Below are 168,482 nucleotides of genomic sequence, written 5' to 3'. Positions count from 1 at the left end.
AGAATGTAGAAGTTATAGGGAAGTAAGAACCGCACTTCATTATTGATATTTAATGTCAGTTGAAAATTTAGGCCGTGCAATAATTTTAACACAAATTCGTTTATAACTTTAATATCTAATTTAAAAACACCTCTCCTTACACCTTAATTTTACAAGATTAATAAAGTTAGAATCATTTTCTAACGATTAAATTGATAGTGATTTTATGCGCAAGGCAGGTCTTATTTTATTATTGTTCCTAAATATTTATGGTTTTTCGCAATCAACAGAGCGTTATGTATCCGAGTATGCACAGTTCTATAAGGCGGCAGAATTGTTTGAGAAGGAAAAATACAGTGCTGCACAAGAGGAATTCAATCAATTTGCTGCAGATTTGGGAGAGATTAACAATCCATTCTATGTAAAGGCAAAATATTACGCGGCTTTAAGTGCATTGAGGCTTTATCATGCAGATGCTGAGCGTTTGTTGTTGAATTTTTTAAAAGAGTATCCTGAGAGTATATATAAGCAATCGGTATACCTTGAATTAGGGCGATATTATTATCAAAAAAAGAAATATGATAAAACCATTGACTGGTTAAAGCAGATTGATATTTACGATTTGGAAGAGGAAGATAAGCAAGAATATTATTTTAAATTAGGGTACGCTCACTTTCGAGAAGATGAATTGAAACCGGCTAGAGATGCTTTTTATGAGATAATCAATGTTGAAAGTCAATATCAATCACCAGCACTTTATTATTATTCCCATATCGCCTATACCGAGAAGAGTTATCAAACAGCATTAGAAGGATTTACCCGATTGAAATCAGACCCTAGCTTTAAAGAGGCTGTGCCATATTACATCGCTCAAATTTATTACTTGCAGGGTAAATATGATATGTTATTGGAATATGCCCCCGGGGTTATCGATTCTACCAATACTAAAAATCAAATTGGGATGTCCCAATTAATTGGTGATGCTTTTTATCGTGTTGGAAAATATGATGAAGCAGTTCCGTTTTTGGAAGAGTATAATGCCAAGAGTGCAACCACGCGAGATGAAGATTATCAACTTGGGTATGCTTATTATAAAAGTGGGAATTATGAAAAGGCAATTCCTGTATTTGATAAAGTTTCAAAAACGAAAGATGAATTAGGCCAAATTGCGTTATACCATATTGGGGAATGTTATTTACAAAGTGATTCTTATTTATATGCTCGAAACGCCTTTGAAGCTGCATCTGTTTTGCCGTTTGATGCTGATGTTGAAGAGGATGCATTGTACAATTATGCAGTATTATCTTATAAGTTGGACTATAACCCTTTTGATGAGGCCGTTGAGGCGCTGAATCTATACTTGGAGCGTTATCCAAAATCTCCTCGAAAACAAGACGTATATCAATATCTTGTTAATGTTTACACCACAATGAAGAATTATAAATCGGCAATTGCATCTATTGACAGAATTGAAGACAAAGACTTTAAAATGAAAAACGCCTATCAAATTATGGCCTACAATTATGGAGTTGAGTTGTTTGAAAACGGTGAAATGAAGGATGCGATTGAAGCCTTTAAATTGGTGAAGAGGTTTCCGATAGATCCAAAATTAAACGCAATGAGTTTATATTGGCAAGGTGAAGCAAATTATCGAATTGCAGATTACAATGCTGCCATTGTAGATTACCGTAAGTTTATAGATGAACCTGGGGGGTATGGTTTAGAGAATCATAATGATGCCTATTATAATATCGCGTATTGCTATTTTAAGCAAAAGGATTATGAAAGTGCTATTCAATCATTCCGCATTTTCACGCAGGATCCAAGTGAAAACCACAAGGCCAAATTGACCGATGCATATTTAAGAATAGGGGATTGTTATTTCGTTAATAAAGAAGATGAAAACGTAAAACCTGACGATGATAATGCTATATTGTTTTACCAAAAAGCTATTGCTTCTGGTGGAGGTCAAATTGATTATGCTAAATATCAAATAGGATTGTCTTTTGGATTTAAAAAGAACTACAAAGAAAAGGCTTCATATATGTTGGATATTGTGAATAATCATTCCAAGTCTATTTTAGCTGTACCAGCTTTATATGAAGTGGGAGAGTCTTATCGTTTAATGTTAGATGAAGATGATCCATCGCATAAAGCGAAAGCCTTAAAATATTATAATCAATTATTACTTGATCATCCTAGTCACCCCAAAGTAGTTGACGCCATTTTTCAAATAGGGATGTTACACTTTATAGCAGCTGACTATTCGCTTGCTGAGAAACAGTTTTTAAAAATCATCAATGAATACAGCGATTCTGAGAAAGAAAAAGAGGCCTTAGAACGGTTACAGGATATCTATACCAACCTAAACCAACCTGATAAATATATCGATTTATTAACGCGTTTAGGTCAAGATATTAATCAAGAAGCTAAAGACACTCTAATGTTCAATTCGGCGTACAGAGCATATGAAGATTCGCTTTACGCTAATGCCGCATCGTCCTTTCAAAAGTATATTGATCAATTTGAAAAACCATTGCAAGAACTGGATGCTCTGTTTTATTTGGCTGATTCTTACCAACAAATTGAAGAAAAAGATAAGAGTATAGAAATCTTTAAAAAACTACTTAAAAAGCCAACCAATTTCTATTCGGAAAGAGCTGCTGCAACTGTTTCAAAATACGAATATGATACCGGTAACTATAGCAATGCCTTGGAATATTATGCTATACTTGAAAATACTGCATCATATCCTGAAAATAAACTTAAAGCTGAAATTGGGATGATGCGATGCTACGCATTTGAAGAAGAATTTGGCGTAGCGAAAATTTATGCAAGTCGTGTTTTGATTGATCCGTTAGCACTTGAGAACGTAAAAATTGAAGCGGAATATGTGTTAGGAAAAGCAGCCTTCCAATCGAATGATTTTGAAGAAGCCCTTTCTGTTTTTCAAGCTGTAACTGAAAAAACTTCAAGTGTGCTAGCAGCAGAAGCGCAATACCATATCTTGCTAATCTATCATTTACAAGAAGAATATAAAAAATCCGAAGATGCTGTAAGAATATTAATGAAAAACTATGCGGGTTATCAATACTGGATGGCAAAAGGGTTAATTATTCAAGCAAAAAATTCGATTGGAATTGATGATTTTGTGCAAGCTGAATTTACAATTAACAGTGTGTTAAAAGGTTATAAGGTTACCGATGATGGTGTTCTTGATGAAGCAAATGAGGTGATGGAAGTAATCCAAAATCATTTGAATAAAGAAAAGGATCTTGGTCCGCAAATCGATGATACAATTGAAATAGGAGGTGGTAATGAAGAATAAAATTCTACAATCAACAATAGCAGCTTTTTCCTTTTTGATAGGTGCAAGTAGTTTCGCGCAAGGTGATAAATACGAAATTATTTCTCAAGCTAATCGACCAATTTCACCGTCTTATAAAATAGCTGATAAACCGGCTATTATAGACACCGTTATTCCAATACCAGATATTTCATACCCTTTGCTGTCAAGGAACATGCATACGGAAATTTCTTTGGATGAAATCGAGGCGTCTAAGATTAGAATTGTCAAAAAGCTGGATAAGTTATATCCGGGTTATGTCAAGTTGGGTATCGGCAATTATGCGAGTCCTTTGGGTGAATTCTACTATAATTCTGTTCGGAATAGAAGATCAAGTATGGGGGTTCATGTTAAACACAATTCATCATTTGGAAACATCAAAGATTATGCGCCAAGTGGATTTGATCAAAGCAAAGCGCATTTGTTCGGCGAATTCTTTACAACCCGACATAAATTTGAAAGTGATATCAATTACTTGAATCATGGTTATCATTATTATGGAATATTGGATACGCTTGATTTAATCTCAAACGATTCTCTAAAGAACAGAGTGCAAAGCATAGGTGGAAACTTTAAGTTTTCGAACTACGAGCGAAAAGACAGTGCAAAATTACTTTATACGGTTAAAACCGGTTACGATTATTTTCACGAATTTGACCCGAAAGATGAAAATCGAAATGCCAAGAATACAAGTTTTAATATAGGAACAGAATTAGAGTATAAGTTAAAGCAAAATGTCTATAACGCCGCGTTTAATATTAAATATAATAAATATAAATTTGGCGATGAAAACCCTAATCTACCAGTTGGTTTTTGGCATAATGATAATAATACGATCGTACAATTAAAACCTGTTATTTCTTCTTATGGTGATAAATGGAAAGTGGTATATGGTGCCGATATAAATTTTGATTTTGGTAGCGATGAAGTTTTTAAAATTATTCCTGTTGTTGAAGGTAAGTATAGTTTATTTAATAATATGTTCATTCCTTATGCAGGAATAGGTGGAGGTGTTCAGCAAAATACATTTAAATCGCTGAACAGAATAAATGAATTTATTGCGTCGGAACAGAATTTGAAGAACACTAAGGAATTTAAGTTTTATGCTGGGATTAAAGGTACATTATCTAAAAAATTGTCTTTTAATATAGCTGTCCATTCCACTAATTTCTCGGATATGGCGCTTTTTGTCAACGATACAATTTGGTCTAACCTGTACGAGTTTAACATAGTATATGATCGAGTTAATGCCTTAGGTATTGATGGGAGCATTTCATATCAAGCAGCAGAAAAATTGAAAATAGATGCTATTGTGGCTTATAATCGTTACACCGCCACAGATGAACTATATGCTTGGAACATGCCGGCATTAGATATGAAGTTAAGGGGAGCTTATAATTTGTTTGATAAAATTTATGTCAAGGCAGATTTAACCCTCTTGGGTGGAAGAAAATCACCAGAAGGTCTTTTTACAACGAATGATGATGATGAAGATTTTGATCTAGGTTTTGTTGCTGATGCCAATCTTTCTGCAGAGTATCGCTATAATAATCGAATTTCAGGATTCATCCAATTTAATAACCTAGCAGCTCAAAAATATTACCGATGGAACAGGTATAGAGTTCAAGGTTTTCAAGTTTTAGGTGGCGTAACATTTGCTTTCTAGACAATAGTTAGGTCATACTGAAATAGATTTGAATTTTGTACGTTAGTGCAAACAGGCACAAAATGTGTTATCTTCAAAGCATGAAATTAGTTTTTTGTTTATTCCTTTCTGTAATTAGTATTTCTGCTTTTGCCCAAAATAGGGTGTTCGTTGTAGAAGATTCTATTTCTGGGGAATATTCAAGCTTTTCTGTTGATAATTTTGGACGCGTATATTTGTGTCAGGAGGATGTTGTGGAACTTTATTATGATCAAAATGATACCGTTTTTACAGCCTCACTCAAATCTTTTCGGCCAACGTCTATGGAGAGTTCTAAGTCGTTTAGAACCTTGTTGTTCGATCAAGAACGATCCGTGCTACACTTTTTTGACAACACTTTGACCGATTTGCATGGTGAAATTAATTTAGTGGATCAAGATATACAGCAACCAATTTTGGTTTGTGAGTCCTTTGCGGGAAATAATTTTTGGGTGTTAGACGGTGGTATGATGCGGTTGATAAAACTCAACAAAGATCTTCAGTTTATTACACAAATTGAAAACCTTGTAGCACTGTTTGATCATGATGAATTGCCTTCACAAATGGTTGAATACAATGATTTTTTGTACATCCTGATTCCGAATAAAGGTGTTGCTATTTTTGATATTTTTGGAACTTTTATAAAAATTTACCCAACTAAAGCAACGGCTATCGGAGTGTTGAATGATTATTTGTTATTGCAAACGGGAAATAAGATTGAAGCCGTTAAAAATGATGCTTTTCTAATGGCTGAATTTACCTATGATATTCCCCCAGGCGTAAAAGCCTTTTACTTTTCAAATCGTAAGGTTTATTTTTTGTTAGAGAGTACGCTTTTAATCGGTCAATATCAGAAAATAAATTCAAAAAAATAAGTCCCTTTAAACAAACGGTTTTTAGTTCGGCCATCGCAAATAATAATTCTCAGTGAGCTTAGTTGACAATCCTTAATGGCTTTCCTTTAGTTTAATTATATTTGTTCCCGTTATACAAACAATAACAGATGAAAAAATTTTTCCAGTTTTTTATTAGTAAGCAATTTTTATATAATCTCATTGCAATTGCAATAGTATGGGCCGTAATAATTTTTGCTGAAATGGCTTATTTGAAAAGTTCCACCAATTTTGGGGAGAAAATTGAAGTGCCGACTTTCTATAAAATTCATATGGATGATTTGGACGAATTCATCAGTGGAAAAAACATAACTTACACCATACAAGATTCTGTGTACATGGATGATTGGCCAAAAGGCACAGTTTGCTGGCAATATCCCAAGCCAACTGATTCCTCAGGAATGTCTGTAAAATCTGGACGCGAAATTTTATTGTCAGTTGTCCCTATAAATCCCCAAATGATTAAAATGCCAAAGGTTACTGATATGTCGCAGCGAATGGCGGAGTCAAGCCTCGAAGCGATCGGTTTACGAACCAAGGTTAGTTATCAGCCGGCCTCAGAAGGCAAAGGCTTCGTGCTCAAACAAACTTTTAAAGGGAAAGAGATAAAACCAGGTACTGCATTACCAAAAGGTTCACGTATAGAGTTGGTTGTTGCACAAGGTTCAAATGGTGCTGCGACATCGCTCCCAAATCTTGTTGGACTTACAATAAGTCAAGCAAAGGAACGTTTAAGTAATTTAACATTATCCCTTTACACGGACTGCATGACTTGTGAAACGGAGACCGATTTTGCAAATGCAGTGATTACAGAACAAAACCCTAGAGGAGGAGAAGGAGTGAGTATAGCGGCTGGATCAACAATAACAGTTTGGGCAACCAAGGCAGAGTAATAAGTGTAAACGGTTGTAAAAGAGGTTAAACATGATTAGAATATTTTTTTTAGGGCTTCTACTATTGAGCTTAATTAGTTTTGGGCAAGAAAGATTGACTCCTTTGCGCTCAAATACTGCTATTTTCCAACCTGCAGCTCAAACAAGAGCAAGTGAATTGAATAGCCTCGATAGTACATTTGTCTTTGAATTTACATCACTGGATTTAGAGTATGTACATGATGATTTTTCAACTAATAAGTTTGAAATGTATACGCCGGACTTTGATGAGGATGGAGTAACGTCAGAGTGGTTTTACCGATTAATGGACCCTACCAATACAACGCCTCAAGATCCTAGCTTAGTTTTTTGCGACTCAGCTTACTCTAAACATGATACCGTAAAAATAGAAGACGGTTTGTTGATTGATGTAGTCAGTCATCATCCTTTTACAGCAGAAGATATTTGGGTCAATGATTTGGATTTTTATCCTGTTGCAGGTGGAATTAAATCGGTTTTCCAGGAATGTTATGTTTTAGTCGATACAATAATTGATGGTGTTTTGGATGATGATCAAGATACGCTTTGGTATAATTTACCTGGCGATCCAAACTACGTTCAAGATAGTGCACATGTTTTCACAAAAGTAGTCACTGACACCAATAGTTTATGGGTCGATAATTATGCTTATCGAAATTTTACCTTTGCTGAAAATCCATGGTCACTCGGAGTGGCAACTTTTGATGGTGTTGATGAAAATGGAAGGCCTTATGAGTTTGGAAATGAAGATGCTTATGGCATAGCGGACTATTTAACTACTCGCCCTATCGACTTGTCTGTGGCTGATCCAGGAGATGATTTTGTGTATTTAACCTTTTTGTATCAAGCTGAAGGATTTGGGAATATGCCGGATGAATTTGACTCTTTATTAGTGGATATTTGGCATAGTGATGAAGAGGTTTGGACAACTTTGCCATGGGCAGGAACCCATGAGGTGGGGCCAGATCAATGGGATACTGCTCGACTTGCTATACCGTCTTCTCACTTTTTGGATGGCTTTCGCTTCCGATTCAAAAATTATGCTTCATTGTCTGGTGCGTTAGACCATTGGCATATTGATTTTGTATCACTAAGAATTGATGTGTTGCCTGAAACGCCTAATTTCTCCGATATAGCAATCGCGTATCCGGTGAATACCTTTTTAAAAGATTATACAGCAGTACCTTGGGATCATTACATCAATACTTCAGGAAATGAAAAAATGATATCGGATTATCAACTACAGGTATATAATAGTGATTTAACACCTACTAGTTTTGCTCCAGGAACCTTTATTATTGAAAAAGATGGGATTCTACAAGGAGCTAGTCCGTATGCAATTCCTTCAAAAGGAGATCCTGATAATCCTGATTATTTGTTGAAAACCGACACCGTAATATTTAATGTTGGAGGAGGTTATTTCTTTGATCAAGCAGCAGGTGGCGATCAGGCACGATTTGATGTTAAAGTGAACATTTCAACGGCAACGGAAGGCTCAAATCGTTTCTTGTCAAATGATACATCCCGTTTTACACAACATTTCGCAAATTATTATGCCTATGATGACGGGTCTGCGGAAATGGCTTATGGCATAGAAGGAGAAGGCGCTTTGATGGCGTATAAATTTGAAGCTTATGAGCCTGGTGAACTTACAGGAATTTTAATGCATTTTGTACAGTCCGTGACCGATTTTAGCGATGAAATATTCTTCTTAACTGTCTGGGATGATGATGGGGGTGAACCAGGGGAGGTAATTTATCGTGACAATTTTTTTACGGCACATTCTCCCAAATACGCATGGACACAAAACGGTTTTAGTTATTACACTTTTACAAATGATGAATATTTGGTGGATGGTTATTTACCCGTTGGAGAGGTTTTTTATGTGGGCTGGGAAAATGTGGAGTACAACCGTCTAAACATCGGCGCAGATATGAATATTGATAATGGGGATAAAATTTTTAGAAATACCTCAGGCGCCTGGTTAACCTCTGCTTATGAATTATCACTACTCATTCGCCCTGTGTTTTCAACTGCCCTCGATTATACCTTGTCAAATGAACGACAAGTATATTCGGCTGTGGATGAGCAAGTCATTAACCTATACCCTAACCCCACACAAAATAATTTTCAGATTGATGGTTTGCCACAAGAATTTGTACTGAACTTATATGACCTGAGTGGGAGAGTGGTCTTGCAACAAAGGCATGAAAAATCAATGGATATATCGCATCTAGAAAAAGGAGTTTATATTGTTGATGTTCGTGCTATGGATGGTTCTGCTATCTTTGCAACTAAGTTAATAAAAGAATAATGACAGAAGAATTAGAGGAGGACGCGTTTTTGGATGATGAAGAAAATCAACAAGATGACTTGTATGAACATCATCGTTTAGTCGCAGATGTAGGGCAAGAGGCAATAAGGATTGATAAATTTTTAATGAAACGATTGCCTAATGTATCTCGCAGTCGTTTGCAAGCCATCGCTAAGGCGGGAACTTTGTTCGTGAATGATAAGCCTGTAAAATCGAATTACAAAGTAAAACCAAATGATGATATCTCTGTAGTTTTACCTTATCCTGTTCGTGAAATAAAACTTGTTCCAGAAAACATTCCCTTGGAAATATTGTATGAAGACGATCAAATGGTCATGGTTAATAAGCCCTCAAATATGGTTGTTCATCCAGGTTATGGAAATTATTCAGGCACCTTATTAAATGCTCTGGTATACCATTTTGACTCCCTTCCACAGCGTGACGATTACTATGGTCGGCCGGGGTTGGTTCATCGACTAGATAAACATACAACAGGAATCCTTGTGGTAGCAAAAACTGAAAACGCCTTAACAGCATTGGCAAAACAATTTCATGATCGGACGAGTGATCGATTGTATTATGCTCTGGTTTGGGGAGATGTAGAGGAAGATGAAGGGACAATAACAGGGAATATTGGACGGTCTAAAAAGAATAGAAAAGTTTTTCAAGTTTATGAGGATGAAGAAGAATACGGACGTCATGCAGTAACCCACTATAAAGTTGTAGAGCGATTTCGTTATGTAACACTGGTTCAGTGTAAATTAGAGACGGGAAGAACTCACCAAATACGGGTTCACTTCAAACATATCGGTCACCCTCTTTTTAATGATTTGGAATACGGGGGGAATAAAATTTTGAAAGGAACCACTTTCACCAAGTATCAGCAATTTATAAACAATTGTTTCAAGCTCTTGGATGGTCAAGCTTTGCACGCTAAAACACTTGGTGTTTTCCATCCTGTTACAGGTGAAAAAGTGTTTTTCGAATCTGAACTTCCTGAAGGTTTTTTGAAACTACTTGAGAAATGGAGAGTATACAGTAGAAACACCTAGAACAATTAAGCAGAATTTAATAGGCAAAAAATATGTATAAATCAAATAAAATCTTTATTTTCGCCTCTTGAGTATTAAGCTTATATCAGAAAAGTAAATTTTATGAAATCACTAAACATTGTATTTTTATTCATTGGATTAATGGCCTGGGGATATTCTGCAGTAGCACAGCCGGAAAGGGCAGCGACAAGGAATTATTCTGGTGAGGCTGGTAGAATGTGGGAAGCAGGAGCTTATGCTGAGGCTGCTGAGGCATTCAAGTTAGCTGCTGAGAAGATTAGTCCAAAAAATGAAAAAGCAAGACAAAAAAAGGCGTACTACACCTACATGTCAGGACGTTGCTATGAGTTGTTAAGCGAGCATGCTGCCGCAGAACAACAGTATGAAAAAGCAATTCTTTTACGTTATGAGCAATTCGAGCCACAAGTATTCATGCGTGCAGCTGAAATGCAAGTAGCTCAATGTAATCACGCTGATGCGAAAGAGAATTATAAAAAATACTTAAAGCTTGATCCAAACAGTGATATAGCAAAGATTAGACTTGAGTCTTGTGATTTTTATGCGGAGGCAACAGAAACTCCAACGAAACATCTTGTTTCAAACGTAACTAAACTTAATACTTCATCATTCGATTATGCAACAGTAATGGCCCCTAGAGGTAAAGAAATGTACTTTACTTCTTCTCGACCAGGGTCTATGGGAGAAGAAACTGATCCAATTACAGCAGAAAGCTATATGGATTTATGGGTTTCTAAAATTGATCGTCAAGGAAACTGGGGACAACCAATGCCTGTTGAGGAACCAATTAACTCTGTTCATAATGAAGGAACAATGTGCTTCGATAGTCGTGGGAAAACAATCTGGTTTACACGTTGCCCAAGTGAGCCTAAAATGCAATTAGGTTGTGAAATCTATATGGCAGAACAAAGAGGTTCGAAATGGGATGATCCGGTTAAATTAGAATTAAAAGATCACGACTCTACAAATGTTGGACACCCAGCAATTTCTCCTGATGGTAAAACCTTAATTTTTGCATCCAATATGGCTGGTGGTTTTGGTGGAGTTGACTTATGGATGTCAACTTACGATAGAAGATCTGATTCATGGAGTTTACCAGTGAATTTAGGAGAAGAGATTAACACAGCTCAAGACGATATGTTCCCTACATGGGGGCCTGAAGATAATCTTTATTTCGCTTCTGACGGACATGTTGGTTTAGGTGGATTAGATATCTATATGGCAACAAAAATTGGAGACCAAAACAAATGGGAAAATCCTACAAATTTAGGTTCACCTATGAACTCTTGTCGCGATGATTATCATATCATTTATACAGAAAAAGGTAAAATTGAGAGAGGTTATATTTCTTCAAATAGAAATGGTTCTAAAGGAAATAACTCACAAGATATCTGGGATTTCTATTTACCGCCAGTATTGGTTGATGTAATGATTTTAGTTTCAGACCTTGATGATGGTTACCCAATTGAAGGTGCTAAAGTTAAATTAGTAGGTTCTGGTGGTTCTAGCTACGATTTAGTTACTGATGCTTCAGGTCAAATTAATTTAGGTGAAAAACCTGATGGTACGCGTTATGTTGAGCCTGGTGAAACTTGGACCTTAGAAGTTGAAGGTGTTGAAAAATCTTACCTAGGAGCAAATGATAACTTTACAACTGAAGGTATCGGAACAAACACAAGAGTTATTCGTGATTTGAAAGTTTTAAATATTGAAAAACCAATTCGTTTACCAGAGGTTCGTTACCCATTAGGTTCAGCTGAATTATTGGTTGATACAACGAACGAGGATTTAAGTCAACGAATTAATTCTAAGGATTCATTGAATTATCTTTATGACCTTTTAATGGAAAATCCAAACCTAATTGTAGAGTTAGTTTCTCATACGGATTGCCGTGGTTCTGATGCTGCAAATATGAGACTATCTAAGGCTCGTGCAGAATCTTGTGTACGTTATTTAGTTGAGGAAAAGCAAATTGATCCTGTTCGATTAATCCCTAAAGGACTCGGTGAAACAACGCCAGCTACTTATAAAGAAATCGTTGGTACGGATACAACAGAAATCTTATTAGAATGTAATATGATTAATCAATTGAAAAATTCAGATAAAGAGTTGTTTGAGTTTTATCACCAAATTAATCGACGTACAGAATGTGTTATCTTAAGTTTTGATTATGTACCGCCAGTAGGAGAAGGTACTGAAGAAAATTAGATAAACTAAAATTTTACTAAAGAGCACTCAATCACTTCACGGTGATGGGTGCTTTTTTTATTTTTGCATAAAATTAAAAGAATGAATAAGGAAAGGTATAATTCTAGAGGTGTTTCGGCGTCCAAAGAGGATGTTCATAACGCAATTAAAAATATTGATAAAGGCTTGTTTCCACAGGCGTTTTGTAAAATTGTACCGGACTATTTGACCGGTGATGAGGAATATTGTGTTGTCATGCATGCCGATGGTGCAGGTACAAAATCCTCACTAGCCTATATGTATTGGAAAGAAACAGGAGATACTTCTGTTTGGAAAGGTATTGCGCAAGATGCACTTATCATGAATATTGATGACTTATTATGTGTAGGTGCAACAGAAAATATTTTATTGTCTTCTACCATCGGTCGAAATAAAAATAAAATTGATGGAGATGTGCTTTCAGCCATTATTAATGGTACTGAAGAACTGTTAGAGGACCTGAGAGAACATGGTGTTCAAATTCATTCTACTGGAGGAGAAACAGCTGATGTTGGAGACCTTGTAAGAACGATTATTGTGGATTCGACAGTCGTTGCACGAATGAAGAGATCTGATGTAATATCTAATCATAAAATACAAGATGGAGACGTGATTGTAGGTTTGTCATCTTCGGGTAAAGCGACTTATGAAGCTGATTATAATGGCGGAATGGGTAGTAATGGTTTAACCAGTGCAAGACATGACGTTTTTGATCATTATTTAGCTGATAAATTTCCGGAAAGTTTTGATCCAGAAGTACCCAAAGAACTTGTCTATAGCGGTTCAAAAAAATTGACAGATCCGGTGGAAGGTTCGCCAATAGATGCTGGGAAATTAGTGTTGTCGCCAACACGTACTTATGCGCCGGTTATTAAGGCTATTTTGGATACGGAAAGAGCAAATATTCATGGAATGGTCCATTGTTCAGGTGGTGCTCAAACCAAAGTACTTCATTTTGTTAAAGATTTACATGTGGTAAAAGACAATATGTTTCCTGTACCGCCTTTGTTTAAACTTATCCACGATGAGTCGCAAACAGACTGGAAAGAAATGTATAAAGTATTTAATATGGGGCATCGAATGGAGATCTATTTGCCAGAAGAACATGCCCAAAAAATTATTGACATCTCAAAGTCATTTGGAATTGATGCACAAATTGTTGGTCGATGCCATGCTCATAAGGGGAATAAGTTAACCATAAACTCAGAGTTTGGTGAGTTTGTTTATGAGGATTAAAGTGCAATAATGCTTTTTATAAGTTGAAAAAATGAGTGATATTTTACAAAAATTAGAGTCAATTGCTGTGAGATTTAATGAGGTAGGACAGCAAATAACGGATCCCGATATTATTGCAGATATGGATCGGTACGTGAAGTTGACAAAAGAATATAAAGATTTAGAGGAAATTGTGAACGTCTATAAAGAGTACAAAAACGTACTGGACAATATCACGTCTTCTAAAGAAATGATTGATTTAGAAGATGATCCTGAAATGAAGGAAATGGCAAAAATGGAATTGGATGAATTGTTGCCAAAAAGGGAGGAAATGGAAGAGGAAATCAAGATTATGCTAATTCCTAAGGATCCAGAGGACGATAAAAACGTAATTGTAGAGCTTAGAGCAGGAACTGGGGGAGATGAAGCTTGTATATTTGTGGAAGATGTTTTTAGAATGTACTCGATGTATTTTAAATCTGTGGGATGGAAAATGGAGGTTGTTAACTCTAATGAAGGAGGTACCAGTGGCTATCGTGAATTGTCGTTCGAAGTAGAAGGTGAGGGAGTATATGGAATGTTGAAATTTGAGTCGGGCGTTCACCGTGTTCAACGTGTTCCAGAAACTGAGTCACAAGGCCGTGTTCATACTTCAGCAATTACTGTTGCCGTTATGCCAGAAGCAGAGGAAGTAGATGTCCAACTCAATATGGCAGATGTAAAAAAGGATACCTATCGTGCTTCAGGTGCCGGTGGTCAGCACGTAAATAAAACCGAATCTGCTGTTCGACTTACTCACATTCCAACCAATACAGTAGTTGAATGTCAAGATGGCCGCTCGCAGCACAAAAACTACGAAAAGGCGTTAACTGTTTTAAGGACTCGGTTGTATCAAGCTGAATTGGAGAAAAAGGAATTAGAACGTTCGGCACACCGAAAATCACTCGTTTCAACAGGTGATCGTTCTGCAAAAATTAGAACCTATAATTATCCACAAGGAAGAATTACTGATCATCGCATTAACAAAACAATGTATAATCTTTCAAGTTTCATGAATGGAGACATCCAAGAAATCATCGACGCATTGAAAATTGCCGAAAATGCGGAAAAAATGAAAGAGGGAGGAACAATTTAAGAGAATGAAAAAAGAAGACCTGATAGCAAATATTAAACGTAAAAAGTCGTTTTTATGCGTTGGCTTAGATGTTGATTTAGATCGAATACCGAAGTTTTTGTTGGATTATGAAGATCCCATTTTTGAGTTCAACAAACGAATTATTGATTCAACAAAGGATTATACGGTAGCCTACAAGCCAAATATTGCTTTTTATGAATGTCATGGGAGTAAAGGTTGGGATGCCTTAAAGAAAACGGTCGATTACATTCCAAAAGATATATTTACCATAGCTGACGCTAAGCGAGGTGATATTGGTAATACCTCACATTATTATGCCAAAACGTTTTTTGAGTACCTAAATTTTGATAGTGTAACAGTTGCTCCTTACATGGGGATTGATAGCGTTACACCATTTTTGGAATACGAAAATAAATGGGTGATTTTACTCGGTTTAACTTCCAATAAAGGGGCTTTGGATTTTCAGTTTACCACGGATATGAAAGGGGAAAAACTTTTTGAGAAAGTTATCAGAAAGTCGAGTGAATGGGGCAATGCTTCTCAATTAATGTATGTTGTTGGTGCGACAAGAAATGAATCAATAGGAGAAGCACGTGCCTGCGCAAAAAATCATTTTTTCCTCGTTCCTGGTGTTGGAGCTCAAGGTGGATCTTTAAAAGATGTCGCTGATTTTGGTTGGAACGATGATTGTGGGCTACTTGTAAACTCTTCTAGAGGTATTATTTATGCTGGTAATGACGAAAACTATGCTAAAGCCTCAGGAAATGCAGCACATGAAATTCAACAAGAAATGGAAGCCGTTTTAAAAGCAAAGGGTTTTATTGCCTAGTATTTTGTTAAGTTGCGATAGTATTCGTACTTTTTTCGGAAATTTATAAATACTTTAATTATTAAAATAAAATTAACCCATGAAAATTTATTTTTATCTAGCAATTTGTGTAGGCATATTTGCAAGTTGTAAGTCTTATGTTCAGGTTTTTAATACCGCATCAAATATAGGTGAGAATGAACATGGAAACTATGTTTATGAAACGGATACGGTTCGGATTACATACAGTTTTTGGGAAGAAAATGGTGTAATGACCTTTGAAATATTTAATAAAACTAAATCACCAATTTATATTGATTGGAAAAAATCTTCATACATAGATAATTCAGTTAAATTAAATTATTGGGCGGATGTTGAGAAAACAAGTTCTCAGATTGTTTACGATAATTACTTGTTTAAAAAATCTTCAGAATCTGCCTCAAAAAAAAATACTATTACTGGTGTGTCTCAAACCTCATCTACGAAAATGGAACGAATTACCTTTATTCCTCCAAATTCGAGCTATTTTAGATCTCAATTTTATATCTACCCTGTATCAGCGTTCTTATTAAATACCAAAACGAATTCCGAGGAAGTTTTGAGAAAAGACGATAATTCTAAAAAAACTAAAATTTATAAAGCAAACTATAATTTAGAAACAACACCATTAATTTTTAGAAACTTTTTGACGATTTCATTCAGTGAAGAGATTGAAGATGAGTTTTATATAGATAATAAGTTTTATATCAGTGAAGTATTGGAAATGGAGAGAGATCACTTCGAACAGTATAGATATGACACTTCTGTAAAAGGGAAGTGGTTCCTTCGAGATGAATATGGAAACCCAATACTTTTCAATGACTTTGAATCGCCAAAATCATTCTATATAAAAATACCAAAAGTGGCAAGTATAACTAAAAGAAAATAGCTTAATTACTATTCTAACTCAAAAGGCCGGCTTAAAGTTTAACACGTTTCAGCTTTTGAAAGCCTGACCGTTCGTTGTGAACGAAATAAGTATAATTATTGTGTACTTTGATGTTTTCTGGATACCCGATTTCATCCAAAACCAAAACCTGATCAACTTGCCCGTTAAATATATTGATGCGTCGTAGCTTTAAATAGCCCTTTTCTTTGGACGCACAATAATAATTATGGGTTATTTTATCTTGATATATTTCATTGCGATACCCATTGTCTAGATGAAAATCGAAAGAACTAATTATACTAAGTGTGTCATTTAACTGTAGAACATTGTTATTTACATGATCAAATATAATGATTGATTCATCTTCATGAATAAATTCGGGGCAGTAGACCGGCCGACTTTCAACTTGTTTAAAAAAGGCAATCATGTCAAAAAGTTCTGATGGGGTATAATTGTTAATTAAACTATACGGATCATTGTCCCAAACTCCAAGTGCAAAAACATTTGACTCGGGTGGCGTTGTTTTGTGATAGATATAAAGTATTCTGTTAAAAGCATCTTGAGCCGCTTTTTTTGCTACCTGATCTTCAATAATTACACGAATGGTTTTATATTTTTCACTGTGGTGAATGTCGTGTATGTAATACGATTTATTAAAATCAGTATACATAGAGAAAAGTGTGTTATCCGCATTGCTTTGAATGCATGGTTTTATGTTATCATTAAATTGTTCTATGCTTATTCGTTCGATGAAAGTTAGCGAATCGGCTAAGTATATTTGATAGGCACTGTCCTTGCTAAGCAGGTGAACATTGTCGAAACAATCTATATAAATGTTTTTTACTCTTTGAGAAATGGGATAGGAAAGATACGTCGTATCAATTCCATCTATGCATAAATAACGTTCTCCATTAATTTTTTTTAATATTAGGAACTCATCATTCGTTAAAAAAGTATAGTCTAAAATATTATGGTTGATTTTATCTGCAACGGATTTAATGCGTTCTGCAGTCACTTCAACTACCTGGAGTTCTTTGTTTTGATCATAGAGTTTTATTGTTTTCTGGAAAGAGTTTGGGGTTTCAGTAGGTGGGACAGTGAAATATCCATCTTCTTTACCGATGTACGAAAAGCGAATGACACTATTGGGTTTTATTTGAACTTCATAACGACCTCTAATGTCTGTTAGAGCAAATGATTGGTGTACTGTATCCACCACTTTGGAAAATGGCAAGGGTTGATTGTATTGGTCCACAACAATTCCGCTTAAAGTTTGCGCTTTTGCAATGCCCGTAAATAGAATTAAGGTAATTAGTATAAGTTTTGAATGCATACCTAAGTATATATAATCTATTTTTAATTCAAAGGGCTAATTGATTAAAATGTATGAATAAAATGATGAATGGGATTTTAATGGTTTGCATTTTTAAGTTATTATTGTTTTTGAGAATAAACTGAATAAACATGAATTTTAAGTTATGCTTCTTATTAATAGTCTGTAATACGGGCGTATTTGGGCAACACGATGTTTTTGTACGATCAATAGAAAAAAAAATTAATGCTACAACTGAGGTGTTAACACCAGTCACCGATTCCAGTTACTTGTACCAGCAATACAGTTATTTTAAAACTACCTATTGGTTGGTTAAGGAGGATAACTTAGTTTTAACAAGTAATGATCAATGGATTGGAGGAAGTGTTATGATTGATGGATTGAATGATTTTGAGAGAATGGATGTTTGTGATTCAACCTTAAATTTAATCCGTAATGCTGCTTTAAGTCATCAAACAAGACAAATACTTTACGATACAGCTCGAGTAAATATAGGTTCGAAAAATGATGCTTTTTTAACCTTTATGAATAAGGAATTATCAATGGGAGATAACTTAGCAGACTTTTGTGTTGAAGAATATCAATTTGTGAATGAGGAAAGATTGAAAAAAGGATTGGCTTTTATAAATAATATAAAGCGACAGAAATTAGCGCGGTTAAATCAAGTCGTAAATAGTAACACGGTTGATGAAGTATTAATTGCGGAAGTTTTAAGGAATATGCATTCGTGTGAGATAGATTATAGGACTTTTGTTTGTTTGATAGAAAAGAATACGGATGGTTTTATTAATCAAATTAATGCACTTTCAGCGGATGCGTTTTTTGATTTAAAATTGAAACTCTATCAATTTCCTAGTGATATTGATACTTTGAAGGCATGTCAATTATTAAAAAAGTCATCTATTCAGGGAAAGCGGGTTAAAGTTTTAATACGGAAAATAAAATAGTGCTGGAGAACTTGTTACTTTTTGAATTGGGGGCATTGTAATTTAAAAAGTAGGCAATGACTTTAGATGCAAAACTTAATTTTTTTCTGATTGGTTTATTTATTTCTGTTGCGAATTGTTTCGGTTGCAGCATGTATAAAATAACTGTTGGCGAGTGTACGATGGTAGGATGCAATGAAGATGCGTGGCGCACAACTTCAACATTGTGGTTTGAAACGGCTAAATCGCCCGAAGAATTCGGTGCTGCATTTACAGGGTCACGGAAAGTTAGTGAATTGGTGACTGCCCCGCAATCTGGGATGAACGAAAAAGGGTTATGTTTTTCGCGATTAGCCGCCTATCATCCCATCATTGAAAATATGTTTTCGAATCGTAAGCGCATAAATAACGAGGTTGATTTTTTGACCAGTGTTTTACATCAATGCGAGTCGGTAGAGGAAGTTGAAGCTTTTTATAAGGAATATGATCATCGCTTTTTTATTGATGATGTTTTAATTTATATAGATAGTGCTGGAGGATATTTAATTGTTGAACCTTATCAATTACTTCGTGGTGATGAAGCGGTATACGTTTTGTCTAATTTTTGCCCTTCAATTACCAACAATGAGGTGGCTCGAAATTTGGGCCGTTACCGAAAAGGCGAGGATTATTTGGCGGAAGTGGATTTGATAACAAGTTTTGAATTTTGCGAGAAAGTTTCTGATACCATGCACGTTTGTCGAGAACGAAATGGAGATGGAACCTTGTTAACTTCGATATGGGATCTTTCATCGCGAAAATTCAACTTGTATTTTTACCATGATTTTGAGCACGCTGTTCAATTTGATTTATTAGAAATGTTGGATAAAGGCGATTCGCAATGGGATATCCCAAAATTATTTCCTGAAAACGAAGAGTTTTTGCGATTGAAAACATACTATACCCCGTTTAACACCCCTTTTTTGCGTGTTTCTTTGGTACTTATTGCTGCATTTTTATTGTTGTTTACGGGGGCATTTGTTCTACATTATTTAAAAACATCTCAATTTACTTTGGTTTATCTTTTTGGATTTTCACTAACCAATGTGATACTAATTGCCTATCTTTTTGTTTTAGCCACAACGATTGGGGTTTATTATTTTGATGCTCCATTTTTTCAAGCTGGAAATTATGGGGTCAATGTGCTGTCATTTACGCCATTTTATAGTATCATTTTAATGATTATTCTATTGCGGCATTTTGTTCGACATCGTACAGCTATTCAACGGTATATGCGATATTTGATTTTTACCAACTTAGTGTTATATATGGTTTTAGTTTGTGGATTTATGTATTGGGGTTTATATGATGTTTTTCATTGACTTTAGGCTTGCGTTAAAGATTGTAGCGATTGTTTAAGCCCCTTGCCCTGCTATTGGCAAGGGCGAGTGCGGAAAGCTTGACCCCATGTGAGGAATCGAAACTTGGGGTAACGCCCAAAAAATAGTTAAACTAAAAACCGTAGACATTTTTATATCGGCAGAATTAGTGATTGAGAGCTATAAATTCCATTATCTTTGCAGTTGAAATAAAACGGAAAAAATGGCAGGTAGGAATAAGCAATCTGGGGGCAATAAAAAGCCGAGTAGAACGAGTGGTGAACGTGGAAAGGGTTTTGGGAATAAGCCTTATCGTAAAGGGGAACAGGCGCGGTTTAAAAAACCGAAAGGAGATCCGATGCCAAGTTTTAGTGATGAAGTGAGGTTGAATAAGTTTATTGCAAATGCAGGAATTTGTTCACGAAGAGAGGCAGATGTTATGATTCAAACCGGAATTGTGGAGGTGAATGGTAAAATTATTACCGAAATGGGTTATAAAGTGAAGCCGAGTGATGAAGTTCGATATGACGGCAGTATCATTCAAACTGAAAAGAAGCAGTACGTTTTATTGAATAAACCTAAGGATTTTATTACAACAATGGACGACCCGATGGGTAGAAGAACGGTTTTACAATTGGTACAAAATGCGTGTAAAGAGCGAATTTATCCAGTAGGCCGTTTGGATAGAAATACGACGGGATTGTTGTTGTTTACAAATGACGGAGATTTAGCAAAAAAATTGACGCATCCGCGTTATGAGGTGAAGAAGATTTATCATGTTGAATTGGATAAGCCGATTAGTGGAGAGCATACGCGAGCTTTGTTGACCGGAGTTGAGTTGGATGATGGTGATTTTGTGAAAGCGGACAAAGTAGAAATCATTGCAGAAACGAGAAATAGAGAGGTTGGGGTAGAGTTGCACTCTGGTAAAAACAGAGTCGTGAGAAGAATGTTTGAGGCAATTGGTTTTAAAGTGACACGACTAGATCGGGTAAAATTTGCTGGTTTAACGAAGAAGGATTTGCCACGAGGTAAATGGCGTCACCTAACGGCTAAAGAGGTTGATTTTTTACGTATGGGTTAAGCCTTTGCGAGCTTTGCCTTTTCATGGGCAATTATATTTTTTTTCACGGCATCATAAACATGGCTTTTAGCTTCGGCAAAAGAGGTCGAATATTTTCGGTCAATCTTGCGATATTCCAATGGGTAGTTTTCCAGTAATTGATTATAAAAACCGTCTAGCACTTCGTTACTCGGATTTTTAAATTCGAGCTTTAAATCAAATCGGCGTAGGATGGCTTCATCAATGAGTTGAATTTGGTTGGTTGCACCAATTAAAATAGCATCTTGCGGAAAATCATCGATTAATTGGAGTATTGTGTTGACAACGCGTTTCATTTCACTGGTGTCGTTATTATCATAGTCTCTTATGCTTCCGAGAGAGTCAAATTCATCAAAAAACAAAACCGCTTTTTTGTGTGAAACGTTGTTGAATAGTGCGGATAAATTTTTCGCTGTTTCCCCCAATCGAGAAGATACAATTGTACTCAGGTTTACGATAAAGATTTTTTTTTGTAATCGGTTGGCAAGGGCTTTGGCTGTCATTGTTTTTCCACAGCCAGTTTGTCCGAATAAGAAAAGTTTATTGGCTACAGGCAAATGATATTTTGCTAAGGCTTCTCTGTGTTCGTACTCGTCTAAAAAGTCGTTAATTTGTTGGGATAATGATTCATCGTATACGACTTCATCAAGGTTCACTTTTGTTTGGTTAACGAGGTATAAACTATTCATGCTGCAAAATTAGCGGAATTTGATGAATTTTATTGTTCAAAAACTTGTGAATTATTAGCTGTTTTTTTCGTGGTTAAGGGTTAGATTAGGAATTAGAACTAAATCATGTAAAAAGTGATAAAATTCATCAAATTGTTTATCTTTCGTATTCAACACCCCCATTTATGGTTGCTTCAATTTTATATTTTATTGTATTTGTTCCCTTTGTAATTTGGTTTTGGAGAATATTGATCATTCAATCGCGTCAATTTTTGCTTCCTCTTTTGTTCAGTTATTTAGGCTTTATGTTTTTAGCATTTTTTATTGGAGTTGGTCTGGATAATGAATATTTGGAATTTTCCACCTATTTGGTTCCGGGTGTTGGATTTATTTTAGCTTTTTGGTTCTATACTTTAGGATTAATTATGCTTAAAAATAAACGTGATGAAGCGCGAAGAAAATTATTTGAAGATATCGCACAGACACTAGTTTTACCTTTGGTTGTGGCCTTAATTTGGTTTTGGTTTAATGGTCAAGACTTTAAGATTGGTGGGTAAACATTTTGCTTAGCTCGGTTAAATCGTTTAATATTTTGTCTGCTATAATTAATCGGGGATCGTGTTGATGTGATTTTTCAGGAATAGCAAAGACGTTCATTCTGGCAGCCTTGGCTGCTAAAACTCCGTTAAAGGAATCTTCGATTACCAAACATTCACCCGGGTGCACATTTAGTTTTTTTGCACAGTTTAGAAAAACATCAGGGTGTGGTTTTCCATAGACTTCATGTTCTGCTGAATGTAAGGTGTGGAAAAAATCTCTTATTTTCAAACGATCGACTACAACCTCAATTATTCGTTCATAGGAAGATGTGGCAAGTCCAATATTTAACCCTTTTTCTTTACAGAATTGGAGCGCAGTATTCACGCCAATTAAAGCTTGTCCTTGCTTTTTGATTTCTCGAATTAAAATTGAAACAATATCATCCTCTACTGCTTGAACTGATTTGTTTTTCCATCCTACTTTTTTATGCCACATTTCAACAACTTGGTCAATGCGCAAACCAACAGTTTCTTCGCAATCGGTATGGGTAAGGTCTAAGCCCACTTTCGCAAAGGCTTCAACTTCCGCAATTTTCCATAATGGTTCAGAGTCTATTAATACACCATCCATATCAAAGATGACAGTGCTTATATGGTTAAGATTCACAGTTCAGTTGTTTTAAGGATTTGTAATTTCTTCAGCAAGCTGAACAGCGTTGTACACGTTCACTATTCCACCAGTAACTGAAAGTTCGCTGAATGGAACAAATTCCTCTTCAGAACCCGGTAAAAGCGTTTTTTGCTTTCCTACATTTTTAACCGATTTTAAAATGATTGATTTTATTTCAAGACAGGTAAGTTGAGGATAATAAGATTTTAATAATGCTGCTGTTCCGGCTACCATTGGGCCTGCCATTGAGGTTCCACTATAATTGCTGTAAGAGTTATCCGGTGTCGTAGAATAAATATCATGTCCCGGTGCAAAAACATCTACAATTTCATTCCCATAATTTGAAAATTCGGCAGCTAATCCTTCATGAACAACGTAGTCCTTTTTTAGTTTCGCTTTTTTATAACGGGTTGAAGCTCCAACCTCTATCCAGTTAGAAAACTTTTTATTCATACCTGGGTAGATAGGACTGGGAAAATTATGTCCAAGCTCATCATTGTTATTTGCTTCATTACCAGCAGCATGAATTAGCAAAACTCCATTCTCTTCAGCATATCTAAATGCTTCAATTACCCCTTCTTGCTGTGGCGAATATGCTTTTCCAAAACTCATATTTATAATTTCAGCACCGTTGTTTACCGCGTAGCGAACAGCGTTTGCAATGTCCTTGTCCCATTCGTCTCCGTTTGGTACTGCTCGAATTGGCATAATGAGTACATTGTTGGCTATGCCATCATTTCCTATTTCATTTCCCCTAATTGCTCCAATGATACCTGCGCAATGCGTTCCATGTCCTGCATCAGGACCAGTGATGTCGTTATTGCCGTATGACTTATCGCTAAAATCACTGACATCATCTCCGATTATCGTTGCTCGCGGATTAACATCGGGGTTATAGTTGTAATTTAACTCGTTTTCAATTCCAGCTAAATATTCGAAATATCCGTCATAATCCATTCCAAAAAAAGCGAGGGTGTATATTTGAACCGCGGCTTCAGCTAATTCATCGATTGAGATTGCTTCTAACAATTGCTTTTCGGTATAATCACCTTGAAAATAAGCCCTTAAGTCTTCGTCAGCTTTTTTTACGTTTTCTGTAAAATCTTCGAGTCCTTTTAATTCGTCTGTCAATCGTTTTTGATTTTCTTTAACTTCGGTACGAACCGCTATATATTTTTGATAATCATCTTGTTCCGCATCTGATAAATCGGTGGCACTCTTACCTTCATATTTATCTTTAAGTTCGGCGTATATCCTTGTAACTTCTAAACGAACATTATTGAGGTTTTCTCCGTTTGCATTACCTAAAAAATTCCATCCATTTATGTCATCGATATAGCCGTTATTATCATCATCAATTCCGTTGTTTGGAATTTCGTTTTTGTTGACCCAAATCTTACCTTGCAAATCTTCATGTTCAATATCTACACCAGAATCTATAACAGCGACAATAACGGGTTTACTCGTCTTTCCTTTTAACGTTTTACCGTATGCTTTATCCGTCTGCATACCGTATTTTTTTCCGTTGTACCAGTTGTATATTTTTTTATCGACATCTTGTGTCCATAAAATAGGCGCCGTCCACAAGGCTATGATAAGTATAATTGATTTATTCATAATTATTTCAGTTGTATTTTATAGAGATTACCTCCGCCAAATCCTTTACGTTCTTCATCCGTCGAATAAAGTAGATTTTCTTTATCAAAACAAATTGCTTCTCGTTGTTTTATTAGCGGTAAGGAATAGGAGCGGATGTCTCCATTCCAAAATTCATTTTCTTTAAAATTAGTTATTATATACAGTTTAGTATAGGTCAAAAGGGCTAAAGAATTTGAAGCTGCATGATAATCTGCAGCAGTTACAGAACATAACTTCCACCCGCTTTGACATAAGTAGATGCTTCCGATATAATCAGCTTTTTGTTTATCATCATTTGGGTCTATTTTATAGACGCGAGATTCACCTGTAAACGGTTTTGTTCTGCATTTAGTAAACAGATATAGAAACCCTTCTTTCCAAATAAATGCTTCACAATCGAAATTCATTTTTGTTTTTTTGGGAGGATAATTCTTTTGGTCTTCGTAAGAAAAGGTGATTTTTTTTGGTTTAACTTTCTTGTGTTTCATGAAATCTGAAGGAAGAATGTAAATGTGGCATTTTTCACGATTATTGCTATTGTTTCCAAAATCGCCTAAATAAACACGACCTTTGTCATCTTGCGTAATGTCTTCCCAGTCCCTATTTTTTGCATCTTCTAATGCGATGGTTTTTATTAATTCTCCTTTTAAGTTTAAGATATAAATTTCAGGTTCGTTACCGCTATCGTTATGGGTTATAAAGTACTTGTCTTGATAAAGTATGAGTCCTGAAGTTTCTTCTAAGTCATTCGGTAAATCAGTGATTTTATAGGATTTTAATTGTGCCAGCGTGTGGCTTGAATACCAAAGTAGTATGAAAAGGTAAATTATTTTTTGAGTCATGCAGCGTAATTCCTTCTAAAATTATACCAAAAATAAAGTTTTAAATTTGTTTAAAGGTAGAAATTGAAACATTAACAAGTTCTTTTGATTATTCGCATGAATTGATAATGAAAAAATAATTTAGCGTTTAAAAAAGATAAAACGAAAATCTGTATTTTTGAATAGCAGTTGATAAAAAGGATTGAACTATGATGAACCCGAGTAAAGCTGGATGGATTCGTAAATATTTTTCGATTCTTGACAATTATAGTGAACAGTTGAACCGTTATCCAGGTTCAATTATGTCGCAAGACGATTTGTTTTACGCTTATCTTCAGCCAACAGGTATAATGTATGGTTATCCAGCAAGTTTGTTGTTTCTTGAAAATGATTTATTACTGGAGCTTTCCAATGAGGAGGCCTATCGTGTACTCTTGCTCGAAGGCTTAATTCTTACCGACCATCTTGTCAAGGGAAAATTTGATATTGATTCACTTGAAAAATCACTAGAAGAATTTGTACGGTTTTATGAACAAACTCAACTTGAACGCGCAAAAAAGAGTTGGTTAAATTTCAAGGATTTAACCGTATACGAAAAATTAGAATCTATAATTGCGCAACGCGTTGACATAAAAACAAGTTTTACCAAACGCTTATGGACAAGTTATTTGTTTAACAGTTTAATTTTCCATGATTTATTGCTTTATCATGAGTACCACAACGGGGTTGCGCCAGACCTGTTAATGGAAAACAGAAAAAGGGTAGCGCTTGACTTAATCAAAATAATTGCGGCAGCGGCAAATATTGATGGTGATTTAACAGATGAAGAAGAGGCAATATTTGAAATTTTTATGGCTTCAGCAAATTTAGATCGAGAGGAAAGGGAGGAAGCAAAATTGTACTGGGATAATAAAAAATCTTTAGCCGATATTGATTTGAATTATGAACGTTCTTGGATGTTAAATCGTTACTTGATGGAGGTGGCTGTTTTGACAATCTGGAGCAATCGTCACGTTGTTGAAGCGGAGAAGGAATTTCTGATTGCCTTAACCCAAAAATTAGGAATACAAAAGGAGGAGATGGATAAGTCATTTGTAGCCATTCAGGCTTTTGTGATGAATAATTATGAAACGATACCTTTTCTCAACGGTAAAAATGATGCTGAATTATTGATGGATGGCGCTACGGAGAGGTGGAGAAATATTTTGGGAAGAAATAAAGATAAACTCGCAGCTGAATTAAAAGAAAGTAAAGAGTTGATGGCCCTCATCGCTAAATCAACAACAACGGAATTGTCGAAAAAGGAAAAAGAAAAGGCTCGGAATCAATTAAAAGATTTGGCTAGAACAATTCCATCATTAACCTTATTTATGTTACCTGGTGGGAGTTTACTTTTGCCTATAATTCTCAAAATTATCCCTGATTTGATTCCAACTGCCTTTAGAAGCAACCAAATTGAAGAAGAAAAAGCAAAAGAGGATTAAGGGATTAGCTTTAAAACAGCGGCAACATCGTCCGGGGCGTCAATATTCGGAGTTTCCACTTCTGTTTCTACTGTTTTAATTTTGAAACCATTATAGATCCAACGAAGTTGCTCCAGTGATTCTATACGTTCTAAAGTGGTACTCGGCAATTGCGTAATGTTCTCTAGTACGTGTCGTCGCCAAGCGTAGATTCCAATATGTTTATAAAAGTTAGCATGGTCTAGCCAACTTTCTTCTGAAATATTGGCTACATGGGGAATAGGGCTTCTACTAAAATATACCCCGTTTCCTTCTTTATCTAAAACGACTTTAATTCGATTGGGGTTTTTGACCTCTTGGATATCCTTCATTTTTTTGACGATGGTTCCAATTTCTACAGTAGCATCCTGAAACAACTCAATTAAACTACCTAACTGTTCGGGACGAATGAGAGGTTCGTCACCTTGGATATTCACAACAATATCATAGTCCTGATACTGCTTAATTACCTCACTACATCTTGCTGTACCCGATTGATGATTTTCAGCTGTCATTACAACATTACCCCCAAATGATTGAACATGTTCAAATATTCGTTGATCATCCGTTGCAACAATTATTTTAGAGAATAATTTACATTTGCTGGATTGTTCGTAAACCCTTTGAATCATAGACTTACCTTTTAAATCTATTAATGGTTTACCCGGAAAACGACTTGAACCATAACGCGACGGAATAATTCCTAGTACCTTCATAATCGTTATTTATAATTCCTAATCCAATTTCAAAACTGCTAGGAAAGCTTCTTGTGGTATTTCTACGTTTCCTACTTGTCGCATTCTTTTCTTACCTTTTTTCTGCTTTTCAAGTAGTTTTCTTTTACGCGTAATATCCCCACCATAACATTTGGCAGTAACATCTTTTCTTAGCGCTTTTACCGTTTCTCGTGCAACAACTTTCGCTCCAATAGCTGCTTGAATGGGAATTTCGAATTGTTGTCTTGGAATAAGTTCTTTTAGTTTTAAACAAATTTTCTTTCCTAAACTATGAGCATTACTTCTGTGAACCAAGGCAGATAAAGCATCTACTTGATCACCATTTAAAAGTACATCTAGTTTTATTAAGTCGGAGCGCTTATAATCAATTGGTGTATAATCAAAAGAAGCGTATCCCCTTGATACTGATTTTAATTTATCGTAAAAGTCAAAAACTACTTCGCCCATTGGCATTTCAAATGTAATCTCAACACGTGACTGTGTTAAGTAAACTTGATTTTTTAACTCACCACGTTTCTCAATACAAAGGTTCATAATTTGACCAACATAATCAGACTTGGTAATGATTTGAGCGCGAATGTATGGCTCTTCTACATAATCCAATTTTGACGGGTCAGGAAGTTCTGAAGGGTTGTTAACCTGCAACAACTCGTTATTTTTTTTCAAATATGCTTTGTACGATACGTTTGGAACAGTGGTAATAACTGTCATGTTAAATTCCCGTTCTAAACGCTCTTGTATGATCTCCATGTGGAGCATGCCTAAAAATCCACATCGAAATCCAAATCCTAAGGCAGCAGAAGATTCAGGCTCAAAAACTAATGAAGCATCGTTTAATTGAAGTTTTTCCATCGAATATCGAAGTTCTTCGTATTCGTCAGTATCAACTGGGTAAACACCAGCAAAGACCATAGGTTTAACATCTTCGAATCCTTGTACAACTGATTGGCAAGGGTTTTTAACAGTGGTAATTGTATCCCCGACTTTTACTTCATTCGCCTTTTTAATTCCAGATATAATATATCCTACATCACCCGCAGTGACTTCTTTTCGAGGCTCCATATCCATTCGTAAAATTCCAATCTCATCGGCTTCATATTCTCGCCCTGTATTCACAAATTTTACTAAATCACCTTTTTGAATTTTACCATTCAACACACGGAAATAAGCTATAATTCCACGAAATGAGTTAAATACTGAGTCAAAAATCATCGCTTGCAAAGGAGCGTCTTCAACACCGACAGGGGCAGGAATTCGCTCAACTATTGCACGAAGTATATTGTCAACTCCTAATCCTGTTTTACCACTCGCAGGTATTACATCTTCTGGGTCACAACCAATTAAATCGACAATTTCATCTGTCACTTCTTCTGGCTGCGCACCTGGTAAATCCATTTTATTTAAGACAGGAATTATTTCTAAGTCATTCTCCAAGGCTAAGTAAAGGTTTGAAATTGTTTGTGCCTCAATTCCTTGAGCTGCGTCAACAATTAAAAGCGCTCCTTCACATGCCGCAATTGAACGAGAAACTTCATAAGAAAAGTCAACGTGTCCTGGAGTATCAATGAGGTTCAAGGTATATTTTTCACCGTCTTGAACATAGTCCATTTGTATAGCATGACTTTTAATAGTGATTCCGCGCTCACGTTCCAAATCCATATCATCCAATGCCTGATTTTGCATATCTCTATCCGCAATCGTTCCTGTCACTTGCAACAATCGATCGGCCAAAGTACTTTTTCCATGGTCGATATGTGCTATAATACAAAAGTTTCTGATGTTCTTCATGCTGCAAAAATAGGAGAATTTAATTTAATTTTAATCATGTTAAGACCGTAAAAAACACATCGTTTTTATGAAGTTCAGCTTGAATTGCAAATTTTACTTGAAAACGACAAGTAAAATCATTAACTTTAGAGCTCAACCCCATCACTAATTCCTTTTATATGAATGAAGAGTATCTGCACTATGTGTATGATAAACGTATGCTTGGTGATACTTTTGAAACGGTTGATGGACACCGGTTAGACATTATTGAATTTGGAACTTTAAACAAAAACGCAGGACCTGATTTTTTGGACGCTAAAATCAGACTAAATGGAAACGTTTGGTATGGTGCGATTGAATTTCATATTTATGCCTCTGATTGGTACCGACACGGACATCAACATGACGCGGCTTACAATGCTGTTATCGCTCATTTTGTTCTTTTTCATGATCGTGAGGTCTTTATTAATAACTCGCAATTGCCTGCTGTTGCCATAAACTCACTTATTCAAAAAGAACATTTGTTGAAGTATCAAGGAATCATTTCAAATCAGTCGATGATTCTTTGTGAGAGTCAGTTAAATTTTGAGGAGAAAATAGATTTTAAACAGGCCATTGAAGAAAGTATTCAACAGCGGTTGTGGCGTAAATCAATAAAGATGATTCAATTAATTGAAGAAGTAAGAGGTGACCGTTTAAAGGCATTCATAATTGCAATAGCTCGTGTGTTTGGAGGAAAGGTAAATCAAATTCCCTTTGAGACTTTGGGAAAAAGTTTAACGATTAACTTTTTTAGTAAACTTAATTTTGATGAATTTAGAGTTTCTGCGCTTGTCCTTGGTGTCTCAGGTTTGATTCCTGAAGAAACTAATGACAAGTATTGTAAGCGATTAAAACAAGAGTTTCATTATCAAAAGCACCTGTTTAACTTAACTGAATTGCCGAAAGTTACTTGGCGCTATTCCCGCATGCGACCAAACAATTTTCCCGATAGACGGCTTGCAGAATTTGCACTAATGGTTAATCAGCTTTTATATAAAGGATTCGATGTCGAAGGCAACTGGAGTATCAAAGATTTTTATGCCATTTTTCAGGTTGATTTGCCTGAATTTTGGGCGCGCCATTATAGGTTTAAAAATCAATCTAAAAAGAGACTCAACAAAAAACTTTCTAAATCTCTGCTGGATTTGATTCTAATAAACGCCGTTGTTCCTTATATTTACGCTTTAGGAATTTGGCAAGGTGAAGATGAATTGACAGAGCGAGCAATTGAAATTTTAAAAAAAATCCTTCCAGAAAAAAACGGGATAATATCAAAATGGAAAACGGTTGGTATTCCGATAAGTTCAGCATACGAATCGCAAGGTTTGATTGAATTAATGAATGAGGGTTGTAAGCAAAAAAAATGCTTATTTTGCAATGTAGGCAAAACAATATTAAAGGTTGAAGTATGATACAAAAAATTGCACTTTTTTTCGAGTTACGTTCTTTTGGTGTTAGCACGTGGTTTGCTCGTAAAATGCGTGTAGATGTTTCAAGAGTAAGACTGTTTTTCATATATAGTTCGTTCATTGCTTTGGGGTCTCCTATTGTCATTTATATGATCATGGCCTTTGTGCTGGAGCATAAGCACATTTTTAAATTGCAACGTCGACGAAAATCAATTTGGGAACTCTAGATGTTATCCACCTTTAAATATTTCTCAAAATTTTACTACGCCCTTTTACTGCTTGGTATTGTTGTTCTAAGTGGAACAATCGGTTTCATGGTTGTTGAGGGATGGTCAATGTTTGATTCGTTCTACATGACCATAATTACAGTTTCTACAGTAGGGTTTAATGAGGTTAATCAATTGTCTGACGCTGGAAAATTATTTACTGCCTTTCTAATTATATTTAGTTTTGGAACCTTTGCATATGCGATTTCAGCAATAACTTCCTACATTGTAGGAGGGGAGTATAAAGCGTATTATCAAGAATATAAATCATTAAAATCAGCAAAAAAAATGGAAAATCATACGGTTGTTTGTGGATATGGTAGAGTAGGTATGCAGGCTGCGCATGATTTGCGATTCTACAAAAAAGACTTTGTGGTTATTGAACGTGAAAAGTCAATAACAGAAAATTCGGACAGAGGTGAAGTTCACTTTATTCATGGAGATTCTACTGATGATCAAATTTTACTTAAGGCGAGTATCAGTACAGCAAAAGCTTTAATCACAGCATTACCGAAAGACGCCGATAATTTGTTTGTCGTTCTTTCTGCTCGAGAATTAAATCCAAAATTGAAAATAATTTCAAGAGCGTCTAGTTATTCTTCTATGCGGAAGTTAAGAATTGCAGGCGCGGATAATGTCATAATGCCTGATACTGTTGGTGGTGCTCATATGGCATCTCTAGTTGTTAATCCGGACATTATGGAGTTTATGGATTTAATCAAAGTGTCGGGTAAGGCAGCTGTTAATCTCGAAGAAATTGAGTTTAGAGAACTGCCTGATGATGTAAAATATACCACAATCGGTGATCTTCAAACTAAATCACTGTCAGGTTGTAATGTAATTGGATATCGGTCGCATGACGGTGAATACATCATAAATCCTTCCAATGATCTTAAAATTTTACCGAATTCAAAACTGTTTGTTCTCGGAAATCCAGAACAAATAAGTAAGTTAAATACCGTGTTAAAAATAAAAGGGAACTAGATTATGAAGATACTGGTCACAGGGGCAAATGGATTATTAGGACAGAAAATTATTCGACAACTGTTAAAGTCAGATATTGAGTTTTTAGCGACTTCGCTGGGAAAGAATAGAAATCCTAATTGCCCTACCACAAATTATTCAGCACTCGACATAACTAGCCCAAAGGAGGTTCAGCAAGTTTTTGATGCATTCCAACCAACTGTAATTATTAATACAGCTGCCATGACAAATGTCGATGCTTGTGAAAATGACCCTGAAAATTGTCACCTAATAAATGTAAAGGCAGTGGAACTGCTTTTTGAAAATGCTAAAGTCAGAGGGGCTCATTTTATTCATTTGTCCACCGATTTTGTGTTTGATGGTGAAAATGGCCCGTACAAAGAGGAAGACGAACGAAACCCTTTAAGTGTTTATGCGAAATCAAAGGTAGACTCGGAAAATCTATTAATCAATCAATCCTATGAAAATTGGTCAATCTTGCGAACTATCATCGTGTTTGGTGAAGGAGAAAATTTGAGCAGAAGTAATATTGTTTTATGGGCAAAAGAAGCGCTAAAATCAGGGAAAGAATTAACCATCGTTGATGATCAATTTAGAGCGCCAACTTGGGCTGATGATTTAGCATGGGCTTGCATTCAAACAGCTAAATTAAATGCGCAAGGTGTTTTCCATATTGGAGGACCAAAATTGTACGCAATTTATGATCTAGTTGTTGCTATTGGGAAGTATTATGGGTTTTCAACCGAAGCGATTAAACCAATTAGCTCTAGCACACTAAATCAGGCGGCTAAACGTCCTCCTAAAACTGGTTTTGTTCTCGATAAAGCGAAGTCAATTTTAGGATATGCACCTAAAAGTCTCGAAGATTGCTTAGCTTTAATAAGTTAGGCCATCTCGCATTTTTTTTTATATTTGTTCGATGCCCCATTTTGGGAGGTTAAAAACATCAAAAACTATTTATGAAAAAAATCTTACCGCTCTTATTAGCCTTTATTCCTTATATTAATTTTGCTGCAGAAAAAGGTGTTGACGAAAAAATCGATAAAGTTTTTGGTGAGGCTACTGGCTGGTTTGTGAATGGGATTTTTTATGCAATTCCAATAACGGACAAAATTGCTGTTCCATGGGTGTTAATCGTACTGATAGGAGGAGCACTCTTTTTTACATTTTACTTCAAATTAATCAATTTTACTGGGTTTAAAACGGCTATTCAAATAGTTCGGGGAAAATACGATGATTTAGAAAAAGAAGGGAGTGAGGAAGTGAATGCTTCGGATTCTGTTCATACGGTGGACGGCGATATTATTGATACTATTCGGGTTGAAAAAGAAGAGAAAGAACATCATGGTGAGGTTTCGCATTTTCAGGCCCTAACTGCCGCACTTTCAGCTACTGTTGGATTAGGTAATATTGCAGGAGTAGCAGTAGCCTTATCTATTGGAGGACCTGGAGCAACTTTTTGGATGATTGTTGCAGGTTTTATTGGGATGGCTTCAAAATTTACGGAGTGTACCTTGGGTGTGCGTTACAGGGAAATTGGTGAAAATGGTCGCGTTTTTGGAGGACCAATGTATTACTTGAAGAAAGGGTTGAATGAAAGAGGATTTGGTAATGTTGGAAAAGTTTTAGCAGTTGTATTTGCAGTGATGTGTATTGGAGGTTCTTTTGGTGGAGGAAATATGTTTCAGTCAAATCAAGCGTTTGCAATGTTGCAATCCTATACAGGTGGAGATAATAGTCCGCTAGATGGTTATGGTTGGGCTTTTGGCTTAGTTATGGCTGTTTTGGTAGGAATTGTAATTATTGGAGGTATAAAGAAGATTGCGAATGTAACAGATAAAATCGTTCCTTTTATGGTTGCGATTTATGTCGGTGCCGCGTTGATTATTTTGGGAATGAATTTTTCAGAAATTCCCTCGGCGTTTGGTCAAATTTTTGACGGGGCTTTTACAGGAGCTGGAATCGCCGGAGGAGCGTTTGGTGTTTTAATTCAAGGATTCAGAAGAGCGGCCTTTTCCAATGAAGCTGGTATTGGTTCTGCCTCAATTGCACATTCTGCCGTTAAAACTAAATATGCTGCAAGCGAAGGTTTGGTAGCCCTGCTCGAACCTTTCATTGATACTGTACTTGTTTGTACAATGACTGCTTTGGTACTTATTGTCGCAAACGGAGATGGCTCAATTATGGTTTATGGCCAAGAAGTGAAACAAGGCGTTGAGGTTACTTCTAAAGCTTTTGGATCGGTAATTAGCTTTTTCCCGCTAATCTTAACAATTGCGGTGATTTTATTTGCCTTTTCAACAATGATCTCCTGGTCATATTATGGTTACCAAGCTTGGACGTATTTATTTGGTCGTTCAAAAAACGTAGAGTATACTTATAAAGGGCTTTTTTGTTTATTCGTGATTGTTGGTGCAGCCTCTCAATTAAAGGCGGTAATCGATTTTTCTGACGCAATGATTTTTGCCATGTTGGTGCCGAATATGATAGGTTTGTTTTTGCTAGCTCCAAAGGCAAAAGAAGAATTGAATAAGTTCATGACAAAGATCAAGGAAATAAAAGGATAATTTGAAAGGATACTTTAAATTTAATCGATTAGAAAAATATGGTGTCATTACTTTAATGACCGTAATTCTCGTATTTATCTTTCTTTTAAATGTAAATCTAAGTCCAAAAGAATTACCAGATGAATTGTTTGTTCATAAAGACAGCCTTTCCTATATAATAATCAAGGATAAAAAAGAACAAAACCCAGTCGAAGTCGAAAAGAAGACTTCCCAACCAAAGGAAAAAATTACCTTCTTTGACCCAAATGATTTATCCAAAGATGACTGGGTAAATCTTGGTTTTTCCAATAAACAAGCAGAATCAATACTCAATTATAAAATCAAAATAGGGGGATTTAAGTCAAAAAAAGATGTTCAGAGTAGTTATGTTGTATCTGAATATATGTATGAAAAAATTGAACCATTCATCGTCTTTAATCAAACTAAAGAAGAACTGTTAAATGAGGAGAGTAATAAAGAAATTGCTGGAATTCGAATTGAACTAAATACGGCAACTAAAGAGGACTTAATTACCATCAAATGGATAGGTCCCTATTATGCCGATCGAATTATTGATTGGAGATCAAGGACTGGTGGTTTTGTAAATATTAATCAGGTCGATGAGCTCGGGTTGCCTGATGAAGCTTACAAATCAATTATTGAAAATACGAGTATTAACCCCGAAATGGTAAAAAAAACCAACGTCAATACGGCTTCAAAAAATGACCTTAAGAAGATTCCCTTCACAAATTGGCGCGTAATTGCAGAAATACTGAAATTTAGGGATCAAGCTAAAATTGAAAATTTAGACTTTTTAACGGAAGAAATGATATCATCAGAGGATAAAATAATGTTATCGAAATATCTCTCTTTTTAGTCTTTTTACCGTCTGTATCTGATTTAGCGCTATCATCATATATTGAGGCAAAATAAACGATAACTTCTCGGCGTTTAATTTTAATATTATTATTTTTACGCTCGCTAAAACAGGAACACTATGTTGATAAAAGAAAACGAAAACCAACGAATGATTCAGCAAATGGTTAGAGATTTTGCTGAAAAAGAAATCCGACCAAAAATGATGGAATGGGATGAATCGCAAGAATTCCCCGTTGAAGTATTCAAGAAGCTTGGTAATTTAGGCTTGATGGGTGTTTTAGTACCAGAGGAATATGGAGGAAGTGGTTTAGGTTATTTTGAATATATCACAATTGTTTCTGAGATTGCACAGGTTTGCGGCTCGATAGGTTTGTCAGTAGCTGCACATAATTCACTTTGTACAGGCCACATTTTATACCACGGTTCAGAAGAACAAAAGAAAAAATACTTACCAAAGTTGGCTACGGCAGAGTTTATAGGTGCGTGGGGCTTAACTGAAACAGGTACAGGTTCTGACGCGGGAGGTATGGCTACTACGGCAGTGAAAGATGGAGATTATTATGTGTTAAATGGTTCTAAAAACTTTATAACACACGCTATTTCTGGGGATGTTGCTGTGGTTATTGCACGTACAGGAGAAAAAGGAGATTCACACGGCATGAGTGCATTTATTATAGAGAAAGGTACACCTGGTTTTACTTCTGGAAAAAAGGAGAATAAACTTGGAATGCGCGCTTCAGAAACAGCAGAACTAATATTTAATAATTGTCGCGTACATAAGGATCAATTAATTGGGGAAGAAGGGAAAGGATTTATTCAAGCAATGATTGTGCTAGATGGAGGTCGAATTTCTATTGGTGCGCTGGGCTTAGGGATTGCTAAGGGTGCATTGAATGCCGCGATTAAATATTCTAAAGAACGAGAACAATTCGGCAAGCCGATATCTAAATTTCAAGGAATAGCCTTTAAGTTAGCTGATATGGCAACCAAAATTAAAGCTTCCGAAATGTTACTACTTGAAGCAGCTGATAAAAAGAATAAGCATGAAGTAATGACAAAAGAAGGAGCAATGGCGAAATACATGACATCAGAAGTTGCTGTCGAAGTTTCAACGGATGCCGTTCAAATATTCGGTGGTTATGGCTATACGAAAGATTTTCCAGTTGAGAAATTCTATCGTGATTCGAAGCTTTGTACGATTGGTGAAGGAACTTCTGAGATTCAAAAACTTGTAATTTCTAGAGAATTATTAAAATAGATTTGTTAAAATGTATTTTTGCATTATCTTTGCACCCCTGATTAGATTTTAAATAAACGAAGAATATGTTAATTGTACCATTGAAAGAAGGAGAGAACATCGAGAGAGCTCTTAAGAAATATAAGAAAAAATTCGAGAGAACTGGTATCTTGAAAGAGCTAAGATCAAGACAGCACTTCACTAAACCATCTGTTGAGAATCGTCAGATGAAATTGAAAGCTGCTTATATCGAGAAGTTGAAAAGAGAAGAAATGTAAGAAACATTTTTACCAAAAATACGTAAAGGAGTATAGGAAACTATTACTCCTTTTTTTATGCAGTTTATTCAAGAATTTGAAAATTATCTAATCCATGAGAGGCGATACTCCCCTCATACGGTTCAAGCATATCGTAAGGATTTAGAGCAGTATCTTCATTTAACAGCATCAGAATCTGATCAGGATGTTAAAAACGCTACACACAAAACTATACGGAATTATATTGTTGATCTCGTAGAGTCTGGCCTTGAAAATTCAAGCATAAATCGCAAGTTGTCTTCCGTTAAAACATTCTTTAAATTTTTACGACAACAAAACTATATTGATATTAATCCAGCAATAAAAGCACGAAGCCTTAAGCAAAAAAAAGTATTACCTCAATTTGTGCCAGAATCACAACTATGGAGTAGTAATGTATTTGAAGATGAAAAAGATCCATTCTACCGCGCGCAAATCGAATTAATTTTGGAACTGTTTTATCAAACGGGGATTCGATTAAGTGAGCTAATCAATCTAAAAGAGGTGGACATTAATTCGAAGCAAATTAAAGTGCTCGGTAAACGAAATAAAGAACGCATTGTTCCAATCTCAAAATCACTCTACCATTTAATTGTAAATTATCAAAAAATAAAAGAAAATATTGAAGAGAATTCCCCTTTCTTAATGATTCATAAAAACGGAAAAAAACTAGGACCAAAATTTGTTTATAGTAAAGTAAATTACTACCTTGGAAAGGCTACGAATTTAAGCAAAAAAAGTCCGCACGTTCTTAGACATACGTTTGCGACTCATATGTTGAATAATGGAGCCTCATTAGAGTCTATTAAAAAACTATTAGGTCACACAGACTTGTCTTCAACGCAGATTTATACGCATAATTCGTTTAAGCAAATTAAAACCATTTATGAACAATCACACCCCCGTGGAGTGAGCCGGTAGCAATATCGATTAAAACTTTAAAAGTATGGATCTACAAGTGCATTCCGTCCATTTTGACGCAGATAGAAAGTTAATTGACTTTATTCACAAGAAAATTGGTAAGCTAGAACTTTATTTTGATAACATTATTGCTGGTGAGGTATTTTTAAGACTAGGAAGCCCATCAGAACCTGCAAACAAAGTAGCAGAAATAAAACTAGCAATTCCAGGTAAAGAATTGTTTGCAAAAAAAGAATGTAAAAGTTTTGAAGAAGCAACCGATCTAGCATGCGAAGCGTTGCGTAAACAGGTTACAAAACATAAAGAAAAAAGAGCATAATAAAATAATTAAAAACTAAAACGTCTCGATTGGAAACAATTCGGGACGTTTTTATTTCAAACTAATCAATATGAAAACTATTTTAACCGTTGCAGCATTTGTTTTCTCAATGCCGCTTTTTGCACAAACTCAAATCGGAGGCAATGTTATGCCAAACGTAATGAAAGTCGGATCTCAATACCTAAAGATGAATGGTGGTGGAATTCGTGAAAAAATGTTCATTGATTTATATGTAGCAGTTTTATATTTAGAATCCAAAACAACAAGTGCTCAAGAAATTTTAAGCGCAGACAAACCAATGGCGGTAAAGATTAAAATTATTTCAGGAATGGTCGACAATGACAACTTTGAAGAAGCTATTCGTGAAGGATTTGATAAATCGACTAAAAACAACACTGAACCCTATAAAGAACGGCTCGAAAAATTGATTGAAATTGGCTTTAAAGAAGATATCAAAACAAATGATATTTTTGACCTTGTTTACCATCCAGGAACTGGTTGTCAATTAATTAAAAACAACAAAGTGCTGGTAACTGTCGATGGCTTGGATTTTAAAAAGGCACTATTCGGAATATGGTTGGGTGAAGACCCTGCTGACGGGACTTTGAAGAAGAAAATGCTAGGGAAATAAAAAAAAATAAAAAAAAGTTGAAATTTTTTGATGTCATTAAAATTGTTTGATATATATTTGCACTCCCGTTTGAAAAACGCGGAAGATTTTAAGTTCTTTAAATAAGAAATTGACATTAAAAATTGCCTCTGTAGCTCAGCTGGCTAGAGCAGCTGATTTGTAATCAGCAGGTCGTGGGTTCGAGTCCCTCCAGAGGCTCAATTTTTTTTGTTTTGGGGAGATACCAAAGTGGCCAACTGGGGCTGACTGTAACTCAGCTGTCTTCGACTTCGTAGGTTCGAATCCTGCTCTCCCCACAAAATTGCTTTGAAAAAAAGTTAAGCGGGAGTAGCTCAGTTGGTAGAGCGTCAGCCTTCCAAGCTGAGGGTCGCGAGTTCGAGTCTCGTCTCCCGCTCAATTCAAAAAGATGATATTCAAATGCTAGTTTCAATTGGTTTTGAATGATGTCTTTTTTAGAAAAATACAGTTGTGTTTTTCAAAGAAAAACTTGTTCTTAGCTTGCTGAGAACTTTATTGATCATACAAGGTTTCTTGTAAAAATTGTCAAACGTGGCAATGATTGATAGACTAGTGCCGGTGTAGCTCAGGGGTAGAGCGTTTCCTTGGTAAGGAAGAGGTCATGGGTTCAAATCCCATCATTGGCTCTGATATGAGTCGAGGATGGAGGATGAAAAATTAACCCTCTATTTTCTGTGGACAATTTCACGGAATATCCGAATTAATGAACAGGTCTACGCGAGGGCTCTAAAGGGAGAAGTACACACTTTTGTAAGTGTGTTTTGTTGTTGTATAATTTTGAATTTAAATAATAAGTAAACAATTGTAGATTATGGCTAAGGAAACATTTGATCGTTCCAAACCGCATGTGAATATTGGAACTATTGGTCACGTAGATCATGGTAAAACTACTTTAACAGCTGCTATTACAGTAGTATTAGGAAAAGCTGGTGGAGCTGAAGTTAGAGATTTCGATACTATCGATAACGCACCTGAAGAAAAAGAAAGAGGGATCACTATTAATACTTCTCACGTAGAGTATCAAACTGAATCAAGACACTACGCTCACGTAGATTGTCCTGGTCACGCGGATTACGTAAAAAACATGGTAACTGGTGCTGCTCAAATGGATGGTGCTATCCTTGTTGTAGCTGCAACTGATGGTCCAATGCCTCAAACTAGAGAGCACATCTTATTAGGAAGACAAGTTGGTGTTCCTCGTATGGTTGTATTCATGAATAAAGTGGATATGGTTGACGATGAGGAGTTACTTGAGTTAGTTGAGATGGAAATTAGAGAGTTACTTTCTTTCTATGAGTACGATGGAGATAATACTCCTGTAATTGCTGGATCTGCTTTAGGTGGATTAAACGGTGAGCCTAAATGGGAAGAAACAATCATGGAGTTAATGAATGCTGTTGATTCTTGGATTGAATTACCAATTAGAGAGGTAGATAAAGATTTCTTAATGCCTGTTGAGGATGTTTTCTCAATTACTGGACGTGGAACTGTTGCGACTGGTAAAATTGAAACTGGTGTTATTAACTCTGGAGAAGAGGTTGATATCTTAGGAATGGGTGACGAAAAATTAAAGTCTACTGTAACTGGGGTTGAGATGTTCAGAAAAATCTTGGATAGAGGTGAAGCTGGTGATAACGTTGGTCTATTGTTAAGAGGTATTGAAAAGTCTGAAATCAGACGTGGTATGGTAATCGCTAAGCCTGGTTCAATCACTCCTCATAAACAATTCAAAGCTGAGGTTTATATCTTGAAAAAAGAAGAAGGTGGACGTCATACTCCATTCCATAACAAATATCGTCCTCAGTTCTACTTAAGAACAACTGACGTAACTGGTGAAATCATTCTTGAAGATGGTAGAGAAATGGTTATGCCTGGTGATAACGTAACTATTACAGTAAACTTAATCGTTCCTGTAGCAATCAACCAAGGGTTAAGATTCGCTATTAGAGAAGGTGGTAGAACTGTTGGTGCTGGTCAGGTAACTGAAATCTTAGACTAAGTCTAGACAGTACAATATATTATAGGATCCCGTCCCGAGTGAACTTCGGGATGGGAATTTCCTTCTTACGGGCGTAGTTCAATGGTAGAATGTCGGTCTCCAACACCGCTGATGAGGGTTCGAATCCTTCCGCCCGTGCAAAAATCCCAAGCGTATTTAATGCGTTTGGGATAAAAATTAAATAAAAAATTAAGACGTGGCAAATATTATACAGTATATAGAAGAGTCTTTTGGGGAGTTAATTCATAAAGTAACTTGGCCAACTTGGAGTCAATTGCAAAGTAGTTCAATTGTTGTTCTTGTAGCTTCAGTCATTTTTGCACTGTTGATTTTTGTTATGGATTATATCTTCGGTATCAATATTAAATTGTCTGGAGGAGAAGCTGATGCACCATTATGGAGTGGTGTTTTAGGAATTTATTATGATTGGGCAGGAGCTTATAAATAATCTAAAGTAGTAGCATGGCTGAGGTTAAAAAAAGGTGGTATGTTGTTCGTGCAATTGGCGGAAAAGAAAAAAAAGTAAGAGATTATATCGAGCTTGAAATTAAACGTCACAAAATCGAACACTTAGTAGGACAAGTTCTAATCCCAACAGAAAAAGTTTACCAAATTAGAAATGGTAAAAAAATAAGTAAAGAAAGAAATTACCTTCCTGGTTATGTGCTTGTCGAGGCAAGTTTAGAAGGAGAGGTACAACATATTATTAAAAGTGTTCCAAACGTCATTGGTTTCATGAGTGCTGTAAAAGGCGGAGATCCAATGCCGATGAGAATGAGTGAAGTCAATCGAATTTTAGGAAAAGTTGATGAATTGGCAGAGCAAGAAGAAGAAATGAATATTCCTTTTGTTGAAGGAGAAACTGTTAAGGTTATTGATGGACCGTTTAATGGCTTCAACGGAATAATTGAAGGAGTGAACGAAGAGAAGAAGAAATTGCAAGTTATGGTTAAAATCTTTGGTCGTAAAACACCATTGGAGTTAAGCTATATGCAAGTAGAGAAGAATGCTTAAGTAGTATATTAACGTGTAGGAGTGCTACTCGGATGTAATTGAATGTTTCCCGTCTGAGAATAATAGCATGTTTGACTACAAAAAACAAACATATAATGGCAAAACAAGTTGATGGATTAATCAAGCTTCAAATTAAAGGTGGAGCGGCTAATCCTTCACCTCCAGTAGGACCAGCTCTTGGTGCAAAAGGGGTGAACATCATGGAGTTCTGTAAGCAGTTTAACGCTAGAACCCAAGAGAAGGCTGGTAAAGTTCTTCCGGTTGTTATTACAGTATATGGAGATAAATCTTTCGATTTTGTCGTAAAGACACCTCCTGTTGCTGTACAACTTTTGGAAGCTGCAAAGCTTAAATCTGGGTCTTCAGAACCGAATCGTGTAAAAGTAGCAAAAGTAACATGGGATCAAGTAAGAGCAATCGCTGAAGATAAAATTCAGGATATGAACGCTTTTAAAATTGAGTCTGCAATGAAAATGGTTGCCGGTACTGCAAGAAGTATGGGTATTACTGTTTCTGGACCTTTCCCTTCATCAAATTAATCTGAGTCATGGCAAGAATAAGTAAAAAAAGAAAAGAAATCTTGGCTAAAATAGACCGAGAAAAAGCTTATAGCGTGGCGGAAGCATGTGCATTGGTGAAGGAAATCTCTACAACTAATTTTGATGCATCTGTTGATGTTGCAGTTAGATTAGGGGTTGATCCACGTAAAGCGAATCAAATGGTTCGTGGAACTGTTGCATTACCACACGGTACAGGTAAGGATGTAAAAGTACTCGTACTTTGTACTCCTGATAAAGAAGAAGAAGCTACTGCTGCTGGAGCTGATTATGTTGGATTAGACGACTATATCGCTAAAATTAAAGGTGGTTGGACTGATGTTGATGTAATTGTTACAATGCCTTCTGTAATGGGTAAAGTTGGTGCTTTAGGTCGAATTTTAGGACCAAGAGGATTAATGCCTAACCCTAAGACAGGTACAGTAACTATGGATGTTGCTAAAGCGGTTTCAGAGGTAAAAGCAGGTAAAATTGATTTTAGAGTTGATAAATTTGGTATTGTTCATTCTCCAGTTGCTAAGGTGTCTTTTGACTCTGCTAAAATTGAGGATAACTTAACTGAATTATTATCTACAATCGTTAAGCTTAAGCCAACGGCTGCAAAAGGAACATACATTAAGAGTATCAATATTAGCTCAACGATGAGTCCAGGTATCTCTATTGATACTAAAAGCTTTGCTAACTAATAAACCCCGTAAAAATGACAAGAGAAGAAAAATCACAATACATTGACGATCTAGCAACACGTTTGTCTGAGTCAGGTGTATTCTATTTGACTGATACGGCAGGTTTAACTGTTGAAGCTGTCAATCAATTAAGAGAAAGATGTTTCAAAAACAACATTGAGTTACGCGTAGTAAAAAACACGTTACTTAAAAAAGCAATGGAAAAAGTAGAAGAGACGAATTATGAAGACCTTTACGGTGTTCTTGCTGGTCCTACTGCTATCATGTTTGCTGAAGTTGGAAACGCTCCTGCGAAGTTGATCAAAGATTTCAGAAAAAAGAATGATAAACCTTTATTAAAAGGTGCATTCATCGAAGAAGCTATCTATACTGGTGAAGAAAACTTAGACTTCCTAAGCGAAATCAAAAGTAAAGAAGAACTTATCGGAGAAATCGTTGGATTACTTCAATCTCCTGCGAAAAATGTTATTTCTGGACTTAAATCTGGTGGTAACACAATTGCGGGCTTAATTAAAACGCTCTCGGAAAGAGAAGCATAATTATTATTTATCATTAACCATAATTAAAACAAAATAAAATGGCTGAATTAAAAGAATTCGCAGAACAACTAGTAAATTTAACAGTAAAAGAAGTTAACGAATTAGCTGAAATCTTAAAAGAAGAGTACGGTATCGAGCCTGCTGCTGCTGCTGCAGTTGCTGTTGCTGGTCCTGCTGGTGGTGGTGAAGCTGCTGAAGCTAAAACTGAGTTTGACGTAATCTTAAAGTCTGCTGGTGGATCTAAATTAGCAGTTGTTAAATTAGTGAAAGAATTAACCGGAAAAGGGTTAAAAGAAGCTAAAGAATTAGTTGATAGTGCACCTGCTACATTAAAAGAAGGTGTTTCTGAAGACGAAGCTAACGGTCTTAAATCTTCATTAGAAGAGGCTGGAGCTGAAGTTGAAGTTAAGTAAGAATACTTAAGTTTTTACAGGATAGGCACTGCTCTTTTGGGCATGTGCCTACTCCTGTTTTATAGTTTACATGCATAGAATTTATTTCTTTAACAAAAATAATTAGCCTTGGTACCAAATAATATTAATAAAGGAAGAATTAACTTTAGAAGCGAAACGGCACTCTTCGAATATCCTGATTTCCTCGATATTCAATTGGAGTCGTTTAGACAGTTCTTCCAGTTGGAGACAACACCGGAAAACAGAAGTGATGAAGGTCTTTTCAAGGTATTCAGTGAAAACTTTCCAATCACGGATACTCGTAACCAATTCGTACTGGAATTCTTAGATTATTTCGTTGATCCCCCTCGATATACAATTGCAGAATGTATCGATAGAGGGCTAACTTATAGTGTGCCACTTAAGGCTAAATTGAAATTGTACTGTACTGATCCAGAGCACGAAGATTTTGAAACTATCGTGCAGGATGTGTATCTCGGTACAATTCCGTATATGACTCCAAAAGGTTCGTTCGTTATTAACGGGGCTGAACGTGTAATCGTTTCTCAATTACACCGTTCTCCAGGTGTGTTCTTCGGTCAATCAAGACACGCGAATGGAACCAAATTATATTCTGCTAGAATTATTCCTTTCAAAGGATCTTGGATCGAATTTGCAACTGACATTAATAGTGTAATGTATGCTTATATCGACCGTAAAAAGAAATTGCCTGTTACCACTTTATTCCGTGCTTTAGGATACGAAAGTGACAAGGATATTTTAGAAATTTTTGATTTAGCTGATGAAGTAAAAGCGACAAAATCAGGTCTTAAAAAAGTACTGGGTCGTAAATTAGCTGCAAGAGTTCTAAAAACATGGGTAGAAGATTTTGTGGATGAAGATACTGGAGAGGTTGTGTCTATTGAACGTAACGAGGTATTACTCGATCGTGAAACTATCCTAGAACAAGAACATTTAGATTTAATCCTGGATGCAGGGGTTAAATCGGTGATTCTACATAAAGAAAACGTAAATACTGCCGATTTCGCAATTATCTATAATACGTTACAAAAAGATACTTCGAATTCTGAAAAAGAAGCAGTTGAACATATTTATCGTCAATTAAGAAATGCTGAACCACCTGATTTTGAAACAGCAAGAAGTGTATTTGAAAAATTATTCTTCTCTGATTCTCGTTATGATTTGGGTGAAGTTGGTCGTTATAGAATCAACAAGAAATTAGGTCTTAATACAGATATTGAACAAAAGGTTTTAACCAAAGAGGATATTATTTTAATTGTTCGTTATTTGATTGAGTTAATTAATGCGAAAGCTGAGATTGACGATATTGATCACCTTTCTAATAGAAGGGTTCGTACTGTTGGAGAGCAATTACATAACCAGTTTGGTGTTGGACTTGCACGTATGGCACGTACTATTCGTGAGCGTATGAACGTTCGTGACAATGAAGTCTTCACTCCGATTGATTTGATTAATGCTAAGACCTTGTCTTCGGTGATTAATTCTTTCTTCGGAACGAATCAGTTATCTCAATTTATGGACCAAACTAATCCATTATCTGAGGTAACACATAAAAGAAGGTTGTCTGCCTTAGGGCCAGGTGGTCTATCTAGAGAAAGAGCTGGTTTCGAGGTACGTGATGTTCACTATACACACTATGGTCGTCTATGTACTATTGAAACGCCAGAGGGACCAAATATTGGTCTAATTTCTTCACTTTGTGTTTTCGCAAAAGTGAACAAACTTGGATTTATTGAAACACCTTATTGGAAAGTTACAGATGGTAAAGTTGATCAGTCTGGTCAACCTACATACTTAAGCGCTGAAGAAGAGGAAGAAAAAATCATTGCACAAGCGAGTGTTGAAGTTGATAAGGACGGGAAGTTTGTCAATGATAAAATTAAAGCAAGATTGGAAGGGGATTTCCCTGTTGTGGCACCACAAGCAATTAGCTTGATGGATGTTGGAACAAACCAGATTGCTTCTATTGCGGCGTCTTCTATTCCTTTCTTAGAGCATGATGATGCAAACCGTGCCTTGATGGGATCAAACATGATGCGTCAAGCAGTTCCTTTATTAAAACCGAATTCACCAATTGTTGGTACAGGTATTGAGGGAATCGTTGCACGTGACTCTCGTGTACTTATTAATGCAGAAGGTGATGGTGTGGTTGAATACGTTGATGCAAACGAAATTAAAATTAGATATAATTTATCGGATGCTGATCGTTTGGTAAGTTTTGATGGAGATGTTAAAACTTATGAATTAACTAAATTCCAAAAGACCAATCAAAGTACAACGATTAACCTTAGACCAATTGTTGCTAAAGGTGATAAAGTGGCTAAAGGACAAGTGTTATGTGAAGGTTATGCTACACAGGCCGGAGAATTAGCTTTAGGACAAAATCTTAAAGTGGCCTTTATGCCATGGCAAGGATATAACTTTGAGGATGCAATTGTTATTTCTGAAAAAGTTGTTAGAGAAGATATCTTTACTTCTGTACACATTGATGAATACTCGCTAGATGTTCGTGATACAAAACGAGGTTTAGAGGAATTAACCGCGGATATTCCAAACGTTTCGGAAGAAGCAACAAAAGATTTGGATGAAAACGGAATTATTCGGGTAGGTGCTGAAATTAAAGAAGGAGATATCTTAATTGGAAAAATTACACCAAAAGGGGAAACTGATCCTTCTCCAGAAGAAAAATTACTTCGTGCAATCTTTGGTGATAAAGCAGGTGATGTGAAAGATGCTTCTTTAAAAGCTTCTCCATCATTACGCGGTGTTGTTATCGATAAAAAATTGTTCTCTAGAGCAATTAAAGATCGTAAAACGAAAGCGAAAGATAAACCAATGCTTGCTCAATTGGATGCGGACTATGAAGTAGAAGCTGGAAAATTGAAGGGAGTATTGATTGATAAATTATTAAAAATACTAGAAGGTCATAAATCGGCTGGTGTTTATAATAACTTCAAAGAGGAAATTCTTAAAAAAGGAATTAAATTCTCTGAGAAAAACTTAATGACTGTTGATTTTAGTATTGTTAATCCATATGATTGGACCAAAGAAGCTGATGTCAATAAATTGATTCAACGTGTTCTTCACAACCACTCAATAAAAGCAAACGATCTTTTAGGAACATATAAGCGTAAAAAATTCCAAATTTCTGTAGGTGATGAATTACCAACAGGAATCGTGAAAATGGCGAAAGTATATGTGGCTAAAAAACGAAAGCTAAAAGTTGGGGATAAGATGGCGGGTCGTCACGGAAATAAAGGAATTGTTGCCAATATTGTTCGTCAAGAGGATATGCCTTTCTTAGAGGATGGAACACCAGTTGATATTGTATTAAATCCACTAGGGGTACCATCACGTATGAACCTTGGTCAAATTTATGAAACTGTTCTTGGATGGGCAGGTTTAGAATTGGGAGTGAAATTTGCTTCTCCAATTTTTGACGGTGCTTCAATTGACCAAATTAATGAACAGACTGATAAAGCAGGAGTTCCAAGATTTGGTAGAACCTATTTGATCGATGGTAATACAGGTGATCGATTTGACCAGCCTGCGACTGTTGGGGTGATTTACATGCTTAAATTAGGTCACATGGTTGATGATAAGATGCACGCACGTTCAATCGGACCATACTCGTTAATTACGCAACAACCACTTGGCGGTAAAGCTCAGTTCGGTGGTCAGCGTTTTGGTGAGATGGAGGTTTGGGCACTTGAAGCTTACGGTGCATCAAATATCCTTCGTGAAATTCTAACCATTAAGTCGGATGACGTTATCGGTAGAGCAAAAGCTTATGAATCGATTGTTAAAGGCGAGAATTTTGGCGAACCAGGAATTCCTGAATCATTCAATGTATTATTGAACGAGTTAGCGGGTCTTGGATTGAGTATTACAATGGATTAATTAATTAAGGAAAAAGGAAAATAGATGAAAGAAGAAAGACAAAGTAGAGTGGTTTCACTTCTCACTTTGTTCTTTTTCTTAACTCTTTAATCTAAACAAGTATTATGGCTTATAGAAAAGAGCAAAAATCGAAGAGTAACTTTAATAAAATAACGATTAGTTTAGCTTCACCTGAAATGATTTTAGAAAAATCGTTTGGGGAGGTTTTGAAGCCTGAAACAATCAACTATAGAACTTATAAGCCGGAGCGTGATGGTTTATTCTGTGAAAGAATCTTCGGCCCCGTTAAGGATTATGAGTGCCATTGCGGTAAATATAAACGAATTCGTTATAAAGGAATTGTTTGTGACCGTTGTGGTGTAGAGGTTACCGAAAAGAAAGTGCGTAGAGAGCGAATGGGACATATCTCATTGGTCGTTCCTGTTGCGCATATCTGGTATTTCCGTTCATTACCAAATAAAATTGGTTATTTATTAGGTTTACCAACTAAGAAATTGGATCAAATTATTTACTACGAAAGATATGTAGTTATCCAAAAAGGGGAAGCTGAGCGTGTTGATGGTGAACCATTAGAATACATGGATTTCTTGACTGAAGAGGAATACCTTGATATTTTAGATGAATTACCAAAAGAAAATCAATATTTAGAGGATAATGATCCAAATAAATTCATTGCAAAAATGGGTGCAGAAGCATTGCATGATTTATTGCAGCGTTTGGATTTAGATTCTCTTTCTTATGATTTAAGACATAAAGCAAATACTGAGACTTCTCAACAGCGTAAAAAAGAGGCTTTAAAACGTCTTCAAGTTGTTGAATCATTACGTGATTCTCAAACTCGTGTCGAAAATAGACCGGAATGGATGATTGTAAAGGTTGTTCCTGTTATTCCACCAGAATTAAGACCATTAGTTCCATTGGATGGAGGACGTTTCGCCACTTCAGATTTGAATGACTTATACCGTCGTGTAATTATTAGAAACAACCGTTTGAAACGATTGTTAGAAATTAAAGCACCAGAAGTAATCCTTAGAAATGAGAAAAGGATGCTACAAGAGTCTGTCGATTCATTATTTGATAACTCGAGAAAATCTTCTGCTGTTAAGACGGAGTCAAATCGACCATTAAAATCACTTTCGGATTCATTGAAAGGTAAACAAGGTCGTTTTAGACAAAACTTACTAGGTAAGCGTGTTGATTATTCAGCTCGTTCAGTAATTGTGGTTGGACCTAACTTAAAATTACATGAGTGTGGTTTACCTAAAAATATGGCTGCCGAATTATTTAAGCCTTTTATCATTCGTAAATTGATTGAAAGAGGTGTTGTAAAAACGGTAAAATCAGCGAAGAAAATAGTTGATAAAAAAGAGCCAATCGTGTGGGATATTTTGGAAAACGTATTGAAAGGACATCCTGTTCTTTTAAACCGTGCACCAACACTTCACCGATTAGGTATTCAGGCTTTCCAACCTAAATTAATTGAAGGTAAAGCAATTCGTCTTCACCCATTAGTTTGTACGGCATTCAACGCCGATTTCGATGGGGATCAAATGGCGGTTCATTTACCATTAGGGAATGCCGCAATATTGGAAGCACAAGTATTAATGCTTTCTTCACACAATATCCGTAACTCTGCAAACGGTGCTCCTATTACAGTACCTTCTCAGGATATGGTATTGGGTCTTTACTATATCACGAAACTTAAAAAGTCGGATGATAAAGTTAAGGTGAAAGGTGAAGGCATGACTTTCTACTCTCCAGAAGAGGTGATTATCGCTAAAAACGAAGAGGCTGTAGAAATGCATGCAGGAATTAAGGTGAGAACACATGATATCGACGAAAACGGAGAACGTGTTGAACGAATCATCGATACAACTGTTGGTCGTGTAATGTTCAATCAACTTGTTCCTGAGGAAGTTGGATATGTGAATGAAATCTTAACTAAAAAAGCATTACGAAATATTATTTCTAAAGTATTAGCTGTTTGTGGAACTGCACGTACAGCTCAGTTCTTGGATGATATTAAACAAATGGGATACCATATGGCCTTTAAAGGTGGTCTTTCGTTTGTATTGGATGACGTTATTATTCCTCCGGAAAAAGAAGTGATGGTTGAAAAAGCCAACAAAGAAGTGGATGAAGTAATGATGAACTATAATATGGGACTTATTACGAATAACGAACGTTATAACCAAATTATTGATATCTGGACGCATACAAATACGCGTTTAACGTCGGCTTTAATGAATAGATTGATTGCTGACCAACAAGGATTCAACTCAATCTTTATGATGATGGATTCTGGTGCACGTGGATCGAAAGAGCAAATTCGTCAGTTATCAGGAATGAGGGGATTGATGGCGAAACCACAAAAATCAGGAGCTTCTTCTCAGGATATTATTGAGAACCCAATTTTATCAAACTTTAAAGAAGGTCTTTCGGTATTAGAGTACTTTATTTCTACTCACGGTGCCCGTAAAGGTCTTGCGGATACTGCCTTGAAAACGGCCGATGCGGGTTATTTAACTCGTCGTTTAGTGGATGTTGCACAAGATGTGGTTATTAATGAAGATGACTGTGGAACCTTAAGAGGAATTACTGTAACAGCATTAAAGAAGAACGATGATATCGTAGAATCTTTATACGACAGAATTTTAGGTCGTGTAACTGTTCATGATGTTTTTGTACCGGGTACAGAAGATGTAATTTTAGAAGCTGGAGAAGAAATCACTGAGAAATTTGCTAAGCTAATTGAAGATGCAGGAATTGAAGAAGTAGAAGTTCGTTCGGTATTGACTTGTGAAATGAAGCGAGGAGTGTGTGGTAAATGTTATGGTAGAAACCTATCAACAAGTCGAATGGCTGTTAAGGGTGACGCTGTTGGTGTGATTGCCGCTCAATCAATTGGTGAGCCAGGTACACAGTTGACACTAAGAACATTCCACGTAGGGGGTACAGCATCGAACATTGCGGATGATTCGAGCTTAATCGCTAAGTTTGATGGTAACTTAGAAATCGATGAATTAAGAACGGTTAAATCTAAGGATAAAGAAGGAAACGAAGTTGAAATGGTTCTAGGACGTTCAGGTGAAGCTAAAATTACGCACCCGGATACTGGAATTGTTATGATGACAGCAAATATTCCTTATGGTGCTCAAATGGTTTCTAAGCCAAGTGGTAAAATTAAGAAAGGTGATGTAATTTGTAAATGGGATCCGTATAACGCAGTAATCTTATCAGAGAATAAGGGAGAGGTGTTATTCGAAAACATTATCGAAGGTGAAACTTTCAGAGAAGAAATCGATGAGCAAACAGGATTTAGAGAGAAAGTAATTACTGAAAATAGAAGAAAGAAAAACGTTCCAACAGTAACTGTTATTGACAGTAAAACAAAAGAACCGATTCGATCTTATAACTTACCAGTAGGTGCTCACATTATTGTTGAGGACGGCGCGAAAATTGAAGCAGGTATTATCCTAGTAAAAATTCCTCGTGTAGCTGGTAAATCTGGGGATATTACTGGAGGTCTTCCTCGTGTGACTGAGTTATTCGAGGCACGTAACCCTTCAAACCCAGCTACAGTTTCTGAAATTGATGGTATTGTATCATACGGTAAAATCAAAAGAGGTAACCGTGAGGTAATTATCGAATCAAAAACAGGTCAAGTACGTAAATATCTTGCTCCATTATCGAAGCATATTCTTGTTCAAGAGAATGATTATGTGAAAGCTGGTCAATCTTTAACAGACGGTGCAATTACTCCTAAAGATATCTTAAATATCAAAGGACCAACTGCTGTTCAAGAATACTTAGTAAATGAAGTTCAAGAAGTTTACCGTTTGCAAGGGGTGAAAATTAACGATAAACACTTTGAGGTAATCGTTCGCCAAATGATGCTTAAAGTTGAGATTACAGATGCTGGTGATACTAAACTATTAGAAAACCAATCGGTGCATAAAGCTGATTTCTTTGAAGAAAATGATGCACTTTACGGTAAGAAGGTTGTTGTTGAGCCAGGAGAGTCTGATACAATGAAGGCTGGTCAAATCATTACTGCACGTAGATTGAGAGATGAAAACTCTATGCTTAAACGTAAAGATAAACAACCAGTAGAAGCAAGGGATGCCGTTCCTGCAACGTCAACTCCTGTACTTCAAGGTATTACTCGTGCATCTCTTCAAACACGAAGCTTTATCTCTGCTGCATCATTCCAGGAAACTACAAAAGTACTGAATGAAGCGGCCCTTAATGGTAAAGAAGACTTCTTACTTGGATTGAAAGAAAATGTAATTGTAGGACATAAAATCCCTGCTGGTACAGGTTTCAGAGAGTTCCAAAAATTAGTAGTAGGAAATCAAGCAGAATACGATGAACTTGTAGAATCACAAAATGATTAATAGAATTTTTTAAAATTCAGAAACCGCCTCAGCTTTGCCGAGGCGGTTTTTTTGTATCTTTAAGTTTTAACTAAAAGCGAAATCACGTAATGAGCGATTCACAAGAAAAAAAAGGAAATCAAATTAATATCGAATTACCGGAAGAAGTTGCAGAAGGTCAATATTCTAATTTATCAATTATAACACACTCTACAAGTGAATTTATTGTTGACTTTATTCAGTTAATGCCAGGTGTACCCAAAGGTAAAGTTAAGTCGCGTGTCGTGATGACTCCAGAAAATGCAAAGAAATTAGTGATGGCGTTGCGCGATAATATTAATAAGTACGAATCAATTCATGGTACTATTAAAACGCATGATCAGCCCCAAGGGATTCCAATGAATTTTGGAGGACCGACCACGGAAGCATAATCCAAAAACATGACATAGATGTGACAATCCAATTCAAATTTGCCTGTAATTTTGCAGACGATGAATTGGAAAAAAGGGTATATCCTATTAGTCTTAATGGCTGGGGCATTTATGCTACATGCGCAAGATTATACGCAAATTGTTAAAGGTGTCGTTTTAAATGAAGCAACCAAATTGCCTATTTCAAACGTAACTGTCCAATTGTCTTTTGAATCACAGACTTTCCAGATAAATTCTAATAATGAAGGAAGTTTTAAGTTTGATTCAATTCCTGTAGGTAGAGCGAATATGCATTTTTCAAAGGCAAATTATGAGCCTTACTTATTGGAAGACATATTCGTTTCAACAGGACGAGAAGTAGTCCTAAATATTACATTGTCTGAAAGTCCTAGAGCTTTAAATACTGTAGAGGTTGATGCTACTGTTTTGCGGAATGAACCAATCAATAGGATGGCAATAGCGTCGACCTATGTGCTGAAGATTGAAGAAGCACATAAAATGGCTGGAAGCTTGGATGATCCGATGCGTTTGGTGACGAGTTACCCCGGAATTGTTCAGCTTAATAGTGGTTTTAATAGTTTTACGGTTCGTGGAAATGCTCCAGTTGGAATGCTATACCGTTTGGAAGGAATTCCAATTCATAACCCTAATCATTTTGCTTCTATTGGAAGTACAGGAGGATTTGTTACACAATTTAGTTCGCAATTATTAACAACAAGCGAATTCTTTGCTAGTGCATATCCAGCTGAATTCGGTAACGCAACTACAGCCGTTTTTGATTTTAAATTTAGGAATGGGAATAAAGACAAGCGGGAACACGCGGCTAAAATTAATGTTCTTGGAGTTGATTTTGCAACTGAAGGTCCCTTTAAAAAAGGAGGGAAAGCCACTTACTTGTTTAATTATCGTTACTCATCTCTTGGATTGTTAGCTAATGCTTTTGGCTTTTCTTCAATCGTACCAGCTTATCAAGATTTTTCATTTAATCTAAATTTCCCGACCAAAAGACTGGGGGTCTTTAAAGTTTTTGGAATTGGAGGATTATCAAATTTAACAATAGCAGCCCAGGAAGATAGTGTTGAATGGGAAGGAAATACCAATCGCGTTAGGCGAAATTTGGGAAGTAATTCAGGAGCTATAGGAATCGTACATTATAAGCCAATTTCTACAAAAGGTTATTGGCATTCAGTAATTGCAGCGTCAGCCGGAAAATATTTTGATGATGCGCATTTTATTGAAGATGATTTATCATATACCCCAAGAGAATTGAATAATTATATCGACCAACGATTAACATTTACATCTGATTATAATCACCGTTTTAGTAAAAGACATGTCAATAAGACTGGTGTTATTCTTACTCATCTTAATCACACGTATTTTGCGGCCCACTACAATAAATTATTTGATGCAATTGATACAACAGCACAAACAAGTGGAGCTGCGATCACGGGTCAAGCCTTTACGCAATCCAAATTTAACATAACCGACCGCTTACAGTTGAATGTTGGTCTTCATTTTTTATATTTTGATTTAAATAAACAGTATTCGGTTGAGCCTAGAGGAGGAATATCGTATCAACTCTCACGAAAATCAATCTTATCTTTAGCTTACGGTTTGCATGGTAGAGTGGAAGACCTTTCTTATTATTTTGCTGAAGAGAAAAGTATCGATGGAGCGTCTAAATTATTAAATGAGAATTTGAAACTCTTAAAATCACATCAAACTGTTTTAAGGTATGCACATATGTTTAATTCAAATTTGAAGTTTACTGCAGAAGCATATCTACAGTACCTTGTCGACGTTCCGGTTGATCCGAATGGGACATTTTCTGTTCAAAATTTAATGGTACGTTTTCCAAATGTTTCGTTAGAAAATAGCGGTGAAGGAAGAAATTATGGACTTGAATTGAGTTTGCAGAGGTTTACAAAAAATGGAGTTTACTTTATGATAACGGGAGCACTTTTTAATTCTGAATATAAAGCGGGAGATGGTGTATGGCGAAATACAGAGTTTGATCAAGAGTTTTCTTATAACATTTTAGGAGGGAAAGAGTTTGAATTGAAGCCAAAAAATAATAAAAAACGATTACTGGGATTAAACTTTAATCTAAGGCATTCAGGAGGAACATGGCAAAATGTGGTAAACGAAGAGGCTTCGGCAATTTATGGTTGGACGCAATATGATCTCAATAATCCCTATACAGATCGCCAACCTAGTCTTGTTAATTTTGACTTCACATTGAGCTTAAAAGGAATTCGAAAGAACATTACTGGAGAATTTTCAATCCAAATAAAAAACCTTTTTAATAGCCGAACTGTTTTAAAACGTGAATGGGATGAAAAACTTGGTGCAGTGAAAGAAATAAAAGATTACGGCACAATTCCGATTATTGGTTATAAGATTTGGTTCTAGGTTATTCGGCACCAAACCATTTGAAAAGTCCAAACCAGAGTGCTAGCCAAGCTAGTCCTTTAAATAGAAAAAATAGAAAACCCGCTAGTCCAATGCGTTGTAACCATGCATTATGATACCACTTTTTTTTAGGTGTTTTGTTTTTATTATTCTCTATTTCTGTCATTTTTAAACCTTACAGAGGACAAAAATATTGATAAAAATCCGCTTTAATCCCGAAGAATGAAATTTTCAAGCTTATTGAGATAAGTTTCATAACCTAAAACTGCAGGAATATCTGAATGGTTAGCCTTTGGTACCCGAATGGCCTCCTTGTATGTTCCGTTATGATTTGAATAAATTAACTCACCATTTTCGATAGCGATGTAATCATCTTCTTTGCCATGTATCCACAATAAATCACTTCCCCAAGATTTTATTTTCTCCGCATTGTTAAATTCTAAAGTTGTCATGTAATCTGGATCGATATCTAATAATAAAGAACTTTGAGTCAAATTTGCCACCGAAGCTAGAGGTGATTCTAGGATGATTTTACTTGGTTTAAAGTCGGAGCGATAAACGGCTCTATCTATAACGGGTATACATCCCAGACTAAAACCATAATAAAAAGTCTGCTCAGCTTTTGCGCCATGATCAATTAACCAGTTAATACTTGCATCAACATCTTCGTATAATCCTTGTTCAGAAGATTCGCCATCGGACATTCCATATCCCCTATAATCCATCATAAATATACCATAATTATATTTTTCTATGAGATTAGCGAGTAAGCTAGCACGGGGCCAATAGGCATCCATATGTAACGACTGTCCGTGGCAATACATGATAACAGTATCGTCTTTAATAGTGCTTATATCGCCAATGTATACCCCATAAATTGTGTATTGTTCTCCGGAGCTTTTATCGGTTGACACCATATTTATTAAGGTGTATTTGTCTGATTGAATTGCATATTCAATAGGAACAGCTCCTTCTCCTGCATCGTAGTTTTCAAATTGATAAGCCTCTAATTTGGTACTTGGAAAAGCAACCTTGTCAAGTGTCAATTTTTTACAACCCACCAGCAGTGCGATAATGGGAACGAGTTTTATAAAATATTTCATATTAATTTTTTTTACCAAGTATCCATCGGAAACCGACATAAAAGCCTAAAGCGCCCCTCGTTCCAAGTGTGTTATATGGTACAAATGCGTAAGAATTATCATTTACTGGGGATAACCATTTAATTTCAGATGTAAATTGCCATCTTTCTCTTTTATCTTTTAAAAGATGACCAAATTGAGGGTTTAAAATCCAATGCTGACGAATTGGTTGTTCATCGGCGTTCATGGCACTAAGCTCAAAGTAATTATTCACACCAACGTAGAAATAACTCTTGCGTTTACCGTAGTTCCACCATGCGTTTAGGTCGATAATAGGCCAAACCTTGCCGGTTCCATTTTCAAAATTGTAAATGAAATTAAAAGAAGGACTAGTAGAAATATTGGGCAAGTATTTGTCTTGCTCAATAAACTGATAGGTCACCCCGCCGTCCATCTGTACGTTACCAAATAAAGCAGCTGTGGTGTGAACAGCTCCAAAAACAGTTAGGTTCGAATCTAATCCATACCCAATTTCGACAGCAGATAAAGGAATTGGAATTGGTGCATTTAAATCCAATAAAGGTCCACCAAAATTACCACCAATTGACCATTCATTTTTGTTCAAGGGCTCGACAAATCGAGCAGGAGCACAGCCAAAAATGAGACTCATTAATGCAATGAAAAGGAGGGAGTTGATTTTTTTCATACCCTTTAAATTACTAAAATAATCATTCTCGAATTGCAGAATAGGTAGATTTTTTTTTTGCAAAACGAGTTATGCTTGCATAATAATTTATAAGAAATACTTTAAATTTGCAGCACGATGAAGGGAAGATTGATAATTCTATTAAATTTCTGGTTCATAGGCACTATGTTTGGACAAGATAGCTTACGAATCATGTATTATAACATCTTAAATTTCCCGGGAGAATCACCAGGAAGAGTTTATGATTTAAGAAAGATCATCAATTATTCCGAACCAGATATTCTTGTTGTGAATGAAGTTTTAACGGCAGATGCAGTCGATTTAATATTGGATAATGCTTTAAATGTTTTTGGTAGGACGAATTATGCCGCTGCAGTTTTTTTTGATGGTCCTGATACCGATAATTTATTATTTTACAATCAGGATAAGCTGGGGATAAGCCATCAGGTGCAAATTCCAACCGGCCTCCGGGACATCAGTGAATATAAACTTTATTACAAGCAAGCCGACTTAGGGCCAGAAACAGATACAATTTTTTTAAACCTGTATAGCTTACATTTAAAGGCAGGTTCGGGTCATTTTAACCAGCGTAAGGAAGAGGTTTTGGTTTTAAAATATAGGTTGAATGATATTGAAAATAAAGAGAATATTTTTGTAGGCGGGGATTTTAACTTTTACTCGGGGAATGAGTCGGGCTGTTTGGCATTAAGGGAAACAGGAGATGTCACCTTAATCGATCCCATTAATAGTATCGGCGATTGGAACAATAATGCTAGTTATGCTTATTTACATACACAAAGCACGAGGGAAGCAGCATTAGCAGATGGTTCCGGTGGAGGTATGGATGACCGATTTGATTTAATATTCTGTACAGAGGATGTGTTTAATAATGCCAATGGTTTAACTTATATCGAATCTTCTTATCAGGCGTTAGGGCAAGATGGAATGCGTTTTAATGATGCTATTAATTCGCCCTATAATCCAACCGTACCAGATAGTGTTGCCGACGCGCTTTATTTCTTATCTGACCATTTACCGGTTATGATGGATGTTAAAACCGATCGAACAGCATCCATCCAAAGAAATAAACTTGAAGACCTTAACCTTTGTTATTATAATGCAGTGAATCAAACGATTTACCTTAAAAACCATGTGATAAATGGTGAATTTCTATTGTTGGATTTGAGCGGAAAGGTAATTTTCAACCAAATGGTTTCAAACAGTAATCAAATTGCCTTAAAAAAGGAGTTAAAACCTGGAATATTTATCTGGCAATTAACCGAATCAAGTCGGAAAGAAAGTGGGAAAATTGCCGTTATCGATTAATTATTCAACAATAAGTGAGCGTGTGTAATTTATGTTTTCTCCCTGTATATGCAGAAAAAAAAGACCTTTACTATTGACTGAAATTTCGAACTCATCTTTCTGCGTATAAAAGGTTTTAATAAGTTTACCTTTTGCGTCATATAACGTTAAGTTCAGTCCTGTGTGATCACCAAGATTAATATTAAAATTTCCGTTTTTTGAAGGATTGGGATAGGCATAAATTTCATTTTTTTCTTCTATTTCCTCAACACTGCTAGTTAGTATATTCAATTCAAACTGCTGAAAAAAACGCCAAATTTCAACTGACGCATTAAAATCATGGTTCGTTGTGGTTATATCAATAGGGGCACCCGGCCAAGTGTGTCCGCCGTCATTAATTCGAATGAACTCTACACTACTGCCTAACCATCCATCCTCATATATAAAATGAGTAGCTGTGCACCCATCGTCAGGATCAATATCAGGAAATTCAAGAACAGTTGGTTCATCGGAACAATGATTAAACTCAACCCAATTTTCAACCAAATCTTCGATAGCAATGAATGCTATATTTCCATCATACGGAACAACCGCATCAGCAGTACCATGAATTTGAAGAATTGGTGTGGGGTGGCCGGCTGAACAATTAGTTTCCATAAGATAGGTCATTGAACCCGTTACTGAAGCAACAGCTGTAATTCGATGACTTAATTGGCATGCGAGCTCGTAACTCATGAAACCGCCATTACTCATTCCAGTACTGTAAACGCGATTGGTATTAATGGAATAGTTAGCGATTAAGGTATCCAAAAGGGCGTTAATAAAACCAATATCATCTACACTAGAAGTAGCAAAATTATTCCAATGGGTAGACCCAGCGTCATCGACTAAACCTTGCGGATGCACAATTATAAAATTTGCCGTATCTGCTATAGGTCTGAAGTCGCCATACGCTTCTTGCTCAACATTTGTTGATCCATAACCGTGTAAATTAAAAATTAAAGGAACGGGAACGTCGGCATCGTATAGGGCTGGAATATATATGCGATAAGACCTATCTTCACCGTCAAAAATAAAACTATCTGACACGGTAGTTTGGCCAAATAAAATAGAGCTTGAAAATAATAAAATAGCAAGGATAAATCGCAACATAAAATAAAGGTTTAAACTAATCTACGAAGAATTCTTAAAAAGCCTTGAAATTTTGAATGTTTAAAAAATTAGAAATCAGCGGGGTTTGGATGTTTAAATGTCATGTTTAATTCGTTTATCGCTCTTTGTCCAGAAATAATGCGCGGGGGTGTATTCGAGTCGTCCTCAAAACTTGGAACAGGCAATCCTAAATCGCGTGCAGCGTTCTTATAAAATTCATCGCGTTTAGGGTGCGAAGGGGCAACTCCATTAAAAAGTTCACCAAACTTACCTTGTTCTAAAATGAGTAGTAAGAGTTGAATAGCATCGTCTTGATGAATAAAATTTATTACTCCTTTAGGGTCAGGAATTTTACGATCTTCACCATAAAAATTTCCTGGATGACGAGAAGGACCGTACAGCCCACCTAATCGCACAATTGTAAGATGTTCTTTAAATTTATCATACAAGAATCGCTCTGCCGCGAATAAGATATTGGCTGATTTTTTTTGCGGATTTGGAATTGTATCCTCCGTAATTTCACCAGTTGCATCACCATATACCGACGTTGAGCTGATAAAAATGACATGCATATCATCTGGAGCATGTAAGACAATTTTATAAAGGGCTTCCTCATAATCTTGTTCTGACTCTCCCATTTTACTGGGCGGAACTGTAATAATGAGGCAATCACGTTGATCGAGAAAAGCGGTTAAATCTCCTTTGATGGCATCTTTTTGAAAATCAATAATTCTAACCGCAAACGGGGATTGTAATAAACCCATTAGTTTTTCAGATGTACGTGTGCTGCCTATAATATTATAGCCAGAATTCTGTAATTTGTGTGCAAGAGGAAGGCCCAACCAACCAAGCCCAAGTATAGCAATGCGCGTCAACATTAATATAAGTAGTTTAAATAATAAATTTTCAGGAGTGGGCTGAGTAATAATGGTAAGCCAAATATAGTTATTCTCTTTTGTATTATTTGTTAAAAAAAGGTTAGATTCCGGGATTATTTAATAATGGTGTTTAACTCTTTGTAAATGAGGTGTTGTTTAGAGTTTGCTCTTCTAGAATGTCCTAACTTAAGGGCACTTTTGCACCTTTTTTAACGAAAAAACCGGCATTTCGTTTAAAAAACGTTAAGATTTGTTGAAATTAAATCGTGGTTTTAGATCGAAATAGCTGTTTTTAGTAATTTTGGAATGGTATAGAACACGCAAATATAACTCCGTTTTATTCCACAACGAATTTTGACTTTAATTGAACATTATAAGTTAAAATATCCCCCAAACTTTTGTGTCCAATTAGAGTTAAAGTTGGCAAATACGAACTTTAATCTTATTAAAATGCAAACGAAAGAATTGAGTAAAACCAAGGAACCAGCTCCAATTTTTAAAAATAAGGTATTAGAAGCGTTGACATATACGAATTTTTCAATACATATTATATGGTATCTCAGTTTAGCCATACTGAGTATGATTTTGGGCTTTATTGAAAATTCGGTGAATGTTTTTAGCGGTTTAGGCATTTTTATTTTTGGATTATTTCTTTGGACGTTGGTAGAGTATATCATGCACCGTTTTGTTTTTCATTATATCTCAAAGAATGAGTATATCAAACGCTTTCATTATATTTTTCATGGGATTCATCATCAATTTCCACGCGAAGAGAAACGAACAATGATGCCGCCCGCAGGTGGTTTAATTTATGTAACATTGTACTTTGCCATTGGTTATTTGGTCATGGGGAACTTATCCTTTTTTTTAACGGCTGGCTTAACGTTGGGTTATTTGATTTATTCGGGATTTCACTATTCTATTCATATGTTTAAAGCTCCTAAACGCTTAGAATTTTTATGGACACATCATTTATTACATCATTATCAAGAGCCTGAAAGAGCTTTTGGTGTGTCAACGCGTTTATGGGATAAGCTCTTTGGTACAATGCCAACAAAACTAAGACGTAAATGCTCCTTTTTTTCTAAAAAAAAAGATTGAACAATTGGTCAATTAAAAAAAAGATTCTAACTTTGACCAAACGTTTAGTCAAAAAATGCCAAGAACTGCCAAACAATTTGAAGAAATTAGAAGTGAACGAAGAGAAGCCATTCTATCAGCTGCATTACATGTGTTTTCAGAGGAAGGATATCATCATGCTTCAATTAGTAAAGTGAGCAAAGAAGCCGGAGTATCGAAAGGTTTGATGTATAATTATTTTCAGAGTAAAGAAGAGTTATTAGAATTACTAATTGGATCACTTTTAGATGAAGAAACCAAAGTAGTCCATGAATTAATGGAAGAAAAATTTACCGCTGATACATTTATACGCTTAGTTCAAATGGGGACCAATATTTTGCGTAAAAATCCTAAAAAATGGAAGCTGTATTTAAATATGTCTTCACACCCATCTGTGATTCCGATTATCCAAAAAAAGTTTACACCTGAGCGTCAGCTGTTCGCAGAAAATCTGCTAGCGTTTTTTACCGCACAAGGGTATCAAGATCCGGCAATTCAAATGCAGTATTTTTCAATCACAATGACAGGATTTAAATTTCAATACATTATGGATCCTGACAATTTTCCAGTTTTCGAAATGGAAACTAAAATCATTCAACAATTTATAAAAGAAGATTATGTTAGCAATCGAAACAATAAATCTCTCTAAGCTGTACGGCGAAAATAGAGGAATTAGAAACGTGAATTTAAAGGTAGAACGAGGAGAGGTTTTTGGCTTTATTGGTCCAAACGGAGCTGGTAAATCAACTACGATTCGAACCTTGCTCGGATTAATACATCCAAGTGGTGGAAGAGCAACAATTCTAGGGCATGATATCGTAAGTGAAGGAGTTGAACTTCGCAAAAAAATTGGTTACCTCCCATCGGAAGTGCACTATTATGATGAAATGAATTCGCGTGAGTTACTCGAATATTCAATAGGTTTTTACGATAATATAAATCCGGATGAAATTGAACATTTAGCTGATTTTTTTGAACTAGACTTGGCGAAGAATATAGCAGATTTGTCGTTTGGGAACAAAAAAAAATGTGCAATTATTCAAGCTGTCTTACATCGACCGGAATTGTTAATACTAGATGAACCTACTTCAGGTTTGGATCCATTAATGCAAAATAGATTTTTTGACCTTCTCGAGGAAAAACATAAGGAAGGAACAACAATCTTCTTCAGTTCGCATATTTTATCTGAAATTCAACGCATGTGTGATCGCGCTGCTGTGATTAGAGATGGTGAAATTTCAGCCATCGAGAACATTCAAGATTTACTTAAAAAACAAATGAAAAAAGTTCGAATTGTATTTAATCCAGATGCGATTAATCGAAATCTTCCAATTGGAAGTCAAAATGAAAAATGGCATGATCAAAAAGTAAATTTTGAATATGTCGGTCCAATTGAATCCCTTATTCAATGGATGAATGAAAGTAAGGTCGTAGATGTGGTAATGGAAGAACCCGATTTGGAGACGATTTTCATGAACTATTATAAACGCTAACATCAAAACAATGAATAAGAATTTATACATCAAAGAATTGAAGCGGAACCGAAAGAACTTTTTCGTTTGGTTGAGTATTGTATTTGGATTTACACTGTTGGTGTTGAGTATTTTTCCGTATATGTCTGGTATGGGGGAAGGATTAACCGCCTTAATGGAACAAATTCCACCAGAAATAGGAAAAGCGATGGGAATGGACGAACAAACTTGGTCAAGTGCTTTAGGATTTTATAGCACCTATTATGGTGTTTATATTGTGGTGCTAATAAGTATTTATACGGCATCCACAGGTGCTGGAATTATTTCTAAAGAAGAGCGAGACCGAACGTCAGAATTTTTATTGACACGGCCTGTTTCAAGGAAAACTGTTTTTTGGACTAAAATAGCAGCATTATTTTCGCTGACCTTAATTTTTTTCGGATTGCAAACTGTTTTGGCAGGAATAGGTTTATCGTTGGTAAATGAAGGAACAATGGACTGGGGAATCTTTACCCGTATGCATGCTTCAGGTTTTATTTTAATCTGTTTTTTTACGGCAATTGGTGTGTTGATTTCTATGTTTTTTACTCCGAAAAAGAATTTCATGGGCATGGTTGTAGGCCTAACGTTTGGAACTTATTTTCTCAATGCCATTGCTAAGTCTACTGAAGCAACGAAATGGATTGGGTATATATCACCGTTTAACTACATGGAGATTACCATTGACCCTCACCACGCCTTTAACTATTGGGGAGCAATCGTTTTGATCTTGGTGGCAATTATTTTACTAATCGTCGCTTTAAAATCATACGAGAAAAGAGATATGGCAGGTTAGTTATTCGATGAAGTAAGAATTATTTATTGCCATACTTTCTTAAATTTACTGTACAGTTTACGTTATGGTGAAAGGGCATAAATTTGAATATGAAGAAGTAAAAGGATTTAGGTTTGAAACCTCTTTGCTGGGGCAATCAAAAGCCTATTCGCATATTTATTATATTGATGGTTTATTGGTTGACACAGGACATAGCCTAAAAAAGAAGGTGATTCAAAATACCCTCAAGACCTTTAATGTAGATCAAATTTTCATTACCCATCACCACGAAGATCATACGGGAAATATAAAAGAACTACAAGCTCTTTGGCAATGTCCAGTATTCGGCTCGCAAAACTGTGCTAACCTTATGAAAAAGCCACCTAGGCTCAGCCTTGCACAAAAGCTGTATTGGGGAAATCGACCAGGATATGATAATATTTTAGCAATCAAGGATGAGATAAAAACCAAAAAATATAAATTTCAACTTCTTCCCATACCAGGTCATGCAAAAGATATGGTAGCCTTGTTTGAACCCGAACGAAAGTGGCTTTTTTCTGCCGATTTGTACATAAATGATCGAATTGGATATTTTATGCGAGGAGAAGATATTTGGACACAAATCTCATCGATTAAAAAAGTGTTGACGCTTGACTTTAAAGTTTTGTTCTGCAGCCATAACCCGCAACTGAGTAATGCAAAGCAAAAACTGAGGCAGAAACTGGACTTTTTAGAGCAGTTTACAGAAGATGTGATGTCTTATCATAAAAAAGGCTATACTGAAAAGGAAATCTTTAAGGCTTTAAAATTGAAGGAGCTAAAAGTTATAAAAAACCTTTCTTTTGGTCATTTATCAAAAATGAATATGGTAAAATCTGTGCTTGGAAAGTAGGACGGTTATTAACTATTTTAGCTTAATTTAAACAGTATGATTAAACGCTTTTTTGAATCAAGAATTTGGGTTTTGTTATTGTTTGTAGGAATTTTTCTTGCATTAAAATATGGTTTGCCTACAGAACGAGAGCGAGAAGAGGCCAAGTACGAATTTATAGACGAACGAAATGCCCTTGAGAAGCAATTCGTCGGGAAATGGAATCACGATGATTTCCCCGCAGCAAAACAGAATGAACGATATTACCATTTACTCAGTGCCAATGGCGATTATCATTATGAAACCTCCGATAATGGTAAGATGATTGGTCGCGATTGGTATGCAACTGAAGAAGATTCAATGCTACACCTACGTGTTAGTGTTCGAACCGGTTATGACCACTATAAAATCTTAAGTATTGCAGCAGATACCATTCGTTTAAGGCCTATTGAAAATGATCAATTAAGAAAGCGTATTTTGACATGGACAAGGAACAAAACCTGGAAAGGCGAGTAGTAGAAGCTTAGATTTCCTTTTGAATGTCAAAAAAGAGATACTGATTTGTCTTTAAACAAAAAAGCCAAGTCTTTCGACCTGGCTTTTTTCTTCTGTACACGTAACGCTCTTAAAGTCGAACCGTTTTGTGGTGGACCTTAAAAAACTTCATGAAGTAAAAATGCTTATGGATAGTGCTATTCAAGCTTGATGAGCTGGTCTAAATCAACTTCAAGAGCTCTCGCTATTTTTCTTAAAACGATAATCGTTGGATTTTGCTCAGCTCGATATATTCTTCGTATAGTTCTTGTTCCAACCTCAGCAGCAATTGAAAAATCTGCTTGGGTTGGGTACTTGGAACTGGCTAAACGCTCAATTTTTTTACCCAATTCAAGTAGATATTTTTCATCGCTCATCATCGGCCGTAAATGTCCGTATATGGTGATGAAAACAAAGGGCGTATACGGCCGATCATTTAAGTTGTTTATTGTCTTTTCAATATGAATACGCTGAAATACAAAGGCTTAATTTTTGCCACTATTCTTTTATGCTCATGTAATAGCATAACAAAAGACAGTACAGGTGAGATTAATAAACATGATGATGACGTTGAGGTTGAAGACGCTAACCCTAATAATAACTTTAAGCTTGAATTAAACTGTAAAACAACGAAAATTGCTCATCGTGAGTGGACCAGCGAAAACTACAAGGGAACACATTTTAAAAATGGTGACCCGATTAAAAGAATTGACAATGATGAGCAGTGGGACAAAGTCTCAAGAATCAGCAAAGATCCAGCATACTGTATTCATGATGGAGAATATTACTATAACTGGTATGCTATCAATGACCCAAGGGGTTTTGCTCCAGAAGGTTGGGAAGTACCATCAATAGAGCAATGGAATCAATTGATGTATTACTTTCAAAAAGATAGTATCGCCCCAGGAGTTGCACTTAGAAGTAATATTGGGAAGACTTGCCTTTTCTGAAAGATTGTCAATGCATTCATTATAGACATTGTACCTATCTTGGAATGATGGTATTTGAAATTCCATCTTCTAATTAATTTGATGGCTAATACTAGTCTTGATATTGTATCTCCCTATCTCAAAACAAATCCTTCCAAGTATAATTGAAGCATTGATTCCTACTTTATCTGCAAAATCATAAACCATTTCTTCTGTAATTGACTCGTTGGCCATAAAAGAACTCCAATCATCTTTTGGAATGAGATTATCTGATGCAAAGTCATTTGCTTCTATCTCCTCTTTGGAAGTTTTGAATTTCTCATCGTTTTTAAATAAGTCTATAATCTCTTTGTCTCTATCTCCAAGAAGATGTAGAAAAACATGACCTAGTTCATGAAATAAGGTGAATGCAAAATTATCTAACCTTTTATGCCTAAGAGTCATTGATATAGTTGGGTTTTCATCACTCCAGAAAGCAATACCATCAACTGGCACCTTTTCAGCTTTCGGCTGATATAACAGCTTAATTCCATAGGTTCCAAGAATGTTTCGCGCGCGCTCATGCACATCTCTATTATCATAAATGACTTTTCTGAGTTCCCTTTTAAGGCTTTCCCATGAATCATCTTTGAAAGTACTTACATCTACCCTCTTTGCAGTGAATTCGGAGTACTTCACCCAGCCAATGAGATTAGTTTTATCGATATTCAATTTCTCTGACTTTCTAAATCTTGCATATTGTGGGTTATTATATTCCGCTATCAACTCTTGTTGATTATGTACACCATAAACATTGTAGATATTTGGTAAATCATCAACAGGGTCTCCGCAAATGATAGACTGCTTTTTTAGGTATTTTACTGCAACAAATTGAGATATAGCATCAAACTCTTTAATTGCATCAACTTGTTTAGCTGCCTTTTCCTCAATTTTCACTTTGTCAATGTCATATTGGTTTTGCAAGTTCAACCAGTACTTTGCTGGAAGACCAAGTGCAGCCTCCAAGAGTGTGGCTAATTCTGCATTTACATCTCTTTTGCCTTTAATAATCTCGTTTAATTGAGACCTATTCATTCCAAGTTTTTTAGCAAACTCAGACTGACTATATCCGTTCGCCATGATTTCATCTAAAATCATTTCGCCTGGATGTATGCTAAATGCTGGTGTTAATTCTTCGATTCTTGTTCCCATAGTTTCCCTTTTTAACTATAATGATTGCTGATTTCTTCGATACCAATGAGTTTTACGTCATCTTCATCATCTTTAACTAAATCAATTATCAATCTATACTTGTCATCAATTCTAACAGAAGAGAATCCTTGTGGATGATTTGTGAGATTTTCAAGATTAAGACTTCTAATTTGTTTCAGTGTATTCAAGTCTTGAGCCCCTTGGATTTTCTTCACGGTTTTCACGTAATTCTTAACCAATTTCTTGTTGGATTTGAAGGCTTTAGACTTTGGTTTTTTACCCTCGTACAAATCTTCCAGTTCTTTGCTTCTGAATTCTACTTCCATTTAATTTACGCAATATTAGTCAAAAAGTTCACAAAAAAGTGAACAAAAACAATTATTTAACATTTTACACCATCAATTTTTCAAGTTTATGCTTTGTCTCTTTCCAGTCTGGCAAGAGCTTTTCTAGCAGTTCATAAAAAGCCCGACTATGGTCATGGTGGACTAAGTGACACAATTCATGAACTAAAACATATTCAATGCACTTCTTGGGTGCTTTAATTAATTCCAAGTTGAGGTGAATTCCACCTTTCTTATCGCAACTTCCCCAACGCTTATCCATCCACCGATACTTCAATCCAATTGGTTTCTTTGTGAAAGTGTTGGTGAGCGGTTTGTTCTTTTCAAATAACTCAACAAAATGCTGGTCTGCTTTTTCCTTGTACCAAGCTTTAATCAGTTTCTGGATTTTATCCTTATCACCTTTGTCTTTGACATGTACCTCCAACAGGCCACCATGAAGCTTGACTGTCTGGGTGTTCGATTCTCTCAGTTTTAGTTTGTATTGCTTCCCCAGATATAGATGAGTTTCACCGCTAACAAATTTTCGTGGTGGTGTTATTGGATGGAAGGAAAGGAAGAATTCTTGCTGCTTCAATATCCATGAAGCTTTGCTCTTAACTTTCTTTCTAACCTCATCAATTGTGGTTTCTACTGGAGCAATGACCCTTACACTTTTATCTGGGCGCACCTTGATTCCAAGCGTTTTCCTGTCATCATATTCCAATGAATATTCAATGAGCGATGTGCCGTATGTTATTTGGTCCACACTCATTACTTATATTTTAGAATTGCAATTTTCAAACACTCTTCAATTATCTCGTCAATCTTATCCCACTCTGGGTCTAATCCATACTTCTGCATGATTTCATACAAGGCATCACCAACTTCAATATTGATTTTACCAGTGATGTCTTCATTGTTATGCCAATCAACAATCTTTTTATCGTTGAGATAGATGTGTTCTTTTACAGTATCGTCGATTGCTAGACTCACTTCAATATGGAATTTTGATTGTGCCAGTTCATCACTCTCGAAAATGGATTTGCTGTAATTGTAGAAGGCCAATGCAACTTCATTTTCAGCAAGTTCCTTTGGTGCATCCTTGGTTCGCCCTTCAAAGAACTCCTTCTCATGTTCCTTAGCTCTTCTTAGGTACTCAGCTTCATCAATTCGCTTTTGGTGATAGTCAGCAATGGTTTCTTTGATGAGGTCAGCCAGCTTCTTAAAGTAGATTGGGTCTTCTTCCATCTTCACGTTGATGGCCTTCACCGTTCGACTCGCAATGTGGTCAGCTTTGGCAGCCTTTCCAGTAATTTTCTCCACCTCAGCATCACGTTCTTCCTTGTCAAAGATGTTTACCAATTCGGTAATTTTCATGATATCACCTTCTGTAGAAATGTGCTTATTGATTAGCTTTTGTATCTGTGGCTCAAACTCCTTGTAAGAGATATCATCATTGTATCTTCTTGTGACATCCACACGAAGTTTCAAGAAGAATTTAGCATCTTGCTTGTACTTGTCGATTTTAGCATCATCTGTTTTGGTAACGAATTCCACCGATGACAAAGCCATCTTTAATAATCGAGCGAATTTACCGACCTTCTCATAGAATTTGGTACGTACATCCTCAGCTTGCAAAAGTTCTTCATAGGCAGTAACCTCAACATTCTTATTCTTGATGGTCTTGAAAGTATCCCAAACTTCTGAATGTACTTGTGGAAGCTTTTTAATTTCTTCATTGATATTGGTCATTGTGCCTTCCAAATCCTTGGGATCAAAACCCTTTAGGCCATCAAATCCGGAATAAGTTTCTAATGCGTTATCTAGATTCTCAAGGTTGCCATAATAGTCAATGATATAACCATAATCTTTCCCAGGGTAAACCCTGTTCACTCTAGCTACGGCCTGTAATAATGTGTGCTCTTTCAATGAACGACAAAGATATAGCACGGTGTTATTTGGAGCATCAAATCCAGTTAATAGCTTTGCTACCACAATAAGAAGCTCTGGGTCTTCACGTTTCTTAAACTGATTGATGATGCTCTTTTCATACTTCTTGATTGAACCGTATTTGTCAATCATTGCTTCAAAGTAATCGTCTTCTCGCTTCTTGTCTTCATTATTGCTATAGAAACCGTCTTCTGTTCCTTCACGCTGGTCCGACTGAGTCACCACCACCTCCGAAGTCACCATTCCAATTTCATCCAAGTACTGCTTGTACAATAGAGCAGTCCTAATGGTTGGAGCCACCAATTGTGCTTTTGGCTTGTATTTATCTCCATGGGTTTGGAAGAAGTTGGTGTAATGCTCACTGATATCCCAAGCTCGTGCATAAATGATTTGCTCCGCTTTATTCAGCTCATTAACCGTGTTGAATTTCTTTTTCAATCGAGCTTTACCGTAATCGGTTAATGGTTCGGACACTTTATCAAAGAATCGATTGATTGGGTCTTCATTGATAGTAATGAGGTTATGCCTTCCTTCATAAAGTAATGGGACCACAGCACCGTCCTCCACCGCATCATTTACGGTGTAAGCCTTCCCAATGTATCCACCGAATTTATTTGCCGTGCTTTTTTCCTTCTTCATCAATGGTGTTCCAGTGAAGGCTATGAAACAAGCTTTAGGAAATACACGCTGCATGCTGACATTGAATGTTCCGTATTGCGTTCGGTGACCTTCATCAATTAGCACAAATATGTCGGGAGAATCAAATGGTTCTTTTGTCTGCTTTACCGCTGCTTCAAACTTGTTGATGACGGTTGTAATGATAGCATCGTTGTTCTCCTCCAGTAATTCCGTCAATTTTGAGCCTGTTGTGGCTTGTTTAACGGTCTTTTGACATTTCTTGAAGGTATCTGATATCTGGTCGTCCAAATCAACTCTATCAGTCACCAAAATGATTTTTGGATTAGTAATATTTTCGTTGGTGGCTATCATTTGCGCCAGCATGACCATGGTCAATGATTTTCCACTTCCTTGGGTGTGCCAAATTACGCCGCCTTTTCGCATGCCTGTTGACTTCTCAATTTTTGAAACTCGTTTATTGGTTTCTTGCACTGCAAAGTACTGCTGATACCTTGCAACTTTCTTGACCCCATCATCATACAAGGTGAAATTGCGAATCAAATCCAATAAGCGTTCTGGGCGACATAAACTGTACAATAACTCATCTTGTTTGGTGAGTGCTCTGTCTTCACTCTCCAAGCTGTCAAAGTATGGTTTTGCATAACTGAATCCATATTTTCTCTCAGCAAACAAAGCTGCTTTTTGGTCCTTGGATAGTGCTTGATTCTTTAATTCCTTGAGCGTGGACCAGTATGCTGTTTCATCTTGTTTGGTTAAGAAAAGTTCTTTCCACTTTGCCCAGAATTCTTTGCTTGTTCCCGTTGTTGCATAGCTTCCATCATTAGTGGCTATACTCAGTAGCAAGTTTGAATACGCATACAATGAACGAATCCCATCTTTACTAAAATTGCGGATGTGCTGTTCTATTGCCAATTCAGTAGGCGACTTGGTGCCGCTAAGAGAAGGGCTTTTGCATTCAATAATACAAGTAGGAATACCGTTGATGTATAGCACCACATCTGGACGGTAGTGTTCTGTTCTTCCCGTTCTTAGTACACTAAGCTCTTCGGTGACATGAAAAACGTTATTCTCTGGGGTCTTCCAATCAATGTATTGAATCGTATGACTTTTTTTATCTCCTTCAATGGATTGCTCAAAAGCTTTACCCAATGTGATTAAATCGTACAAAGCCAAATTGGCGGTTAAAAAACCATCTTGAATTGGAAGGTCCTTAATAGCTCCAACGGCTGAATTGATATTAGCCTCAGAAAATTCATATTCTTTTCCCTTCTTATGAATCTTATTGATTTTCTGGAGTTGTGTTTTCAATATGCTTTCAAAAAGAACAGTAGATGTCTTTTCACCACGTAACTCTAATGCTTTAGTTGGAGACAAATATTCGTAGCCCATATTGATGAGCAATTGTATTGCTGGTATTTGCGAAACGTGGTCCTCTATGAATGATGGTGTTTTCATATTGTTATTTTAATTCATCGATGGCATCAAATAACTTTTTATCCAGTTCTTTTGCCGCATTTACTGTCATGATGTGAATGAGTGAAAGTCCCGAAGCTTGAAACCCACCTAAAAAGCTTGTTGTATACATGGAATTGATATCAGCACCAATATCTTCCGCAATTTCTTCACAAACCTCCAACTGCTTATTATGAAGACTAGATGTTATTTGTGAAATCTCCACATATTTCCTTATAGTTGGAAGTGCTTTGATTTTCTCATCGATAAAAACTTCATATTTTTCTTTAAATCTATTTTCTAAATCATTTATGTCTAGCCTCATATCACTCGTTTTTGTCCAGTTAATAATTGTTGCATGAGTCCTTTCTTCTGGTTCTCCAATGATTCCAGTTTTTTTACAAATGATTTTATTTCTTCATCTGCTGTCGCAATAACTTTAGCAATTGCATTTTGCTCATCAATAGGTGGGTAGTGAATTTTCAAGGTTCCAAATTCTTTATAGCTAATTTGTTTCCCATCCCTTATTCCATAAATAATCGAATTCAGTTTGTTTATGAAATCTGTAGTTTTTAGATACTCTCGATAAAAATCTTTTGCGATTGGTTTTGATTCCTTCAATACTGTATATGCTGGACTAACTATGCCTTCATACCTCGAATATTCAATTCCGCCTTGAAAAGACCTCAAACTAATTACAAAGTCACCTATTTCAACTTTTTTATAGTTCTTCAAAGATTTAGGGTCATACTTGATGTCTATGCCTGTTTCAGACCTTGGGATTACTCCTTGGTCTTGAGTTGCAGAAAGTACTTCTAATTCACCATCATGGTTCTTATTACTGTGATTCTTGAACAGTTCATTCCCTCTGGCAATTTCCCACTCCCCATCAAATCCACTCAACCGTTTTTTACCCGTTAGCAATTGCTGCATCAATCCTTTTTTACGGAGTTTGAGTTGTTGGATGAGGTTTTGGGTGTCGGTGATGGCAGCGTCCCAAGTTGAAATAATATTTGAAATAGCTTTTTGCTCTGGCTCAGTCGGCAGAACTATTAATGACTGCTTTATGTGCACTGGCCCAAAGTTTGGCTGGGCTCCTCCAGTAATTAGGAAATCGATTTGAGTTTTAAAAAAACTAGATTCTAAATATGATTTTAAATAATTGTAGTCGACACCGTTGAGAGGTTTGTATCGAATCACACTAGTATTCATCATTAATGGTAAATCAATATCCCTCACAACAGCAACTTTGCAGTAAGTTGCTCCACTGCTAGCCATTACAATATCACCTTCATCTACCTCAAAATGGGTGTACTTTTCATTAAACTCTTCTAGAGAAATATGCCTATCCGTTTTATCTAAATCTAAGTAACCATTGACTAAGTTTGTTACATTAATAACCTTGATGCCTTTCTTGGTAAATTGCCAATTCCTTAATCCAGGCCCTTCTTGAAAGAAAGCAGCTTTAGGAAGCTCAACAATTTTCCAACCATTGGGAAGAATAGGAATTTTCTTGTCAATAAATTTTCGTCTCAAAAAGCTCATATCCCTAAGTCATTTAGATATTTTTCCATTTGGATTTCTACCTCAGCAATTCTAGATTTGATTGCTGCAATTTCTTTTTGTGTTTCAGCAATATCCACAGGTTCTTCCTCTTCAAACGTATCTACATACCTCGGGATGTTGAGGTTGTAATCGTTCTCCTTAATTTCCTCAAGCGTAGCGATATGAGAGTACTTTTCAATCTCCTCCCAATTATGGTAGGTATTGAATATTTTCTCAATATCGGTCTCACGCAATTGGTTTTGGTTTTTGCCACTTTCGTACTCATTACTAGCATCAATAAATAATACATCGGTGTTGTCACCTTTATCCTTGTCAAAAATCAAAATGGATGCTGGGATGCCTGTACCAAAGAAGAGGTTAGCTGGTAGTCCAATCACTGCTTTCAGAAGGTTTTCTTCAATCAGTTGCTTTCGAATTTTTCCTTCTGAACTTCCACGGAACAGAACACCATGTGGTAGCACCACACCAGCACGCCCATGCTCATTCAAGGTCTCAATCATGTGAGTAATGAATGCATAATCACCTTTACTCTTAGGCGGTACACCTCTATAAAAACGTTGGTACTTATCAGCCTCCGCATTTTCAGCACCCCACTTGTCCAATGAGAAGGGCGGATTTGCCACTACCACATCGTATTTCATGAGTGCATCATTTTCCGCAAGCTTAGGGTTGTTTATGGTGTCACCCCACTCAATACGGGCACTGTCCATTTCGTGCAAGAACATGTTCATTCGGGCTAAGGCGTAGGTAGAACCGTTTACCTCTTGACCATATAGGCTCACATTCTTGGAGCCAACTTCTTTTGCTGCTTTTAATAAAAGTGAACCCGAACCACATGTTGGGTCACAGATTCGGTTGGTTTCTTTGGGTTCTACCAATTTTGCTAAAAGCGTAGATACTCCAGATGGTGTATAAAATTCCCCAGCTTTCTTTCCAGCGTCAGAAGCAAAGTTTGCAATGAGATATTCATAAGCATCTCCAATGACATCATTTCCCTCCAAGTTGGAAGGTCGGAGGTTGAGGTCTGCAAAATCGTTCAGTAGATTTGCCAGTCGTCTTTGACGGTCCTTGGTTTCTCCAAGGTTAGCTTCTGAGTTAAAATCAATGTTTCTAAATACACCATCTAATTTGGTGTTGTTTGCATCTTGTAGTTTATCTAAGGCGATATTAATTATCTCTCCAATATTACTTTTCCCTTTCTGACTATAGATAAAATCGAAAGAGCTCTCTTCTGGAACAACAAAACGTTCATGTTTCATAGCACGTTCTACACGCTTTGCATCACCGTTGTACTTCTTTTCATACTCTTCTTTTATCTCAGCATTTACATCTGAGATGTATTTCACGAAGAGCATGGTCAAGATGTAATCTTTGTATTGTCCAGCATCAATTGTTCCACGGAATGTATCACAGGCATTCCAGACCTTTTTGTTAATCGTTGCTTGTGTTAATTTATCACTCATTTTAATTCGTTTTTATAATTCTGTTTAGTATTGAATTTCTCATTGCTCTTTTCCTTGATAGTAGTGATTCTGTTAATGCAACATCTTCTTCAAGTAGTTCAGCTAACTCAACAAACCTCATCTGTTCATCCATACTTGGGATATGAATACTGAGCTTTTGTAGCTCCTTTTTAGGGATAGAAGGAACAGTTAGTCCACCACCAATCAACTTGAGTTGGTGTTGCATTTTTTCTGTGTTTAAATAATGTGCTAAATACTTACCGTTGATTTCGTTTGGGTTGGTTTTCAATACAAAGAACAAGGAGGATGGAACACATGGTCCCATACTTACATCGTAAGCCCAAGCAAATGTTCTTTGACCTTTTCCAGCTAATATGACATCATTGGACTGGAGAAGTTCTTCATTGGTTTTCTCATCAAGCTCAATGAAACTGTGTTCAAACTTGGTTGGACGAAATGACTTGTCAAAATGACTTGCAAGTAAGTATTTGACATCACCATCATCGCCACCTTTCAAGTAGGGGCCGAAGTGGATGTCAGCTATGTCACAAAGTTTGTGTTTCATTAAAAAATATTTTGTATACTCATTCTATTCTGACTACAAACCTGGTGATTTTATTTCAATCCACCAAATAAAAATGATTTTTTATTTTTTGTATAGGCATTCTATTTTAAAAAAGCTGTTGCTGCTATGAATTTAAGTTATTGATTTGCAATGCTCTACAACTTTTATTAAAAAAATAATGATGTAAGAAGTATGAGTATCCGTGATGGTAATCACGGTGCTCTTAAAAATGGGTACTTCATAAATAAAGCTCCATACGGCTATAAAAACGCAAAGATTGTCGAAGGTAAAAAGAAGCGTGGAACACTTGAAATAGTACCCGAAAAGGCTAAATATATCAAGGAAGGATTCGAACGAGTTGCAACAGGTATCGAGTCAGCTGAATCTGTATTGATTTCGCTCAAGAAAAAAGGTTTAAAAATGAGTAAGAGTAATTTCTTACGAGCACTCAGAAAGGTAGTGTATGCTGGTAAAATATCAGTACCAGAGTACAAAAAAGAACCAGCACGAATTGTAGAAGGTAAGCACCAAGGTATAATCGATTACTCTACGTTTGTTAAAGTCCAGAACATTCTGGATTCCAAGCTTGGAATGGAGTAGTTCCTTCACATAGAAATGAGTTGTTCCCATTGAGAAATTACCTTACTTGTGATTGCTGTAATACAAATGTAACGGCCAGTTCATCTATGGGAAGAAATGGTTTGCATCACTACTGCCATTGCAAGCATGGGACAAGAATTAAACGTGCTAAAGTTCATGGTATGTTCAGTCAATTACTTGATGAGTTGACCATTAACAACAATGTGAAGAACTTATATCGTGAGATTCTGTCTGATGCTGCATTAAAAGAGAAACAAGACCAACTCAATAGGCTTAGAGCTGTTGGAAGAGAAATTAGAAGTACCCAAGAGCAAATTGATAATATGGATGATAAGCTTGCAAATAATGATGTTGGAGTTGATACATTCAATAGGGTCATAGGAAAACTCGAAACCAGACTCAGTGATTTGAAAGCTGAAAAGGAGGAATTAGAGAAAACTTCAACTCCAATTGCTTCATACATTGAGAGTGGCTTAGGCCTATTGTCGAACCTCAGCAGTATCTATGAAAACAGTGGATATGACAACAAACGAGCTTTAATCGGTTCAATTTTCCCAGAAAAAATAAGATTGTCAAAATCCAAATGTCGAACCACTGAATTGAATCAAGTCGTTGAGCTACTTTGTAGAAATAACGGGGAATTTGGAGGAAACAAAAAAGGGACAAATTCAGAAAATTCTGATTTGTCCCCTTCTGTACTCGAGTCGGGAATTTCCTACGGCGAGTCCCGCACGTCATTGTCAAAGAAAAAGCCAATCCACTCCGTGTCTTGTTTTTTGTTTCTCTTCATCTGAATTGAAGCAAGCTTCATTCGGCCTCATCCAAACAAAAAAGCCAAGTCTTTCGACCTGGCTTTTTCTCATCTGTACTCGAGGCGGGACTTGAACCCGCACGTCCTAATGGACACAAGATTTTAAGTCTTGCGTGTCTACCAATTCCACCACTCGAGCAACATATATTCTCTAATAAATTCAAACTTTGAGCGGGAGACGGGATTCGAACCCGCGACCCCGACCTTGGCAAGGTCGTGCTCTACCAACTGAGCTACTCTCGCAATACTTTATGAACCTATATTCATTTCAATCTAAATCCGCGACCTTGCCATTTATATGGCGTGCTCTACTCCCGTATGTACGGGAAGCTACTCTCGCAATGCTTTATGAACCTATATTCATTTCAATCTAAATCCGCGACCTTGCCATTTATATGGCGTGCTCTACTCCCGTATGTACGGGAAGCTACTCTCGCAATGCTTTATGAACCTATATTCATTTCAATCTCAAAAAACAATTGCATGACATCCAGAAATATTGAATTTTTACTTCAATAAATTTGATTTGCTTTTGTCGCTTCTAACAAAGAACTTTTTCTTTGCGGGTGGCAAATATAGAGTTATTTTCTAAAACGAAATGCATAAATAGCGACTTTTTTAAAAAAAAGATAAAAAAAAGCATGCTACTTATCCTTTTTTGCCAAGTGTTTTTGGTGCATTTGCTGAATCATACCATCTGATAATCCGACTTTTGGCACGTACATTTCAGAGGAGTCCAGTCGTTTTAAGATTTTTAGAAAAATTTGCATGGCAGGAACAATTACGTCAGCTCGATCAGGCCTTAATTGGAATTTTGAGATTCTTTTTGCCAAACTGAGCGATTTTAATTCCCCATAAATTTCTTTCAGGTCTTTGTATGAAATTGGTTCATTTCCTTTTTTACCTAAAAGTTTATGCGTTTTGTTAATGTTACCTCCCGTTGCGAAAACCAAATAATCCATATCCTTCCGCAACGTCTTTTGTAACCATTCGTTAATGGTGTCCCAAATGTCTTTATCCACTTTTTTCTTTAACATTCGTAGGGTACCAATTTTAAATGATCGTGAGTTATTCTTTTCGCCGCGATAAAAAATTGAAATTTCAGTTGAACCTCCTCCAACATCAATAACTATGAAAGGTTTACTTAGGTCGTAATCAATCTTTAAGAATGATGTGAAAATTATTTCAGCTTCAACTTCACCATCTATTATTTCAATGGGAATTCCCGTTTCGGCGAGAATCATTTCACGTATTTCTTTCCCATTATCCGCTTCACGCATGGCAGATGTCGCACATGCTCTTAGTTCTTTTACATTAAAGACATCCGCTATCAACTTAAAAGCCAACATGGATTTTTTAAATTCTTCGGCTTTTTTACTCGAAATAGATCCTTTACTAAAAACCTCAACCCCTAATCTTAAGGGAATTCTTGTATAGGAAATTTTTTTTACCCAGGTTGATTTTTCGTCATTCACAACTTCTCCAATGAGCAGTCGTGCCGCATTTGTTCCAATGTCTATTGCTCCGAATTTCATTCAATTATTGTGACTTTAAGACCTTTCTACGGTCTAATAGTCTTTCATTTAATTTGACTTTAATTTTGACTGAAAATAATTATAAATTTCAGTTTGAGCATTGTATTTTTTAGTTAATTGTGATTTCACATTCTTATTGGATTGCGATTCATCAATAACTCGCGCTTTTTGATTATCTAGGAAATAAGCATCTAACATAAACTGGAGGTCCTTTTTGATGTTTTCATCATAAATTGGTACTGTAGCCTCAATCCTTCTGTCTATGTTTCTGGTCATCCAATCAGCAGAAGAGATGAAATATTTTGGATCTCCTCCATTATTAAACACTAAGATTCGTGTATGCTCTAAATATTGTCCTACAATACTGCGAACGGTAATATTTTCACTTAACCCTTCAACACCGGGAATTAGTGCACATATTCCACGAATGATACAGTTGATCTTAACACCTGCCGAGGAAGCTTCATAAAGTTTCTTAATGATTTTAGCATCAACTAAATTGTTCAGCTTTATTGTAATTCTTCCTTCCTCTCCTTTTTTAACGAGCTCTATCTCACGATCAATTAAACCTGTAATCTTTCTGCGGATATTGAAAGGAGAAATGATTAATTCCCTAAACACACTTCGATCAAAATTATTTTTGAATATTTTAAAAACTTTTTCAACCTCGCGTGTAATTGATTTATTGGCCGTTAATAGAGAACAATCGGTGTATATATTTGCCGTTTTTTCGTGGAAATTCCCCGTTCCAATATGGGCAATACTTTGTGTTTTATTACCGGATTTGCGTTTAATGATAAAGAGTTTCGAATGCACCTTTAAATTTTGAACACCAAAAAGAACGTTTACACCATTATCTTCTAAGTAATTAGACCATTTGATATTATTGCTTTCATCAAACCGAGCTTTCAGTTCAATTATTGCAGTTACCTTGACGCCATTTTGAGCAGCAGAAATTAATGCATTAATTATTTGAGAATTAGGTGCAACTCGATAAAGATTAATCTTTATGGATAGAACTTTAGGGTCTATTGCGGCTTCTCTTAAAATATTGACCACGTGCTGGAAAGTCTGAAAAGGATAAGTTAAGAGGATATCTTGATTTAAAATTTCTTTTATGAGGGGTTTGTCAGAATTTTTAAAAATTGGATGTTGTAAAGCCTTTCTTTTCTTAAAAGTGAGTGTTTTAATGCCAAAGTCGGGAAATCCCATAAAGTCTCTAAAGTTATGGTATACGCCTCCCGGTATAATATTTTCCCCCGGCTGAAGTTTTAAGGCATCCATCAAATATTGCAACTGATCAATGGGCATTGAAGAATCATAAACGAATCGCACTGTTTCCCCTACCTTTCGCATTTCAACGCTTTCTTTCATTTTCTCTAAATAACTCTTTGAGATGTCGTCGTCAACGTCAAGCTCCGCATCTCTGGTGATTTTAAAAGAATGAGCAGTAATTTCGTCGTAATTAAAAATCGAAAAAATTTCTGCTAAATTATAGCGAATGATATCGTCCAATAAGATGATTTTTTTCGGAGAACCTTCTTCTGTTGGGATAATTACAAATCGCTTTACATTTTTAGGAATTTCGACCAAGGCATATTTTATTCTTGATTTTTCGAAACTAGTCATTTTAACTCCTAAATAATTTCCTCCGTCTTTCAAATGTGGGAACGGCCTTTTCGAAGAAAGCATAATCGGAACAATTTCGGCTCTTATTTTTTCATGAAATAATTCCTGAACAAACGAAGCCTCATCTGGACGCAAATGCTTGGCGTCTGTCTGAAGGATATGGTGCTCTTTTAATTCGCGAATTATTTTTTGGTACGATAATTCGAACATCCGTTGCTGATCTAAAACAACTTTTTTTATCTCAGTCAACAATGCCTTTGGTCCTCCAGAAAACCCTTCAATCTTTACTTTCCCGATCGAAGTAAGTCGCCGAACTGAGGCAACGCGCACTCGATAAAATTCGTCCATATTGTTAGAGTAGATTCCTAAAAATCTAATTCGCTCTACTAAGGGGTTGGATAAATCAAGTGACTCTTGAAGAACTCGCTCGTTAAAGGATAACCAGCTTAATTCTCGATTGAATAATTTCATTAATGAATGATTAAAAAAAATAATTGATAAAATATGAATGCTATAAACTAAAAACACCAGCTACAAAAATAGCTGGTGTTTTCACCTCAAAAAACTATGTTTCCATGAAAAAACATGTTCCAAAGTTATATTTTTTTTTTGATTAAGCAAATTTTAGCAAATAATTTTATTGTTAATTTTTATTGCACGAGTAAATTACAACCTCTTATATCGCTATTATCGTATCTTCCAACCACTTCAAAGTGATCGGGCATTACTTTCCCCAAATCATCTGTTGCAATAAATGAGCAGGAATAAATATTGGCCAAATCAATAATGTTTATTCCTCCAGTTTTACCAATAACATATTCGAAAGGATCATTATAAGCTCGTGTTAAAACCCTCATCCAATTGGGACACTGAAATTTTTCTCCGGTGCTGTACGCTTGAGATAATAATTCAGTCATCCCATATTCTGAGTGAATTTCATTTAAATTTAAATTTCTTTTTAATGTAGCATGTAGTGTTGACTTCACCATTTCTTTTCGCTTTCCTTTCATGCCTCCAGTTTCCATCACTAAACAATTGGATAAATCTGGGGAAAATTTTTCTCCTAAATCTAATAATGCATAACTCACACCGATGAGCAGAATCTTGTCGTCTTTATGTCGGTCGATGAGGGATAGCATTTCTTCATAATTATCCAGAAAAAAACCACTTGCATTATATTTTGATGATTGAATAAATTTATCCACCATGTAAATTAATGAGGATCCTTCGCGTTCTAGATAGCTTGGCAAAAGACCTAAAATCAGAAAATCTTCAATTGGACCGTATTTATTTTCAAACGCTTTTTGAAATGATTTTTCATAAAGGGCAAGCGATTTTATATAATGTTTGCTTTGACTCATTCCTGTAGTCCCACTACTCGTAAAAATTTGCGCTGGTTCTCCTTCAAAACATTTTAAAGGGTGAGTTTTGAAAAAAGAGATGGGTAAAAATGGAATTTTTTCAATCCGGTTAATTGATTGAACATCAATTTTCAGTAAGTCGCAATATCGGCGGTAAACAGCATTGTTCGACCATTGAAATCGAAACGTCTCAAGTGCATATTTTTCGAATTCCTCTTCGTTTGAAATATTAAAAATTTCGTGAGGAGAAAAAGACAATTTATATGGTTTTTGCGCGTTCACCTTTTTATTGATAACTTTGGTTTGATTATTACTGGTAAAACAATCTATTCAAGGAAGTATATGCGCACAAAAATAAGTTTATTTTTTTCGATTGTGGCAATAGGATTGACATTAATTGGATGCTTTAAAAGAGAAGAATATCCAGTAGAGCCTTCAATTTCTAATCCAGTAATTGTAGATTATAAGGATTCAATTTACATTTCTTTTGATTTTACAGACGGCGATGGTGATATTGGATTATCTCCTGAAGAACTTGATCCACCTTTTAATGAAGACTCTTACTATTACTATAATATCTATATCGACTATTATGAAAAAGATGATGAAGATGGATGGGTGAGAGGTAGAGATGTTAATGGTGATTCTGTCGTTTTTCCATACCGTATTAAACCGATTATTGTAAAAGGGAAAGCAAGAGGGATTAAAGGAACGATGGATGTTAGTGTTATTGAATATCGCAACAAAAGTTCAGAGCAATCCGATACAATTAAATATGCCATCAAATTAATTGACAAGGCTTTAAATGAGAGTAACCTCATTGAAACCGAACCTTTCTATCCAAATTAAATCAATAGTATTTACTTAACACGGAAAAAATTTTCAATTTTCTAAAATTCCTATATTTTTACCGAAAAGAAGGACACTTTAGCTATGTTGATTTATATTCTATCCCGTGGAGCTAACCTCTATTCAACAGCTCGGATTTACCGTGCGGCATTAGAACGAAGACATAATGTAAGGGTCTTAGATCATATGGAATGTGATTTATTAGTTGAAGGGAATCGCTTTTTAGTTGTCTATAATAATGAGATTTTGCTGAAACCAGATGTCGTTATTCCTCGAATAGGAAGTTCAGCCACAATTCATGGTACAGCAGTGGTAAGACACTTTCAAGAGATGGGAGTTCCCGTTTTAAATTGTGCAGAAGGAATTTTAAATTCACGGGATAAGTTTAGGTCCCTTCAAAAATTAGCAGGAAATCATATTCCAGTTCCGGCATCTTATTTTTCAAATGACCTGCATCACGCTGAAAAAATTGTCAAAAGAACATTGGGTTACCCATTTATTTTGAAGGTGTTGGAAGGAACGCAAGGATTGGGTGTCCATCTTGTAAAGAATGAAATTGAAGCTCATGAGCTCTTCAATCAGTTTGTAAATGCTAGAACTAAAGTTATTTTACAAGAGTTTATAGAAGAGTTTAGCGGGAAGGATGTTCGTGTATTTGTTGTTGGAACCAAAGTGGTTGCCGCAATGATGAGAATGGCTGGTGAAGGAGAGTTTCGTTCCAATATTCATCGGGGAGGTAAAGGGGTTAAAATTCAATTGTCGGAGGATGAAAAGGAGATAGCAGTTAGAGCTGTTCGAGTGCTTGGTTTGCAGGTAGCAGGAGTAGATATTTTAAGGTCAAAAAAAGGTGCTTTAATCATTGAGGTTAATTCTTCTCCTGGTCTAGAAGGTATTGAGGGCGTAACAGAGGTTAAAATTGCCGAAGAAATGATTCAATTTGTAGAACAAAATTATTCTAATGAAAATAAATAATATTACTGTTAACCCAGGGGAAAATGTTACCATTCAAATACCAGTGGCTAACTTACCTTCCGGTACAGAGATTAATTTGTTTGCTCATGTGTACCGAAGTAAAAAACCGGGACCTACATTGTTGGTTACTGGAGGCGTACACGGTGATGAAGTAAATGGTATTGAAATTGTTCGACGTGCTGTACGTGAAAAATTATTCAACAAATTAAAGGCTGGTGCTGTGATTGCAGTTCCTTTATTGAATGTGTATGGGTTTATTAATTTCTCAAGAGGGTTTCCGGATGGAAAAGATGTGAACCGTTCTTTTCCTGGAACAAAATCGGGATCGTTAGCAGCGCGTATAGCTTATGTTTTCACGACAGAAATTTTACCTTTTGCTGATTTAGCTTTAGATTTTCACACCGGAGGAAAGAGTATTCATAATTTTCCGCAAGCGCGATATACAGGTGATGATGAAAGAAGTTATAAGTTGGCAAAAGACCTAAATATGCCACTTATTATTAAATCATCTTTAATCGCAAGGTCGCTGAGAAAAACAGCATACTCAAAAAATATTCCCATGGTTGTTTTTGAGGGAGGGGAGTCTTTAAGGATTGATGAAAATTCAATAGCAGAAGGTTTAAGAGGTTTGAGAAATGTGCTTATTGGTCAGGGTATGATTAAAGGTAAACAAGAAATTAATCCAACAATTGAATTAGAGACTAAGCTTTGGATACGTGCGAATAGGGCTGGGATTTTTTCACTGGAAAAAAAATCGGGTGATTATGTTAAGAAAGGTGATGTTTTGGGGCGAATAACGGATCCATATAATACGTATCAATCAAAAGTTTCGGCTAAGAATGATGGGTTCATTTTTGGACATAACAATAATCCCGTTGTTAATAAAGGAGACGCATTATTTCATATTGGATTTTAAAAAAATAAATTATGCTACATTTTGTGATTAAAGACGCTGAACCAACCGTGCTATCTAATCCTGAAAAAATAACTAAGCTATTTAATGACATGGTCATGTTAATCTCTGCAGCAAATGGACCTGCTTTGTTTGAAGATTTGTTAAAATTTGAAAATGATAGGGCCGTTTTAGAGGCGCATGAAAATGATTTTCACGCCAAATTCGATGGAGTTATTTCTGATCAATATATTCAAAGTGGAAAATTTAGATTACTCGAGGATGGAGCCTTAGTATTTGAAGCTCTTTTTACGATTAATGATGAAACACCAACAGATGTTCGAGTGAAATTAAATTGTGAAGGAGAGACTTTAGTGCGTCAAGAATTAGAAAGAGAGCTTGAACGTGATTTTTCATTTGAAGCAGAACAATATATGGTTGGCCGAAATGAATTGAAAGATGAAACAGCAAAGGTTACAGCGGGTTTAAATGATAAGGTGTCTGAATCCGATAGTAATGATGATGATCCAAAAGTTCAAATTTCATCTTCTGACGATATCACTGAAGTTGACTTAAACGAACTTCCTTTTGAATTAGAAGAAGACTTATACGAACCCCAAATTATGTTAGCTCGACTGAATGGTGTGGTACATGATATTTTTCGAGGAGCAATAGGTGATTTTTCAAATGAGTCTATTGGCAGTGAGACTATTGAAAACGGAGCTAAAATTAAATTCATGGATTATACGCATGACAGTTTCCTTGTCACATTCAGGCATGGAACATTAGATCAAGCAGTAGAGGTCTCCTTTTTCCTTGAAGAAGAAGAGGAGTTAATTTTTAGCGCACATTTTTCCAGTGATGGCTATGGAAGGTTATCTGGTTCGGATTCGCGTTTATTGGAGCGAATTAAACGGAGTTTATTGTCTGCCTAGCTTAAAAACTGAATAACCGTATTGTAAAATTCTTCAGGTGCTTCCGCATGAAGCCAATGGCCTGACTCCTCAATGGAGTGAATTGAAGCATTTGGGAATTTTTCCATCAGCATGTCATAATCTGATTCCAAAATGTAGTTCGATTTACCCCCGCGGATAAACAAGGTTTGACAATTTATTTTGTCGAACGTGATTAAAGACAATACTTTGTTAATTTCTCGTGTCAAAACAGGGATGTTTATTCTCCAGCCCAACTGACCTTTTTCTACCCAATAGAGGTTTTTAAGTAAAAACTGTCGAACACCTATTTCTGGTACGTATTTGGCTAAAATTTTATCGGCTCCGCCACGGCTTTTAACCGCGCTTAAGTCGATTTCATTTAACCCCTTTAAAATTTGATCATGATGAGACGGATAAGACTTATGAGAGATGTCAGCAATGATCAGTTTGTCAACTAAGTCAGAATGATCAACAGCAAATCGAATGGCGGTTTTTCCGCCCATGGAGTGTCCTAAAATATTAACCTTGTTAAGCCCTAAATCCTGTATTAATTCATATAAATCAGCAGCCATTAAATCATAGTTAAAATCGTCAGAGTTTGGGGAATGACCATGATTTCTTTGGTCGACAAAATAAACCGTATAATCCTCTGCGAATTTCCGACCTAAAGTCTGCCAGTTGTCTGAAGATCCAAATAATCCATGCAAGATTATAAGCGGCTTTCCTTCTCCTAATTTTCGATAATGTAACTTCATTCTGCTAACTGTTTTTTATACATATTAATCGTATTCTCAATTCCAAAATACAATGCATCGGAAATTAATGCATGACCAATGCTCACTTCCGCTAACTCTGGTATTTCTGATTTAAAAAAAGACAAGTTGTCTAAATTTAGGTCGTGCCCTGCATTTAAAACTAAATCATTTTTTAAGGCTATTTCTGCGGCAGTTTTAAATGGAGCAATAGCTTTAACTTTATTGTTTTTAAAGTTGTCGGCGTAGGGTCCGGTGTATAATTCGATACGATGAACACCTAACTTAGCCGCATGCTCAATTAAGTTAGCATCAGTTCCGATGAAAATAGAGGATCGAACACCAAGTGCATGAATTTGAGCAAGTAGGTCTTTTAAAAAATCGAAATGTTTGACGGTGTCCCAGCCCTGATTAGAGGTAAGCACGTGAGGTGGATCGGGAACCAATGTAGCTTGAGCAGGTCGCGTATCTGAAATTAACTTAATAAACCGATCATCAGGATATCCTTCAATATTGTACTCTGTTTTTACAACATGAGCCAGGTCATATACGTCCTGCGTTGTGATATGCCGCTCATCTGGTCGTGGATGAATCGTGATTCCTTCTGCACCAAATTGCTCGCAGTCTTGAGCAAACTTAACGAGATGAGGTGTATTGCCTCCTCTTGCATTTCTAATCGTTGCTATTTTATTGATATTTACACTTAATTTCGTAGCCATTAAATCGGATTCAAGAATTTTCTACAAATTTAGAAAGGATAGCGCAATAATTACTTACATTAGCAAGGAATAAATGAACGTAAATCTCTAAAATGAGAGCAGAAGAACTTATATCCGAAATGATTCCACCCCTCAAATACACTGAGACGGGTGAAAAGGCCTTAAACTGGATGAATGAATTCCGTGTAAGTCATCTTCCAGTTGTAAAAGGAAATCAATTCATCGGCTTATTGTCAGAAAATGATGTTTATGATATGCCCGATCCAAGTTTGCGTCTAGATGAATGTTTTTTAAATTTACCTAAACCTTTTATCTACGGTAATCGCCACGTTTATGAGGTGATGAAGACGATTGCAGACTTGAAAATCACTGTCGTTCCAATCCTCAATGAAAATAACGAGTACATCGGATGCACCGACTTACTTTTTTTAATGTCGCAGATTACGGCAGTTATTTCGATTAAAGAACAAGGTGGAATTATCGTTTTGGTAATGAATCAACACGATTATACCTTGACGGAAATTGCTCGAATTGTGGAGGAAAATAATGCAAAAATTTTGAGTTCTTACATTACCTCCGTACCTGATTCTACAGAACTAGAGGTGACATTAAAGATTAACAGCAACGATTTAGATCGTATCATACATACTTTTAATCGTTATGATTATGTGATTAAAGCCAGTTATGCGAAAGGAGAATGGGGAAATGATCTTAAAAGACGTTATGATGAGTTGATGAATTATTTAAATATGTAATGTATGAAGGTAGGTATCTACGGTAGAGCATTTAATGATTCATTTATTCCAAACATTCAAGAACTTTTTAATACCCTAGAGCTATTCGCTTGGGAAATTACAATTTACCAACCATTTCGTTCTTATTTAGCACCTCGTTTGTCTTTGGCTAATGATTATCCGGTATTCAATAAATACGAGGATATAGTGGAAGATGTTGACGTCTTAATTTCCATAGGTGGCGATGGAACTTTTCTTGAGACGATAAATATTGTTCGCAGTAGCGGAATACCAATTTTAGGAGTGAATACCGGTCGATTGGGTTTTCTAGCATCGACGTATAAAGAGGATATTGTTGATGTATTATATTCTATTAAAGAAGGTAAGTTCAGGTTGCAAACGCGATCTTTAATCAATCTAATTACCGAAGAGGGGTTATTTGGGAAAGATAATTTTGCATTAAATGAATTAACTGTGCATAAAAAGGATAGTTCATCAATGATTACTATTCATACGTACATAGGTGATTTGTATTTGAATAGTTACTGGGCGGATGGACTAATAATTGCTACCCCGACAGGGTCAACTGCTTACAGTTTAAGTTGTGGCGGACCGATTATTGTTCCCGGAGCAAAAGATTATGTAATAACACCAATAGCTCCTCATAATTTAAACGTTAGGCCGATTATTGTTCCTGATGATCGAACCATTCGATTGAAAATTGAAGGACGTGGTCGTGAGTACCTTTGCTCATTAGATTCTCGATCGGTTACTATCGACTCTGCAATTGAACTGACGATTAAAAAAGCTAATTTTCAATTAAACGTTATTCAAACAGAAAATCAAAACTTCTTAAATACAATTCGAAATAAAATGATGTGGGGTCTAGATCGTAGGAATTAAAAAATTCTTTTCGTCGAATGTAGTATTTGATTTGATACCCTCAAAAAATAGTATTTTCTATACCTCGTTTAAAATCAATTAGTGAGTCGTGATCTGTCAATTCAAGTAGATTCACGCGGATTTAAGGCATACCCAAATCGATCGTCCGAATTTCGTTTTATAACAGTGCTTTCAGAAATTCAATAACAATTTGCGAATGTCTGCGATGAATTATTTTTAGCGGTGAGTGGTGATGGTAAAAAAGAGTTAAAAATAAAACACCTACCAAAAGGCACATATTTTTTGAATTTAATCATTGGAAATAAAAATTATGTCCAGAAAATAACGATTCAATAACGCTTTATTGTACAAAATTTAACGCCTTTTTTTTAACAATTATTTGACATTTATTCATATATTATTAATTTTAGCGTAATAATTTAAACAAAATCAAGATGAAGCAATACTACAATTTAAAGTTAATTGCGACTTTAATTCTATCTCTTGGGTTATCCCAACTCTGGGCTCAAGATATTACGACTATTGACTACAGCGGTGATTATACTACTTATACGGTTCCAGACGGTGTAAGTAGTATAGCTATTACTGCTAAAGGTGCCCAAGGGGCGGCTGCTCAAAGTGGTCGTTCAGGAGGTAAGGGAGCCTCAATGTATGGGGAGTTTGATGTGGAACCAGGCTCTACGTTAATTATCGCAGTTGGAGGAGAAGGTTTAGGAGCAAGTTCAGGTTCAAATGGCGGCGGCGGCGGCGGTACTTTTGTCGTTTTGGATGAAGGTATTGGTGGTCCTGGTGCATATACTATGACGGCTGGACCGTTTGCTGATCACACTGTTACACCTTTGATTGTTGCAGGTGGTGGTGGTGGAACCAGATCAGGTGCTGCAACAGATGGAAATCCAGGTGTTGTTGGTGAAATGGGTACATCAGGATCAGGAGGTAGTTCTTCTGGTGGTGGTGCTGCTGTTACTCCTGCAGAAGAAGGAGCTTTAATTTCTTCAAGTAGTTGGGGGTCTGCAGGTGGTGGATTCAGAACTGATGGAGCAAATGACGGTTCGTATGGTTGTGGAGGTAAATCATTTTTGAATGGTGCGCTAGGAGGTAATTGCGGTTCATGCAGTCATGTTGCTACTGGTGGATTCGGTGGCGGAGGTCAAGGTCGTGGCTGTAGCGGCGGCGGCGGTGGCGGCGGCTGGTCAGGTGGCCAGGGTGGTTACATCGCTGGTGGCGGTGGATCATATAATGATGGAATCAATCAAGTGAATGTGGGTGGTGAAAATGAAGGTGACGGAGTTGTAATTATCGAAGTTCTTTGTATTGGATTAGTTCCTGATATACCTGTTACTGGTGTTTGTTTAGGGGAAGAATTAACCTTAGATGTTGACTCTGAAACTGGTGGTGTTATTACTTGGTCAGGTGGAGTAGTAGATGGTTCTCCTTTTACGCCTCCTCCAGGAACAACGACTTATACGGCAACAAGTTCAAGTGCTTTAGATTGTGCGTTTGAAATCGATATTTCGGCTTCTCCAGTGCCAGATATTACAGCAAACTCAAGTTTACCAACTGCTTGTGAAGGAGCATTAATCACACTATGGGGTGAAGGTGGTGACACCTACGAATGGTCAGGTACAGGTGATGTAACTCCTATGGATAGTGTTGCTTTCTTAGCTGAAGAAGGAACTGTAACTTATACGGTAGTAGGATCTGTATTAGGTTGTGAAGGAGCTCCGGCTTCAATTACTTTAGTGGGTGCACCGCAACCTGAAGTTATAGCAACTGCTACTCCAAGTGAAATTTGTTTAGGAGATTCTTATACAATTAATGGTAGTGGTGATGGTGCTACCGCATTCGATTGGGGAGGTGGACTTGAAGATGGTGAGACAATCACTCCAGAGTCACCTGGTACTTTTGTTCATATGGTTGTAGGTGTATCAGATGAAGGTTGTTACGATACTGCTTTTGCTACTGTAATTGTCCATGAGATTCCTATTGTAAATGCAGGTCTTGATGTTACACAGTGTGAAGGGTATGATGTGATTTTAACGGCAACTGGTGCTGAAACTTATACTTGGTCACCAGATATTACAAATGGTGTTCCTTTCCCTGCTCTTCCTGGCGAAAATGTATATACAGTTTCAGGAACGAATGAAATCGGTTGTAAAGCTTCTGATATGGTTGTCGTAACAGGAGTAGAATTACCTGAGATTACAGCTGTAGTGAATGATGAATATTCCCCTTACGGTGGTAGTATTGATATCACGATGGTTGGTGGTTCTGGTTCTTTTGGATATGAATGGTCACATGGTCCAACAACAGAGGATGTTTCTGGTTTAACTTCAGGGTCATATCACGTTAATGTACATGATACAGGTGTTGATATCGAAGTTTGTCCTGATGTTGATTCATTATTCTTTATCCGAAGCTATGTTGGAGTTGAAGAGTTAGGTCAAGAAAACCTATCGATTTATCCAAACCCTACTACCAATAGTTTTGTATTATCGGTAGAAGGTGAATACAGCTATAAACTGTTTACTATTAATGGTAAAGAAATCATTTCAGGAATTGGAAATGATCAAGTTGAAATTGATCTAACTAAACTTTCCGCAGGTACTTACTTGATCGAGGTATCACAAGGAGAAAATATTTACAATGCTAAAGTAGTAAAAGAGTAGCATTGAATCTTGATTAAATTTAAGCCGCCTTAGTTAATAGGGCGGCTTTTTTGTTTTGTGCTCTTTATCAATAGGATAATTAGAGAAATTGTTCTATCTTAGTTAGGCAACTAACTTTTTTAATATGATAAATATTTCACTTAATTTCCTTATTCACGCACCTCCTCGCTAAAGATCCATTCTTTTAGCAAATGCATTGAAAATTTCTTATTTGTTGGTTAATCTCTTTTCCAATGAATGTAGAAGTCTCAAAAAACAATGTTACCATAAAGCATTTACGCAATTTTTAACAACTAATTTTTTAATTATGAAATTGAATTCTACATTAAAAATGCTAATGGTCTTATTTTGTCATTGGTCATTTAATTCGTTATCCCAAGTATTAACTTTTTCTTATACCGGTGAGGTGCAAACATATGTTGTTCCTGCAGGTGTTTCCAATATTCAAATAGAAGCTTGGGGAGCGCAAGGAGGCGGATCAGAAGTTTGTGGAGGTACAACTGAGGATGATGGTGGTTTTGGAGGGTATGCCGTCGGTTCTTTATCAGTTACACCAGGTACTGAGCTTCATATTTATGTTGGAGGTAAACCTGAAATTGGTTCTGGTTCTGGGGTGCCCGGAGGCTTTAACGGAGGAGGTGCTTCTGGTCAATGGGGAGGTGCCGGAGGTGGAGCCTCTGATGTCCGTATCGGTGGTACGGAATTAGAAGATAGAATTATCGTTGCTGGTGGTGGCGGTGGTGGAAATACCGGATGCCCAGATCACGGTACTGGAGGACTTGGTGGAGGCTTGATCGGAGGTGATGGTATTGGCTTATCCGGTTACACTGGAGGTGGTGGAGGAACAGCTGTTGCCGGTGGCGCAGGAGCAGGTGACGGTTCCGGAGGAGTTCTCGGTGTTGGAGGAACAGGTGGTTATCATGTTGCCGGTGGAGGCGGTGGATATTATGGCGGTGGAGCTGCATATGCTGCTGGTGGAGGAGGCGGTTCATCTTACCTCGGTGACTTGGAGGAGGCAAGTACTTCTGCAGGAATTAGAGAGGGGCATGGTGAAGTCGTGATAACAGTCTTGTGTGTAGCACTTGAACTGGAAGAATATGACGAACATTTATGTTTAGGTGAGGAAGTTACCTTAGAAGGGATTTCGGCAACTGGAGGAACAGTAATGTGGGATGAAGGCGTAGAGAATGGCGTCCCTTTTGTTCCTGGAGGAGTGGGAACCTATTTTTATAATGGAGTAAGTACGTCAGGAAGTGATTGTATGCTAACAGTTGAAATAGAGGTTCATGAATCACCGGATATTGTCGCAAATGCTAGCCCTGAAATTGTTTGTCATGGTCAAGAATTAATTCTCCATGGTTCGGGTGGTGCATACTATTCATGGGAGCCTGGGGAAATTGAAGACGATGAGCCTTTTATTCCTGAATTAGGAACGCATGTATTTACTGTAATAGGAGAGGATTGGCATGGATGTACAGGAACAGATGAAATTGAAGTTTCAGTTATTGAATCTCCCGAAATTACGGCAAATGTTTCAAGTGAGAATATTTGTTTAGGAGACGAGGTAACCCTGTCAGGTAGTGGCGGTGAAATCTATGAATGGGATCCGGAAATTGAAGATGGAGTTGCTTTTGTTCCTGGTGAGATAGGAACTTATACATATTCTCTTGTGGGGTATGTCGATGAGGATGGTTGCCCAGGCGAAGACGAAGTGACTTTTTCCGTACATGATTTACCTGTTATAGATAGTTATACAACAGCTGATGAGATGGCCGGAGGTGATGGTGAAATTGACATTACTGTTAGTGGTGGTGCACCAGGCTATCTTTATGATTGGGATAATGATGGGACAGGTGATTTTGATGATTCAGAGGATTTAACCGGACTTGATGGAGGTCTTTATACCGTAGTTGTTCAAGATGAAAATGGTTGTGAAGTCAGCTCAGAAATTGAGGTGAATTCTCAATTGAGTATAAATGACATTCCAACTGCTCAAGTACTTGTATTTCCGAATCCAACAACAAGTGCAGTACAAATTCAATTTAACGGTCGGTTTGATTATCAAGTTTTGACAGTGGATGGTAAAGTACTGCTTATGGGTAACGGATTTAACAATATTGATGTCAATTTGGAAGACTTTTCTTCAGGAACATACCTCTTAGAGATCATGAGCAACAACCAGCTGTTCCACTCAAAAATAATAAAAGAATAATTACAGGTACTTTAATATCTTATACACATCAAAATGCCGTGAGTCTCACGGCATTTTTTCTGTTTATAAATTGAAACATGTTTTTCCTAAAATAAGCAATGTGTTTTGGTTAATGTTTTGTATTTTAATGGTTTAAATTAATTCGCAAAATTTATGAAAAAATATTACAAATCAATTTTAACCGTTTTAACAATCGGATTAAGTGTAAACGCAAATGCGCAAGAAACCACATTTGAATTTACGGGGGATGTTCAATCATACACGGTTCCTCCAGGGGTTGAGACTATTCAAATTGAGGCCTGGGGTGCAGCTGGAGGAACAGGAACCTATGCAGGCATAACGCCATTACCTGGAAAAGGTGGCTACTCAATCGGTAAATTGGATGTAACGCCAGGTCAAGTATTGGAAGTTTATGTTGGAGGAGAAGGTGCGGCTACAGGGCTAGGTGGCTATAATGGCGGCGGTCAAGCAGGAACTGATTATGGAGCCTCAGGAGGAGGGGCATCTGACGTAAGAATAAGTCCTTATGGATTGACCGAAAGAGTAATTGTTGCTGGAGGAGGAGGTGGCGCTGCCTACGGTTCGTCTCCAAGTAATGGTGGAGATGGAGGAGGATTAGAAGGAGTCTTTGGTCAAGATATGTCTGGTTTTGAAGGCGGAGGCGGTGGAACTCAAATTGCTGGAGGTGCCGCGGGTTGTTGTTATGGAGCTGCAGCTGCTGGTGAATTTGGTGTGGGAGGAGGTCCTGGTGATTACCATAATGCCGGTGGCGGAGGTGGCTGGTACGGAGGTGGCTCTGGTGCTGGTCAAGCTGCAGCGGGAGGAGGATCTTCGTATATAGATGGTTTAGAGGATGCTTCAACAACGGCAGGGTTGCGAGAAGGAAATGGTCAGGTTATTATTACTGTTCTTTGCCTCGGACTGACTTTGGAAGAGTTTCCAAGCGAGATTTGTTTTGGAGAAGCAATTGTTTTTGAAGCTTCTTCGGAGACAGGTGGTACAATTACGTGGAGTGATGGTATTGAGAATGGTGTGTCCTTTACTCCGGATGCTGTAGGAACGATCGTTTACACAGCTACGAGTTCTTCTGAAGCTGACTGTGACGCAACAGTTGAAATTACGGTGATTGAAAGTCCTACAGTAGATAGTTATGTGTCCACAGACGAAATTATTGGAGGAGATGGTGAAATCGACATTACTGTTAGTGGTGGTGCACCAGGTTATCTTTATGATTGGGATAATGATGGGACAGGTGATTTTGATGATTCAGAGGATTTAACAGGACTTGATGGAGGTCTTTATACCGTAGTTGTTCAAGATGAAAATGGTTGTGAAGTCAGCTCAGAAATTGAGGTGAATTCTCAATTGAGTATAAATGACATTCCAACTGCTCAAGTACTTGTATTTCCAAATCCAACAACAAGTGTAGTACAAATTCAATTTAACGGTCAGTTTGATTATCAAGTTTTGACAGTGGATGGTAAAGTACTGCTTATGGGTAATGGATTTAATAATATTGATATCGATTTGGAAGACTTTTCTTCAGGAACATACCTCTTAGAACTTAAAAGCAACAACCAGCTCTATCAATCAAAAATTATAAAAGAATAATTACGATTAAATTATTTTCTTCATACGTTAAAATGCCGCAAGATTCGCGGCATTTTTTCTGTTTATAAACTTGAATGTACTAATCCTTAAATAATTGCTTGGATAAGGTTGTTAATTTGTATATTAAAAGGATTAAATCAATACACAAAATTTATGAAAAAATATTACAAAGCATTTTTAATATTCCTATCAATAGGGTTTAGCGTAAATACAATTGCGCAAGAAACTACATTTGAATTTACTGGTGAACCTGAGACATTTGTTGTTCCTGCTGGAATATCGTCGATTACAATTACAGCTTCTGGTGCACAAGGTGGTGCTGATGGTGGTCTTGGTGCGACGATGGAGGGAACCTTCTCTGTGACTCCCGGAGAAACATTACATGTCATTGTTGGTGAAGAAGGTCACTTACAAGTAGGAGGAAATGATCAGAATAGTGCTGGCGGCGGCGGCGGGTCTTTTGTCTACAATGCGGACATGGAGTTATTAATTGCTGCTGGAGGCGGAGGAGGAAGATGTCCTTATGAATTTGCTGTACCATTACACGCTGAATGTGGTGGTCAGGTCGGCGAGTCTGGTGGCCAAAATTCTGATGGTTCCTCATTTGGTGGAACATCAGGTAATGGCGGTGAACCGGGAATTTGGTCAGGGACGGTATGCGCAGGTGGAGGAACCGGATGGGAAACCATTGGTGGCGGTGGAATTCATGGGGGGATTAATCATCCTGACTGGACGGGAGGAGACCCATACTGCGACGGCGGCGGCGGAGGTTGCGGCGGAATTGGTGGATTTGGCGGCGGTGGTGGTGCTGGAAACCTCTATGGAGGAGGCGGAGGAGGCGGAGGTTATTCCGGTGGAGCAGGCGGAAATGACCCTGATCACGGTGGTGGTGGAGGTTCCTTCAATGCAGGAACAGATCAAGTAAATATAGGTTCCGATAATTCAGGTAATGGAGTAGTTGTTATTGAAATTTTTTGTTACAGTTTAACTCTTGAAGATTACGTAAGCGAGATTTGTTTTGGAGAAGAAATTGTTTTTGAAGCTTCTTCGGAGACAGGCGGCACAATTACGTGGAGTGATGGTATTGAGAATGGTGTGTCCTTTACTCCAGATGCTGTAGGAACAATCGTTTACACAGCTACGAGTTCTTCTGAAGCTGACTGTGACGCAACAGTTGAAATTACGGTGATTGAAAGTCCTACTGTAGATAGTTATGTGTCCACAGACGAAATTATTGGAGGAGATGGTGAAATTGACATTACTGTTAGTGGTGGTGCACCGGGTTATCTTTATGATTGGGATAATGATGGGACAGGTGATTTTGATGATTCAGAGGATTTAACAGGACTTGATGGAGGTCTTTATACCGTTGTTGTTCAAGATGAAAATGGTTGTGAAGTCAGCTCAGAAATTGAGGTGAATTCTCAATTGAGTATAAATGACATTCCAACTGCTCAAGTACTTGTATTTCCAAATCCAACAACAAGTGTAGTACAAATTCAATTTAACGGTCAATTTGATTATCAAGTTTTGACAGTAGAAGGTAAAATACTACTCACTGGTAACGGATTTAACAATATTGATGTCGATTTGGAAGACTTTTCGTCAGGAACATACCTCTTAGAACTTAAAAGCAACAACCAGCTCTATCAATCAAAAATTATAAAAGAATAATTACGATTAAATTATTTTCTTCATACGTTAAAATGCCGCAAAATTCGCGGCATTTTTTCTGTTTATAAATTTGAATATACTAATCCTTAAATAATTACTTGGATAAGGTTGTTAATTTGTATATTAAAGGATTAAATCAATACACAAAATTTATGAAAATACTTTACAAAACAATTTTAGCTTCATTTGCATTGGGTTTTAATCTAAGTGCAACAGCGCAAGTGACAACATTTTCCTACACAGGAACAATTGATACATATACTGTCCCAGCGGGTGTAAGTCGAATTTCAATTCAAGCTTATGGTGCGCAAGGCGGTAATGATAATGGAGGACTTGGTGCAGGAATTTATGGTGAATTTGATGTAACGCCAGGAACAGTTTTTAATGTTGTTGTTGGCCAACAGGGACTTGTAAATAATTGTGGTGGGCCAGATGCGTCTGGAGGCGGAGGCGGAGGCTCTTTTGTTTGGGACCCAACTGATGCTGATTTTCCATTAGTTGCTGCCGGTGGAGGCGGAGGTGGAAATGAAAATTGGGGAGGAATTGAATGTCGAGCGGGAGTTGATGGGCAAGCAGGTAATGATGGAACGTCAGGTGCAGAAGGATTAGCCCTTGGAGGTGTTGGTGGAGAAGGTGGAGCTGGTGATGCGCCATCGGGAACAGGTTCTGGAGGAGGAGGCTGGTTAAGCCCAGGTCAAAATTCAACTTGGGGTGATGGGTGTACTGGAGGTACGACATTACCAACCTTTTTCGGTGGAGAAGGAGCTTCAGGTTTTGGACCAGGCGGTCAAGGAGGATTTGGCGGAGGCGGTGGAGCAGTATGCGGAAGTGGAGGAGGAGGAGGATTCTCCGGAGGCGCAGGTGGTAATGGTAGTACATGTCGAGCTGGTGGTGGTGGTGGTGGTTCTTACAATGCTGGAACAGAGCAATCAAATGCTACAGGGGTTAGAACTGGTAATGGTGAGGTTATTATCACGGTGTTATGTGATTATTTAACAGTTTCCGTTTCTGATTACGAAGTATGTCTTGGAGACCCCCTAACGCTTAGTGCTACTTCTTCTAATGAAGGAACAATTACGTGGAGTGATGGTATTGAGAATGGTGTGTCTTTTACTCCAGATGCATTAGGAACGATCGTTTACACAGCAACAAGTTCTTCTGAAGCTGATTGTGACGCAACAGTTGAAATTACGGTGATTGAAAGTCCTACTGTAGATAGTTATACAACAACCGATGAGATTGCTGGAGGTGATGGTGAAATTGATATTACTGTTAGTGGTGGTGCACCTGGATATGTATATGATTGGGATAATGATGGAACAGGAGACTTTGATGATGCAGAAGATTTGACAGGACTTGTTGGAGGAACCTACACTGTTATCGTTCAGGATGAAAATGGCTGCGAAATTAACGCTGATTTCACTGTGAACTCCCAAGTAGGCATTAAAGATTTCAATCTCGCGAATATTCAAGTATATCCAAATCCTACGCAAAGTTCTACGCGCATTGAAGTTGACGGTAATTTTGAATATAGCTTGAATGATTTAAGAGGTAAATCGCTTTTATCGGGTAATGCCGTTAACCAAACTTCGCTGGATTTGAGTGAGTTATCAAAAGGAACTTATCTGCTTTTGATTCATAAAGACGGAGAGGTATACCAAGGTAAAGTGTTGAAATTCTAAGTATAACAGTATTTTTAATAGTCAAAAAGGTCGCCTCAAAGGTGACCTTTTTTCGTTTGTCCATTCCTTAAAAAAAATGGTAGATTCCTAAATAAATCAATTTACGTGCAAGATAAATGCAGAGTTTTGTTCTGAAAAAAAAATCATATAATGAAAAATAACTTACGTACTTTAGGTCTTATCGGGGCCTTTCTATTTACAAATTATGCTGATGCACAGGAGGTAGTATTTGAATACACTGGAGCAGTGCAAACTTATGTCATTCCAGATGGCGTTCACGGTGTGATCATGGAAGCTTGGGGAGCACAAGGCGGGGGAAGTGAAGACTGCGATGATGGTGTTAATGATGATGGGGGATTGGGCGGTTATGCTACTGGCCGAATTGATTTAGCGCCAGGATCTACATTAAATATTTTTGTTGGCGGAAAGCCTGAAGTAAACCTAGGTGGCGGTACACCCGGAGGTTTTAATGGTGGTGGTGCTTCTGGTCGCTATGGTGGTGCTGGAGGCGGCGCGTCTGATATTCGATTAACAGGTATGGATTTAGGAAGTCGATTGCTCGTTGCTGGTGGCGGCGGAGGAGGAAATACAGGTTGTCCTGATAATGGTGCTGGTGGTGCTGGTGGAGGATTATATGGAGAAGTTGGATTAGCGTATGAAGGGTATACACCCGGAACTGGAGGAACGCAAACAGAAGGAGGAACAGGAGCTGGTGATGGATCAGATGGAGCATTTGGTGTTGGAGGAACAGGTGGTTATCACGTTGCCGGAGGCGGTGGTGGATTCTACGGTGGTGGAGCTGCATTTGCCGCTGGAGCTGGTGGCGGCTCATCTTACTATGGAATTTTGGAGGACGCATCTTCTATGAGTGGTGCTAATGCTGGACACGGTCGGGTGATTCTCACTTTGCTGTGCGATGCGATTACAACAACCGTTAGTTCATACGAAATCTGTTTAGGTGAAGGGGTAACTATCACCGGAACTTCTCATACTGGCGGTGATGTTTCTTGGAGCGGTGGTCTTGAAAATGGGGTAGAATTTGTTCCTGAATCCGTTGGATTATTAGAGTTTAATTCATCTAGTACATCTCCAACTGACTGCCCAGCAAATGTTGAAATTTTAGTACTAGACGTACCAAAAGTAGTGAGTTCTACAAAAATTGATGCTGAGTTTGGTGGGGATGGTGAAATTGATATCACGGTGTCCGGAGGAGAACCTGTTTATGAGTTTGATTGGGATAATGATGGTACTGGCGACTTTGATGATCCTGAAGACTTAACGGGTCTTGATGAAGGTATTTACAAGGTGGTAATTCGTGATTACAAAGGGTGTCAAGGTTCTGAAATTTTTGTTTTAAATGGATTTTTATCAGACCAAAGTTTGTCACAGCAAGCGCTCAATGTTTATCCAAATCCAACAACAAACAATATCGCAATTGAAGGTGTGGAAAATGCTACTTACAGTATTAGTAATTTAAAAGGCAGCATTTTGAGTACTGGTCAAATTTCAACTGCTGATAATATTGATGTTTCTGAATTTGATGCAGGTCTTTATTTCATTACCATCCAACAAAACAATGAAACCAATGTGCTAAAATTCGTTAAGAAGTAAATAGCACAAACTAAAATTCTTAAAACAGAAAGGACTGCCCAATTGGGTAGTCCTTTTTTTATGACCAATATGTAGGATGAATCTTTCTCGAATGAATGATAACTCAATTATCTCGTTAACAAAACTTTAACTTAGTGTAAACTGGCCTTTTCTAAGTGCTTAAAAATGAGTTTAAATCCTAATAGGTTAAAAATGAATGGTTAATAACTTGAAACGAAAGATTGAATTTTCTCAAGGATTATCCGCTATATTGATGGGTAAATCAAACGTCTAATTATGGCTAAAAAGAATCTCAAAAAAATCTTTGTTCTTGATACTTCAGTTTTATTATTTGATCATGCTTCCATAAAAAACTTCAAAAATAACGATGTCGCAATTCCTATTACAGTTTTAGAAGAACTTGATAATTTTAAAGTAGGGAATGATACCAAAAATTTTCAAGCTCGCGAAGTGATTCGTTCGCTGGATAAACTAACCGAGAAAGGACTCAACGATTGGGTGTCGCTAGGCAGAGGTAAAGGAAAACTAAAGGTTGTTATGGCAAACCTTACAAATGGCAGGGACGCTGAGGCAATTTACGGTCCTGGTAAAAATGACCATAAAATTATTAATGCCGCCATCACATTGGCCGATGCGAATAAAGAGCGTGCAGTGGTTCTTGTTACTAAAGACATCAACTTGCGTTTAAAAGCAAAAGCCATTGGATTATTGTCTGAAGATTATGAAACAGGTAAAGTCAAAGATGTCGCAAAGTTTTCCGAAGGTTTTCCCATCATCGAAAATATCGACTCTAAACAAATTAGCGAACTTTATAAAAAAGGAAGTATTGAAGCTGAGGAGATTCTGGGGCCTCACCAAACGGCAAACGGTTATTATATACTAAAAAATGGGAGTAGTGAATCTGTTCTAAGCCGCTATAATAAGAAGTTGAATTGTATAGAAAGAGTAGAAAAAGAATATGTGTATAGCGTAAAGCCGCGGAACGCTGAACAAGCTTTTGCTGTTAATGCGCTTTTAAATCCTGAAATAAAATTAGTTTGCTTACAGGGAGTGGCAGGTACAGGGAAAACGTTGCTTGCATTAGCATCTGCACTTGAGCAAAGACAATTGTATAATCAAATAATTCTTGCTCGTCCAATAATACCTTTAAGCAACCGAGATATTGGGTTTTTACCTGGGAGCGCCGAAGATAAAATATCCCCTTACATGCAACCACTTTGGGATAACCTCAAATTTATCAAAGCACAGTTCAGACCTGGAGAGAAAAAACATAAAATTCTTGAGGAAATGGAACAATCAGGTGTTTTATCCATCACAGCACTGGCCTTTATCCGTGGTAGGAGTTTATCAAATGCAATGTTCATAATTGATGAAGCTCAAAATTTAAGTCCACATGAGGTAAAAACCATTATTACACGGGCCGGTGAAGGAACTAAAATTGTTTTTACAGGTGACATCAAACAAATTGATACCCCATACATGGATGAGGAAAGTAATGGGTTAACGTATTTAATTGATCGACTTAAAGGGCATGACCTGTTTGCACACATTAAATTAGAAAAAGGAGAACGATCTGAACTTGCCAATCTGGCCAACGAACTTTTATAAGTTTTCGTTTTTTTTTGTTGATGATAAAGGGAGGATAGTTTAACTACCTCCTATTATTAAAAAAAGTTAACATCATGATGATGGTTTGCCACTTGTCCTAAATTCTTCTATTTTTAAATCATACAAATTTTCATGAAGGTTTTAAGTGGCTTAATATTAATTTTTATCTTTTCCCTCAGTGTTGGTGTCTCTTTTAAATCAGAGCAATTAAAATATCCACGCGTGCGGCAAGCCTATACCGATAAAGAAAGTGAGGTTGTAGAAATGTTAAACAACCATAACATTAAAATAGAGCATCTAAACCTTTATTTGAGAGCTTTTAAGCATGATAAAATATTGGAGTTGTGGGGTAAAAATAAGTCCGATGATCAATTTCAATTAATTAAAAAGTACGCTATCTGCGCATCTTCTGGAGTCATAGGACCAAAGCGAAAAGAAGGAGATTTGCAAGTTCCGGAAGGTTTTTATCACATAAATATTTTTAATCCGTCAAGTACATTTTATTTGTCATTGGGAATAAATTATCCCAACAAATCTGATCGAATATTAGGAGATCAACACAAATTGGGAGGAGATATTTACATTCATGGTTCATGCGTTACAATTGGATGCTTACCTATAACAGACCCAGAAATTAAGGAGCTCTATGTCATGTGTGTTGAGGCACGAAATAATGGTCAAACAACAATACCAATCACAATTTTTCCTACCGAATTAACAGCTGAAAACTATGCATATCTTCGTACAAGTTTTTCCAATAATTCAGCCAATCTCGGCTTGTGGCAAGACCTAAAAAAAGGGTATGACCTATTTAATCAAAACAAAACACTACCTAAAATTGGTTTTTTATCCAATGGGAGGCATACTGTTGAGGAATAATTTTTAGGGCGTTCCACTTTACTTAGTAAACACATAAAGTGTCGGGCTTTTCGCACTCGCTCCCGCCTAAGTCGGGGAGCTTAAACAATTGCTGCAATCCCTAACGCGGATAAAATGTTAGGTTTTAAACACTCTTATGAATTTATGGCAGGCTCTCTCTTATTCTGTAGCATATTTGCAATATTTGATTAACTTTATTGAACAATACACTAAACTAAATACGCAATCCTAAGTATATGAGTGATCAATACGGTGAAATCAAAGTCGAATGGTCTGGAAGGCAAGGGGGAGAAGATGATTCGGCAAAACTAGACACAGAAGTAAACCAAAGTCCAGAAGACTTATTTTTATCTTCATTATCAGCTTGTCACATGGTTTTATACCAGAACCTCTGTAAATCAAATGGTATTAATATCCTCAACTATCAGGATAAAGCAAAAGGTATCGTAATTAAAACAGATGATGGTATTCGTAAATTTAAAGAGATTACAATTTGTCCCATCGTTCAAATCGATAATAAATCTCAATTAGTTTTAGCGAAAGAATTACATGCCAAAGCTAATGTTATGAATTTTATTACAAATTCTTGCGAGTTTATGACCAATATCGAGCCTGAAATTCAAAGTAATTAATCGATGAAAGATGGTTGGGTAAAAATAGCAAGTTTTGAGTTTCCACATGAAGTAATTGTCCTCCGAAGTAAACTAGAGTCAGAAGGGATTACCTGCTTTACGCAAGACGAATTAACAGTACAAGTTCATAATTTTTATTCAAATGCAATTGGTGGTGTTAAACTTTTTATCAACCAAACCGACTTGGTACGTGCTGAACCCATTTTAGAATCTTTCGGAATTCAAACAGCAAAAGAAAATGAACCGTCTCCGTTTATGGTTCGTTTTAATCAACTCACACAAAAAATACCATTTTTTGGTAAACTTCAACTCGTTTATCGTTTAATTGGTTTATTCTTTTTATTTGCGCTCTGTTTCGCGCTAATAATCGCTTTTTTATCCTAATAAAGGGCCATCAAAAATAGTCTACTGCAATTGTCACAGAATTGATAACACCATCCTTTACGGTAAATTTAAAATCAGAAAATGACGGTTTAAACATTCCGGAATGAACATAATTGGAAAAACCATAACCTTCGTTTGGAATGCCAATAAAATTACTGTCCATTTCATCGTTACTATTTTCATCATCTAACAATGCAAGACCATATGTCCCTGCAGGTAAATCTAGAGAGTAACTCAGTTTACCCCCTTTTAAAGCGGATTTACTAATCTTTATCTTTTTCATTGGTCTGTCGTTCTGAAAAGCGTCGTCATTCTTGTAAAGTCCTATTGAAACTCTACCCTTGGATGAACGGATATTTTTGATTGCAATTTTTAGAGTTGCTGCTTGGCCAATCGTAAAAATTGAGGTTAATCCTAACAGGAGCAATAGTTTTAACGGTTTCATTACTTTAGTTTTTAGTTTACCTTTTAACTCGCCCGCAAAGAAAATGTTTTACAATAGCTGTTAAAAAATTTTAAACCATTCGGCTTTAGTGATGAAAAACTAGGAGGCCTTCAAACTAATCGGTTACTTTATAAAAATTCTATCCATGTTAAATCGTTCTCTATTTCTTATAACGCTATTTTTTTTAGGCTTTCATGGCATTAGCCAAACAAGCTTATATATCACCTTCGCCGATTCTGCTTTACACTTAACTAAGCAACATGTCATTTACGATCCTTCGTACTTTAGTTTAACTTATCCCAATGGTGATGTTCCTGCTGATCGTGGGGTATGCACAGATGTTGTCATTCGAGCGTATCGAAAATTTGGTATTGATTTGCAACAATTAGTACATGAAGATATGCGAAATAATTTTAAAAGTTACCCGCAAAAATGGGGTTTAACTCAACCGGATAAAAATATTGATCATAGGCGCGTTCCCAACTTAATGACCTTTTTTGAAAGGCATGGAAAAACCCTTACAGTCAGTCAAAATTCTTTTGATTACTTACCCGGTGATATTGTGTGTTGGAATCTGGGTGGAGCCATAACGCATATCGGTATTGTTTCAGCAATTAAATCTAATGATGGTCATAGGTATCAAATAATTCATAATATTGGGGCGGGCCAAGTATTAGAAGATTGTCTGTTCAATTATAAAATTATTGGTCATTACAGGTTCGGCTTTTAATAATTCGTTTCAAAGTTTTGTTTTTTTTTTGACATCTCATAAATCTTTTGTTAACCACTTGTTTTTCAGGTTGTATTGATTTAAATTAGAAGTAACTTTTTAATTTAAAATTTTCCCCTATGACTAGAAAAACTTACGTTTTAAGTGTTTTAACTTTTTTATTTTTTGGTGGACTTGACAATGCAGCAAATTCACAAGAAACACATACTTTTTTTTATACAGGCGATGTGCAGACTTATGAAGTGCCTGCGGGTATAACATCTATTCAAGTAGAGTTAGCTGGAGGTGATGGTTTTGGTCCAATTGGTGAAGGAGGCATTGTCGAAGCAATTATTCCCGTAACGCCTGGTGAAACCTTGGAAATCTATGTTGGAGGAGAAGGAACGGCAACAACAGGAGGTTATAATGGTGGAGGTACACCGGGAACAAATGAAAACTATGGGGGAGGCGGCGGAGCGTCTGACATACGTGTGTCACCTTATGGGTTGGCAGATAGAATAGCAGTTGCTGGTGGAGGCGGCGGTTCGGCAAGTAATTGCGGAACATGGACGGCAGAAGGAGGTCATGGAGGGGGTCTTGAGGCAGAAGGAGGTTGCCTTTATTCTTGTTCAGATTGTCAGTATACTGGAAGTGGAGGTACGCAAGTGGCAGGAGGAATTGCTGGACCAACTGGTCACGGTTCTTGTGGTGATAATCACAATGGTGAATTTGGTTTAGGAGGTGATAATACAGGCTCCTTCGGTGTTGGTGGAGGTGGCGGTTACTATGGAGGCGGGTCTGGCTGCTTTGAAGGAGCAGGTGGCGGGAGTAGTTATACGCATCCGGATGCCATAGAGGTTGTGCATACCGTAGGTGGTAATATCGGAAATGGATATGTCATCATTACTGAACTATGTGTGGGTATGGAAATAGAGGTGTCAGATTATGATTTATGTATCGGTGAAGAAGTAACATTGAGCGCAACTTCAATTACGGGTGGTGTTGCCATGTGGGACGATGGAATAGAGAATGATGTTCCTTTTCTACCTGGCGGTGAGGGAACCTATATCTTTACTGCTGTCAGTACTTCGGGGACGGATTGCCCAGTTGAAATTGAAATTGAAGTACATGAAGACCCCGAAATTGTAGCGAATGCAGATCCTGAAATAGTTTGTTTTGGTCATGAAGTTACCCTTTATGGTTCTGGTGGTGCTTTTTATACTTGGACGCCGGGTGATATTGAAGATGATGAACCATTTATCATGGATGAATTGGGAACTTTTACATTTGAAGTTATGGGAGAGGATTGGCACGGTTGTTCGGGTTCTGATGAAATTACAATTACAGTCATAGAGTCGCCAACTGTGGGTGCTACCGCTTCTGATTTGAATATTTGTTTGGGAGAGTCAGTGACTTTGAATGGAACGGGTGCAGCAACATACACATGGACCGAAGGTGTTGAAAATGGGGTTCCGTTTACTCCAATGTCAACAGGTGAATATAGTTATACTGTAACGGGTTACGATGATGAGGAGGGTTGTAGTAATGAAGCAAGTATTGATATAACTGTTAATGAATTACCTGAAATAATCTCCTATAGCGTTACTGATGAAGTCCTTGGATCTGATGGAAGTATAGAAATAGAAGTGACAGGAGGTACACCGGGTTATACATTTGATTGGGATAATGATGGTACTGGTGACTTTGATGACTCAGAGGATTTAACAGGTATTGAGGGAGGAACATATACCGTTATCGTTCAAGATGAAAATGAATGTCAAGATGTTGAGGAGAATATTACCGTATCGAGTCAAGTGAATATTATTGAATTAAGCCATTCTCAAGTTGAAGTTTATCCAAATCCAACCAACGGGGAATTGGAAATTTTACTTGATGGGACCTTTAATTTTGTAATTCTGGATATCAACGGTAAAGTTTTAGAGCAAGGTGTTGGTCTAAACATTCATCAATTGAATCTTAACGACCTTGCTGATGGATTGTATTTTCTAGAATTAAGTAATAATACAGGGAGAATTACAGAGAAAATTATCAAAAAATAATTGAAATAAACGGGTTACAAATAACGGTAACCCGTTTTTTATTGTCCTCCAAATCGTTCAAACGAATATTTTAAACCAAGCATCACATAACGACCGAGTGTCTCAGTCAACTCACGTTCGTAGATATTTTGTAAGTAGTATTGATTAAAGCCCGTATTTTGATTCAATAAATCTTTTCCCGAAACAAAAATTTGTAGTTTTCGACTTTCCAATAAGTTTAAAGCAATATTAAAATCCAAAAGCATAATTTCATTATTGGTTTCAAAATCAGGATAAAAATAATGTTGAAATATTGGGTTAAACTCCCATCGATCTTTTAGTTTAAAAGTCATATTAACATAATAATTAATGTTTTGATAATCGTTGTTAAAACTAGAATTGTCCTTATAGGTATTGATAGAATAATTATACCCTAAACCCGAACGTAAATCAACAATAGATTTCCCAATATTTTCAATTGAAATTACCGGACTGAAGCTATAGGTTGTATAAGCATCTTGAGTTTGATTTAGATTGACCAAACCATTGGATACTGATCCATTTCCTCGAATTCTAAATTTGGTTTTTAAACGATGAACAGATGCACCGTATGCGGCAAATGCGGATAAACTTTTCTCACTACCAATGTTTTCAGGACTCAATTCTGTCACATAAAATTCGTTTAAATTTTGCGAATAAACAATATTATTTTCCGTGTATTCCCCGGTTATATTCGCCATGAAAAAACTAAAATTATATTGATTTATATTTCTGAACCGTAGATTTAAACGATGCGCGTACTCAGGAGTTAAGTCAGTATTTCCCAAAATCAATTGCGAGGGATTAGTATTGTCTTGTAAGGGTTGAAGTTGATTTAAACTTGGGGCGTTTATTGAAGTTGTATAATCAATTCGGAGATTAGATTTTTTATTCGGATCCCAGTCAATTCTTAAGTTGGGAAAAATATAATCGTAAGGTTGTGAACTGGCAAAAATTGCTGCCCCCGATAAAATTAAATGTTCGTAATTTAAACCTATCGTAGTGTTAAAGGTATTTGCAATAAATTTGTGACGAAGTTCTCCGTAGTAAGAAGTTTGTAAGTAATCACCCAGTCCGGAAAGTACAATGTTTTCAGACTGTTGATCATCCAAAATGTCATAAACTGATCGATTCCGCGATTCTGAACTTCTTTTGTATCCTAAATCCGCCTGCAATAATTGATTTTTTGTGATGGGTTCAGACCATGTCCAAGCTCCCGAAAAATTGTCAGTTGTTGAAAGGGTGTATTGATCTTGATTGGTTACTGTTTCAACCGGTACCCCGTCATTGACTAGCGTGTTAAGGTAACTTAAGTAGGTTTGTATATCCGAATTATCTCGATCATAAGCTAAATCTAATCCTGTATAACGACCTGGTTTTAGGAATTTTTTGCGGTAATCTGCTGAGCTATTAAAGGAATAGTTAAAATCATCTTGATTAAGCGCCGTAGTGAAAGAACTAAAAAGTCCATCTTCACTATTGTAATTCTTTATTAAATTATCATTCAAATAAGCTGTTTCTCCCAGTTCACCCCAGAGATTGAAGTTAAGCTGTTGGGTAGAATCAAATTTCTGCTGAAAGAAAAGCGTTCCCCTCCCATTGATGGAATTGCTATTTTGTACAGCGAACTCATCAGTGAAAAAAGTGGAATCATTATAATATGTTTCTCGGAATAATGATTTTTGATAGGTTTTATCAAAATTATTTAAGAAAAAAGAAGTCGATAGAGTTGTTTTATCCGAAGGTTTGTAACTCACATTTATACCTGTTGCGTGCGTAGTTAAAAATCCATCATCAGCATTCCCATCACTTAATGATAATCCACCCAAATCACCACCACCTCTTCGCATAGTTTGAGCACCACCCATAAAATTTCGATAATCACTAAATGTAAAACCTGTTTGATTAATATTGTTGGACATTCCTATTAATGAAATTTGCCAATCTTTCTTGAAGTAGAAAACATTTCCTTTCGTCTCGTAGCGCAATGATTCATTGGTTGGAATTTCACTTCCACCACTCAGAGCAATATTGCCAAATACTCCTTTTTTGTGAGATTCTTTAAGTTTAATATTAATGGTTGTTGTTTCCGAGCCATCATCAATTCCTGTGAATTCAGATTGCTCAGAAGTTTTGTCGAAAACTTGAATTTTAGACACAGCATTGGCAGGTAAATTTTTAGTAGCTACCGATGCATCTTCTCCAAAAAATTTTTCGCCATCCACGGTCACTTGTTGAACATCTTTTCCTTGTACTTTTATTGAGCCATCTTCCTGTACCTCAACACCTGGTAATTGTTTTAATAAATCTTCAACAACATCATGTTCTTTCACTTCAAAAGCTCTAGAATCATACTCCAAGGTGTCTCCTTTTATTTGAATGGGTTGAAAATGTTCATCAATCACCACCGCATCTAAAAGTTTTGGTTCTAAATGAAAAATCGGCAACTGTTGATTATCTCCAGATTGGTCTACCGAAAAGCCATATTCTAAAGGCTGGTAACCATAAAAAGAAACTTTCGCAATATAATCGCCTGACTTGACACCCACCAACTTAAAAGCACCATTTTTATCGGTAATGGCATAGGTTTTTAGTAGTGAATCCACAGCCCCAATCAACATTACTGAAGCACCCGGTATTGAATCACCCTCTATTGAATGAACAGCGCCTTTTAACTGAACGGATTGAGCAAAGCTTGTACTGATGAGGCCCATTATGGACAACATTAAAATTACGTTTTTCATGGTTTAGTTTGATTTAATGGTGAGGGGGTGGTCCTCCTTGATTTCTTCTGTCTTGTAAATGTTGACGCTGCTCTTCGCGCTTTTTTCTTACGATGCTGGCAAAGGCTTCTTTTGTGACTTTTTTTCCTTTTTTCGGCTCTTTCAACTCTTTTTTATCAATTGGTTTAAAGATTATCTGATCGAGTGATATTTCTCGTTCACCGTCATTTACGTTGATATAAAGAATCAAGCCAGGTAATCCTCCAAACCCAGCTGGTCCTGCTGCTATGGGAAGTTCAGGAGCAAACCATACAAAAGTGTTTTGAAAATCCGAAGCGTCTGTTGTGTCCGAAATATACGCTGCTTTTATACAGTTCATACCTGATACAAGCTTTGTTTCACCTGTCATTTTCCATTTGTCTGTAGAAATTGACGTTTCAATTAAGAAAAGTTTATCCATGAATTCTTTTTGTGATACAACTCTTCCAGATTCTGTATTGGTATAAATTACGTCATTCTCAGGTGCCAGTCGTTTCATCATAAATTGTTTTCTCCGGTCTTCGTGAGAATCTGAAAATTCGGTCGTGTTCTTAGTTTTTAGATACCGATAAATTGCTTCATCCTGATCAAAAATTAAAACACTTCCAAACTCCATTAACAATGGTTTTGTATCATCCATAGGACCTCTCGGTGGTTGTGGATGACTTTTACTGACGTCTATTTTTGTTCGATAAAATGCTTCGCCGCTAATCTGAGAAAATGAGGCCTTACTGACCATAAATAAACAAAAGCAGAAGCTCAAAAAGTGTTTCATTGTTCCAATTTTAGTCTTTTGACCAGAACAAGTAAAGAAGGTTTAATCGTGGTTTTTTTATTTTTTTCGAATTGCTTTAAATTGTGCAATTTCAGATTCCGATCCACGAGTACATGCAATAGTTTCAGTCATTTCCCAATGCTCAGAGGAAATTGTATTCGCATAATATTTTTTACTAACCGTACAGTGACAATCTTCTTTTTCCATTTCTACCACAACTATTCTAGGACCATTGGCAAAATTACCTCTTGTCCATTTTTGTATTGAAAATCCTTGTTTTTCAAGTTTATCGACCAAGACTAATTGCTCCAATGTGTCAGCGGGTATTTGAAGGGCTAGCGAATCGTATAATCCGGGAAATTCAACAGGCACACTGTCTTTTCGTGAAACAATAAGATTTAATAATTCATCAATAAAGTCCGCTTTTTCAGGAAGTTCATACAATTGATTGGCTCCCAATTGCGGTGCAATTTCGTTGAGAGTTACTGTATTGAATGAATCGCTTTGTTGGGTATTTGTGCAACTTTGAAAGAATATCGCGGAAAGAATTAGTAAAATGCAAAGGAGTTGAGTCTTCATGATTCGTTAGTTTTCAGTGACTTGAATAAATTTAAGAAAAAGATTGGTGTCCTTAAAAATTTAGGAAGAATTTAACAAAGTAATTCAAGAGTGATGCAACGAAAACGTACACTCAAAACTTTCCCTGGCCGATTAGCTGATTGTTCTACTTTTTACCCCATTTTTGTTCTATCTTGATTAAATAGTTATGACCTTTAATAAACTGATACTAAAGTATTATTTATGCCTATTAGTTGTAGTCTCTGTGATGACATCTTGCCAAAACTCGAATTTAACTCAGGTAAAATACTCCATTCAAACTGCAGTATTAGAAGAAAATAGTCAGGCATGGCACAACGATATTAAATTTGTCGATGATCAAAATTTGGATTTAGGTTTCTTTAAAGGGAAGGTGTGGATCAAAGTAGATTTCGAAAAAACGGAAAAATTAAGTCGGGTAGTTTTATTGTGCAACGATTTAATCAATAGAAATTATCGTTTTTATAAATGGGATTCTAATGCACAGCGCTATAGTTATTTAAAGCCAGATGTTGACACAGCTTATCAAGATCATCGAAGCGTAAATTTTTCAAAACCCAATTTTGTATTGGAACTTTCTCCTACAGCAAATAGTAAATATTTAATTAGTACATCTAGTGATGGTCGTATTCTGCAGGCAACACCAAGTATTATAACAGAAGAATCCTTTTCTGAAATTCAACATCAAACGCTTGTTTTTGACACAATTTTTTATGGCGCAATTTTTATTATTTTAATAATCAATCTCTTTTATTCCAGGCTGATAAAGAATAGCATTTATTTTTATTATTGCATTTACATTGTCTTTGGCTGCTTGATGTATTTATTTGTTGAGGGGCGCTTATATGGGATTGGTTTAACTCATTTAGTTGTTGATCATTTCATGTTTATTGCCATTCGTTTATGGATTCTAACCAGCATTTTATTTTGTACGCGTTTTTTGGAAACGAAAATTACGAATCCCAAATTTTACCGATTTATTAAAATGATGTTGTTTCTTACGTTGGGTGTTCCTACAGTCTATCAACTTGTTTATTATTATTCCTCGGTTGGCAACTTACACATGCTGGAGAATATTTTTGGGTTTATATGGATTATCTTAGCCTTTACCATTGTGTTTATTGCCTTAAAAAAAAGAAAGCAAAAGTCAACCTATTACTTAATTTCATACTCAGTTTTTGTCTTATTTGTCACTCTAGGCCTTGTAGATAGCCATACAACGATATTGCCTGGAGATCCATTTTCCTATTTTAAAATCGGAACTATTTTTGAGTTTATCGGATTTACCTATTTTATTTCAATTTTGGTGAAAAAGAAGCTGATTGTAAGTCAAAACCTGGAAAATGAGTTGCAGATGAAACAGTTGGAATTAGATAAAATAAACAACGAAAATGCTAAGAAAATAGAGTTTGCTGGAATTTTTAAACTCATTGAAAATTCACTCAACAATGAATCCGAATGGGACCAATTTAAAAATAAGCTAAGCGACTTAAGTCCAAACTTCCTAGAATCTCTTGTAAATATGCATAATGATTTGACTAAATCAGAAGTTAGATTATTAACATTAATTAGAGTGGGCTATTCGCAAAAAGAGATTGCCGAAGTTTTAAAAATAGCACCAGATAGTGTTAAAAAAGCCAGAAGCAGAGCTCGAAAAAAAATGAAATTGAATGGTACTATTAATTTGAAAGATTATTTAAAAGCGATTTAGTTGTTATAAATAACCTGTTGTTTTGTAGTGCTTTAAAATCGGGTACCCCGAATTGTCCCCCTGAATTTACTTGCTAAATTCAATTCTTTTTGTAGGTTTGATTAAAAGAATTATTGTAATTGAAATTAGAAAAAAATGAATGAATTTTTTGAAAGTTATCCATATGTGAAATGGATTTTAATAGGCTTCGGTGTTTTGGCGCTTTTGAGTAAATATTTGAATTTTGATCCATTAGATAACTTAATCAATAGATTTACAAAATATAAATTTAAAGAAGATAATTCGCTTGGTTTAGAAGAGTTTAAAGAGCTTAATCGCTTAATGAATGAAGGTAACCGTTTAGGAGTTCAAAAGCGAATAGATTCACTAAAGGGTAGTTATCGAACTTTTGCTTTTCGGTCATTAGCTCAATATGCGAATGAAACAGATGTTAATTCATGGTTAAACTCAGAAACACGATCGGATTTACCAAAAGTAATTAAAGCCTATAAACTTGTATTTGATGCATGGGAAATACGAGGTAGAGATACTGTTGACACCGTCTCAGAAAAAAACCTGGCCAATTTTAAGTATAAACTCGTTGAGGCAAAAGAATTATTAAAGTCTACTAACGAAGATTCTAAATATCGATTGAATATTAATGCACTCCTCTTAAAGATTTATAAAGCATTAAATGTCGAACGTGATTTGATTAAAGACACTTATCAAAATGCAGTTCAAGAAGATGAAAATCATGCAGAATTGAATTTCAGTTATTTTTCGGCTATTTCGCCAAAATGGGGAGGATCAATGGATGAAGTAAATGCATTTTTAGATCAATTACCTCAAAAATCAGAATTTATCAATCACCTCATTACGGCGCAGTACTATTTTGACTACGTCCATATGATGGATGGTAAGGATGATTCTAAAAGAATGAAAGCGTTCATCGAAGAAATGAAAAGTCAACCCATTGATAAGGACGAATTATATAAATACGAGCTATACGTATTGTTGTATTGGCTAGCAAATAATCTGTCTTATAGTGATTTAGAGAATTATTACAAACAACTTGCCTTACCTTATTGGAAAGATTAAAAACTTGTAAAACTGTAAATGTTCAATAAAGCTGCTAGGATTTAAGCAGCAATCCAAAACAAAACCTCTTCTATGTTGAAGGGTTTTTTTGATTATCCAAACCTATTGGGTAATTTATCTTCCGCTGCGAATTTTAGAAACTCTTCGATGCGCTTTGCTTTTGTTGCTGGTCGCTTTGCCGAAATTACCCAGTATAAAACACCCTTTTTTTTACTGTTGGATAATGAGGAGTAGAATTCACGTGCTGATGGTTCAACCTTAAAGGTCGCTTCTAGTTCAGAAGGAAGGATTAATGCTTCTATATTATCCAAAAGTTCCCACATCCCATTTTGTTTTGCTCGTTCAACAGCTGCAATTCCCGCAGGTCTCATTTTTTTTAGCTGCGTTAGTTTTATCACTTTCTCTTTATTAATTTTTGACCAACCACTTTTTGGTTTTCGAGGGGTGAAAACTTGACGGTAAGATCGCTCATCAATTGTTTTTTTTAAACTGTCAATCCAACCAAAACAAATGGCTTCATCCACGGCTTCACTCCAAGTTATGCTGGGTTCTTTTGAACTTTTTTTATAAAATATTACCCAAATGGAATCTTTTTTGGCATGATTTTCAGCTAACCATGCTCGCCATTCTTCCGTACTCGTTGGATAGAAACAATCGTATTCTTCTTTCATTCTAATCGTGTTAACAGAAGTTTTTCATGAATTAGGTTATAGTTATTATCTGCTCTTCCTAATTTCGATGCGGTAATTTCGAGTTCGTGGGATGATTTCCAGTGTACAAATTCTGGGCCCCACGTATAAAATTCACAAATAGCAACCGCATGTAATATGCCATCAATTTTTTCATAAAGTTGAAAGCCATTCGTTGTATAACGCGACTCAATGTCGGCGTTTGCAGCCAAAAAGTAGGGAGAATTAGGAACTGCTGTTATTTTTCCTATCGCGTGTGTTGTGTCTCCATTGATACGGTTTAAAAGAATTACCCAACTATATTCATAAGACAATACGGCAATTTGGGTGAATTTATCTACGGTTCCTCTATATTCATAATGCAAAGATGTATTGGTAAAAGACGCTTCACCATTTGGGGTATAGTTTGTGAAAACACTATTTTTTCCGTTTTCTAGTTGAATGATCAAAGTGTCTCCTTTGCGCTGCGCAATACTATCATTTAAATAATCTTTTTCCTCAATCTTTGGACCAAAGAATGCGGTATTTACCCCTTTAAAATTGGGAGTGTCAGACTGCGGATTGACTTTAAATTTGAGTTTTTTTAAATCAATGACTTGTCTGTCATCTTGTTCTAAGGTTTTAGATTCGTCATTACCTATTTTGATAGGTGAAATTTCTGGAGTTGACTTCCCTTTTTCAGTGCGAGTTATACAGCTTGAAAGTGCTATGACTAATATTGAAATCACCTTAAACATAAGCCAAATATACAGTTAAATTTTTGAGTTTTAAACGATCAAATATTCCGAACAAATTCTAAAAAAATCATTATTTTTAGAGTAAAAATTGAACAATGATTTTAACGACAACAGATAAAATTCCAAATAAGGAGATTGAAGAAATTTTAGGCATTGCAAGAGGCAGTACAGTTCGAGCGCGAAATGTGGGTAGAGACATTTTCGCTGGATTAAAAAATCTAGTAGGAGGGGAGATCGACGAGTATACCAAACTGCAAGCACAATCTCGAGAACAGGCTATGCAGCGTATGGAACAAGATGCGATAAAGTTAGGAGCAGATGCAGTTATAAACATTCGCTTAACCACATCAATGGTAATGCAAGGTGCTTCTGAAATTTTGGCTTATGGCACTGCTGTAAAACTCAAATAATGGATGTTGTAACTAAAATAGTTTTTGGCATTCATGGAATAATTTGGGGTGTAGGATTGATTCTAATTATTTATTTGATTTTTAGGCGAATTCGAATTAAAAAGGAGGAGGATTTCGAAGAGCGTGATAATTAATTGATGTATGTATAAATCATATAAAGTAAAAATTGATTGGTGGTTTGTTATATTGGTGGAGTTAATTTGTATCGCACCAATTCCATTCATCTATTCTTCAAATTCTGATTTTTCAGAAGTAATTCTACCAAGTATAATATTGCTCATTTCGGCAATTGGTGTCGGGTACATCTTTATGGGAACAAAATATTATATCGATAAGAATCAATTTTTCATCAAAGCGGGGTTTTTAATGAAGATAAATATTCCGGTAGAGAAAATTCGTTCAATCGAAAAAACGAATTCAAAACTCTCAGCGCCAGCGCCTTCATTTGATCGATTATTAATCAAGTATAATAAATACGATGAGGTGATTATTTCTCCGAACAATCAAAAAGAATTAGCTGCTGACTTATTGCAAATAAATGCAGAGATACAGGTTAATCTTTAATAATGAAAAGCGCTACTTGTTAACAAATATTGAAAAGTGTTAGCGGCCAAATTTTAATATCCACAGGCAATCCTGTATTTTCGTTTTTCCTAAAATCAACATCAGGTGGCGAAAAAAAAAGCAAGTAAAAAAAGTGGTGAAACGCCATTAATGAAGCAGTATAATCAAATCAAGATGAAATATCCTGATGCGATGTTATTGTTTAGAGTTGGCGACTTTTATGAAACTTTTGGTGAGGATGCTATAAAAGCGTCCAATATTCTTAATATCATTTTAACTAAACGAGGAAAAGATAGTCCGTCAGAAACTGAATTGGCAGGTTTTCCTCATCATTCGCTTGATACTTACTTGCCGAAATTAGTTCGAGCAGGAATTCGAGTGGCGATATGCGATCAATTAGAAGACCCAAAACTAACCAAAAAAATTGTAAAACGAGGAGTTACAGAGCTTGTTACACCTGGAGTTTCATACAATGATAAAGTTTTGAATGGGCATGAAAATAATTTTTTGGCTGCCATTCATTTCGAAGGGAAAAAGGCTGGAGTTTCGTTTTTAGATGTCTCAACAGGTGAGTTTTTGGTCGCTGAAGGTGGATTTGAATACATCGATAAATTGATTCAAAGTTTTGGTCCAAAAGAGATACTTTTTCAAAAAGGCAAGCAAAAGTTATACCTCGAACATTTTAGTGATAAATTTTATACGTACAAACTGGAGGATTGGGTGTTTACTAATGACTTTGCGTTTGAAAATCTAGAGAAGCATTTTGAGGTTAAGTCTTTAAAAGGCTTTGGTGTTGACCAGTTAAATTTAGCTGTAATTGCCGGTAGTGCAGCCTTGCATTACCTCAGTCAAACGCAGCATGATAAAGTTGGACATATTCGTAATATTTCAAGAATAGAAGAGGATCGATATGTTTGGTTGGATCGTTTTACCATTCGGAATTTGGAGCTACTTTATTCGCAAAACGAAGGAGCTGTTACCTTGATTGATATTGTCGATCAGACGATTACTCCACCTGGCAGTAGGATGATGAGACGTTGGATGGTTTTACCTTTAAAAGATTTAACACCAATCCAAGAGCGGCACGAGATTGTTGATTATTTCCTACAACAAGATGATTTTAAAAGTACAATTGAAAACCACCTTAAGGAAGTTGGGGATTTAGAGCGGATTATCTCAAAAGTGGCCACCACACGTATTAATCCTAAAGAAATTATACAGCTAAAAAGAGCATTAGCAGCCATCGAACCGATTAAAAAAGCATGTGAATTAGCTGAGGCAAAAGCACTGCCCATGGTTGCTGATCAACTTAACCCTTGTACTGGTCTTCGACAACGCATTGATCGAGAAATTAATGAAGATCCGGCAATAGCTGTTGGAAAAGGACCTGTAATTGCCGATGGAATCCACCCTGAACTGGATGAACTGAGGGATGTTTTGAATAATGGCAAATCATACCTTGAGCAAATGCGAGAAAGGGAAGTTGAACGAACAGGGATACCAAGTATAAAAATTGCCTTTAATAACGTTTTTGGATATTATATTGAAGTCCGTAATACCCATAAAGATAAAGTGCCTGAAGATTGGATTAGAAAACAAACACTTGTTAATGCAGAGCGCTATATTACAGAAGAATTAAAAGAATATGAAGCAAAGATTTTAGGTGCTGAAGAAAAAATTCATCATCTCGAAAGTCAATTATTATCAGATTTGGTATTATCAATGGCTGATTTCATAACGCCGATTCAACACAATGCTTCTCAACTTGCAAAATTAGACTGTTTACATGCTTTTGCTTCGGTTGCTCGTAAAAACAATTATTGTCGACCGGTGATGAACGATTCTTTGGTTATCGATATTAAAGAGGGGAGACATCCGGTAATAGAGCAGCAATTACCCGTTGGAGAGGAGTATATAAACAATGATGTTTATTTAGATAACGATTCTCAACAAATAATCATGATCACGGGTCCAAACATGTCTGGTAAATCTGCTTTACTAAGACAAACAGCTTTAATTTCGTTAATGGCACAAATGGGAAGCTTTGTTCCTGCAACTTCTGCAAAACTTGGACTGATAGATAAAGTGTTTACCCGAGTTGGAGCATCAGATAATATATCTTCCGGTGAATCAACTTTTATGGTTGAAATGAATGAGACGGCGAGTATATTAAATAATCTATCAGAGCGCAGTTTGATAATACTTGATGAAATAGGTAGAGGAACCAGTACATACGATGGTATTTCTATCGCGTGGTCCATAACTGAATTTTTACACCAAAATGGTCTTGCTAAACCCAAAACATTGTTTGCCACCCATTACCACGAATTAAATGAAATGCATTTACAATTTGAACGGATTAAAAATTATAATGTATCGGTGAAGGAGATGGGGAATAAAATTATTTTTATGCGCAAGTTAGTACCGGGCGGAAGTGCGCATAGTTTCGGAATTCATGTGGCAAAAATGGCTGGCATGCCGAAGCCTGTTTTGCAGCGAGCAGATCAAATTTTGGCACAATTAGAAAAAAATCATGCGGGAGATTTAAAAGATGGAGGAAAAAAAGAAATAAGCCCTGATGAGAATATGCAATTGAGTTTTTTCCAATTGGATGATCCTGTATTAATGCAGATTAAAGAGGAAATTGAAAACATAGATATCAATACTTTGACCCCCGTGGAAGCTTTAATGAAACTCAATGAAATTAAAAAATATGTTGGCGGTTAATCTTCCAAAAAAGCAAAAAAAAACAGAGCTCAAAAGGCTCTGTTTTTCATAACTTTATAAAACAGTGAGTTTAGCGCTTTTCATTGTTTTTCATTGATATTTTTTTAATTGTGGCTAATACCGGTGCAATTGACACATGGCCATCAAAACCATCAAAAGTAGAAGATTTATAGGTGCTGTCCTTGGTTGTCAAAACTAAGGAACCAAATGGGGCAGCATCAGTTTGTCTACGGTTAGTCGGAGATTCTAAATCTGCAATATTTTCTAGTTCAATTGTCTTAGAGGCCGTTTGTAACTCCTCCCATTCTTCCGCTTCAGTTGCTCGGGCTTGATACGTTTCATCTGTTCGTCCTTTATAAGTCGTTATAACAGAGTCTTTGGTGATTGTAATAGTACGAGCGCCCAACATTGTAGACGATTTGTATTGATATTGTACAATTTCAGGTGTTTTACAAGCAAGTAAAGTAATTGCTGCAACTATAGATAAAATATATTTCATGATTTAAATTTACTTCTATTAAATGTAAAGAGAACGAATTCAAAAATTATTCCACAATGACAAGGTAGTTATTCTTTTTACCTTTTCCTAAAAGTATAAATTTGTCATTTATGAGGTCGTCTGAGGTTAAGACATAATCTTCTTTAACCTTTGCCTTATTTACTGCAATTGAATTTTGTTTTAACTCTCTTCTTGCTTCACCATTCGAACTTAAAAATCCCGTTCTTGCAGATAGCGCGTCAATTACTCCAAGTCCGTTTTCTATTTCTTCACGGGTAATGGTCGCTTGAGGTACACCTTCAAATCCATCATAAAAATCTTGTTCGCTCAATTGGCGCAAGTCTTCAACGGTTGCTTTTTTATTAAAAAGGATTTCTGTCGTTCTTAACGCTTTGTCTAAACCTTCTTGTCCGTGGACCATTTTGGTAACTTCTTCGGCAAGTTTTTTCTGGAGAATATTTCTGCCGGGATCAGCATTATGCTCGGCCTCTAAAGCTTCAATTTCTTCTCGACTTAAGAAGGTAAATGTTCTAATGTATTTTGGTACATCAGCATCGCTCGCATTAATCCAGAATTGGTAAAAAGCATATTCAGAAGTTTTATTGGTATCTAACCAAATCGCTCCTCCTGCTGTTTTTCCAAATTTGGTACCATCCGCTTTCGTCATTAAAGGACACGTGAAAGCAAATCCTTCACTGCCAGCAATTCTTCGAATTAATTCTGTTCCGGTGGTGATGTTACCCCATTGGTCACTTCCTCCCATTTGAATTTTAACATTAAAGTTTTTGTGTAAATGTAAGAAGTCGTATCCTTGGATAAGTTGGTAAGAGAATTCTGTAAAAGAAATACCCGTTTGTATTCTTGTTTTAACAGAGTCCTTGGCGCTCATATAGTTTACGGTTAAATGTTTGCCGACATCACGAATGAATTCAATGAATGAAAAATTTTTCATCCAATCGTAATTATTGACTAATGTTGCACCAGTTTTTTCATCATCAAAATCTAAAAATCGACGTAAAACACGTTCAACTCCCGCAACATTTTTAGCCAACGTCGCTTCATCCAACAAATTTCGCTCATCAGATTTTCCAGATGGATCACCAACCATACCTGTAGCACCTCCAACCAAAGCAAAAGGTTTGTGGCCCGCCCTTTGCATGTGTTTAAGCATCATGATTGGAATTAATGACCCAACATGTAAAGAATCGGCTGTAGGATCAAAGCCACAATAACCTGCAACGATTTCCTTGGTTAACAATTCTTCCGTTCCTGGCATGATATCTTGAATCATTCCACGCCATCTTAGCTCTTCTACAAAATTTACAGGCATTTTTTAATAATTTAATTTAGGCTGTAAAGATAAAGGTTTTGTTGATGAACTATAATTATAACTCCGGTTTATTTAATGCAAATGGAGCTTTTAACGAGGGGTGATAATTTGCAGAGATTGAAGAATCAAAAATTAAGGTCGATATAAATCTTTTATATCGACCTTATTATTTAAGTTTTAGTTGAATAAAAAGTTGTAGGAATTTTTATTTTAAATCAAACCTATCAAGGTTCATGATTTTTGTCCAAACTTGGGCAAAATCCGTAATGAATCTTTCATTGGCATTATCATAACCATATACTTCGGCTAGCGCCCGTAATTCACTATTAGATCCAAAAACCAAGTCTGCTCGTGTAGCTGTCCATTTTTTCTTTCCTGTCTTACGGTCAAACCCTTCAAATAATTTTTCATCCTCAGAAGTGGCCTTCCAAGTTGTACCTAAATCAAGCAAATTGATGAAGAAATCGTTTGATAATGTTCCTGGTTTTGAGGTTAACACTCCGTTAGTTGAGCCATCATAATTGATGTTTATCACTTTCAGTCCGCCATTAAGAATTGTTAATTCTGGAGGAGTTAACGTCAATAACTGTGCTCTATCTACAAGCATTTCCTCGGGGGAGGTTTTATGCTTTGGTTCATAGTAGTTTCTAAACCCATCAGCTAAAGGTTCTAGTGCGTCAAATGCTTCTGCATCTGTATCTTCTTCTTTAGCATCTCGTCTTCCAGGAGAAAAACTTAACTTTAACTCATGTCCATTTTTGGCAGCTGCCATTTCCACACCTAGATTACCCCCAAGAACTATTAAATCAGCAATAGATACTTTTTTTGTGCTTTGACTTGAATTAAATTCATGTTGAATTTCAGTTAATTTATCGAGGACCTTTTTCAATTGTTCCGGCCGGTTTACTTGCCACGAATTTTGCGGAGCGAATCTAATTCTTGCCCCATTTGCCCCACCTCTTTTGTCCGAGTTACGATAGGTTGAAGCTGAAGCCCAAGCAGTACCGACAAGTTCTGAAATCGTAAGTCCACTGGTTTTGATTTTATTCCGTAAGGTTTCTAGATCTTGGTCGTTAATATGATCATAATCAGCCGCAGGAATGGGGTCTTGCCAAATTAATTGTTCTTGTGGAACTTCTGGACCAAGATAACGCTCAACCGGTCCCATATCTCGATGTGTTAATTTGTACCATGCCCGTGCAAAAGCATCCGCAAATTCATCAGGGTTTTCGTAGAAATGGCGAGATATTTTTTCATATTCGGGATCAAATCGTAATGAAAGATCAGTGGTTAACATGAAAGGAGCGTGTTTTTTCGAAGGATCATGGGCATCTGGCACCAAACCTTCACCGGCATTATTTTTTGGTTTCCACTGATGAGCGCCTGCCGGGCTTTTGGTGAGTTCCCATTCATATCCAAATAGATTTTCGAAAAAATTATTGCTCCATTGTGTTGGGGTGGTCGTCCAAGCCCCTTCTAATCCACTTCCAATCGTATCTGCGCCTTTGCCTGTTCCGTATTTATTTTTCCAACCCAACCCTTGTTCAGCCATGGGAGAGGCGCTGGGTTCACGTCCAACATATTCATCTGGATTTGCGGCACCGTGCGTTTTACCAAAAGTATGTCCTCCAGCAATTAAGGCAACTGTTTCATAATCGTTCATTGCCATTCTTGCAAATGTTTCCCTAATATCAATAGCGGCTTTAAGCGGGTCTGGATTACCGTTTGGTCCTTCAGGATTTACATAAATTAGTCCCATTTGCACGGCTGCTAGTGGTTTTTCTAATTCCCGTTCGGCAGTATAACGTTGGTCGTCAAGCCATTTTCCTTCGGATCCCCAATAAATATCTTCTTCGGATTCCCAAACATCTTCACGCCCTCCAGCGAATCCAAATGTTTTTAACCCCATTGACTCTAAAGCACAGTTGCCTGCTAATATCATTAAATCAGCCCAAGAAATACGGTGACCGTATTTTTGTTTAATCGGCCATAATAATAGTCTTGCTTTGTCAAGATTAACATTGTCTGGCCAACTGTTTAATGGTTCAAATCGTTGCGTACCAGACCCCGCACCACCTCGACCATCGTTAATTCGATATGTGCCTGCGCTATGCCATGCCATTCGAATAAATAACGGACCATAATGACCATAATCAGCTGGCCACCATTCTTGCGAATCCGTCATTAAATCGAACAAGTCTTGTTTTACCGCGTTAAAGTCTAATTTTTTAAATTCTTCAGCGTAATCAAATCCATTTTCCATTGGATTAGAGCGACTACTGTGCTGTCTTAAAATATTAAGATTTAATCGATTTGGCCACCAATCTTTATTGGTTGTTCCGCCTCCTGCACTTTCGCGTATAGCACCATTGTGAAATGGACATTTACTGATATTGTTTGTGTTATCACTCATAACGAACTGGTTTTAACTGTTATTAGACGGCAAGTTATAGCAATTTTATGGATTAAAAAAATTGATAATTTTTATAATACCATAAGAAAAACCAATAGTAAAAAGAGGTTAATTTAACTCCTTTGTAAAATTAAGGTTCCATTAAATCAGTGATAGGGACTTCTAAAGCTCCGGCCATTCTTCTGATTAAATTTGCTGAAGGATTAATCTCTGCGCGTTCTATGCGCATTATAGTTGTTTTGTGAGCTCCGGTAGCTGTGGCAAGCTGATGAAGTGTTAAATCTCTATCCTTTCTCAACTTGTGTAATTTTTTACCAAGCTTTTGTTTAAATTCTTCGTCTGTCATAGTAGTAGGTTGCGGTTGTTAGCAATATAATAAAAAAGTTGCACCATAGCAACGCATTGATGATAATTAATTCTTACAATTGCTGATGATATAGGATTATTTTATCTTGTACAGAATTGACTAAACATGAAAGAAGGGAATTTTTATTTTAGGCAGGTAGAGCCAATACAAAGTTGCATGCTGGCGATGAGGGATTTAATTTTAGGGTTTTCCGAGACTATTGAAGAAACAGTTAAATATGGCTCCCCCTGTTTTCTATATTTAGGTAAACCATTGGTTTATTTATGGATCGATAAAAAAACGAAAGCACCTTATTTTTTGTTCGTTGAAGGTAGGTATATTAATCACCCAAGGTTAGAGCAAGGCGATAGAAAACGGATGAAAATATATGCTGTTACACCTGAGACAGATATTAATAAAGATGAAGTAGAGGAGATTTTAGGATTAGCAATGGAGGTACAATTAAGTTTGAATAAGAAAAAGAAAAAATAAAAAGAGCTGTTCCTCGTTTGAAACAGCTCTCCCTCGATAAAAGAAAGAATAACCAGATGTTAGAGAATCTGGATTGGATAGATATGACTATTCTTCCCTGACAAAATTATTGGACAATCAATGTGACGCATTCTTAATGTCCAATTTTACAATTCATTTTTTAGAACAATTAATTTAGATTCATTCTAAATAACAAGACAAATGTAGGTTTATCCAAGGGGATAGACAATACCATAAAAAAGGTAAATATTATTCGTAGAGTTGCATTAAGAACTTCTATAGTCTTAGGGAATAGTGGAGGTGCTTTCCCTTTAATGCAACGGTTAGCGAAATTTGGTTTGGGCGGGCAACAAGGTAGAGGTAATCAATACATAAGTTGGATTCATGAATTGGATTTTTGCAGGGCGGTTGAATATTGTTGTTTAAACACTTCAATTGTCGGACCAATAAATATAACTAGCCCCAAACCTATCCAAAACAAGGTGTTTATGAAAGAGCTTTGTGAAAAGTTGAGGGTTAAAATCAGCTTTAATCAACCAACATGGCTGTTGGAATTAGGAGCGCTTATAGTACGAACAGAAACAGAATTATTGTTAAAAAGTAGGTACGTTTTTCCAGAACGATTAATTGAAAAGGAATTTCATTTTAAATATCCAACGTTGCCATTAGCCTTATCAGCACTATTATTCAAAAAAACGGTCTAATGTTGTATAATTGACTTTGTCACCGGACCAAAAATTTTCAACTTCACCTTCACCGTTAATTAAAAAAGTGGCAGGAAAAACGCCTCCAGTGCAGGCCAAAAATAAATCTTCAGAAATTGAGTAAGAATTAAACGCTTGCCCATTGTTGTTTGCTAAAAATTCTTCTCTGGCTTCTTTAGTACTTGGAAAGAAAGCGCTTACTTTTAGGTTTTGACCTGCTTCGATATTTAAACCAAGTTTAAAACTTAGCGCTTTGCAATAAGGGCAGTTTGAAGTAAAAAAACAGACGATTTGTGATTCCTCTGTTACGTTAAACGCGCCATTGGTTTCTTGACTTAACGAAGGAATAGGCAATGCTGGTATATTTTGGTGCTGTACGTAACCATAATCACCTTCATAAATAGGTTTGATAAAAGATATTCCAAAGCCAGGTAGCAAGGAAATTAAAAGTGTGTAGATGAAATTAATTTTCCGTGTTTTTTTACCAATACTAAAAAGTAAATGCAGTGAAAAGGCAAAAAATATGATAACAAGTAAACGAAGATAAATTGTACTAAAAACCCAGCCAGCATTGAGTTTAGTAATAAAAAACACGAGAAGATCGTTAAAATACAATGGTATTAATATGGAAACGGTCAGGAAAATGAGGGCTAGTAATATTCGTTTTAACATGTTTAGTTGTGTTTAAAGCAAAAAAAAGGCCTTCCTGAGAAGGCCCTATAATTCTAATTGAATATGGCTTACTTTAACTCGCAAGTCCCACCAGCTAAAATCCATACATTTCCAGCTGAATCACATGCGTCGTCAGCATCACCTTTCTTAACATCTTTTAATTCATAAGTGTAAGTTGCTCCATCAGCAGTACACTCACAAGTGTAATCTTTTTTACATGATGTCATTAATGCTGTTCCTGCGATAAATGCAGCGGCGAAAAATACCTTTTTCATAATTTACTTTTTTCGTTTGTTAATAATTATACAGGGCAAATATAACAAACAGGATTAATTATCAAACTAAATTGAAGAAAAATATAGGTTAATTCTTCGTTGTGTAAAGTTCTGTATGACAAAGTCTCACATGAAATAGGGAGACTTAAGAAGCACTTTGTTGTTTTTTTAATTGAGTACCACTTTTTTTGTTAAAAATAGGTCGTGTGTTTCAGCAGTGACAAAATAGATGCCAGGAACGGCAGTTATGCTCACTTTAATATTATTCGCATTATTAACAGGTATGGTTTGAATTATTCTACCTGAAATATCTTTGATTTGAAGAGTTTTAATGTCTTCATTAGGAATATTAACCGAAAAATTACCGTTGTTTGGGTTAGGAAAGATTTCGAAATCAAGGTTTTTATTTTGAGCAATTTCTAAATATCCAAATTCATAATTTTGAATAAAAATATCACCTCCAACAACAGCTGTATGCTCATCAACTTCTTCAGAAGGATCAAAATCAGCAGTTTCAGTATAGTTTCCAGAAATTACAACGCGATTATTTCCTTGGTTGGTAATACACAATCCATAGTCGTAACTATTGCCACCAATAGTTTGCACCCAATTAAAATTAAATTCATCGTCCATGCTTAATAGAAAAACATCATCTTCACCAGCTGCCGTTTTATTTGCTGTACCTGCACCAAGATTAAAATCAAGATTTTCATCAAAGGAGCCGACATAAAAGAACTCATTTTCATCATTCCGGCAAAAGCCACCCATATTAATCCCGCCAGCGATACTGCCTAAAGCGAGTGCTTTTTCGAAATTACCGTCATTGTCGAGTTTGAGGAAATAAAGATTGTACTCTTCTCCAACAGCCGTTAAGTTAAATGTGCCAGCACCTGGATTGAAGTCGCCAGTTCCGTAAAAATAACCTGCGGTGTAAATAAAATTATCCTCGTCGCATAGCACACCATGATTACCAATAAAATTATACGGATCTCCAAAAGCTTTAGCCCAAAGAATTTCGCCATCGCTGGAGTATTTGTTTACAAACCCTCCAGTGTAACCAGGGGTTTCTAGAATTAATTCATCTTCGCTTGGGTCAACATCCATATCTTCCTTAAATCTTCCTGATAATATAACGTTAGATGCATCATCTATGGTCAACCCATCATTCATGTCTAATCCTTCACTGCCAAAAGATTTTGCCCAAAATATATCACCATCAAGATTCATTTTACCAAAAAAGATATCTGATGAACCTACAGAAGACAAAATAATTTCAGCATCTCCATCATCAAAATCTACAGTACTCTCAAAGTTTCCAGAAACGAATAAATCATCATCTTCACTGATTACTAAATTCAAAAATTGATCATTAACACTTCCACCAAATGTTTTCACCCATTGAAAATTACCGTTTCCATCTAATTTGAGAAGAAAAGCATCTGTATAGGCCTCTGAAGTTCGAATTACTTCTTCATCTCCCGGATCAAAATCCATACTTTCTCTAAATCCACCACCGATATAAATATTAGCAGATGCATCAGTGACAATACAAAGTGGGTAGTCAGAGCCGCTTCCCCCAATTGTTTTCGCCCAAATTAACTCTCCTTCTGCATTTAATTTTTGAATGAAAACATCTCTATTGCCATTTGAATAGTGCATTTCTTCTTCTTCTCCAGTACTAAAATCAATCGAATCTGTGAAATATCCGGTAACGAGTACATTTTCAAAAACATCAGTTGTCATTGCAAACGGTCCATCTGATTCACCATAGCCTTTTAACGTATTTGTCCATGTAGGAATTTGAACTTGGCCAATTAAATTCATACCAACTGTTAAAGCAGCAACTAAAGTAAATAGTTTCATATTCAATTGTTTATTGCAAAACTAGTTGAATTTTACGATTCTCCGAATTAAGACTTGTGTTTATTCATTATAAAATGCCGGCTATTCATTAGTTTTGTGTTATGGTGAATAGAAAAAAACTCAAGCTAGATGAACTGAATAGAATTTCAGTTTCTGATTTTAAAAAAGCAGATAAAACGCCTATTATCGTGGTATTGGACAATATTCGCAGTTTCAATAATGTGGGGTCAGTTTTTCGAACATCTGATGCTTTTAGGATTGAGAAAATATATCTCTGTGGGATAACCCCTCAGCCGCCACATCGAGAAATACAAAAAACAGCCCTTGGAGCTACAGATTCAGTAGATTGGGAATATGTGGAGGATACTACAGAACTTGTTTTTCAATTAAACGAGTCGGGATACGAAACTTATGCTGTTGAACAAGCAGAAAATCGCATTTATCTCAATGAGTTTTTACCGAGTTCACAAAAAAAAACTGCGATTATTTTAGGGAATGAGGTCGAAGGTGTTCAACAAGAAGTAATACAAGCCTGTACTGGAGTTATTGAGGTGCCACAAATAGGAACCAAACACTCTTTAAACATTTCTGTTTGTACAGGCGTAGTACTGTGGGATATTTATGCTAAGCTATTAAAACAGCGCACTTAAATCTGTATCTACAAGGTTTGGAACAGTGACTTCAAGGTTTGGAGTACGTTCCATTTCTCTTTTAATGGCGAAAATTGCTCCTTCATTACGGGCCCAACTTCTTCTTGCGATACCGTTATTTACATCCCAATGTAGCATCATTTTCAAACGTCGATCAGCATCTTCGCTTCCATCTAATAACATCCCAAAACCACCATTTATTACTTCTCCCCATCCAACTCCACCGCCGTTGTGAATCGAAATCCAGGTTGCTCCTCTAAAACCGTCGCCAATAACATTATGAATTGCCATATCTGCAGTGAATTTAGAACCGTCATAAATGTTTGAAGTCTCACGATAAGGAGAGTCCGTTCCAGACACATCATGATGATCACGACCAAGAACGACAGGGCCAATTTTACCTGCTTTAATGGCATCGTTAAATGCAGTTGCAATTTTCGTTCTGCCCTCTGCATCTGCATATAAAATACGAGCTTGCGATCCAACAACCAGTTTATTTTCTTGTGCTCCTTTTATCCATTTAATATTATCGGCCATTTGTTGCTGAATTTCTTCCGGAGAATTTAGACGAATTTCTTCTAAGACATCACATGCAATTTGATCAGTTATTGCAAGGTCTTCTTCTTTTTCAGAAACACAAACCCATCTGAAAGGTCCAAAACCATAATCAAAACACATCGGTCCCATAATATCTTGAACATAAGAAGGGTATTTAAAGTCAACTCCATTTTCAGCCATAATATCAGCCCCTGCACGTGAGGCTTCTAGTAAAAAGGCATTTCCGTAATCAAAAAAGTAAGTTCCTTTTTCGGTGTGTTTATTTACCGCTTTTGCATGTCTGCGCAACGTTTCTTGTATTTTTTCTTTAAACAATTCTGGTTGATCAGCCATCATTTTATTTGCCTCATCAAAGCTCAAACCTATTGGATAATAACCACCAGCCCATGGGTTGTGCAACGAGGTTTGATCGGAACCTAGATCAATATATATACCTTCCTCATCAAATTTTTCCCAAACGTCTACTATATTCCCTTGATAAGCAATTGAAACAACCTCTTTTTCTTGTTTAGCCTTTTTTACACGAATACATAATTCATCGATATCAGAAATTACTTCATCAACCCAACCTTGTGAGTGGCGCGTATTTGTCGCTTTTGGATTTATTTCAGCAGTGACAGAGATTACCCCCGCAATATTGCCTGCTTTTGGTTGGGCTCCACTCATTCCACCCAAACCAGCGGTGACAAATAGTTTTCCTGCTGTGCTACCATCGCCGGGTAGTTTTCTGCAAGCATTTAATACTGTAATGGTAGTGCCATGAACTATACCTTGAGGACCAATATACATATACGATCCAGCAGTCATTTGGCCGTATTGACTGACTCCTAAAGCATTCATCTTCTCCCAGTCGTCTGGTCTTGAGTAGTTAGGAATCACCATACCATTGGTGACAACTACTCTTGGCGCATCTTTGTGTGATGGGAATAGGCCCATTGGATGGCCTGAATACATGACTAATGTTTGTTCGTCTGTCATACGAGCAAGATAGGCCATACAAAGCCTGTACTGTGCCCAATTTTGAAAAACAGCTCCATTTCCACCATACGTAATTAATTCATGCGGGTGTTGTGCAACAGCGTAATCCAAATTGTTCTGAATCATCGCCATGATTGATTTTGCTTGAAGTGAATTTCCAGGATATTCATCAATAGGTCTAGCATACATTTTGTAATCTGGACGGTATCGATACATGTAGATGCGACCATATGTATTTAATTCTGAAGCGAATTCGGGTGCCAATTCGGCATGTTGACTTTTAGGGAAATAGCGTAATGCATTTTCTAAGGCTAACACTTTTTCCTCTGCACTTAAAATTTCTTTTCGTTTTGGTGCATGGTTTATGTTAGAATCATAGGGTTTGGTCGCTGGAATTTCAGCTGGAATACCGTTGATAATGTCTTGCTTAATTTCTTCTATTGTCATACCGTAATTGATTTACCACAAATTTAAACATTCTTTAAAATCTAGATGACTTAATCGAATTATTAGCTGAATTACATGAAATCATGGACGAATGAAAACGGTTAATAAAATCCAATAAAAATGTTTAAAAAATAACACATATTTAAGTTTTCCGTTAATAAACTCAAATGTGCCGTTTATGAGTTTGTGGTAACCTTTTCTGTTTTATTCGCATTAATTTGCAGTAACAACTAATTAATTTATAATAATATGAAACACGTAAACTTTTTGAAAGTGTTCGTTGCTTTAGCAATTATGTCCTTTGGGCAACAAGTAACGGCACAATGTTCTTTTACTGGTCTTGACTCTAATTATTGTGCGGATGCAGCTGCATCTCCTTTAGTAGGTTCACCTTTAGGAGGCGAATTTTCTGGCACAGGAATAGCCGGCGATTTTTTTGATCCGGGAACGGCAGGACCAGGAATGCACGATATCACTTATACTTATACAGGAGAAAAAGATGCTTATTACTTAAGATCAGTGGTTGGAGAACCATGGGGAAGTTCGAGTAATACAGATGCGATGAACAGTGTGTTTGGAATGGGAGAGTGGTCAACTGGTTTTTTTGAATCTGTAGATGTTGCAGCAGTTTTTTCTGAGCAAACAGGATTTGTATATATTGATGGAAGTGACGCTGGTGCATTGGAGTTAGCTACATTTTTAACGGATAACATCACTGCAATTGAAAACTGGGTGAGTGACGGCGGAAAGTTATTTTTAAACGCTGCACCAAATGAAGGTGGAGCAATTGACTTTGGATTTGGTGGAACGACACTAAATTATTCAGATGCTTCAGCTAGTGTTGATGTAGTGAATACAAAACATCCTGCATTTTTGGGTCCAAATACCCCTACGAGTTCAGTAATGACAGGTGGAAGCTATGCCCATGCTACTGTAACAGGAACAGGTTATCAAAATATTTTAACACGTTCGGGTGATGCAACTAAAGTTGTATTATGTGAAAAAGCTTGGGGATTCGGTCGTGTAATGATGGGAGGTATGACAACTAGTAACTTTCATAGTCCTGCAATTGAAGCCACTAATTGGAGAATCAACCTTATCCATTATTTAGGGAATCATAAAAATAAATTTTACTTAAGAGAAACGGCTGAAGAACCATGGGGATCAGTAAAAAATGTTGAGGCACTAGATACTGCATTTGGTGTTGGAATGTGGAATTTAGATTATTTTGAAACTGCAGATGCGGCAGGAATATTCTCGAGTAACACGGCTTTTGTTTTCATAGATGGAAGTGATGGAGGTGCTCTAGAACTAAATACATTTTTAACCGATAACCGTGAAACTATTGAAAGCTGGGTTAATGCAGGAGGAAGTTTAATTTTAAATGCAGCACCTAACGAAGGTTCAGATATGGATTTTGGTTTTGACGGATCTACATTGGTTTATGCAGATGCTTCGAGTAGTGTTGACGTGGTTGATGTGGCACACCCCGCTTTTGTAGGACCAAGTACACCAACTGCCGCTACTATGACTGGGAGTAGCTATAGTCATGCGCATATTACTGGTACAGGTTTCTCAAATATTTTGGTGAATTCGAGTGATGCAACAAACATTGTGTTATGCGAGAAAGCTTTTGGAAATGGTCATATCATGATGGGCGGAATGACAACAACGAATTATCATACTCCAACATTGGAGGCAACAAATTTTCGTTCAAATTTATTCGTTTATTTTAATGATTTATATGATGGATATTTATGCACTACAACAGCAACAACTACTGTGTTAGAACCATTAGAAATTGCAGCGACAATCACCCATGCTGTTTCAGGAAGTGATGGAGAAATTGATATTACTGTTTCTGGAGGTTTAGCACCTTATGTTTATGATTGGGATATTGATGGAACAGGGGATTATGATGATGCTGAAGATTTGACAGGTCTAGGGTTAGGCGTTTATTCTGTTCAGGTTGAAGATGATTGGGGATGCACAACTGCTGCTTCTATCGAAGTAAAATCGACTATTGGCGTGAAGGATGAAGAGGGAATCGTTTTATCTATTTATCCGAATCCTACAGCTAATACTACATTGATTGAAACAGTTGGGAAGTTTGAATATGTACTCCAAGATTTAAATGGAAAAACGATTCAAACAGGAAATGCTGTTGGGCAAGAGCTTTTAGATGTATCGAATCTTGAAAATGGTGTATATTTTATTACAGTTTATACAGCAACATCGAGTCAAACGGTTAAACTAATCAAAAAGTAAATCAAACCAAAACCTTTGATTTTAACCTCTCTTTCAGTTGAAAGGGAGGTTTTTTTATACAAAAAAAGCAGCCGTATTGGGCTGCTTTAAGTTCATTGATAAATTAGGTTTAATCTCTATTACCGAGTAGCACAAAAATCCAATAGATTAATGTTGCTATTGCAGAAAGCGCAGCAACGACATAAGTCATAGCAGCCCACTTTAAAGCATCTTTTGCGCCGTCATACTCATCACGCGTAACAATTCCATTCGCTTCAATCCAATTTAAGGCTCGTTTACTGGCGTCAAATTCAACTGGCAAAGTTACAACTGCAAACAAAGTAATTGCGGCTTGTGCGGCTATAATGATATAAATCATAAAAGGTGCTACTCCACCGAGAATACCACCGGCAAAAGCCATTGCCATTACAACGAGGTTTAAGATCATACCGCTGGCATTTTGAATCGGCACAAGCTTAGAGCGCATTTCTAACGGTTTATAGGCTTGAGCATGTTGTAAAGCGTGTCCACATTCGTGGGCAGCAACAGCGGCAGCCGCTGCATTCGCTTGATTATACACCGCTTCACTCAGGTTTACTGTCTTGTGCATAGGATTATAATGATCGGTCAATTGACCATTAACGGCAATCACCTTTACGTCCGTAATTCCATTGTCACGCAACATTTTTTCTGCAACTTCTCTTCCTGTCATTCCATTCATCAAACGAACTTTAGAGTATTTTGCAAATTTGCTTTTAAGGGTACTGCCAACTAACCAGCTGATTAGCATGAATACACCACCAATAATCATTGGACCCCAGTAATAGGTCACCATTCCATCTCCCATTTTTATTTGGTTTTAAATATTTAATTAACGATCTCCAACAAACCTTAAGATTGAAAGAAACAAGTTCACAAAGAGGATGTAAAGTGTTAATCCTCCCATTAATTCATGTTTTTTTCGTAAATCTCCTTTTAATTCTGGATTGGAAGCAATCGCCTTCATGCGCTGCATTTCATAGGCAGTTAAGCCAGTAAATACTACTAGTCCTAACAAAGAAATCACTAAGTCAACCATATCGCTTCCCATGAAAACATTTACAATTGAAGCGATTATGATTCCGAAAAATACCATATACAATAAACTCCCCATTTTACTTAAATCCGTTTTTGTAAAATAACCTAATAAGGCCATCGATCCAAAAGCGCCGGCTGTTACCATAAAAGTCAAGAAAATTGATGAAGCGGTAAAAACCAAAAAGATTGAAGCTAAACTTAAACCAATAAGAACAGAATAAAGTATATACAATCCCATAATTCCACTGTAGGACATTTTATTGATTTGTGCTTGAATAAGAAAAACAAGTACTAATGGGGAAAACATAATTACATATCCCATCATTGAAATACCTCCTCCTACTTTATACATCATCGGAAGATACCAATCTGAAGTAGATGCCCCGTAGGCCGCCAAACCAGAAATAGCTAGTGCTAAAAACATGTACTTGTAAACATTCGCGAAGAATGATCGAGACATTTCGAGTACATTCGATTCGCTGTCTACGACTTCATAATTATCATATTGCATTTTTGAAAAAATTTTGTTTATCAAATTTAATAAAATATTAGTTCTAATTTTGTTAAAAAAATAGAATCAATAACCCTACCAATATTGGTTTTATGACAATTTGACTTAAAGCGTAAAAAAATGATAGTAGTTACAGGTGCAGCAGGGTTTATTTCGTCATGTTTGGTGAGTGAACTGAATAAAAATGGTCGAAATGACATTGTTGTTGTTGATGACTTTTCGAAAGAAGAGAAAAAAGAAAATCTTGCCAATAAATCAATTGTTGCAAAAGTGCAGCGAATGGAGTTTTTTAATTGGGCGAAAGATTTTGCCAAAGAAATCGAGTTTGTGTTTCATCTCGGTGCCAGAACGGATACAACAGAGTTCGATCAAGCAATTTTTGATGAGTTAAATTTGAATTACTCCAAAGCGATGTGGAATTTTTGTTCGGACCACTCAATTCCTATGGTGTACGCAAGTAGTGGAGCAACATTTGGATTGGGAGAGCTCGGTTATTCTGATCGTCATGAAATCGTTAATGATTTAAAGCCTCTAAATCCTTATGGGGAATCTAAAAATGATTTTGATAAATGGGCATTGGTGCAAGAAAAGAAACCTCCATTTTGGGCTGGACTGAAGTTTTTTAATGTTTACGGACCCAATGAATATCACAAAGGGCGCATGGCTTCAGTGATTATGCATGCGTTCAACCAAATATCGGCAACAGAAAAAATGAAACTATTTGCTTCTCACAATGAAAACTACAAAGATGGAGAGCAATTGAGGGATTTTGTGTATGTCAAGGATGTTGTAAGTGTTTGTCTCTTTTTAATGACAAATAAACCGAAGAGCGGCTTATATAATCTTGGAACTGGTACGGCAAGAACTTTTTATGATTTAGCCAAAGCGACCTTTAAGGCCATGGGCGTAGCAGAAGACATCTCCTTTATTCCTACTCCGGAGGATATTCGCGATAAATATCAGTATTTTACAGAAGCTGAAATGGACAAGTTAATTGCAGCAGGATATAATAAACCTTTTTATTCGTTAGAGGAAGGCGTAGAGGACTATGTGCAAAATTATTTGAAGGATAAAAAATATTATTAAATTTAGGTTATGGAAGTAACCCAGGACATCCAACAACGCATTTTTGAACAAATAAAATTACAGCTGCCAAAAGATGAAAAAATTGCGGCTGTTTTAATGAATCGACTGCATTTAAGTCAGGACGCTGTATATCGCAGGTTAAGAGGCGATGTGCCTTTAACAATTTATGAAACAAAAGCGCTATGCGAAGCTTTTAATATTTCTTTTGATGGAGTAGGTGCGTATCGCAAAGGGGCGGTTAGTTTTGATTACTTGCCAATTGATCGAATTGGATTAAATTTTGAGTCTTGGTTAACGAGCTTGAGGGACGGTTTACGGAGCGTAAAATCGTTTGAAAACGCACACATGACAATTAGTATTAATGATACACCAATTTTTCAAATATTTAACTTGCCGCACTTAACACGGTTTAAATTCTTTTTCTGGGCAAAAACGTATTTAAAAATTCCAGCCTACGAGCATGAACTTTTTAAGCGAGAAAAAATTGATAAACGTGTTTTGGGAATAGGTATCGAAGCGCATAACCTTTATAATTCTATTCCTTCGGTTGAAGTATATTCGCCTGAAACATTGCGCGGTACACTTCGACAAATTCAATATTATTTTGAAGCAAGGTTATTTGAAGATCAACGTTATGCTTTGGAGGTCATAGATAACCTTGTCGCGTTGATTCATCACCTCAAAAAACAGGCTGAAATAGGGCGGAAATTTGCTCGTGGGAATGAGCCGCCAAATGCCGGGAACGAAGTTGAGATGTATTTTAATGAGACGTTTATTTCGGATAATACTTATTTGGTGAAGTCTGATTCGGGTTCGTCAGTGTTTCTAACGCATAATATCATGAATGTTTTAAACACAACTGATCCTTACTATATTCAAGAAACTCAATTTGTACTCGAGAAATTAATCAATAACTCCAGTTTAATTTCTAAAGTGAATGCCAAAGATAGAAATCGTTTTTTTGCGGATTTAGAGCGAAATGTTTTAAATTTTAGAAAGAAGGTTGAAGCAGAAATTGAATCAGAATTAGGCTAGACCCAAACTTTACTGCCCTCAGAACAGTTTTTGCAGATTTCGATGGCTTGACGATCTTTAAAAATTTGATTCCTGAAATCATCATAAATTGAAGATTTCCAGGTTTCTTTAAAAGGAATTTTAGAGATATTTCCAAGTTGGTGCTTAGCATCTTTATCAAAACAACAAGGAACAATTGCACCATCCCAAGTAAATACGCAAGAACTCCACATCCGCCAACATTGGTTTTTAAACTTGTTTTTTAATTCATAACCACCGTTTTTCGTTTTTCGATAACGAGCATATTTTTCATTTGTAGGAATTAAGTCGTTACCAGTTTCAAAATCATAAACTTGCACTGATTTTAATCGCACTTCATCAACTCCTAACTCTTTGGCCATTTCATACAGTTTTTTGATTTCATGTTCATTGTATCGAACAACCAAAAACTGAAAGACTAATACTGGGTTTTTACGGTTAAGTTTTTTCTTTGCGGCAACAAGATTTTTTGTTCCTGTAAGCACTTTGTCTAATTTACCATTTATTCGATATTTTTCATAGGTTTCTTGAATTGTACCGTCAATCGAGATAATTATTTCTGATAAGCCAGACTCGACAACTTTTTCAGCAATACCTGGAGAAATAAAATGGGCGTTTGTTGAGGTCACCACATATATGTTTCGTGCTCTTGCAGCTTTAACAAATTCGAGGAAGTGTTTATTGACAAATGGCTCGCCTTGAAAATAATAATTGATGTGTTGCAAGTTTTTACCACATGCCTCCAAAATTTCCTCGTTCATGCTTGGACTTAGGTTTCCAGTGGGACGGGTAAATTGACGCAAACCACTAGGACACTGTGGACAACGCAAATTACAGGTTGTCGTTGGCTCAATGGATATTGCCATAGGTGTTCCCCAATGAATAGGTTTACGAAGGAGAATTGAAATGTGAAATGATAGCTTTAAGAGTAAGATATTCCAAACTCTATGTCCATTGGTTGTAGCTAATATCGCCTTCGTTCTTGCCTTCATTTATCTGAAAGCAAAGTTAGAGGATATAATTGGATTTTTAGGCGAGATGTTATTTCTTCTCTTCTGCTATTTCTTTTTTATTTGCTAGCTTCTCATCGTAGTGGTGAAATAAATTCAGCCAAATAATTCGACTTAAGCGAAAAGATAATGGCATTAGAACAACCAATCCCACGAGTATAGAAATTAAATAAACTAAATACGAAGAAGAAGGAAAAAGCACAAAAATTGCGACCCCTATTGCAACAGAAAAGGCAACGGTAAGCGCATAACTAACATACATTGCACCATAAAAAAATCCCGGCTCTTGTTCATACTTAAAACCACAATGGCTGCAATAATCATGATTTTTACCAAAATTATTGAAATCATATGCATTTTTGGATACATGAAAATCTCCCTCCTGACATTTTGGACATTTGGAATTTAAAATACTGTAAAGTCGTGTTCCTTTTAAAAACGGTAACATAATTAATGGTCTTTTTGCAAAGATAGGTCAAATCGATATTTTAAAAGGTGATTAAAGTCACCGTACGATATAAAAAATTTAGTACTTATTTTTGTACCGTGAAGACTCGAATTATTTTTATACTGAAATTCGCCATAATTTGGCTGATATTATTCTATTTCCAAAGATTACTTTTTGTATTTCACTTTTTTAGTGATTTTCATGGGAATTGGTCAGAAATTATGCAATTACCAATTCATGCATTAAGGCTAGATATTTCTGCAATCGGTTATTTAACGGGTGTTCCCTTTATAATTGCGAGTCTTTCATTTTTGTGGAATAATGAAAAATTTACAAATGCTTTAAATCGGATATCTTATCTTTATTTCTGGTTGATTTTAGTGGTGATGGCTTTAATTATGAGTGGGGAAATTGTAACCTATATAGAATGGAAAACAAAATTATCCTCAAAAATATTTCTACATTTTGGAACGCCATCAGAAGTTTTTAGAACGGCTTCGGGAGGTTATACCTTGTGGTTTATATTTTACGCAGTCCTACAAGTATTTGTCGGTGCTCTCTTGTACATAAGGTGGCTTAAAAAAAATCAATTGCCGAATCAAAAAATCACAGGGAAGAATAGGTTGTTTCAAGGTTTACCATTCTTTTTAGTTGGCACCGGTGTATTTGTTGTTATGATTCGTGGCGGATTGCAACAAATTCCAGTAAGCGCAACGGATGCCTATTTTTCAAAGAATCAGATTGTGAATGATGTTTCTGTAAATCCAGAATGGAATTTTATAAGAACTTGTCATTATTATTTCAAGGCAGATGTTTCTAACTATTACAAGAATCTGCAACCATCAGAAGCAGAAAATATCATGAAGTCATTATATGAAAATGAGGGAGTTGATACAGTGCGAATTTTTGATCAACCTCGTCCCAATGTAATTTTGGTGACCTTAGAAGGATGGTCTGCACAGTTGATTGAGCCATTAGGTGGAGAAAAAGGAATTACACCACATTTTAATGACTTATGCAAGGAAGGGGTTTTATTTACTGAGATATATTCCACAGGAGGGACTTCTGAAACTGGGCATTCCTCAATAATTAGTGGTTATCCAACTATTGCAGGCATATCAATATCAACTGAATCGGCAAAATGTAGGAATTTACCTTCCTTAAACCAGTCTTTCGAAGAGCTTGGCTACAACTCATTTTATACATTTGGAGGTTCTTTATCCTATGGAAATATCGGAGGATATTTGACTGATGTAGGTTTTGATCGTTTGGTGGATGAAAACGATTTGGATTTGAAACCAACCGGAAAATTGGGGATTCATGATGAGGCGATGTTTCCTTATTTTTTAAGTGAGATTCAAAACGCAAAACGGCCTTATTTTTATGGGTTGTTCACTCAAAGTACACATTCGCCATACGATATGCCAGCAGAACCTTTCCCAGGCTACGACGATGAAGGTTATGTCACCAGTATGCATTATGCTGATGAACATTTATCCCGCTTTGTTAACGGCGTTAGAAAACTGCCTGATTTTGAAAATACCATAGTTGTATTTATTGCTGATCATGGACGTGCTAATTTATTTAACCAAAACACGTATGATGAGCAGTATTTTCATATTCCTTTATTAATTTGGGGTGGAGCTGTAAAGGAGGATTATATGGGGCACCGAATTGATAAAGTTGGATCGCAAGCAGACTTGGCGAAAACTTTGTTAACACAATTGGAAATTGATGCAAAGGACTTTCATTGGAGTAAAAATTTACTTGATCCAACAACAAAAGAGTGGGCAGTATGTACATCTACTTTGTCTTATGGTTGGAAAGATCCCAATGGGTATACCGTTTTTCATATGATTGACGAGCATATCGTAGGTTCTCCATATTCAGACGAACATAAAATACAAAATGCGTTAAAAAAATGTCGTTCGATTCTCGAATGTATGTATCGCGAATATCAGGAAATGTAGATGGCTACTCATTTTTAAACCAATAGAATACCAAGAGTGCACACATTATTCATAACGAAAAATTGTTGTAAAATTATTTATTTCTTTATATTGTAAATGAATTTTTAAACATACGAAAAACATGAAAAAAGTTGTACTTATTATGGGGCTTTGTCTCTTGGCTTTTACAGGCAATGCTCAGGTAATTTTTTACGTTCAAGCTCCTTCGCCAAATGAAGGGAATTATGAATTTACATACGCCGATGATGAAGCGACAGACTGGAACGTACCAGATATGGATGATCCAATTAATGCCATCGAATCTGAAATGGTATTAATTGACGATGATTCTGGTCTTGATAACCCTATTGGTTGTGATGAGGTAGTGAATGACTTAACAGGTAAAATTGCAGTATTGTACCGAGGAACTTGTGAGTTTGGAACTAAAGCGCTAAATGCTCAGAACGCTGGAGCAATAGGCTGTATCATCATTAATAACTTGGGTGGAGCACCCGTAGCAATGGGTGGTGGAGATGATGGTTTAGATGTTACTATCCCTGTTGTTATGATTACAAATATTGATGGAGCTCTTTTAAGAGACGAAATTTTAGCTGGAGAAACTTCTGTTTTTATTGGGAGTAAAAACGGTTACTATACAAATGATATAGGGTTCACTGCTGCTGACCACCTTCGTGCTGAGAGTTTTGGCGTGCTTTCTCAATTAGCTCAAGATGATACTGAATTTGAGGTAGAAATGGGTTCATGGGTTAGAAACTACGGATCAAATGATCAAACTGGTATAGTACTTTCAGCAACTGTTACCTTGGCGGGTTCTGAATTGTATAATGAAAGCTCTGATCCTCTTTCTTTGGATGCTGGCGATAGTATTTATGTTCCTTTACCAACTTTTTCACAAGGTTCTTATGCAAATGGCTATTATAATGTAGAATATAGTGTGGATAGTGATGCAACGGATGAATCTGATTATGACAATGTTAATAATGCAGATTTTTATATCAATGATGAGTATTTCTCAATGGCTGCATTAGATGAATCTACCATGATTCCAGTAAACAGCACTAACCAATTTAATGGAACTACAGACAACCTTTATTCTTGCTTATTCTTTCAAGATGAAAATGCAAGTCGTATTGGTGTTCAAGGAATGAATTTTTCAGCTGGGACGTCACAAAACCCAGACCCAACTTCTTTAGATGGACAGTATTTCGAGGTATATGTTTATGAGTGGAACGATGTATGGGTGGATTTAGATGATCCTGATTTTAACATTCTAGACATTCAGGAAATTGCAGATGGAGAATATACTTATCTGGATAACCTACAAAGTGAGAATGTTTACATTCCATTTGAAGAGCCTGTGCTTTTAGAGGATAATCAGAAATATTTATTCTGTGTTCAGTTGTACGGTGATGATATTTATCCAGGTTACGATACAAAAACAGATTATAACTGGAATTCTGAGACGTATAGAATGCCAACTTCGCCACTTTATTTGAGCTCTCAATGGTATGCATTAGGATACGGTACAGATCGTAATCCGTCTGTATCAATTAAAGTTTTCAATGAAAACGAATTGAGCGTTGTAGAAGTTCCAGAGGTTGAATTGGTTTCTTTCCCAAATCCAGCTACGGAGAAGGTTAACATTCCAATGAATCCAGTCGAAGGTAATATTCATATGACCATTGTTGATGTGAACGGAAAAGTAGTGAGCAATCAAGATGTGACTATGAACGGATCTCGTCTTGAAGTGGATGTTACCTCTTTCGCTGCAGGAATGTATGTGATTAATTTAGAATTTGAGAATGGAGAAAGAGGATCATTAAATATTATGGTTTCGAAATAATCCTTAAATAATTTTTAAAGTCCCCACTCAGTTTTGCTGGTGGGGATTTTTTTTGGTTGTATATTTAGCATTAAACCCCAATATCATATGAGAGTTTTCTTGTTATATTCTAGCTTATTCTTTTGTCTTTCAGGTTTTGGAATGCATAATTTGAATGAATTAAAAAGGGTTATTACGCAACAGAACCCAATTGATAGTTTGAGACTATTTGAGGCTATCGAATCTAATGATATTACCTTTCTGCGAAACGCTGTCGACAAAGAGTATTTTTTAACCTATCATCCAAATGGTTACCTGCCATTGACTTATGCAAGTTATTTAGGAAAACAAGAAATTGTTAAGTTATTTCTAACACAAAAAGTACGGGTCGATGAAATTGACCTTAATAAAAAGACAGCGTTATATTACGCAGTTGAAAAAGAGAATTATAGCATTGTAAACGATTTACTGGAAGCAAAAGCAGACCCTAATAAATGTTCTTGTTTAGAAATTGCCATTCGAACTAATAATCAAGAGATCATTAAATTGTTAGCCGCATATAAAGCTGATTTAAATGCTGGATTAATACTTGCTGCTAAACAGAATAATTCTCAGGTCTTTAAAGAACTTTTGAATATGGGAGCTAAAGTTAATTCGAATGATGTTTTTACCTATAGTCTTCAACATCGAAATGAGGAGTTGATGGAGTTAGCCCTGCAAAATGGAGCCGATGAAAATCAAGCTATCGCAAAATCTGTAGAAATGAAACATAAACCTGGTGTTGTCCTATGTTTAGATGCTGGAGCAAATAGTGCGCAGGCAGTTCAATATGTGATTGCTGAAAATGATATTGAATTGGCGAATGAATTAGTAGCAAAGTATAAGTTGAAAGCGAATGAATTATTAGAACTTGCTTTACCCGGTGCGACAACTAATCCAATGGAAGTTAAAGGGGTTCATTTGTCAATTGCGAATGTTGCATTAATGCATGGAGGAAAAGCTGACCCCTACTTTAAATATGCTGTCCAAATTGAAAATCAAGAATTGATTGATTTATTATTGAGTTATAATGGAGGTCCTAATGAACTTTTAGCGGCTGCAGTAGAGCTAGGAAATGTTAATTATGCGGTATACGCTTTTGATAAAGGGGCTGCCGCAGAAAAGAACAATAATTTATTTCTAAAAGCATTAGTGGCAAACGATTCGGAAATGGTTCATTTGTTTTTGGATAAGGATGCACCCGTTACTGACGCCCGTTTAATTCAAGCGGCAGTCGATAATGGAAATATTGATTTGACTAAAAGATTATTGGGTGCAGGAGCTCCAGTCACTTCAAATAGTTTGGTTTTAACCGCCGTACAAAATAAGCATGATAGTATTTTATTCGAATTACTGAACTTTGGGGCTAACCCAAATATAGGTTTGGTCAGAGCCATTGATATGAATGCTTTAAGTATGGTTAATATTATGTTAGATGCAGGAGCGGAGGGGCGAACGCCTTCTTTGATTGAAAAGGCTGCTGGAAATGGAAGTCTAGGTATTGCTCAAGCTTTAATCAATAAAGGAGCACAACCAGATGATGGTGTAGTAGCAAGCATTCGAAACGGTCATGACGCCATGTTCAACCTATTAATGGAAAGTGGGGCAGACTTCAATAATATTCAATTTGTCGTTGAAACCGTCTTTAATAATCAAACTGAAATGTTTTTAAAATTAATGGAAGAAGAGGCACCTGTAAATTATAAAACAAAAAATCAAGAAAATTTATTGCACATTTCTAGTTTGAATGGAAATTATGAAATCACGGCTAAATTGTTAGATCGAGGTGTTGATCCAAATCAAAAGAATGTGGACGGTGAAACCCCTTTGCACATTTCGGCTAATCGAGGTAGGAATAATCTTGAAATGTGTTCTTTATTGATCAATAATGGAGGGAAAATTAACGCTGTAGACAATAAGGGACGAACAGTTTTGAAAGTGGCTGATGGTAAAAAATTAAAAGACTACCTAAAAGCTAAGGGGGCAATCAAATAATTATAGTTTCGTAAAAATACCACCGAAACATACCAGAAAACAGATCTTATTCAAAGTCAAAACTACCGTTTAGCTTAGAGTTTCTCATCATTTTAATCAGTCAGGGCAATTTTTCCAATGTTAAGTTTTCAAAAGCTTAACATACTTTTCTTTAAATTAACTTGACTTAACCATAAATTTACATCAGTAGTAATTTTAAATTCAAAATAATGAGTACTAAAAAGAAGTTAAAAAAAGTAGAGAAAGAAGTTAAAGCCTTGAAAAAAGATTTAACGAAATCTAAAAAGGCAAAAAAAGCAGCTGAAAAAAAGTTTAAAAAATCGGTTAAAACACTAAAGGCGAAATTAAAAAAGGCAAAAAAAGCCAAAGCACCTAAGAAAGCAAAATTGAAGAAAGTATCTTAATTCGTTGAAATAGTCCGAATAAAATCCCGTTTTAGCTCGCCTAAAGCGGGTTTTTTAGTTTAAATGAGGAACCGATTGTTTAATTGTAAAAGGATGTTCTTTAAAAGTTATTTTTTTAGTGCTAATCTCTATTCCAATTAATAATCCCGCCGAATTAATAGGGTTGTTTTGATCGAATATAAAATTCCCGATACTATAATAAATAGGTTTTTCTTTATAGAATTCGATAGTTTGTATGGTGTGTGGATGATGACCGACGATAGCGTCTGCTCCGGCATCAATTAATTGTCTGGCTTGTTGAATTTGGGAGAGCAGTGGTTGAGGTTGATGTTCAGCTCCCCAGTGTAATTGAATTAAAACTATTGCGTTTTGATCCTTTTTTTTAAGGAATTGAACTTGTTGACAAATCTCTTCAACCGTCTGTTCGCATACACTGGGTTCTTCAGCCAAATAAGTCCAGTTTTCGGAGGGTACCCGAAGACTAGAGATGAGGTAAACAGCGCGAGGCTCATTGCTCAATAGTACAGGCTCGCAGGCTTTTTTACTGTTTACACCATAACCTGTACTTTTCATTCCATATTTTCTGATGTTTTTATCGGTGTCTACCAATCCTTTTCGTCCTTGATCCATTGCATGGTTGTTTGCCATATTTAAATGAGTAATACCATTTAGCTGAAGGGTTTCCAGAACTTCAGGTTCTCCACGAAAAATGAACCGCTTATTTATTGGAGCTTCAATTTTAGTTACGGGGCATTCTAAGTTGGCAATTACAATATTGTGTTGAGCAAATAAAGCTGTCATTTCCGGTCGAAAAAGATTATCAGCACCTAAATATTCTATTCTTTTCTTGACGCCACGATCTAATAATAAATCACCTGCAAATAGTATTTTAAGCGACTCTTTTTTAGGTGTACAACCTAGTATGAATCCAATTAAAAGAAGGAATGCTGAGCGCAGAATTACATTTAACATCCTGAACTATAAAACACTTTTTCATTGTTTTTTGGAGCGTCGATAGGAACCATAATTGACTTTACCCAATTCGGTACATCATGCGCTTCGTTTTTTTCTAACATTTCTTGCCATTCTTCATCCGTTAATCGGTTGCCTAAAGGCAAATTAAATTCGTGATAAGCAAACACAGCTCCTTTAGTTAGGTAAAGATAGCCTTCAATTTCAACCACAACATAAATGTCGTTCACATTACCGGTCGCAACATGCATAACTCCTTTCTCTGGATTGTTACTTGCATTTGCCGTGTAGACATCCGCAACCACAGCTACTGATTTATCAGCCCCTGAAACATTATCCCAACTTTCAAGGTATTCATCTTTTTGTTTTACTAAGCCAAGTGTTATCCATTCAAAAGTACTTCCCATTAATTCTATTTGACGGTACTCTTGTTCCGTTAAAGTTTCTCCTTTTAATTCTTTTTCCGAAGTGTTTTTTAAGAAGACTGCATTTTCTCGCAATTGATCACTGTTGTACTGGATTTCCTTAGTCATGATCTTATGCTTTTTAAGAATTTTTTCAGTTAAATCGATTAATTCAATTGCAGCGTTCCAATAAGCAATATTCGGTTCAACATATCCAAGTGTATACGGGTCAGGTGGTCCTCCACCTCCACACTCTGCTCCCATAGGCTGCTCTGCATAAAGAATTGCATCGTGCTTAAGTTCTGCCCAAGAAGCTAATGAGGCGTTGAGGTCTTTTTTGTCCCACGCCTTAGTTTGCATAAAGTAGGGGTAATCATCATTTTGTTTTTGGAGATCTAGTAAAGAGGATATCCATTTATTATAGACCGTGGCTTCCCAATTGGTCGATTTCATTTTAGTTTTTAAGTCCTTTAATAAATTCGGATACTTCTTCCAATTTTCTCCTTCCTTTAATTCATTCATCAAGATATCTTCTGCAGATTCACTTCCAAAAGCTGCCATAACATCTAATCCTTTAGGGTAACCTCGTTTGGTTGTTTGATTGTCTAGGTCCACTAATTCTTGTAAAATTTCATTATCTGCTAAGTAGCGTTGGGGCATAAAATTTATTTTGTCTATGCACGATGCTGCTTCTTTTGGTCGAATTGTATTTTGACTATCGGCAATTTTTTTAATCGATTTTCTGAACGAAACAAACTTGTCATTATTTGAAAGCAGGTCTTGCGCTGTAAGATTTTGGTTGGTCATTTCTTTGGCCAAATTCATAAAAGACACATTATCCGGTTCTCCAATCATAAAGCTCACAGGTTCCATAATTCTCTCATATTCAGCAAGTAATTCAGCTTTGTAGTTGGGGTCGTTTTTTGCGAATAAGGAAGCGTTTAATATCGCCCGTTTAAATTGGTCATCATCATCCAAGCAGAATGGTGCAGTTTGAAGCCACATCATTGCTTTAAAATAACGCTGCAGTTGTTCGTTTCGTGTGTAATGACCTCTTGGTTTAAAAAGGCTATACGGAAATTCTACAGTCGTGTAGTTTAAAAACGAAGAATTTGCATCCGACGCTTCATTAATATTTTTAATTTCTTCATTGTAAAATTCAAGATAGTCGCCATCTACAGCAAATTTTCCGCCAGTTAATACAGAATTTCCAATGGCATAGTAAGTTGCATTCATTTTTGCTAAATGACGAACCGTAGCATCTTGTGCGTCTTTTGCAATTTTATTCATTTCAATACTTAATTGTTCACTTAAGTTGTCTAAAGCGGGAATGAATTGATCCTCTTCTGCTTTTCTAAGCACGTATCCAAAGTACATGTGAAACAACTGCATAAACATGTCCGTGGTTATAAAGTTCGGGAATTGAGCATAATCGTTTTCTTCATATAAATGGAATAGCTGGATGTGATCATTGGGAACTACGGCAAAACCGTTCTCTCCAAGTTTCTCCATTAATTTTGGATCAGCCTCTTCCAATTGAAAAAGGTTAACGATATTATTTAAGTTAGCCCTTTGATTTTTGTCAGTGCCCTTGAAATTTTGTGCGAGCAGTTCTTTTTCTTTCTTTTCAAGACGCTCAATAAAGGATTTTTCTGCTGAACTGTAAGATATTTCTGAATTGGAATTTTCTTCCATTTCATTCCAAAAACGTTCCTCCATCCTGTCATTATACCAGGTCGTGGTGCTAAAAACGGCTCTTAAATCGGCCTTCATAAAGCAGTATCCTTGTTTAGCCGCAAAAGAGTTCCGTAAAATTCGAATGTCTGAAAGTGACAATTGATCAATATTCATGTTTAAATCAATCTCCCCGCTTAACGCTTCGATGTCTATACCGTCGGTTGGTGTATAGGTTGGGATTGAACTAGAGTCGCTTTTAACGACATCGTCTGAACCCGTCGGTTCTTCTGTTTTTTGATTATTACTACAGCTTATAACGATTAAAAGGAGTAAAAAAGAGCCAATTTGTTTCATAGTGGGTTTAATTATTTTTTAAATAAAAAATAGCAGAATCGTACGATAAATCTTGTTTTACATACTCTGTGAACGTGAGGCCAAATCGTTGCCATTTATATTCTGCTATTAGATAGGTTGAATGATTTAATTGTTCTAGTGTTCTAATTCTTGGTTCATTGTGTGAATGTACAAAATTAAAATCAACAAGTGGTTTACCTAAACGTGAACCTAACCAAAGTGGACGAATATGACCATGGTAGTTTTTAAAGATGAACAATCTTTTTCTTGATACAGAGTCGAATCGGGTTGGTTTTATAACCCCTACAACTACTTCGTCCATTTGATTTTCATCAATATCTCCCGTACAAAATTGATAGACTGGATAGGGCAATTCCCATTGATCAAAAGTAGAGTCGGTTTTTAATTGGATATAATATAAGCTATCGTGGCTTTTTTGAAGAGAAAAAGTTGGTTCTACATGATTGTTATAGCAAGATGTAACACTGATCAACACAACGAACAATTGAATGTATTGTTTTAAAACCATGGGTTTAAAAGTAAACAATAAAACCAATTAGAAGGAGTGTTTAGTTTAAGGTTTTTATCATTTCTTCCAAAACCAAAAGAAAATTTTTGGCGTTTAAAAATTCTTGCAATTGCAGTCGAATGGTATAGGTCTCATCTAAAAAAGTGGTAGTTGGAAAAGTGGTTTTCCCATCGACTGTTGCTAATGCTTTTGCTAATTCATGTATTCCTGTATTACCTCCATTGGGTATATAATTAAAAGACTGTTCTCGAAATACAATTGTTTTATTTTCCTCGGCATTGAGAACCACAAACCAATAGTTTTGACTGATGAATTCGACAACTTTTTTGTTTTTAAAAGTTGATTCTTTCATCGCTAAACAATATTTACACCAATCGGTATGAATAAATACAATTACTGGTCGCTGTTCAACATTTTGTAATGAGTCTATTTCGGCAAATGAGAACGACGTTAATTGTGCAGTACTGTCTTTTTGTCCAACTAATAAAAGAATCAACAGAAGTGTGCGCATCAGTTTATTTTAAGTGATATCTAAACCCAATAAATCCTCTAATTCCCTGATTCGGTCCGTAAACATAGGCAGGATCAAATGTTAAACCGTATGGGTTGTTTTCGTTTGCGATGGCTTGTCCATGCTCATCAAAATCTACCGTTTTATCAAAAGGGTCGTTCGGTCGAGCAATTAAGAATGGAATTCCCTTATTCGGTGTCCAGTTTAAAAGGTTTTTTATACCACCATACAATTCGAAACCTTTTTTAAACTGTTTTGAAATTTGTATATTTTGAATACTCCACCATGGTGAATATTCACTACGAGGGTCTAAATCACTGAGTAAAGGCAAACGCATTGGACTGTATACATTTCCGGTATAATCAATCGTAACTCCAGACTTTGGAAAAGTATAACCAACATTCCAAACTCCATTAAATTTCTCAGTAAAAAGTTGCTGTGTTTTTATCTCATTTTCTATGCTGTAAACATCCATTAATGTTCCTCCAACTTGCATTTTTAAACCAAAATTAAAAGAGAAGTCAAGGTTTAGTGAAACACCTTTGGAAACGGCGTACCCTGTGAGGTTGTCATAACTAATTTTGTTAGGATCTGAGTCATAATCTGCGATGATCTTATTGTCAAAATAGGTGTAAAAAGCTGAGGCGTCAAGACTTAAGAATGAACCGTTTTTACTGATGATTTTTTTCACAAAATTTATATTCGAATTCCATGAAGTTTCAGGGGCTAAATTGGATAAGAACTCCACCTGTCTGGATCCTGTAAGTGCAGCGTGGTCTTCGGTAAAAATATTTGCAACTCTGTATCCATTGCCAATGCTAAAACGGAGAGTATTTTTTTTGTTAGGTGTATTCCATTTATAATTTAACCGCGGTGTAATTATGTTGCCATGAATTGAGTTTTGGTCAAATCGTAAACCTAGAAGTAATTTATTATTGTCATTCAACGCTATTTCATCTTGTAAGAATAAACCGGGGAGGTACATTACGGAGGCCATGTTTGTCCCTAAACCGATTGTGTCGAAGCTTGCGGTTGCCGGTGTATTATCGTCATAGTAGGTATAACGTATGGTTGCTCCAAGCAGAATGTCATGTCTTTTAATTGATTTATCCCAAATTAACTGCCCAAAGCCTATATATTGTTCGGCAATGTACGACATATCACCATAAACACTGTTTTGGTTATGGCCGTTGGCACTGAATTGCAAGCTTATATTTTCTTGTACGGGAAGTTGATAGGTTCCAAATAGTTCCCATCGACTGGTGTAAATACTCTCACCATAAATGCTGTCACCACCGCGGAAATTCGCATTCCAATTCATATCACCTCCCCAGCGGTCTTCATAAACATATCGCCCGGCTAATGAAAAAATCCGATTTTTTTTACGCTTAAAACTCCATTTATTAAATAGGGATATTCTATTTTGCAAGGTGACATCTGTAAAGCCATCATTATTGTTGTCAATGGGAAGTTGATAATTAAAATAATTGACACCGATTAAAGATTGTGCTTTGTCTTTAATACTGAATTTACCGGCGATATCAGTGTTAATTTCGGCCCAAGTTGTTCCCATTACATCTGCTGAGAATAAAGGGGCGTTACCCGGTTTTTTTGTAATGATATTAATTAAGCCTCCTACCGCTTCACTTCCATACAATGTAGAGGCTGGGCCTTTAACTATTTCAACACGTTCAATTAATGATTGCGGTATTCCAGATAAGCCATAAACGGTAGCAAGTCCGCTAACAATTGGCATGCCGTCTATAAGAATCATAGTGTAAGGACCTTCGAGTCCGTTGATGTGAATGTCTCCTGTATTGCAAATGTTACAGTTAATTTGTGGTCGTACCCCATTGACTTGTTGTAATGATTCGAAAATACTAGGACTTGGGTTGTTTTTAAAAAATTTGTCTGTATAAATTTCAACCGGAACGGGACTTTCTAGCTTTGAAATTTCCTTCATTGTTCCTGAAACAACTACTTCTCCTAATCCGTGCGATAAGCTGGAAAGACTGAAGTTTTCAATTTTAGGTTCGGCATTAACTATTGTGATGTTTTTATTTATTTGCTCATAACCGACTGCTGATACGGTTAACACATAAGTTCCAAACGGAATGTTTTTTATGGTATAGGCTCCATTCGCATCGGTAACGGATCCTAATTTTGTGCCTTTTAAAAATACGGCAACAAAAGGAACAGGTGCTTCGTCGGTTTGAACAAAACCTTGTAATTCTCCACTTTGGGTATAGGATTCTACGGGTAAGTTAAGAAGTAGGGCAATTACTAAAATTAATTTGTTCATATGATTAAATAAATAGATTTACGATGCAAAAATATAAAGTTAGATTAATCTAACAAAATTATTCGGCATTATTTTAAGTTTCAATAATGCAACACTGTTGCAAAAATAAAAAGTTTTGTGAAATTAACGAGGGCTAGAGTTACAAAATCAAGTTGTGCTTAATAAAATATTTCAGTGTGATCTTTTTATCTTTGTGGTATGAACTCTTTAGTAGAAGAAAATTACTTAAAGGCCCTTTATACGTTGGCAAATGCAAATGGCGAGGTCAATGTAAATGATTTATCTATTCATTTATCGATTAAAAAGCCTACAGTCACTAGTATGATGAAAAAACTTGCGGCAAAATCATTGGTTCATTATGAGAGTTATAAACCCTTAAGGTTGACTGAAGACGGTAAGAGAGAAGCGGCTCTTATTTTGAGAAAGCATCGATTAACTGAAATGTTTTTGGTAGAAAAAATGGGGTTTGGTTGGGAAGAAGTTCATGAAATTGCTGAACAGGTTGAGCATGTAAAGGCACCCAAATTTTTTGAAAAAATGGATGAACTGCTTAATTACCCTTCATTTGACCCCCACGGTTCCCCGATTCCTAATAGTAATGGTGAGATAAAGGAAGAGAAATACCTCCATTTAAGTGATTGTGCTACTGGTGATACGGTAAAAGTGAAAGCTGTTGCACATTCTTCGAACGAATTTCTGACCTTTTTAAACCGACGTGAAATAAAACTAGGACTTGAAATTTACATTGAATCAATAGAGTCATTTGATGCTTCGATGCGGGTGAAGGTAAATGATGAAATACAATCATTAAGTCATACGGTATGCGAACGTCTTTTGGTTGAAAAGGTTAGCTAATATTTTTAGCATTCATCTTTATTTGAGAATTCCTAAAATTATGTTAATTCCTTGTTTTTACTAAGGATTTTACGACTGACTTTGTAACTTTATGGCATGAAGTATACGCCGATAGATAAGTTAGTTGTAAAGCCAGTTAGTAAGTTAATTCATAGTTCGTTAGCGAGCGGAATTGTTCTTTTTTCATCCGTAATAGTTGCATTAGTTTTAGCAAATTCTGCTTGGGCGAATGATTATTTTCACTTTTGGGAATACGAATTCTCAATACAATTAGCCGATTGGGTGGTTTCAAAAAATTTACATCATTGGATTAATGATGGTTTAATGGCCGTATTTTTCTTTGTGATTGGATTGGAGTTGAAACGTGAAATCATGAATGGAGAATTGTCAAATCCTAAAAACGCAATATTACCAATAGGAGCGGGTTTAGGAGGAATGATATTTCCGGCATTGATTTATTTATGCATTAACCCGGGAGGGAATGAAGTTGACGGTTGGGGAATTCCCATGGCAACAGATATTGCCTTTGCACTTGGTATACTTCACTTCCTTGGAAAGCGCGTTCCAATGCGGTTGAAAATTTTCCTAACCGTTTTAGCAATTGCTGATGATTTAGGAGCTGTTTTGGTGATTGCGTTTTTTTATACATCGGATATTTCAATGTATAGTTTGGGAATAGCGTCTGTCTTTTTAGCAATTATGTTTTTAGGTAATATTTTAGGTGTACGCAGTTTGTGGTTTTATAGTATTGTAGGCTTAGGTGGATTTTGGTTGTCTTTTTCGATGTCTGGTGTTCATGCCACCATTTCAGGTGTTTTAGCAGCTTTCGCAATTCCTGGTAACGTTAAAATATCGCGTATTTCATTTGTGGATAGAATGAAACGATTAATCGGTGATTATGAATCGGCAAAAGTGGAGCAAGACACCACTTTGGTTTCTGGTGAAAAAATGAAAATTTTGAGTAAAATTAAGTACTATTCAAATGCGGCAGTGACACCTTTACAAAAGCTTGAAAATGTGTTGCACCCCATAGTTGCATTTATAATTATGCCAATATTTGCATTGGCTAACGCTGGAATTGCCTTTAGCGATGAGATTATTGCTGATTTGAGTTCTCCGGTGACCTTGGGGATAATGTTTGGTTTGGTGATTGGGAAATTTTTAGGTGTTACTGGTATGGTAAGGGTTTTAACTTGGCTAAAATTAAGTGAATTGCCGAAAGGTGTTACCTGGAATCATATAATTGGGGTGGGCTTCATTGCAGGTATTGGTTTTACGATGTCCCTTTTTATTAATAACCTAGCGTTCACTGATCCTGTTTTAATTAGCAGGGCCAAAACGGGTATTTTATTCGCATCAATTATTGCAGGATTAATTGGCTTTATCATTCTTTCGAGGGAAGGACGGAAAAATGGCGTGCAAGATGATGCTTAAAAATCCTTCCGCGAGGGATGGAAATGGCAGCTGCAGCCAAGTAAAAATAACTGCAAACCTTTTGGTGCCGATGTGGCGCGTAGCAAACGCTCGGAAACATTAGATTTGCTATTTTTATTGGCTGCACTACAATGGACAGCCCGTTAACGCGGCCAAAAAAGTTTTATCTTCTTCTTCCGGTATATGTCATGGCTTCACCCTTTCCGAAACTATAGCTAAAGCCAAGGGTGATGAAGCGTCCTCTTTTTGAGAAATTGTATAATTCAAAAGTAGGTTGTGTTACGAATGTTTCACGAATTCGTGAGGCAAATACATCGCGAACGGCCAGGTTAATAACAGCTTTTCCTTTCCATAATTTTTTGCGTACACCAAAGTCGGCAAAGAGATAACCGGATACATTTCCTTGAACTGTTTTGTAGGCAGATTGATAGTTACCAGTTAGTTCTACATCAATGTCGGCTTTCAGTTTTAGTTTACTCGTGAGTTTTGCAGACCATTGGTCGCCTTGAAAATCGAAATTTTGTCCTTCAAATTCACCTTTTCTGTTAAAATAGCCGTAATTGGCTTCTCCAATCAAAGACAACCATTTTGTAGCCGTATATTTTCCGTTTAACTCAATTCCGTATTTATCTCTTGTGCCAACATTTAAAGGCGTTGAAATATTGACATTGTCTTGAAAGTAGGAGACACGCTCTACGACATCTGTCGTGTAGAGGTAATAGAGACTGGTGTTTAATGAAAATTTATCGAAGAGGAAAATACTTGTGATTTCGTATGAATCCGCAAATTCAGGCAGAAGGTTGGGGTTTCCGGTTCGGATACTATATGCATTTCGGATGTTAAAGAAAGGGTTGAGATCCCATAATCTCGGTCTAAAAATTCGGCGAGAGTAGCCGGCTTGTAGTTGGTACCTTTTAGAGATTTTATAAGAAGTGTGGAGGCTTGGAAAGAGGTTGGTGTAATTTTGCGAATTGCCTTCGTTTGTATTCGTGAGCAGGGTGTTGAGTTCGGTGTTTTCTGCTCGCAAACCTAGTTTGATGCCCCATTTTTCTCCTTCGTAAGAGCCGGTAGTATAAATGCCCAAGACTTTTTGGTCGTACATGAAGTTGTTTGTAAGACTAGAGTCGACGATAAAAACATCGTCGATTTGGTTGAAGACTGCATAATCATTGCCCACATCGTTAATTTCGTATTGCGCACCAGATTCAATGGTGAATTTTGATGAGATTGGGTTTACATAATCGAATTTGAACGAATAGTTAGCTTCGTAAAAATCAGTGTTGATTTCTTGCCCTGATTGATCAAGCGTTCCACTAATTAATTGGTGCTGGAATTTTGATGCTTGATCTTTACCGAAAAAGCGGCCCTGAGTGGTGAAGATCATTTCATGTTCTTCGTTGTTTTTGAATGTTTTTTTATAATTAAGATCATATTGGTATTTGGGATTCAGGGCATCTGTTGTTTCGATTCGTTCGTAGGCACTTACAATTTCATTACTTTCATTCAATATGTCAAATCTCAGATTGGAAGGTTGTTTTTCGATTTCGTATGCAAAATTACCTGAAAGCGTGATGACATTTCGGTCATTAAGGTAATAATCAGTGCCCAAGGTAATATTATAGAATTGTTCGTTTCGATACCCAATACCGTCACTTTGTATTGTTGTGCCACTTGTGAGGTTGCGATTGGTAGAGCTGTAGTATTGTGGCATTGACCTGTAGCCTGCACCGAATTGTGTAAAGAAGTTGAACTTATTGCTTCGTAGGTTTACACTGCCTCCTATACTGTGGTTATGAGGGTAACCTGTGTTTAGGGAGATGGAGCCGTTGATTCCTTTTTTTTCATTTTTTTTCAATACGATGTTTATTATTCCTGAAGTTCCTTCGGCATTGTATTTGGCTGATGGGTTGGTAATGACTTCTATCCGTTCAATCATATCAGCTGTAATTGTGCTGAGGGCATTGCTTTGGTCATCACCCGCAACAGAAGGTTTTCCGTCAATAAGAATTTGCACCCCTGTATTACCGCGTAAACTTATTGTTCCTTCAATATCAACATTTACAGAGGGTACATTGTTTAGTACATCCATGGCTCCCATACCTGTGCTGCTAATATCGCTACCCACATTAAATACACGTTTGTCCAGTTTAAATTCCATAGTTGAACGTTCTGCAGTCACATCTACAGTTTGCAGTAACGTGTCGTTTTGCCGTAGTTGAATTGTTCCTAGATCGATTTTGTTTTGCGTCCAATCTATCGTTTTAACAGTTTGGTTAAGGTAACCGATGAACTTAATTTCTAAATAGATATTGGTACTTGAAGTTGTTAATGAAAATTCGCCTTCTAGGTTTGTTGTCACTCCTGTAATTAACTCATCAGAGGTTGCTTCTTTTAATAAGACAGTTGCATAAGGGATGAGATCGCCGTTAGCGCCATCAGCTACTTTTCCAGTTAGGGTATAATTATCTTGACCAAGACTTGTAAATGTGCCAATTAGAAAGAGGAAGCTTAATTTAATAATTGCCTGCATGATTCATGTTGTTTTTGCAAATATCAGGACAATTTAATGAAGCAAAAATCTTTTGCAGGTCAACGACAGAATTAGGGAGTTAAACGACAAATTTTAACCCGGTAATTGGTTATTTGTATACGATTATTTTCAATTTTAAGTCGATTGACATTTAAATTCGGTTGATGAGCGAATTCTTTACTAAAAGTTGAAGGGAATGCTTTAATTTTGTTTTGTGATGACTGAGAAACAAAAACAAAGAGGTTTTGAAATGTTGTTTCACCTAATATTGGTGATCACGGTTTTTATTTTTTATGCATTTGATAGGAGGGATACGCGAATTGAAGAATTTGAAATTGTTTTTTTTCTAAACTATGTTTTTGCTGCGTATTTGATTAATTTTTGGTTGTTACCTCGTTTTCTTTATAAGCAAAGGTATTTGCTATTTGGGGTGATTTTTTTAGTGCTTTTGGCCATTGTTATTCTAATTGAAGAAGGTGTTGTTGAACAAATTTACTTTCCTGAAACAAGGGGTAAAAGTTTTCCAGGTGTGTTTGAAAATTTATTGGGCATTTTACCAGTAGTAACTATTTTGGTGGGATTTAAATTTGCTTGGGATGCCTTTCAAAAGCAACGGCAAGTCGATGAATTAAAACATGCTGTCAAGGAGAGTGAGTTACAATTTTTGAAGTCTCAAATTAATCCCCATTTTTTATTCAATAATCTGAATAATTTATATGCCTACGCACTTGAAAAGTCAGAAAAAACACCTGAGATTATTTTAGAGCTTTCAGGTGTTTTACGTTATATGCTTTATGAATGTCGAGAGGAATACGTTCCTTTAAAACAGGAGATTGAACAAGTTGAAAATTTTATTAACCTTTCGAAGTTACAATTTGAAAATAGGGGAGAGGTGCAATTTAAATTTGAAAATCGAGCGAGTCAAATGTATACTATCGCACCTTTTTTATTAACGGTTTTTATAGAAAACGCTTTTAAACACAGTGCATCAAGTAAAAGTGATGATGTATTCATTCAGGTCGAATTAATTGTAGAGGAGGATGGCCATATTGCATTTTATTGTGAGAACAACTATTCGGAAGAGACGAATACCAAGAGTTTGAGTCGTGGGATAGGATTAGAGAATGTAAAAAAAAGATTACGATTATTGTATCCCAACGATCACAGTTTAATGATAAAAAAACATGAGGGATTGTATCAAGTGACTTTGGCTATTAATTTAAACAAAAACGAAGGATGAATTGTCTAATTCTTGAGGATCAAGCACCTGCTCAACGCGTTTTGATGAACTATATTGAGCGTGATGGCCGTTTGCGACTAATAGATGTTTTTACAAGTCCTTTAAAGGCGTCAGCGTTTTTTTTAGCTCATCCTCACCAGCAAATTGATTTACTTTTTTTGGATATTCACTTGCCTCATCAATCTGGGATTGATTTTTTGAAAACTATGGAAAATCCACCTGCTGTAGTTTTGACTACAGCCTTTTCCAATTACGCTGTTCAGGGTTTTGACTTGAATGTTTTGGACTATCTTGTGAAGCCCTTTTCTTACCCGAGATTTCAACAAGCCATTGAAAAATTCGTTCAGCAATATCAATACCAATCTAAATCCCTATTTGTTAAAAGTGGACACGAAATGGTGCGTGTTAATCCGTCTGAAATTGTTTATATCCATTCGGATATGGATTATACAGAGCTTTATCTGTTAAATGATAAAAAGTTACTGACGAATGAAACCTTAGGGAACTGGGAAATATTACTCGAAGAAGAGGGGTTTTATCGAATTCATAAGTCTTATTTGATCAATAGTCATCAAATTTTAAAGGTTTCAAAAACACAAGTTGTTTTATCCAATAAAACGGTGTTAACAATCGGAAGGGCCTTTAAGTCCAAGTTTTTTAGTGCGATTGAAATAAATAATTAAGATTTAAGATATAAAATTAACAATTCAGTCAAATAAAATAACAATCTAATCATGTAGGACTTGAAACAGTTGGTTTTTTCTAAGACTAGCTTTGCAAAAAAAAGTCCTACAAAATGAAACGATTATTAAAAAATGCGCTTGTCGTTGCACTTACCATGTGCGGATCGACCTTAAACGCCCAAATTAGTATCACTGATTTGGATACTGATTACAATCAAAATTTTAATTCACTTTCGCCAACTTATTTGGATAATAGTTATGAACTGTTACCTGAAGGGTGGCTAGCAAAAGAATATGGTTCTAATGCAAATGAAGAATATCGCGCCGAATCTGGAGAATTGGCGGGAGGAGATTTATATAGCTTCGGTGATGCGTTTGGTCCTGATAGCTTGGAGCGTGCCATGGGTAGTATAGGAAGTGGATCTTTATATGCTGTTCATTACGGAATACCTTTCGTGAACGAAACAGAGGAGACCATTTCTTCTGTGAACATCTCTTACCGCGGTGAGTTGTGGCGTGTGGGTAATGCAGATAGAGGTACAGGACAAGATACATTGCACTTTTTTTATGGTGTAAATAAAGGTGAAATTTTTGCAGAAGGATATACTCCCTTGCCCGTTTTAAATTTTGTAAGTCCGGCGGCACCTGGAGATCCTAGAAATCAAGAAAGCGTTGATGGTAATGCTCCGGGTCAATTTACTTTAATTGAGGCAAGTTTTGATGTGACTATTGCTCCATCGGATACATTATGGATAAAATGGTTTGATCATAATTCGAGCAGTTACGATGATGGTTTGGCTGTTGATGATTTAACGGTGTCTTTTAGTGCAATTGAAGCACCAATTTCTTTATTTGGTGAAATAGCCTTGTTTGATACTTATTATACAGAAGATTTTAATTCGCTTTCCAACGAATATGGGTTGGAGCTTGGTTTTGAAACTTTGCCAACAGCATGGTTCGCAGAGGAAAATGGAGCGAATGCGAATACTACTTATCGGGTTGCTTTTGGAGATTATGCAGGAGGAAATATGTATAGTTTTGGTGATAGTGTAAGTACAGACAGAGCACTTGGTTCAATCGGAAGTGGGTCGTTGAATAAATCAACATATGGTTCCGCGTGGATCAATACTACAGGTGAGGTAATTGAGAATGTAGAAATTAATTTTACGGGTGAAATGTGGCGTCAAGGTCGTCCATTAAGGGCAACTGGGCCAGATACATTGCATTTTGATTTTGCAATTAACGCTTCGGGTATTGGAGCTGACGGATTTACAGCATATGATTTACTAAGTTTTTATTCTCCTGTTGAAGACGGTACGCTTAATGTACCGACGGATGGGAATGAGCCTGTCTACCAAACAGAAATTAGCGGTGTGATAGGAAGTTTAAGTCTAATGCCTAATGATACGCTTTGGGTAAGGTGGACAGATTATAATTCAAGTAGTTATGATGATGGTTTGGCAATTGATGATTTTAGTATAGCTGCAATTAATACTGCTGATATTTTAACGGTTTCATTTCAACATCCTACCACAGTAGTAAATGAAGAAGATGGTGTAATTGCTGTTCCTATTGTTTTGGCTAACGGGAATGAGTTTCTTAGTCAGGTAGATGTGAATTTACACGATGCGGGAACGATTGATTTGGAAACCGATGTTAATCTTGTGTCTTCCGTTGTATCCTTTACTGAAGGTGCTGAGTTTGATACCGCTTTTTTTTATTTTGAATTGATAAATAGCGAGCCGTTCGAATCGGATGAATATTTTGTGCTTTCGCTTTCCAACCCTAGCAATGCATTTTTAGGTGAGGTTATCATGGATACAGTTCGAATTATTAATTATGAGTATCCGACAACTCCTATTGCAAGTCTCAGACCTGTAGATGAGGACGGTGTGGCAGAAGCACTTGGAACAAATGTGAAGATTAATGGAATTGTTCATGGCATCAATTTTAATTATACAGGAGGATTTGATTTTTACCTTTTAGAAGAGGATGGTGGAATAAATGTTTACAGTGCAACGGAATTACTAGGTTATTCGCCACAAGAAGGAGATGAACTAAATGTTTGGGGTAAGGTTAATCAGTTTAAGGGGCTAACCCGAATTGAGTCTATTGATTCTATCGAGGTTGTTTCAATGGATAATGACTTGTTTTTTGCAGATAATATTGAGTTGGCTACAGAGGTTACAGAGTCACAATATGTAACCGCTGATTCATTGAAACTATATCCAGCAATTGCTACATGGCCAGCGAATTTAACCGTGGGTGCCGTGAATTTGGCAACATTGGATACTGTAAGCTTATATATTTCCTCAAATTCTGATTTGGCAGGAGAAGAAGCACCAAGTGGACCATTTAAGGTGATTGCTATTGGGTCTCAAAATAGTTCTTCAACAGATGCGCCATTTAACGATGGTTATCGTTTGATGGTTCTTGAAACAGAATCAATGAGCTTTGCATCTATTAAGAATATAGTGGCAGTTGAAATGAGCGCTTATCCAAATCCAACAGCTGGAGAGGTAACAATTAAAGGGATTCAAACAGGTAGTACTTACCAATTGTCTCATTTAAATGGTCAAGTAATAACCGATGGAACCAATCTAACGGATACTACAATTCAGCTTGATTTGAGTGAACTGGCTGCTGGATTATACTTTTTATCAATCCAAAATGAAGGCGCCATTCAAACCTTAAAAATCATTAAAAAATGAGTAGATTAATCGTTGTATTCTTATTATGGAATTTAATTCCTACTGGCTTAATGGGGCAGGGATCATTCACACATGGTCCTGGTGAAGAAATAGAACCGGAATATTTTAATGCCGATTTAGCACCGTTTTATCACGGTGTTGCGAGTGGTGATCCACTTCAAGATAGGGTTATTATCTGGACAAGGGTTACACCGACTACCGATACGTTGATTGAAGTCAAATGGGTAATGGCTACAGACACTAGTTTTAACTATGTGGTTGCTGAGGGGGTAACGCACACCGATTATACGAAAGATTATACCGTAAAAATTGATGTAGAAGGGTTGTCTCCCAATGTTACCTATTACTATTATTTTACCGCGTTAGAGAAAAATAGTTTAGTGGGACGAACGCATACCTTACCAGGAGAGAATGGTGAACATTTGCGTTTTGCTGTAGGATCATGTAGCAATTACCAAATGGGGTATTTTAATTCGTACAAGCAAATTTCTAAGCATAATGATCTAGATGCTGTCATTCATTTGGGAGATTATTTGTACGAGTATCCAACTTATGATTACGGATATACGGCTGAGGTTGGACGTGAGCATCGTCCTAATCATGAAATTATCAGTTTAGATGATTATCGCGTACGGCACAATTTTTATAAGCTTGATCAAGATTTGATGGCAGCTCATCAGCAGCATCCTTTTATTTGTGTGTGGGATGATCATGAAATTGCCAACAATACTTATGAAACTGGTGCGCAAAATCACAACGAAGAAACGGAGGGTGATTTTATTACAAGAAAAGAAAATGCCATTCGAGCGTATATGGAATGGATGCCGATTCGAACACCAGAATATGTAGGAGGGAAACCCCAAATTTATCGTAACGTGCGTGTTGGAGATTTAGCAGAGATTATTTTGATAGACACCCGTGTGGAGGATCGCGATAAGCAGGCTTACAGTGCCGATGATCCATTGTTTTTGGATAGTACACGAGTTATTTTGGGAGATGATCAAAGAGAATGGTTGTTTGATATAATAGATCAGACACCTGCAACTTGGAAAATTTATGGAAATCAAGTGATGCTTTCAGAAGAAGGGGAGAATGACCCGGATGTTGACGCTTGGACAGGATATCCTTATGAGCGCGAAAAAATGATCAATAAAATGATGGAAACTGGGAACAAAAACCATGTTGTTTTAACAGGTGATACTCATCGCTCTTGGTCTTTTGATTTAACCAAGTTTCCTTATGACGAAGACTATTATCAACCACTAACAGGAATGGGAACATTTGGTGTGGAATTGGCAGCGCCAAGTTTAGCATCACCTAATCGAAATGAAAGTAATCCAGGAACTTCCCCTATACCTTATCAAAACGCTTTGCTGTATGAGAACCCGCATCTGCGTTATTCTGATTTGGATAATCACGGCTATTTTATTTTAGATGTTACGCCATTTAAAACGCAAGCCGACTATCATTATGTTGACACAAAATTTAGATCAGATCGAGATAGTTTAGGTCAGGGGTGGTTTACATTAGTGAATCAAGGTTATTTACAACAAGCGCTAAGTCCTTCGGCAGGCAAAGACATTCAAGCTAATCCGGCACCTGATACCCCGCTAGATTATGTTGAAGAAGACGAAGGTTTGGGAGTTGAAAAACTTCAAATGAGTTATTTTGTAAGTGGGGTTTATCCTAATCCAACTGTTGATTATTTAGTGATAGGATTATCATTAAATGAAAGCAAAAACTTCACTATTGAGCTGATGGATACTCACGGAAAGGTTCAATTTAATACTACAGTTGAAGTGGGAGCGGGGAATCAAAAAATCACAATTAATTTACCGGGACATTTAAGTCAGGGGAATTACTTTTTGCATTTGCAAGCAGAAGGCGAAATTGAAAAGACAAGTAAACGTGTAGTTATTGCCCATTAATTATTTGGTTTGTAGATTGATCACGAGCAGGCAATATTGTCTGCTCGTTTTTTTTGGATGATTGTTATGGTGAATAAAGTAAGTCTCATTCATCGTGCAACTTTATCGCATTACATTAAGTCTTTAGTATAAGATTGTGCGAAAGCCAATTACAATTAACTTAACAAACAATTTTAATATTGTCTTATGAAACGATTCTTTTTAGCCCTAGTTCTTTTGATGGGGGTATGTATATCCGGGTATAGTCAAACCGAACCACAACCCATGCCCTTGTATGAACATAAAATACTGTTTTACGATTTTCAAATGGATCATGAATCGGTGGAAGTGACTCAGTTGGATGGAAGCGCAATAATAGGAGAACAACCGACAATTGCACGAGATCCAATGGTAAATGGTTACGTTATAGACTTTACGGAGTGTTCAGAAGGGAATTATCTTATTTCTGGAATCCACGAAGATAATGAGGTAAGTTATCGCGTAGAGCGATAATGACAATGATTCAATTTTAGATTTTCTTCAATAACGACGGCTAAGTATAGCGGTCACGAATGTTTTTAAGCCAGCCATGCTCATGTGCTGGTTTTTTTAGTTGAGGAAAATTAATTTTAGGTTAGGGATGAGGAAAAGGATTGGTTTTGTTCTCCTCTTATTCAGACGAACTAAATTTATGCCTAATCCCCAACTTTTGTGCTTGATCCATAAACTTCTCGTCCTGTCCTTCCATTGCATTTTTATGAAACTTTGGTGCACAAAAAAAGCCTCACGTTTTTGTGAAGCTTTTTTTATCAGCGGTCCGGACGGGACTCGAACCCGCGACCCCATGCGTGACAGGCATGTATTCTAACCAACTGAACTACCGGACCAAGATTTTTAATTTCTTACCCCTCATTAGAGGCGGGACAAAAGTAGGTATATTTTTTCTTCTGACAAGCAAAAAAATGAAAAAAAAATTAAATTATTTTTTGACGTTTGATCAAGTATTGCTGTAATACGAATTCAACTCCCTCATTTATATCGGCTTCGACAAAATCAATCTTGAATTGAGTGCATTTCATTTTAAGGTCATTTTTTATTTTTTCTACTTGTTTTTGGAAAGTTTTTTTGATTTCAGCAGGATGTAATTTTATTTTTTCTCCACTTTCTAGATCGATAAATGTGGTTGGTTTATTCGGGTAATTTAATTCCATTTCTTTGGATTTATCCATTACGTTAAAAAGCAGCACCTCGTGTTTGTTGTGTTTTAAATGTAAAAAGGCATCTGTCAGCTCTTCTAATGATTCATTACTGTAGAAATCGGAGAAGACAATAATTAGCGATCGTTTATGGTTGCTTTCGGCAGCTTGGTGAAGAATGGAGGCAAGAGACGTTTCAACATTGAGCTGCTCGTCTTGACTGACCATTAATTGCTCGAGCTCATTATAGATCATCCGTTGATGGGTTGGAGAAGTTTTTACCGCTGTATCCAATCCTATCTTATTGTTAAAAACAGTAAGTCCAATTCCATCACGTTGTTTTTTGAAAATTTCCATAAGTGAGGCAATTGAATAAATACTGAACGCTATTTTATTCAACTGTTTTTCTTGGTCTAACTTAGGGAAATACATGGATGAAGAATTGTCTAGAATTATTCGACACCTTAAATTAGTTTCTTCTTCATATCTTTTTACAAATAGCTTATCTGTTTTAGCGTAGAGTTTCCAATCGATATGTTTTGTTGATTCTCCTGCATTGTAAAGCCGATGTTCTGCAAATTCCACAGAAAATCCGTGAAATGGGGAACGATGTAGTCCTGTTATAAATCCTTCCACCACTTGTTTGGCAAGGAATTCTAAATTTCCGAGTTTAGCGAGTTCTTGTATGTCTATTTTTCCGTACAAAATGGTATTTTATGGAAAGATACTAAAATCCATAGAAATCCTTAACTTTAGGAGAGCATTATGAAAGATTTAACCCAAGACGATAAACGAGTATGTGAGAATTGTGGAGATCCCATAACAGGGAGGAGTGATAAACGCTTCTGTTCGGATTATTGCCGAAATATCAAGCACAATTTACTCAACAGAGATAATTCGAATTATATGCGTAAGGTGAATAATATTCTACGGAAAAATCGAAGAATACTTGCTAAATTCAACCCGCATGGTAAGGCAAAGGTTTTAGGAACGACATTAATGGAAGAAGGATTTAATTTTGCCTATTTTACAAATGTGTATGAAACGAAGAAAGGTATGCGCTATCATTTCTGTTATGACCAAGGTTATTTGAAATTAGAGGATGGATGGTATGCCTTAGTTGAGCGGCAGTCATATGTTAAATAATGAAGTATATTAATTATCTATTTATATTCCCTGTAAAACTGTATCAATGGTTTATATCGCCTATTTTTCCGGCGAGCTGTAGGTATACACCTACTTGCAGTAATTATACAATTGCTGCGATAAAAGAATGGGGGCCAATTCGTGGCAGTTGGATGGGGATAAAACGCATTGCTTCCTGTCATCCTTGGGGTGGTCATGGGCACGATCCTGTGCCCGAGAATCCTAAAAAAAAGAAATAAAAAAAGAGGACCGTTTTTGATCCTCTTCTCACTACTTACCGTAAACCTATTTCAAAACGAATTGAGGTTTAATAATTGTCGCATTTTTTGATGCCTTGAATTGTGTTTTAGCATTTTCCAGCCATTCTTTAAACAGTTCAACATCAGCATGGGTTTGATAATTTGCTTTTCCAGAAATATTATTTTCTTTATGGTCCAGCACAACATATAAGGGTTGCGTTACCTCTCCGTAACGCTCAATTTCCATCTTCATCCATTTGTCACCAACAGTTTCCATAGGCTCACCATCAGCTTTTAATTCACCTTCGTATTTTTTTGGCAATTTCGAACGTTCGTCTACATATAATGAAGCAATGACAAAATCTTCAGCCATGATAGGAGCAACTTCTGGATCGGCCCAAACATATTCTTCCATTTTTCGGCAATTCACACAGGCCCAACCTGTAAAATCTAATAAAAGGGGCTTATCTACAGATTTTGCATAATTTAAAGCATCCTCATAATCTCTAATCGTATTTATACCGTGTCCGTGCGCATGAGTGCTTTCTGGCCAACCGTCAGGAATTTCAGGGGCATGTCCATGAATTCCATAAGGCGATTCTGAATAGGTCATTGGAGGTGGGAATCCTGAAATTATTTTTAACGGAGCACCGACCATACCCGGCATCAAATAAATGATGAAGCCCATAACGAATGTGGCGAAAATACCTCGACCAACCGATAGTTTTTGAACAGGACTATCGTGAGGGAAATTAATTTTACCTAGTAAATAAATAAATAGTACGATGAAAATTCCAATCCAAATTCCTAAAAAGAGTTCACGTTCAATCATGTGTAATTGTAATACCAAATCAGCATTTGACAAGAATTTTAAGGCAAGGGCCAATTCTACAAATCCTAAAACAACTTTTACTGTATTTAACCATCCTCCTGATGATGGTAAGGAATTCAACCACCCCGGAAAGGCAGCGAATAATCCAAAGGGTAAGGCAAGTGCAATGGAAAATCCTAGCATAGCTACAATCGGTCCAGACAATCCTCCTTCTGCTGATTGAACGAGAACCGTTCCTACAATTGGACCGGTACAAGAGAATGAAACCAAAGCCAATGTAAAGGCCATGAAGAAGATTCCAATTAAACCTCCACGGTCAGCTTGTTTATCCGCTTTATTCACCCATGAAGCTGGAAGAGTAATTTCGAAAGCCCCAAGGAAGGAAATCGCAAAGACAACAAACATGATAAAGAAAACTAAATTTACCCATGGATTAGTTGCCATGTCATTTAATATAGTTGGCCCAGCAATTGCCGTCACTAACACTCCTAGAATGACGTAAATTAGTACAATAGAAACGGCATAAAAAATAGCTTTCCTAATTCCTTCCGCCTTAGTTTTCGATTGTTTAGTGAAAAAACTTACTGTCATTGGAATCATTGGGAAAACGCACGGAGTTAACAAAGCGATGAATCCACTAAGGAAGGCAATGATGAAGATGATTAAAAGTGAATCTTGGCTCGAACGGTTTCCGTTATCAACTGCCTCGGCAAGGTTAAAAGACAATTGGGTAGGAGCAGCATTTTTAAAATCGTTTTCGCACCCCATTAAATAAATGTCTAGATCTGCTAAAACTGTTGGTACGTTAGCGGTGTCTTTTATTGTAAACGCTTGTTTGATTGTTGCTAAATATTTATAACCATTTGATTCAGTACCAACATTTCCTTCAATGTCCAGTGTGTAGGGTTGAATTTCTTGAATTTGATCATTCGCTTGAATTTCAAATGCTGATTTTAAGCCTTTGGGATTATCAAAAGCGTACATTGCAAAGGTCGAATCTATTTGAATTTCAACAGTTATTGAGTAGGACTTTTCATCGGTTCTAAACGGGTCAAATGATTTGATAACAACTGGTTGAAACGAATTGCTATAGTTGCTGCCCTCACAAGTGTTTAAAATTTTTGTAAGGTTTGAGTCAATACCCGTTGCTTCAGTTAAATCGTTGTGGACATTGTCATCACTAGTTTCATCCTCATCATCAGCTTCTTCATCTTGAGAACCTAAGTCTTCTTGGTTCGATTTGCCAGCTTCGTCGCAATCTATATTGTCTGTACCTTTAATTTTTAGTTCGATATCTCTAAATTCTGGAGGTAGACAAGCCGTTTTACAAGCCATATAACCGTATGACATTTTAAGGTTAAAATCTTCTTTTGATTTGATTTTAATCTTTTGCCAAAATTTAGCTTTTTTACCATGAAAAGATCGTTCAGGGAAACCGTCATTGTCGATTAACTCTGCACCCGATTCATTCGTTTTACCTACGAGACTGAAATTATCATCCGTTTGGTAAGTGAACTCTGTAGGCATCGGAATTGCACCGTCAGGCTGAACCTGAGAATAGATGTGCCAACCATTTTTTTGAGAGACACGCATGGTAATCAAGGCTTCGTCACAACTTGGGTAAGTTACTTCAAAATTCCAGGTAATTACATCGTCAATATTGCTTGGCATTTCATCCTGCCCAAAACTAAAAATGGTGGTCAAACCAAGTATAAATAATCCGATTTTTTTCAACATAATTCTATTACTGTTAGGTCCAAAGTCAAATGTAATACAAAAGGTTGAGATTGTAGATTTTCAATATTTGCGATTGTTGAAATTCTAAAGCAAAAAAAAAGACGGAATTAACCGTCTTTTAAATAGATTTATTGATAGGATTATATGTATCTTATGTCAATAATTTTGGAAATAGGGATCCATAATCCGCCTTTGAGGCAAATGAATTTATTCCCTGTGGCCCAAATAGTTGTTTGAACCGATTTTGGTCCTGAATCTGAATAAAAATCAATATGGAACTTTACCTTACTCAGGTTTCCCAGTCCCGTTGCATCCCTTAATTTTTTTAATAATTGAGGATGTTGTTTTATATTCATTGGATTCTTAAAAGAAAAATTTGCGATTGCTTCTTTTTCAACGAGAGTCGGGTTTGTTATTTCTTGCATATCAGTCTTTATTTGGAGGCAAGTCACCCATAAAATCAACATTTACGTTCAAAAAAAGGGTGGATTACCATTTGTTAGGAAGGATAAGTTAGTGAAAAATTATGAAATCGCAATAAGAAGTTGCTGAATTTTTTAACCAGACTTATTCATCTGTTGTTCTAATTGAGCAATTGGAAACTCGTTAAAAATTATAATCTAAAAGGAATGATTTAAGCAAAAAAAATCCCGCTTCAAAAAAAACGGGATTCGAAATATTTTTAGGGTTATCTAATCCAGCCAAATATACTTAGTCATAAAATCATTTTTGTCCATTTTTTGACCTTCAGCTTCAATATTATTGACCTCGAGGCTAACGAACAATCTCAAAATAACTCGTCGAGACATATCATTGTCTTCTACCAGCGTGATTGTAACATTGTTTCCATTTTCTGCTGGATTAACACTCACAGAGAAATAACTCTCGTAGTAAGCTGCAGAATTATCAATTTCATCTTTTTGTATTTCTGGTCCAAATAAAAAGTTAAAACTAGTAGTAGCTGTTTTATCGTATCCAGCTTTAGCGTCTGTAAACTTTACAGAAGTTTGTCCGAACCCCATTGCCGTAATCATTACTACTGCAATTAAACTTAATACCTTTTTCATGCGATTTTTTTTGTGTCCCCTCAACCTGTTTAGGTTGGGGTTTCGTTATTACTTTTTCTTAACCTCAGACGCAATTAGTGTGCCAAAGGTTGTTGTAAATATATAAAATTCGGCGGTTTAAACCTTTGTTTCAGGATGATAATTCTATTTTTGTTCTAGTATTTGAAGAAATAAGGGTAGATGGGTTTAAAAGCTTTTTTGGAGAAAAATAGAATAGAAGCGGGCTGTGATGAAGCAGGGCGTGGATGTCTGGCAGGTCCTGTTGTGGCTGCGGCAGTTATCTTGCCTTCCAATTTTCAAAACGAAATTTTGAATGACTCTAAAAAATTATCTGAAAAAAGACGTAAAGAATTGGTTCCTATAATAGAAGAACAGTCTATTGCGTTTGGGATTGGAGTTGTAGATCATACAGAAATTGATAAGATTAATATTTTAAACGCTTCATTTGAAGCAATGCATCGTGCCGTAAAAGCTTTAAAAATTATTCCTGAACACCTCTTAATTGATGGTAATCGTTTTAATCCAATGGAAAACCTTACGCATACTTGTATCATTAAAGGGGATGGAAAATATTTATCCATTGCTGCGGCATCAATTTTGGCGAAGACGTATCGAGATGAACTAATGATGGATTTACATCAGGAGTATCCCCAATATGATTGGAATTCGAATAAAGGGTATCCAACTAAAAAACATCGCGAAGCTATTGCTCAATCTGGAGCTAGCCCTTATCATCGAATGTCGTTTAATTTATTGCCCGCAGAACAATTGTCAATCTTTAAATAGATTCACATTTGGCTGTGTATATCCTCTGGTTATTGGTCTGATTTCCCTCTATTAATGTTCTAT

147 protein-coding genes and 8 tRNA genes are annotated in these 168,482 nt (G+C 36.4%); 98 read left to right on the top strand and 57 right to left on the bottom strand.

The genetic code is table 11. From position 1 onward, the window contains the following. The first annotated feature begins 205 nt into the window (after positions 1 to 205). The 11 genes from A8143_RS09930 to A8143_RS09880 all read left to right on the top strand — a co-directional run bounded on the left by A8143_RS09930 (position 206) and on the right by A8143_RS09880 (position 16,509). Positions 206 to 3,307 (top strand): tetratricopeptide repeat protein, encoded by a 3,102-nt coding sequence (locus A8143_RS09930; RefSeq protein ID WP_070138033.1) that lies wholly within the window; start codon positions 206 to 208, stop codon positions 3,305 to 3,307. Next, entirely contained in the window at positions 3,297 to 4,991 is a 1,695-nt protein-coding gene (locus tag A8143_RS09925; RefSeq protein WP_070138032.1) for a TonB-dependent receptor, read from the top strand. The genes A8143_RS09930 and A8143_RS09925 overlap by 11 nt, the downstream gene beginning before the upstream one ends. 80 nt (positions 4,992 to 5,071) lie before the next feature. Next, positions 5,072 to 5,884, top strand: a complete 813-nt coding sequence (locus tag A8143_RS09920) for a hypothetical protein (RefSeq protein WP_139134323.1) — start codon at positions 5,072 to 5,074, stop codon at positions 5,882 to 5,884. A gap of 128 nt (positions 5,885 to 6,012) precedes the next feature. Next, positions 6,013 to 6,795: a PASTA domain-containing protein gene (locus A8143_RS09915; RefSeq protein WP_070138030.1), complete on the top strand. Its 783-nt coding sequence runs from the start codon at positions 6,013 to 6,015 to the stop codon at positions 6,793 to 6,795. A 31-nt stretch (positions 6,796 to 6,826) separates the two neighbouring features. Next, a complete protein-coding gene (locus A8143_RS09910; protein ID WP_070138029.1) occupies positions 6,827 to 9,127 on the top strand; it encodes a T9SS type A sorting domain-containing protein in 2,301 nt (766 codons plus the stop codon). Beyond that, positions 9,127 to 10,179, top strand: a complete 1,053-nt coding sequence (locus tag A8143_RS09905; RefSeq protein WP_070138028.1) for an RluA family pseudouridine synthase — start codon at positions 9,127 to 9,129, stop codon at positions 10,177 to 10,179. The genes A8143_RS09910 and A8143_RS09905 overlap by 1 nt, the downstream gene beginning before the upstream one ends. Before the next feature lie 102 nt (positions 10,180 to 10,281). Further along, positions 10,282 to 12,405: an OmpA family protein gene (locus A8143_RS09900; protein WP_070138027.1), complete on the top strand. Its 2,124-nt coding sequence runs from the start codon at positions 10,282 to 10,284 to the stop codon at positions 12,403 to 12,405. An 81-nt stretch (positions 12,406 to 12,486) separates the two neighbouring features. After that, positions 12,487 to 13,659, top strand: a complete 1,173-nt coding sequence (locus tag A8143_RS09895) for an AIR synthase related protein (RefSeq protein WP_070138026.1) — start codon at positions 12,487 to 12,489, stop codon at positions 13,657 to 13,659. Between the two features lie 31 nt (positions 13,660 to 13,690). Next, positions 13,691 to 14,773 (top strand): peptide chain release factor 1, encoded by a 1,083-nt coding sequence (gene prfA / locus A8143_RS09890; RefSeq protein WP_070138025.1) that lies wholly within the window; start codon positions 13,691 to 13,693, stop codon positions 14,771 to 14,773. A gap of 4 nt (positions 14,774 to 14,777) precedes the next feature. Next, positions 14,778 to 15,602 carry an orotidine-5'-phosphate decarboxylase gene (gene pyrF, locus A8143_RS09885; protein WP_070138024.1) on the top strand — a complete coding sequence of 275 codons (825 nt, stop codon included), beginning with the start codon at positions 14,778 to 14,780 and terminating at the stop codon, positions 15,600 to 15,602. A gap of 79 nt (positions 15,603 to 15,681) precedes the next feature. Beyond that, entirely contained in the window at positions 15,682 to 16,509 is an 828-nt protein-coding gene (locus A8143_RS09880) for a hypothetical protein (protein ID WP_070138023.1), read from the top strand. A gap of 31 nt (positions 16,510 to 16,540) precedes the next feature. On the opposite strand, the gene A8143_RS09875 is transcribed toward A8143_RS09880, so the two are convergent. After that, positions 16,541 to 17,842 (bottom strand): hypothetical protein, encoded by a 1,302-nt coding sequence (locus A8143_RS09875; RefSeq protein ID WP_070138022.1) that lies wholly within the window; start codon positions 17,840 to 17,842, stop codon positions 16,541 to 16,543. A gap of 131 nt (positions 17,843 to 17,973) precedes the next feature. Here A8143_RS09875 and A8143_RS09870 point away from each other — a divergent pair, with 131 nt between their 5' ends. From A8143_RS09870 to A8143_RS09860, 3 genes are all read left to right on the top strand, one after another. Next, positions 17,974 to 18,789, top strand: a complete 816-nt coding sequence (locus tag A8143_RS09870; RefSeq protein ID WP_070138021.1) for a hypothetical protein — start codon at positions 17,974 to 17,976, stop codon at positions 18,787 to 18,789. A 56-nt stretch (positions 18,790 to 18,845) separates the two neighbouring features. Beyond that, entirely contained in the window at positions 18,846 to 20,129 is a 1,284-nt protein-coding gene (locus A8143_RS09865; protein ID WP_070138020.1) for an Ntn hydrolase family protein, read from the top strand. 220 nt (positions 20,130 to 20,349) lie between these two features. Beyond that, positions 20,350 to 21,210 (top strand): pseudouridine synthase, encoded by an 861-nt coding sequence (locus A8143_RS09860; RefSeq protein WP_083261316.1) that lies wholly within the window; start codon positions 20,350 to 20,352, stop codon positions 21,208 to 21,210. Here the strand turns inward: A8143_RS09860 and A8143_RS09855 are convergent. Further along, positions 21,207 to 21,917: an AAA family ATPase gene (locus A8143_RS09855; protein WP_070138019.1), complete on the bottom strand. Its 711-nt coding sequence runs from the start codon at positions 21,915 to 21,917 to the stop codon at positions 21,207 to 21,209. The genes A8143_RS09860 and A8143_RS09855 overlap by 4 nt on opposite strands. Positions 21,918 to 22,201: 284 nt before the next feature. On the opposite strand from A8143_RS09855, the gene A8143_RS09850 reads away from it, so the two are divergent. After that, the gene (locus tag A8143_RS09850) at positions 22,202 to 22,453 is read left to right on the top strand and encodes a hypothetical protein (protein ID WP_139134322.1); all 252 of its coding nucleotides are present in this window, start codon (positions 22,202 to 22,204) and stop codon (positions 22,451 to 22,453) included. On the opposite strand, the gene hxpB is transcribed toward A8143_RS09850, so the two are convergent. The 3 genes from hxpB to A8143_RS09835 are packed head-to-tail and all read right to left on the bottom strand — an operon-like array spanning position 22,437 to position 25,585. Continuing rightward, on the bottom strand, positions 22,437 to 23,102 hold the full coding sequence (gene hxpB / locus A8143_RS09845; protein WP_217494801.1) for a hexitol phosphatase HxpB: 666 nt from the start codon (positions 23,100 to 23,102) through the stop codon (positions 22,437 to 22,439). The genes A8143_RS09850 and hxpB overlap by 17 nt on opposite strands. A 12-nt stretch (positions 23,103 to 23,114) precedes the next feature. After that, a complete protein-coding gene (locus A8143_RS09840) occupies positions 23,115 to 24,722 on the bottom strand; it encodes a S8 family peptidase (RefSeq protein WP_070138016.1) in 1,608 nt (535 codons plus the stop codon). A 2-nt stretch (positions 24,723 to 24,724) separates the two neighbouring features. Next, positions 24,725 to 25,585 carry a hypothetical protein gene (locus A8143_RS09835; RefSeq protein ID WP_070138015.1) on the bottom strand — a complete coding sequence of 287 codons (861 nt, stop codon included), beginning with the start codon at positions 25,583 to 25,585 and terminating at the stop codon, positions 24,725 to 24,727. Between the two features lie 188 nt (positions 25,586 to 25,773). Here A8143_RS09835 and A8143_RS09830 point away from each other — a divergent pair, with 188 nt between their 5' ends. Further along, on the top strand, positions 25,774 to 27,048 hold the full coding sequence (locus A8143_RS09830) for an LETM1-related biofilm-associated protein (protein ID WP_070138014.1): 1,275 nt from the start codon (positions 25,774 to 25,776) through the stop codon (positions 27,046 to 27,048). Here the strand turns inward: A8143_RS09830 and kdsB are convergent. Together kdsB and lepA are read right to left on the bottom strand one after the other, a co-directional pair. Then, entirely contained in the window at positions 27,045 to 27,782 is a 738-nt protein-coding gene (kdsB, locus tag A8143_RS09825) for a 3-deoxy-manno-octulosonate cytidylyltransferase (protein WP_070138013.1), read from the bottom strand. The two genes, A8143_RS09830 and kdsB, sit on opposite strands and share 4 nt — an antisense overlap. An 18-nt stretch (positions 27,783 to 27,800) precedes the next feature. Beyond that, entirely contained in the window at positions 27,801 to 29,591 is a 1,791-nt protein-coding gene (gene lepA, locus A8143_RS09820; RefSeq protein ID WP_070138012.1) for a translation elongation factor 4, read from the bottom strand. Positions 29,592 to 29,749: 158 nt separating this feature from the next. Here lepA and A8143_RS09815 point away from each other — a divergent pair, with 158 nt between their 5' ends. From A8143_RS09815 to A8143_RS09685, 27 genes are all read left to right on the top strand, one after another. Beyond that, the gene (locus tag A8143_RS09815) at positions 29,750 to 31,024 is read left to right on the top strand and encodes a DUF2851 family protein (protein WP_070138011.1); all 1,275 of its coding nucleotides are present in this window, start codon (positions 29,750 to 29,752) and stop codon (positions 31,022 to 31,024) included. Then, positions 31,021 to 31,248: a PspC family transcriptional regulator gene (locus A8143_RS09810; protein WP_083261315.1), complete on the top strand. Its 228-nt coding sequence runs from the start codon at positions 31,021 to 31,023 to the stop codon at positions 31,246 to 31,248. The genes A8143_RS09815 and A8143_RS09810 overlap by 4 nt, the downstream gene beginning before the upstream one ends. Then, positions 31,249 to 32,271, top strand: a complete 1,023-nt coding sequence (locus tag A8143_RS09805; RefSeq protein ID WP_070138010.1) for a potassium channel family protein — start codon at positions 31,249 to 31,251, stop codon at positions 32,269 to 32,271. It abuts the gene before it with no gap. Between the two features lie 3 nt (positions 32,272 to 32,274). After that, positions 32,275 to 33,159, top strand: a complete 885-nt coding sequence (locus A8143_RS09800) for an SDR family oxidoreductase (RefSeq protein WP_070138009.1) — start codon at positions 32,275 to 32,277, stop codon at positions 33,157 to 33,159. A gap of 71 nt (positions 33,160 to 33,230) precedes the next feature. Continuing rightward, positions 33,231 to 34,838: an alanine/glycine:cation symporter family protein gene (locus A8143_RS09795; RefSeq protein WP_070138008.1), complete on the top strand. Its 1,608-nt coding sequence runs from the start codon at positions 33,231 to 33,233 to the stop codon at positions 34,836 to 34,838. 1 nt (position 34,839) lies between these two features. Then, complete coding sequence (locus A8143_RS09790) at positions 34,840 to 35,694, top strand: helix-hairpin-helix domain-containing protein (protein ID WP_070138007.1); 855 nt, start codon at positions 34,840 to 34,842, stop codon at positions 35,692 to 35,694. Positions 35,695 to 35,814: 120 nt separating this feature from the next. Beyond that, positions 35,815 to 36,954, top strand: a complete 1,140-nt coding sequence (locus A8143_RS09785) for an acyl-CoA dehydrogenase family protein (protein WP_070138006.1) — start codon at positions 35,815 to 35,817, stop codon at positions 36,952 to 36,954. A gap of 65 nt (positions 36,955 to 37,019) precedes the next feature. Then, complete coding sequence (gene rpsU / locus A8143_RS09780; protein ID WP_070138005.1) at positions 37,020 to 37,211, top strand: 30S ribosomal protein S21; 192 nt, start codon at positions 37,020 to 37,022, stop codon at positions 37,209 to 37,211. 57 nt (positions 37,212 to 37,268) lie between these two features. Continuing rightward, the gene (locus A8143_RS09775; RefSeq protein ID WP_070138004.1) at positions 37,269 to 38,150 is read left to right on the top strand and encodes a tyrosine-type recombinase/integrase; all 882 of its coding nucleotides are present in this window, start codon (positions 37,269 to 37,271) and stop codon (positions 38,148 to 38,150) included. A 25-nt stretch (positions 38,151 to 38,175) separates the two neighbouring features. Then, positions 38,176 to 38,469 carry a ribosome hibernation-promoting factor, HPF/YfiA family gene (gene hpf / locus A8143_RS09770; protein WP_070138003.1) on the top strand — a complete coding sequence of 98 codons (294 nt, stop codon included), beginning with the start codon at positions 38,176 to 38,178 and terminating at the stop codon, positions 38,467 to 38,469. 70 nt (positions 38,470 to 38,539) lie between these two features. Then, positions 38,540 to 39,100, top strand: a complete 561-nt coding sequence (locus A8143_RS09765) for a chalcone isomerase family protein (protein WP_070138002.1) — start codon at positions 38,540 to 38,542, stop codon at positions 39,098 to 39,100. 124 nt (positions 39,101 to 39,224) lie between these two features. Beyond that, a tRNA-Thr gene (locus tag A8143_RS09760) sits at positions 39,225 to 39,298 on the top strand. A 16-nt stretch (positions 39,299 to 39,314) separates the two neighbouring features. After that, positions 39,315 to 39,396 (top strand) — tRNA-Tyr (locus A8143_RS09755). Between the two features lie 25 nt (positions 39,397 to 39,421). Further along, positions 39,422 to 39,494 (top strand) — tRNA-Gly (locus A8143_RS09750). Positions 39,495 to 39,672: 178 nt separating this feature from the next. Continuing rightward, positions 39,673 to 39,744, top strand: a tRNA-Thr gene (locus tag A8143_RS09745). 185 nt (positions 39,745 to 39,929) lie between these two features. Continuing rightward, positions 39,930 to 41,117, top strand: coding sequence for an elongation factor Tu (gene tuf, locus A8143_RS09740; protein WP_070138001.1), 1,188 nt, complete (start codon positions 39,930 to 39,932; stop codon positions 41,115 to 41,117). A 67-nt stretch (positions 41,118 to 41,184) separates the two neighbouring features. Continuing rightward, a tRNA-Trp gene (locus A8143_RS09735) sits at positions 41,185 to 41,255 on the top strand. A gap of 58 nt (positions 41,256 to 41,313) precedes the next feature. Further along, entirely contained in the window at positions 41,314 to 41,565 is a 252-nt protein-coding gene (gene secE, locus A8143_RS09730; RefSeq protein ID WP_070138000.1) for a preprotein translocase subunit SecE, read from the top strand. A 14-nt stretch (positions 41,566 to 41,579) separates the two neighbouring features. Further along, on the top strand, positions 41,580 to 42,131 hold the full coding sequence (gene nusG, locus A8143_RS09725; protein ID WP_070137999.1) for a transcription termination/antitermination protein NusG: 552 nt from the start codon (positions 41,580 to 41,582) through the stop codon (positions 42,129 to 42,131). 95 nt (positions 42,132 to 42,226) lie between these two features. Next, positions 42,227 to 42,670 carry a 50S ribosomal protein L11 gene (gene rplK, locus A8143_RS09720; RefSeq protein ID WP_070137998.1) on the top strand — a complete coding sequence of 148 codons (444 nt, stop codon included), beginning with the start codon at positions 42,227 to 42,229 and terminating at the stop codon, positions 42,668 to 42,670. A gap of 8 nt (positions 42,671 to 42,678) precedes the next feature. Further along, positions 42,679 to 43,374 carry a 50S ribosomal protein L1 gene (gene rplA, locus A8143_RS09715; protein ID WP_070137997.1) on the top strand — a complete coding sequence of 232 codons (696 nt, stop codon included), beginning with the start codon at positions 42,679 to 42,681 and terminating at the stop codon, positions 43,372 to 43,374. 14 nt (positions 43,375 to 43,388) lie between these two features. Beyond that, positions 43,389 to 43,913, top strand: coding sequence for a 50S ribosomal protein L10 (gene rplJ, locus A8143_RS09710; RefSeq protein WP_070137996.1), 525 nt, complete (start codon positions 43,389 to 43,391; stop codon positions 43,911 to 43,913). A 38-nt stretch (positions 43,914 to 43,951) separates the two neighbouring features. After that, on the top strand, positions 43,952 to 44,326 hold the full coding sequence (rplL, locus tag A8143_RS09705; protein ID WP_070137995.1) for a 50S ribosomal protein L7/L12: 375 nt from the start codon (positions 43,952 to 43,954) through the stop codon (positions 44,324 to 44,326). Between the two features lie 108 nt (positions 44,327 to 44,434). Further along, positions 44,435 to 48,247, top strand: a complete 3,813-nt coding sequence (gene rpoB, locus A8143_RS09700) for a DNA-directed RNA polymerase subunit beta (RefSeq protein ID WP_394332109.1) — start codon at positions 44,435 to 44,437, stop codon at positions 48,245 to 48,247. Positions 48,248 to 48,351: 104 nt separating this feature from the next. Further along, positions 48,352 to 52,644 (top strand): DNA-directed RNA polymerase subunit beta', encoded by a 4,293-nt coding sequence (rpoC, locus tag A8143_RS09695; RefSeq protein ID WP_070137994.1) that lies wholly within the window; start codon positions 48,352 to 48,354, stop codon positions 52,642 to 52,644. Between the two features lie 89 nt (positions 52,645 to 52,733). Further along, entirely contained in the window at positions 52,734 to 53,054 is a 321-nt protein-coding gene (locus A8143_RS09690) for a DUF3467 domain-containing protein (RefSeq protein ID WP_070137993.1), read from the top strand. Between the two features lie 60 nt (positions 53,055 to 53,114). Continuing rightward, complete coding sequence (locus A8143_RS09685) at positions 53,115 to 55,469, top strand: TonB-dependent receptor (RefSeq protein WP_070137992.1); 2,355 nt, start codon at positions 53,115 to 53,117, stop codon at positions 55,467 to 55,469. Between the two features lies 1 nt (position 55,470). On the opposite strand, the gene A8143_RS16770 is transcribed toward A8143_RS09685, so the two are convergent. From A8143_RS16770 to A8143_RS09675, 3 genes are read right to left on the bottom strand one after another with little or no spacing between them, the layout of a single operon-like run. Then, the gene (locus A8143_RS16770) at positions 55,471 to 55,635 is read right to left on the bottom strand and encodes an alanyl-tRNA synthetase (protein WP_096348994.1); all 165 of its coding nucleotides are present in this window, start codon (positions 55,633 to 55,635) and stop codon (positions 55,471 to 55,473) included. A gap of 43 nt (positions 55,636 to 55,678) precedes the next feature. Continuing rightward, positions 55,679 to 56,572 carry an alpha/beta hydrolase gene (locus tag A8143_RS09680; protein ID WP_175437526.1) on the bottom strand — a complete coding sequence of 298 codons (894 nt, stop codon included), beginning with the start codon at positions 56,570 to 56,572 and terminating at the stop codon, positions 55,679 to 55,681. A gap of 1 nt (position 56,573) precedes the next feature. Further along, a complete protein-coding gene (locus A8143_RS09675; RefSeq protein ID WP_070137990.1) occupies positions 56,574 to 57,257 on the bottom strand; it encodes a hypothetical protein in 684 nt (227 codons plus the stop codon). A 117-nt stretch (positions 57,258 to 57,374) separates the two neighbouring features. Here A8143_RS09675 and A8143_RS09670 point away from each other — a divergent pair, with 117 nt between their 5' ends. Beyond that, complete coding sequence (locus A8143_RS09670) at positions 57,375 to 58,583, top strand: endonuclease/exonuclease/phosphatase family protein (RefSeq protein ID WP_070137989.1); 1,209 nt, start codon at positions 57,375 to 57,377, stop codon at positions 58,581 to 58,583. On the opposite strand, the gene A8143_RS09665 is transcribed toward A8143_RS09670, so the two are convergent. Together A8143_RS09665 and A8143_RS09660 are read right to left on the bottom strand one after the other, a co-directional pair. Then, a complete protein-coding gene (locus A8143_RS09665; protein WP_070137988.1) occupies positions 58,584 to 59,714 on the bottom strand; it encodes an extracellular catalytic domain type 1 short-chain-length polyhydroxyalkanoate depolymerase in 1,131 nt (376 codons plus the stop codon). A 68-nt stretch (positions 59,715 to 59,782) separates the two neighbouring features. Next, complete coding sequence (locus tag A8143_RS09660) at positions 59,783 to 60,592, bottom strand: NAD-dependent epimerase/dehydratase family protein (RefSeq protein WP_070137987.1); 810 nt, start codon at positions 60,590 to 60,592, stop codon at positions 59,783 to 59,785. Between the two features lie 450 nt (positions 60,593 to 61,042). On the opposite strand from A8143_RS09660, the gene A8143_RS09655 reads away from it, so the two are divergent. The 6 genes from A8143_RS09655 (at position 61,043) to A8143_RS09630 (ending at position 65,384) form a co-directional block, all read left to right on the top strand. Continuing rightward, a complete protein-coding gene (locus tag A8143_RS09655; protein WP_070138041.1) occupies positions 61,043 to 61,693 on the top strand; it encodes a sterol desaturase family protein in 651 nt (216 codons plus the stop codon). A gap of 55 nt (positions 61,694 to 61,748) precedes the next feature. Beyond that, positions 61,749 to 62,360: a TetR/AcrR family transcriptional regulator gene (locus A8143_RS09650; RefSeq protein ID WP_070137986.1), complete on the top strand. Its 612-nt coding sequence runs from the start codon at positions 61,749 to 61,751 to the stop codon at positions 62,358 to 62,360. Then, entirely contained in the window at positions 62,329 to 63,204 is an 876-nt protein-coding gene (locus tag A8143_RS09645; RefSeq protein WP_070137985.1) for an ABC transporter ATP-binding protein, read from the top strand. The genes A8143_RS09650 and A8143_RS09645 overlap by 32 nt, the downstream gene beginning before the upstream one ends. A gap of 10 nt (positions 63,205 to 63,214) precedes the next feature. Continuing rightward, positions 63,215 to 64,018 (top strand): ABC transporter permease subunit, encoded by an 804-nt coding sequence (locus A8143_RS09640; protein WP_070137984.1) that lies wholly within the window; start codon positions 63,215 to 63,217, stop codon positions 64,016 to 64,018. Between the two features lie 64 nt (positions 64,019 to 64,082). After that, positions 64,083 to 64,889, top strand: a complete 807-nt coding sequence (locus tag A8143_RS09635) for an MBL fold metallo-hydrolase (RefSeq protein ID WP_070137983.1) — start codon at positions 64,083 to 64,085, stop codon at positions 64,887 to 64,889. A 36-nt stretch (positions 64,890 to 64,925) separates the two neighbouring features. Next, positions 64,926 to 65,384: a hypothetical protein gene (locus A8143_RS09630; RefSeq protein ID WP_070137982.1), complete on the top strand. Its 459-nt coding sequence runs from the start codon at positions 64,926 to 64,928 to the stop codon at positions 65,382 to 65,384. Positions 65,385 to 65,560: 176 nt separating this feature from the next. Here the strand turns inward: A8143_RS09630 and A8143_RS09625 are convergent, their stop codons facing one another. Further along, the gene (locus tag A8143_RS09625; RefSeq protein WP_070137981.1) at positions 65,561 to 65,779 is read right to left on the bottom strand and encodes a helix-turn-helix domain-containing protein; all 219 of its coding nucleotides are present in this window, start codon (positions 65,777 to 65,779) and stop codon (positions 65,561 to 65,563) included. Positions 65,780 to 65,863: 84 nt separating this feature from the next. On the opposite strand from A8143_RS09625, the gene A8143_RS09620 reads away from it, so the two are divergent. Then, on the top strand, positions 65,864 to 66,352 hold the full coding sequence (locus A8143_RS09620; RefSeq protein ID WP_070137980.1) for an FISUMP domain-containing protein: 489 nt from the start codon (positions 65,864 to 65,866) through the stop codon (positions 66,350 to 66,352). 69 nt (positions 66,353 to 66,421) lie between these two features. On the opposite strand, the gene A8143_RS09615 is transcribed toward A8143_RS09620, so the two are convergent. The 8 genes from A8143_RS09615 to A8143_RS09580 form a co-directional block, all read right to left on the bottom strand. Further along, the gene (locus tag A8143_RS09615; protein WP_070137979.1) at positions 66,422 to 67,522 is read right to left on the bottom strand and encodes a HigA family addiction module antitoxin; all 1,101 of its coding nucleotides are present in this window, start codon (positions 67,520 to 67,522) and stop codon (positions 66,422 to 66,424) included. 11 nt (positions 67,523 to 67,533) lie between these two features. Further along, positions 67,534 to 67,848, bottom strand: coding sequence for a type II toxin-antitoxin system RelE/ParE family toxin (locus tag A8143_RS09610; RefSeq protein ID WP_070137978.1), 315 nt, complete (start codon positions 67,846 to 67,848; stop codon positions 67,534 to 67,536). Between the two features lie 64 nt (positions 67,849 to 67,912). Continuing rightward, entirely contained in the window at positions 67,913 to 68,620 is a 708-nt protein-coding gene (locus tag A8143_RS09605; protein WP_070137977.1) for a M48 family metallopeptidase, read from the bottom strand. After that, a complete protein-coding gene (locus tag A8143_RS09600) occupies positions 68,620 to 71,892 on the bottom strand; it encodes a type I restriction endonuclease subunit R (RefSeq protein WP_070137976.1) in 3,273 nt (1,090 codons plus the stop codon). Before A8143_RS09600 ends, A8143_RS09605 begins: the two co-directional genes overlap by 1 nt. 4 nt (positions 71,893 to 71,896) lie before the next feature. After that, positions 71,897 to 72,214 carry a hypothetical protein gene (locus A8143_RS09595; RefSeq protein WP_070137975.1) on the bottom strand — a complete coding sequence of 106 codons (318 nt, stop codon included), beginning with the start codon at positions 72,212 to 72,214 and terminating at the stop codon, positions 71,897 to 71,899. After that, positions 72,211 to 73,434 (bottom strand): restriction endonuclease subunit S, encoded by a 1,224-nt coding sequence (locus A8143_RS09590; RefSeq protein WP_070137974.1) that lies wholly within the window; start codon positions 73,432 to 73,434, stop codon positions 72,211 to 72,213. Before A8143_RS09590 ends, A8143_RS09595 begins: the two co-directional genes overlap by 4 nt. Continuing rightward, positions 73,431 to 74,918, bottom strand: a complete 1,488-nt coding sequence (locus A8143_RS09585) for a type I restriction-modification system subunit M (protein WP_070137973.1) — start codon at positions 74,916 to 74,918, stop codon at positions 73,431 to 73,433. Before A8143_RS09585 ends, A8143_RS09590 begins: the two co-directional genes overlap by 4 nt. Position 74,919: 1 nt before the next feature. Then, complete coding sequence (locus A8143_RS09580; protein ID WP_070137972.1) at positions 74,920 to 75,483, bottom strand: restriction endonuclease subunit S; 564 nt, start codon at positions 75,481 to 75,483, stop codon at positions 74,920 to 74,922. A gap of 192 nt (positions 75,484 to 75,675) precedes the next feature. Between A8143_RS09580 and A8143_RS09575 the strand changes: the two genes are divergently transcribed. Both A8143_RS09575 and A8143_RS09570 read left to right on the top strand, forming a co-directional pair. Beyond that, a complete protein-coding gene (locus A8143_RS09575; protein ID WP_070137971.1) occupies positions 75,676 to 76,083 on the top strand; it encodes a recombinase family protein in 408 nt (135 codons plus the stop codon). A 29-nt stretch (positions 76,084 to 76,112) separates the two neighbouring features. After that, positions 76,113 to 76,877, top strand: coding sequence for a coiled-coil domain-containing protein (locus A8143_RS09570; protein ID WP_139134320.1), 765 nt, complete (start codon positions 76,113 to 76,115; stop codon positions 76,875 to 76,877). Positions 76,878 to 76,949: 72 nt separating this feature from the next. Here the strand turns inward: A8143_RS09570 and A8143_RS09565 are convergent. The 5 genes from A8143_RS09565 to A8143_RS09545 all read right to left on the bottom strand — a co-directional run bounded on the left by A8143_RS09565 (position 76,950) and on the right by A8143_RS09545 (position 81,701). Further along, positions 76,950 to 77,033, bottom strand: a tRNA-Leu gene (locus A8143_RS09565). A 31-nt stretch (positions 77,034 to 77,064) separates the two neighbouring features. Then, positions 77,065 to 77,137, bottom strand: a tRNA-Gly gene (locus A8143_RS09560). A gap of 401 nt (positions 77,138 to 77,538) precedes the next feature. Next, on the bottom strand, positions 77,539 to 78,429 hold the full coding sequence (locus A8143_RS09555; protein ID WP_070137969.1) for a Ppx/GppA phosphatase family protein: 891 nt from the start codon (positions 78,427 to 78,429) through the stop codon (positions 77,539 to 77,541). 48 nt (positions 78,430 to 78,477) lie between these two features. Next, complete coding sequence (ppk1, locus tag A8143_RS09550; RefSeq protein WP_070138040.1) at positions 78,478 to 80,529, bottom strand: polyphosphate kinase 1; 2,052 nt, start codon at positions 80,527 to 80,529, stop codon at positions 78,478 to 78,480. Between the two features lie 179 nt (positions 80,530 to 80,708). After that, a complete protein-coding gene (locus A8143_RS09545) occupies positions 80,709 to 81,701 on the bottom strand; it encodes a LuxE/PaaK family acyltransferase (RefSeq protein WP_245676491.1) in 993 nt (330 codons plus the stop codon). 60 nt (positions 81,702 to 81,761) lie between these two features. Between A8143_RS09545 and A8143_RS09540 the strand changes: the two genes are divergently transcribed. The 4 genes from A8143_RS09540 (at position 81,762) to A8143_RS09525 (ending at position 85,067) form a co-directional block, all read left to right on the top strand. Next, complete coding sequence (locus tag A8143_RS09540) at positions 81,762 to 82,268, top strand: hypothetical protein (RefSeq protein ID WP_070137968.1); 507 nt, start codon at positions 81,762 to 81,764, stop codon at positions 82,266 to 82,268. A gap of 84 nt (positions 82,269 to 82,352) precedes the next feature. Then, the gene (locus tag A8143_RS09535; protein ID WP_070137967.1) at positions 82,353 to 83,240 is read left to right on the top strand and encodes an ATP-grasp domain-containing protein; all 888 of its coding nucleotides are present in this window, start codon (positions 82,353 to 82,355) and stop codon (positions 83,238 to 83,240) included. Beyond that, a complete protein-coding gene (locus tag A8143_RS09530; protein WP_070137966.1) occupies positions 83,227 to 84,156 on the top strand; it encodes a succinylglutamate desuccinylase/aspartoacylase family protein in 930 nt (309 codons plus the stop codon). The genes A8143_RS09535 and A8143_RS09530 overlap by 14 nt, the downstream gene beginning before the upstream one ends. 11 nt (positions 84,157 to 84,167) lie before the next feature. Further along, positions 84,168 to 85,067, top strand: a complete 900-nt coding sequence (locus A8143_RS09525) for a hypothetical protein (RefSeq protein WP_070137965.1) — start codon at positions 84,168 to 84,170, stop codon at positions 85,065 to 85,067. On the opposite strand, the gene A8143_RS09520 is transcribed toward A8143_RS09525, so the two are convergent. Further along, on the bottom strand, positions 85,064 to 85,822 hold the full coding sequence (locus tag A8143_RS09520; RefSeq protein WP_070137964.1) for an alpha/beta fold hydrolase: 759 nt from the start codon (positions 85,820 to 85,822) through the stop codon (positions 85,064 to 85,066). The genes A8143_RS09525 and A8143_RS09520 overlap by 4 nt on opposite strands. Then, positions 85,819 to 86,538, bottom strand: coding sequence for a pyridoxine 5'-phosphate synthase (locus tag A8143_RS09515; RefSeq protein WP_070137963.1), 720 nt, complete (start codon positions 86,536 to 86,538; stop codon positions 85,819 to 85,821). The genes A8143_RS09520 and A8143_RS09515 overlap by 4 nt, the downstream gene beginning before the upstream one ends. Before the next feature lie 92 nt (positions 86,539 to 86,630). On the opposite strand from A8143_RS09515, the gene A8143_RS09510 reads away from it, so the two are divergent. The 13 genes from A8143_RS09510 to A8143_RS09455 all read left to right on the top strand — a co-directional run bounded on the left by A8143_RS09510 (position 86,631) and on the right by A8143_RS09455 (position 103,137). Then, a complete protein-coding gene (locus A8143_RS09510) occupies positions 86,631 to 87,293 on the top strand; it encodes a CBS domain-containing protein (protein WP_070137962.1) in 663 nt (220 codons plus the stop codon). Positions 87,294 to 87,296: 3 nt separating this feature from the next. Further along, positions 87,297 to 88,175, top strand: coding sequence for an NAD kinase (locus tag A8143_RS09505; RefSeq protein ID WP_070137961.1), 879 nt, complete (start codon positions 87,297 to 87,299; stop codon positions 88,173 to 88,175). 222 nt (positions 88,176 to 88,397) lie between these two features. Continuing rightward, positions 88,398 to 88,511 carry a T9SS type A sorting domain-containing protein gene (locus A8143_RS17395; protein WP_139134319.1) on the top strand — a complete coding sequence of 38 codons (114 nt, stop codon included), beginning with the start codon at positions 88,398 to 88,400 and terminating at the stop codon, positions 88,509 to 88,511. Positions 88,512 to 88,609: 98 nt separating this feature from the next. Next, positions 88,610 to 90,844, top strand: a complete 2,235-nt coding sequence (locus tag A8143_RS17315) for a T9SS type A sorting domain-containing protein (RefSeq protein ID WP_070137960.1) — start codon at positions 88,610 to 88,612, stop codon at positions 90,842 to 90,844. 307 nt (positions 90,845 to 91,151) lie between these two features. Next, complete coding sequence (locus A8143_RS09495) at positions 91,152 to 93,056, top strand: glycine-rich protein (protein ID WP_070137959.1); 1,905 nt, start codon at positions 91,152 to 91,154, stop codon at positions 93,054 to 93,056. Between the two features lie 153 nt (positions 93,057 to 93,209). Beyond that, a complete protein-coding gene (locus A8143_RS09490) occupies positions 93,210 to 94,667 on the top strand; it encodes a glycine-rich protein (RefSeq protein WP_070137958.1) in 1,458 nt (485 codons plus the stop codon). Positions 94,668 to 94,820: 153 nt separating this feature from the next. Continuing rightward, complete coding sequence (locus A8143_RS17310) at positions 94,821 to 96,341, top strand: T9SS type A sorting domain-containing protein (RefSeq protein WP_070137957.1); 1,521 nt, start codon at positions 94,821 to 94,823, stop codon at positions 96,339 to 96,341. A gap of 152 nt (positions 96,342 to 96,493) precedes the next feature. Next, positions 96,494 to 98,023, top strand: coding sequence for a T9SS type A sorting domain-containing protein (locus tag A8143_RS17305; protein WP_139134318.1), 1,530 nt, complete (start codon positions 96,494 to 96,496; stop codon positions 98,021 to 98,023). 150 nt (positions 98,024 to 98,173) lie between these two features. Then, on the top strand, positions 98,174 to 99,634 hold the full coding sequence (locus tag A8143_RS09475; protein WP_070137955.1) for a glycine-rich protein: 1,461 nt from the start codon (positions 98,174 to 98,176) through the stop codon (positions 99,632 to 99,634). Between the two features lie 276 nt (positions 99,635 to 99,910). Further along, positions 99,911 to 101,242 (top strand): PhoH family protein, encoded by a 1,332-nt coding sequence (locus A8143_RS09470; RefSeq protein WP_070137954.1) that lies wholly within the window; start codon positions 99,911 to 99,913, stop codon positions 101,240 to 101,242. Positions 101,243 to 101,374: 132 nt separating this feature from the next. Beyond that, entirely contained in the window at positions 101,375 to 102,121 is a 747-nt protein-coding gene (locus A8143_RS09465; RefSeq protein WP_070137953.1) for a L,D-transpeptidase family protein, read from the top strand. Positions 102,122 to 102,357: 236 nt separating this feature from the next. Next, positions 102,358 to 102,753 (top strand): OsmC family protein, encoded by a 396-nt coding sequence (locus A8143_RS09460; protein WP_070137952.1) that lies wholly within the window; start codon positions 102,358 to 102,360, stop codon positions 102,751 to 102,753. Positions 102,754 to 102,756: 3 nt separating this feature from the next. Beyond that, complete coding sequence (locus A8143_RS09455) at positions 102,757 to 103,137, top strand: putative signal transducing protein (protein ID WP_070137951.1); 381 nt, start codon at positions 102,757 to 102,759, stop codon at positions 103,135 to 103,137. Positions 103,138 to 103,147: 10 nt separating this feature from the next. On the opposite strand, the gene A8143_RS09450 is transcribed toward A8143_RS09455, so the two are convergent. Continuing rightward, complete coding sequence (locus tag A8143_RS09450) at positions 103,148 to 103,582, bottom strand: DUF2141 domain-containing protein (RefSeq protein WP_070137950.1); 435 nt, start codon at positions 103,580 to 103,582, stop codon at positions 103,148 to 103,150. A gap of 145 nt (positions 103,583 to 103,727) precedes the next feature. Here A8143_RS09450 and A8143_RS09445 point away from each other — a divergent pair, with 145 nt between their 5' ends. After that, positions 103,728 to 104,312 (top strand): DUF1287 domain-containing protein, encoded by a 585-nt coding sequence (locus A8143_RS09445; protein WP_070137949.1) that lies wholly within the window; start codon positions 103,728 to 103,730, stop codon positions 104,310 to 104,312. A 119-nt stretch (positions 104,313 to 104,431) separates the two neighbouring features. Beyond that, positions 104,432 to 106,351: a glycine-rich protein gene (locus tag A8143_RS09440; protein WP_070137948.1), complete on the top strand. Its 1,920-nt coding sequence runs from the start codon at positions 104,432 to 104,434 to the stop codon at positions 106,349 to 106,351. 38 nt (positions 106,352 to 106,389) lie between these two features. Here A8143_RS09440 and A8143_RS09435 read toward each other — a convergent pair whose 3' ends face one another. Genes A8143_RS09435 through A8143_RS09425 form a run of 3 tightly spaced genes read right to left on the bottom strand, consistent with a single transcriptional unit; the run spans position 106,390 to position 110,485 of the window. Then, positions 106,390 to 109,113 carry a TonB-dependent receptor domain-containing protein gene (locus tag A8143_RS09435; RefSeq protein WP_083261311.1) on the bottom strand — a complete coding sequence of 908 codons (2,724 nt, stop codon included), beginning with the start codon at positions 109,111 to 109,113 and terminating at the stop codon, positions 106,390 to 106,392. 13 nt (positions 109,114 to 109,126) lie between these two features. After that, positions 109,127 to 109,906 carry a GLPGLI family protein gene (locus A8143_RS09430; RefSeq protein WP_083261310.1) on the bottom strand — a complete coding sequence of 260 codons (780 nt, stop codon included), beginning with the start codon at positions 109,904 to 109,906 and terminating at the stop codon, positions 109,127 to 109,129. Between the two features lie 57 nt (positions 109,907 to 109,963). Further along, positions 109,964 to 110,485: a hypothetical protein gene (locus A8143_RS09425; protein WP_070137945.1), complete on the bottom strand. Its 522-nt coding sequence runs from the start codon at positions 110,483 to 110,485 to the stop codon at positions 109,964 to 109,966. Between the two features lie 187 nt (positions 110,486 to 110,672). Here A8143_RS09425 and A8143_RS09420 point away from each other — a divergent pair, with 187 nt between their 5' ends. Both A8143_RS09420 and A8143_RS09415 read left to right on the top strand, forming a co-directional pair. Then, the gene (locus A8143_RS09420; RefSeq protein WP_083261309.1) at positions 110,673 to 112,214 is read left to right on the top strand and encodes a 7TM diverse intracellular signaling domain-containing protein; all 1,542 of its coding nucleotides are present in this window, start codon (positions 110,673 to 110,675) and stop codon (positions 112,212 to 112,214) included. 135 nt (positions 112,215 to 112,349) lie between these two features. Next, positions 112,350 to 113,291: a hypothetical protein gene (locus tag A8143_RS09415; protein WP_070137943.1), complete on the top strand. Its 942-nt coding sequence runs from the start codon at positions 112,350 to 112,352 to the stop codon at positions 113,289 to 113,291. A gap of 92 nt (positions 113,292 to 113,383) precedes the next feature. Here the strand turns inward: A8143_RS09415 and A8143_RS09410 are convergent, their stop codons facing one another. Together A8143_RS09410 and A8143_RS09405 are read right to left on the bottom strand one after the other, a co-directional pair. Next, on the bottom strand, positions 113,384 to 113,962 hold the full coding sequence (locus A8143_RS09410) for a YdeI/OmpD-associated family protein (protein WP_070137942.1): 579 nt from the start codon (positions 113,960 to 113,962) through the stop codon (positions 113,384 to 113,386). Next, entirely contained in the window at positions 113,959 to 114,717 is a 759-nt protein-coding gene (locus A8143_RS09405; RefSeq protein WP_070137941.1) for a hypothetical protein, read from the bottom strand. The genes A8143_RS09410 and A8143_RS09405 overlap by 4 nt, the downstream gene beginning before the upstream one ends. A 95-nt stretch (positions 114,718 to 114,812) precedes the next feature. Between A8143_RS09405 and A8143_RS09400 the strand changes: the two genes are divergently transcribed. The 4 genes from A8143_RS09400 (at position 114,813) to mutS (ending at position 118,418) form a co-directional block, all read left to right on the top strand. After that, on the top strand, positions 114,813 to 115,127 hold the full coding sequence (locus A8143_RS09400) for a YbjQ family protein (RefSeq protein ID WP_070137940.1): 315 nt from the start codon (positions 114,813 to 114,815) through the stop codon (positions 115,125 to 115,127). Beyond that, on the top strand, positions 115,127 to 115,261 hold the full coding sequence (locus tag A8143_RS17300) for a hypothetical protein (RefSeq protein WP_262485621.1): 135 nt from the start codon (positions 115,127 to 115,129) through the stop codon (positions 115,259 to 115,261). The genes A8143_RS09400 and A8143_RS17300 overlap by 1 nt, the downstream gene beginning before the upstream one ends. A gap of 7 nt (positions 115,262 to 115,268) precedes the next feature. Next, entirely contained in the window at positions 115,269 to 115,691 is a 423-nt protein-coding gene (locus A8143_RS09395) for a PH domain-containing protein (RefSeq protein ID WP_070137939.1), read from the top strand. A gap of 150 nt (positions 115,692 to 115,841) precedes the next feature. Next, positions 115,842 to 118,418 carry a DNA mismatch repair protein MutS gene (gene mutS, locus A8143_RS09390; protein WP_070138038.1) on the top strand — a complete coding sequence of 859 codons (2,577 nt, stop codon included), beginning with the start codon at positions 115,842 to 115,844 and terminating at the stop codon, positions 118,416 to 118,418. Positions 118,419 to 118,488: 70 nt separating this feature from the next. On the opposite strand, the gene A8143_RS09385 is transcribed toward mutS, so the two are convergent. From A8143_RS09385 to A8143_RS09370, 4 genes are all read right to left on the bottom strand, one after another. After that, complete coding sequence (locus tag A8143_RS09385; protein WP_070137938.1) at positions 118,489 to 118,917, bottom strand: hypothetical protein; 429 nt, start codon at positions 118,915 to 118,917, stop codon at positions 118,489 to 118,491. Between the two features lie 46 nt (positions 118,918 to 118,963). Further along, positions 118,964 to 120,247, bottom strand: coding sequence for a tyrosine--tRNA ligase (gene tyrS, locus A8143_RS09380; protein ID WP_070137937.1), 1,284 nt, complete (start codon positions 120,245 to 120,247; stop codon positions 118,964 to 118,966). A 205-nt stretch (positions 120,248 to 120,452) separates the two neighbouring features. Further along, on the bottom strand, positions 120,453 to 122,660 hold the full coding sequence (gene katG / locus A8143_RS09375) for a catalase/peroxidase HPI (RefSeq protein ID WP_070137936.1): 2,208 nt from the start codon (positions 122,658 to 122,660) through the stop codon (positions 120,453 to 120,455). Between the two features lie 130 nt (positions 122,661 to 122,790). Then, positions 122,791 to 123,006, bottom strand: a complete 216-nt coding sequence (locus A8143_RS09370) for a helix-turn-helix domain-containing protein (protein ID WP_070137935.1) — start codon at positions 123,004 to 123,006, stop codon at positions 122,791 to 122,793. Positions 123,007 to 123,132: 126 nt separating this feature from the next. On the opposite strand from A8143_RS09370, the gene A8143_RS09365 reads away from it, so the two are divergent. Both A8143_RS09365 and A8143_RS17050 read left to right on the top strand, forming a co-directional pair. After that, positions 123,133 to 123,498 (top strand): DUF1801 domain-containing protein, encoded by a 366-nt coding sequence (locus A8143_RS09365; protein ID WP_070137934.1) that lies wholly within the window; start codon positions 123,133 to 123,135, stop codon positions 123,496 to 123,498. Positions 123,499 to 123,986: 488 nt separating this feature from the next. Next, positions 123,987 to 124,202: a DUF1731 domain-containing protein gene (locus A8143_RS17050; RefSeq protein ID WP_175437525.1), complete on the top strand. Its 216-nt coding sequence runs from the start codon at positions 123,987 to 123,989 to the stop codon at positions 124,200 to 124,202. Here A8143_RS17050 and A8143_RS09355 read toward each other — a convergent pair. From A8143_RS09355 to A8143_RS09345, 3 genes are all read right to left on the bottom strand, one after another. After that, positions 124,182 to 124,874: a hypothetical protein gene (locus tag A8143_RS09355; RefSeq protein WP_070137932.1), complete on the bottom strand. Its 693-nt coding sequence runs from the start codon at positions 124,872 to 124,874 to the stop codon at positions 124,182 to 124,184. The two genes, A8143_RS17050 and A8143_RS09355, sit on opposite strands and share 21 nt — an antisense overlap. A 68-nt stretch (positions 124,875 to 124,942) precedes the next feature. Beyond that, positions 124,943 to 125,149 (bottom strand): hypothetical protein, encoded by a 207-nt coding sequence (locus A8143_RS09350; protein WP_070137931.1) that lies wholly within the window; start codon positions 125,147 to 125,149, stop codon positions 124,943 to 124,945. Positions 125,150 to 125,317: 168 nt separating this feature from the next. Beyond that, complete coding sequence (locus A8143_RS09345) at positions 125,318 to 127,012, bottom strand: T9SS type A sorting domain-containing protein (protein ID WP_070137930.1); 1,695 nt, start codon at positions 127,010 to 127,012, stop codon at positions 125,318 to 125,320. A 101-nt stretch (positions 127,013 to 127,113) separates the two neighbouring features. Here A8143_RS09345 and A8143_RS09340 point away from each other — a divergent pair, with 101 nt between their 5' ends. Then, on the top strand, positions 127,114 to 127,662 hold the full coding sequence (locus A8143_RS09340; protein WP_070137929.1) for an RNA methyltransferase: 549 nt from the start codon (positions 127,114 to 127,116) through the stop codon (positions 127,660 to 127,662). Here A8143_RS09340 and A8143_RS09335 read toward each other — a convergent pair. Further along, positions 127,645 to 129,645, bottom strand: a complete 2,001-nt coding sequence (locus A8143_RS09335; RefSeq protein WP_070137928.1) for a urocanate hydratase — start codon at positions 129,643 to 129,645, stop codon at positions 127,645 to 127,647. The genes A8143_RS09340 and A8143_RS09335 overlap by 18 nt on opposite strands. 249 nt (positions 129,646 to 129,894) lie before the next feature. Here A8143_RS09335 and A8143_RS09330 point away from each other — a divergent pair, with 249 nt between their 5' ends. Then, positions 129,895 to 131,913 (top strand): T9SS type A sorting domain-containing protein, encoded by a 2,019-nt coding sequence (locus A8143_RS09330; RefSeq protein WP_070137927.1) that lies wholly within the window; start codon positions 129,895 to 129,897, stop codon positions 131,911 to 131,913. Positions 131,914 to 132,022: 109 nt separating this feature from the next. Here the strand turns inward: A8143_RS09330 and A8143_RS09325 are convergent, their stop codons facing one another. Both A8143_RS09325 and A8143_RS09320 read right to left on the bottom strand, forming a co-directional pair. Further along, positions 132,023 to 132,739: a zinc metallopeptidase gene (locus A8143_RS09325; protein WP_394332108.1), complete on the bottom strand. Its 717-nt coding sequence runs from the start codon at positions 132,737 to 132,739 to the stop codon at positions 132,023 to 132,025. Between the two features lie 24 nt (positions 132,740 to 132,763). Further along, positions 132,764 to 133,480 carry a Bax inhibitor-1/YccA family protein gene (locus A8143_RS09320; RefSeq protein ID WP_070137926.1) on the bottom strand — a complete coding sequence of 239 codons (717 nt, stop codon included), beginning with the start codon at positions 133,478 to 133,480 and terminating at the stop codon, positions 132,764 to 132,766. Positions 133,481 to 133,600: 120 nt separating this feature from the next. Here A8143_RS09320 and rfaD point away from each other — a divergent pair, with 120 nt between their 5' ends. Further along, entirely contained in the window at positions 133,601 to 134,566 is a 966-nt protein-coding gene (gene rfaD / locus A8143_RS09315) for an ADP-glyceromanno-heptose 6-epimerase (RefSeq protein WP_070137925.1), read from the top strand. Positions 134,567 to 134,575: 9 nt separating this feature from the next. Beyond that, complete coding sequence (locus A8143_RS09310) at positions 134,576 to 135,601, top strand: hypothetical protein (protein ID WP_070137924.1); 1,026 nt, start codon at positions 134,576 to 134,578, stop codon at positions 135,599 to 135,601. Here the strand turns inward: A8143_RS09310 and A8143_RS09305 are convergent. Both A8143_RS09305 and A8143_RS09300 read right to left on the bottom strand, forming a co-directional pair. After that, the gene (locus A8143_RS09305; protein WP_070137923.1) at positions 135,598 to 136,611 is read right to left on the bottom strand and encodes a radical SAM/SPASM domain-containing protein; all 1,014 of its coding nucleotides are present in this window, start codon (positions 136,609 to 136,611) and stop codon (positions 135,598 to 135,600) included. The genes A8143_RS09310 and A8143_RS09305 overlap by 4 nt on opposite strands. Positions 136,612 to 136,660: 49 nt before the next feature. Next, entirely contained in the window at positions 136,661 to 137,077 is a 417-nt protein-coding gene (locus A8143_RS09300) for a DUF983 domain-containing protein (protein WP_070137922.1), read from the bottom strand. A 221-nt stretch (positions 137,078 to 137,298) separates the two neighbouring features. On the opposite strand from A8143_RS09300, the gene A8143_RS09295 reads away from it, so the two are divergent. The 4 genes from A8143_RS09295 to A8143_RS09280 all read left to right on the top strand — a co-directional run bounded on the left by A8143_RS09295 (position 137,299) and on the right by A8143_RS09280 (position 143,307). Beyond that, positions 137,299 to 139,047: an LTA synthase family protein gene (locus A8143_RS09295; protein ID WP_070137921.1), complete on the top strand. Its 1,749-nt coding sequence runs from the start codon at positions 137,299 to 137,301 to the stop codon at positions 139,045 to 139,047. Between the two features lie 121 nt (positions 139,048 to 139,168). Then, the gene (locus A8143_RS09290) at positions 139,169 to 140,890 is read left to right on the top strand and encodes a T9SS type A sorting domain-containing protein (protein ID WP_070137920.1); all 1,722 of its coding nucleotides are present in this window, start codon (positions 139,169 to 139,171) and stop codon (positions 140,888 to 140,890) included. An 87-nt stretch (positions 140,891 to 140,977) separates the two neighbouring features. Next, positions 140,978 to 142,903 carry an ankyrin repeat domain-containing protein gene (locus A8143_RS09285; protein ID WP_083261308.1) on the top strand — a complete coding sequence of 642 codons (1,926 nt, stop codon included), beginning with the start codon at positions 140,978 to 140,980 and terminating at the stop codon, positions 142,901 to 142,903. Positions 142,904 to 143,112: 209 nt separating this feature from the next. Beyond that, positions 143,113 to 143,307 carry a hypothetical protein gene (locus A8143_RS09280; RefSeq protein WP_070137918.1) on the top strand — a complete coding sequence of 65 codons (195 nt, stop codon included), beginning with the start codon at positions 143,113 to 143,115 and terminating at the stop codon, positions 143,305 to 143,307. Positions 143,308 to 143,361: 54 nt separating this feature from the next. Here the strand turns inward: A8143_RS09280 and A8143_RS09275 are convergent, their stop codons facing one another. The 5 genes from A8143_RS09275 to A8143_RS09255 are packed head-to-tail and all read right to left on the bottom strand — an operon-like array spanning position 143,362 to position 150,056. Further along, on the bottom strand, positions 143,362 to 144,279 hold the full coding sequence (locus A8143_RS09275; protein ID WP_070137917.1) for a CapA family protein: 918 nt from the start codon (positions 144,277 to 144,279) through the stop codon (positions 143,362 to 143,364). Next, a complete protein-coding gene (locus A8143_RS09270) occupies positions 144,273 to 146,714 on the bottom strand; it encodes a DUF3160 domain-containing protein (protein WP_070137916.1) in 2,442 nt (813 codons plus the stop codon). Before A8143_RS09270 ends, A8143_RS09275 begins: the two co-directional genes overlap by 7 nt. A gap of 7 nt (positions 146,715 to 146,721) precedes the next feature. Beyond that, positions 146,722 to 147,243: a hypothetical protein gene (locus tag A8143_RS09265; RefSeq protein ID WP_070137915.1), complete on the bottom strand. Its 522-nt coding sequence runs from the start codon at positions 147,241 to 147,243 to the stop codon at positions 146,722 to 146,724. 40 nt (positions 147,244 to 147,283) lie between these two features. Further along, a complete protein-coding gene (locus A8143_RS09260) occupies positions 147,284 to 147,754 on the bottom strand; it encodes a thioredoxin family protein (protein ID WP_070137914.1) in 471 nt (156 codons plus the stop codon). 4 nt (positions 147,755 to 147,758) lie between these two features. Next, positions 147,759 to 150,056, bottom strand: a complete 2,298-nt coding sequence (locus tag A8143_RS09255; RefSeq protein ID WP_070137913.1) for a TonB-dependent receptor — start codon at positions 150,054 to 150,056, stop codon at positions 147,759 to 147,761. Positions 150,057 to 150,254: 198 nt separating this feature from the next. On the opposite strand from A8143_RS09255, the gene A8143_RS09250 reads away from it, so the two are divergent. Continuing rightward, positions 150,255 to 150,911: a metal-dependent transcriptional regulator gene (locus tag A8143_RS09250; protein ID WP_070137912.1), complete on the top strand. Its 657-nt coding sequence runs from the start codon at positions 150,255 to 150,257 to the stop codon at positions 150,909 to 150,911. A 96-nt stretch (positions 150,912 to 151,007) separates the two neighbouring features. Further along, positions 151,008 to 152,345, top strand: coding sequence for a Na+/H+ antiporter NhaA (gene nhaA / locus A8143_RS09245; protein WP_070137911.1), 1,338 nt, complete (start codon positions 151,008 to 151,010; stop codon positions 152,343 to 152,345). A gap of 163 nt (positions 152,346 to 152,508) precedes the next feature. On the opposite strand, the gene A8143_RS09240 is transcribed toward nhaA, so the two are convergent. Then, the gene (locus A8143_RS09240) at positions 152,509 to 154,875 is read right to left on the bottom strand and encodes an outer membrane beta-barrel family protein (protein WP_070137910.1); all 2,367 of its coding nucleotides are present in this window, start codon (positions 154,873 to 154,875) and stop codon (positions 152,509 to 152,511) included. Positions 154,876 to 155,092: 217 nt separating this feature from the next. Between A8143_RS09240 and A8143_RS09235 the strand changes: the two genes are divergently transcribed. From A8143_RS09235 to A8143_RS09215, 5 genes are all read left to right on the top strand, one after another. Continuing rightward, complete coding sequence (locus A8143_RS09235; RefSeq protein WP_070137909.1) at positions 155,093 to 156,115, top strand: sensor histidine kinase; 1,023 nt, start codon at positions 155,093 to 155,095, stop codon at positions 156,113 to 156,115. Continuing rightward, positions 156,112 to 156,798 carry a LytR/AlgR family response regulator transcription factor gene (locus A8143_RS09230; protein ID WP_070137908.1) on the top strand — a complete coding sequence of 229 codons (687 nt, stop codon included), beginning with the start codon at positions 156,112 to 156,114 and terminating at the stop codon, positions 156,796 to 156,798. The genes A8143_RS09235 and A8143_RS09230 overlap by 4 nt, the downstream gene beginning before the upstream one ends. A 113-nt stretch (positions 156,799 to 156,911) precedes the next feature. Then, positions 156,912 to 159,509, top strand: a complete 2,598-nt coding sequence (locus A8143_RS09225; RefSeq protein WP_070137907.1) for a T9SS type A sorting domain-containing protein — start codon at positions 156,912 to 156,914, stop codon at positions 159,507 to 159,509. Beyond that, a complete protein-coding gene (locus A8143_RS09220) occupies positions 159,506 to 161,437 on the top strand; it encodes an alkaline phosphatase D family protein (protein ID WP_070137906.1) in 1,932 nt (643 codons plus the stop codon). Before A8143_RS09225 ends, A8143_RS09220 begins: the two co-directional genes overlap by 4 nt. Positions 161,438 to 161,623: 186 nt before the next feature. Further along, positions 161,624 to 161,929, top strand: coding sequence for a hypothetical protein (locus A8143_RS09215; RefSeq protein ID WP_139134317.1), 306 nt, complete (start codon positions 161,624 to 161,626; stop codon positions 161,927 to 161,929). A gap of 300 nt (positions 161,930 to 162,229) precedes the next feature. Here the strand turns inward: A8143_RS09215 and A8143_RS09210 are convergent. Both A8143_RS09210 and A8143_RS09205 read right to left on the bottom strand, forming a co-directional pair. Then, positions 162,230 to 162,303, bottom strand: a tRNA-Asp gene (locus A8143_RS09210). A gap of 87 nt (positions 162,304 to 162,390) precedes the next feature. Then, positions 162,391 to 163,317, bottom strand: coding sequence for a DUF58 domain-containing protein (locus A8143_RS09205; protein WP_070137904.1), 927 nt, complete (start codon positions 163,315 to 163,317; stop codon positions 162,391 to 162,393). Between the two features lie 60 nt (positions 163,318 to 163,377). Between A8143_RS09205 and A8143_RS09200 the strand changes: the two genes are divergently transcribed. Together A8143_RS09200 and yidD are read left to right on the top strand one after the other, a co-directional pair. Then, complete coding sequence (locus A8143_RS09200; RefSeq protein ID WP_070137903.1) at positions 163,378 to 163,758, top strand: hypothetical protein; 381 nt, start codon at positions 163,378 to 163,380, stop codon at positions 163,756 to 163,758. Positions 163,759 to 163,766: 8 nt separating this feature from the next. Beyond that, entirely contained in the window at positions 163,767 to 163,997 is a 231-nt protein-coding gene (yidD, locus tag A8143_RS09195; protein ID WP_217494802.1) for a membrane protein insertion efficiency factor YidD, read from the top strand. Positions 163,998 to 164,043: 46 nt separating this feature from the next. On the opposite strand, the gene A8143_RS09190 is transcribed toward yidD, so the two are convergent. The 3 genes from A8143_RS09190 to A8143_RS09180 all read right to left on the bottom strand — a co-directional run bounded on the left by A8143_RS09190 (position 164,044) and on the right by A8143_RS09180 (position 167,633). Continuing rightward, entirely contained in the window at positions 164,044 to 166,566 is a 2,523-nt protein-coding gene (locus tag A8143_RS09190) for a protein-disulfide reductase DsbD family protein (RefSeq protein WP_070137901.1), read from the bottom strand. A gap of 140 nt (positions 166,567 to 166,706) precedes the next feature. Beyond that, a complete protein-coding gene (locus A8143_RS09185) occupies positions 166,707 to 166,991 on the bottom strand; it encodes a hypothetical protein (RefSeq protein ID WP_139134316.1) in 285 nt (94 codons plus the stop codon). A gap of 267 nt (positions 166,992 to 167,258) precedes the next feature. Continuing rightward, a complete protein-coding gene (locus tag A8143_RS09180; protein WP_070137899.1) occupies positions 167,259 to 167,633 on the bottom strand; it encodes a hypothetical protein in 375 nt (124 codons plus the stop codon). Between the two features lie 180 nt (positions 167,634 to 167,813). On the opposite strand from A8143_RS09180, the gene A8143_RS09175 reads away from it, so the two are divergent. Then, positions 167,814 to 168,419 (top strand): ribonuclease HII, encoded by a 606-nt coding sequence (locus A8143_RS09175; RefSeq protein ID WP_070137898.1) that lies wholly within the window; start codon positions 167,814 to 167,816, stop codon positions 168,417 to 168,419. Positions 168,420 to 168,482: the final 63 nt, after the last annotated feature.

This window comes from Crocinitomix algicola (genome assembly GCF_001661595.2).
GTDB classification, from domain to species: domain Bacteria; phylum Bacteroidota; class Bacteroidia; order Flavobacteriales_D; family Crocinitomicaceae; genus Crocinitomix; species Crocinitomix algicola.
The sequence above is the reverse complement of the archived record's forward strand: the minus strand, read 5'-3'. Positions and strand labels throughout refer to the sequence as shown.

What these genes read in the sequence shown, in the direction of transcription:
- A8143_RS09490 (WP_070137958.1), top strand. Translation starts at nt 93,210, where the DNA reads ATGAAAAAATATTACAAATCAATTTTAACCGTTTTAACAATCGGATTA.
- A8143_RS09690 (WP_070137993.1), top strand. Translation starts at nt 52,734, where the DNA reads ATGAGCGATTCACAAGAAAAAAAAGGAAATCAAATTAATATCGAATTA.
- A8143_RS09900 (WP_070138027.1), top strand. Translation starts at nt 10,282, where the DNA reads ATGAAATCACTAAACATTGTATTTTTATTCATTGGATTAATGGCCTGG.
- A8143_RS09765 (WP_070138002.1), top strand. Translation starts at nt 38,540, where the DNA reads ATGAAAACTATTTTAACCGTTGCAGCATTTGTTTTCTCAATGCCGCTT.
- A8143_RS09335 (WP_070137928.1), bottom strand. Translation starts at nt 129,645, where the DNA reads ATGACAATAGAAGAAATTAAGCAAGACATTATCAACGGTATTCCAGCT.
- A8143_RS09865 (WP_070138020.1), top strand. Translation starts at nt 18,846, where the DNA reads ATGACTTTAGATGCAAAACTTAATTTTTTTCTGATTGGTTTATTTATT.
- A8143_RS09835 (WP_070138015.1), bottom strand. Translation starts at nt 25,585, where the DNA reads ATGACTCAAAAAATAATTTACCTTTTCATACTACTTTGGTATTCAAGC.
- A8143_RS09600 (WP_070137976.1), bottom strand. Translation starts at nt 71,892, where the DNA reads ATGAAAACACCATCATTCATAGAGGACCACGTTTCGCAAATACCAGCA.
- A8143_RS09510 (WP_070137962.1), top strand. Translation starts at nt 86,631, where the DNA reads ATGAGAGCAGAAGAACTTATATCCGAAATGATTCCACCCCTCAAATAC.
- A8143_RS09860 (WP_083261316.1), top strand. Translation starts at nt 20,350, where the DNA reads ATGGCAGGTAGGAATAAGCAATCTGGGGGCAATAAAAAGCCGAGTAGA.
- A8143_RS09400 (WP_070137940.1), top strand. Translation starts at nt 114,813, where the DNA reads ATGATTTTAACGACAACAGATAAAATTCCAAATAAGGAGATTGAAGAA.
- A8143_RS09350 (WP_070137931.1), bottom strand. Translation starts at nt 125,149, where the DNA reads ATGAAAAAGGTATTTTTCGCCGCTGCATTTATCGCAGGAACAGCATTA.
- A8143_RS09320 (WP_070137926.1), bottom strand. Translation starts at nt 133,480, where the DNA reads ATGCAATATGATAATTATGAAGTCGTAGACAGCGAATCGAATGTACTC.
- A8143_RS09815 (WP_070138011.1), top strand. Translation starts at nt 29,750, where the DNA reads ATGAATGAAGAGTATCTGCACTATGTGTATGATAAACGTATGCTTGGT.
- A8143_RS09185 (WP_139134316.1), bottom strand. Translation starts at nt 166,991, where the DNA reads ATGCAAGAAATAACAAACCCGACTCTCGTTGAAAAAGAAGCAATCGCA.
- A8143_RS09810 (WP_083261315.1), top strand. Translation starts at nt 31,021, where the DNA reads ATGATACAAAAAATTGCACTTTTTTTCGAGTTACGTTCTTTTGGTGTT.
- A8143_RS09575 (WP_070137971.1), top strand. Translation starts at nt 75,676, where the DNA reads ATGAGTATCCGTGATGGTAATCACGGTGCTCTTAAAAATGGGTACTTC.
- A8143_RS09235 (WP_070137909.1), top strand. Translation starts at nt 155,093, where the DNA reads ATGACTGAGAAACAAAAACAAAGAGGTTTTGAAATGTTGTTTCACCTA.
- A8143_RS09610 (WP_070137978.1), bottom strand. Translation starts at nt 67,848, where the DNA reads ATGGAAGTAGAATTCAGAAGCAAAGAACTGGAAGATTTGTACGAGGGT.
- A8143_RS17305 (WP_139134318.1), top strand. Translation starts at nt 96,494, where the DNA reads ATGAAAATACTTTACAAAACAATTTTAGCTTCATTTGCATTGGGTTTT.
- rpsU (WP_070138005.1), top strand. Translation starts at nt 37,020, where the DNA reads ATGTTAATTGTACCATTGAAAGAAGGAGAGAACATCGAGAGAGCTCTT.
- tuf (WP_070138001.1), top strand. Translation starts at nt 39,930, where the DNA reads ATGGCTAAGGAAACATTTGATCGTTCCAAACCGCATGTGAATATTGGA.
- A8143_RS09300 (WP_070137922.1), bottom strand. Translation starts at nt 137,077, where the DNA reads ATGTTACCGTTTTTAAAAGGAACACGACTTTACAGTATTTTAAATTCC.
- A8143_RS09615 (WP_070137979.1), bottom strand. Translation starts at nt 67,522, where the DNA reads ATGGGAACAAGAATCGAAGAATTAACACCAGCATTTAGCATACATCCA.
- A8143_RS09495 (WP_070137959.1), top strand. Translation starts at nt 91,152, where the DNA reads ATGAAATTGAATTCTACATTAAAAATGCTAATGGTCTTATTTTGTCAT.
- A8143_RS09645 (WP_070137985.1), top strand. Translation starts at nt 62,329, where the DNA reads ATGTTAGCAATCGAAACAATAAATCTCTCTAAGCTGTACGGCGAAAAT.
- A8143_RS09785 (WP_070138006.1), top strand. Translation starts at nt 35,815, where the DNA reads ATGTTGATAAAAGAAAACGAAAACCAACGAATGATTCAGCAAATGGTT.
- A8143_RS17050 (WP_175437525.1), top strand. Translation starts at nt 123,987, where the DNA reads ATGAAAGAGCTTTGTGAAAAGTTGAGGGTTAAAATCAGCTTTAATCAA.
- rfaD (WP_070137925.1), top strand. Translation starts at nt 133,601, where the DNA reads ATGATAGTAGTTACAGGTGCAGCAGGGTTTATTTCGTCATGTTTGGTG.
- A8143_RS09635 (WP_070137983.1), top strand. Translation starts at nt 64,083, where the DNA reads ATGGTGAAAGGGCATAAATTTGAATATGAAGAAGTAAAAGGATTTAGG.
- A8143_RS09430 (WP_083261310.1), bottom strand. Translation starts at nt 109,906, where the DNA reads ATGAAACACTTTTTGAGCTTCTGCTTTTGTTTATTTATGGTCAGTAAG.
- A8143_RS09475 (WP_070137955.1), top strand. Translation starts at nt 98,174, where the DNA reads ATGAAAAATAACTTACGTACTTTAGGTCTTATCGGGGCCTTTCTATTT.
- A8143_RS09220 (WP_070137906.1), top strand. Translation starts at nt 159,506, where the DNA reads ATGAGTAGATTAATCGTTGTATTCTTATTATGGAATTTAATTCCTACT.
- A8143_RS09585 (WP_070137973.1), bottom strand. Translation starts at nt 74,918, where the DNA reads ATGAGTGATAAATTAACACAAGCAACGATTAACAAAAAGGTCTGGAAT.
- A8143_RS09895 (WP_070138026.1), top strand. Translation starts at nt 12,487, where the DNA reads ATGAATAAGGAAAGGTATAATTCTAGAGGTGTTTCGGCGTCCAAAGAG.
- A8143_RS09515 (WP_070137963.1), bottom strand. Translation starts at nt 86,538, where the DNA reads ATGGCTACGAAATTAAGTGTAAATATCAATAAAATAGCAACGATTAGA.
- nhaA (WP_070137911.1), top strand. Translation starts at nt 151,008, where the DNA reads ATGAAGTATACGCCGATAGATAAGTTAGTTGTAAAGCCAGTTAGTAAG.
- A8143_RS09250 (WP_070137912.1), top strand. Translation starts at nt 150,255, where the DNA reads ATGAACTCTTTAGTAGAAGAAAATTACTTAAAGGCCCTTTATACGTTG.
- A8143_RS09285 (WP_083261308.1), top strand. Translation starts at nt 140,978, where the DNA reads ATGAGAGTTTTCTTGTTATATTCTAGCTTATTCTTTTGTCTTTCAGGT.
- A8143_RS09180 (WP_070137899.1), bottom strand. Translation starts at nt 167,633, where the DNA reads ATGAAAAAGGTATTAAGTTTAATTGCAGTAGTAATGATTACGGCAATG.
- A8143_RS09905 (WP_070138028.1), top strand. Translation starts at nt 9,127, where the DNA reads ATGACAGAAGAATTAGAGGAGGACGCGTTTTTGGATGATGAAGAAAAT.
- A8143_RS09670 (WP_070137989.1), top strand. Translation starts at nt 57,375, where the DNA reads ATGAAGGGAAGATTGATAATTCTATTAAATTTCTGGTTCATAGGCACT.
- A8143_RS09830 (WP_070138014.1), top strand. Translation starts at nt 25,774, where the DNA reads ATGATGAACCCGAGTAAAGCTGGATGGATTCGTAAATATTTTTCGATT.
- A8143_RS09870 (WP_070138021.1), top strand. Translation starts at nt 17,974, where the DNA reads ATGAATTTTAAGTTATGCTTCTTATTAATAGTCTGTAATACGGGCGTA.
- A8143_RS09580 (WP_070137972.1), bottom strand. Translation starts at nt 75,483, where the DNA reads ATGAAACACAAACTTTGTGACATAGCTGACATCCACTTCGGCCCCTAC.
- rplL (WP_070137995.1), top strand. Translation starts at nt 43,952, where the DNA reads ATGGCTGAATTAAAAGAATTCGCAGAACAACTAGTAAATTTAACAGTA.
- A8143_RS09265 (WP_070137915.1), bottom strand. Translation starts at nt 147,243, where the DNA reads ATGGTTTTAAAACAATACATTCAATTGTTCGTTGTGTTGATCAGTGTT.
- A8143_RS09655 (WP_070138041.1), top strand. Translation starts at nt 61,043, where the DNA reads ATGCAAACGAAAGAATTGAGTAAAACCAAGGAACCAGCTCCAATTTTT.
- A8143_RS09535 (WP_070137967.1), top strand. Translation starts at nt 82,353, where the DNA reads ATGTTGATTTATATTCTATCCCGTGGAGCTAACCTCTATTCAACAGCT.
- A8143_RS09925 (WP_070138032.1), top strand. Translation starts at nt 3,297, where the DNA reads ATGAAGAATAAAATTCTACAATCAACAATAGCAGCTTTTTCCTTTTTG.
- A8143_RS17300 (WP_262485621.1), top strand. Translation starts at nt 115,127, where the DNA reads ATGGATGTTGTAACTAAAATAGTTTTTGGCATTCATGGAATAATTTGG.
- A8143_RS09425 (WP_070137945.1), bottom strand. Translation starts at nt 110,485, where the DNA reads ATGAAGACTCAACTCCTTTGCATTTTACTAATTCTTTCCGCGATATTC.
- A8143_RS09450 (WP_070137950.1), bottom strand. Translation starts at nt 103,582, where the DNA reads ATGAAACCGTTAAAACTATTGCTCCTGTTAGGATTAACCTCAATTTTT.
- A8143_RS09290 (WP_070137920.1), top strand. Translation starts at nt 139,169, where the DNA reads ATGAAAAAAGTTGTACTTATTATGGGGCTTTGTCTCTTGGCTTTTACA.
- hpf (WP_070138003.1), top strand. Translation starts at nt 38,176, where the DNA reads ATGGATCTACAAGTGCATTCCGTCCATTTTGACGCAGATAGAAAGTTA.
- A8143_RS09260 (WP_070137914.1), bottom strand. Translation starts at nt 147,754, where the DNA reads ATGCGCACACTTCTGTTGATTCTTTTATTAGTTGGACAAAAAGACAGT.
- A8143_RS09345 (WP_070137930.1), bottom strand. Translation starts at nt 127,012, where the DNA reads ATGAAACTATTTACTTTAGTTGCTGCTTTAACAGTTGGTATGAATTTA.
- A8143_RS09880 (WP_070138023.1), top strand. Translation starts at nt 15,682, where the DNA reads ATGAAAATTTATTTTTATCTAGCAATTTGTGTAGGCATATTTGCAAGT.
- A8143_RS17310 (WP_070137957.1), top strand. Translation starts at nt 94,821, where the DNA reads ATGAAAAAATATTACAAAGCATTTTTAATATTCCTATCAATAGGGTTT.
- A8143_RS09590 (WP_070137974.1), bottom strand. Translation starts at nt 73,434, where the DNA reads ATGAGCTTTTTGAGACGAAAATTTATTGACAAGAAAATTCCTATTCTT.
- A8143_RS09395 (WP_070137939.1), top strand. Translation starts at nt 115,269, where the DNA reads ATGTATAAATCATATAAAGTAAAAATTGATTGGTGGTTTGTTATATTG.
- prfA (WP_070138025.1), top strand. Translation starts at nt 13,691, where the DNA reads ATGAGTGATATTTTACAAAAATTAGAGTCAATTGCTGTGAGATTTAAT.
- A8143_RS09385 (WP_070137938.1), bottom strand. Translation starts at nt 118,917, where the DNA reads ATGAAATATATTTTATCTATAGTTGCAGCAATTACTTTACTTGCTTGT.
- A8143_RS09685 (WP_070137992.1), top strand. Translation starts at nt 53,115, where the DNA reads ATGAATTGGAAAAAAGGGTATATCCTATTAGTCTTAATGGCTGGGGCA.
- A8143_RS09520 (WP_070137964.1), bottom strand. Translation starts at nt 85,822, where the DNA reads ATGAAGTTACATTATCGAAAATTAGGAGAAGGAAAGCCGCTTATAATC.
- A8143_RS09255 (WP_070137913.1), bottom strand. Translation starts at nt 150,056, where the DNA reads ATGAACAAATTAATTTTAGTAATTGCCCTACTTCTTAACTTACCCGTA.
- katG (WP_070137936.1), bottom strand. Translation starts at nt 122,660, where the DNA reads ATGAGTGATAACACAAACAATATCAGTAAATGTCCATTTCACAATGGT.
- rplJ (WP_070137996.1), top strand. Translation starts at nt 43,389, where the DNA reads ATGACAAGAGAAGAAAAATCACAATACATTGACGATCTAGCAACACGT.
- A8143_RS09555 (WP_070137969.1), bottom strand. Translation starts at nt 78,429, where the DNA reads ATGAAATTCGGAGCAATAGACATTGGAACAAATGCGGCACGACTGCTC.
- A8143_RS09410 (WP_070137942.1), bottom strand. Translation starts at nt 113,962, where the DNA reads ATGAAAGAAGAATACGATTGTTTCTATCCAACGAGTACGGAAGAATGG.
- A8143_RS09190 (WP_070137901.1), bottom strand. Translation starts at nt 166,566, where the DNA reads ATGTTGAAAAAAATCGGATTATTTATACTTGGTTTGACCACCATTTTT.
- A8143_RS09530 (WP_070137966.1), top strand. Translation starts at nt 83,227, where the DNA reads ATGAAAATAAATAATATTACTGTTAACCCAGGGGAAAATGTTACCATT.
- A8143_RS09660 (WP_070137987.1), bottom strand. Translation starts at nt 60,592, where the DNA reads ATGTTGACGCGCATTGCTATACTTGGGCTTGGTTGGTTGGGCCTTCCT.
- A8143_RS09445 (WP_070137949.1), top strand. Translation starts at nt 103,728, where the DNA reads ATGTTAAATCGTTCTCTATTTCTTATAACGCTATTTTTTTTAGGCTTT.
- tyrS (WP_070137937.1), bottom strand. Translation starts at nt 120,247, where the DNA reads ATGCCTGTAAATTTTGTAGAAGAGCTAAGATGGCGTGGAATGATTCAA.
- ppk1 (WP_070138040.1), bottom strand. Translation starts at nt 80,529, where the DNA reads ATGAAATTATTCAATCGAGAATTAAGCTGGTTATCCTTTAACGAGCGA.
- mutS (WP_070138038.1), top strand. Translation starts at nt 115,842, where the DNA reads ATGAAGCAGTATAATCAAATCAAGATGAAATATCCTGATGCGATGTTA.
- A8143_RS09440 (WP_070137948.1), top strand. Translation starts at nt 104,432, where the DNA reads ATGACTAGAAAAACTTACGTTTTAAGTGTTTTAACTTTTTTATTTTTT.
- A8143_RS09775 (WP_070138004.1), top strand. Translation starts at nt 37,269, where the DNA reads ATGCAGTTTATTCAAGAATTTGAAAATTATCTAATCCATGAGAGGCGA.
- A8143_RS09640 (WP_070137984.1), top strand. Translation starts at nt 63,215, where the DNA reads ATGAATAAGAATTTATACATCAAAGAATTGAAGCGGAACCGAAAGAAC.
- A8143_RS09310 (WP_070137924.1), top strand. Translation starts at nt 134,576, where the DNA reads ATGGAAGTAACCCAGGACATCCAACAACGCATTTTTGAACAAATAAAA.
- A8143_RS09855 (WP_070138019.1), bottom strand. Translation starts at nt 21,917, where the DNA reads ATGAATAGTTTATACCTCGTTAACCAAACAAAAGTGAACCTTGATGAA.
- A8143_RS09370 (WP_070137935.1), bottom strand. Translation starts at nt 123,006, where the DNA reads ATGACAGACGAAGAATTTAAACAAAAGCTTGGTAAAAAATTACACAAG.
- A8143_RS09295 (WP_070137921.1), top strand. Translation starts at nt 137,299, where the DNA reads ATGCAATTACCAATTCATGCATTAAGGCTAGATATTTCTGCAATCGGT.
- A8143_RS09455 (WP_070137951.1), top strand. Translation starts at nt 102,757, where the DNA reads ATGAAAGATGGTTGGGTAAAAATAGCAAGTTTTGAGTTTCCACATGAA.
- A8143_RS09175 (WP_070137898.1), top strand. Translation starts at nt 167,814, where the DNA reads ATGGGTTTAAAAGCTTTTTTGGAGAAAAATAGAATAGAAGCGGGCTGT.
- A8143_RS09305 (WP_070137923.1), bottom strand. Translation starts at nt 136,611, where the DNA reads ATGAAGGCAAGAACGAAGGCGATATTAGCTACAACCAATGGACATAGA.
- A8143_RS09465 (WP_070137953.1), top strand. Translation starts at nt 101,375, where the DNA reads ATGAAGGTTTTAAGTGGCTTAATATTAATTTTTATCTTTTCCCTCAGT.
- A8143_RS09795 (WP_070138008.1), top strand. Translation starts at nt 33,231, where the DNA reads ATGAAAAAAATCTTACCGCTCTTATTAGCCTTTATTCCTTATATTAAT.
- kdsB (WP_070138013.1), bottom strand. Translation starts at nt 27,782, where the DNA reads ATGAAGGTACTAGGAATTATTCCGTCGCGTTATGGTTCAAGTCGTTTT.
- A8143_RS09330 (WP_070137927.1), top strand. Translation starts at nt 129,895, where the DNA reads ATGAAACACGTAAACTTTTTGAAAGTGTTCGTTGCTTTAGCAATTATG.
- A8143_RS09470 (WP_070137954.1), top strand. Translation starts at nt 99,911, where the DNA reads ATGGCTAAAAAGAATCTCAAAAAAATCTTTGTTCTTGATACTTCAGTT.
- A8143_RS09415 (WP_070137943.1), top strand. Translation starts at nt 112,350, where the DNA reads ATGAATGAATTTTTTGAAAGTTATCCATATGTGAAATGGATTTTAATA.
- A8143_RS09505 (WP_070137961.1), top strand. Translation starts at nt 87,297, where the DNA reads ATGAAGGTAGGTATCTACGGTAGAGCATTTAATGATTCATTTATTCCA.
- A8143_RS09875 (WP_070138022.1), bottom strand. Translation starts at nt 17,842, where the DNA reads ATGCATTCAAAACTTATACTAATTACCTTAATTCTATTTACGGGCATT.
- A8143_RS09340 (WP_070137929.1), top strand. Translation starts at nt 127,114, where the DNA reads ATGGTGAATAGAAAAAAACTCAAGCTAGATGAACTGAATAGAATTTCA.
- rplA (WP_070137997.1), top strand. Translation starts at nt 42,679, where the DNA reads ATGGCAAGAATAAGTAAAAAAAGAAAAGAAATCTTGGCTAAAATAGAC.
- A8143_RS09665 (WP_070137988.1), bottom strand. Translation starts at nt 59,714, where the DNA reads ATGTTGCGATTTATCCTTGCTATTTTATTATTTTCAAGCTCTATTTTA.
- A8143_RS09275 (WP_070137917.1), bottom strand. Translation starts at nt 144,279, where the DNA reads ATGTTAAATGTAATTCTGCGCTCAGCATTCCTTCTTTTAATTGGATTC.
- A8143_RS09325 (WP_394332108.1), bottom strand. Translation starts at nt 132,739, where the DNA reads ATGGGAGATGGAATGGTGACCTATTACTGGGGTCCAATGATTATTGGT.
- A8143_RS09420 (WP_083261309.1), top strand. Translation starts at nt 110,673, where the DNA reads ATGACCTTTAATAAACTGATACTAAAGTATTATTTATGCCTATTAGTT.
- A8143_RS09805 (WP_070138010.1), top strand. Translation starts at nt 31,249, where the DNA reads ATGTTATCCACCTTTAAATATTTCTCAAAATTTTACTACGCCCTTTTA.
- A8143_RS09595 (WP_070137975.1), bottom strand. Translation starts at nt 72,214, where the DNA reads ATGAGGCTAGACATAAATGATTTAGAAAATAGATTTAAAGAAAAATAT.
- A8143_RS09240 (WP_070137910.1), bottom strand. Translation starts at nt 154,875, where the DNA reads ATGCAGGCAATTATTAAATTAAGCTTCCTCTTTCTAATTGGCACATTT.
- A8143_RS09915 (WP_070138030.1), top strand. Translation starts at nt 6,013, where the DNA reads ATGAAAAAATTTTTCCAGTTTTTTATTAGTAAGCAATTTTTATATAAT.
- A8143_RS09405 (WP_070137941.1), bottom strand. Translation starts at nt 114,717, where the DNA reads ATGTTTAAGGTGATTTCAATATTAGTCATAGCACTTTCAAGCTGTATA.
- A8143_RS09675 (WP_070137990.1), bottom strand. Translation starts at nt 57,257, where the DNA reads ATGAAAAAAATCAACTCCCTCCTTTTCATTGCATTAATGAGTCTCATT.
- A8143_RS09200 (WP_070137903.1), top strand. Translation starts at nt 163,378, where the DNA reads ATGAAAGATTTAACCCAAGACGATAAACGAGTATGTGAGAATTGTGGA.
- A8143_RS09540 (WP_070137968.1), top strand. Translation starts at nt 81,762, where the DNA reads ATGCGCACAAAAATAAGTTTATTTTTTTCGATTGTGGCAATAGGATTG.
- A8143_RS09920 (WP_139134323.1), top strand. Translation starts at nt 5,072, where the DNA reads ATGAAATTAGTTTTTTGTTTATTCCTTTCTGTAATTAGTATTTCTGCT.
- A8143_RS09270 (WP_070137916.1), bottom strand. Translation starts at nt 146,714, where the DNA reads ATGAAACAAATTGGCTCTTTTTTACTCCTTTTAATCGTTATAAGCTGT.
- A8143_RS09630 (WP_070137982.1), top strand. Translation starts at nt 64,926, where the DNA reads ATGATTAAACGCTTTTTTGAATCAAGAATTTGGGTTTTGTTATTGTTT.
- A8143_RS09365 (WP_070137934.1), top strand. Translation starts at nt 123,133, where the DNA reads ATGAAAGAAGGGAATTTTTATTTTAGGCAGGTAGAGCCAATACAAAGT.
- A8143_RS09525 (WP_070137965.1), top strand. Translation starts at nt 84,168, where the DNA reads ATGCTACATTTTGTGATTAAAGACGCTGAACCAACCGTGCTATCTAAT.
- A8143_RS09850 (WP_139134322.1), top strand. Translation starts at nt 22,202, where the DNA reads ATGTTTTTAGCATTTTTTATTGGAGTTGGTCTGGATAATGAATATTTG.
- lepA (WP_070138012.1), bottom strand. Translation starts at nt 29,591, where the DNA reads ATGAAGAACATCAGAAACTTTTGTATTATAGCACATATCGACCATGGA.
- A8143_RS09840 (WP_070138016.1), bottom strand. Translation starts at nt 24,722, where the DNA reads ATGAATAAATCAATTATACTTATCATAGCCTTGTGGACGGCGCCTATT.
- A8143_RS09930 (WP_070138033.1), top strand. Translation starts at nt 206, where the DNA reads ATGCGCAAGGCAGGTCTTATTTTATTATTGTTCCTAAATATTTATGGT.
- A8143_RS09460 (WP_070137952.1), top strand. Translation starts at nt 102,358, where the DNA reads ATGAGTGATCAATACGGTGAAATCAAAGTCGAATGGTCTGGAAGGCAA.
- A8143_RS09680 (WP_175437526.1), bottom strand. Translation starts at nt 56,572, where the DNA reads ATGAAATATTTTATAAAACTCGTTCCCATTATCGCACTGCTGGTGGGT.
- rpoC (WP_070137994.1), top strand. Translation starts at nt 48,352, where the DNA reads ATGGCTTATAGAAAAGAGCAAAAATCGAAGAGTAACTTTAATAAAATA.
- A8143_RS09605 (WP_070137977.1), bottom strand. Translation starts at nt 68,620, where the DNA reads ATGAGTGTGGACCAAATAACATACGGCACATCGCTCATTGAATATTCA.
- A8143_RS09215 (WP_139134317.1), top strand. Translation starts at nt 161,624, where the DNA reads ATGAAACGATTCTTTTTAGCCCTAGTTCTTTTGATGGGGGTATGTATA.
- A8143_RS09910 (WP_070138029.1), top strand. Translation starts at nt 6,827, where the DNA reads ATGATTAGAATATTTTTTTTAGGGCTTCTACTATTGAGCTTAATTAGT.
- A8143_RS09225 (WP_070137907.1), top strand. Translation starts at nt 156,912, where the DNA reads ATGAAACGATTATTAAAAAATGCGCTTGTCGTTGCACTTACCATGTGC.
- A8143_RS09355 (WP_070137932.1), bottom strand. Translation starts at nt 124,874, where the DNA reads ATGTTAAAACGAATATTACTAGCCCTCATTTTCCTGACCGTTTCCATA.
- A8143_RS09435 (WP_083261311.1), bottom strand. Translation starts at nt 109,113, where the DNA reads ATGAAAAACGTAATTTTAATGTTGTCCATAATGGGCCTCATCAGTACA.
- pyrF (WP_070138024.1), top strand. Translation starts at nt 14,778, where the DNA reads ATGAAAAAAGAAGACCTGATAGCAAATATTAAACGTAAAAAGTCGTTT.
- A8143_RS09650 (WP_070137986.1), top strand. Translation starts at nt 61,749, where the DNA reads ATGCCAAGAACTGCCAAACAATTTGAAGAAATTAGAAGTGAACGAAGA.
- rplK (WP_070137998.1), top strand. Translation starts at nt 42,227, where the DNA reads ATGGCAAAACAAGTTGATGGATTAATCAAGCTTCAAATTAAAGGTGGA.
- A8143_RS09280 (WP_070137918.1), top strand. Translation starts at nt 143,113, where the DNA reads ATGAGTACTAAAAAGAAGTTAAAAAAAGTAGAGAAAGAAGTTAAAGCC.
- nusG (WP_070137999.1), top strand. Translation starts at nt 41,580, where the DNA reads ATGGCTGAGGTTAAAAAAAGGTGGTATGTTGTTCGTGCAATTGGCGGA.
- A8143_RS09800 (WP_070138009.1), top strand. Translation starts at nt 32,275, where the DNA reads ATGAAGATACTGGTCACAGGGGCAAATGGATTATTAGGACAGAAAATT.
- A8143_RS16770 (WP_096348994.1), bottom strand. Translation starts at nt 55,635, where the DNA reads ATGACAGAAATAGAGAATAATAAAAACAAAACACCTAAAAAAAAGTGG.
- A8143_RS17315 (WP_070137960.1), top strand. Translation starts at nt 88,610, where the DNA reads ATGAAGCAATACTACAATTTAAAGTTAATTGCGACTTTAATTCTATCT.
- A8143_RS09230 (WP_070137908.1), top strand. Translation starts at nt 156,112, where the DNA reads ATGAATTGTCTAATTCTTGAGGATCAAGCACCTGCTCAACGCGTTTTG.
- A8143_RS09625 (WP_070137981.1), bottom strand. Translation starts at nt 65,779, where the DNA reads ATGAGCGATGAAAAATATCTACTTGAATTGGGTAAAAAAATTGAGCGT.
- A8143_RS09620 (WP_070137980.1), top strand. Translation starts at nt 65,864, where the DNA reads ATGAATACGCTGAAATACAAAGGCTTAATTTTTGCCACTATTCTTTTA.